The organism is Endozoicomonas montiporae CL-33 (assembly GCF_001583435.1).
Lineage (GTDB): Bacteria > Pseudomonadota > Gammaproteobacteria > Pseudomonadales > Endozoicomonadaceae > Endozoicomonas_A > Endozoicomonas_A montiporae.
Window position 1 is genome coordinate 1819617 of the sequence record NZ_CP013251.1, and the last position, 229005, is coordinate 2048621.

At 49.2% G+C, this 229005-nt stretch carries 228 protein-coding genes, 2 tRNA genes, 2 rRNA genes, 4 pseudogenes and 1 riboswitch (1 of these 237 cut by a window edge); of the genes and pseudogenes, 133 read left to right on the plus strand and 103 right to left on the minus strand.

Going from position 1 to position 229005, the window contains the following annotated elements; genetic code table 11:
- Together EZMO1_RS08195 and rrf are read left to right on the plus strand one after the other, a co-directional pair.
- A 23S ribosomal RNA gene (locus tag EZMO1_RS08195) occupies positions 1-1352 on the plus strand; it begins 1594 nt to the left of the window's first position.
- A 178-nt stretch (positions 1353-1530) separates the two neighbouring features.
- A 5S ribosomal RNA gene (rrf, locus tag EZMO1_RS08200) occupies positions 1531-1646 on the plus strand.
- A gap of 67 nt (positions 1647-1713) precedes the next feature.
- Here rrf and EZMO1_RS08205 read toward each other — a convergent pair.
- From EZMO1_RS08205 to hutI, 5 genes and pseudogenes are all read right to left on the minus strand, one after another.
- Positions 1714-4560, minus strand: a complete 2847-nt coding sequence (locus EZMO1_RS08205; RefSeq protein WP_034874219.1) for a hypothetical protein — start codon at positions 4558-4560, stop codon at positions 1714-1716.
- Positions 4561-4638: 78 nt separating this feature from the next.
- Complete coding sequence (gene hutH, locus EZMO1_RS08210) at positions 4639-6174, minus strand: histidine ammonia-lyase (protein WP_413783207.1); 1536 nt, start codon at positions 6172-6174, stop codon at positions 4639-4641.
- Entirely contained in the window at positions 6167-7852 is a 1686-nt protein-coding gene (gene hutU, locus EZMO1_RS08215) for a urocanate hydratase (RefSeq protein ID WP_034874217.1), read from the minus strand. Before hutU ends, hutH begins: the two co-directional genes overlap by 8 nt.
- A pseudogene (gene hutG / locus EZMO1_RS08220) lies at positions 7849-8859 on the minus strand (formimidoylglutamase). The gene hutU and the pseudogene hutG overlap by 4 nt, the downstream one beginning before the upstream one ends.
- On the minus strand, positions 8849-10123 hold the full coding sequence (hutI, locus tag EZMO1_RS08225) for an imidazolonepropionase (protein ID WP_236631978.1): 1275 nt from the start codon (positions 10121-10123) through the stop codon (positions 8849-8851). The pseudogene hutG and the gene hutI overlap by 11 nt, the downstream one beginning before the upstream one ends.
- Positions 10124-10489: 366 nt before the next feature.
- Between hutI and putP the strand changes: the two genes are divergently transcribed.
- The 7 genes from putP (at position 10490) to EZMO1_RS08260 (ending at position 20793) form a co-directional block, all read left to right on the plus strand.
- A complete protein-coding gene (putP, locus tag EZMO1_RS08230) occupies positions 10490-12016 on the plus strand; it encodes a sodium/proline symporter PutP (protein ID WP_034874216.1) in 1527 nt (508 codons plus the stop codon).
- Positions 12017-12217: 201 nt separating this feature from the next.
- Complete coding sequence (nirB, locus tag EZMO1_RS08235; RefSeq protein WP_034875381.1) at positions 12218-14755, plus strand: nitrite reductase large subunit NirB; 2538 nt, start codon at positions 12218-12220, stop codon at positions 14753-14755.
- A 27-nt stretch (positions 14756-14782) separates the two neighbouring features.
- Positions 14783-15133 (plus strand): nitrite reductase small subunit NirD, encoded by a 351-nt coding sequence (nirD, locus tag EZMO1_RS08240; protein WP_051789650.1) that lies wholly within the window; start codon positions 14783-14785, stop codon positions 15131-15133.
- Position 15134: 1 nt separating this feature from the next.
- Complete coding sequence (locus EZMO1_RS08245; protein ID WP_051789648.1) at positions 15135-16364, plus strand: NAD(P)/FAD-dependent oxidoreductase; 1230 nt, start codon at positions 15135-15137, stop codon at positions 16362-16364.
- Between the two features lie 32 nt (positions 16365-16396).
- Positions 16397-19057, plus strand: a complete 2661-nt coding sequence (locus tag EZMO1_RS08250; RefSeq protein WP_034874214.1) for a nitrate reductase — start codon at positions 16397-16399, stop codon at positions 19055-19057.
- Between the two features lie 108 nt (positions 19058-19165).
- A complete protein-coding gene (locus tag EZMO1_RS08255) occupies positions 19166-20020 on the plus strand; it encodes a motility-associated protein (protein ID WP_034874213.1) in 855 nt (284 codons plus the stop codon).
- The gene (locus EZMO1_RS08260; protein ID WP_082211815.1) at positions 20017-20793 is read left to right on the plus strand and encodes an OmpA family protein; all 777 of its coding nucleotides are present in this window, start codon (positions 20017-20019) and stop codon (positions 20791-20793) included. Before EZMO1_RS08255 ends, EZMO1_RS08260 begins: the two co-directional genes overlap by 4 nt.
- A 24-nt stretch (positions 20794-20817) precedes the next feature.
- Here the strand turns inward: EZMO1_RS08260 and EZMO1_RS08265 are convergent, their stop codons facing one another.
- The 7 genes from EZMO1_RS08265 to gltA all read right to left on the minus strand — a co-directional run bounded on the left by EZMO1_RS08265 (position 20818) and on the right by gltA (position 26091).
- Complete coding sequence (locus EZMO1_RS08265; RefSeq protein ID WP_145912533.1) at positions 20818-21003, minus strand: hypothetical protein; 186 nt, start codon at positions 21001-21003, stop codon at positions 20818-20820.
- Positions 21004-21234: 231 nt separating this feature from the next.
- Positions 21235-21798: a D-alanyl-D-alanine dipeptidase gene (gene ddpX, locus EZMO1_RS08270; RefSeq protein ID WP_034874210.1), complete on the minus strand. Its 564-nt coding sequence runs from the start codon at positions 21796-21798 to the stop codon at positions 21235-21237.
- 46 nt (positions 21799-21844) lie between these two features.
- The gene (locus tag EZMO1_RS08275) at positions 21845-22852 is read right to left on the minus strand and encodes a PTS fructose transporter subunit IIC (RefSeq protein ID WP_236631977.1); all 1008 of its coding nucleotides are present in this window, start codon (positions 22850-22852) and stop codon (positions 21845-21847) included.
- A 103-nt stretch (positions 22853-22955) separates the two neighbouring features.
- Positions 22956-23270 carry a hypothetical protein gene (locus EZMO1_RS08280; protein ID WP_034874209.1) on the minus strand — a complete coding sequence of 105 codons (315 nt, stop codon included), beginning with the start codon at positions 23268-23270 and terminating at the stop codon, positions 22956-22958.
- 15 nt (positions 23271-23285) lie between these two features.
- Complete coding sequence (locus EZMO1_RS08285; protein WP_082211812.1) at positions 23286-23915, minus strand: HAD family hydrolase; 630 nt, start codon at positions 23913-23915, stop codon at positions 23286-23288.
- A complete protein-coding gene (locus EZMO1_RS08290) occupies positions 23912-24649 on the minus strand; it encodes a TerC family protein (protein WP_222842212.1) in 738 nt (245 codons plus the stop codon). Before EZMO1_RS08290 ends, EZMO1_RS08285 begins: the two co-directional genes overlap by 4 nt.
- A gap of 158 nt (positions 24650-24807) precedes the next feature.
- Entirely contained in the window at positions 24808-26091 is a 1284-nt protein-coding gene (gltA, locus tag EZMO1_RS08295; protein ID WP_034875373.1) for a citrate synthase, read from the minus strand.
- A 556-nt stretch (positions 26092-26647) separates the two neighbouring features.
- Here gltA and sdhC point away from each other — a divergent pair.
- From sdhC to EZMO1_RS08350, 10 genes are all read left to right on the plus strand, one after another.
- Positions 26648-27022, plus strand: a complete 375-nt coding sequence (sdhC, locus tag EZMO1_RS08305) for a succinate dehydrogenase, cytochrome b556 subunit (RefSeq protein ID WP_034874206.1) — start codon at positions 26648-26650, stop codon at positions 27020-27022.
- Positions 27016-27384, plus strand: a complete 369-nt coding sequence (gene sdhD, locus EZMO1_RS08310; RefSeq protein WP_034874204.1) for a succinate dehydrogenase, hydrophobic membrane anchor protein — start codon at positions 27016-27018, stop codon at positions 27382-27384. The genes sdhC and sdhD overlap by 7 nt, the downstream gene beginning before the upstream one ends.
- 3 nt (positions 27385-27387) lie before the next feature.
- Complete coding sequence (sdhA, locus tag EZMO1_RS08315; protein ID WP_034874203.1) at positions 27388-29160, plus strand: succinate dehydrogenase flavoprotein subunit; 1773 nt, start codon at positions 27388-27390, stop codon at positions 29158-29160.
- A gap of 19 nt (positions 29161-29179) precedes the next feature.
- Positions 29180-29884, plus strand: a complete 705-nt coding sequence (locus EZMO1_RS08320; protein WP_034874202.1) for a succinate dehydrogenase iron-sulfur subunit — start codon at positions 29180-29182, stop codon at positions 29882-29884.
- 384 nt (positions 29885-30268) lie between these two features.
- Positions 30269-33100 (plus strand): 2-oxoglutarate dehydrogenase E1 component, encoded by a 2832-nt coding sequence (locus EZMO1_RS08325; RefSeq protein ID WP_034874201.1) that lies wholly within the window; start codon positions 30269-30271, stop codon positions 33098-33100.
- 63 nt (positions 33101-33163) lie between these two features.
- Entirely contained in the window at positions 33164-34384 is a 1221-nt protein-coding gene (gene odhB, locus EZMO1_RS08330; protein WP_034874200.1) for a 2-oxoglutarate dehydrogenase complex dihydrolipoyllysine-residue succinyltransferase, read from the plus strand.
- Positions 34385-34449: 65 nt separating this feature from the next.
- Positions 34450-35901: a dihydrolipoyl dehydrogenase gene (gene lpdA / locus EZMO1_RS08335; RefSeq protein ID WP_034875372.1), complete on the plus strand. Its 1452-nt coding sequence runs from the start codon at positions 34450-34452 to the stop codon at positions 35899-35901.
- A gap of 290 nt (positions 35902-36191) precedes the next feature.
- Positions 36192-37358, plus strand: a complete 1167-nt coding sequence (sucC, locus tag EZMO1_RS08340) for an ADP-forming succinate--CoA ligase subunit beta (RefSeq protein WP_034875370.1) — start codon at positions 36192-36194, stop codon at positions 37356-37358.
- Positions 37358-38230 (plus strand): succinate--CoA ligase subunit alpha, encoded by an 873-nt coding sequence (gene sucD / locus EZMO1_RS08345; protein ID WP_034874199.1) that lies wholly within the window; start codon positions 37358-37360, stop codon positions 38228-38230. The genes sucC and sucD overlap by 1 nt, the downstream gene beginning before the upstream one ends.
- 219 nt (positions 38231-38449) lie before the next feature.
- Positions 38450-39325 (plus strand): prenyltransferase, encoded by an 876-nt coding sequence (locus EZMO1_RS08350; RefSeq protein ID WP_034874198.1) that lies wholly within the window; start codon positions 38450-38452, stop codon positions 39323-39325.
- Between the two features lie 248 nt (positions 39326-39573).
- Here the strand turns inward: EZMO1_RS08350 and gspD are convergent, their stop codons facing one another.
- On the minus strand, positions 39574-41643 hold the full coding sequence (gene gspD, locus EZMO1_RS08355) for a type II secretion system secretin GspD (RefSeq protein ID WP_222842213.1): 2070 nt from the start codon (positions 41641-41643) through the stop codon (positions 39574-39576).
- Positions 41644-41730: 87 nt separating this feature from the next.
- Positions 41731-42381, minus strand: coding sequence for a type II secretion system protein N (locus tag EZMO1_RS08360; RefSeq protein ID WP_051789644.1), 651 nt, complete (start codon positions 42379-42381; stop codon positions 41731-41733).
- Between the two features lie 287 nt (positions 42382-42668).
- Between EZMO1_RS08360 and gspE the strand changes: the two genes are divergently transcribed.
- The 11 genes from gspE to EZMO1_RS08415 all read left to right on the plus strand — a co-directional run bounded on the left by gspE (position 42669) and on the right by EZMO1_RS08415 (position 50945).
- A complete protein-coding gene (gspE, locus tag EZMO1_RS08365; RefSeq protein ID WP_086936400.1) occupies positions 42669-44189 on the plus strand; it encodes a type II secretion system ATPase GspE in 1521 nt (506 codons plus the stop codon).
- Between the two features lie 29 nt (positions 44190-44218).
- Positions 44219-45439, plus strand: a complete 1221-nt coding sequence (gspF, locus tag EZMO1_RS08370; RefSeq protein ID WP_034874197.1) for a type II secretion system inner membrane protein GspF — start codon at positions 44219-44221, stop codon at positions 45437-45439.
- 69 nt (positions 45440-45508) lie between these two features.
- A complete protein-coding gene (gene gspG / locus EZMO1_RS08375; protein WP_051789642.1) occupies positions 45509-45991 on the plus strand; it encodes a type II secretion system major pseudopilin GspG in 483 nt (160 codons plus the stop codon).
- Positions 45988-46491, plus strand: a complete 504-nt coding sequence (locus tag EZMO1_RS08380; protein WP_034874196.1) for a GspH/FimT family pseudopilin — start codon at positions 45988-45990, stop codon at positions 46489-46491. The genes gspG and EZMO1_RS08380 overlap by 4 nt, the downstream gene beginning before the upstream one ends.
- A complete protein-coding gene (gene gspI / locus EZMO1_RS08385) occupies positions 46475-46870 on the plus strand; it encodes a type II secretion system minor pseudopilin GspI (RefSeq protein WP_034874195.1) in 396 nt (131 codons plus the stop codon). Before EZMO1_RS08380 ends, gspI begins: the two co-directional genes overlap by 17 nt.
- Positions 46867-47655: a type II secretion system minor pseudopilin GspJ gene (gene gspJ, locus EZMO1_RS08390; RefSeq protein ID WP_051789639.1), complete on the plus strand. Its 789-nt coding sequence runs from the start codon at positions 46867-46869 to the stop codon at positions 47653-47655. Before gspI ends, gspJ begins: the two co-directional genes overlap by 4 nt.
- Complete coding sequence (gspK, locus tag EZMO1_RS08395) at positions 47633-48631, plus strand: type II secretion system minor pseudopilin GspK (RefSeq protein WP_034874194.1); 999 nt, start codon at positions 47633-47635, stop codon at positions 48629-48631. The genes gspJ and gspK overlap by 23 nt, the downstream gene beginning before the upstream one ends.
- Before the next feature lie 9 nt (positions 48632-48640).
- Positions 48641-50047, plus strand: a complete 1407-nt coding sequence (gene gspL, locus EZMO1_RS08400; protein WP_034874193.1) for a type II secretion system protein GspL — start codon at positions 48641-48643, stop codon at positions 50045-50047.
- Between the two features lie 9 nt (positions 50048-50056).
- The gene (gspM, locus tag EZMO1_RS08405; protein WP_160174031.1) at positions 50057-50569 is read left to right on the plus strand and encodes a type II secretion system protein GspM; all 513 of its coding nucleotides are present in this window, start codon (positions 50057-50059) and stop codon (positions 50567-50569) included.
- 174 nt (positions 50570-50743) lie between these two features.
- A tRNA-Val gene (locus EZMO1_RS08410) sits at positions 50744-50819 on the plus strand.
- Positions 50820-50868: 49 nt separating this feature from the next.
- Positions 50869-50945 (plus strand) — tRNA-Asp (locus EZMO1_RS08415).
- Positions 50946-51237: 292 nt separating this feature from the next.
- Here EZMO1_RS08415 and EZMO1_RS08420 read toward each other — a convergent pair.
- From EZMO1_RS08420 to EZMO1_RS08430, 3 genes are all read right to left on the minus strand, one after another.
- A complete protein-coding gene (locus EZMO1_RS08420) occupies positions 51238-51552 on the minus strand; it encodes a hypothetical protein (RefSeq protein WP_034874191.1) in 315 nt (104 codons plus the stop codon).
- 275 nt (positions 51553-51827) lie between these two features.
- Complete coding sequence (locus EZMO1_RS08425) at positions 51828-53255, minus strand: transposase (RefSeq protein ID WP_145912534.1); 1428 nt, start codon at positions 53253-53255, stop codon at positions 51828-51830.
- Between the two features lie 38 nt (positions 53256-53293).
- Positions 53294-53863, minus strand: a complete 570-nt coding sequence (locus EZMO1_RS08430; protein WP_051789634.1) for a hypothetical protein — start codon at positions 53861-53863, stop codon at positions 53294-53296.
- Between the two features lie 72 nt (positions 53864-53935).
- Here EZMO1_RS08430 and istA point away from each other — a divergent pair, with 72 nt between their 5' ends.
- Both istA and istB read left to right on the plus strand, forming a co-directional pair.
- Positions 53936-55468, plus strand: a complete 1533-nt coding sequence (gene istA / locus EZMO1_RS08435) for an IS21 family transposase (protein ID WP_145912490.1) — start codon at positions 53936-53938, stop codon at positions 55466-55468.
- Between the two features lie 10 nt (positions 55469-55478).
- Positions 55479-56234 (plus strand): IS21-like element helper ATPase IstB, encoded by a 756-nt coding sequence (istB, locus tag EZMO1_RS08440; RefSeq protein WP_034875356.1) that lies wholly within the window; start codon positions 55479-55481, stop codon positions 56232-56234.
- Positions 56235-56237: 3 nt separating this feature from the next.
- Here istB and EZMO1_RS26635 read toward each other — a convergent pair whose 3' ends face one another.
- Together EZMO1_RS26635 and EZMO1_RS08445 are read right to left on the minus strand one after the other, a co-directional pair.
- Positions 56238-56411: a hypothetical protein gene (locus EZMO1_RS26635; RefSeq protein ID WP_160174030.1), complete on the minus strand. Its 174-nt coding sequence runs from the start codon at positions 56409-56411 to the stop codon at positions 56238-56240.
- Complete coding sequence (locus tag EZMO1_RS08445) at positions 56411-57298, minus strand: recombinase family protein (protein WP_082211799.1); 888 nt, start codon at positions 57296-57298, stop codon at positions 56411-56413. Before EZMO1_RS08445 ends, EZMO1_RS26635 begins: the two co-directional genes overlap by 1 nt.
- Before the next feature lie 232 nt (positions 57299-57530).
- Here EZMO1_RS08445 and EZMO1_RS08450 point away from each other — a divergent pair, with 232 nt between their 5' ends.
- Positions 57531-58928, plus strand: a complete 1398-nt coding sequence (locus EZMO1_RS08450) for an IS110 family RNA-guided transposase (protein ID WP_061509380.1) — start codon at positions 57531-57533, stop codon at positions 58926-58928.
- A 33-nt stretch (positions 58929-58961) separates the two neighbouring features.
- Here EZMO1_RS08450 and EZMO1_RS08455 read toward each other — a convergent pair whose 3' ends face one another.
- Positions 58962-59918: a transposase gene (locus tag EZMO1_RS08455; RefSeq protein ID WP_051789633.1), complete on the minus strand. Its 957-nt coding sequence runs from the start codon at positions 59916-59918 to the stop codon at positions 58962-58964.
- 113 nt (positions 59919-60031) lie between these two features.
- On the opposite strand from EZMO1_RS08455, the gene EZMO1_RS08460 reads away from it, so the two are divergent.
- The gene (locus EZMO1_RS08460) at positions 60032-60367 is read left to right on the plus strand and encodes a hypothetical protein (RefSeq protein WP_034874187.1); all 336 of its coding nucleotides are present in this window, start codon (positions 60032-60034) and stop codon (positions 60365-60367) included.
- 77 nt (positions 60368-60444) lie between these two features.
- Here EZMO1_RS08460 and EZMO1_RS08465 read toward each other — a convergent pair whose 3' ends face one another.
- Positions 60445-60873, minus strand: coding sequence for a hypothetical protein (locus EZMO1_RS08465; RefSeq protein ID WP_034874186.1), 429 nt, complete (start codon positions 60871-60873; stop codon positions 60445-60447).
- 37 nt (positions 60874-60910) lie between these two features.
- On the opposite strand from EZMO1_RS08465, the gene EZMO1_RS26640 reads away from it, so the two are divergent.
- Positions 60911-61066, plus strand: a complete 156-nt coding sequence (locus EZMO1_RS26640; protein WP_160174029.1) for a hypothetical protein — start codon at positions 60911-60913, stop codon at positions 61064-61066.
- Positions 61067-61338: 272 nt separating this feature from the next.
- Here the strand turns inward: EZMO1_RS26640 and EZMO1_RS08470 are convergent, their stop codons facing one another.
- The 5 genes from EZMO1_RS08470 to EZMO1_RS08490 all read right to left on the minus strand — a co-directional run bounded on the left by EZMO1_RS08470 (position 61339) and on the right by EZMO1_RS08490 (position 69367).
- Positions 61339-61704 (minus strand): hypothetical protein, encoded by a 366-nt coding sequence (locus EZMO1_RS08470; RefSeq protein ID WP_034874185.1) that lies wholly within the window; start codon positions 61702-61704, stop codon positions 61339-61341.
- Between the two features lie 94 nt (positions 61705-61798).
- Positions 61799-62329, minus strand: coding sequence for a hypothetical protein (locus EZMO1_RS08475; protein ID WP_034874184.1), 531 nt, complete (start codon positions 62327-62329; stop codon positions 61799-61801).
- A gap of 15 nt (positions 62330-62344) precedes the next feature.
- Positions 62345-65482, minus strand: a complete 3138-nt coding sequence (locus EZMO1_RS08480) for a type I restriction endonuclease subunit R (protein ID WP_034874183.1) — start codon at positions 65480-65482, stop codon at positions 62345-62347.
- Between the two features lie 35 nt (positions 65483-65517).
- The gene (locus EZMO1_RS08485) at positions 65518-66783 is read right to left on the minus strand and encodes a restriction endonuclease subunit S (protein ID WP_051789631.1); all 1266 of its coding nucleotides are present in this window, start codon (positions 66781-66783) and stop codon (positions 65518-65520) included.
- Position 66784: 1 nt separating this feature from the next.
- The gene (locus EZMO1_RS08490) at positions 66785-69367 is read right to left on the minus strand and encodes a type I restriction-modification system subunit M (RefSeq protein WP_034874182.1); all 2583 of its coding nucleotides are present in this window, start codon (positions 69365-69367) and stop codon (positions 66785-66787) included.
- Between the two features lie 187 nt (positions 69368-69554).
- Here EZMO1_RS08490 and recD2 point away from each other — a divergent pair, with 187 nt between their 5' ends.
- On the plus strand, positions 69555-71753 hold the full coding sequence (gene recD2 / locus EZMO1_RS08495) for an SF1B family DNA helicase RecD2 (protein WP_051789629.1): 2199 nt from the start codon (positions 69555-69557) through the stop codon (positions 71751-71753).
- Between the two features lie 152 nt (positions 71754-71905).
- Here the strand turns inward: recD2 and EZMO1_RS28055 are convergent.
- The 3 genes from EZMO1_RS28055 to EZMO1_RS08515 all read right to left on the minus strand — a co-directional run bounded on the left by EZMO1_RS28055 (position 71906) and on the right by EZMO1_RS08515 (position 77452).
- Positions 71906-72663 (minus strand): IS1 family transposase gene (locus tag EZMO1_RS28055; protein WP_420809906.1). Its coding sequence is split into 2 segments (ribosomal slippage): positions 71906-72396 and positions 72396-72663, totalling 759 coding nucleotides; the frame shifts between segments, so codons are not numbered across the junction.
- A 39-nt stretch (positions 72664-72702) separates the two neighbouring features.
- The gene (locus EZMO1_RS08510) at positions 72703-73845 is read right to left on the minus strand and encodes a plasmid pRiA4b ORF-3 family protein (protein WP_034874180.1); all 1143 of its coding nucleotides are present in this window, start codon (positions 73843-73845) and stop codon (positions 72703-72705) included.
- Between the two features lies 1 nt (position 73846).
- Positions 73847-77452, minus strand: a complete 3606-nt coding sequence (locus tag EZMO1_RS08515) for a DEAD/DEAH box helicase (RefSeq protein ID WP_051789628.1) — start codon at positions 77450-77452, stop codon at positions 73847-73849.
- 290 nt (positions 77453-77742) lie between these two features.
- On the opposite strand from EZMO1_RS08515, the gene EZMO1_RS08520 reads away from it, so the two are divergent.
- The 4 genes from EZMO1_RS08520 to EZMO1_RS08535 all read left to right on the plus strand — a co-directional run bounded on the left by EZMO1_RS08520 (position 77743) and on the right by EZMO1_RS08535 (position 81945).
- Positions 77743-78852, plus strand: coding sequence for an AAA family ATPase (locus tag EZMO1_RS08520; protein ID WP_051789626.1), 1110 nt, complete (start codon positions 77743-77745; stop codon positions 78850-78852).
- Between the two features lie 52 nt (positions 78853-78904).
- Positions 78905-79777, plus strand: a complete 873-nt coding sequence (locus tag EZMO1_RS08525) for an SEC-C metal-binding domain-containing protein (protein WP_086936401.1) — start codon at positions 78905-78907, stop codon at positions 79775-79777.
- A 237-nt stretch (positions 79778-80014) separates the two neighbouring features.
- Positions 80015-81001, plus strand: a complete 987-nt coding sequence (locus EZMO1_RS08530; protein ID WP_145912536.1) for a hypothetical protein — start codon at positions 80015-80017, stop codon at positions 80999-81001.
- A 605-nt stretch (positions 81002-81606) separates the two neighbouring features.
- Positions 81607-81945 (plus strand): hypothetical protein, encoded by a 339-nt coding sequence (locus tag EZMO1_RS08535; RefSeq protein ID WP_244886734.1) that lies wholly within the window; start codon positions 81607-81609, stop codon positions 81943-81945.
- Between the two features lie 55 nt (positions 81946-82000).
- Here the strand turns inward: EZMO1_RS08535 and EZMO1_RS08540 are convergent, their stop codons facing one another.
- The 3 genes from EZMO1_RS08540 to EZMO1_RS08545 all read right to left on the minus strand — a co-directional run bounded on the left by EZMO1_RS08540 (position 82001) and on the right by EZMO1_RS08545 (position 86287).
- Positions 82001-84127 carry a carboxy terminal-processing peptidase gene (locus EZMO1_RS08540; protein ID WP_034874176.1) on the minus strand — a complete coding sequence of 709 codons (2127 nt, stop codon included), beginning with the start codon at positions 84125-84127 and terminating at the stop codon, positions 82001-82003.
- Positions 84128-84599: 472 nt separating this feature from the next.
- Positions 84600-84776: a hypothetical protein gene (locus EZMO1_RS26650; protein ID WP_160174028.1), complete on the minus strand. Its 177-nt coding sequence runs from the start codon at positions 84774-84776 to the stop codon at positions 84600-84602.
- Between the two features lie 206 nt (positions 84777-84982).
- Complete coding sequence (locus EZMO1_RS08545) at positions 84983-86287, minus strand: M18 family aminopeptidase (RefSeq protein WP_034874175.1); 1305 nt, start codon at positions 86285-86287, stop codon at positions 84983-84985.
- 47 nt (positions 86288-86334) lie between these two features.
- On the opposite strand from EZMO1_RS08545, the gene EZMO1_RS08550 reads away from it, so the two are divergent.
- Positions 86335-87444 (plus strand): tRNA-queuosine alpha-mannosyltransferase domain-containing protein, encoded by a 1110-nt coding sequence (locus EZMO1_RS08550; protein ID WP_034874174.1) that lies wholly within the window; start codon positions 86335-86337, stop codon positions 87442-87444.
- Here the strand turns inward: EZMO1_RS08550 and EZMO1_RS08555 are convergent.
- The 6 genes from EZMO1_RS08555 to minC form a co-directional block, all read right to left on the minus strand.
- A complete protein-coding gene (locus tag EZMO1_RS08555; RefSeq protein ID WP_034874173.1) occupies positions 87441-88049 on the minus strand; it encodes a MarC family protein in 609 nt (202 codons plus the stop codon). The genes EZMO1_RS08550 and EZMO1_RS08555 overlap by 4 nt on opposite strands.
- Before the next feature lie 179 nt (positions 88050-88228).
- Positions 88229-91324, minus strand: a complete 3096-nt coding sequence (locus EZMO1_RS08560) for an efflux RND transporter permease subunit (protein WP_034874172.1) — start codon at positions 91322-91324, stop codon at positions 88229-88231.
- On the minus strand, positions 91321-92400 hold the full coding sequence (locus EZMO1_RS08565; RefSeq protein WP_034874171.1) for an efflux RND transporter periplasmic adaptor subunit: 1080 nt from the start codon (positions 92398-92400) through the stop codon (positions 91321-91323). The genes EZMO1_RS08560 and EZMO1_RS08565 overlap by 4 nt, the downstream gene beginning before the upstream one ends.
- Positions 92401-92570: 170 nt before the next feature.
- A complete protein-coding gene (minE, locus tag EZMO1_RS08570; protein ID WP_034874170.1) occupies positions 92571-92825 on the minus strand; it encodes a cell division topological specificity factor MinE in 255 nt (84 codons plus the stop codon).
- 3 nt (positions 92826-92828) lie between these two features.
- On the minus strand, positions 92829-93638 hold the full coding sequence (gene minD / locus EZMO1_RS08575; RefSeq protein ID WP_034874169.1) for a septum site-determining protein MinD: 810 nt from the start codon (positions 93636-93638) through the stop codon (positions 92829-92831).
- A 42-nt stretch (positions 93639-93680) separates the two neighbouring features.
- Positions 93681-94466 carry a septum site-determining protein MinC gene (gene minC / locus EZMO1_RS08580; RefSeq protein WP_051789622.1) on the minus strand — a complete coding sequence of 262 codons (786 nt, stop codon included), beginning with the start codon at positions 94464-94466 and terminating at the stop codon, positions 93681-93683.
- 279 nt (positions 94467-94745) lie between these two features.
- On the opposite strand from minC, the gene lpxL reads away from it, so the two are divergent.
- Positions 94746-95597 (plus strand): LpxL/LpxP family Kdo(2)-lipid IV(A) lauroyl/palmitoleoyl acyltransferase, encoded by an 852-nt coding sequence (gene lpxL, locus EZMO1_RS08585; RefSeq protein ID WP_236631976.1) that lies wholly within the window; start codon positions 94746-94748, stop codon positions 95595-95597.
- A 171-nt stretch (positions 95598-95768) separates the two neighbouring features.
- Positions 95769-97199: a coiled-coil domain-containing protein gene (locus EZMO1_RS08590; protein WP_034874168.1), complete on the plus strand. Its 1431-nt coding sequence runs from the start codon at positions 95769-95771 to the stop codon at positions 97197-97199.
- Between the two features lie 64 nt (positions 97200-97263).
- Here EZMO1_RS08590 and rapA read toward each other — a convergent pair whose 3' ends face one another.
- The 10 genes from rapA to EZMO1_RS08640 all read right to left on the minus strand — a co-directional run bounded on the left by rapA (position 97264) and on the right by EZMO1_RS08640 (position 109487).
- Positions 97264-100080 carry an RNA polymerase-associated protein RapA gene (gene rapA, locus EZMO1_RS08595; protein ID WP_236631975.1) on the minus strand — a complete coding sequence of 939 codons (2817 nt, stop codon included), beginning with the start codon at positions 100078-100080 and terminating at the stop codon, positions 97264-97266.
- Between the two features lie 286 nt (positions 100081-100366).
- Positions 100367-100645 carry a YebG family protein gene (locus EZMO1_RS08600; protein ID WP_034874166.1) on the minus strand — a complete coding sequence of 93 codons (279 nt, stop codon included), beginning with the start codon at positions 100643-100645 and terminating at the stop codon, positions 100367-100369.
- A 141-nt stretch (positions 100646-100786) separates the two neighbouring features.
- Positions 100787-102559, minus strand: a complete 1773-nt coding sequence (locus EZMO1_RS08605) for a hypothetical protein (protein ID WP_034874165.1) — start codon at positions 102557-102559, stop codon at positions 100787-100789.
- A gap of 147 nt (positions 102560-102706) precedes the next feature.
- Positions 102707-103618 carry a 23S rRNA pseudouridine(2605) synthase RluB gene (gene rluB, locus EZMO1_RS08610; RefSeq protein WP_034874163.1) on the minus strand — a complete coding sequence of 304 codons (912 nt, stop codon included), beginning with the start codon at positions 103616-103618 and terminating at the stop codon, positions 102707-102709.
- Positions 103619-103693: 75 nt separating this feature from the next.
- Entirely contained in the window at positions 103694-104533 is an 840-nt protein-coding gene (gene scpB / locus EZMO1_RS08615) for an SMC-Scp complex subunit ScpB (protein ID WP_034874161.1), read from the minus strand.
- A gap of 15 nt (positions 104534-104548) precedes the next feature.
- Positions 104549-105433 (minus strand): segregation and condensation protein A, encoded by an 885-nt coding sequence (locus EZMO1_RS08620; RefSeq protein WP_034874159.1) that lies wholly within the window; start codon positions 105431-105433, stop codon positions 104549-104551.
- A 220-nt stretch (positions 105434-105653) separates the two neighbouring features.
- Entirely contained in the window at positions 105654-106829 is a 1176-nt protein-coding gene (locus tag EZMO1_RS08625; protein WP_034874157.1) for a tryptophan--tRNA ligase, read from the minus strand.
- A gap of 304 nt (positions 106830-107133) precedes the next feature.
- Positions 107134-107757: an L-threonylcarbamoyladenylate synthase gene (locus tag EZMO1_RS08630; protein WP_034875337.1), complete on the minus strand. Its 624-nt coding sequence runs from the start codon at positions 107755-107757 to the stop codon at positions 107134-107136.
- Positions 107758-107879: 122 nt separating this feature from the next.
- Positions 107880-108593, minus strand: coding sequence for a pseudouridine synthase (locus tag EZMO1_RS08635; RefSeq protein ID WP_034874155.1), 714 nt, complete (start codon positions 108591-108593; stop codon positions 107880-107882).
- 6 nt (positions 108594-108599) lie between these two features.
- The gene (locus EZMO1_RS08640; protein WP_034874153.1) at positions 108600-109487 is read right to left on the minus strand and encodes a PHP domain-containing protein; all 888 of its coding nucleotides are present in this window, start codon (positions 109485-109487) and stop codon (positions 108600-108602) included.
- A 210-nt stretch (positions 109488-109697) separates the two neighbouring features.
- Between EZMO1_RS08640 and ispZ the strand changes: the two genes are divergently transcribed.
- From ispZ to EZMO1_RS08655, 3 genes are read left to right on the plus strand one after another with little or no spacing between them, the layout of a single operon-like run.
- Positions 109698-110315 (plus strand): septation protein IspZ, encoded by a 618-nt coding sequence (gene ispZ / locus EZMO1_RS08645; RefSeq protein WP_034874151.1) that lies wholly within the window; start codon positions 109698-109700, stop codon positions 110313-110315.
- Entirely contained in the window at positions 110316-110615 is a 300-nt protein-coding gene (locus EZMO1_RS08650) for a YciI family protein (protein WP_034874149.1), read from the plus strand.
- 29 nt (positions 110616-110644) lie between these two features.
- Positions 110645-111334 carry a TIGR04211 family SH3 domain-containing protein gene (locus EZMO1_RS08655; protein WP_034874147.1) on the plus strand — a complete coding sequence of 230 codons (690 nt, stop codon included), beginning with the start codon at positions 110645-110647 and terminating at the stop codon, positions 111332-111334.
- A gap of 140 nt (positions 111335-111474) precedes the next feature.
- Here EZMO1_RS08655 and EZMO1_RS08660 read toward each other — a convergent pair whose 3' ends face one another.
- Entirely contained in the window at positions 111475-112476 is a 1002-nt protein-coding gene (locus EZMO1_RS08660; RefSeq protein WP_034874145.1) for a hypothetical protein, read from the minus strand.
- Positions 112477-112683: 207 nt separating this feature from the next.
- Between EZMO1_RS08660 and EZMO1_RS27595 the strand changes: the two are divergent.
- From EZMO1_RS27595 to EZMO1_RS08680, 5 genes and pseudogenes are all read left to right on the plus strand, one after another.
- Positions 112684-112833 (plus strand): annotated as a pseudogene (locus EZMO1_RS27595) (IS982 family transposase); the annotation flags it as partial.
- Between the two features lie 155 nt (positions 112834-112988).
- Positions 112989-113624 carry an O-methyltransferase gene (locus EZMO1_RS08665; protein WP_034874143.1) on the plus strand — a complete coding sequence of 212 codons (636 nt, stop codon included), beginning with the start codon at positions 112989-112991 and terminating at the stop codon, positions 113622-113624.
- A gap of 107 nt (positions 113625-113731) precedes the next feature.
- The gene (locus EZMO1_RS08670; RefSeq protein ID WP_034874141.1) at positions 113732-114379 is read left to right on the plus strand and encodes a cupin domain-containing protein; all 648 of its coding nucleotides are present in this window, start codon (positions 113732-113734) and stop codon (positions 114377-114379) included.
- Entirely contained in the window at positions 114379-114696 is a 318-nt protein-coding gene (locus EZMO1_RS08675) for a DUF4286 family protein (RefSeq protein ID WP_034874139.1), read from the plus strand. Before EZMO1_RS08670 ends, EZMO1_RS08675 begins: the two co-directional genes overlap by 1 nt.
- A gap of 177 nt (positions 114697-114873) precedes the next feature.
- On the plus strand, positions 114874-115515 hold the full coding sequence (locus EZMO1_RS08680; protein ID WP_034874137.1) for a phosphoadenosine phosphosulfate reductase domain-containing protein: 642 nt from the start codon (positions 114874-114876) through the stop codon (positions 115513-115515).
- Here EZMO1_RS08680 and EZMO1_RS26655 read toward each other — a convergent pair.
- The 3 genes from EZMO1_RS26655 to EZMO1_RS08695 are packed head-to-tail and all read right to left on the minus strand — an operon-like array spanning position 115507 to position 117316.
- Entirely contained in the window at positions 115507-115950 is a 444-nt protein-coding gene (locus tag EZMO1_RS26655; protein WP_034874135.1) for a hypothetical protein, read from the minus strand. The two genes, EZMO1_RS08680 and EZMO1_RS26655, sit on opposite strands and share 9 nt — an antisense overlap.
- A gap of 33 nt (positions 115951-115983) precedes the next feature.
- On the minus strand, positions 115984-116298 hold the full coding sequence (locus EZMO1_RS08690) for a BolA family protein (protein WP_034874133.1): 315 nt from the start codon (positions 116296-116298) through the stop codon (positions 115984-115986).
- A gap of 58 nt (positions 116299-116356) precedes the next feature.
- Complete coding sequence (locus EZMO1_RS08695; protein WP_034874131.1) at positions 116357-117316, minus strand: 2Fe-2S iron-sulfur cluster-binding protein; 960 nt, start codon at positions 117314-117316, stop codon at positions 116357-116359.
- Positions 117317-117699: 383 nt separating this feature from the next.
- Between EZMO1_RS08695 and EZMO1_RS08700 the strand changes: the two genes are divergently transcribed.
- Positions 117700-119217 carry a fumarate hydratase gene (locus EZMO1_RS08700; protein ID WP_034874129.1) on the plus strand — a complete coding sequence of 506 codons (1518 nt, stop codon included), beginning with the start codon at positions 117700-117702 and terminating at the stop codon, positions 119215-119217.
- A 229-nt stretch (positions 119218-119446) separates the two neighbouring features.
- Positions 119447-120547 (plus strand): hypothetical protein, encoded by a 1101-nt coding sequence (locus tag EZMO1_RS08705; RefSeq protein WP_034874128.1) that lies wholly within the window; start codon positions 119447-119449, stop codon positions 120545-120547.
- Positions 120548-120813: 266 nt separating this feature from the next.
- On the opposite strand, the gene EZMO1_RS08710 is transcribed toward EZMO1_RS08705, so the two are convergent.
- Positions 120814-122250, minus strand: coding sequence for a hypothetical protein (locus tag EZMO1_RS08710; protein WP_034872942.1), 1437 nt, complete (start codon positions 122248-122250; stop codon positions 120814-120816).
- A 153-nt stretch (positions 122251-122403) separates the two neighbouring features.
- Here EZMO1_RS08710 and EZMO1_RS08715 point away from each other — a divergent pair, with 153 nt between their 5' ends.
- Positions 122404-123978: a hypothetical protein gene (locus tag EZMO1_RS08715; protein WP_034874127.1), complete on the plus strand. Its 1575-nt coding sequence runs from the start codon at positions 122404-122406 to the stop codon at positions 123976-123978.
- Between the two features lie 58 nt (positions 123979-124036).
- Here the strand turns inward: EZMO1_RS08715 and EZMO1_RS08720 are convergent, their stop codons facing one another.
- On the minus strand, positions 124037-126940 hold the full coding sequence (locus tag EZMO1_RS08720) for a valine--tRNA ligase (RefSeq protein ID WP_034874125.1): 2904 nt from the start codon (positions 126938-126940) through the stop codon (positions 124037-124039).
- Between the two features lie 384 nt (positions 126941-127324).
- Here EZMO1_RS08720 and EZMO1_RS27600 point away from each other — a divergent pair.
- A pseudogene (locus EZMO1_RS27600) lies at positions 127325-128203 on the plus strand (exo-alpha-sialidase).
- On the opposite strand, the gene EZMO1_RS08730 reads toward EZMO1_RS27600, so the two are convergent.
- Positions 128198-128584: a hypothetical protein gene (locus EZMO1_RS08730; RefSeq protein WP_034874123.1), complete on the minus strand. Its 387-nt coding sequence runs from the start codon at positions 128582-128584 to the stop codon at positions 128198-128200. The pseudogene EZMO1_RS27600 and the gene EZMO1_RS08730 overlap by 6 nt on opposite strands.
- The gene (locus tag EZMO1_RS08735) at positions 128581-129024 is read right to left on the minus strand and encodes a DNA polymerase III subunit chi (protein WP_034874121.1); all 444 of its coding nucleotides are present in this window, start codon (positions 129022-129024) and stop codon (positions 128581-128583) included. Before EZMO1_RS08735 ends, EZMO1_RS08730 begins: the two co-directional genes overlap by 4 nt.
- Positions 129025-129315: 291 nt before the next feature.
- Between EZMO1_RS08735 and EZMO1_RS08740 the strand changes: the two genes are divergently transcribed.
- Positions 129316-130566, plus strand: a complete 1251-nt coding sequence (locus tag EZMO1_RS08740) for a hypothetical protein (protein WP_145912537.1) — start codon at positions 129316-129318, stop codon at positions 130564-130566.
- A 363-nt stretch (positions 130567-130929) separates the two neighbouring features.
- Positions 130930-132273 carry an MFS transporter family glucose-6-phosphate receptor UhpC gene (gene uhpC, locus EZMO1_RS08745; RefSeq protein WP_051789619.1) on the plus strand — a complete coding sequence of 448 codons (1344 nt, stop codon included), beginning with the start codon at positions 130930-130932 and terminating at the stop codon, positions 132271-132273.
- A gap of 42 nt (positions 132274-132315) precedes the next feature.
- Here uhpC and EZMO1_RS08750 read toward each other — a convergent pair whose 3' ends face one another.
- Positions 132316-133797 (minus strand): leucyl aminopeptidase, encoded by a 1482-nt coding sequence (locus tag EZMO1_RS08750; RefSeq protein WP_034874117.1) that lies wholly within the window; start codon positions 133795-133797, stop codon positions 132316-132318.
- A gap of 359 nt (positions 133798-134156) precedes the next feature.
- On the opposite strand from EZMO1_RS08750, the gene lptF reads away from it, so the two are divergent.
- Positions 134157-135263 (plus strand): LPS export ABC transporter permease LptF, encoded by a 1107-nt coding sequence (gene lptF, locus EZMO1_RS08755; RefSeq protein WP_034874115.1) that lies wholly within the window; start codon positions 134157-134159, stop codon positions 135261-135263.
- The gene (gene lptG / locus EZMO1_RS08760) at positions 135256-136314 is read left to right on the plus strand and encodes an LPS export ABC transporter permease LptG (RefSeq protein ID WP_034874113.1); all 1059 of its coding nucleotides are present in this window, start codon (positions 135256-135258) and stop codon (positions 136312-136314) included. Before lptF ends, lptG begins: the two co-directional genes overlap by 8 nt.
- Before the next feature lie 164 nt (positions 136315-136478).
- Here lptG and EZMO1_RS26660 read toward each other — a convergent pair whose 3' ends face one another.
- Together EZMO1_RS26660 and EZMO1_RS08765 are read right to left on the minus strand one after the other, a co-directional pair.
- A complete protein-coding gene (locus EZMO1_RS26660) occupies positions 136479-136646 on the minus strand; it encodes a hypothetical protein (RefSeq protein ID WP_160174027.1) in 168 nt (55 codons plus the stop codon).
- Between the two features lie 183 nt (positions 136647-136829).
- Complete coding sequence (locus EZMO1_RS08765) at positions 136830-137342, minus strand: RDD family protein (protein ID WP_051789617.1); 513 nt, start codon at positions 137340-137342, stop codon at positions 136830-136832.
- A 433-nt stretch (positions 137343-137775) separates the two neighbouring features.
- Here EZMO1_RS08765 and EZMO1_RS08770 point away from each other — a divergent pair, with 433 nt between their 5' ends.
- The 4 genes from EZMO1_RS08770 to EZMO1_RS08785 all read left to right on the plus strand — a co-directional run bounded on the left by EZMO1_RS08770 (position 137776) and on the right by EZMO1_RS08785 (position 141392).
- On the plus strand, positions 137776-138930 hold the full coding sequence (locus EZMO1_RS08770; RefSeq protein WP_034874109.1) for a Na/Pi symporter: 1155 nt from the start codon (positions 137776-137778) through the stop codon (positions 138928-138930).
- An 81-nt stretch (positions 138931-139011) separates the two neighbouring features.
- Positions 139012-139218, plus strand: a complete 207-nt coding sequence (locus EZMO1_RS08775) for a DUF342 domain-containing protein (protein ID WP_145912538.1) — start codon at positions 139012-139014, stop codon at positions 139216-139218.
- 340 nt (positions 139219-139558) lie between these two features.
- Positions 139559-139891, plus strand: coding sequence for a class I SAM-dependent methyltransferase (locus EZMO1_RS08780; RefSeq protein ID WP_222842214.1), 333 nt, complete (start codon positions 139559-139561; stop codon positions 139889-139891).
- A gap of 130 nt (positions 139892-140021) precedes the next feature.
- Complete coding sequence (locus EZMO1_RS08785; protein WP_222842215.1) at positions 140022-141392, plus strand: IS4 family transposase; 1371 nt, start codon at positions 140022-140024, stop codon at positions 141390-141392.
- 75 nt (positions 141393-141467) lie between these two features.
- Here the strand turns inward: EZMO1_RS08785 and EZMO1_RS08790 are convergent, their stop codons facing one another.
- Together EZMO1_RS08790 and EZMO1_RS08795 are read right to left on the minus strand one after the other, a co-directional pair.
- On the minus strand, positions 141468-141767 hold the full coding sequence (locus tag EZMO1_RS08790; protein ID WP_034874101.1) for a hypothetical protein: 300 nt from the start codon (positions 141765-141767) through the stop codon (positions 141468-141470).
- 356 nt (positions 141768-142123) lie between these two features.
- Positions 142124-143425: an ISKra4 family transposase gene (locus EZMO1_RS08795; protein WP_034874099.1), complete on the minus strand. Its 1302-nt coding sequence runs from the start codon at positions 143423-143425 to the stop codon at positions 142124-142126.
- 45 nt (positions 143426-143470) lie between these two features.
- Here EZMO1_RS08795 and EZMO1_RS27770 point away from each other — a divergent pair, with 45 nt between their 5' ends.
- Positions 143471-143899, plus strand: coding sequence for a maltose acetyltransferase domain-containing protein (locus tag EZMO1_RS27770; RefSeq protein ID WP_051789613.1), 429 nt, complete (start codon positions 143471-143473; stop codon positions 143897-143899).
- Between the two features lie 23 nt (positions 143900-143922).
- Here the strand turns inward: EZMO1_RS27770 and EZMO1_RS08805 are convergent.
- The 3 genes from EZMO1_RS08805 to EZMO1_RS26665 all read right to left on the minus strand — a co-directional run bounded on the left by EZMO1_RS08805 (position 143923) and on the right by EZMO1_RS26665 (position 145401).
- Positions 143923-145030 (minus strand): IS3 family transposase gene (locus EZMO1_RS08805; RefSeq protein ID WP_145912435.1). Its coding sequence is split into 2 segments (ribosomal slippage): positions 143923-144763 and positions 144762-145030, totalling 1110 coding nucleotides; the frame shifts between segments, so codons are not numbered across the junction.
- Positions 145031-145072: 42 nt separating this feature from the next.
- Positions 145073-145249, minus strand: a complete 177-nt coding sequence (locus EZMO1_RS28060; RefSeq protein WP_086936470.1) for an IS1 family transposase — start codon at positions 145247-145249, stop codon at positions 145073-145075.
- Entirely contained in the window at positions 145243-145401 is a 159-nt protein-coding gene (locus tag EZMO1_RS26665) for an IS1-like element transposase (RefSeq protein WP_034872907.1), read from the minus strand. The genes EZMO1_RS28060 and EZMO1_RS26665 overlap by 7 nt, the downstream gene beginning before the upstream one ends.
- Positions 145402-145720: 319 nt before the next feature.
- Here EZMO1_RS26665 and EZMO1_RS08820 point away from each other — a divergent pair, with 319 nt between their 5' ends.
- Positions 145721-146116 (plus strand): hypothetical protein, encoded by a 396-nt coding sequence (locus EZMO1_RS08820; protein WP_061509382.1) that lies wholly within the window; start codon positions 145721-145723, stop codon positions 146114-146116.
- Positions 146117-146144: 28 nt separating this feature from the next.
- Here the strand turns inward: EZMO1_RS08820 and EZMO1_RS08825 are convergent.
- The 5 genes and pseudogenes from EZMO1_RS08825 to moaA all read right to left on the minus strand — a co-directional run bounded on the left by EZMO1_RS08825 (position 146145) and on the right by moaA (position 151074).
- Positions 146145-147250 (minus strand): annotated as a pseudogene (locus EZMO1_RS08825) (IS3 family transposase).
- Positions 147251-147458: 208 nt separating this feature from the next.
- Positions 147459-148163, minus strand: coding sequence for a hypothetical protein (locus EZMO1_RS08835; RefSeq protein WP_145912539.1), 705 nt, complete (start codon positions 148161-148163; stop codon positions 147459-147461).
- Between the two features lie 468 nt (positions 148164-148631).
- Positions 148632-149153 carry a 4Fe-4S binding protein gene (locus EZMO1_RS08840; RefSeq protein WP_051789611.1) on the minus strand — a complete coding sequence of 174 codons (522 nt, stop codon included), beginning with the start codon at positions 149151-149153 and terminating at the stop codon, positions 148632-148634.
- Positions 149154-149206: 53 nt separating this feature from the next.
- Positions 149207-149872 (minus strand): TorD/DmsD family molecular chaperone, encoded by a 666-nt coding sequence (locus EZMO1_RS08845; protein WP_051789609.1) that lies wholly within the window; start codon positions 149870-149872, stop codon positions 149207-149209.
- A gap of 221 nt (positions 149873-150093) precedes the next feature.
- Positions 150094-151074 carry a GTP 3',8-cyclase MoaA gene (gene moaA, locus EZMO1_RS08850; protein ID WP_034874093.1) on the minus strand — a complete coding sequence of 327 codons (981 nt, stop codon included), beginning with the start codon at positions 151072-151074 and terminating at the stop codon, positions 150094-150096.
- Positions 151063-151206: riboswitch (molybdenum cofactor riboswitch) on the minus strand. It overlaps the preceding gene by 12 nt.
- A 111-nt stretch (positions 151207-151317) precedes the next feature.
- On the opposite strand from moaA, the gene mobB reads away from it, so the two are divergent.
- The 5 genes from mobB (at position 151318) to EZMO1_RS08875 (ending at position 157342) form a co-directional block, all read left to right on the plus strand.
- A complete protein-coding gene (gene mobB, locus EZMO1_RS08855; protein ID WP_034874091.1) occupies positions 151318-151860 on the plus strand; it encodes a molybdopterin-guanine dinucleotide biosynthesis protein B in 543 nt (180 codons plus the stop codon).
- Complete coding sequence (moeA, locus tag EZMO1_RS08860; protein ID WP_034874089.1) at positions 151853-153094, plus strand: molybdopterin molybdotransferase MoeA; 1242 nt, start codon at positions 151853-151855, stop codon at positions 153092-153094. Before mobB ends, moeA begins: the two co-directional genes overlap by 8 nt.
- Positions 153095-153433: 339 nt before the next feature.
- Positions 153434-155863, plus strand: a complete 2430-nt coding sequence (locus EZMO1_RS08865; protein WP_034874087.1) for a DMSO/selenate family reductase complex A subunit — start codon at positions 153434-153436, stop codon at positions 155861-155863.
- A 13-nt stretch (positions 155864-155876) separates the two neighbouring features.
- Positions 155877-156497 carry a DMSO/selenate family reductase complex B subunit gene (locus tag EZMO1_RS08870; RefSeq protein WP_034874085.1) on the plus strand — a complete coding sequence of 207 codons (621 nt, stop codon included), beginning with the start codon at positions 155877-155879 and terminating at the stop codon, positions 156495-156497.
- A 2-nt stretch (positions 156498-156499) separates the two neighbouring features.
- Positions 156500-157342 carry a dimethyl sulfoxide reductase anchor subunit family protein gene (locus tag EZMO1_RS08875; protein ID WP_034874083.1) on the plus strand — a complete coding sequence of 281 codons (843 nt, stop codon included), beginning with the start codon at positions 156500-156502 and terminating at the stop codon, positions 157340-157342.
- 132 nt (positions 157343-157474) lie between these two features.
- On the opposite strand, the gene modC is transcribed toward EZMO1_RS08875, so the two are convergent.
- From modC to EZMO1_RS25445, 10 genes are all read right to left on the minus strand, one after another.
- Positions 157475-158557, minus strand: coding sequence for a molybdenum ABC transporter ATP-binding protein (gene modC / locus EZMO1_RS08880; protein WP_034874081.1), 1083 nt, complete (start codon positions 158555-158557; stop codon positions 157475-157477).
- Entirely contained in the window at positions 158557-159219 is a 663-nt protein-coding gene (gene modB / locus EZMO1_RS08885; RefSeq protein WP_034874079.1) for a molybdate ABC transporter permease subunit, read from the minus strand. Before modB ends, modC begins: the two co-directional genes overlap by 1 nt.
- A 13-nt stretch (positions 159220-159232) precedes the next feature.
- On the minus strand, positions 159233-159928 hold the full coding sequence (gene modA / locus EZMO1_RS08890; RefSeq protein ID WP_222842216.1) for a molybdate ABC transporter substrate-binding protein: 696 nt from the start codon (positions 159926-159928) through the stop codon (positions 159233-159235).
- 41 nt (positions 159929-159969) lie between these two features.
- Positions 159970-160431 (minus strand): molybdopterin synthase catalytic subunit MoaE, encoded by a 462-nt coding sequence (gene moaE, locus EZMO1_RS08895; protein WP_034874077.1) that lies wholly within the window; start codon positions 160429-160431, stop codon positions 159970-159972.
- Between the two features lie 5 nt (positions 160432-160436).
- Complete coding sequence (gene moaD / locus EZMO1_RS08900; protein WP_034874074.1) at positions 160437-160688, minus strand: molybdopterin converting factor subunit 1; 252 nt, start codon at positions 160686-160688, stop codon at positions 160437-160439.
- Between the two features lie 164 nt (positions 160689-160852).
- A complete protein-coding gene (gene moaC, locus EZMO1_RS08905) occupies positions 160853-161329 on the minus strand; it encodes a cyclic pyranopterin monophosphate synthase MoaC (protein WP_034874072.1) in 477 nt (158 codons plus the stop codon).
- The gene (moaB, locus tag EZMO1_RS08910; RefSeq protein ID WP_034874070.1) at positions 161326-161850 is read right to left on the minus strand and encodes a molybdenum cofactor biosynthesis protein B; all 525 of its coding nucleotides are present in this window, start codon (positions 161848-161850) and stop codon (positions 161326-161328) included. The genes moaC and moaB overlap by 4 nt, the downstream gene beginning before the upstream one ends.
- Before the next feature lie 31 nt (positions 161851-161881).
- Positions 161882-162520 carry a molybdenum cofactor guanylyltransferase gene (gene mobA / locus EZMO1_RS08915; RefSeq protein WP_082211790.1) on the minus strand — a complete coding sequence of 213 codons (639 nt, stop codon included), beginning with the start codon at positions 162518-162520 and terminating at the stop codon, positions 161882-161884.
- Between the two features lie 73 nt (positions 162521-162593).
- A complete protein-coding gene (locus tag EZMO1_RS08920; RefSeq protein ID WP_034874066.1) occupies positions 162594-163583 on the minus strand; it encodes a hydrolase in 990 nt (329 codons plus the stop codon).
- 301 nt (positions 163584-163884) lie between these two features.
- Positions 163885-165308 (minus strand): ISNCY family transposase gene (locus EZMO1_RS25445; RefSeq protein ID WP_244886735.1). Its coding sequence is split into 2 segments (ribosomal slippage): positions 163885-164864 and positions 164864-165308, totalling 1425 coding nucleotides; the frame shifts between segments, so codons are not numbered across the junction.
- A 435-nt stretch (positions 165309-165743) separates the two neighbouring features.
- On the opposite strand from EZMO1_RS25445, the gene EZMO1_RS08935 reads away from it, so the two are divergent.
- The 15 genes from EZMO1_RS08935 to EZMO1_RS09005 all read left to right on the plus strand — a co-directional run bounded on the left by EZMO1_RS08935 (position 165744) and on the right by EZMO1_RS09005 (position 177710).
- The gene (locus tag EZMO1_RS08935) at positions 165744-165950 is read left to right on the plus strand and encodes a Flp family type IVb pilin (protein WP_034874064.1); all 207 of its coding nucleotides are present in this window, start codon (positions 165744-165746) and stop codon (positions 165948-165950) included.
- A gap of 76 nt (positions 165951-166026) precedes the next feature.
- A complete protein-coding gene (locus EZMO1_RS08940; RefSeq protein ID WP_061509386.1) occupies positions 166027-166449 on the plus strand; it encodes a prepilin peptidase in 423 nt (140 codons plus the stop codon).
- 65 nt (positions 166450-166514) lie between these two features.
- Positions 166515-167270, plus strand: a complete 756-nt coding sequence (gene cpaB, locus EZMO1_RS08945) for a Flp pilus assembly protein CpaB (RefSeq protein ID WP_034874062.1) — start codon at positions 166515-166517, stop codon at positions 167268-167270.
- A 67-nt stretch (positions 167271-167337) separates the two neighbouring features.
- Positions 167338-168711 carry a type II and III secretion system protein family protein gene (locus EZMO1_RS08950; RefSeq protein WP_051789602.1) on the plus strand — a complete coding sequence of 458 codons (1374 nt, stop codon included), beginning with the start codon at positions 167338-167340 and terminating at the stop codon, positions 168709-168711.
- Entirely contained in the window at positions 168708-169010 is a 303-nt protein-coding gene (locus tag EZMO1_RS08955; protein WP_034874060.1) for a hypothetical protein, read from the plus strand. Before EZMO1_RS08950 ends, EZMO1_RS08955 begins: the two co-directional genes overlap by 4 nt.
- Positions 169011-169024: 14 nt before the next feature.
- Entirely contained in the window at positions 169025-170521 is a 1497-nt protein-coding gene (locus EZMO1_RS08960; protein WP_034874059.1) for a CpaE/TadZ family protein, read from the plus strand.
- Positions 170514-171791: a TadA family conjugal transfer-associated ATPase gene (locus EZMO1_RS08965; RefSeq protein WP_034874057.1), complete on the plus strand. Its 1278-nt coding sequence runs from the start codon at positions 170514-170516 to the stop codon at positions 171789-171791. The genes EZMO1_RS08960 and EZMO1_RS08965 overlap by 8 nt, the downstream gene beginning before the upstream one ends.
- Entirely contained in the window at positions 171788-172696 is a 909-nt protein-coding gene (locus EZMO1_RS08970; protein ID WP_034874055.1) for a type II secretion system F family protein, read from the plus strand. The genes EZMO1_RS08965 and EZMO1_RS08970 overlap by 4 nt, the downstream gene beginning before the upstream one ends.
- Before the next feature lie 3 nt (positions 172697-172699).
- Positions 172700-173557, plus strand: coding sequence for a type II secretion system F family protein (locus EZMO1_RS08975; protein ID WP_034874053.1), 858 nt, complete (start codon positions 172700-172702; stop codon positions 173555-173557).
- Positions 173550-174305: a tetratricopeptide repeat protein gene (locus EZMO1_RS08980; RefSeq protein WP_051789600.1), complete on the plus strand. Its 756-nt coding sequence runs from the start codon at positions 173550-173552 to the stop codon at positions 174303-174305. The genes EZMO1_RS08975 and EZMO1_RS08980 overlap by 8 nt, the downstream gene beginning before the upstream one ends.
- Positions 174306-174310: 5 nt before the next feature.
- Positions 174311-174820 carry a TadE/TadG family type IV pilus assembly protein gene (locus EZMO1_RS08985; RefSeq protein WP_051789598.1) on the plus strand — a complete coding sequence of 170 codons (510 nt, stop codon included), beginning with the start codon at positions 174311-174313 and terminating at the stop codon, positions 174818-174820.
- The gene (gene tadF, locus EZMO1_RS08990) at positions 174804-175391 is read left to right on the plus strand and encodes a tight adherence pilus pseudopilin TadF (RefSeq protein WP_034874051.1); all 588 of its coding nucleotides are present in this window, start codon (positions 174804-174806) and stop codon (positions 175389-175391) included. Before EZMO1_RS08985 ends, tadF begins: the two co-directional genes overlap by 17 nt.
- A 16-nt stretch (positions 175392-175407) precedes the next feature.
- Positions 175408-176793: a TadE/TadG family type IV pilus assembly protein gene (locus EZMO1_RS08995; protein ID WP_145912541.1), complete on the plus strand. Its 1386-nt coding sequence runs from the start codon at positions 175408-175410 to the stop codon at positions 176791-176793.
- A gap of 110 nt (positions 176794-176903) precedes the next feature.
- Complete coding sequence (locus EZMO1_RS26670) at positions 176904-177050, plus strand: hypothetical protein (protein WP_160174026.1); 147 nt, start codon at positions 176904-176906, stop codon at positions 177048-177050.
- A 39-nt stretch (positions 177051-177089) separates the two neighbouring features.
- Positions 177090-177710 carry a dimethyl sulfoxide reductase anchor subunit family protein gene (locus tag EZMO1_RS09005; protein WP_061509394.1) on the plus strand — a complete coding sequence of 207 codons (621 nt, stop codon included), beginning with the start codon at positions 177090-177092 and terminating at the stop codon, positions 177708-177710.
- 60 nt (positions 177711-177770) lie between these two features.
- Here the strand turns inward: EZMO1_RS09005 and EZMO1_RS09010 are convergent, their stop codons facing one another.
- Positions 177771-178610, minus strand: a complete 840-nt coding sequence (locus tag EZMO1_RS09010; RefSeq protein ID WP_034874045.1) for a crotonase/enoyl-CoA hydratase family protein — start codon at positions 178608-178610, stop codon at positions 177771-177773.
- Positions 178611-178786: 176 nt separating this feature from the next.
- On the opposite strand from EZMO1_RS09010, the gene EZMO1_RS09015 reads away from it, so the two are divergent.
- A complete protein-coding gene (locus EZMO1_RS09015; RefSeq protein ID WP_034874043.1) occupies positions 178787-179584 on the plus strand; it encodes an SDR family NAD(P)-dependent oxidoreductase in 798 nt (265 codons plus the stop codon).
- A 17-nt stretch (positions 179585-179601) separates the two neighbouring features.
- On the opposite strand, the gene EZMO1_RS09020 is transcribed toward EZMO1_RS09015, so the two are convergent.
- Positions 179602-180201 carry a TetR/AcrR family transcriptional regulator gene (locus tag EZMO1_RS09020; protein WP_034874041.1) on the minus strand — a complete coding sequence of 200 codons (600 nt, stop codon included), beginning with the start codon at positions 180199-180201 and terminating at the stop codon, positions 179602-179604.
- Positions 180202-180488: 287 nt separating this feature from the next.
- Here EZMO1_RS09020 and cysD point away from each other — a divergent pair, with 287 nt between their 5' ends.
- The 3 genes from cysD to EZMO1_RS09035 are packed head-to-tail and all read left to right on the plus strand — an operon-like array spanning position 180489 to position 184300.
- Positions 180489-181391, plus strand: a complete 903-nt coding sequence (gene cysD, locus EZMO1_RS09025) for a sulfate adenylyltransferase subunit CysD (RefSeq protein WP_034874039.1) — start codon at positions 180489-180491, stop codon at positions 181389-181391.
- Positions 181391-183295 carry a sulfate adenylyltransferase subunit CysN gene (cysN, locus tag EZMO1_RS09030; protein ID WP_034874037.1) on the plus strand — a complete coding sequence of 635 codons (1905 nt, stop codon included), beginning with the start codon at positions 181391-181393 and terminating at the stop codon, positions 183293-183295. The genes cysD and cysN overlap by 1 nt, the downstream gene beginning before the upstream one ends.
- A gap of 45 nt (positions 183296-183340) precedes the next feature.
- Positions 183341-184300: an acetyltransferase gene (locus EZMO1_RS09035; protein ID WP_034874035.1), complete on the plus strand. Its 960-nt coding sequence runs from the start codon at positions 183341-183343 to the stop codon at positions 184298-184300.
- Positions 184301-184358: 58 nt separating this feature from the next.
- Here EZMO1_RS09035 and EZMO1_RS09040 read toward each other — a convergent pair whose 3' ends face one another.
- The 8 genes from EZMO1_RS09040 to EZMO1_RS09070 all read right to left on the minus strand — a co-directional run bounded on the left by EZMO1_RS09040 (position 184359) and on the right by EZMO1_RS09070 (position 189616).
- Complete coding sequence (locus EZMO1_RS09040) at positions 184359-184823, minus strand: SRPBCC domain-containing protein (RefSeq protein ID WP_051789596.1); 465 nt, start codon at positions 184821-184823, stop codon at positions 184359-184361.
- Between the two features lie 24 nt (positions 184824-184847).
- On the minus strand, positions 184848-185357 hold the full coding sequence (locus tag EZMO1_RS27775; protein WP_082211777.1) for a sulfotransferase family protein: 510 nt from the start codon (positions 185355-185357) through the stop codon (positions 184848-184850).
- Positions 185327-186019: a sulfotransferase gene (locus EZMO1_RS27780; RefSeq protein WP_034874031.1), complete on the minus strand. Its 693-nt coding sequence runs from the start codon at positions 186017-186019 to the stop codon at positions 185327-185329. Before EZMO1_RS27780 ends, EZMO1_RS27775 begins: the two co-directional genes overlap by 31 nt.
- A 13-nt stretch (positions 186020-186032) precedes the next feature.
- The gene (locus EZMO1_RS09055; RefSeq protein ID WP_145912542.1) at positions 186033-187028 is read right to left on the minus strand and encodes a DUF1214 domain-containing protein; all 996 of its coding nucleotides are present in this window, start codon (positions 187026-187028) and stop codon (positions 186033-186035) included.
- Between the two features lie 11 nt (positions 187029-187039).
- Positions 187040-188062 carry a hypothetical protein gene (locus EZMO1_RS09060; protein ID WP_145912543.1) on the minus strand — a complete coding sequence of 341 codons (1023 nt, stop codon included), beginning with the start codon at positions 188060-188062 and terminating at the stop codon, positions 187040-187042.
- Positions 188026-188475: a hypothetical protein gene (locus EZMO1_RS09065; RefSeq protein ID WP_061509398.1), complete on the minus strand. Its 450-nt coding sequence runs from the start codon at positions 188473-188475 to the stop codon at positions 188026-188028. Before EZMO1_RS09065 ends, EZMO1_RS09060 begins: the two co-directional genes overlap by 37 nt.
- A gap of 150 nt (positions 188476-188625) precedes the next feature.
- The gene (locus tag EZMO1_RS26675; RefSeq protein ID WP_160174025.1) at positions 188626-188769 is read right to left on the minus strand and encodes a hypothetical protein; all 144 of its coding nucleotides are present in this window, start codon (positions 188767-188769) and stop codon (positions 188626-188628) included.
- Between the two features lie 43 nt (positions 188770-188812).
- Positions 188813-189616, minus strand: coding sequence for an SDR family oxidoreductase (locus tag EZMO1_RS09070; protein WP_034874029.1), 804 nt, complete (start codon positions 189614-189616; stop codon positions 188813-188815).
- A gap of 102 nt (positions 189617-189718) precedes the next feature.
- Between EZMO1_RS09070 and EZMO1_RS09075 the strand changes: the two genes are divergently transcribed.
- Positions 189719-190345: a TetR/AcrR family transcriptional regulator gene (locus EZMO1_RS09075; protein WP_051789595.1), complete on the plus strand. Its 627-nt coding sequence runs from the start codon at positions 189719-189721 to the stop codon at positions 190343-190345.
- 183 nt (positions 190346-190528) lie between these two features.
- Here the strand turns inward: EZMO1_RS09075 and EZMO1_RS09080 are convergent, their stop codons facing one another.
- The 6 genes from EZMO1_RS09080 to EZMO1_RS09105 all read right to left on the minus strand — a co-directional run bounded on the left by EZMO1_RS09080 (position 190529) and on the right by EZMO1_RS09105 (position 194427).
- Positions 190529-190852, minus strand: coding sequence for a GNAT family N-acetyltransferase (locus EZMO1_RS09080; protein WP_236631973.1), 324 nt, complete (start codon positions 190850-190852; stop codon positions 190529-190531).
- 24 nt (positions 190853-190876) lie between these two features.
- Entirely contained in the window at positions 190877-191359 is a 483-nt protein-coding gene (locus tag EZMO1_RS09085) for a GNAT family N-acetyltransferase (RefSeq protein ID WP_034874027.1), read from the minus strand.
- A gap of 104 nt (positions 191360-191463) precedes the next feature.
- Positions 191464-192648 carry an ABC transporter permease gene (locus EZMO1_RS09090; RefSeq protein WP_034874025.1) on the minus strand — a complete coding sequence of 395 codons (1185 nt, stop codon included), beginning with the start codon at positions 192646-192648 and terminating at the stop codon, positions 191464-191466.
- Entirely contained in the window at positions 192642-193355 is a 714-nt protein-coding gene (locus EZMO1_RS09095) for an ABC transporter ATP-binding protein (RefSeq protein ID WP_034874023.1), read from the minus strand. The genes EZMO1_RS09090 and EZMO1_RS09095 overlap by 7 nt, the downstream gene beginning before the upstream one ends.
- Entirely contained in the window at positions 193352-193903 is a 552-nt protein-coding gene (locus tag EZMO1_RS09100) for a ZrgA family zinc uptake protein (protein ID WP_034874021.1), read from the minus strand. Before EZMO1_RS09100 ends, EZMO1_RS09095 begins: the two co-directional genes overlap by 4 nt.
- Positions 193904-193905: 2 nt before the next feature.
- The gene (locus EZMO1_RS09105) at positions 193906-194427 is read right to left on the minus strand and encodes an ATP-dependent zinc protease family protein (RefSeq protein ID WP_034874019.1); all 522 of its coding nucleotides are present in this window, start codon (positions 194425-194427) and stop codon (positions 193906-193908) included.
- A gap of 87 nt (positions 194428-194514) precedes the next feature.
- On the opposite strand from EZMO1_RS09105, the gene EZMO1_RS26680 reads away from it, so the two are divergent.
- Positions 194515-194673, plus strand: coding sequence for a CpsB/CapC family capsule biosynthesis tyrosine phosphatase (locus EZMO1_RS26680; protein ID WP_160174024.1), 159 nt, complete (start codon positions 194515-194517; stop codon positions 194671-194673).
- A gap of 395 nt (positions 194674-195068) precedes the next feature.
- On the opposite strand, the gene EZMO1_RS09110 is transcribed toward EZMO1_RS26680, so the two are convergent.
- Both EZMO1_RS09110 and EZMO1_RS09115 read right to left on the minus strand, forming a co-directional pair.
- Complete coding sequence (locus EZMO1_RS09110) at positions 195069-196256, minus strand: tyrosine-type recombinase/integrase (protein WP_034874016.1); 1188 nt, start codon at positions 196254-196256, stop codon at positions 195069-195071.
- On the minus strand, positions 196256-196867 hold the full coding sequence (locus tag EZMO1_RS09115) for an XRE family transcriptional regulator (protein ID WP_160174023.1): 612 nt from the start codon (positions 196865-196867) through the stop codon (positions 196256-196258). The genes EZMO1_RS09110 and EZMO1_RS09115 overlap by 1 nt, the downstream gene beginning before the upstream one ends.
- 169 nt (positions 196868-197036) lie before the next feature.
- Between EZMO1_RS09115 and EZMO1_RS09120 the strand changes: the two genes are divergently transcribed.
- The 7 genes from EZMO1_RS09120 to EZMO1_RS09150 all read left to right on the plus strand — a co-directional run bounded on the left by EZMO1_RS09120 (position 197037) and on the right by EZMO1_RS09150 (position 202051).
- On the plus strand, positions 197037-197312 hold the full coding sequence (locus EZMO1_RS09120; protein WP_034874012.1) for a helix-turn-helix transcriptional regulator: 276 nt from the start codon (positions 197037-197039) through the stop codon (positions 197310-197312).
- A 13-nt stretch (positions 197313-197325) separates the two neighbouring features.
- Positions 197326-200034 carry a toprim domain-containing protein gene (locus EZMO1_RS09125; RefSeq protein ID WP_034874010.1) on the plus strand — a complete coding sequence of 903 codons (2709 nt, stop codon included), beginning with the start codon at positions 197326-197328 and terminating at the stop codon, positions 200032-200034.
- A gap of 413 nt (positions 200035-200447) precedes the next feature.
- Complete coding sequence (locus EZMO1_RS09130) at positions 200448-200801, plus strand: hypothetical protein (protein WP_034874008.1); 354 nt, start codon at positions 200448-200450, stop codon at positions 200799-200801.
- Positions 200798-200989, plus strand: coding sequence for a hypothetical protein (locus EZMO1_RS09135; protein WP_034874006.1), 192 nt, complete (start codon positions 200798-200800; stop codon positions 200987-200989). Before EZMO1_RS09130 ends, EZMO1_RS09135 begins: the two co-directional genes overlap by 4 nt.
- The gene (locus EZMO1_RS09140; protein WP_222842217.1) at positions 200986-201246 is read left to right on the plus strand and encodes a hypothetical protein; all 261 of its coding nucleotides are present in this window, start codon (positions 200986-200988) and stop codon (positions 201244-201246) included. Before EZMO1_RS09135 ends, EZMO1_RS09140 begins: the two co-directional genes overlap by 4 nt.
- A gap of 22 nt (positions 201247-201268) precedes the next feature.
- The gene (locus EZMO1_RS26685; RefSeq protein ID WP_187300058.1) at positions 201269-201712 is read left to right on the plus strand and encodes a DUF7673 family protein; all 444 of its coding nucleotides are present in this window, start codon (positions 201269-201271) and stop codon (positions 201710-201712) included.
- A 45-nt stretch (positions 201713-201757) separates the two neighbouring features.
- Positions 201758-202051 (plus strand): hypothetical protein, encoded by a 294-nt coding sequence (locus tag EZMO1_RS09150; protein WP_034874002.1) that lies wholly within the window; start codon positions 201758-201760, stop codon positions 202049-202051.
- Between the two features lie 42 nt (positions 202052-202093).
- On the opposite strand, the gene EZMO1_RS25450 is transcribed toward EZMO1_RS09150, so the two are convergent.
- Positions 202094-202330, minus strand: coding sequence for an Arc family DNA-binding protein (locus EZMO1_RS25450; protein WP_082211774.1), 237 nt, complete (start codon positions 202328-202330; stop codon positions 202094-202096).
- 96 nt (positions 202331-202426) lie between these two features.
- Between EZMO1_RS25450 and EZMO1_RS26170 the strand changes: the two genes are divergently transcribed.
- The 8 genes from EZMO1_RS26170 to EZMO1_RS09185 are packed head-to-tail and all read left to right on the plus strand — an operon-like array spanning position 202427 to position 206234.
- Positions 202427-202591: a toxin-antitoxin system HicB family antitoxin gene (locus EZMO1_RS26170; RefSeq protein ID WP_145912544.1), complete on the plus strand. Its 165-nt coding sequence runs from the start codon at positions 202427-202429 to the stop codon at positions 202589-202591.
- On the plus strand, positions 202563-203288 hold the full coding sequence (locus EZMO1_RS09155) for a hypothetical protein (RefSeq protein ID WP_145912545.1): 726 nt from the start codon (positions 202563-202565) through the stop codon (positions 203286-203288). The genes EZMO1_RS26170 and EZMO1_RS09155 overlap by 29 nt, the downstream gene beginning before the upstream one ends.
- A 50-nt stretch (positions 203289-203338) precedes the next feature.
- Positions 203339-204082, plus strand: a complete 744-nt coding sequence (locus EZMO1_RS09160; protein ID WP_034873997.1) for a hypothetical protein — start codon at positions 203339-203341, stop codon at positions 204080-204082.
- A gap of 43 nt (positions 204083-204125) precedes the next feature.
- The gene (locus tag EZMO1_RS09165) at positions 204126-204362 is read left to right on the plus strand and encodes a hypothetical protein (RefSeq protein WP_034873995.1); all 237 of its coding nucleotides are present in this window, start codon (positions 204126-204128) and stop codon (positions 204360-204362) included.
- 42 nt (positions 204363-204404) lie between these two features.
- The gene (locus tag EZMO1_RS09170) at positions 204405-205415 is read left to right on the plus strand and encodes a hypothetical protein (RefSeq protein WP_034873994.1); all 1011 of its coding nucleotides are present in this window, start codon (positions 204405-204407) and stop codon (positions 205413-205415) included.
- A 2-nt stretch (positions 205416-205417) separates the two neighbouring features.
- Positions 205418-205612 (plus strand): hypothetical protein, encoded by a 195-nt coding sequence (locus EZMO1_RS09175; protein WP_034873992.1) that lies wholly within the window; start codon positions 205418-205420, stop codon positions 205610-205612.
- Positions 205602-205898 (plus strand): hypothetical protein, encoded by a 297-nt coding sequence (locus EZMO1_RS09180; protein WP_034873990.1) that lies wholly within the window; start codon positions 205602-205604, stop codon positions 205896-205898. The genes EZMO1_RS09175 and EZMO1_RS09180 overlap by 11 nt, the downstream gene beginning before the upstream one ends.
- 12 nt (positions 205899-205910) lie before the next feature.
- Positions 205911-206234, plus strand: coding sequence for a hypothetical protein (locus EZMO1_RS09185; RefSeq protein ID WP_034873988.1), 324 nt, complete (start codon positions 205911-205913; stop codon positions 206232-206234).
- Positions 206235-206290: 56 nt separating this feature from the next.
- Here EZMO1_RS09185 and EZMO1_RS09190 read toward each other — a convergent pair whose 3' ends face one another.
- From EZMO1_RS09190 to EZMO1_RS09200, 3 genes are read right to left on the minus strand one after another with little or no spacing between them, the layout of a single operon-like run.
- Positions 206291-206554 carry an ogr/Delta-like zinc finger family protein gene (locus EZMO1_RS09190; protein WP_086936471.1) on the minus strand — a complete coding sequence of 88 codons (264 nt, stop codon included), beginning with the start codon at positions 206552-206554 and terminating at the stop codon, positions 206291-206293.
- A gap of 51 nt (positions 206555-206605) precedes the next feature.
- A complete protein-coding gene (locus tag EZMO1_RS09195) occupies positions 206606-207709 on the minus strand; it encodes a phage portal protein (RefSeq protein WP_201772156.1) in 1104 nt (367 codons plus the stop codon).
- 17 nt (positions 207710-207726) lie between these two features.
- Positions 207727-209511 carry a terminase large subunit domain-containing protein gene (locus EZMO1_RS09200; protein ID WP_034873986.1) on the minus strand — a complete coding sequence of 595 codons (1785 nt, stop codon included), beginning with the start codon at positions 209509-209511 and terminating at the stop codon, positions 207727-207729.
- A gap of 158 nt (positions 209512-209669) precedes the next feature.
- On the opposite strand from EZMO1_RS09200, the gene EZMO1_RS09205 reads away from it, so the two are divergent.
- The 27 genes from EZMO1_RS09205 (at position 209670) to EZMO1_RS09325 (ending at position 228490) form a co-directional block, all read left to right on the plus strand.
- Complete coding sequence (locus EZMO1_RS09205; RefSeq protein WP_051789591.1) at positions 209670-210545, plus strand: GPO family capsid scaffolding protein; 876 nt, start codon at positions 209670-209672, stop codon at positions 210543-210545.
- Between the two features lie 14 nt (positions 210546-210559).
- Positions 210560-211588: a phage major capsid protein, P2 family gene (locus EZMO1_RS09210; RefSeq protein WP_034873984.1), complete on the plus strand. Its 1029-nt coding sequence runs from the start codon at positions 210560-210562 to the stop codon at positions 211586-211588.
- Positions 211589-211707: 119 nt separating this feature from the next.
- Positions 211708-212418: a phage terminase small subunit gene (gene gpM / locus EZMO1_RS09215; protein ID WP_034873982.1), complete on the plus strand. Its 711-nt coding sequence runs from the start codon at positions 211708-211710 to the stop codon at positions 212416-212418.
- Between the two features lie 111 nt (positions 212419-212529).
- Positions 212530-212991 carry a head completion/stabilization protein gene (locus tag EZMO1_RS09220; RefSeq protein ID WP_051789590.1) on the plus strand — a complete coding sequence of 154 codons (462 nt, stop codon included), beginning with the start codon at positions 212530-212532 and terminating at the stop codon, positions 212989-212991.
- Positions 212991-213464, plus strand: a complete 474-nt coding sequence (locus tag EZMO1_RS09225) for a phage tail protein (protein ID WP_051789588.1) — start codon at positions 212991-212993, stop codon at positions 213462-213464. Before EZMO1_RS09220 ends, EZMO1_RS09225 begins: the two co-directional genes overlap by 1 nt.
- On the plus strand, positions 213457-214128 hold the full coding sequence (locus tag EZMO1_RS09230) for a hypothetical protein (protein WP_034873980.1): 672 nt from the start codon (positions 213457-213459) through the stop codon (positions 214126-214128). The genes EZMO1_RS09225 and EZMO1_RS09230 overlap by 8 nt, the downstream gene beginning before the upstream one ends.
- Before the next feature lie 15 nt (positions 214129-214143).
- The gene (locus EZMO1_RS09235; protein ID WP_034873979.1) at positions 214144-215265 is read left to right on the plus strand and encodes a DUF2586 domain-containing protein; all 1122 of its coding nucleotides are present in this window, start codon (positions 214144-214146) and stop codon (positions 215263-215265) included.
- Between the two features lie 10 nt (positions 215266-215275).
- Entirely contained in the window at positions 215276-215725 is a 450-nt protein-coding gene (locus EZMO1_RS09240; protein ID WP_034873977.1) for a phage protein, read from the plus strand.
- 2 nt (positions 215726-215727) lie between these two features.
- Positions 215728-216198, plus strand: a complete 471-nt coding sequence (locus EZMO1_RS09245; protein ID WP_051789587.1) for a hypothetical protein — start codon at positions 215728-215730, stop codon at positions 216196-216198.
- Positions 216180-216392, plus strand: a complete 213-nt coding sequence (locus EZMO1_RS09250) for a hypothetical protein (protein ID WP_145912546.1) — start codon at positions 216180-216182, stop codon at positions 216390-216392. Before EZMO1_RS09245 ends, EZMO1_RS09250 begins: the two co-directional genes overlap by 19 nt.
- 10 nt (positions 216393-216402) lie before the next feature.
- Positions 216403-216645, plus strand: coding sequence for a hypothetical protein (locus EZMO1_RS09255; RefSeq protein ID WP_034873972.1), 243 nt, complete (start codon positions 216403-216405; stop codon positions 216643-216645).
- Positions 216642-216932 carry a putative phage tail assembly chaperone gene (locus EZMO1_RS09260; RefSeq protein ID WP_034873970.1) on the plus strand — a complete coding sequence of 97 codons (291 nt, stop codon included), beginning with the start codon at positions 216642-216644 and terminating at the stop codon, positions 216930-216932. Before EZMO1_RS09255 ends, EZMO1_RS09260 begins: the two co-directional genes overlap by 4 nt.
- A gap of 92 nt (positions 216933-217024) precedes the next feature.
- Positions 217025-217123, plus strand: a complete 99-nt coding sequence (locus tag EZMO1_RS28065; protein WP_420809941.1) for a DUF6890 family protein — start codon at positions 217025-217027, stop codon at positions 217121-217123.
- A 3-nt stretch (positions 217124-217126) separates the two neighbouring features.
- Positions 217127-218890 (plus strand): phage tail tape measure protein, encoded by a 1764-nt coding sequence (locus tag EZMO1_RS09265; protein ID WP_034873968.1) that lies wholly within the window; start codon positions 217127-217129, stop codon positions 218888-218890.
- Position 218891: 1 nt separating this feature from the next.
- Positions 218892-219242, plus strand: coding sequence for a DUF2590 family protein (locus EZMO1_RS09270; protein ID WP_034873965.1), 351 nt, complete (start codon positions 218892-218894; stop codon positions 219240-219242).
- Positions 219239-220417 carry a baseplate J/gp47 family protein gene (locus EZMO1_RS09275; protein WP_061509400.1) on the plus strand — a complete coding sequence of 393 codons (1179 nt, stop codon included), beginning with the start codon at positions 219239-219241 and terminating at the stop codon, positions 220415-220417. The genes EZMO1_RS09270 and EZMO1_RS09275 overlap by 4 nt, the downstream gene beginning before the upstream one ends.
- 2 nt (positions 220418-220419) lie before the next feature.
- The gene (locus EZMO1_RS09280) at positions 220420-221022 is read left to right on the plus strand and encodes a phage tail protein (protein WP_061509402.1); all 603 of its coding nucleotides are present in this window, start codon (positions 220420-220422) and stop codon (positions 221020-221022) included.
- Positions 221023-221050: 28 nt separating this feature from the next.
- Complete coding sequence (locus EZMO1_RS09285) at positions 221051-223966, plus strand: phage tail-collar fiber domain-containing protein (protein ID WP_061509404.1); 2916 nt, start codon at positions 221051-221053, stop codon at positions 223964-223966.
- On the plus strand, positions 223966-224514 hold the full coding sequence (locus EZMO1_RS09290) for a tail fiber domain-containing protein (RefSeq protein ID WP_034880258.1): 549 nt from the start codon (positions 223966-223968) through the stop codon (positions 224512-224514). The genes EZMO1_RS09285 and EZMO1_RS09290 overlap by 1 nt, the downstream gene beginning before the upstream one ends.
- Entirely contained in the window at positions 224511-225035 is a 525-nt protein-coding gene (locus EZMO1_RS09295; RefSeq protein WP_061509406.1) for a baseplate complex protein, read from the plus strand. The genes EZMO1_RS09290 and EZMO1_RS09295 overlap by 4 nt, the downstream gene beginning before the upstream one ends.
- A gap of 15 nt (positions 225036-225050) precedes the next feature.
- A complete protein-coding gene (locus EZMO1_RS09300) occupies positions 225051-225749 on the plus strand; it encodes a hypothetical protein (RefSeq protein ID WP_034873006.1) in 699 nt (232 codons plus the stop codon).
- Entirely contained in the window at positions 225725-226441 is a 717-nt protein-coding gene (locus tag EZMO1_RS09305; RefSeq protein ID WP_034873007.1) for a hypothetical protein, read from the plus strand. Before EZMO1_RS09300 ends, EZMO1_RS09305 begins: the two co-directional genes overlap by 25 nt.
- Positions 226442-226451: 10 nt before the next feature.
- Positions 226452-227273 (plus strand): DNA adenine methylase, encoded by an 822-nt coding sequence (locus EZMO1_RS09310; protein WP_051789344.1) that lies wholly within the window; start codon positions 226452-226454, stop codon positions 227271-227273.
- 83 nt (positions 227274-227356) lie between these two features.
- Entirely contained in the window at positions 227357-227575 is a 219-nt protein-coding gene (locus EZMO1_RS09315) for a hypothetical protein (RefSeq protein ID WP_034873008.1), read from the plus strand.
- A gap of 125 nt (positions 227576-227700) precedes the next feature.
- Positions 227701-227919 (plus strand): hypothetical protein, encoded by a 219-nt coding sequence (locus EZMO1_RS09320; protein ID WP_034873009.1) that lies wholly within the window; start codon positions 227701-227703, stop codon positions 227917-227919.
- A 121-nt stretch (positions 227920-228040) separates the two neighbouring features.
- The gene (locus EZMO1_RS26690; RefSeq protein ID WP_160174008.1) at positions 228041-228214 is read left to right on the plus strand and encodes a hypothetical protein; all 174 of its coding nucleotides are present in this window, start codon (positions 228041-228043) and stop codon (positions 228212-228214) included.
- A gap of 36 nt (positions 228215-228250) precedes the next feature.
- Positions 228251-228490: a helix-turn-helix domain-containing protein gene (locus tag EZMO1_RS09325; protein ID WP_034873010.1), complete on the plus strand. Its 240-nt coding sequence runs from the start codon at positions 228251-228253 to the stop codon at positions 228488-228490.
- 61 nt (positions 228491-228551) lie between these two features.
- Here EZMO1_RS09325 and EZMO1_RS09330 read toward each other — a convergent pair whose 3' ends face one another.
- Positions 228552-228761: a YodC family protein gene (locus EZMO1_RS09330; RefSeq protein ID WP_082211611.1), complete on the minus strand. Its 210-nt coding sequence runs from the start codon at positions 228759-228761 to the stop codon at positions 228552-228554.
- A gap of 26 nt (positions 228762-228787) precedes the next feature.
- On the minus strand, positions 228788-228952 hold the full coding sequence (locus EZMO1_RS26695) for a hypothetical protein (RefSeq protein WP_160174009.1): 165 nt from the start codon (positions 228950-228952) through the stop codon (positions 228788-228790).
- Positions 228953-229005: the final 53 nt, after the last annotated feature.

The following is a 229005-nucleotide window of genomic DNA, read 5'->3' on the forward strand; positions in this document are numbered from 1 at the left end:
TTCCAGGAAAAACTTCTAAGCTTCAGGTCAAAAGGGACCGTACCCCAAACCGACACAGGTGGTCAGGTAGAGAATACCAAGGCGCTTGAGAGAACTTGGGTGAAGGAACTAGGCAAAATGGCACCGTAACTTCGGGAGAAGGTGCGCCGGCTAGGGTGAAGGACTTGCTCCGTAAGCTCTGGCTGGTCGAAGATACCAGGTGGCTGCGACTGTTTATTAAAAACACAGCACTGTGCTAACACGTAAGTGGACGTATACGGTGTGACGCCTGCCCGGTGCCGGAAGGTTAATTGATGGGGTTAGACTCTCTTTTAAGAGAATCGAAGCTCTTGATCGAAGCCCCGGTAAACGGCGGCCGTAACTATAACGGTCCTAAGGTAGCGAAATTCCTTGTCGGGTAAGTTCCGACCTGCACGAATGGCGTAACGATGGCCACGCTGTCTCCACCCAAGACTCAGTGAAATTGAAATCGCTGTTAAGATGCAGTGTATCCGCGGCTAGACGGAAAGACCCCGTGAACCTTTACTACAGCTTCACAGTGGATCTTGATGTTGCTTGTGTAGGATAGGTGGGAGGCTTTGAAGTGTGGACGCCAGTCTGCATGGAGCCAACCTTGAAATACCACCCTGGCAATATTGAGGTTCTAACCCGGGTCCCTTATCGGGATCGGGGACATTGTGTGGTGGGTAGTTTGACTGGGGCGGTCTCCTCCCAAAGAGTAACGGAGGAGCACGAAGGTTGGCTAAGCACGGTCGGACATCGTGCGGTTAGTGTAAAGGCACAAGCCAGCTTGACTGCGAGACGTACATGTCGAGCAGGTACGAAAGTAGGTCTTAGTGATCCGGTGGTTCTGAATGGAAGGGCCATCGCTCAACGGATAAAAGGTACTCCGGGGATAACAGGCTGATACCGCCCAAGAGTTCACATCGACGGCGGTGTTTGGCACCTCGATGTCGGCTCATCACATCCTGGGGCTGAAGCCGGTCCCAAGGGTATGGCTGTTCGCCATTTAAAGTGGTACGCGAGCTGGGTTTAGAACGTCGTGAGACAGTTCGGTCCCTATCTGCCGTGGACGTTGGAAGTTTGAGGAGAGCTGCTCCTAGTACGAGAGGACCGGAGTGGACGAACCACTGGTGTTCGGGTTGTGTCGCCAGACGCATTGCCCGGTAGCTAAGTTCGGACGGGATAACCGCTGAAAGCATCTAAGCGGGAAGCCCCCTTCAAGATGAGACTTCCCTTGGCCCTAGAGGTCACATAAGAGACGTTGAAGACTACGACGTTGATAGGCTGGGTGTGTAAGCGTTGTGAGGCGTTGAGCTAACCAGTACTAATGACTCGAGAGGCTTGACCATATAACGCCAAAGCGATTTGCTGAATAAGCAAAGCCATACGCTAGAGAGTGTAGAGCAAGAACAAGCTTAATACTGAAAACGTTCCAGACGTTTTTCAGTACTTCCTCCATCCTTGGAGGTCGTTAAGAAACAGGATTCCAGGAATGAGAAGCGAAAGCTTCTGATTCAAAAGAATTTGCCTGGTGACCATAGAGCGTTGGAACCACCCGATCCCATCCCGAACTCGGAAGTGAAACGATGCATCGCCGATGGTAGTGTGGGGATTCCCCATGTGAGAGTAGGTCATCGCCAGGCACTAAATTAGAAAACCCTGATAGAGAAATCTGTCAGGGTTTTTGCTGTGTGCGGAAAATAAAACTACCTAATTATCTTCCCACTCACCTGTTTCATCAGCACCATTGGTGTTTTCAGGGGCATTGTCTTGTGCGGTTTTTATCATTTTCTCCATAGGGCTACCAGGTCTGTTAGCCTGATCTTCAAACGATGTCCTTCTTGAAGGTTGCTTTAGCTCTTGTTCTTGTACACTTTCTGCTGATCCAGCTGTAGAACTTGAGCTTGATTGCCTACGTGCGTTTCTCTTATTTATTTCGGCTTGTAGAGCGTCTGCACTTGGCTTCACCAATGATTGTGTTGGAGGTGTATCAGAAGTAGCCATTTGCACAGTAGAGCTATTACTCGTTGGCTGCCTCGGAATACTAGCAACTTGCGGCTCAGTTGATGCAGGTTCTAACGGAGGAGGTGGAGGCAGAGGTCGATCCATGTAGTGCATCATTTGAGATTGAGCGACTTCGCTTGAAGAGCCATTTTTAAGTTCCTCTATTGACACACCCAATGCTGAGTAGTAATTAGTGAACAGACTGTTAAAGCTGTCACTGTCCTGTTCAATGAGTGGTTGGTCAGCTTTAAGATAATCCAGATAATTATCAAATGCCTGATTAATATCTGCTTCAAGATGAGGGTATAGCTCAATAGAATCTTCGATAAAACGGGCAATATCCATGTTTGAATATGTGGTTACATGATCAGGATTGATTTCTGCCAGTCTGGCAGCGCGTTCAAGTCGCGCTTGATTATCAATAGGCATGACATCCGTAGTACCGTCTAATTCAGCTTCGCGCTGCTTCAGATGATCTGCCATTTGTGATATTGCATCATCGACAGATGCGTTTCCTTCCAGTGCCTTAATGCCAATATCAAGAGCTTTATAATAATGTTCGACGAATAACTTATTGAAGCCCTGTGGGTAATTTTCAAAAGCTTTACTGCTACCGTTTACTCCGTCAAGAAAAAAGTCGCAAATTTGGCCTATTTCATTTTGTAGGTGAGGGTTTTTATTAACAGCCCGCTCAATATCTTGTATTACTCCAGTTTGTGACCAACCTACATTTTGAGAAGAGGCTTCTGCCAAGCGTGAGGCAACTTCCATATGTAATGGAGCAGGTTGCCTGACTTCCTGAGCTTTAGGGGTAGCTTTACGAGCAGGGGTCAGGTTGGCGTGGCTTTCCAGAAATTCAATTTCCTGATCAAAGTCTGAATCTAAATTTCTGGATGAGCTGCTGTAGCCACTACTGATGGCCCAGAGAGCTTGATAGCTGTCATATCCTCTTTCTTCAACCAGCTGTCTATATTTTTGAGCCATTTGTTCGACAGCCTGGTCAGAAATAGCGTTGTCAGAGAGCTGTGAAAAAATTTGGTGAGCAGACGACACATCGGACTCTTCTATAATACCTTGTTTTTCCAAATCCACTAATATGGCATCGAAACCGGAATTACCGACAACTGATCGGGGGTCTACAGCACTATTGGGTGCAACTTCCATACTATCAGAAAATTGTTTTCGAACTTTTCCGAGTTCCATTCTCTGGTAGGTGTACTCTCTTTTGCTTGACTGAATTTGCTCTTGCTTATCTTTAATGGTTTGTTGTAATTCAGTCTTGTGGGTTTCATATAATGCTTTTTCCTTTCTGTTGTGACGGCGAGCAAATTGGTAAGAAATATTAAAGAAGCGTTTGATTTTAGAAGAGCCGGCATTAGCTCTCATCATCTGATAGTTTGATTCTCTGGATTCAATATTCCGGACGGCACCTTTTAACTGTCTAGTAAGTTGCCCAAGTTCTCTTTGATGTTCTGTCAGTAAATTCGTTGCACTTTGGAGAGCATTAATTCTGGTTTCATTTTCAGAGAGTTGTCTTTCCATTACGCTAACAGTAAGTGAAATATTTGAGTTGACGCCCTCAATAATTCCAGCAAATTTTTTTTCTTTAGTTGTCGAAGAGAGTATGGGTAAGAGCAACTCCTGTTTATCTGACTCTATACCTTCCAGCATGTCATGAGTTTCACGAAAGCTTTTAGAGGAAGGTTCAAGATGGTTTTTCCCGGTTATAAAGGCGCTGACTGCTTCTTGTCGAATGTCACTCTCGTTATCTTTTAACACTCTTGGCGCAACAGTTCCAAGCATGGATTGAAGATCATGGAGGTATTGGAGTTTGGTCATTTCTGCCTGATGAAAGTCAGCCTTTGAACCACGAGTTATATCAAATGACTTTAACGTTTTTGGTAATGCTTTAGTTATTCGTTGGCACTGTTTTTTTAAAATAGATTTTAATTCTTGGTGCTGTTTTGGTGTTATACTGTCACTTTCGGCTTCAGTTGCAATGAAATGATTCAGTGTTTGAAGAGTTTGAGGTTGATTGGCCTCTTTGATGGATCCAGTAAAAAAGATAGTAAGATCTTTTTGAGCACGTGCCTTTAAACCTTCCTCACTGACAACAACTTTATTATCCTTCTCATTGCCTATTGCTTTGCCGGCAAGCTTATCCTTAGCAATGCTTTTTATGCCTGCAATATCCTCTTGAAGCCCTTTATCATCAAGAATCGGAAGAGTGCCATTTCTGCCTGTTCTGGTATTGGTATTGAGCTGTTGTGTTGTTTTCTGAAAGTTACCGTGTTGTTGAATAATTTCAATCCGGCGATCATAAACTGACTTTTGCGTTTGATCCTGGACTTTCTTTAGTTGGGTGTCGCGATTATCAGGTAGTTTTTTATAAGCACTATCGGACTTGGTGACGGCTCTGGTATTAAACTCACCCTTTCTATCAATGGTATGAAACTTTTCTGATTCTGGATTGCCTTTAGTGGAATGAACTTTATCCATACCTGGATAAAAGTGCTCAAATCCGGTTGCTCCGGCTGAAATACCTTGTCCCATAGAGAGCTCTCCATTCTTTGGATAATAGTCCTTTCTAATAAAACATAGCTTAGTTATGGAATGAGGTAGTCAAGAATTCTATAACAATTCTTTTGGAATTAAGGTAATCAGAGGGTCTGAAATTAATAATTGCTGGGCTGTTTCAATATCGGGCGCAAAGAATCGGTCTTTATCATAGAACGCTACTACTCTACGAACTGCTTTATAGGCTTGTTCCAGAATGTTCGAGGTTTTGAGAGGCTTTCGAAAATCAATGCCCTGACAACCTGCCAATAACTCGATAGCAACGATTCCTCTGGTGTTATTGTTCATCGCCTGAAGGCGTCTGGCAGCGTGGGTGGCCATGGATACATGGTCTTCCTGATTGGCCGAGGTGGGAAGGCTGTCAACACAGGCCGGGTGCGCCAACATCTTGTTTTCACTGGCAAGGGCAGCAGCGGTCACCTGGGCAATCATAAAGCCGGAATTAATACCGCCATTTTTAACAAGGAATGCAGGTAAGCCGGATAATTGACTGTCCATCAATAAAGCCATCCGTCGTTCTGAAAGAGCACCAATTTCTGCAATAGCCAGAGCCATATTATCTGCAGCCATGGCGACAGGCTCGGCATGAAAATTTCCGCCGGAAAGAATATCGCCCTGTTCATAAAGAACCAGCGGGTTGTCAGAAACGGCATTGGCTTCGGTAAGAAGTATGTTACAGCAGTGGCGCAGTTGAGTCAGACAGGCGCCCATCACCTGGGGTTGGCAGCGCAGTGAATAAGGGTCCTGTACCTTGCTACAAGGTTGGTGAGAGCGTGATATTTCAGTTTCCGGTTCAAGAATGTATCGATAAATCTCTGCGGTATCGATTTGTCCCTGCTGACCACGAACCGCATGAATACGGCTATCAAAGGGCTTGCGACTGCCCAGAGTTGCTTCAAGGCTTAGGCTGCCTGTTAACAGGGCTGCTTTGAACAGGTCTTCTGCTTCAAAGAGTGCCTGAAGTGCCAATGCGGTAGAAACCTGAGTACCATTGAGAAGTGCCAGTCCTTCTTTAGGTGCCAGTTTGACCGGAGAAAGGCTGACACTGGTCAGTGCATCTCTGGCAGGTTTTGTTACGCCCAGATGATGCACATTTCCTTCACCCAGCAGAGCCATACTCATATGCGCTAAAGGAGCAAGGTCGCCCGATGCACCCACTGATCCTTGTGAAGGTATGCAGGGGTGAATGCCATGGTTGATCAAAGCAGCCATTATTTCGAGCACTTCCAGACGTATACCGGAATAGCCCCGGGCAAGGCTGTTCAGTTTCAGTACCATAATAAGGCGAACAAGCTTTTCGTCCAGTAGTTCGCCGGTACCTGCTGCATGAGATAAGACCAGTCGGTTCTGGAGTATTTCGAGTTGGTCGTGTGGGATACGGGTATTGGCTAATAAACCAAAACCGGTATTGATGCCATAAACCGTTTCATTGCTGGCAATGACATCTGCCACTACTTGAACACTGTTGTTTATAGCCTGATGGCAGTCGGGAGGCAGTTTTATTGTGACGGGTTGTTCATAAACCGTGCGGAGGGTTTCAATGCTTAGCGTACCGGGAGTCAGGGTGATCGACTGCGGCAAATTACTGATCCTCCAGCATGGGCAGGTCAAGGTGAGACTGACGGGCGCAATCTATCGCCTCCTGATAACCGGCATCTGCATGACGCATGACACCTGTCGCAGGATCATTGTTCAGAACCCGGGCAATACGACGGTCAGCCGCTTCGGTTCCATCGCAAACAATGACAACCCCCGCATGCTGACTAAAGCCCATACCAACACCTCCGCCGTGGTGCAGACTAACCCAGGTAGCGCCTCCGGCGGTATTGAGCAGGGCGTTGAGTAGCGGCCAGTCTGAAACCGCATCAGAACCGTCCAGCATGGATTCTGTTTCACGATTAGGTGAAGCAACCGAGCCGGAATCCAGATGGTCCCTGCCAATCACAACGGGTGCCGACAGCTCGCCGGATCTGACCATGGCATTAAAGGCAAGTCCCAGGCGTGCTCTGTCGGAAAGTCCCGCCCAACAGATTCTGGCCGGCAGTCCCTGAAAATGGATTTTCTTTTTTGCCATATCCAGCCAGTGGTGCAGATGCTGGTCGTCAGGTATTAATTCTTTGACTTTGGCATCGGTTTTATAAATATCTTCAGGGTCACCACTGAGTGCTACCCAGCGAAAAGGGCCTTTTCCAACGCAGAATAATGGTCGTATATAGGCAGGCACAAAACCGGGAAAGTCGAAGGCGTTTTTAACGCCGTCTTCCAGAGCAACCTGACGGATATTGTTGCCGTAATCAACGACCACCGACCCTCGCTTCTGGAAAGTCAGCATAGCCTGGACGTGTGTAGATATTGATGACGTGACTGCAGTCAGCAGACGTTCGGGGTCATTCAGCCTTGCCTGACCGGCTTCTTTCAGGTTCCAGCCGGAGGGCAGATAGCCATTTAATGGGTCGTGGGCGCTGGTCTGATCGGTGACCACGTCGGGCAGGATTTGTCTGGACAGCAGTTCTGGCAGAATATCAGCGGCATTGCCCAGCAGGCCGACAGAAAGAGGCTCATTTTGTTTGCAAGCCTCAAGAATCCAACTAAGTGCTTCATCGAGGTTGCTGGTTTTCCAATCCAGATAACCGGTCTCCAGTCGTTTATCAATCCGGCTTTCATTACACTCAATGGCCAGCATGGAAAACCCTGCCATGGTGGCCGCCAGAGGTTGTGCACCGCCCATTCCTCCCAGACCTGCTGTCAGAATCCATTTTCCAGCTGCGTTGCTTGCAAAGTGCTGGTCAGCAATGGCTGCAAAGGTTTCATACGTTCCCTGGACAATGCCTTGAGAGCCTATATAAATCCACGAGCCTGCCGTCATTTGCCCGTACATCATCAAACCCAGCTGGTCTAGCTGGTTAAAGTGTTGCCAGTTGGCCCAGTGAGGCACCAGATTAGAGTTGGCAATGAGTATTCTGGGCGCATCAGTATGCGTGGGAAAGACGCCAACGGGTTTGCCGGACTGTACCAGAAGAGTTTCGTCATCGTTTAGTCGCTTGAGAACTTCAACAATTTTGTCAAAGCATTGCCAGTTTCTGGCTGCCCGGCCTATCCCGCCATAGACGACCAGTTCGTCAGGTTTTTCTGCCACTGCCGGATCAAGGTTATTCATCAGCATTCGTAACGGGGCTTCAGTCAGCCAGCTTTTGGCAGTCAGTTGTGAACCGGTGGGAGCAGAGATGGATCGTAGCGATTCGTTTAACGATTTGTTTTTAGTGGTCATTGAGTCATCGGTTCCTGAAGCGTCAGTAAGTGAATCAGGCGAGCAGCCAGTCTGGCGGTTCGATGGTCGATATCATAGGTCGGGTTGAATTCGGCGATGTCGATCAGGCGCAGTTTTTCAGATTCCCGAATCTGTTCCAGTAGCGGCTCTGCAACGTCCAAAGGTACGCCTCTGCTGGCTGGCGCACTGACCCCGGGGGCCAGTGCAGCCGGAAAAGCATCCAGATCGATGGTGAGATAAACATGACTGACGTTATCAATGAAGTTTGACAGTTGTGACGTGAGATCAGCCAGTCGGTCAATGGTCATATCCCGATCGTATTGGAAATGGACGCCCAGTTCTCTGGCGCTTTCAAACAACATACGGGTGTTGCTGTTCTGGCTGACACCCAGGCACAGATAGTGAAAAGGCAGGCTGTGTTGTCTGGAATATTCGGCGATTTGCCAGAACGGAGTGCCTGAGCTGTTGCCTGTCTCGTCGGGTTGCCGTAAATCAAAGTGCGCATCAAAATTGATAATACCAACACTCGGTAACTGTGTAGTGTTCAGGTGTTGGATAAGGCCCTGATAACTGCCTCAGGCTATTTCATGACCACCGCCAAGGCCAATAGGTAATTGCTGGTTATTCAGTAATGTAGTGATGTGTTGGGCGTAAGCTTGTTGTGCAGCTTCCAGTTGCTCATTGCGGCAAACTATAGTGTTGCTGTCGTACACAGGGGCTTGGCGATTCCATGGCTGACTGGCGAGCGCTTTACGAAGGATATCCGGCCCTTTGGCTGCACCGGGACGCCCATGGTTCCGGCGAACCCCTTCATCGGATGCGAAGCCTGCCAGTGTGACACCGGGTAAGGATGTAGATTCTGAATAAGGTGTTACATTCTGGTGCCAGCGTTCTGCCCACTCAGGAACGGCTTCCTGATCCGTCCTTCCCTGCCAGAGTGTCATGTCAGGGGCTGTTTCCAGATAATTATCAGTCGTCTGCTGAAGGCTGTCTGGCTCAGCGCTCATAAACGATTTCTCCGCCTATGATTCGCTGTAATAGTGGTGACTGGCCCAGTTCATAAGGCAATTCATTAGGGTGCATGGTATCCCATAAACACAGGTCGGCTATTTTGCCGACTTCAATGGTTCCAATGTCTTCGATCATGCCCAATGCCTTTGCCGCTTCTCTGGTCGCTCCGGCGACAGCTTCGGCTGCACTGAGTTGAAACAGAATGCAACTCATGTTCATCATCAGGCGAATGGAAGCCATGGGCGAACTGCCCGGGTTAACATCGCTGGCGACTGCCATAGGTACTTTGAAGCGACGTAACAGCTCAATGGGCGGCTTTTTATTTCCCCTGAGGTAATAGAATGCTCCGGGCAATAGTACGGCGACAGTGCCGGACTCGGCCATGTTAATGGCACCTGCTTCATCCAGATATTCCAGATGATCGCATGACAGTGCGCCAAGGGAGGCCGCAAGAGAACTGGAACGTGTCAGCGACAGTTGCTCGGTATGACCTTTTATTGGCAGGTTGTGAGCCAATGCCGCCCGAAACACCCGTTCGCTCTGTTCCAGATCAAAACCAATGGTTTCGCTGAACACATCAACGGCGTCCGCCAACCCCTGTTCTGCGACAGCGGGAATGATTTCTTTGCACACCAGATCAATGTAGTCATTGGGTCTTCCTGCGAACTCAGGGGGAAGGGCATGGGCAGCCAGCAGGGTTGTTTTGACCCTGACGGGCACTCGTTTGCCGAGCTCCCGGGCCACTTCCAGCATTTTTATTTCATCAGGAAGGTTGAGTCCATAGCCGGACTTGATTTCGATGGTGGTCACACCTTCGCTGACCAGTGCCTGAAGTCTTGGGAGAGAAGATTTTATCAGTTGTTCTTTAGAGCGAACCCGTGTAGCCCTGACGGTGGACAATATACCGCCTCCCTGTCGGGCAATTTCCTGATAGGATTTGCCCTGTTGTCGCTGTTCAAACTCGTTAGCCCGGTTGCCGGCGAATACCAAATGGGTATGGCAGTCGATCAGTCCGGGAGTCAGCCAGCCATTGTGCCCGTCAATGACGTCGAATGGCAGGGACGTAGCGGTAACAGACGACATTGGCTGAATGCAGGCAATGCGCCCGTCCAGAATACCAAGGGCGCACATTGTATGAATACCGTAGGCGTCCGGAAGGGATGGATCAAACGTGGCAAGGTTGACGTTAATCCATACCCGGTTACAGTCTTTCAGGCTGATGGCCTGGGAATTGGGCATAAGACTCTGATGCTCAGGCATAAAGTGAATCCGTTAGCAGTACCGGTTGGTATTCGGTCGCTGCAGTCGCGTTTCTTAACCCTGTCTTAAAAGATATAAAGAGTTTCACACCAGCTGACAAGTACTACTTTGGCGCTGGACAATAAGGATAGCTCTTTCGTAGTGAAACACTGGAATAAAAGCGAGTGCTCAATTGTGTGGTTGCTGACTCGGGATAGAGGCAAAATGGCAGGTTATTTTGAGAGGTTGTGGTCGAAAGTAATGAACTAATACTGTCTTTTAATTCATATAGTTATTAAAAACTTAATAAATATGACGAAACACTGAGAAGTGGGCTAATGTTTTATAGATAAGCAGTCGTTCTGATCACACAAAATGGTAACGACTATGACTGATGATTCTCTCATCCTGTTAACGTTTCTGGTTTATTTCGGGCTTATGCTGCTAGTTGGTTTGTATGCGTGGCGCCGAACCCTGAGTTCTTCCGATTATTTTCTTGGTGGACGGTCTCTTGGCCCCTGGTCTGCAGCGCTCAGTGCCGGTGCATCTGATATGAGTGGCTGGTTATTGCTGGGTCTGCCCGGTTATGCCTTTGCAGCCGGTCTTGAAGCTTTCTGGCTGGCGGCCGGTCTGCTGGCAGGCACCTGGTTGAACTGGCTGATTGTGTCGAGGCGTCTGCGCACCTACAGTGCCCTTGCTGATGATTCATTAACCCTGCCTGAATTTCTTGCCAATCGCTTTGAAGATAAAAAAGGGCTTCTACAGCCCGTTTCGGCCATGTTTATTTTGATCTTCTTCCTTTTTTATACCAGCTCGGGTCTGGTCGCCGGTGGCAAGTTATTCGAATCGGTCTTTGGTATTGATTACCACTGGGCTGTGGTGATTGGTATGGTCAGCGTCATTTCCTACACACTGTTTGGTGGTTTTCTGGCTGTGTGCTGGACTGATTTGATTCAGGGATTGCTGATGTCTGCTGCTTTGCTGGTTGTGCCGGTGGCTGCACTGGAAGCCAGCGGCGGTTCAGAAACGGTTTTTCAGGAATTGCACCGCATTAATCCCGAGCTGTTAAATATGTTGACGACCGTTGAAGGGGAAGCCTTGTCATTAATCATGTTGTTGTCTTTGTTAGGCTGGGGGTTGGGGTATTTTGGTCAGCCCCATATCATGGCTCGCTTTAAGGCGGTCAAGTCCGAAGGGCAATTGGTTCTGGCTCGCAGAATTGCGGTGAGCTGGACTGGCATTTGTATGCTCAGTGCTCTGCTGGTCGGTTTGGCCGGCGCTGTGTATACCGATCGGGTTGGACTTCGCCTGGATGACCCGGAAGCCATTTTTATGTTGATGGTGAATACACTGTTCCATCCGGTGATTGCCGGTATCTTGCTGGCCGCTATTCTGGCGGCGATTATGAGTACGGCTGATTCGCAGCTTCTGGTGTGCTCAACAGCATTTGCTGAAGACTTTTATCAGGATATTTTCCGGCGCCACGCCCCGCAGGAAGAAGTGTTGCTGGTAGGGCGGATCGCCGTTGTGGGGATTGCCATCATCGCAACCTGGCTGGCATTAAATCCTGAACGTTCTGTACTGGGCATGGTGTCCTATGCCTGGGCGGGCTTTGGTGCAGCCTTTGGTCCGGTTCTGGTGCTTTCGTTGTATTGGCGACGGATGAATGCCATGGGGGCAATGGCCGGTATTGTTGCCGGAGGACTGACCGTTGTCTGGTGGAAACAGCAGCAGGGCGGCTGGTACGACCTGTATGAAATCATTCCGGGCGTCATTGCTGCCACCCTCGCTGTGCTGGTGTTCAGCTATCTAGGCAGAAAACCTTCAGACACCATGGAAAAGCTGTTTGATAAAGTCAGTGGCAGGGTTGAACAACTTTCACATTATGATGATGAAGAACCTTCCGTGTCTTGAAAGACGGCAGGGAGGCTGACCGGCAGGTAATAATTTAGTGCCTTTCAGCGTCAGTCTGCCCTTTTTTTGTGCATCGCTTCCGATGCACAGCATCTTCTTCCTTCACCTTTCTTATTTAAAACCCTTTTAAAGCTTCTCGAAAAAAATTGGCACAGGCCTTGCTTGTTTACTGTAAACAAAAAGATGTGGGAAACCTGGGTAATGGGTATTAAGAAAACGCTGGTGGTTGTCGGCAATGGTATGGTCGGTCATCGCTTTCTCGAACAACTGGTTGAAGCCGGTGGCCTGAACCAGTTTGACGTGCTGGTGTTTGGTGAAGAGCCCAGGCCAGCTTACGACAGGGTACATTTATCCGAGTACTTTTCCGGTCGGTCAGCTGAAGAGTTGTCTGTGGTGCCGGAAGGGTTCTATCAACAACCCGGACTGACACTGGTTTTGAATGACCGGGTTGAAGTGATTGATCGAACGGCTGGCAAGGTGATTACCAGTGGTGGTCTCGAACAGTCCTATGATCATCTGGTTCTGGCAACGGGTTCTTATCCTTTTGTGCCCCCTGTCACCGGCAATGACCGGCCTAACTGCTTTGTTTATCGAACCATTGAAGATCTTGAAGCGATCCAGTCGGCGGCAGCTTCCTGCAAAACCGGTGTCGTGGTAGGAGGTGGCCTGCTGGGACTGGAAGCTGCCAAAGCATTAAAAGACCTTGGTCTTGATACACACGTTGTTGAATTTGCTCCCAGACTGATGGCGGTTCAGGTTGATGAAGGTGGTGGGGCCATGCTTCAGCACAAGATTGAAACTCTGGGAGTGACTGTCCACACCGGTAAAAACACTCAGCAGATTACTGCGGGTGAACAGTCAGTCCATCAGATGCAGTTTGCCGATGGTGAATCCCTTGAAACCGATATGATTCTGTTTTCTGCGGGTATTCGGCCGAGAGATGAGCTGGCCCGTCAGTGTGATCTTGCTTTGGGTGAAAGGGGAGGCATTGTTATTGACAACGAATGCCGTACATCCGATCAGACTATTTTCGCCATTGGTGAGTGTGCACTCTGGGAAAATCGCATTTTTGGTTTGGTTGCACCGGGCTATCAGATGGGGCAGGTGGTGGTAGATCAGCTGTTGAATACCGGTGAGTCTCTGTTTAAAGGGGCTGATATGAGCACCAAACTGAAGTTGATGGGGGTTGATGTTGCCAGTATTGGTGATGCTCATGCCCGAACTCAGGGTGCACTGAGTTATCAGTTTATTGATGAAGAAAAAGAAGTTTATAAAAAGCTGGTGGTTTCAGGTAATAAGAAGAAGGTGCTGGGCGCTGTACTGGTTGGCGATGCAGAAGAGTACGGTACGCTTCTGCAAATGGTGTTAAACGACATTCGTCCTCCGGCGAATCCGGCAGAACTTATTCTTCCACCGGTTGACGGCCAGTCATCAGCCGGTGTCGGGGTAGCAGCGTTGCCAGATACGGCGCAGATCTGTTCCTGTTTTAATGTCAGTAAAGGCGATCTGGTAGGGGCAGTGGCAGCGGGTTGTCAGGGTCTGTCTGCGCTAAAAGCGGAAACGTCAGCGGGTACTGGCTGTGGAGGGTGTGCGCAGTTGGTGAAACAGGTGCTTGATCATGAGTTGCTGCAACTAGGCATCGAAGTAAAGAAAGACCTGTGTGAGCATTTTCCCTATTCCCGGCAGGAACTCTACCATCTGGTTCGGGTGGGGCAGTTAAAAACCTTTGCAGAAGTGATTGAAAAACACGGCTCAGGGCTTGGCTGTGATATCTGTAAGCCCACTGTAGGATCGATTCTGGCTTCCTGCTGGAACGATTATATTCTTCACGACGAGCATGCACCGCTACAGGATACCAACGACTATTTCCTCGGCAATATGCAAAAAGATGGCACGTATTCTGTTGTCCCCAGAATTCCCGGTGGCGAGATAACACCGGAAAAACTGTTGGTGATTGGTGAGGTTGGTCGTGACTTTAATCTGTATACCAAGATAACGGGCGGACAACGCATAGACCTGTTCGGTGCTCAGGTGCATCAGCTGCCTGCTATCTGGAAGCGTCTGGTCGATGCCGGATTTGAAACAGGTCATGCTTATGGCAAGTCCCTGCGAACGGTGAAGTCCTGTGTCGGCAGCACCTGGTGCCGTTATGGTGTGCAGGACAGTGTTGGTATGGCGATTCATGTTGAAAACCGTTATCGAGGTGTTCGCTCTCCCCATAAAATGAAAATGGCTGTGTCCGGTTGCACCCGTGAGTGTGCCGAAGCCCAGAGTAAAGACGTCGGGGTGATTGCAACAGAGCAGGGCTGGAATCTTTATGTGGGCGGCAATGGTGGTATGAAGCCCAGGCATGCCGACTTGTTCGCTACCGGTCTGGACGACCATACCCTGATACAGTACATCGATCGATTCCTGATGTTTTATATCCGAACCGCTGAACGATTACAGAGAACCTCGGTGTGGCTGGATAACCTTGAAGGCGGTCTGGATTATCTCAGGGAGGTCATTATTGATGACAGTCTGGGCATTGCGCAGGAATTGGAAAATGAGATGGCACACCTGATTGAGACTTATCAGTGTGAATGGAAGACGACGCTGGATAATCCTGAAAAACTCAAGCGCTTCAGCCATTTTGTCAACAGTGATCAGTCTGACAGCAATGTCATCTTTGTCAGGGAACGGGAACAGATTCGGCCTGCGACAGAGGTTGAAAAAATACAGCTGAAGCAAGTTGGCTGACTGGCGTTTAAACATAAGGAGATAACCATGAGTCATTCCTGGAAAACGGTCTGTTCAGTTCATGACATTAAAGACGGAATGGGTGTGTGTGCACTGGTAGGCGGCTGTCAGGTGGCCCTGTTTCGGGTGAATGAGCGCATTTTCGGGGTCAGTAACCATGATCCCTTTAGTGGCAGTAATGTGATATCCCGGGGTATTACCGGTGACTTACAGGGGCATATTGTGGTGGCGTCGCCTGTTTATAAACAGCACTTTGATCTGGAAACCGGCATCTGTCTGGAAGATGAAAGCGTTTGTCTGACCTCTTATCCTGTCGAGGTGGTGGATGACTGCGTAATGGTGATGTTACCTGCCTCCAATATCGATCAGGTAGCCTGATATGAAGTTGGTTGTTGTTGGCAATGGTATGGGGTCTGTCCGGATGCTGGAACATCTGGCAGAGGGTCATCACCAGCACGATATTGTTGTGCTGTCTGAGGAGTCCAGCCCCGGCTATAACCGTATTCTGTTGTCTAAATTACTGGCGGGCAGTATCGACAGGGAATCGATTGAGCTAAAAGCCAGACATTGGTATCAGGAGCACGGTATTCGGCTGCTATCGAATAAGTGTCACAAAGTCACTGGCATCGACAGAACTCTGAAACAGGTTAAAACCGTTGATGGGGAATTTTACCCTTATGACAAACTCATTCTGGCAACAGGTTCCCGACCCGTCTCCATTCCGGTTGGTGGTGCAAATTTGCAGGGAGTGATGTTTTTTCGTCAATCAGGTGATGTTGATTTAATGCTGGAGTCTGCCCGGAAGGAGAATGCAAAAGCAGTCGTTATAGGGGGCGGGCTGTTGGGGCTGGAATGTGCCAGCGGACTGGTAAAGCGTGGTATGAGTGTGACTGTAGTGGACACTAATCCAACACTGCTTGGGCGACAGCTGGATGGTACTGCCGGTGAAATGCTTCGGTCTGAACTGGAAACCCGGGGAATTGCATTTCGCTGTGGTGCCCGTTTGCAACAGTACCTGGGTAATCAAAAGGGATGGGTGCAGCAGGTAGAAATTATAAACGACCAGAGTCAACAGGAGTATTTGGACGCTTCTCTGGTTGTTGTTGCAGCAGGTGTGCGGCCTGAGGGCAGCCTTATGCAGTCAGCCGGTCTGGAGTGTGACAGGGGTGTCATGGTCAATGAGAACATGCAAACTTCAGACCCGGATATTTTTGCTTTTGGTGAGTGCGTTCAGCTGCGGGACTCTCTGTTTGGGTTGGTAGCTCCGGTCTATGAACAGGCTCAGGTGGTGAGTGAACAGCTATTGGGCAGGGGCTCGAAAGGGTTTGTGCCGGTTCCGATTCCCACTCGTTTAAAAGTTGATGGTATTGATCTCTTTTCCTGTGGCGAATTCATTGCCGGTGAAGGCGATGAGGAATTGCTGGTGGATGCCCGACAATACGGCGTTTACCGGAAAATCGTCATTCATAATAATCGCATAAAAGGCGTGCTGCTGTATGGAGATGTCAGCGGTGGCCAGTGGTACCAGAACCTGATGCTTCAGTCTGACGATATTTCTTCATTCAGGCAGCAGCTGATTTTTGGACAACACTTCCTGCCTGCCGCTTAAGCAATAACCAGGAATACAAACAGAACATCTTAATGGCTAAGACAGTACATACAACCTGTGCCTACTGCGGGGTAGGTTGTGGCATCAAAGCAGAAGTCAGTGACCAGACACTTCATCTCGTTAATATTCAGGGAAATGAAGACCATCCCGCCAACTTTGGCCGACTGTGCTCAAAAGGAAGTGCGTTGGGAGAAACGGTTTCACTGGAAAACCGTTTATTAACGCCAGAGGTTGATGGTGAAGTGGTTCATTGGGATCGCGCCCTGGAGAGTGTTGCCAGTCGTTTGCGCGATACTGTTGCACAGTATGGTCCTGATGCTGTTGCTTTATACGGCTCAGGTCAACTAATGACAGAAGATTATTATGTGGCTAACAAGCTGATGAAAGGGTTCATTGGCAGTGCCAATATCGATACGAACTCCCGCCTGTGCATGGCCTCGACGGTAGCCGGACATAAGCGTGCATTTGGTTCGGACACGTTGCCTAACTGTTACGAAGATTTGGAACAGTGTGATTTGTTGGTGCTGGTGGGTTCCAATACGGCCTGGTGTCATCCGGTGCTGTTTCAGCGTATTCGGGCCGCAAAGCAGCAAAGACCGGAAATGAAGGTTGTCGTGATTGATCCGAGAAAAACGGATACCTGCGATATTGCTGATCTCCACTTACCCCTCAGACCCGGAACCGATGTTGCGCTGTTTGCTGGTCTGTTAATGCATTTATCAGAGAGGGGTGTGGTAGACGGCCACTATGTCGAACAGCATACGACAGGGTTACAAGGTGCGTTGAAAGCGGCTGAGGAAAGCGCTGGCTCAATACAGAAGGTAGCGGAGATTTGTGACCTTGACTGCCAGAGTGTGGAAGCCTTTTATCGGTGGTTTGCCAGTCTGGATAAAACGGTAACGGCCTGGTCTCAGGGCGTTAATCAGTCTGTTGCAGGAACCGATAAAGTCAATGCCATTATCAACTGCCATCTGTTAACGGGACGCATTGGTAAACCGGGCAGTGGACCACTGTCGTTGACAGGTCAGCCCAATGCGATGGGTGGGCGAGAGGTAGGTGGTCTGGCCAGTCAGCTGGCAGCTCATATGGATTTCTCCGATCCAGCGGATATCGACCGTGTTCGCCGTTTCTGGCAAGCCCCCGCTATGGCTGATAAGCCGGGTAAAACGGCAGTCGATATGTTTCAGGCTGTCGAAAAAGGCAAAATCAAATTCATCTGGATCATGGGAACCAACCCATTGGTCAGTATGCCCGATGCCGACCAGTGTCGGGCAGCACTGGCTAAATGTCCGACAGTGGTTGTTTCTGACTGCATTAAAACAACCGACACATCGGCTTATGCCGACATCCTTTTGCCCGCAGCGGGCTGGAGTGAAAAGGACGGTACCGTGACCAACTCGGAACGACGAATTTCCAGACAGAAAGCCCTGTTTCCCTTGTCGGGTGATGCCAGGCCGGACTGGTGGATTGTCAGTCAGGTGGCGACCTGTCTAGGTTTTTCAGAGGCATTTAATTATCAGCAGGCAAGTCAGATTTTTTGTGAACATGCTGCGTTGTCCGGTTTTGAAAACAGCGATTCAGGTAAACGACGGGATTTTGATATCAGCGCACTGTCAAGGCTGACAGAAAATGACTATGACCAGCTACAACCGTTACAGTGGCCGGTTTCAGGCAGAGGGCACTATACAGCAGTCGGGAGTAAACGATTATTTGCTGGTGGAGGCTTTTTTACGGAAGACCGTAAAGCCCGCTTTGTGCCCACATGCTTCAGCTGGCAGAGAAATCAGCCTGATGAAGATTACCCCTTGTTGTTAAACACCGGGCGTATCAGGGATCAGTGGCATACCATGACCAGAACCGCTTTGTCAGCCCGCTTAAGTCAGCATATTGATGAGCCATTTATTGAAGTGCATCCTGATGATGCAAGCCGTTTGATGATTAAGGACCAATCATACTGTCGTGTATCCTCGGCATTCGGCAATGCTGTGCTGAAAGTGACGGTCACGGATTCCTGTAAACAGGGGACGGTATTTGCGCCAATGCACTGGAGCAGGACGAACAGCCGTTCTGGCGCCATTGGTTCGCTGGTTAACCCGTTGACTGATCCTGTTTCCAGGCAGCCAGATTGTAAACACACTCCGGTCAGGTTGGAAGCTTTTGATTTTAACTGGCATGGCGTTTTTCTGACCCGGGAAAAACTGGATATGCAAGCATTCACTTATGGCACAGAGGTTCGTATGCAACACGGGTTTCGTTATGAACTGTCTGATGATCAGGATCTGACTGAAAGCCTGAATATGTCAGGTGATCGTATCCGTTATCTCGATCCGGTGTCCGGTTGTACCCGTCATGTGTTGTTTAAGCAGAATAAGTTGCAGGGTATTCTGATAACCGATTGCCAACCTGTACAGTGTGACCGTAGCTGGCTACAGAGCGCCTTTGCCAGAAGTGAGTGGTCGGTAACCGATCGCTGGCAGTTGCTGGCTGGTAATGCCCCTCAGGGAGAAGGGGAGGGTCAAACTGTCTGCGCCTGTTTTGGGGTAGGAGAGCGCTTGATTTGTCGGGCGATTGCTGCAGATGGAATAACTGACCCGGCACAGGTAGGCCAGACACTGAAAGCGGGCACTAACTGTGGCTCCTGCATACCGGAAATAAGACGCCTTATTAAGAGCGTTCACACCTCTTCTTCGTAGAAACCGATCGATAGACGACGTAAGTATTTTTGTTATGTCGCTTAAATTTTATTAAATTCTTCCGTTTTCCAATAAGTTAGAATAACAGTATTTTGCCGGGAGTTAAAAATGCTGAAGCTGGTAGGCTTTTTGCTGACAATAGTCAGTGTGATAGGCGGGTATTATCTGGGCGACGGTTCAATGAGTGCGCTCTGGCAACCGGCTTTTATCTTGATTGTGGTGGGTGGCACCGCAGGCTCATTTTTTTCTTCTACCCCCAGTGATGTATTGAATATCACCTGGAAGTATCTGTCACAGGCGATTATGGGTAAACGCCGCAATCAGGAAGATTATGAACGCTTGCTGCAGTTGTTGTATGACCTGTTTCAGACCGATCGTCGGAAAGGTCGTCAGGCATTGGAGGAACATATTGAGGAACCGGAAAACAGTAACCTGTTTCAGGAATCAGGCTTTCTTTCCAGTAAGCGACTGGTGACCTACATTTGTGACAACCTGCGTATTACCATCCTTGGCCAGAACAGCGCCCCTGAGCTGGAAGCGTTGCTGGAGGCTGAACTGGCTGCTTTTGAAGCGGAACAGATGCAAAGTGTTCAGGCGTTACGCCGTGCGGTTGACAGTGCTCCGGGCTTTGGCATTGTGGCTTCGGTACTGGGCGTTATTATTGCCATGAGTTCGGTTTCCGGACCCATTGACGTTCTGGGTATGGCGGTTGCTGGCTCCATGGTCGGCACTATGCTGGGGATGTTGTCGGGCTATGGCATTCTGACCCCCATGATGAACCTCGTGACGCATGCGATAAGAGATGAAATCATGCTGTTCGAGAGTGTTAAAGCTTCTCTGGTGGCTAACTGTGGCGGTCGTCATTCTCTGGTGGCAGTGGATGCCGGTCGCAGGGTGCTGTACTCCGGTGTTCAACCCAGTTTTGTTGAGTTGGAGCGCAAGTTGCAGAGAGTGGCAGCATGAGTCGGCTTAGAGGGAGTCAGGAAGAACAAATGGGCACATGGAAGGGGGCAATGGCCGACTTCTGTATGTCCATGATGACGCTGTTTATGGTGTTGTGGATAGTGTCTATTACCGACGCCGAGCAGAGAGAAGGTTTATCGGGCTATTTCTCGGGCCCCGGTTCAATCAGCAGCTTTACCACTGGTCACTCGGTGATTGATTTTAAAATGTCGGTCAATGAAACTCTGGGTGAATGGAAGCCTCCGCATCTTGAGATGGATGAGTATGATGACAGTGCAGAAGGCAACCTGCTGCTTGAAGAAAGTCAGTTCAGTAATCCCTATGTGGTTGAGCTCCTGAAAATAAAACAGTATCAGGACAACCTGCGTATGGAAGAGGTAGAAGATGGGTTACTGATTCAGCTGGTGGAAACCGATGATCAGCCTATGTTCAAACTGGGTGAGTATGAGCTGACGTATTTTTTTGAGGACATTCTGTTTGAGTTGGGTCCGTTGTTGGAAAAGTCTGGACACGATATCCGAATTATCGGTCATACAGACTCCACTCCGTTCTCCAGTGACAGTTACCGTAATAACTGGACTCTGTCGTATGCAAGGGCGAACAATGTCAGGGAAGTGCTGAACTATCTGGGAATGAATAATAGTCGTTTTGTGGCAGTTTCCGGCATGGCTGACAGCCAGCTGCTTGATGAAGATAACGCCAGGGCCGCTGTTAACCGGCGTGTAGAACTGCTGGTTCTGCATAAATATGAAGAGATGCCTGTTACCCTTTAAGCGTAAAGTCAGCCGTATTCCGGCTTAGTCAGGTTTGGTTTTTGAAGGAGGTTTGGACAGATCTGGGTAGAAGTGATCATTGGCCAGTTTTGATAACGCAGCCTGAATCATGTCTTCAGTCAAAGGGCGTTCGGTTCCATCCGGCAGGACAAGAGCGCCTCCTTTGAACCCCTCTCTCCCAGCCCTTTCTTTGTGCTGGCTCGATTCCATAAGCTGTCCTTTTGCCCGCAGTGTGCTCATCCTGAACTGATTCCAGTACAACATAATTAAAGCGGCTACACCAGAATTGACTGAATACTGATCAAAAAATTACCTCTTCGCTTTATACGAAGGAGGTTCTATACACATCAAATGATGAGTTAGGGGAAGTTTATGGCATGGGTATGAATGCTTTATGACAATAGCCGTTCAAAGGGCGTTGAGAAGATGTGACCGGGATAGTTACACCATTCCGGTCTGCAGTTCTGCTTCTGTATACAGTGGATAATCCATGGCATCAGGCAGTTGATAATGCCACCATTCACTCTGTATAGGGTTAAATCCTGAAAGGCTCATAACCCCTGCCAGTAGCAGGCGGTTATACTGAGCTTTTTCAGATACCTGATCATTTCCGTGATGAGCCAGAGGTCGGAAGTCGTCAAAATCAGTGCCCATTTCAAGCTCCTGACCAAAACTGTCTGTAATGGTCAGGTCCACAGCAATGCCTCTGCAATGTGGGCAAGTGCCACTTTCAGGGTCTGAGACATACAGAGGGTCGGGAGTATGGTCAAACAGTAATTGCTGCGCCTCCTGCGGGCGAAAGGCATCCCAGATTTTCAGTTTCAGTCCCAGAGGTGACAGTAGCTCGATGGCTTTTTCCAGACCTTTGACAGCGTCCCGGTGTAGATAACAGAGCGGCTTCTGGTAAATGGCTCTGCCGGTAAAGTTGTCTTTGGTGGCATACGCCAGCGACAGTTTAAGGTCGTGACTCTCAGGAGTGATGGCTACGAGCTGATTGGTTTTCATGGGTAGTTATCATTGTCCGGATTGGCTATCTGGTCAGTCATATATCTTAACCTTTATCGGCATTGACATCGGCATCGACAATGATATCTGACGGCTGACGGGGGACTGAGGATGTTTTTACCGGTTTAAGCAGATTCGCAGCGAACGCAGTGACCAGCATGCCCATCAGTGTGGCAAAAACATACCAGAAACGACCTTCCACCACGGGTAGAACAATCCAGCCACCCCAGGGGGCGTTGTTTAATACACCAGCACTGAACGCAATGATGTTGCCGGTTACGCCCCCAAGAACAATGGCAGGTAATACCCTGAAAGGGTCGGCTACTGCAAAGGGTATCGCCCCTTCGGAGATACCAATCATTCCCATCATCAGCGCTGCTTTACCAGCCTGACGTTCTTCTCCGGAATATTTTTGTGGTGACAGAATAGTGGCTAGCCACATCCCCAGCGGCGGTGTGCAAATCGCGACACCGACTCCGCCCATCAGGTAAGGGTGGTCTTTAACCTGGGTTTGTGCAAACAAAGTAGCGACTTTGTTCACCGGTCCACCCATGTCAAATGCGGTCATTGCGCCCAGCGTTGCGCCCAGCACTATTTTTGATGCGCCCTGTAAGCTGTATAACCATTCATTGAGGGAGGTCATCAGGTGAGCAATGGGGTATCCGATAAACCAGATAACAATACCCGAGGTAAGAAAGGTTCCGAGCAGAGGATAGATGAAAATAGCGCCCATGGGTTTCATGGCGCCCGGTAATGGAATCCGCTTAAGCAGGTTGACCAGGTAGCCTGCGATAAAGCCGACAATAATTGCACCCAGAAAACCACCACCGTAGCTTTCGGCCAACCAGGCGCCGATCATGCCGGGTGCGAGTCCTGGTCGGCTTGCAATTGACCAGGCAATATAGCCCCCCAATACCGGAATAAACAGGGTGAAACCAGCTGCCCCCATATTCCACAGGTCCTTTAGAAAGCCTGACTCAGGACGGGCAGCTTCTCCATTTAGCATGACGGCGAGAGATAGCAGTACTCCGCCAGCCACTATAAAAGGAATCATATGGCTGGTACCGGTGAGAAGATGCTGTTTCAGACTGAAAAGTTCTTGTCTGAAGTTTGGTAAAGCGTTTGCTGATCCTGATAATTTCATTAGCTAATTCATCTCAATGCCAGCCAGTTCGCCTCTTTTCAGATTCAGTTCGATGAACTGGCCAGTGGGTGAGAGGATGATAGATGCCCGGTACAGGTTTGCCATCGCTGCGCTTGCTTTTCAGCCGTTTGTTTTCGTTCCTTTTTTGCTCGATGGTGATGGCATCATCCAGTGTCTGTTCTTTGCACCAGTTCTCAGGACACTTTTCTTTCTTTGCTTCTGGTTCATCAAGATCTGAGAAGTCGGTGGCGCAGCCGCCAAGGACAAGTAAAAAGGCATTAAGCACCAGACTGCAGAATCGAACATTGTACTTGGATAAAATACGCATGATTACTGAGCTGCCTTAGAAATGAATGATGTATTCTAGCAGTTCGTCCGGAGAATCAAGTATCGTATCCGGAGTTCCGCGCTGAAGAGTTTTGCGTGTATGCCAGCCCCAGCTTGTCGCGATTGTAATGGCTTTGGTGTTGCGAGCCTCAAGAATATCACCCAGAGTGTCGGCAACAAAAAGTAAGGAGTGCTCCGGATATTCGCTCTGAATCCGGGCAATTTTGGCAGCCTTTTCCAGATGAGTGTCTAAGCCAAGTATGTCCTGAAAAACGGCCAGCTGGTGCTGCTCCAGAAAGGCTTTGGCAGCGGCGTTGAAATTACTGGTAATCAGGTACAGAGGATAATGCTGACTGAGTTGCTGCAGTGCTTTTTTTATACCTGGGAAAGGGTGACAGGTTTTGATCGCACTGGTCAGTGCCACACTTAGCTGGAGCATATCAGCCTGACTTACAGTATAAGGGTGAATTCTGCTAAGAAGATTCTGGTAGAAACTTCCTTCGAACATCTCCAGCAGAAAAACTTCGCTGGCAAGGTCGGCGAAGCCTGCATTATCCAGATATTCATTGAATACCTGATAAAATGCCTGCCAAGAGTCCGCAATTACGCCATCCATATCAAACAGAATCACTTTTTCTGACATCATTGGCTCCGTTTCTGGTTCATACGGCGATTCAGCATTTCGACCATCAGTGAGAAAGCCATGGCAAAGTAGATATACCCCTTGGGTATGTGGAAGTCCATGCCTTCTGCCATCAGTGAAACACCGATCAGAATAAGGAAGCTGAGTGCCAGCATCTTGAATGTCGGATTATTGCTGACAAACCGGCCTATCGGCCCGGCAGCAAACATCATAACACCAACTGCGATCATAATGGCTGCGACCATCACCCAGACATCATCTGCCAGCCCGACAGCAGTGATGACGGAGTCCAGTGAGAAAACGATATCCAGCAGTGCAATCTGGATCAGGGTGAAGAAAAAACCACGCTTCAACAGCGAGGGGGTTGCTTCTTCCTCAGGTTCAAAGCAGTTGTGTATCTCATGGGTGGATTTTGCCAGCAGAAACAGCCCGCCACCAAACAGAATAATATCCCTTCCTGAAACGTCGTGCCCAAAAACGGTAAACCAAGAGGCTGTTAATCCCATAATCCAGGCAATGGACAACAACAGTGCGATGCGGGTCATCATCGCCAGCAGTAATCCGATATAGCGTGCACGGGCTTGCTGTTTTTTCGGTAACCGGTCAACCACAATCGTAATGAAAATGATATTGTCGATACCAAGAATAATTTCAAGCAAAGCCAGAGTTGCCAGGGCAATCCAGGGTTCGGGCGTTAGCAGCATTTCCAGAGTGGGCAGAGAAAAAACAGAGTCCATTATGGGCCCTTTGCATCATTGACGGTTGTGTTTTTTTATATCGGCTTGCTCCATTTTAGACGTTAATTGATTAAATGCCGGACAAGAAAAAGCCGGTGATTCTTTATGTAAAAATCACCGGCTTCATAGGGGGAGTGAGCTGCGTTTAGAGGTCGGTATCAGCGTCTTTCAAGTGGGACAAAGTCCCTGGACGTTGCTCCGGTATAGAGTTGGCGCGGGCGACCAATGCGGTAATCACCACTGATCATTTCATGCCAGTGTGCAATCCAGCCGGGCGTCCGGCCTGTTGCGAAAATGACAGTGAACATCTCTGTGGGAACGCCGAGAGCTTTGAGGATGATGCCTGAATAGAAATCGACATTAGGGTAGAGCTTTTTCTCAATGAAGTATTCATCTTCCAGCGCGATCTGCTCAAGGCGTTTTGCAATTTTGAACAGCGGGTCATCCTGAAGCCCGAGTTCATGCAACACTTCATCACAGGTCTGCTTCATGACTTTGGCGCGAGGGTCGAAATTTTTATAAACCCGATGACCAAAGCCCATCAGACGGAAAGGATCGTCCTTGTCCTTGGCTCGTTCAATAAATTCATCAATATTTTCGACATTGCCAATCTCGTTCAACATCACCAGTACGGCTTCATTAGCACCACCGTGAGCTGGGCCCCAGAGGGCAGCAATACCAGCGGCAATGCAGGCAAAGGGGTTGGCGCCACTGGAGCCAGCCAGACGAACGGTGGATGTGGATGCATTCTGCTCATGATCTGCATGAAGCAGGAAAATACGATCCATGGCGCGAGCCAGTACCGGGCTGACTTCGTATTCTTCACAAGGCGTGGCAAACATCATATGCAGGAAGTTGCCGCCGTAGGAGAGATCGTTGCGGGGGTACATGAAAGGCTGACCAGTGGAATACTTGTATGCCATGGCGGCCAGCGTTGGCATTTTGGAAATCAGGCGATAAGCGCAAACTTCCCTGTGGTTTTCATTAGTAATGTCGAGGGAGTCATGATAAAACGCCGACAGGGCTCCCACCACGCCACACATGACAGCCATTGGGTGGGCATCGCGACGAAAGCCTGAAAACAGGTCAATCAGTTGTTCGTGAACCATGGTGTGTTTCATGATGGTTTTCTGGAACTGTTCTTTTTCCACGGCATTCGGCAGTTCGCCGTAGATGAGCAGGTAGCAGGTTTCCAGATAATCCGAATGTTCTGCCAGTTGCTCGATGGGGTAGCCTCGATGTAGCAGTAAGCCGTTGTTCCCGTCAATGTAGGTGATCTTGGATTCACAGGATGCAGTGGATACAAAGCCAGGGTCGTATGTAAAATAGCCATTTGCAGTCAGGCTGCGGACGTCTATGACATCAGGGCCGGTGGAGCCAGAGTAAACAGGCAACTCCAGTTCCTTGCCTTCTATCGATAAGAGAGCTTTCTTTTCAGCCATGATCAGGTAGGCCTCCTGTTTTGCCGTTTTATTGGTGTCTTTATAGTCAATCAAGGCCCATATGTGAGTAATTATTAGACAGAATTTGACCGGGCCCGTTTGTACGGTTCGACCACTATAGAGGGATTAAATCTTTTGTCAAACCTGTAAAACTTTGAAAAAAAATGAACGGTAAAATAATGACCAATAAGCAAAATCCCTTAATATGCAGCCTGATTGTAATTAAAAACCGAAGTGTATATACTTCAGCCACGAGGTCATGGAAGGCTTGTAGCAAGGGAAGGAATAGCCTCCAACAGCTGTCGGAAACTATTAAACGTCAGTGGTTGAGCAGGTTTGAGACCTGCGTTTTTTGGTGACCCTGGTTGCTCTGTTACTGCTGGTCGTCTGCTTTATCCTGCTCCGTGCAGGTCAGGTCGTTATGTTTTTATCAACTGGCGTTGAGCAGAAAAGCGGGCTTTTGATAACAGGTGCAAAAGTCTGTGCTTGGTGTACAGCTGCAGGGTTTGAGAGCTCTTTCTGCTGTGCACGCCGTAAGGCGTTGGGACAATAAAACGTGAATAGCAAAAGACCAGTTAATCTGGATATAACGACAATAAAACTGCCTCTGCCAGCCTATACCTCCATTCTGCATCGACTTTCAGGCATTCTTCTGTTTATTGGGGCCGGTTTGTTGATCTATGCGCTGGATCTTTCTCTGGCGTCGGAAGAGTCCTTTGCAGAACTGAAAGCCCTGATGTCATCCGGGCTGGCAAAATTTATTCTCTGGTTTCTCCTTTCTGGCCTGATCTATCACTTTGTTGCCGGAGTAAAACATTTACTAATGGATATCGGCATTGGTGAAGAGCTGGAATCCGGTCGTGCCGGTTCTGTACTGACCATTGTTGTATCGGCGGCTCTGATTGTTCTGGCGGGGGTCTGGGTATGGTAACCAATATCACTAATTTGTCCCGAAGCGGTCTTTATGACTGGATGCTGCAACGCCTTTCGGCGATTATTCTGGCAGTCTACACCCTGTTTATTGTCGGGTACATTCTAACAAATCCCGGGCTGAGCTACGCCCAGTGGAGCGAACTGTTCACTCAGGTCTGGGTGCGTATCTTTACTTTTCTCGCACTTCTCTCTCTGGTTGCTCATGCCTGGGTCGGCATGTGGACCATCGCTACAGACTATTTAAATAGCCGGGCTTTCGGAGAAAAGTCGGTTCTGATTCGGTTCCCCGTTCAGCTACTCTGCTTTATTGCACTGTTCAGCTATCTGGTTTGGGGTACTCAAGTAATCTGGGGGCACTGATTAATGGCGGCACTTCGTACTCTTGCCTACGATGCAATTGTTATTGGTGGCGGCGGCGCTGGCATGCGCGCTGCATTGCAGTTAACAGAAGCTGGTATAAAAACAGCCTGTATCACCAAGGTTTTTCCTACGCGCTCGCATACTGTCTCGGCTCAGGGGGGGATTACCTGTGCTATTGCCAGTGCGGATCCCGGCGATGACTGGCGCTGGCATATGTTTGATACGGTCAAAGGTTCGGACTATATCGGCGATCAGGATGCCATTGAGTATATGTGTTCTGTCGGGCCCCAGGCCGTATTCGAGCTGGAGCATATGGGGCTGCCCTTCTCCAGAACCGAAGAAGGGCGCATTTATCAACGTCCTTTTGGTGGTCAGTCGAAAGAGTATGGCAAGGGTGGGCAGGCTGCCAGAACCTGCGCGGCAGCGGACCGAACCGGACATGCATTGCTGCACACGCTGTATCAGGCAAATTTAAAAGGCGGGACCACATTCCTGAATGAATGGTATGCCGTTGATCTGGTCAAAAATCAGCGTGGACAGGTGGCCGGTGTGATTGCCATTTGTCTGGAAACGGGTGAAACCGTTTATGTCAAAGCCAGAGCAACGGTATTGGCAACCGGTGGAGCGGGGCGTATTTATGCTTCGACTACGAATGCCCTGATTAATACCGGCGATGGTATTGGCATGGCGTTGCGTGCAGGCTTCCCGATGCAGGATATGGAAATGTGGCAGTTCCACCCAACAGGCATTCACGGTGCCGGGGTGCTGGTGACCGAAGGGTGTCGCGGTGAGGGTGGCTATCTGGTTAATAGTGAGGGCGAACGTTTTATGGAGCGTTATGCGCCTAATGCCAAAGATCTGGCCGGGCGCGATGTTGTTGCACGTTCCATGATTCTTGAAATTCTTGAGGGCAGGGGCTGTGGTCCTGATAAAGACCATGTATTTCTGAAACTTGACCATCTTGGCGAAGAAACCCTGAATCTTCGTCTGCCTGGTATCTGTGAACTGTCCAAAACATTTGCCCATGTTGATCCGGTTAAAGCGCCGGTTCCGGTCGTCCCAACCTGTCACTATATGATGGGTGGAATACCCACCAATATCGGAGGTCAGGCTCTCTTCCCTGACAGTGAAGGAAATGACAAGATCGTAGATGGCCTCTATGCCTGTGGTGAGGCTGCCTGTGTGTCAGTGCATGGCGCTAACCGGCTGGGTGGTAATTCTCTGCTGGATCTGGTGGTCTTCGGGCGTGCAGCGGGGCTGCAGATTGAACAAAGCCTGAATGAAGGCTTTGATACTGTTGATGCATCGGGCAGTGATATTGATGCAGCGCTGTCCAGAGTCGAACGTTTGAATAATAGCCAGTCTGGTGAAAAAGTCGCAGAACTGAGAGCGGAGCTGCAAAATACCATGCAACTGTATTTTGGTGTGTTCCGTGAAGGTGACAGCATGCAGGAAGGCCTCAAAAAACTCGATGAGCTGGGAGAACGCATGCAGACTATCCACCTGCTGGATAAGAGTCAGGCATTTAATACCGCCAGAATCGAAGCCCTTGAGCTGGAAAACCTTTATGAAGTGGCTTATGCCACAGCGGTTTCCGCTGAAGAGCGAAAAGAGTCCCGGGGGGCTCATGCGCGCAATGACTTTACTGAGCGCGATGATGAAAACTGGCTGGTCCATTCCATTTATTACCCGGCTGACAAAGCTGTGGGTAAACGCCGGGTGAACTTTGCTCCCACATCGATGGAAGCTTTCCCGCCCAAGGCAAGAACGTATTAAGGGGAGGCTAAGGATAGTTATGTTAGTCAGTGTCTACCGTTATAATCCGGAAACGGATGCCAAACCTTTTATGCAGGACTATCAGGTGGAGATACCTGAAGGCAAGGACCTGATGGTACTTGATGTCCTTAATCTACTGAAAGAACAGGATCCGACTCTGGTTTATCGACGATCCTGCAGGGAAGGCGTCTGTGGTTCAGATGGTCTGAGTATCAGTGGTACTAATGGTCTGGCGTGTGTTACACCATTGTCTGAAGCTTCACGGGGCAACCGTCTGATTCTGCGCCCTTTGCCCGGGCTGCCGGTTATACGTGATCTGGTTGTTGATATGGGGCAGTTTTATAAGCAATACGAAAAGATCAAACCTTATCTCATCAACGATCAGCCCGCCCCGGCAATTGAACGGTTGCAGCTACCTGAAGACAGGGAAAAGCTGGATGGCCTTTATGAATGTATTCTTTGTGCCTGCTGTTCAACAGCCTGTCCATCCTTCTGGTGGAACCCTGATAAGTTTGTAGGCCCTTCCGGTCTGTTACAGGCCTATCGCTTTCTGGCTGATAGCCGTGATACTGCAACGCAGGAACGCCTGGCTGATCTTGATGACCCGTTCAGTGTGTTCCGGTGCCGCGGTATTATGAACTGTGTCAGTGTGTGCCCCAAGGGATTAAATCCAACCAGGGCAATCGGGCATATCCGGCAGATGCTGTTTAGCAGTGCTACCTGAGGCGGGTCGGGTTCGAACGTTTAAAGGTTAACCCGGGCGCTGTTGGCTTTTAGTGAATTTAGATACAAATAATATTTTTTCATTACAATTTGTACCTACAATATAGCGGGATTGTTCGAGGGCGGATCTGTTTATATACATGGTTCTGCCTGTAGTTTACTCTTGGGTGTCTGCCGGTTTTGTGACCATTTATTTTGCGATCGACCGGTAAGTTTTACCAGCAGGGGCAGCCAGTCAGGTACTGGTTATCTGTGGGAGGGGGGCTGAAAGTGAATGTTTAAATGGACAGCACACTTTCAGTGCATCATATCGTCAAGAACTGAGCGAGTTCTGTGCGTTTGAATCCCTGAATGCGATATTGCCCCAGATATACGGGGTGTGACCATGCAAGAAGGTGTGATGCAGCAAATGTGGGCTACGTCTCATATTGCCGGGGGAAATGCTGCATACGTCGAAGAGCTGTACGAACTTTATCTGCGCGATCCAAACAGTGTCGCAGAAGAGTGGCGTGACTACTTTGAAAAGCTACCACAGGTGAACGGCGGCAGTCCGGATGTGCCTCATTCGACCATTCAGGAAAACTTTATTCTGATGGCCAGGCAGCACCAGACCACCCGCCCAATCACCGCCAGCACCGTATCCAGTGATCATGAGCGAAAACAGATTCAGGTTTTGCGATTGATCAGTGCCTATCGTATCCGTGGTCATCAACAGGCGACGATTGATCCGCTGGGGATTTTGAAAAGAGAGAAATTCCCTGACCTGACCCTTGAATATCACGGCCTTTCCCGAGCAGATCTGGAGACAGAGTTTCAGACCAGTACCATTTTTATTGGTAAAGAGCGGGCAACGCTTCAGGAAATCATCGATGCACTGGATGCCAGCTACTGTGGCTCAGTTGGTGTTGAATACATGCACATCGTTAACACCGAAGAGCGTCGCTGGTTTCAAAGCCGGATGGAGTCGGTTCGGGGAAGTCCGGAAGTGGGTAGCGAAGCGCAGTTGCACCTGCTTGAGCGACTGACTGCAGCAGAAGGTCTTGAAAAATATCTGGGCACCCGTTACCCGGGCACCAAACGTTTTGGTCTTGAAGGTGGTGAAGCTCTCATTCCAATGCTGGATGAGATGATTCAGCGTGCAGGCACCTACGGAGCCAAGGAAATTGTCATTGGTATGGCGCACCGTGGTCGTCTCAATGTGCTGGTGAATATTCTGGGTAAAAATCCTTCCGAACTGTTTGACGAGTTCGAAGGCAAGAAAATGGCCGACAGTGGGTCGGGTGATGTGAAGTATCATCAGGGCTTTTCATCCAATGTCATGACGCCGGGCGGTGAAGTGCACCTTGCTCTGGCATTCAATCCTTCGCATCTGGAAATCGTTGCACCTGTGGTGGAAGGTTCGGTTCGGGCCCGTCAGGATCGACGCAGCGATAATGTACGGGGGCAGGTCATTCCTGTTTCCATTCACGGTGATGCCGCTTTTGCCGGTCAGGGCGTTGTTATGGAAACCCTGCAAATGTCCCAAACCCGGGCATACAGTACGGGTGGAACCGTACATATCATCATTAATAATCAGGTTGGCTTTACCACTAGTCGCCGGGAAGATGCCCGTTCCACTGAATACTGTACCGATGTTGCCAAGATGGTAGGCGCTCCGATCCTGCACGTTAATGGTGACGATCCGGAAGCGGTTCAGTTTGTTACCAAGCTGGCGCTGGACTACCGTATGGAATTCAAGCGTGATGTTGTCATCGATATGGTCTGTTATCGTCGGCGAGGTCACAATGAGGCAGATGAACCATCATCGACGCAGCCCATGATGTACCAGACCATCAAGAGTCATACGACAACCAGAGATTTGTATGCCGGCGTCTTGCAGGAGCAGGGTGTTATCTCTGCCGAAGCCGACAAGGGGTTGGTAGACAGTTACCGGTCAGCGCTCGACAATGGTGAGCATGTCGCCAAGGCTCTTGTCAAAGAGCCTAATACCGAACTGTTTGTAGACTGGACTCCTCACCTTGGACACGAGTGGACAGCACGTCATGATACCCGGGTTGCTCTGGGGAACTTGCAGGAACTTGGGCAGAAGTTGTGCAAAATACCTGAAGGCTTTGTGCTGCAGCGGCAGGTCAGTAAGATCATTGATGATCGTCGCAAGATGGCAGCGGGTGCTTTGCCTATTAACTGGGGCTGTGCTGAGGTGTTGGCGTACGCTTCTCTGTTGAAAGAAGGCCACCCCGTTCGCATCACCGGTCAGGATGTTGGTCGTGGCACCTTCTCTCACCGACATGCTGTGCACCATAACCAGAAAGACGGCAGCTCTCTTGTTCCCCTGGCCCGGTTAAGTGATGATCAGCCCGCGTTTCAGATCTGGGACTCGCTGTTGTCAGAAGAAGCCGTTCTGGCGTTCGAATACGGTTATGCTACGACGACTCCGGGTGCGCTGGTGGTCTGGGAGGCTCAGTTTGGTGACTTTGCCAACGGTTGTCAGGTGGTTATTGACCAGTTTATTACCAGTGGTGAGCACAAGTGGGGTCGTCTTTGTGGTCTGACGATGCTGTTGCCTCATGGTTACGAAGGGCAGGGGCCGGAACACTCTTCAGCCCGGCTGGAGCGCTACTTGCAGCTCTGTGCCGAACACAATATTCAGGTGTGTGTACCCACGACACCTGCACAAGTATTTCATATGCTGCGTCGTCAGGTGTTACGGCCGCTGCGCAAACCACTGATCGCATTTACTCCAAAAAGCCTGTTAAGACATAAACAGGCGATTTCAACACTTGAAGAACTGACAGAGGGTGGTTTCCAGACCATCATTCCGGAAGTGGATGAGCACAAACCTGCAGATATTCGCCGGTTGATCCTTTGCAGTGGTAAAGTCTATTACGATTTAGCAGACAAGCGTCGAAATGATGAAATCAGTGATGCCATTATTGTTCGAATTGAGCAGCTTTATCCATTTCCGCAGGATGATCTGGATGAATTAATTCTTCAATATTCAGGTCTTGAACATGTTATCTGGTGTCAGGAGGAACCCATGAACCAGGGAGCCTGGTATTGCAGTCAGCATCATATGCGGCGTTCTGTTGCACAGCTCAATAATAGTTTAACGCTCAGGTACGCCGGACGAGAAGCTTCAGCAGCACCGGCGTGTGGTTACATGTCCAAACATGTAGAAGAGCAGCAGAAACTGGTAGATGACGCATTTACGGTATAAATATTCGTCTTGCGTCGTTCTGGCTGAAGGGCGCAGGCAGGTCAAATACTCCAAAGGATCATTATGGCCATTGAAATAAAAGCACCCACTTTTCCCGAGTCTGTCGCAGACGGTGTAGTCGCAACATGGCATAAAAAGCCCGGCGAGGCTTGTAGCCGTGATGAACTTCTGGTTGATATAGAGACCGATAAAGTAGTTCTTGAAGTCGTTGCACCTGCGGATGGAACTTTGGTTGAGGTTCTAAAAGAAGAAGGTGGTGTTGTTCTTGGGGAAGAGCTGATTGCCCGGTTTGAAGCAGGTGCAGTGGCGTCACCGACTGATCCGGTAGAAAAAGAGACTGCTCAGCCTGAAGCGACTTCTGCAACGGCTGAAGAACCAATCCTTAGTCCGGCTGCACGCAGGATGGCGGATGAAAAAGGCTTCAGTCCTGCAGATATTACCGGTACAGGCAAAGGTGGACGGGTGACCAAGGAGGATGTCGTGCGTCATGCTGAACAGAATCCTCTTGTTACTAGTCCAGTCAGTAGCCCGGTTGCCTCTACTGCTCCGAAAGTTGACACCGTGACTCCGGTGTTTGCCGGAGAGCGAGTTGAAAAAAGAGTGCCTATGACGAGGCTGCGTGCCAAGGTCGCGCAGCGTCTTGTCGAGGCTCAGCAAACCGCTGCAATGTTGACCACTTTTAACGAGGTCAACATGAAACCGGTGATGGAGTTACGCGCCCGCTATAAAGATCAGTTCGAGAAACGCCACGGTGTCAGACTTGGCTTTATGTCGTTCTTTGTCAAAGCCTGTACGGAAGCGCTCAGGCGTTTTCCTGCCGTGAATGCTTCGATTGATGGTAATGATATTGTTTATCACGGCTATCAGGATGTCGGAGTCGCAGTATCCAGTGACCGGGGGTTGGTTGTACCAATTTTGCGCGATGCTGAAGCAATGACTCTGGCTGATATTGAAGCTAAAATTCGTGAATACGGTGAAAAGGCCCAGGCTGGCAAACTGGGTATTGAAGACATGACAGGTGGAACCTTCACCCTGTCCAATGGCGGCGTGTTTGGCTCCTTGCTCTCAACGCCTATCCTTAATCCACCTCAGTCAGCCATTCTTGGCATGCATAAAATTCAGGAGCGTCCGATGGCTGTTAACGGGCAGGTTGAAATTCTGCCCATGATGTATCTGGCGCTTTCCTATGACCACCGTTTGCTGGATGGCAAAGAGGCGGTTACCTTCCTTGTGACCATCAAGGAATTGCTCGAAGATCCTGCACGCATACTGCTGGAATTATAAGTTGTAGACAGTGAGTGGATGGCTGCTCAGGCAGTCATCAGATTCATTTGTTAGGAAAAGATATTATGGCAAATCAGTTTGATGTTGTTGTTATTGGGGCAGGACCGGCGGGCTATGTATGTGCAATTCGCGCTGCTCAGTTGGGTTTGAAAACCGCTTGTATTGAGAAGTGGTCAGACGACAAAGGCAAGGCACTGTTAGGTGGCACCTGTCTTAATGTTGGGTGTATCCCGTCCAAGGCGCTGCTCGACAGCTCGCATAAATTTGTTGAGGCGCAGAAAGATTTCGACGTTCATGGCATAAAGCATGAAGGTGTCGAAATTGATGTGCCGAAGATGATCGCCCGAAAAAACAAGATTGTGAAAACCCTGACGACTGGTGTTGGCGGGCTGTTCAAGGCTAATGGCGTCACTCTACTGGAAGGCGCTGGCAAAGTGCTGGCTGCCAAACAGGTCGAATTAACCAGAGGGGATGGCAGCGTTGAGATTATTGAATCAGCTAATGTGGTCATTGCCACCGGCTCCCGGCCCATCGATATTCCGCCTGCTCCGGTGGATGGTGACCTGATTGTTGATTCAACAGGTGCTCTTGAGTTTCAGGAAGTACCTGCGCGACTGGGTGTGATTGGTGCCGGAGTCATTGGTCTTGAACTGGGCAGTGTCTGGGCTCGTCTTGGCTCTGAAGTCGTGGTGCTTGAAGCACTGGATCAGTTTCTGGCCGCAGCAGATCAGCAGATTGCCAAAGAGTCCATGAAAATCATCAAGAAACAGGGGCTGGATATCCGTCTCGGAGCTCGCGTTACAGGATCAGAGATAAAGGGCAAAGGAAAGAATAAAGAAGTTCATGTCACTTACGTGGACAGTGATGGCAAAGAAAATTCACTGATTTTTGATAAGCTGATTGTCGCCGTAGGTCGTCGTCCTTATACTGAGGCTCTGCTTGCTCCTGACAGCGGTGTTAATCTGGATGAACGTGGTTTTATTTTTGTGGATGACCACTGTGCAACGGATGTACCGGGTGTCTATGCTATTGGTGACGTTGTTCGTGGGCCGATGCTGGCTCATAAAGGCAGTGAAGAAGGCGTTATGGTCGCTGAAATCATTGCTGGTCAAAAAGCCCAGATGAACTATGATCTGATTCCGTCTGTTATTTATACTCATCCGGAAATTGCATGGGTGGGTAAGACAGAAGAAGAGGTCAAGGCGGAAGGCGGCGAATACAAAGTTGGAACCTTCCCTTTTGCAGCCAGTGGCAGGGCTCTGGCGGCTAATGACAAAGATGGTATGGTGAAAGTCATTGCTGATAAGGTAACGGATCGCATCCTTGGTGTTCATGTTGTCGGGCCCAGCGCCGCAGAACTGGTCCAGCAGGGTGTTATTGCAATGGAGTTTGCCGCCAGCAGTGAAGATCTGGCACTGACTATCTTCTCTCACCCGACGTTAAGCGAAGCTCTGCACGAAGCAGTGTTAGCAGTTGATGGTCATGCCATTCATATTGCTAACCGCAAGCGGCGTTGATCACTTGATAGTTTGTCGCTCAATAGTTGTCGCTCAATGAAGTTGTGTTTAATGGATTAATGCAACTCCAGACTGTTAGCAGTGATCAACGATTTAATGTTGGTGCCCTTCTGTAATCAGATGGGCATCAGTGTAAAAAGTTTGATCTGCAATTGTGGATCTTGGGACTATTTAAAGAAAATGCAGTTTTCGATATTGTTGGCGATTCGTTGTCAAAGTTCGTTAACCGCGTTTCCACTCATGGCTGTTTTAATAACAATAATTTTAACAACAACAATGGTAGTGTCAGTATGAATCTCCACGAATATCAGGGTAAGCAGTTGTTTGCTGAATATGGCCTGCCTGTGTCTAAGGGTATTGCCGCCGATACGCCGAAAGAGGCTGTGGCTGCAGCAGACATGATTGGCGGCGACAAATGGGTAGTAAAAGCTCAGGTCCATGCTGGAGGCCGGGGTAAAGCCGGCGGTGTAAAGCTGGTGAGCAGCAAGGATGAAATAAAGGCATTCGCAGAAAAATGGCTGGGCCAGAATCTTGTGACCTACCAGACGGATGAAAATGGTCAGCCGGTCAGTAAAATTCTGGTAGAAAGTTGCACTGACATTGATCAGGAACTTTATCTGGGCGCTGTGGTTGATCGTTCCACCCGCCGTATTGTATTTATGGCATCTACCGAAGGTGGTGTTGAAATAGAAAAGGTAGCTGCTGAAACGCCGGAAAAAATTCTGAAGGCAGTGATTGATCCCTTAGCAGGGGCGCAGCCTTACCAGGGGCGTGAACTGGCTTTTAAACTGGGCTTGCAGGGTGATCAGATTAAGCAGTTTACTAAGATTTTCCTCGGACTGGCTCAGCTGTTTCAGGAAAATGATCTGGCTTTGCTTGAGATTAATCCTCTGGTTATCACCTCTGAAAATAACCTTCACTGTCTGGATGCCAAAGTCGTCATTGATAGCAATGCCATGTATCGGCAACCCAAGCTCAAGGCTTTCCATGATCCTTCTCAGGAAGACCCAAGAGAGGCTCATGCCGCACAGTGGGAACTGAACTATGTTGCCCTAGACGGCAATATAGGCTGTATGGTCAATGGTGCCGGTTTGGCCATGGGCACAATGGATATTGTAAAACTGCACGGTGGCGCACCTGCAAATTTCCTTGATGTAGGTGGTGGCGCGACCAAGGAGCGGGTTAGTGAAGCGTTCAAGATCATTCTTTCAGACGACAGTGTAAAAGCCGTTCTGGTTAATATTTTTGGCGGTATTGTGCGCTGTGACCTGATTGCGGATGGCATTATCGGTGCAGTTAAAGAGGTGGGTGTTGAAGTGCCGGTAGTGGTTCGGCTGGAAGGTAATAACGCCGATCTGGGGGCTAAGAAACTGGCTGACAGTGGTCTGGACATTATTGCAGCATCCAGTTTGACAGAGGCTGCTGAGCAGGTTGTTAAAGCAGCGGAGGATAAGTGATGAGTATCCTGATTGATAAGAATACTAAAGTTATTTGCCAGGGATTTACAGGTTCTCAGGGTACCTTCCATTCTGAACAAGCCATCGCCTATGGCACCAAGATGGTAGGTGGTGTGACGCCAGGAAAAGGTAGTCAAACCCATCTTGATTTGCCTGTGTTTAATACAGTAGCTGAGGCTGTAGAAGCGACTGGTGCTGAAGCTTCAGTGATTTATGTGCCAGCACCTTTCTGTAAGGATTCGATTCTTGAAGCGGCAAACTCAGGTATACGTCTTATTGTCTGTATCACCGAAGGAATTCCAACACTGGATATGCTGGAGTGTAAGGTTCGCTGTGATGAGCTTGGAGTTATGCTCATTGGACCTAATTGTCCGGGTGTTATCACTCCGGGTGAGTGCAAAATCGGTATCATGCCAGGGCATATTCACAAGCCGGGCAAAGTGGGCATCGTTTCCCGCTCAGGCACGCTAACTTATGAGGCAGTGAAGCAGACAACTGATTACGGTTTTGGTCAGTCAACCTGTGTGGGTATAGGTGGTGATCCTATTCCCGGTTCAAACTTTATCGATATTCTGGAAAAGTTTGAGAAAGATGCACAGACCGAAGCCATTGTTATGATCGGTGAGATTGGCGGTACGGCTGAAGAAGAAGCAGCGGCTTTTATCAAGGATCATGTGACCAAGCCGGTTGTCTCTTATATTGCCGGTGTTACAGCACCTCCGGGCAAGCGAATGGGTCATGCAGGCGCGATTATCTCAGGCGGCAAAGGTACTGCTGATGAAAAGTTTGCAGCGCTTGAAGCAGCTGGTGTCAAAACGGTCAGAAGTCTTGCCGATATTGGTGAGGCATTGAAAGAGCTGACAGGCTGGTGATTTCCTGAAATTTTCTAGCGCTCTTGTCTATCCATCGAAACCCTGACTTTTCCAAAGTCGGGGTTTTCTTTTCTCAGGCGTTGGAATATCTGGCTTTATCGTTGCAACCTCTATGGTCTTGTGTTCTAGTAGCGCACGGCTGAACCTTCCCCTCAGCTATGGTTGTCTGTTTCCGGAGTTTCAACCGCCACTTACTTTATTGTTGTCAGGGATTAGCCCGTGGGTACGCCTTACCTGAATCCAGAAAAATACCGCTTTGTTCGAGCACTTCGACCATTCTCTTATTCTGTTGCATTAATTACCTGTGGTCTCGGTGTGACTCTGTCGTTTGTCCGCGATCATGGTGACCCCCTGAGAGGGTTTCTGGTTGTTCTGGCTGGATTGCTCCTGCAGGCTGCCAGCAACCTGGCAAATGATCATGCTGATCTGGCATTGTGGAAGAATCGTACCGGCGGCATGGCCGAGCTGGCGGTTAGTCGTATCCGCTTTAATTTTCTGATAGCCGGGCTATTGACCTTACTCGCGTCATTGATGGGAATTTATCTGGTCATTGATGTAGGCTGGCGGCTGTTGGCTTTTGGTGCTGCAGGCATTGTTGCCGGGTATTTTTATACCGGGGAACCGATTCATTACAAGAGTCATGGTCTGGGAGTACCTGCTGTGTTCCTGCTCACCGGTGTGCTGATGGTCAGTGGTGCCTACTATGCAGTTTCAGCCGAGTGGAGTTATCAGGTTGTCTTGATTTCACTGCCAGTCAGCTTGTTGGCATCTGCTCTTCTATTGGCGAATGAACTCAGAGACTACCTTGATGACAAGTCAAATAAAATAGGAACATTGACGGTAAAAATTGGCTTTAATAACTCTAAAGCTCTTTATACTCTGTGCCTTTTGCTGACGTACCCAATCAGTTTTTATCTGTTTATCATTGGTGCCATACAGAATCCTCTGCTTCTGTTACTGTCACTGGTATTTGTCTGGCAACCATTGCGTTTATTAATGTGTGAAGCAGGTGATGTGCAGCTGGTTCAGCTACCACCATTAACCGGACGGTATTTTGTCGTGTTTGGAATTGGTTATATTTTTAGTGTGGTCTGAAGGGTATTAATACCAATCGCAATAATTATCGATTCTATTGCGCTGCCTTTTCAGCCGGTTATTCTGCGTTGGTATTCGTCGCCATAGCTACTACCCATAGGGCATAAAGGCTACGGCTCCTCACGCCGCCTTGGCTAACCGGTTGAAAAGGCATGCTCATCACGAAGCTAATTATTTTGATTGGTATAAGACATTAAAAAAGGGCTGGAATCAGCCCTTAACGGTTACTCTTTAGTAGCATCCCTGATTTAGTCTCTGGATTGCCAGGGTGCTTTATCCTGGTTTCTCAGGTCAAAGGCTTCGGCATCAAAAAGTATGTCTACTTTTTCTGGCAGATTATTGATTTTTCCTGGCGCGCTTTGCAGCATCTTGAGCTTCGAGTAACGATCCTGAGTGGCTTTGGCCAAGGTCTCGGAATTTCGCATAATGGTTGGGCGTATAAAGAGCATTAGATTCCGCTTCTTGTTGGTTACATTCGTGCTTCGGAAAAGTTGTCCTAACAATGGAATGTCCCCAAGCAAAGGTACTTTTGTTTTGCTGGCTCCTGATTCGTCTTCGATCAAACCACCGATTACGACAGTCTGGCTGTCATCAACCAGAACTGTTGTTTTAATTGTTCGACTATTGAAGACCAGACCATCCACATCATCCTTGACACTAAAATCCAGTGTTGAGATTTCTTGTTCCAGTTCGAGCCTGATACTGTTGCCTTCATTTATATGCGGGGTGATTTTTAATTTAATACCAATATCTTTACGCTCAGTTGTTGTGAACGGGTTGCTCGAAGATCCTGAACTAGAGGTCTGGTAGGAGCCGGTTTGTATAGGAACATTCTTTCCCACCTGAAACTCTGCTTCTTCATTATCCAGAGTCAGCATACTGGGAGTTGAGAGGATGTTGCTGTTGGCTTTTTTACTTAATGCTGTTACCAGAACACCAAAGTTCCCTCCTCTGAGTGCCAGAGTACCGATTGGTATATTCTTCGCGTCGTTGGCTAGCGGGCTTCCTATAACTGAACTGAGGGTGTTGCTTTCGCCTTTCTCACCTCTTGATGTAACGGTTTTGGTGCCATCAATGCCCCATTGAATACCGAGGGCATCACCGATATCTCCGGACACTTCAACAATGGCTCCCTCTAACAAAACCTGTGCCCTGGGGACATCAAGCTGACGAACAATGTGCTCCATCTCGGTCAGTGTTTCTGGATCGGCAATGAGTATCAGGGCGTTTTGGGTTTCGTCGGCTTTGACAAAAATATTTTGCCCTTTGTTCTTGCTGCTTTTACTGGGCTGCCCTTTGGCCTGTACTTTGGGTGCTGACGAGGCTGGTTGAGGGGCCGGTGCGGCAGATGATGAAGATTTTCCTTTCTTTTCCTGACTGTCCTGAATGGTGCCTGAAGCTTCTGAAAGGATTTCGGCCAGATTTTTGGAGTCGGCATAGCTCAGGAACATGACTTTGGTTGTGGACTTCCGGATACCCTGTTTATCCAGTGTTTCCACCAGTTTTCGTACCCTGATCCGCTTGCTGGCATTACCCTTGATAACCAGACGGTTACTGCGTTCGTCAGCAATGACCTGTAGCCCACTGGGCAGCTGGCCCTTTGCGGTAGCCAAAGTATCCTGAATAATTTTGGCGATATCGCCGACCCAGGCATGTTTGAGCTGCAGCACTTCATAATCATTATTGCCTGCTTCATCGAGTTCCTTAACCAGTTTGGCTATGCGTTCGACGTTGTCGGCAAGGTCGCTGACAATAACGGCGTTGCTGGAAGCAGACGCGGCTGCATGACCATACTGAGCAATCAGGGGTCTGATGATGGGGATCAATTCAATGGATGAAACACTGTGTAATTCAATAACCCTTGTGGTCATGATGGCATCGCGAGGTTTTTGTGTTGCTTCATCCGGACTACTGGTTTTTGCCGTAGTGCTGGGCACTATGTTGATGATGTTGCCTTTAGGAATGACGGCATAACCGTTGGCTGAAAGTACTTCAAGAAAAACATCATAAACTTCATCGCTACTGAGCGGTTTTGAAGAGATTACCGAAACGGTATTTCCGCCTTTAATTCTTGGATCTATGACAAAAGTTTCACCGGTTATTTTGGCTATCTGCGCAATAAACTCGCGAATATCGGCATTTTGTTGATTCAGGCTCCATTTTTTTTCTGATGAAGAAACCGATGGTGAATTAATTCCGGGCTTGGATGCCTGTTGATTAGAGGGTGTTTTTGTTAATGAACGGTCCTGTAATTGTACTTTTGTTTCGGATTGAACCGGAGCAGCATTCAGGCTTCCCTGCAATGAAAATAACAGCAAACACGCAAGAAGCGATTTTGGTGCAAAATTAGCTGTGTAGCACTCTTTCATTTTCATCACTTAACCATTGAATAAGTTGTAATTCTTTTATTGAATCCCTTGATTAGCCTGCTGCAACTTGTCTCTAAGTTCCTGCATTCGCTGTTCAAGTGATTTGTCATCCGGCTGCTGAGTAAAACCGGGGCGTTCAGTCGCCTGTTCCGCAGCATCCGGCACCGGGCTTCGGTATTCCAGCAGGGCTCGAGAGTCTTTGCCTGAGTCTGGAAAGAAGAGTTTTTCCAGCTGGCCATTACGGCTGAGAATGACATGATCCGGGTGAATCTCCTTCAGGGTCACGCCGCCGGGAAGAGAGTCGCCAGGTGAGTAGAGCTTGTCCTGACTACTGCCCTGTATGATGGCGCTGGAGTCTTCTGCGCTTGCGCCAATATCGGCCAGTGCCCCTCTTAGAATTAAATTCAGTTTTGTTTTGGGAATGTCGGCTGAATTATTCTGAGCTTCAGTCTTGTTGTTGAACCCAAACAGCAGATCGAAGTCTTTAACGGAAATAGCCTGAGGCTCCGTTGTTAACTCTGACTTTGGTTCCAATACGGCTACAGGCTTTTCCTGAAAGATTTTGAGGAGTTGAAAACCCTGAATCCCCAGACTGATCAACATGGCAATACAGAGCAATATTGTTATCAGTGTTCTATTTTTTCGTTGGCCCCATTTGAAATAGGTGGCCATGACCTCTTGATTCATAATGTTCTCTGATGGCTGGAAAGGTAGTTGGGTCATGGACTGTCTAATAGTCTAAATAAAGCATAAGGGTTCCGTTTTTTAAAGCTGGTTTTCTGATTGTGGAAAATCATTTTCTGTTTTGAAGTTGTAAAATGACAATATTGCATCACAATTCCTCTATTGCCCGACCAAGAATAATTCAATTTCAGATTTTGGTGGCAATTTTCTGAGCGAAGATCCAAAAAAATGCTCATTCTATATAGAGAACTTTTCTACAGATAATTATTGATCCAAAGAAGGAGTAGATCTTGTCCACCCCGACTGACACTTTAGCAGCTGAAGTTGTTGATGAGCGTGACCACGCCCAACTGCGTCTGCCATTTTCTTTTGCCAAGCGTCATGGTGTCGTGCTGGTCTGGGATCTGGAAAGGCCTGTTGTTTACTTTACTGTCTCGCCATCCCCTCATATTTTTTCAGAAATAGTACGCCTTGCTGGTCAGTCTCCTGTTTATCGGAGCGTGAGTAATGACCAGCTGGCTGAAGTGCTCTCGCAGTGTTATCACAATGACAGCTCCGAAGCCCTGCAGGATGCAGCCGGAATTGGTGATGACATGGATCTGAGCAGTCTGGCAGAAGCTGTGCCGGTGACAGAAGATCTGCTGGAACAGAGCGATGATGCACCGGTCATACGCCTGATTAATGCTTTATTGACAGAAGCGATTAAGGAAGGGGCATCTGATGTCCACATCGAAACCTTTGAGTCTAACCTTGTGGTCCGGGTCAGGGTTGACGGTGTACTCAGGGAAATACTCCGCTTACAGCGAACGCTGGCTTCACTGCTGGTCTCCCGTATCAAGGTCATGGCGAGGCTGGATATTGCAGAAAAGCGTATTCCACAGGATGGACGAATCTCTCTGAAGGTAGCAGGCAAGGAAGTGGATGTCAGGGTATCTACTTTGCCATCCAGCAATGGTGAGCGGGTCGTACTGCGATTGCTTGACAAGGCTGCTGGCCGGTTGGAACTCAGGCATCTTGGCATGGCTGAACGGGATATGACGGAGGTCTCCAAACTTCTGGCTCGCCCCTATGGAATTATTCTTGTGACAGGCCCGACGGGCTCCGGTAAAACCACTTCTCTCTACGCCAGCCTCACCACACTGAATGATAAGTGTCGAAATATTCTCACCGTAGAAGACCCCATTGAATATAACCTTGAGGGCATTGGCCAGACTCAGGTGAACACCAAGGTCGATATGACTTTTGCCCGGGGATTGCGCGCTATTCTCCGACAGGATCCGGACGTTGTGATGGTTGGTGAAATACGGGACAAGGAAACCGCTGAGATAGCGGTTCAGGCCAGCCTTACGGGTCACCTCGTACTATCAACACTGCACACCAATACAGCCATTGGTGCCCTGACGCGTTTGCAGGATATGGGAATTGAGCCATTCTTGTTGTCGTCCAGTTTATTGGGTGTGGTTGCCCAGCGTCTTGTGCGGGTGCTGTGCGATAGCTGTAAGCAGCCTTACTCGCCGGATGCTGTCGAGTGTCAGGAACTGGGTGTTTCTGCGGACGACAATGTGACCCTGTACCATGCAGCGGGCTGTAAAGACTGTAACCAGAGTGGTTATCGTGGCCGTACAGGTATTTATGAAGTCGTTATGCTCGATGAAACCATGCGCAGAATGATTCATTCCGGTGAGAGTGAGCAGTCTATTAACGATTACGTGCGTCGTTCATGTCCCAGTATTCGTGATGATGGAAGTCGCAAGGTGCTGGAGGGTGTTACAACGCTTGAAGAAGTGTTGCGGGTTACCCAGAAAGATTGATCCGTATCGGAGGCGGATAAACAACGATCATGGCTGCATTTGAATACATAGCCCTCGACCAGGAGGGGAAACAACACCGGGGAACCCTTGAGGCTGACAGTAATCGTCAGGTTCGTCAGATCTTGCGTGACCGCCAGTGGACCCCCCTGTCTGTCGATGCGGTTGATGAACAGAAAAAGAGTGAGGCAGGCGGGTTGCCTTCGTTGTTTCAGCGGGGAGTGTCGGCAGTCGAACTGGCAACTATCACCCGACAGCTGGCGACGTTGATTCAGGCTGCCATGCCGGTTGAAGAAGCCTTGCAGGGCGTGGCTTCACAGCAGGATAAAAGACGGTTGAAAAATATCCTGCTGGCGATTCGCTCCAAGGTTCTGGAAGGTTATACGCTGGCTCAGAGTCTTGAAAGTTTTCCCCAGATTTTTCCCCAGATGTATCGTGCGACGGTTGCAGCAGGTGAACATGCAGGCTACCTGGATAAAGTACTAAATCGTCTGGCGGATTATACCGAAGCCCGTATGCAGTCCATGCAAAAGGTTCAGCAGGCTTTGCTCTACCCTGTCATTCTGATGGTTGCAGCGGTTGGTATTGTCAGCTTTTTGTTGGGCTATGTGGTGCCTGATGTCGTTAAAGTCTTTGTTGATACCGGTCAGGAGTTGCCGGGGATAACCGTTGCATTAATTGCTGCCAGTGAGGGCTTTCAGTCTTACTGGCCGGTGCTGTTTATTCTGATTTTTACGGCAGTGTTTGTTTGTAAACAGTCGTTGAAAAAACCTTCCGTTCGATTGTCATGGGATCAGGTTTTTCTGCGTTTGCCGATTCTTGGTCGTTTCAGTCGCAGCCTGAGTGCTGCGCGTTTTGCCAGCACCCTGAGTATTCTTACCCGCTCGGGGGTGTCACTGGTTGAAGCTTTAATGATCGCTGCTCAGGTGGTGGAAAATCGCGCTATTCGTGGTGCGGTGATTGATGCGGCAAAAAAAGTCAGCGAAGGCTCCAGTCTTAATAAAGCCTTATCGGGCGCGGGTTATTTTCCACCATTGATGCTGCATATGATCAGCAGTGGCGAATCGACCGGTGAACTTGATGAAATGCTGGAACGAACAGCACAAAACCAGCAAATGGAGCTGGATGGTCGCATTGCCATGCTGCTGGGGTTGTTTGAACCTTTAATGCTGGTGGTGATGGGAGGTGTTGTCATGGTCATAGTGCTGGCGATTCTTCTGCCTATTCTCAATATGAACCAGTTGCTGAACTGAATGCGTGGGACAGTTGGAGAAACTAATGGGTGGCTGTATGAGGGAATTCATGAACGAGGTCAGAGGATAATGAAGCTAGATACGCGAGAAAAGCAAAACAAAAAACAGTCTGGACGAACAGTGGTGCGTCAGAGCGGTTTCACCTTGATTGAAATCATGGTGGTTGTCGTCATTCTGGGCATTCTGGCTGCAATGGTCGCGCCTAAAATTCTCAGCCGCCCTGATCAGGCCAAGGTAACCGTTGCCCGTTCAGACATTGAGACAGTTTCTCAGGCTCTTGAGTTATTCAGGCTTGATAATGGTTTCTATCCGACGACTGATCAGGGATTGGATGCATTGGTTAAGAAACCGACTGTTGCACCTGAGCCGCGCAACTGGAATCCGGAAGGCTATCTGAAACGCATGCCCGTTGACCCATGGGGTAATCCTTACCTTTATCTGCAGCCGGGGAATCATGGGAAATATGACCTCTATTCTCAGGGTGCTGATGGACGTGAAGGGGGCGATGGGCTCGATGCTGATATCACTAACTGGGACGATACTGATTCGTGAAGTTGAAGGCGCAGCAGGGTTTTACGCTGGTTGAGTTACTGGTTGTCCTTCTTATCATTGGCATACTGCTTGGGATCACCTTGCTGAGTCCGATCACAGGCAGTGCACAGAAAACAACACAGCAGCAAGCTGGACGACTTCAGGTATTGTTCGAACAGGTAAGAGACAAAGCATTACTGGAAAATGCCGAATATGGTTTTTCCGTTGATGAAGATGGCTTTTATCGCTGGTGGGTGTTGCCTCTGGAGAGTCGTGAGTGGCTGTCTATCAATGAAAAACCTTTTCAGCCTTACCGGCCACCTGCATCCATTGAGATAGTATTGAATACTGCCGACGTGGCACTGCCTGCTCTCGATTTTAATGAGGACGGGCCTTCTGTTGTATTTTACTCTGACAGACAGGTTACACCTTTTGCTTTGTCCGTCAGTCCCGTTGAAAACAAAAAACAAACGGTGGTTTTGCAAACCGATGGCTTGTCGGATATTGAGGTTACCCGCTGATTGCAGCAGAGGTTTTACGCTAATTGAAGTGATGGTGGCGCTGGCTATTTTTGCTGTCGCCGCTGCCATGTTGATGCTGTCAGATGGCAACAGTATTCGACAGACAAGGTATATGCAGGAAAAAGTTCTGGCGGCTCAGGTTGCAGACCAGTACATGAGCCGTTTGCAGGCCGAGAGAAACTGGCCGGACAAAGGTGTCAAAGGGAGGAATGAAACCTATGCCGGATATGACTGGTATATACGGCAGGTGACCCGAACGACCAATATGCCGGATTTCAGAAAAGTAGTGGTTGAGGTGTTTGCTGGTCGGACTAAGCCTGAAGACGATGACACGGGACTGTATTCCATCACTTCATATTTCAGGAAGCCCAAGAAATGATGCGGAGTCGGGGCTTTACACTGATTGAGTTAATGATTGCCATACTGATTTTTGCCATGATCAGTACCGCTGCTTATAAATTGTTCGACTCCGTCAGCCGGGCGCAGCAGGTAACCGATGGGATTCTGGATCATCTTGATGTACTGCAGAGGACCATGGTGGTCATTGAGAAAGACCTGATTCAGGTTGCTCCCAGACCTGTCCGGGACGAATTCGGTGACAGGCAGAAAGCTGTGCAGGCTCCCGGTAGAAATGGTGAACTGCTCGAATTTACCCGGTTTGGCTGGCGAAATCCGCTTCAGGAGATCCGCAGCAATATGCAAAGGGTTGCCTACGCCCTGGAAGAAGAAGAACTGGTTCGGTATTACTGGCTGATGCTGGACAGGGCTCCAGACCCGGTGGTAGTCCGACAGGTATTGATGCAGGGTGTGACCGGTGTGCGGCTGAAGTTCATGGATGAAAAGAAACGCTGGCAGTCAACATGGCCACCCAAAAAACAGGGGCAGCAGGCAGCAGCAACGCCAACAGCAACAGGAGCTGGTGGAGCTGGTAAAGAGGGCGGAGAAGAACGGCCACAGATGCCTCATGCCCTGGAGCTGACCTTCCAGCACCGTGAATATGGGGTGCTGACTACGGTTCTTCCGCTGCTGACTTATAAGCCGTCAGAAACACAGAAACCGAAGTTTGAAGAAGAAAAAGGCAAGGTTGAAAATAATAGAAAGAGAAAAGATGAGCCCATGCAGGAACCGGAGGAGTCTGACGATGATGATTACGATGATGAGTAAGACTTCAATGAACCGGCAAAGAGGCATAGCCCTGATTTATGTGCTGTTGATTTTTGCCATGATCACACTGATGGCTTCGCAAATGGTGACCAGTCTCTGGTTGCACACTGAAAAAAACGCCCGTTTTCTGGAGAGAATACAGGCTAAGCATCATGCGCTATCAGCAGAGCAATACGTTGCATTGCTGTTAGAGCAGGACTTTGAAGACGATAAAAAGAAAAAAAGGCAGGTTGACCATGAGCGGGAACGCTGGAATGTCACTACCGTAGGCTATCCGGTTGAGCAGGGCAGTGTAGAGCTGGAGATTGTCGATGAAAACGGCCGCTTCAACCTAAACTGGCTGAATGCCGAGGCGCTTGACGGCAAGAGGTTTACAACCCAGTTTGAAACCATTCTGAAAAATCTTGGTATTGACACTCAACTGATCTATGCCATTAAAGACTGGATTGACAGTGATCAGGAGCCATCAGAGACGGGGGCTGAAGACAATCATTATTTAGTGCTCGATCCTCACCGAAGAACGGCCGACTTTCCGCTGGTCTCTCTCTCGGAATTACGCCTGATTCAGGGTGTCGGTAAGCAGGAATTTGAGCTGCTGACGCCATTGGTGACAGTGCTGCCAAAAGAATCAAAAGTGAATGTTAACAGTGCACTGCCAGAAGTCCTGCGGTCATTGTCCGATAAAATTACAGAAGGTGATGCGCAGTCTATTATTGATTCCCGTACGGATGAAGGCTTTGCCAAGCTGGAAGATATGACAAAGCTGCCGGCTCTGAAAGATAAAACTGCTGAGCTGAAAGCGGCTGGGTTTGAGTTCACCAGCAGTTATTTTAACGTTTATATAAAGGCAACGTACCGTGACACGGTTTTCTATCTGAGAACGTTACTGGTTCGAAATGCTGATGGAAAGGTTCAAGTCGCAGGGCGTGAAATTGGACCAAACGACTACCGGGTGACAGCCAAGAAGGAATCCTGAGGTCTAACAATGAAAAGCATCCTGTTGATACGAATTCATCCTGCCACTGCTGCTATCAGTGGCAGTTCACTGACCCAATGGGGAATCTTCTCCGGTCAGGGTGAACTTCAGGGCGATGTCCATGTTTCGGAACTGGGTACGGTCAAGAGAGATTATCTTTCCGTCAAAGGACTGGAAACGGACCAGAACGCTCTGGCTGAGGAGGATTACCTTCCGGATCAGGTAACCCTTCTGTTGCCCGGAAGCCTTGCTTTTCACCGTTTCTTGCCCATCAATAGTGGGCAGCGGAAACATTTGAATACTGCTTTACCTTACATGCTCGAAGAAGACCTTGCCGAAGATGTTGATACTCTCCATCTTGCCAGCCAGCTCTCTTCAGACAAGGAAAAGGTCTCTGTATCCGGATTTTCCCATAAACAGTTTCAGGCACTGCTGGACAGTCTGGATGAACAGGGACTGAGTGTTGATAGTACACTGGCTGAGACCCAGTTACTTGAAACAGAAGCCGGACAGGTTGCGCTTTTAATGGAAAGCCAGTCTGTCACTGTACGAATGCCTGATCAGGCTGCAAACCATCTGGATTACGATGCACTGCGCTTTGTTCTGGAAGGCCTGAACCGTTCAGGCAACGATGGTGACATCGTGCAGAGCCCTGACCTTGAAACCGAAATTCCTGCCATCACCAGTATTAAAGTTTTTTATCCTGAAGACTCTTTTGCGCCCGGAGATGATAAGTTTGAGCAGGTGCGTTCGTGGCTGAATGAACAGGGCTGGTTGGTTGAAGAAGAAGGTTTAAACACCTCGGTGTTTGAGCATTTTGTCAGTCTCTACTTTAACCGACGTAAAAATATTCGTTCAGCTCTGGTTGATTTACGCACCGGAGCCTATCAATGCCCAAGGCGGGCCAGTCGGCGTTTACGCAAATGGAAACCTATGGCGCTGATAGCCAGCCTCTGGCTTATGCTGGAAATGGGTTTGATGGTTGGCGAAGGGGTTACTTTTCAGCATGAAGCGGCCCAGTTCTGGGATAAAAGCGCCTCGCTGTATCTGGAAGTTTTCCCCCAGGATCAGCAGGTTCGTGAGGCTTTAGAGAGTGAACATCGGTCAGTCAATGTAAAAAGCAGAATGGAAAGTCGGCTGAAAACGGCAGGTACTCATCCAGCCAGTAAGCCATTCCTGCCACTGTTAAAAAAAGTATCGGCCGTATCTGCTTCTTTGCCCGAGGCCAGAATAAAGCCAGTCAGCATGGATTTTAACGATACAACCGGCAATCTTGTGCTGGAACTCAGAGCCGAGAGTCTTGAATCGGTCAATAAACTGCTTGCTGCGACGAAGTCAGCGGGGCTGATGGCAAAGCTGGACAGCGCCAATCAGGAAAAGAACGGTGTTAACGCAAGAATGACCATCAGCAGGTGACCTATGGGTATGCAAAAACTAATTGCAGAGATTCAGGAAAATCCATTCTGGCAGCAGTTGCAAACTCGCTATGAATTGCTGTCATCAAGGGATCGGCAGGCTTTAAACTGGCTCGGAGCGTTTTTACTGGTAGCCATGGTATATCTGCTAATCTGGGAACCTCTTAGCAACTGGAGTGAAAGCCAGAGAGAAGATTATCAAAGGCAGCAGGTAGTGCTTGAATGGATGAGTGACCACTATGAAGCGGCCAGAGATCAACAGAAAAAACAGAAAACGGCGGGTGGTCAGAGAGAAATTTCATCCATTGTTGCCAGTACTGCAAAGCAGGCTGGTGTTACCCTCAGCCGGGTGCAACCGGATAGAAAAGGCTTGGGGGTGTGGATTGAAGATGCCGCTTATCAGAAGTTTCTTAGCTGGCTGGTAGTACTCAATACCAAGTTTGAATTATCCATTCAGCAAGTCAGGCTGGACAAAGCCAAGGAAGAAGGTCGGGTTAAAATCTACCTCCACTTGTCCAACTGAAAGAGGCTTTTATTGGTACTTTAATACTGCTTTGGCATTTCTATTGAGTAGCCTTGTAGGGCCAGTCAGGAGTGAGGATGGCTTTTTTCTGGGCACCTTTCTGTTTGAAGAATGTTTCGCCCAAAAAACTGTTGACTCCTTACGTTTAATCCGTAAAATGCGAATCCGCTGACAGGGTGATTAGCTCAGCTGGGAGAGCATCTGCCTTACAAGCAGAGGGTCGGCGGTTCGATCCCGTCATCACCCACCATTTTTAGTGTAAAGAATTACGTGAAGCAGAAGCTTCATAAAGAATATGCGGACCGGTAGTTCAGTTGGTTAGAATGCCGGCCTGTCACGCCGGAGGTCGCGGGTTCGAGTCCCGTCCGGTCCGCCATATTTCAAAGCCCTAGCGACATATGTCGTTAGGGCTTTGTTTTATCTAGCCTAGTATAAAGGGCTGTTTCTGTACCTTCCGTAGTTTTCAACCTTCGTCGTTTAACTGCATTTTTGCCTGTTTTTTCTGTGTTTTTCTCTCTTCTCTCAAATGCTGTGGTCTACAGCGGTTGACGATCCACAGCTTTATTTCCTGTTTTCAATCAGTACGTTAGCTTTTGTTTTGACTGTGGTTCGAGTTTCGGTTCGTTGGCATTCCGGCGTTAAGGGCTCGGGGCGCTGAGCCAATCTATTTATTCTGCACGATCTTCTTCAGTGGCCTGTACAGCCAGTTCGAAAGACTCTTGAACATCTTCAAGCCAGTACATGACTTCATCAGGCGCTTTGCCTTGTTGAGCAATATTACGCACCAGCAACAAGGTATCTTTCATCTTGTTCAGGTTTCGTACTGATTCCCAACTCATGCCTTCATGAATATGGAACATCAGTTTATCTGAATCCGGAAAACCAAAGTGTTCATTTACTGCGTTTCTTAAGTTTTCCCAAGAACCCTGAAGATCAGAGATGGCTGTTTTGATGTAGCCGGTTGGCTCGGTCTTAAAGCTCATAATGTGTTGATTAGGTTTAGTATGGTGGGACTGAAGTATATCTTATTGGCGAGGGTGATGATAACGAGCGCGGATTGATATGAGGCAAGTAAAAGGTCACTATCAGTTCGACAGTGACCGGGGAGAGATAGCGGCAATTTTCATAAAGTGATCTCGTTGTTCTGTCCAAAGCGTGGGGAAGGTCTTCATACAGTCCTTGAGAGAAAGTACCCACTCACCTGTATTACACTCGATGCTGCAGTTTTACCTAAACAAGTAACGTATTTATCTCGATTCTAAGCTGCATCTAAAAGTTTAAACTTCCGGGCGTGTGCTTTGAGTGAGTCAGTTGCCTTTTGTTCTCCCAGGTCTCTACCAGCCATATGCCTGCTCGACTCCCGCTTGGGCAAAGTATGCTCTAAGGCTAAGGCCAGAGCCTTAAGCTCGGTATCTGGATCTTCCGATTCAACCACTGATTTCACCGTAGCAAGCAAGGCTTCTGCATTGAGGCGTTCGATCAGACAGCCTGCGGGCATTCCGGCCTGTTTGTTTTTCAGTAGGACGAATTGCTCAGGGTGCAGTAACAGCATGTGTTCGCACAGCAGGCTCAGGATCACGCCGCGCTGCGATCCGTCAGCACCTTGCTGTTTGCTCAACCTGTTCCAGCCACAATGAGCTTTCCAGTCTTGAATGAAAACCTCGACCAACCACCTCAAGGTGTAAATCCTGGCTATGTCGGTATGCCGCCATGACATATCTGAAGCCACCAGATAGCGATAATCCTCTTCACCCTCATACTTCAGGGCAATAACAAAACGTCTTTTCCCATGAGCCTTAACATACAGCCGAGCAGCCAGCATCGTGACCTGCTCTTCTTTGCCACCGCGTATTATGAGTTGAGTTTCAGCGCCTTTCTGGCGCGAAAAGTAAGCTTTGAGAGTCGCTTCCGAGTGGTTTCGGTTGGATACTTTCTGATTCGAGCGCAGTTGGCTGACAACCTGGGCTCCGCCTGTTATTTCCGCAGCCTTATCCATAAAGTCTCCTGTGCCATACAGTGCATCAGCGAGAATTGCTTTGATCGTAATGTTGGGAAACGAATCAACAAATTCTTGCAGCATAACCAGCGTCAACGACTGCATGGTGGGGTAACGAACATGATCTGGCTCAGGACGGTTCGGTCGTTCTTTTTTCTGAATGCCTTGCTTCCTGAGCGCCTTGTCTTTCTTCCTCCATGCAGATAACTCAGGGTCAGGAATATAAAAGCGAAACCCTACTGGAAAGGTAGCTACTTCAGTAACGAGCACCATAAACACCAGTTCCTGCCCATTAAAATAACCACCTGTTGATTTGTCTTTTATCTTATGGGCACCGTCGATTTTTGAAGTCCTTTTAGTGCGCTTTTTTCCTGTATCGTCGATAGCAAGGGTTCCACTTTGTATTCCATAGCGTAGAAGAATATTTCTGACGCTGGCCTGTAGCAGGCTTTGCCATGCAATTTCTGCTTGATAAAACATCCAGCACAGACGGGTCGCTTTGAATCTGCCTAAGCTTCTGCGCTCAAAAGCAGCCCAGTTAATAGTTTTAGTTACAACGATTCCCATGATAAAAACGCCCAGTGCCACTTTCTTGGATCTACTCAACTGCGCAGAGGAATTGATGGACTTGAGCGAATCATTCAAAGCATCCAGAAAGGCAGTGACAACGGGTAATGGGCGAATTAGCAAGATACGACACTTGACGGTTATTAAGTTCCTATGAGATCTTACCTCCAACCTGCTGCTGTGGCTATGATGGAATCTCGCAAGGCTTGAATTCGGAGCTGCAGTAGTAGTCTGCTCTTATGCCACCCTGCCATTTCCTGCTCTCCCTCAAATATCAAAAACTGCAGCATCGAGTTACAGAGAATGGCTTCCTGAATATCGGGTGCCAGGCAGGTTAGACGAGTCACTTTGGCAACACGGCTTTTGTCTGTCTTTTCCTTTTTTGCCAATGCCTCCATATTTTTGAACCGACCAGACTCCAGCATCTTCATCCACCGATGCCCCTGAATCAAAGCCCTTTGCAGTGACACCATATCTTCGTGCCCAATCATACCGTCCGGCGTTTCAATGGTGGCTTTACCGCCCCGGTGCATATTCCGGCCTCCCGTGAACACCCACTCCGGTTTATCGTGAACGCTCTTTCCGCAAAACCGTGAACACCCATTCCGCTTTATCGTGAACACTTTTTGCGAATTTCCGGAATCACCGTTCACGAAGCCGGAATAAGTGTTCACGACACCGGAATCATCCCCGGAAAGAACCAAAATCCTCTCCTTAAGCATTGATTTCATTCAACTTGTGCCGCTTTTCCTTATTCCACAACAACAGGGAAAACGGCCATGCCAAAGGAAAAGAGGCTATCAATGCGAAAAATTCGGGAAATCCTTCGACTCCGCCACGAGTGCAACCTGTCTACCCGGCAAATATCCGCCAGCGCCAGAGTCAGTACCGGGGCGGTCAGCAAGTATCTGAAGTTATTTGAAAAGTCCGGGCTGTCCTGGCCTTTGCCAGACGATATGGACGACTCTGCCCTGATAAACCGGTTGTCGCCTGAGACATCAAACCGCAAACACCAGGGCTTTATCGAACCCGACTGGACGGAGGTTCACAGCAGCCTTAAGCGTAAGGGCATGACCAAACAGCTGCTCTGGGAAGAGTACTGCGAAGTTTACCCCCACAATGCCTACAGCCACAGTCAGTTCTGCCACCGCTACAACGAGTGGTGCAAGAAGCAGAAACGCTCTATGCGCCAACAGCATAAGGGCGGCGAGAAGCTGTTTGTGGATTACGCCGGGCTGACTGTTCCCATTGCCAGCAAGGAAACGGGCGAGACATCACCTGCCCAGATCTTTGTGGCGGTGTTGGGAGCGTCCAATTATACCTACGCAGAAGCCACCTGGACCCAGGGTTCGGTAGACTTTATTGGTTCTCAGGTCCGGGCGTTCCAGTTCTTTGGCGGAGTTCCCGAAATGCTGGTACCGGACAACCTGCGCAGTGCTGTGACCAAGGCCTGCCGTTATGATCCGGAGATTAACCGCAGTTACCAGCACATGGCTGAACACTTCGGCTGCTCCATTCTGCCTGCACGCCCTTACAAGCCAAAAGACAAGGCCAAGGTAGAAGCCGGTGTACAACTGGTGGAACGCTGGATTTTAATGCGTCTGCGTCATACAACGTTCTTCTCCCTGTCAGAACTGAACTGGGAAATACGACGCCTGCTGGAAGACCTGAACCACCGGCCATTCAAACAGCTGCCCGGTTGCCGGCGCAGCCAGTTTGAGTTGCTAGACAGGCCTGCGTTGTCTCCCTTGCCCAGGCAGCCTTATGAGTACCTTGAGTTCAAGATGGCCAGGGTCAACATTGACTATCACGTGCAGTTCAGCAGCCATTACTACTCCGTGCCACACCAGCTGGTCAGGGAGCAGGTGGCAATCCGTGGCAGCCATAATACTGTCCAGATCCTCTACAAAGGCAAGCCGGTCACCAGCCATGTCCGGCAATACGCAGCCGGAGGTTTCACCACCAAGCCGGAGCATATGCCGAAACGCCACCAGAAACAGCAACAGTGGACACCGGGGCGGCTGTTGCGCTGGGCGCAAAAGCTGGGGCCGGATGTTCTGAGGTTTACCCGACAGTTACTGGACGGCAAGCAGCACCAGGAGCAGGCTTACCGGGCTTGCCTTGGACTGTTAAACCTTGAGCGTGAATACGGACAACAGCGGCTGAACGCCGCCTGCGACCGGGCTATCAAAACCGGAGGCCGTCGGGTAGGCAATGTACGCTCCATCCTGAAATCCGGGCTGGACAAGGTACCCATTGAGTTGCCACAGGAAAGCGACAATGAACGGGTTACACGCAGCCATGAAAACATCCGTGGCGCAGGCTTCTTCCAGTGAGGTGCAGGATATGATCAATCAAACGATGACCCGGTTACGTAGCCTGCGACTGAGCGGCATGGCCGAAGCCCTTGCCCTGCAACAGGAGCAACCCGGCACTTACGAAGGACTCAGCTTCGAAGAACGACTGGCCCTGCTGGTCGACCAGGAAGACGCTGACCGCAGCAACAAACGGCTGGCCAGACTGCTCAGGGCAGCCCGGTTCAAACTGTCTGCCACGCTGGAAGACATTGACTATGAGCAGCCACGGGGCATTACCAAATCACAGATGGCGACACTGGTCACCTGTGACTGGCTCAGACGAAAACAGAACCTCCTGATTACCGGCCCTTGCGGCACAGGGAAAAGCTGGTTGAGCTGTGCCTTCGGACATGGTGCCTGTCTGCGAGGCCTGAGTACTCGCTATTTCCGTACGTCAAGATTACTGGAGGCAATGACCATTGCCCATGGTGATGGCAGTTACAGTAAACAACTCAAACAGTTAGCCAGGGTTGACCTTCTGATCCTTGATGACTGGGGATTGGAGCCACTCAGCCAGAACCAGCGTAATGACCTGCTAGAAATTATGGATGACCGTCATAACCACAGTTCTACCATCGTAACCAGTCAACTACCGGTCTCAAAGTGGCATGACAGTATTGGTGATGCCACCCTGGCCGACGCCATTCTGGATCGACTGGCCCACAACGCCCACCGGATAAAACTCAAAGGAGAGTCCATGAGAAAAACAAGGGCAAAACTGGATGATCGTGAACACCCAAGCTAAAAATTAAGAGAGGCAATGCTTAGGGAAGCGGAGGTGTTCACGCTTTCCGGAATAGGTGTTCATTTTGACCGGAATATGCACCCGGTGAAAAATCCGGATGGGGACGGTCACTTTGATCAAGTTTACCTCTTCCAGAAACTCAACGGTCTCTTCAGCGGTTTTCCTTATTCTTGCCATTATGCAGCTCCTTGCAGTTCTTGGGTGACGGCATTAATGCCGTCGGGCTGGTAGTAAATGGTCACTTGGTTCAGATCCAGCTCAATGCGCTTGATCAGCAATTCAACCAGACGACGCTTTTCCGGTGCGAACAGTTCATCCCAGATGGAAGCGAGATCGTTTAATGCCGTTCGAATGACTTCTTCGCTGATGGTGTTATCCACTTCACTGGCTTGCTGCCAGACTTTAAACAGCAGCTCCGGGCTGGTCAGTCGTTTGCGGGTTTCTTCCAGTATCAGGTTCTCCACCGCTGTGGCCGACAGAGGCGGCAGGGGCGCGTTTTTGTAACCTTTGGCCTGTGCAGTGCGACTTACGTAATAACGGAACTGTTGCCCGTTACGGCGTGTACTGCTGGTGGTCAGTGCATGACCATCAGGCCCGAACAATAGCCCTCGCAAGAAGGAAGGGCTCTTTCTGCTTCGTGATTCCCTGGAACGCAGGCTGGCATGCACATCGAAGGTACCATGAGCCTTCGCCCACAAATCCATAGTAATAATCGGTTTGTGCTCACCGGGATACCATTGCCCTTTGTTACCAATCTCACCAATGTAGATTCTGTTCTTCAGAATACGGTGAATGGTGTTTTTGGCAAAGTCGATGCCACCTCGGTTACCACCCTCCCGCAAAGCTATTTGTTTGGTTTTATGACCCTGTTCGTTCACTACTTCACAAGTGGCAATGATCGAGCGTGTTTTGACGAAAGTTTTAAAAATCAGCTTAACGACTTCCGCTTCTTCAGGATTAATAATGAGTTTGCGCTCATTGACGTCATAACCCAGTGGCGGATTGCCACCCATCCACATGCCTTTCTTTTTCGAGAGCGCTCCAAGCCGGGCTCGGCTGAACATCTATGAGTAACTTTTCTCCCAACTACTGTCTACATGCCTATGATAGAAAGGAAGACATACCCGGACCAGAGACCGTAAACACACTGGTGCCTTTTGCCCGTTTGAAAGCGTGGTCGGGGAGCTGGCGACAACATCACTGATGACGCAATATGCGATCTCGTTCGGAAGAATGCGAATCATCGACAGCCCCATATCCGGATATGCCTTCGCACGGAAGTATAGAGGGTAAATCATGTCTCGCCGCAGCACATCCAACCGTTCCCATTCTGACAGAGTCAAAAAGCGTATTGCCGGACATCTGGAGAAAATCAATCTCTTTGCTGCTGGTATTGATATCGGGTCAGAGTCACATTTTGTTGCTGTGCCAGAAGAGTTAGATGAACAACCGGTGCGTTCGTTTGGCTGTTTTACCGCAGACCTTGAAGCTATGGCTGACTGGCTCGTAAAGCTTGGCATTACCACCGTTGTGATGGAGTCAACCGGAATTTACTGGATACCTGCGTTTGAAATACTGGAATCCCGGGGACTTGATGTAAAGCTGGTCAATGCACGACATGTAAAGAATGTTGCCGGACGTAAGTCTGATGTTCTGGACTGCCAATGGCTTTTGCAGTTACATACTTACGGATTGCTCAATGGCGCGTTCCGCCCGGATGAACAGGTTTGTTCATTGCGATCCTATAGACGACAACGTGACACTCTTGTTGGCTACCGTGCTTCCCACATCCAGCATATGCAAAAGGCACTTCGACAGATGAATCTGTTACTGGATAATGTGGTGACTGATATTACCGGAAAAACCGGTATGACTATTATCCGCGCCATACTGAATGGGCAGCGGAATCCTGTGGAGCTGGCCAGATATCGTGACAAGCACTGCAAAAAATCCGAGGAAGAAATCGCCAAATCCCTGAAGGGGCATTATCGGGATGAGCATGTATTTGCTCTGCGGCAAGCTGTTGAACTTTACGATACTTATGATGAAAAAATCAGGGCTTGTGACAAAGCTCTGGAACAGAAGCTCAACACATTTGACAGCAAAGATGATAAAGACTCTCAAAAGCTTTCTACGCCAGATAAGCCTTCAAAAAAACGGAAGTCCCGTTGCGCTCCAGACTTTGATGTACGTTCAGAACTCAACCGGGTGAGCGGTGTCGATCTGACTGATATCGATGGCATTGATGAAAATACGGCTCTGAAGATTGTTTCAGAAATCGGTCTGGATATGAGTCGATGGCCTTCCGCTAAACATTTTGCCTCCTGGTTAGGGCTCTGTCCCGGAACCAAAATATCCGGTGGTAAAGTTCTGAACCGGAAAACCAAGCGTTTGCCAGGCGCAGCCGCAACAGCATTCAGGTTGGCGGCTTATTCACTGACCAGATCAAAAAGTGCTTTGGGTGCTTATTACCGAAGAATGCGAAGCAAGCTTGGTGCTCCAAAGGCGATTACGGCAACAGCGCATAAGCTGGCAAGGCTGGTTTACAGTATGCTCAAGCATGGGAGCCAGTATGTAGATGAAGGTCAGGAATACTTTGAGCAGCGGTACAGAGAAAGAGTTTTGAAAACCCTGAAGCAGAAGGCTAAAGATATGGGCTTCACATTAACGCCGGTTGAAACCGCCGTCGGTTAGGGTTGTTTTAGCAACCGGCGAGCTCATGGGGAGTTACTCAGAAGAAGCGGGCTCTACCTGTTGCTTGTCGTTTGTTGCTTGAGTAACGTGTTTTTCAACAATCAAACCGCTGTCAACATCAACAGCCGCCTGCACATTATAGGCTTGCTCAAAGCCACCTCCCGAGGTCGGCATAATGCGGGAATCAGGATCTGTCAGGTTGACCTGATCCTTGTCTTTCGGGCCTGCTTCGGGGGCTTTGGGTTCTTTGCCTCTGGGCTTTTTGCCGGACTCTCTGATAGCTTCCCGGCGAGCCACTTTTTCCTTGTATTCTTCCAGTTCCTGCTGGTAACGCTCCTCGGCACGCCGTTCTATTTCAGCTTTTGCCCTGACAATGACAGCAAGACGGTCCTCGCGCCTTTCAAGCTCTTCAGGAATAGAAAGCTCTTCAGGCAGATCTTTTGCATCGGCTTCCTCTGCCATTTTCAGGAGTTCATCCACTTCAGCTTTGAGTTGTTTTTCCAGCTTACAGGCATATTCATAGCTGAGAGCTTTATGCTTGCTGGCATTGGCTTTCATTTTGGTTCCATCCAGGCTAATGGTTCCCATTTTCAGCCACTGGGCTTCTTTGGCAATCATTAAAATCCGGGTGAACAACGCACTGATCTCTTTGCGAAACCGTTTGCGGAAAGCGTTGATGCTATCGTGGTCTGGGTGCTCATTGGCGCAAATGAAACGAAAAGCGACGGAGTCGTAAGTAGCCTTCTCCAGCTTTCGACTGGAAAAGACACCAGTCGTATAGCCATAAAACAGCAGCGATATCATGAGAGATGGATGCCAGGCCTTGGAGCCCCTTCCACTATAGGCTTTGATGAACGGACCAAGATCAAGCTGCTCAATGATCTCTACGACAAAACGGGCAAGATGACGTTCCGGCAAGTAATCATTAACGCTGGCTGGAAACATGTCCGGCGTATTACGATCAACGGTTCTGAAAGTCCATTTGTTCATTTGTCAGAGGTCGCGGTTCTGGATGGTAATAAGAGTATTATGCCTGATTTTTGCTCTTAGTCCGACAGGCTCCTAGATACCCTGCTAGTCCTTGGGCGTGGGATACAGCAACGATGGACGCTGTTATACCTGCCAGTATGGTCATTAGTTTAAGCGCAAGCTGGCGACCCGAACCACAATATAATGCTGTTTATGTGTCCGGTACTCATTCAGGTGTTTCCGTCAACGTGAAGCGGGCAGCAACAGCAGGGGATAAACCAGCACCGGATATTCTGGAAGACTGGCTAACCGAAACGCAGGTTAATACAGAACGGGGCAGGAACGAATTAGCCAAGGGCGGTAATCAGAGCGTGATTACACTGCATATACCTCTAACTGATACCAACACAGCACCGGGACTGGTGGAACCGGGACAGCTGGTAGAGGTTCAGGATATTAACAATAATTGACGAGCACTTTGTCTTTCTACCGCTATAAGAACCAGCCCAAACAGGGTTGTTCAGCAAATTGAGCTTGAGCGTCATTACTAACGCTGTGGAAAATACTGCGAGGTGAAAGTCAAATAACCCTGTCTGCCGCCCTCACGGCTCCATCGTTCAACAGACTTAATGATTCGCTTCAGGCACTTCTGCAACTCTTCCGACGTTTTTATAAAATTTTCCGGATCAAACTGATAAGCAAAATCTCTGGTGATAGCGATAACTTTATCCAGCTCAACACGACCCAGACGCCACTCGCAGACGGTAATAAGCCTCTGCATGATGATATCTTCTGCGTCGGACAGGTGCATATTTTTGGGCTCTCGTTTCGAGTATTCCGCCCGATAATGTTCAATGGTTGCCTCCAGTGCCCGCTTAACCTCCCAGTCTTCCAGAACTCTATGTTGGTGATAGAAATCCATAATAGGAAACTCAAGATTCTGAAGCACGTCTTCATATTCTTCGGTGATATCCACGGCTCATACCTCACTAATGACAGAGAGATAATAGCTCATGGCAACGACCAATATCTGGCAACAGTTCAAATCCTTGATTCCTGAAGGCGTTAAAACGGTAGTGATGATCACCACCCACAACAACAATGGCACTAGGAGCCTGTCGGACTTAGCCGACCGTAGCGAGAAAAAGACCGGTTTGAGACAGTTTTGACGATCATTTGAGGCGAATAGCGAGCTATTCAACGAAAAGGATCGTCAAAAATGGCCAAATCCGGCTTTTTCGCAGTAGGTCAGTGGTAAGTCCGACAGGCTCCTAGCACCGCCACGCTCAGAGATGGAACTGTGGTGGTTGTAAAGGGAAATTTCGTCAGTACCGGAAAAAAAGCATTTGTGCAGGATGGAGAAGTGAAGAGCGCTGCGCCAGAGCTGGCGCAGTATGAGGCGGAGGTTTGACGATCCTTTGTGTCATCGCATGACACTGCTTCATCGGGTGAGCGTATGTAAGACCGGTGAGCGATGGTTCATGGCCAGCCACTGTGACCGACCCAGTTGGTAGGCGCGTAATTCTTTGTATAACGGATGTTTGGGGTCAAGACGAAGTTGTGTGATAGACATAATGACCACTTGCTTGCCAGTGGGTGTTGAGATTTCGCAGGCCAGGGCAAGTCCGCCTTCACTTCCAATATAGTGACAATTGGTGATTTTAAGTTTCATACCTTTCTTTATTTTCACAGAGGTCTGATCGTTGGAGCGGAATTGGCTGATCATCGACTTGCCGGGTGTGACAAACATCGGCAGATGTGGTTTTAGTCGTTCTATCAGGTCGTTTACGAGTTCTTCTTCAGTCATGGTCAAAATGTCCGGTGTGATAATGCCAGAGAGTTCAATGATAAAAGTAGACCATCAGGCTCCCTGTAAACGTGTTGCAGGGAGTGGGTCATACTCAGGCTTTTAGCTTTGAACGTGAATTCTTGAGATGGGCTGATTTAAAGTCTTCCGGCTTGATGGGTAGACTTGCCACCTGCAGGTGAGATTTATTTCCCAATGGAGATATCATGAAATCGACGATGAACCTCGGGTCATGGTCGTATTCTGAACACTTGGCTTCAGTCACTTTCTCCAGTTTTTTTCGCAGTGCATTTTCAGGATCATCAAAATGTGCAAGCAGTGGTTCAATCACATAGGGGAAAAGCACCGCTTTGTCATCATCGTGGAAATGACCAAGGTTCCAGTAACCGATAACCAATCGAAATATAGCGTCGATTTCTTCTTTTGAGGCGGCATCGTTGTAGAGTGGCGATGCAAAATTGTTGATGATGACAGAAAGCTTTGGTAATCCGACACTGCTGGATTCTAATGTGACTTCTCCAGTGTCGTTCGTATGTTTATCAAGTTTCTTCTGCCAGCGCTTAATGAGTTTTTTCCGCTCTCTTTCCTGCTGTCGTCGTTGACTTCTTTCAGACACAACTGTCATATCTTAATTAAACCTTTAATCCACTGTTCCAGATTTGGAGGCAAAGCCTCCCTCAAGCACAAAGCTCCGCAACAAGTCCGCTGCTTTAATATTCACCTTGAAGGCCGGGATTGCCAGCCCTTCCTGCGCTTCAAAGTAAGCTTTGGCTTTGGATTTGTCGATGGTGGCTTTCAGAGCATCAAACCGACCATAGTCGTTCAGATTCGCCTCGGTGATCTTCGTATTCATCAAAGCCAGTAATTTATTTGCATCAATGCCCAGATGATCAACAATCGCTTCTATTTCCTGCTGTTTTTCCCTGGACTGATAGTCAGTGAGGTAATCACGGAAGCTGCGAGCCGGGTCAATGTCTGCATCGCCACGCTGAATATCACGGAGAAATATCTCGGCGATCTTCTGCTCGTCCTGAGACAATGTTGCAAACGACCGTTGCAGTTCAGCCAGCGTTGCCTCCCGTGATGCTTGATCGCCCCCTGCCAGCTCTTTCAAAAACTTCCTGAAACGTCCGTTCATATAATCCGCATCAATCTTGCCGGTGTCGATTTCGGTAATATGGCTGTCGATATCGAAAGGCACCGTTCCGTCATCACCGCCGCCACCGCCTTTGCTCAGCTCTTTGTAACGCTGTAGCAGAGTGTTGTATTGCTCATGGGTAAAGTCGAGGGTGACGGTTTGCTTCGGGTCGTCAAACGTGTAATCGCTTTTTTCCCAATCGAATCCCTGAATTTTTGCGGCTTCCAGAATGCCCGTAAACTCTTGGAACAGTTTGGCAAAAGCCGCCCGTTCGCTGCTGTCGTCGGGCAGTTGTTTAAAATCGTCAACACCGGCAGCCGTAAAAATAGCCGCTATTTCGGCAAAACGGCTGTTCAGTCGTTCAAGGTTGCCGGGCAAACGATCCACAAACAGACCAATGGGTTTATCGCCGGAATACAGTTTGACCGCAGCGTTCACATTGCGGGTCATGGTGTGGGGTTTGCGGTAGTAGCGAATGGTACCAAAGGGCTTTTCCAATGGATGAAACAGGCGATTGGTGCGGGAAAACGCCTGAATAATATTCTCGTAGGTCAGCACCTTGTCCATATACAGCGTGTTGATCCATTTGGAATCAAACCCCGTCAGCATCTGATCCACGACAATCAACAGGTCGAGCTGTTTCTCCGGCTCGTTGGCTATGCGGTTATGGGGCTTTTTATGAGCTAGTCGGGCGGCGATGTCTTTCTTGAATTTGCCATGAGTGCCAAGGTCGAAGTTCTGCCCGAAGGTCTGGTTATAATCGTCCAGCAGTTCCACCAGCCCGTCGGATTTAAACGCTGTGCCGCCATCGTTGTCGATGGTCGGGTCAAACAGGCAGGCAATTTTTAAATCCGGGCAGCGGGCTTTCAGCAGCCGGTAATAGGTGATGGCTTCGGGAATGCTGTGGGTGGCAAAAATGGCATGGAACTTATTGCCCTGACTCAGGGTGAGCCAGTTATCGGCAATATCCTCAACCACAGCGGTTTGATGCTCTGTCCGGTCGTACTGGCTGTTGGGCAGATGGTCTTCAATCCCTTTCTGGTAAACGCCGGTGTCGTCCCGATGCCCTGCCATGGGCACATCGTTCATATAACGGTTAAAAACGACTTTTTTCTTCGGATCGGCAAAGGCTTCTTTTACCGTGTTGGCTTTGGCTTTTTCCAGAGCAACGGCTTCCCGCACATCCCTGTCTTTGTAGGTTCGCACTTCGTAAGGGTCAAACCCCAGCACGTTTTTATCACGAATCCCGTCGGCAATGCTGTAGCGGTGCAGTTCGCCGCCAAACACATCGGTGGTGGTGTTGCCTTTACGAATATTTTCTTTGTGAATCGGTGTGCCGCTGAAGCCAAATAAAATAGCGCCCTTAAAGCTCTGTTTAATGTTGATCAGCATATCGCCAAAGGTAGAACGGTGGCATTCGTCGATAATAAACACAATGCGTTTGGCGCGCATGGTGTCCAGGTCGTGCGCTCTGAGTCCGCCGTCTTCGTCTTTCAGGCGGCTCATTTTCTGGATAGACGTCACAATGAGCGTATCCGCCGGATCGGTGCTTTTCAGTTTACTGATCAGCACGCCGGTGTCTTCGGTGGCTTGTACGGCGTTCTCGTCGCCTGCAAAGTCACGGTAAGCTTCCAGCGTTTGCGTGCCCAGCTCTATACGGTCGAGCAGAAACACCACCTTGTCGGCATCTTTGGAGTTGGCAATGAGCTGGGCGCACTTGAAGCTGGTCATGGTCTTACCGGCACCGGTGGTGTGCCAGATAAAACCACCCAGTCGATCCGGGTTTTTCCAGTCGGTTTTGGCGACCTTGTCGGAAACCGCGTGGGCAGCGAAATACTGATAACTGCGCATGACTTTCAGCACACCGTCGGACTCGTCCGCCACGGTATAAAAACCAATCAGCTGATGCGCCATAGGGATGGAGAGCAAACCGGAAGTAAACGACTTCCAGTCGTTAATGGGTTCATTGTTAAAGTCCGCCCAGTGAAAGGCGTAATCTTTATTAAACTGCCCGTCGGGGCCGGGGTTGGCAAAAAACAGTGCTTCGTCGGGTTCCATGGCGACAAAAATCTGCACCAGAGAGAACAGCCCGGTAAAAATCCCTTCGCGACTGTACTTTTCAATCTGATGATACGCCTGACTGACCGGCACTCCGCTTTTCTTCAGTTCCAGATGAATCACCGGCATACCGTTAATCAACAGCAGCACATCACCCCGCCGGTCGTTCAACAGTTTAGAGCCTCGTTCAAAACGGGGTTGTTGAACAATCTGATAGCGGCTCTGTCCGGCGGCAATCTCGTGACGGTCGTAAATCTTCAAGCTGACTTCCTTGCCAAAGTGCAGGGTGTCGGCGGGGTTGTCCCGTTTGACGCTGACGGTTTTGCCGTTAATAAACCCGTTCAGCTTCAGGGGCGTGCGCAGGTCGGTAAGCTGCTCCATAATCTGCTGCATTTCGCCTGTGGTGAGCGGGACTTGATTGAGCTGGTCAATGCCTTTGTTGTTCTCCAGCAAAATGTTCGCCCAGTTATCCAGCAAGTCCTGTTCGGTGGGGTGTCTGATAATCTCAGATTCCCAGCCCCGTTGGGTCAGCTCGTGGATAACGGCATTTTCAAAATCGGTTTCACGGGTAAAGGTGGTCACGGTGGCTATCCCTGTTCGGTATTATTGATCCGGTTTCAGACAAACATCTTCTCCAGACAGGCGGATTTGATCTGTTTGAGTTTTTGCAGTTGGGTGTTGTGTTGGGCGATCAGGTTGTCGAGTTTGCGGAAGTAGGTGCCGATTTTTTGTTGCTCTTCCTTACAAGGAAAAGTAATCGGCGTATCGTTAGCCTGTTCCACGGTATAATGTGCAATGGTGCCAATATGAGAAATGTTTTTCAGGTATTTTTGGAAATTTACTGAAGACAAAAAAGTGTATAAGAAACGGCTGTCTAACGCATTTCTAATCTTGAACCAAAGCAAATCAGCATCTTTGAAGTACAACGGGTTATCGTTATTGACCAGATATGGAATTCCGATAGAACCTCCGCCTGTAACTAAAAGGTCGCCTTTTTGAATTCGTCCTACCTTCGCAGAGAGTGCTTCATAAAGATCATGTGATATGAAAGCTTTTGTATTACTAACTCCTTTGTATTCTGAAACAACATCGCTTGATCTGAAAAAAGGAACGCCAGCCTTCGTCCATTCCTCTTTGTGGACGCGTGCTGCGGATGTGATTGAAATAACTTGTCCAAGAGTATTTTCCTGCCACTCCCCAGCAAACCCCTTAAACCGAATCTCTGGAGTAGAGGCTCCCTCTTGCGGAAACATCTTCTGCAACATCGCCTGCTTCAGTGTCACCAGCTTGTTTTGTTTGCGCTGGTGCAGCTCGATCATGCGATCCAGTTTTTTGAAGAAGGTGCCGATTTGGGTTTGTTCTTTTGTAGACGGTATGGCAACTTTTACTTCGGCTATATCGCTTTGGCCTATAGTTGTCATTGTTGTTGTTTTCCCACCAAGAATAAACTGACGGCGTGAGTTAACAGTCTTGAGAGCATAAGATAAAAAGATAGGAACAGCAGATTTTCTACAGGGCTGCATTCTAATCAAGTGACCATCAAATGTTAATTCTTGGTGAGTGCTCAAATTTACATTGGAATATGCGATCCCCTCTTTTACTAATGATGATCGAGTGAAAAATATATCGCCAAATTCGACTTTCGATTTTAAAAATTCTTTTCTATCTATATCAATGAGAGACAGTCTATCTATGTCAATAGAGCTACCAGAAAACATATCCTTGACATTAATCAGTCGGTATCCACTACCAACTTTATCTGGATCATTGAATACACCATTGGTGAAATCTTTCTCCGTCAAGTTTTTAAGCTTCTTCTTAATCCATTCACCACTAAACCCTTGAAAACGGACACTGGGTTTTTGGGTATCTTGGTTAGCCATCTCAACCACCCACCAACAGATTTTTCAGTTCCGCCAACCCTTTTAGGTCGAACTCATTTCCGTCCAACTCATCCAGCATATCCGCCAGTTCCGTTTCCGTCTGTTGAATCTCACGGGCGTTGTCGGCGTAGGTCACGCCGTACTTTTCCACCAGCGCTTGCAGCTTATCGGTTAAACGGTCAATCTGCTGGCCGGGCAGTTGGTGCAGGGCGTTGTTCAGGGGCGTAATCCACTTGCGTTCCAGCAGCTCGTTGACCTGTTCGTCGCTTAACCCTTCAATGGTCTTTTTCGTTTGCAGGTGCAGGGCATCGGCGGCTTTTTTAATGGCGGCCTTGAGGGTTTTTTCCTCGGCAATCCACTGGGCGACCTGAATGATTTTGGCTTCGTAGGTGTCCGGAGCAAACGCGCCTGAGGTTTTGGCTTCCACGCTCAACAGTTTGGCTTCTTTGGTGACGGCGGCATTGACAAATTTATCGCCGGATTCGTGCACCGCATCGCGCTCTTTATCTTCCTCGCTCAAGCTTTCCAGCGTTTCTTCAAACAGGGCGCTGATTTCACTCAGGCGATTCTCTTTGGCGCTCAAAGCGTCCAGCGGTGCTTTCAGCAAAGTGGTTTGCACCAGCTCAAAGGGCAGTATGCGACCTTTCCAGCCTTCCTGTACTTCGGTGTCTTTGCCCTTTTTCTTTTTGATCACCATGTGAGGATCGACAACCCGTGAGGCATCAAACCCCTCGGTTTGCAGGATTTCCAGATCAATGGCGATGTGATGCCACTGGTCTGCCAGCAGTTGGTAGGCGTGGTACTGATCCAGCAACGGCAGTGATTCCATGCGGTCAAAAATGCTGTCACCCATCCGGATTTTCTGTCGGGGAATGTGCAGGCTCATGGCCTTTTCGATCAGTTCGGTTTTCAGGTGAGCAGGGAAATTGTCAAAGGCATCGGCAAACTGTGCGTTAAATTGCTGCACTTGCGGGTGTTCGACAATGGCTTCGGCAAAGTCGTCTACTGTCGGAGTGACATAAAGGGTGCCGTCGTCGGTAAACAGTGCGCTGCGTAAGTCGGGGAATGCCTGCCAGTAGTCGCTCAGTGCGTCCAGCTCATGGTTGGGGATGCCGCCAAACATGGAGGCGTAGAGATCCCAGCTTTCAGCGGGTTCCGAGGAATCCACGTAACGGGGAATATTCAGGTTGTAGCCGTTTTCCCGAATGGTGTCTTTGCTGACGACACGGCTGTAGTTGGGCACACTCTGGCGACCGATCACGGTGTCGCAGATTTTGCGGATATCGCAGGCTCGCAGTTTGTTGTTTTTGCCTTCTTTTACAAACCCTTTGGACGCGTCCACAATCAGCACGTCGTTGTTTTTGCGTTTTTGCTTGAGCACCAGAATGGTGGTTGGGATGCCGGTGCCAAAGAAGATATTGGCGGGCAGACCGATAATGGTGTCCAGATGGTCGTTTTCGATCAGGTTTTTACGAATTTCACCTTCTTCACCGCCTCGAAAGAGCACGCCGTGAGGCAAGATAATCGCCATAATGCCATTGGGCTTCAGGTGATAAAGGTCGTGGAGCAGAAAGGCGTAATCGGCCTTGGATTTGGGCGCAAGGCCAAAGCGGGCGTAGCGGGGGTCGCTGTCTTTGTGTTCCGGGTCCCACTTTTGCGAATAAGGGGGATTGGAAACAACGGCATCGAGATAGAGTGGGTTGTAGGAGTTGACCGGGTCGTTGTCGTCAAAGAACGGCCAGTCGTCTTCCAGTGTGTCGCCGTTGCGGGTGACAATGTTGGCAGGCAGAATGCCCCGCATAATCAGATTCATGCGGGTCAGGTTGTAGGTGTTCTCTTTCAGTTCCTGGGCAAAGTATTTAATGGTGCTCTGGTTGCCCATGTGTTTGGCAATGGCCTGACCGATATTCAGCAACAAAGAGCCGGAGCCGCTGGTGGAGTCGTAGATATCGATCTTCTCTCTGTCCTGAACGTGGTCAGCCACAATTTCAGAGATCAGCACCGAGACTTCGTGGGGCGTGTAAAATTCCCCGGCCTTTTTACCGGCATTGGCGGCGAACATGCTGATCAGGTACTCGTAGATAAAACCGAGTACGTCGTAACCCTGCCGTCCGTCCATGGGAATGTCTTTAATCAGCTGGATCAATTCGCTGATGGCTTTGGTCTGTTTGGCGGCGGTGTCGCCCAGCTTGCTCAGCCCGGTTTCAAGGGTTTTGAAAATGCCTTCAAACAGGTCTTTGTGCTCTTTGTGAATCAGGCGGCTGAAAGCTGATAATGCGGTACGAACATGTTCAACACCAAAGTCGCTGCCCTGTTCAATCCATGTTGAAAACAGATGTTGATGGGCAATGAAGTAGCCGAGGTTTCGCTTGATAAAGTCAACGGTTTCAGCATCGTCTTCGGTCAGGGCACGAATATCCTCGGGGCTGAAGTCCTGACTGACGGCAAACTGCTCAAGCTTGTCAGACAGGTACTTGTAGAAGATAAAACCAAGAATGTAGTCCTTGTACTCATTGGCTTCGATTTTCGACCGCATCTGGTTGGCGGATTCCCAGATTTTGGCGGCGAGCTGCTGTTTGTTCACAGGGGTTCCTTACAAGGGGCATATTGGTTGCCAATTGTATGTGCAACGGGGGGATCTTGCTATGGGGTTTTACCCGTTATTCGCCATCCATAAAAACCAATGCAATATAAAGGCGAGTGTGGAAGGCACATTGCCCTCGTGTTTGGTAGTATCCTCGTTATCTCTTTGAATAACCGCCCGTTTTATTATGCAGCCAACGACAGCTTCACCCTATCACCCGCAAACCGATCATCAACCCATGGTGCATTTACAGGGTTCTGTAGAACGGGTGACGTTTCACAGTGAAGCCAGTGGATTTTTTGTCATTCGTGTGAAGTGCAAAGGGCAACGTGATTTGGTGACGATGACCGGCAATACGCCGTCTGTAACGCCCGGCGAGTTTGTGGATGCCAGTGGTATCTGGTTTAACGATCATAAGCATGGCGTTCAGTTTAAGGTTAAGCACATTAAAACGGTCACGCCGAATACGCTGGAAGGGATTGAGAAATATCTTGGTTCGGGCATGGTGAAAGGTATTGGCCCCCATTTTGCCAAGCGTCTGGTAAAAGCCTTTGGTGAAGATGTTTTCGATATTATTGAAGAAAACCCGGAACGGTTAACCGAACTGGACGGCATCGGCAAAAAACGACGAGAAAAGATTACTTCTGCCTGGTCGGAACAGAAAGTGATTCGGGAAATCATGGTATTTCTGCAATCTCATGGTGTCGGTACAGCTCGTGCAGTTCGTATTTATAAAACTTATGGCGATGAGTCGGTGGCCAAGGTGCAGGAGAACCCTTACCGGCTCGCACTGGATATTCACGGCATTGGGTTTAAAACCGCCGATGACCTTGCCATGCAGCTGGGTATTGATCGGGTGTCGTTAATTCGGGCGCAGGCAGGTGTTCGTCATGTGTTGCAGGAGTGTTCTGGCGATGGTCATTGCGCTCGTGCGTTTGTGACGCTGGTGGATGAGGCGGTCAAGCTGCTGGAGATACCGGAAGACACGATTAAAGAAGCGATTCAGTGTGAAATTAATGAAGACCGGTTAACGCCTGAAATGATTGATGAAATACCCTGTTTGTTTTTAACGCCGCTGTTTCGGGCTGAGCAGGGTGTGGCGAATCATGTGAATCGTCTGTTTAAAGGCAGTTCAAGCTGGTCAGGCATTGCGATGGATAAGGCGATTCCCTGGGTTGAGGAGAAAAACAGCATTCAACTGTCCGATTCTCAAAAGGGTGCCATTGAGCTGGCAGTGCAGAATAAGTTCTGCATCATTACCGGTGGCCCCGGTGTGGGTAAAACGACGGTGGTCAACAGTATTCTCAAAATCATTCAGGCTAAACGGGTTGAGGTGACGTTGTGTGCGCCGACGGGTAGAGCAGCTAAACGATTGTCTGAATCGACTGGACAGGAAGCGACGACCATTCACCGATTATTGGATTTTGACCCTTCTGCCTTTGACTTCAAACGTAATGCTGAAAACCCTCTGGAAACCGATCTGCTGGTGGTGGATGAATGTTCTATGGTGGATGTGGTGCTGATGAATCAGTTGTTACGTGCGGTGCCCGATTCGGCAGCGGTTTTGCTGGTGGGCGATGTGGATCAGTTGCCTTCGGTGGGACCGGGTTCTGTGTTATGTGATTTGATTGATTCAGGCAAGGTGCCGGTGGCGAGGCTGACAGAGATTTTCCGGCAGGCGGCAACGTCTCAGATTATTACCGGTTCGCATGCTATCAATCGTGGGCAAGCGCCCAGAATCACCAAAAAAGGTGAGAAGACGGATTTCTTTTATGTTACCGGCGAAGAGCCGGAAGAGCTGTTTGCCAAGCTGATGGCGGTAGTGACCCGGCGGTTGCCGGAAACCTTTGGGTTCGATCCGGTGAATGATATTCAGGTGTTGGCACCCATGAACCGTGGGGGCTTAGGCGCTCGTAGTCTGAATGTGGCGTTGCAGGAAGCGTTGAACCCTGATGCTCATCCTAGGGTGACTCGCTATGGCTGGACCTATGCGCCGGGCGATAAGGTGATTCAGACGGTGAACAACTACGACAAGGAAGTGTTCAATGGGGATATTGGTCGTGTGACTTCTATTGATATTGAAGAAGGTGAGGTGATGATCGAGTTTGATGGTCGGGAGGTGTTGTATCCGGTGAATGAACTCGATGAAGTGTCGCTCGCTTATGCAACGACGATTCATAAAAGTCAGGGCTCGGAATACCCCTGTGTGGTAATTCCTATGGCAATGCAGCACTTTACACTGTTGGAGCGTAACCTGCTGTATACCGGCGTGACACGGGGCAAGAAAATGGTGGTGTTGGTGGGGCAGCCCAAGGCGGTGGGCATGGCGGCCAGAAGTATGAAGTCTAGCCGCCGGTTGACGAATTTGCAGGCGAGATTGGGGTAGAGGTGAGTGGCTTTTTAACTCAGAACTCTCTGGGTGGTTCGCCTTTGTATTCGGTTACAGTGATTTTGTCGGTTTGCTCGCTGGCGCCATCCACAATGTCCAGAATAAATTCCCAAGGTTCACTTTGGAGATTAGGTAGTGGGCCAGAACTGTTATATCGCGTGAATATTGACCCCAAACTCAACTTTATTAATCAATAATCCAATAACAATATCGTGCATCTTTTCGAGCTTTGAAAAACAAATTGTCTTTCTGGCCAACCGTTTAATCCAAGTCCGAAAATTAAGGTTTTTACGCTCTATCTTCTGAGTGTTTGCTTTACCAATAATATGCATGTTTTCATCAAGGTGTCGCTCATAGGCTCCCCAATCATCGGTGTAAAATTTATTAATACCAAATGGCTTCAGAAGTGTTTTGAGTTCTTTAAAAACTTCATCTTTCCGTTTTCCGAAAACATAAGCAAGCACGGTATTTGTAGCGTGATCAACAGCATACCAAAGCCAGCGTTGGTTCGATTTATCATGAACATACGACCACTGCTCATCTAGCTCAGCCTCTTGGCAGACAAGCCCTACATGAATAATTGCATCTGACTTGAGATCAATAGTTTGAATATTTGGGTTGACCTTTACCAGACCGCTTTCTTTTTTTTTAGAGTCTTTATTACTGTTGTCTTGCTTATTCCGAGTACTTTACTTGTATCCCTGATTCCGCTGCCATTTATTGCCATATCGATGATTTTTTCTTTAACGCCAGGCTCACAGGCCTTGTAGCGATATTCAAGCATGAAGGTTTTGATTTCACATTTGTCATTACAGCAATAGTATCGTGGAACATCATGAGTGCTGTATCCGAAAGGCCGAACTTGGTTACTGCCACATGTTGTACAGAGGACTTGCGTAAGGCACATTTTTAAACCGCATTTTTCAAAGTTGCCGAATGTCGTATTTTAGCAGACAGGGCTAGAATCACAGAACTGTGCCACTACCTGGAGATTATACAGAAGTCGGAGCTGTTCTCCTGGCAATATCTGAGCGTCTTTTAAGCTGACGGTATCGGCGCAATCAGTGAATTCTGATTTTAATTGAGGGTCTGCTACTTCGTAGTTGTCGCCATAACAGTCTTCATATAAAAAGCAGTAAAGGAACTGGTTGCTAAAGGAAAATGCTCCCAGAATCGCCATAGCCAGCTGATCCAGCGTGGCATTGGTCGGTACGATGAGTGTTCGTTGACATTTATAGGCATACATGGATGCTTTGATGATGTAGCTTTCATGGTGTGGCACAGCTGGTGGGTGCAGCATCTGATTGACGTCATCACGCCATTGTCGAACCACCTGAAGCATGCCGTCATCTTCGTACAGTATGTCTTCACAGCCAGAGGGTAGCATTAACCCCTGAACATCGATTGATTTCTCGAACGCATTCAACAGGCTGACGCCCAGAGGGGTAAATTGCAGATGTGCGATCTGAGTCGTGGACAGCCATTGGACGTCAGCCAGACCAAATAGTTTCAGCAGTGCGATATTGTAAGTGCCAAAGCTGGTCGGGAGTGCTTCAAGGCAGATGGATGAAGCGGGCTCTTCATTAAAAGCGGATTGCCTGAGAAAATTCACACCGGTGCATCCTAAAGGACGATGATCCCGACCGTGGAGTTCCTGACCAATAATTTCTGAACTGGCTCTGGTGAGCCATGCGTCCAGCAGACTGAAGTATTGTTCTGTAGGTGTGAGCTTTTGCCACTGTTCCAGCAGACTCTGGTTGATAATCAGTTGAAACTTGTTGTTTCCAGCTATGAAAATACGCCCAAGCCCTGAAGCCCGGACCAGTAAGTAAAGCCCTAAAATGGACGGGTAGTGAATCGTCAGAGGTCGATCAAGTTCAGGGCGACCCGGAACGGTCAGTTCTTCATTAAGGACGGAAGTCCATTTTTGAGTTGGCTGCCGTTTCCCTTTGCTCAGGGGAACTGGTTTTTCAATAACCCGATTCAGAAAGGTATTGAAGTCTTTCACAACGGAGCCCGGCTTGTCGCTTGAAAACTGTTGGTTTTTGATTGTTTTCAGAGCTTCTGGTGGGAGTTTAATGAGAGTCATCTTATTGCGCCTCTGCAGCTTTTAGAGGTTCAAACAGAACATTCAAATCTTCTGCGGTAATGGACTGCTTTTTCTTGCCATTGGTTTCTCCGTATAACGAGGCAGCAATGTTTTTCTTTTTCTCTTTAAGCTCCTGGATTTTTTCTTCCACGGTGCCTTCTGTGACCAGCTTGTAAACAAATACGGGCTTATCCTGACCAATCCGGTGTGAACGGTCACTGGCCTGATCTTCTACCGCAGGGTTCCACCAGGGGTCGTAATGGATCACTGTGTCGGCAGCGGTCAGGTTCAGGCCGGTGCCACCGGCTTTCAGGCTGATGAGGAACACGGGCACGTCACCTTCCTGAAAAGCTTTGATGGGGCGGTGACGGTCACGGGTTTGTCCGGTGAGTTTCACCCAGTCTATGTTGACTGCGTTTAGTCGCTCTTCTATCAGAGAGAGCATGCTGGTGAACTGGGAAAAGATCAGGATTTTCCGGCCTTCTTCAACAATCGGCTGGACCAGACTCATTAACAGGTCGAGCTTGGCCGATTCCGGCACTTCTTTGGCTTGTTCGAGTTTAACCAGTGAGGGGTCGCAACAGGCCTGTCGCATTTTCAGCAGGGCATCGAGAATGACAATCTGGGAGCGAGCCAGACCTTTCTTTTCGATTTCATCTTTAACGCGGGATTCCATGCTGGCACGAATGGTTTCATACAGGTCTCTTTGTTTACCATTCAACTCAGTGGTGCGGACGATTTCCGTTTTGGGTGGGAGTTCTTTGGCAACAAGGTCTTTGCTTCGGCGCAACATAAACGGTGCTACCCGCTTTTGCAGTTTCTTTGATTGTTGCTTGTTGTTGTGTTTTTCAATGGGGGTTCGGTAGAAGCGGGTAAACTGGTCTCTGGCTCCAAGGAAACCGGGCATCAGGAAGTCGTATAAAGACCACAATTCACCCAGATGGTTTTCCATAGGTGTGCCGGTGATGCAGAGCTTGTGGGCTGCATTCAGGGAGCGAACGGCCTGAGCGCTTTTTGCGTTAGGGTTTTTAACAGCCTGGGCTTCATCGAGTGCCAGCAGGTGAAAATTGGTTTTGCTGAGCGTTTCAAAATCACGCTGAATAACACCGTAGCTGGTGAGTACCAGATCCGCGTTGTTTATCTGGCTGCTGTCTCGTTGTGAGCCATGATGTATGTGAACGTTCAGCTCCGGTGTGAAACGCTGTGCTTCATTTTTCCAGTTATGCAGCAGGCTGGTCGGGCAAACCACCAGACTGGGCGGTAGTTTTTTGCCCAGTCGTTGTTTTTCCACTTGCAAATGAGACAAGGTTTGAAGGGTTTTACCCAGTCCCATGTCGTCTGCCAATATACCGTTCAGGCCGTATTCACGGAGGAATTGCAACCAGGATAAACCGTCTTGTTGGTAAGGGCGCAGCTCCGCTTGCAGTGCTTTGGGGGGAGCGACTTTTTTCATTCGCTTGAAACTTTTCAGTTTGCGAGCGAGTTCCAGCAGTTTATCGCCACCTGCCCAGGGTAAGCCCAGCTTGTCGTGTAATTCCTGCCAGATATCGGCGTGATGATTTTGCAGACGGTATTCGCCCTGTGGCCGGTCACCATAAAGTTCCAGCAACGTACCGGCAATCAGTTGTAAGCGTTCTGCCGGAAGGTTAATAAAACGTCCTCCGGGCAGTGCGACAGGCACCTGTTCGTCTTTCGGCATTTTACGAAGTTCGTCAGGCGTTGGGAGCTGGTGGATTTGTCGGGCGAGCAGGGGCAACAGATCAATGGGCTTTCCGTCAATGTTGATACCCAGTTTTAGAGTGAACCAGTCCATCTGGGATTCATCCAGCTCGGCGTACCAGTCATCATCAGAAATGGGTTCAAACTGGAATGGAAAGCTCTCTTCGGTTTCTACTATCCAGCCATCGTCTTCCAGTTCGGGCACGACATGGGTGATGAATTGTAGCCATTCTTGCTGGTAGCGGTCTTTGGCGCACTCAATGATCAGGTCGCCTTCTCTGAGCCCGTCTGGGTTCGGTGTGTCTGCGGGTACCAGATAGGGCATGAGTGCCTGAGTGTGCTGTATTTCCTGCTGTATTTGTCTTGGAATAATGACTTCATCGTTATCAGGCAGCGTGATGGAGTCCGATGGGTTCTCAAAAGCGATACGGTGTCCGTCATAACTGAATAACAAATTGGCGCGGGCGATTTCACCAGATGGTTTGATGGGGTGGCTGCTTAACATCAGAACGGGCTGCGGTTCGATAAATTGCGTCTGGATTTTTTTCGGCAGATGTATGGGCGTGGGTTGTGACCCTTTAGCACTCTTTTCAGAGCCCTTTTTGGAACTCTTTTTGGAACGATTCTTAGAGGTCGGTTGACTGCCAAAAAGACTGGAAATCGCACTTTGAGTTTCTTCTATGCCGTCGTTATCCAACGGCGGTGCTTGTAATAAGGTTTGTAATATTTCGCCGTCGGGCAAGTGTGTCAGTTCGCCGCACTCGGCAACCTCTTTATTGACTTTGAGGTAATAAGGCGGCGTTGTGGGTATGAGATTCAGCCGGTCGTTCTGTTGACTGAACAATGCAGGCTGCTGCAGACCTTGCTCGTCAACCAGCCAGCGCAGCTCTCCTGCTGTTGGGTTGCTTTGCTCAATGATCTGTTTTGAATGCTCATCAAAGGTACAACGTCCCGTAGCAATGATTTTCGTCAGAAGCTCAACACCGTGAGTTTCGCGAATTCTTATGCCATTGCCGTAGGGTGTCATATCGTTGTGAATGTAGGCCATTTTTATGATGTGCTGGTCTGCATCGTCTACACTGGCAGGCCAGTTGTAGGTTTGAATGGCAGATTGTGCGCCGTAAAATGAGTTTAATTTGCCCAAGCCGCCTTTTTTGAGGTAGCGAGACAGGTGCAGGGTGACGGATGTGTTGCCCATTCTGTCAAAGCGAAGCACGTAGACTAGACAGCCTGGTTGTTTTTTTACGCTGGTGGCTATTTTACTATTCTGGCTTTGGCTGGTGACTCGTTTAAGGTTTTTCAGCCACTGAGTTCTCTGTTTTTTTAGTTTTGCTTTTTCCGGATCAGACAGGCCAGTCATTGTCTGACTATTTTGCGAAGAATCTTGCCAACCTAAATCTTCAAGGGATATACCCAGAGTTTCCATTGAACTGATTATTTCTTTGAGTGTTTCAGCCTTTGGGGAGTCATCAAGGGTTAAGGCTTTCTTTAGATTGTCTAGCTGGTTCGATAGTTCATCTTCAAATTCCGAGAAACTTTCATAGGTGCCTTCAATGACGTCATCGTCATCTATACCAATCAGTGCATTGAGGGTATCTGTACCGTATTGTTTTTCAGCACTGAGTAAAACGGCACAAACGTGCTTGCAGTTATACCCAACAGGGCAGGAGCAATGGCCCTCTATAAGCTCTTCTTCCGGTGCATCTTGCCAGAAGGTGATATTTACGTTGTATCGGTGCGTGCCTGAGCCCAGAACCGCCCCTTTTAAAGAATGTTTTTTCTCATCAAGGCTTACCATTAAAACATGGCGGGACTGAAAGTATTTTTTCCCTCTGCCATAGGTTTTAGCGCCGAAGATGCGGTTGAAGTCGATGTTAAGTTCAGACATGCATTGCTTACATAGAATTTGAAAGAACTTATTTTAGCGACATTGTGTTTGTGTCGCTATCATTGTGTAGCAGGAACTACTTCTGCTGAATCAAATGGGCAGTAGGAAATTGCTACCGGTAAGACGGGTTACCGGTAGTGGTTTCAGATAGAAGAATGAGTGATTTCAAAGTTTGTGATGGGTAGCCTCGGTCTATTTGTGAAGATGTTTATCTGAATCGATTGCTCAAAAATGGTATAAAAACAAGGAAAACTTACTTTTACTTGGCAAAGCTACCAGAGACCAGATGAATGCTGAGATCGTTAACGTTAAACAATGTGGGGCCAGCGGAAGGGAATCAGCCTGTTCATTTCGCCCCACGGCTGAACTTGATTACTGGCGATAACGGCCTGGGTAAAAGCTTCCTGCTGGATATTGCCTGGTGGGCATTGACTCGTAAGTGGCCGCAGGAAGTAAACACTGCTTTAACTTCAGGCTATATGGCTCGGCCAGTCGATCCCCGGTTGCAAGCAGATATTAATATTGAGTTAAAAGGTAAAACGCGGTCTGTCAAAATCGAGGTGCCCTTTCGGCGGGAAGAGCAGAAATGGATTTTTCCTCGCTCCAAGCCTGTAATGGCAGGTCTGGTGCTTTATGCCTTGCCTAACGGTGGGTTTGCCGTCTGGGACCCTGCCCGGAATTATTCGGAGAGTCAAAGCGGGGCTATCCATGAGCGGCGGCCTGCGTATGTGTTTACGCCACAAGAGGTTTGGGATGGCTTGTGGGGAGATGATGGCAAGCCTTTATGTAATGGTTTAATCCATGATTGGGCGGGTTGGCAGAAAGAGAATGGCGATACCTTTAAACTGCTGCAGAATATTCTTGATTCATTGTCACCCTCCTCTCAGGAAAAAATCAGTGCAGGACGGCTGACGCGAGTTAGTCTGGATGACTCCAGAGATATTCCGACCTTGAACATGTCTTATGGTCAGGAAGTTCCGGTGATTCATGCATCTTCTGGTATGAAACGAATTATTGCTTTGGCTTATTTATTGGTCTGGGCGTGGAAGGAGCATCTGAGTGCTTGTGCTTTTTTGGGGCAAGAACCTACCAGACAAATTGTGTTTTTAATTGATGAAATTGAAGCGCATTTGCACCCTAAGTGGCAGCGCAGCATCATTGTTTCACTATTACAAGCCGTTAATCAATTAACCAGCAAACGTGTGAATGTTCAGTTAATTACGGCGACTCATTCTCCCTTGGTGATGGCATCGGTAGAACCTCAGTTTGATGTAAAGAAAGATGGCTGGCTGGATTTAGATTTTGAGCCTGAATCAAATGGCAAAGGTCGAGCGGTTATAACCCAGAGAGAATTTGTTCGACAGGGTAGTGCCAACAGTTTGGTAGCATTGTTTGAATAGACATTAGGCATCACCAGTACTTTATTGTTTTGAAGCAAAGAGGAGTAAGCGCATGTTATTAGAACCAAAGAGTGAAAACGAACAGCTAATATGCTCGTTCCCAACAGGTGCTTCAGGAAAGCCGCAAAGTTTTGCTGTGCAGATGAGCGGTTGTGAAAACCCTTTATGTCACTGTAAACAGATCCGGCTGGAGATGACTTCGCTCGGTCAGGGGCCTATTGATGATGTTGCCATCATGCTTGATCTGTCTGATCGAGCAGTGATACGGGAAGAGAGTGTGACGGATGGAGTTTATAATGCGTTTATAAATGATATGCGCTCAAGTGACTGGGAGCTTCTGAATCAACAACATTATGTGTTTAAAGCCCAATTGACGCTGAACACTGACCTGGATGCCCTTGAACCTTCTTTTCCAATCTACGAAGTAGAAGAAAATTCGATACTGATTGGCTACGAAGAGATTCTGCCATTTCAACCTTTTATTCAGTTTGAAATGGATGATGTCCGTTATTTTGTCATGGATTTGTATTGTGTGAATCGCAGTTGTCATTGCTCGAAGGTACACCTTTCGATTATTACGGATGACAATAAGTGGTGCGAAGAGGATGATTTTATGCTGGCCGTTGATTTAAAAACGGGCAAATATGAAACGGAGTCGCAGAAAGGTCGAGCTGAGCGTTTAAAAACCTCAATGGTTATGCAGAAAATTCTACAAGTCATCGACTTGAAAGAGCTCCGTCAACGCTATAGACGCATGAGAAAATGGTATAAGTCTCATTTTGACCGCATTCAGATTCAAGGACAATTAATTGAGTCCATGGGTGCTCAGCCCTCAAAGCTTGCTCTTGCGGCAGAACCTACCGGTCGTAATGATCCATGTCCTTGTGGGAGTGGGAAGAAGTATAAAAAGTGTTGCTTAAATTAAGATCTGATGTTACGCACCTTAAACGAAGGAATCAGGGCTACAGAGCAATGACCTCGTTCGGAAACCTTGATGATTCGTAGAGGGTGCGTAACTCCAGTTAAGATGATTGACAGAAATTGTTTAATGTTGATTTTCAGTCAGCCCGGTCAGATCTTAGTCGGTTGGCTCGTAAGGGTGTAGAGTATGACGAATGTGCGAGAAGGCTTGGTAAGTCGCCTCAGACAAGAGAAGCAGAGAGTGCTGGTTGATCTCAATGAAGTGAAAGCCGGGCGCGAGAACGCAATTGCATTAAATGATGAGATTAAGACGCCTGATGTCTTGATAGGTGATGGATACGATCCGCTTCATGCTGTCTATCTGTATGCACAGAATTTTTTGTCTGTGCTGGTTGAGCAGGCAACTGAATTTCCCGAATTGCAGCAGTGGGTGGATTTGTACGTTGATCTTGAAGAAAACTACATGCCTGTTGGGCCTCCAATGAGCCCTCTTAGCGGGAGTTATTTTTTCTGTTGGTCAAGCTTCGATCTCCCTTTCGGTGAGCACCGTGAAACCATCACGCAGTGCATGATAGAAATGGCTCGGGAGCTGGGTGTTCAGCCTGATCTTATCGAGACTCTCGAAGTGATGCAGAAGTCCAGAATGGGGTTTTATATTCATGAAGGCTCAGAAGGCGACTTCATCAGACTGAGGGAGTTAAAGACAAACCGCCAGCTCCTGTGCCACAGCAGTTCGGGTTATCTGGGGCGTGCTGGTGAAATATGGTACATACGGTTAATGCCACCTTTGGTGGATGGCTATGATTACCATATTGTGTTTACAACACCTTATGTCATACGCAATGTTTCCGAGTCTGGGCTTCTGGATCTTGTTGACAAGATGATTCCGAAAATGACCAGACGAGGATATCCTGCAGAGTATGATGCATTTATGAAGTGGGGTCCCATGCTCAAGTACTGGAACGAGTATCTTATGATGGGGTATAGCAATTTTGAGCATGATGTCGTTTATCTGACGGGGTACCCTGCAGCTGACCCCAAAGCAGAATATAACAGTGTGGAGGATATGAATTCCCGGCAATACCAGAGTAGGGATTCGATGGACTGGTTAAGCGGAGCAATGTCTGGAACATCTAAACCGGCAACCAAGAAAGTTGTTCAGCTTGCTGATAAAAAGAAAAAGCGAAAACAAGCGAAGCAGGCAAGAAAGAGAAGTAAAAGCAAATGACAGATGATTAGTGCACCATGGTTTTGTTTTGAGCGATTATCAGAAGAATTTTTTTGAGGTTCCCATCCCACCGCCATATTTTAAAGCCCTGGCGACATCTGTCGTTAGGGTTTTTCTGTTTTTGGATTAGAGTGACCAGCCGCTCTATTATTCAGTGCGTTTTAGTGGCTTTGTGAGCTGCTCCTATCTCCTGATACTCTCTTCCTATGCCTGTAATACCAATCGCAATAATTAGTTATTCTATTGCGTTGCCTTTTCAGCCGGTTATTCTGCGTTGGCATTCGTCGCCATAGCTACTATCCATAGGGCATAAAGGCTATGGCTCCTCAAGAAGCTAATTATTTTGATTGGTATAAGAATACATAGATGTATAAATGTCCATAAGGTTAGTTCTGTAGAAAAAATTCTATTATTCGGAGAGCTGAAAGTGATTTATTCAAAATGCTCCAGTTTGTCTGCAGCTATGGTGGTCCTCAGGTAGGTCAGGCTAATAGCTATTACCACATTGCCGAAAAGACTGATAGAAAGACAAAGCAATTTGGAAAGCTATTATGCCAAGGAGAATGACTCATACCGGGCAGGGAACGCATCAGACTTTAAAAAATATGTCGTATGAGAAAACGCTGGTTAGCTGGTTGATGATGGATGGCTGGCAGGTCTTTTTGCCGGTGCTGGATAATGGGCACTGCACCGATATCCTTATTTCTGATGGGCCACACTTCTATCGAATTCAGGTTAAAACCATAGAGAATAACAGCAGTCAGGTTGTGCATAATCAATGGCTGGATAAGAACGTTGATGTAGTCGTTTATTTCGCTAGAACATCAAACTGGGGTGTTATTGCACCCGCTTTTACAGAGAAAAAGCGCTCACTGGATCATCCGAAACATAGAAAGTTCATTCAGAGCCGAAAGGGTTTTTTAAGAGAGTTTCACCAGTTTTAATTAGAAAAAAGGGCAGTTGTTATAACTAACAACTGCCCTTTGGTGAAAGAGTGTTTCAGGCGGCCTGTGCAGGCTTAATGGCCTGCTTTTTCAGGCGGATCATATCATTAAGAATTTCACCGGCTTCTTTCACAAAGGCGTCGGCTTCTTTCTTCTGGTCTTTTTTGTCCTTCTTATTCAGGGCTGCCTGTTCAGCTTCTTCAAGCTCATCAAGATTGTTGAGCAACTCTTCTCCTTTGGCTTTTCTCAAACGGTTTTCGATAGCAAGGCGCTGGCTGCGCATGGACTGAACTTCCAGCCGACGTTTCTCTTCATTCAGTGAAACTTTTGTCTTGTTCTCATAGCGGGTGAGATAATCTTTCATTTCATTCAGGTAAACGAAATCCGGATTGTTTCGGGTGCGCTGTTGATGCTTTTTCTCCAGTTTAGGGAAGTATGCATTCAGATCGCCGTAGCGCTGGAATTTTACCGGATTGATGGTGTCCCAGGGCAAGGCGTCTGGCAGTTTGTTCTCGCCGATATCCCGCGCTTCATACAGTGATGGATAACTGATGTCCGGCAGTACACCCTGGTTCTGGGTGCTTTGACCCGATACCCGGTAGAATTTCGCCAGAGTCAGCTTCAGTTGCCCGTGGTTGAGTGGCTGAATGCTCTGTACGGTGCCTTTTCCGTAAGTCTGGCTGCCGATCACAATGCCGCGGCCATAATCCTGAATGGCTCCGGCAAAGATTTCTGACGCGGAAGCGCTGAGTCGATCCACCATGACGGCCATTGGTCCGTCGTATACTTGTCTGGGATCAGGATCTTCCTGCTTGTCCATTCTGCCACGGCTGTCACGCACTACCACCGTTGGACCCTTGCCAATAAACAAACCAGTCAGTTCGTTGGCTTCCTGTAACGAGCCACCACCGTTGGCACGCAGGTCGATAACCAGACCGTCGATGTTTTGCTTCTTCAGATCTTCAATCAGCTTGCGTACATCTCTGGTTGTGCTTTTGTAATTGGGGTCACCGGCCTGTGCTGCACGGAAGTCAATGTAAAAGGTTGGAATTTCAATCACACCGAGTTTGCGGGTGACGCCTTTGTCTTTGACTTCAATAATTTTGCTGCTGGCGTCCTGTTCTTCCAGTTTCACCTTATCGCGAACAATGTCGTAAATCCGGGTGGTCTGGCTCTGGCTGGCACCGGGAATGACTTCCAGACGTACCAGTGTTTTCTTTTTACCGCGAATCAGCTTCACAACGTCGTCCAGTCGCATGCCTACCACGTCTTCAAGCTGACCTTTGCCCTGAGCTACGCTGACGATTTTATCACCAGGTTTTAATTGCCCTGCCAGATCGGCCGGTCCGCCCGGTACTATGCTAACCACCTTGGTGTATTCGTCTTCTGACTGCAGAACAGCGCCAATGCCTTCTAGCGACAGGCTCATATTAATGTCAAAGTTTTCTGCGGTCTGGGGTGAAAAGTATTGGGTGTGTGGGTCGAAAATGCTGGTGAAAGCATTGATGTAAGTCTGGAATGCGTCTTCGCTTTTGCTCTGGTGCAGGCGGCGAAGCAGGTTGGTGTTGCGGCGCTTGAGCTGCTCGATCACTTCATCGTCGGTACGATTGCTGAGTTTGAGAGACAGAATGCTGTCTTTTAGCTGTTGATCCCACAGTTCACGCTGGGCTTTCTCATCGGTTAACCAGGGCGAGTCTTTGCGATCCACCACCAGTTCGGCATCGGTTTTCAGATTGATGCTGCCAATGCCTTTATCTACCCTTGTCAGAAGGTAACGTGCCCGGTCACCAGCGCGTTCACGGTAACGGTTAAACATTTCAAAAGCAGGCTTCAGGTCGCCGCTTTTAAGCGAACTGGCCAGTTTCTCGCGATAGCGTTGGAACTCATCAATGTCTTTTTGCAGAAAGAAACTGCGATTAGGATCGAGTCGATCAAGATAGCGTTGAAACACCTTGTCGGCGTTTTCCTGATCAACAGGTAGTTTGCGATAGTGATTTCTGGACAGAAGCTGTACGACATTCACACTGGCAATGGCCTGCTGCAGTGTCGGGGAAAGGTCTTCCAGTTCCCGTTCCAGATTCTGGTCAGCAGCAAAAACCGGGCTGGTGGCCAGACAGATGGCTGTGAACAGTGCAATGAAAACCGATGTGTATTTCCTTGCAAGTTGCAGGGTCGGTATCATGGATTATGAAGCTCCGTGTCGTATTGTCGGTATCAAACAGCTCCGGGCGCTGATTTCCTGAGATGCAAACAGCATAAATAACGCCTTGGCTATACACTTTGAATCAGTAAGCATTGGCAGATGGTTTGTCATCTTTGTCGTTCTCATCCGATAGCAGACTGCTCATCAATGACTGATTCATGGGACATAAGTCCTAATAATTTCATGTCGGCTAATCAGCGTAACCGCTGAGTGCTTAAAACATACAACAGCCCGAAAGACCTTGCAGGCAGATGACGAGTCCTTCTGCTTATTTTTCGACATTGACAGACTGAAGCACTAAGTAAACAGTCATAGACCGCTTACAGAAACAGAATACAGGTATGCCATAGGAGTGGGCAACTTGCTTTCGTAAGAACTTGGTAAGGAATGCAGGAAGGGTGCTTTAACGTGACAGGGAAAGACGTCTGCCTTCCCCTATCCAGCTGTAAATTCAGTTATACCCGCGAACAAAACAGGTAGAGTCATCCTGTCGCGCAGCGGGAATGCTCGACGAGGCTTTCAGCAGCGGTTTCAGCTTGTTGTACTGGTCTCCTTTGTCACCCTGAATCGTGGTGGACAGAGCGTTTTTAGGATGATGCTGAGCCGGGATTCTATGCTGGTATTTCATAATCAGTTCCGCTGTTTGCACTTTCGTTTGATTTACTGTGCATTTTCTAGGTTAACAGGCTCATCTGGCTTCGGAACTCTGGATTTGTACTTAATCTGCGACTGTTGATTATGTTCTGCAAGACAATGTAATTGGCGTGTTCGTTTTGTAACCGGATGCAATCCGGTGCCAGCTTGAAAGCAGCAACTGCACCGGGTTGTAACAAATCAGATTTGATCTTTCGCAAAAAAGCGTTGTAACACCTGATTCAACTGGAAGGCATCGCGGGTTCCGGCGGTCTCCCTGATGGAATGCATGCCAAAAGTGGGAAGACCTATATCCAGTGTCCGAATCCCCAGCTCTCCGGCAGTCAGAGGGCCAATGGTACTGCCACAGGCGAGATCGGTTCGGGTGACGAAGTACTGATAGTCGGCACCGGCTTCGCGACACAGCAAACCAAACAGGGCGCAGGTCTCATCGTTGGAAGCGTAACGCTGGTTGGCGTTAATTTTCAGAACGGCACCTTTGTTCAGCAGCGGTTGATGGTTGCCTTCATGACGGTCAGCGTAGTTAGGGTGAACACCATGGGCATTATCCGCCGAGATAATCATGGATCGGGCAATGGCCTGAGCCAGAGCTTCAGTGGAACCTGCTACCCGGTGCAGAATGGTTTTCAGCATAGGACCCTGAGCGCCGGTTGCAGACTGGCTGCCGCACTCTTCATGATCATTACACACCAGCACCATAGGAGCGGAGCTATTATCAAGTGCTTCAATCATGGCGGTCATGCCAACGTAGCAGCTGAGCAGATTATCCAGCGACTGACTGACAATAAACTCGTCTTTCAAACCAATGATGGCAGCGCCCTGTGTGTCGTAGAAACTCAGGTCATACTCCAGTACTTCCGTAACGTCAGTGACACCTTCTTCTGCTAACTGTTCTTTTAACAGGGCGCGGAAGTCGGCTTTTTCGTCTTTGCCCAGCTGGCACAGTATGGGTGGAATATCCGTCTGCGGATTAACACTGCGCTTTTTGTTGGCTTCCCGATCAAGGTGGATGGCCAGGCTGGGTATATAAGCGACGGCTTTACGGTAATTAATCAGGCTGGATTTCAGTTCACCGGCAGTATCAATATAAAAAACGCGTCCGGCTATGGACAGGTCGCGGTCAAACCATGGGTTTAACAACGCTCCGCCGTAAACTTCAACCGCCAGTTGCAGGTATTGGTGTTTGTGCAATTCAGGTTGAGGTTTGACTTTCAGACAGGGAAAATCGGTGTGCCCGCCCACCATACGAAAGCCTTGCTGGTGGTTGCCATTGGTAAAAGCAACAATGGATGAGTCGTTACGAGTCACATAATAACGACCATTGTCTTTCAGTTGCCAGGCTTGCGATTCGTTCAGTTGCACAAAGCCGTGCTGCTCCAGCTTGGCAACCATGTTTTTAACGGCGTGGTAAGGGGTGGGGGACTCCCGCAAGAACTCGACCAGATTCTGGTTAAAGTTCTGCTGGAGAGAGGGTGTTTGACTCATAGAGACTCCTGATATCAGCTGGTGTGCCAGCGAACTTGTTATTATTCATGAAAATATTACTGCTGTCTGCCTACGATGCCATGAGCCATCGTTATTGGCGCAAAGGACTGGTTGAAGCATTTCCTCAATTTAACTGGACAGTGTTAACACTGCCAGCCCGTTACTTCAGCTGGCGACTGCGTGGCAATAGTCTGAGTTGGGCATTTGGACAACGGGAGGTGCTGGAGCAGAGCTATGATTTGCTGATCTGTACGTCAATGACTGACCTGTCTGCCTTAAAAGGAATGGTGCCCGGCCTGGCGAAAGTACCAACGCTCTGTTACTACCATGAAAACCAGTTTGCCTATCCTCAGTCCGACGATCAGCAGGCTAATGTTGAACCGTTAATGTTGAATCTTTACACGGCGCTGGCAGCTGATCGGGTGTTGTTTAATACGACTTATAACCGGGATACTTTTTTTAAAGGTGCTGAACGGTTGCTGAAGAAACTGCCTGATCATGTGCCGTTATCGGTTATTGATCGATTGCGGCAGAGGTCTGCGGTTTTGCCTGTGCCTCTGCCAGATACAGTCTTCCCGCGCTGCGGCTCTCATCGTAAGGCTGTTAGCAAACCGGTGCGTATTGTCTGGGCTGCACGATGGGAGTATGACAAGGGTGGTGACCGGTTACTGGCGGTGCTGCAGGAACTTGAACGGCGTCAGCTGGATTTCAGGCTGTGTATTCTCGGGCAACGATTCAGAAATACGCCCATGGAATTCGATCTTATCGGGCAAGTGTTCAGTCACCGTCTTGATCAATTTGGTTACGCCAGTAGCAGGGAAGACTATCTGCATTGGCTGCGTCAGTCGGATATCGTTCTTTCGACGGCTATTCATGAATTTCAGGGTGTTTCCATTCTTGAAGCCGTAACCAGCGGTTGTGTTCCGGTGCTGCCCGATCGGGAAGTGTATCCGGAACTGTTTGATTCGCAGTATATCTATCCGGACTGCGGCGATGATGTGTTGGCTGAGGCCGTTGCAGCTGCTGATGTGATTGAACGACACATGCAGCTGATTGGCAGTGAAAGCGCTCAGCCGCCCAGTGTTGATCACTATCGCTGGTCAAATCTCAGACACGATTATTTGGAGCAAATGCTTCAGGTTGTGAACAGCTTCTAAAGCAGAAAGTACTCTTTAATGCCTGCCAGTACATTGGCAACGGCGACAGAGGTCAGAATCAAGCCCATGACCCGGCTGATGATGCTGGCACCGCTGTCGCCTATAAATCGATGGACCTTACTGGCTCCGAGCATCAGCAACAAGGTAATAAACAACACCGATATCATAATTGCGGTGGTTTGTGCCTGTTCCAGCACGCTGTAGTGGTGGTTTTCTGTGAGCAGAACCGCGGCCAGCATGGCTCCCGGACTGGCGATGGACGGCACTGCCAGAGGGAAGATGGCTTTTTCTGTGGCAGAGGTTGCCATTTTGACTTCTTCTTCCGGCTTGCTTTCACCAAAGATCATGGACAGGGCAAAAATAAACAGGACAATCCCGCCAGCAATCTGAAAAGCCGAAAGAGGGATGTTAATGATTTTCAGAATGACTTCACCCGCCATTACAAAAAAGATCAGAATCGATCCGGAAGCCAGTGCTGCTCTTACAGCAATTTTTCTTTTCAGCGATTCGTCATACCGACTGGTGACCGCTATAAAAACCGGTACAGTACCAATGGGGTCAATGACAGCAAAAAAGAAAATAAAGGTGGCTAAAAGATCGATCATGAATACCTCTTACGGCAATGGCAAACAGTACGAGTGGTTGCAATGAAGAATAAACAACCGGGAACCGATTATGTTGGGGAAGGTGCTGATTTTTCAAGGTTGGTGGGCGTGGTCAGATTTCACAGCTTGTGCATGAAGGGCAGGGGCTGTACTGAAGTGCACAGCCCCTGACAGATTCTTCAGGCTGCCGCCTGTTGAGCAATCTGTTCTTCCAGTTGGTGACTGACGAACTCAGGAGACTGGGTCTTCTGAGCCAATAGGGCATACATTGACGGTACTACGAAGATGGTAAGCAGGCTGGAAACCAGTACACCAAAGAAAACGATAATACCAATGGCATAACGGGATTCTGAGCCAGCACCACTGGCCAACAGCAGGGGGACAGAACCCGCAACGGTGGTGAATGCGGTCATCAGAATCGGGCGTAAACGCTGCCTGGCCGCCTGAATAACGGCTTGCTCAAATGCCAGACCCTGGTCGCGTAACTGATTGGCAAACTCAACAATAAGAATACCGTTCTTCGTTGCCAGACCGATCAGCATAATCAGTGCCAGCTGGCTGTAGATATTCAGGCTTTCACCGGTCAGAAGCAATCCGCCCAAAGCGCCGGCAATACCCAGAGGTACGGTCAGCATAACCACCAACGGGTGCACAAAGCTTTCAAACTGTGCCGCCAGTACCAGGAAAACAATGATCAGAGCCAGTGCAAAAACATAGGCAATGGAACTCTGGTTGCTGCGGTACTCCAGTGATTCGCCTTTGTAATTGATAATGGCCTCGGCGGGCAGGTTATCAACCACCAGCTGATCCAGATAATCCAGAGCTTCACCCAGAGAGTAACCGTCCTGCAGACTGGCAGACAGGGTGATGGCACGGTTGCGATTATAGTGACGCAGTCGTGCAGATTTGCCGACTTCACGAATGCTTACCAGGTTATCAAGGCGAATAAATTGTCCGGAAGTGGCAGATCGAACATAGAGTTGTGACAGGTCATCTGCCGATAAAAACTGTTCTTCAATGCCCCGGACAAACACATCGTACTCTTCACCGCGTTCCATAAAGGTGGTGATGTTTTTGCCGCCCAACATGATTTCCAGCGTGTTGCCGATTTCTTCAGCTGATACGCCTAATTGCTGGGCTCTTTCCCGATCGATAGATACTTCCATCTGTGGCTGGTTCTGGTTGAAATCCACATCCAGATCCGACAGGCCGGGGTTTTCTTTTGCCAGTTCCATCAGCAGGTCGGTCCACTCAACCAGCTGATCAAATGATCCGCCGCCGATAACAAACTGCACCGGATTGCTGGAGCCCCCCATAAAAGAGCGAACAATCGGGAATGCCTGAACGTGAGGAATCTGTGCAAACTCTTCACGAATCATATCGGAAAATTCAAACACACTGATGCCCCGCTCGCTCCAGTCTTTGAAGCCGAGAATCATGATGCCCGAGTTGTCGCCCATCGCACCCCAGCCGGGGGTTTGCAGGTAGGAGTAATCAATGGCGCCATCGCCGATTTTCGGCAGCAGTACGGCCTCGATCTCTTCGGCGGCTTCTTTCATGGCTGGATAGCTGGAGCCTTCCGGACCTCGAATGATCACAAACATGCTGCCGCGATCTTCTCTGGGCATAAAGGCTTTCGGCACCATGTTGTAGAGAACGACAGAGGAGGCAACCGAAGCAATCAGGATAGTCAGCCCCAGCAGTTTACGACGAACAAACACGGTCACCAGACGTTCATAGCCGTTTTCCAGTTTATTCAACTGACGTTCGGTGAACTGGTTCAGGCGAGAAGGTTTGGTGTTCAGTTTCAGGAACCTGGAGCCCATCATCGGTGACAGGGTCAGTGCCACAAGGCTTGAAAAGCAGACGCTGCCTGCCAGTGTCAGAGCGTATTCACGGAACAGAATGCCGACCATGCCGCCCATAAAGACGACAGGCACAAACACCATTACCAGTACCACAGTGGTGGCAACGACCGCAAAACCCACTTCGCGGGCACCATGCCATGCGGCGAACAGAGATGGTTTGCCCATTTCCAGGTGCCGATGGATATTTTCCAGCACAACAATAGCGTCATCGACCACAAGACCAATCGCCAGAACCAGAGCCAGCAGGGTCAGGATGTTGATGGAAAAGCCCATGACCCAGATAACGGCAAACGCGGCGATGAGTGAAACCGGCACTGTAACCGCTGGAATCAGCGTCGCGCGGGCATTACCCAGAAAGATATACAGCACCAGAATAACAAGTGCGATAGTAATCGCCAGTGTCGTGTATACTTCGTCAATCGCGCCCTGGATAAAGATAGAGGAATCGTGGGTTGTGCCCAGTGTTGTGCCTTCTGGCAGGAAGGGTTCGAAAGCCGCCATTTCACGCTTAACGTTGTTAATGACCTCCAGTGGATTGGCGTTTGAAATGGGCACAATACCAATGGTCACCACGTTTTTGCCGTCCACTTTCGAAAGGCTTTCTTCTACTTTGGGGCCGGTGCCAATAGTGGCAATGTCTTCCAGATAAACCGTTGATGTGCCGCTCTGACGGATCACCAGACGGCGGAACGCTTCAGCGTCGTCATACTCACGCAATACTCTCACCGGTATAGAACGCTGGTCGCCTTTAACGGTACCTGCTGGCAATTCAATATTATTGCGGCGCAGGGCGCTTTGCACATCGGTGGCTGTCAGTTGTCGTGCAGCCATGGCAATAGGGTCAAGATCGATACGCATGACATACTGACGACCGCCGTATATGTCGGCAGAGCTGACGCCATCCACCAGACTCAGCCGGTCCTGCAGGGTTCGTTCCGCATAATCGGTGAGCTCTACTGGCGACAGGGTTTCGCTTTGCAGGGTAACGTTCAGAACGGATTCGCCGGTACCGCTGTTTTTCCAGACAATGGGTGATTCCGCCTCGTCGGGCAGTCGCCAGCTGGCACGGGACATGGCTTCCCGTACGTCGTTGGCAGCGACTTCCATATCGGTTTCAGTGGAAAATTCAACGGTGATTCGTGAAACGCCGTGCATGCTCTGGCTTTCAATGGAACGAATGCCGTCGATCCCTCCCAGGCGGTCTTCAAGCACATTGGTGATCTTGGACTCGACGACATCTGCTGATGCCCCGGTATAGCTTGTGTGAACCGATACCCTGGGCGTTGTGATATCCGGCAGCTCTCGTATAGGCAGCAGAGTGAAGGCAACGATACCAAAGGTGATCAGCAACAGGCTGACCACAGTGGCGAACACGGGTCGTTTAACAGACAGATCAGACAGTATCATGAACGGACGTCCTCAGCAGGCTCGCCGGTCTCTGCGACTTCTGTGCTCAGAACTCTTACCGGACGACCTGCCGTGACTTTTACGACGCCCTGATCAACAATGCTGTCACCTTCCTGCAGGCCGCTGGTGACCGTTATTTTGCTCTCAAGAATAATGCCGGTTTCAATAAACCGTTGTTGTGGAATGCCTTCTTCGTCCAGAAGGTAAACGTATTGGTCGTTGCCATCAAACAGAACACTTCGAGCCGGAATCACCAGGGAGTCCTGTGTGGGTCGGGCGACGTTCAATCGCATCAGCATACCCGGGCGTAGTCGTACATCTTCATTTTGCAGTGTGGCTCGTGCCGAAAATGTCAGATTGAGTGGGTCGATTCGTGGATTAATGGAGTCGATTTCACCACTGAACTGAATGCCGGGCCATGCATCGGTGGTGGCATTAATCAAAGTGCCGGTGGCGATCTCGCTGAAGGTATTTTCGGGCAGGTCAAAGTACAGTTTCATACTGGACAGGTCATCCAGTGTAGTGATGTTCTGCCCGGCACTGATCATGGCTCCGGTGCTCAGCTCGCTAAAACCCAGAACCCCGTCAAAGGGTGCTGTGAGTGTGTAGTTCTCCAGGTTGGCGGTCTGGGATTCCAGATTAGCCCTGGCGCGCTCTACCCGGGCTTCCTGGGCTGCCAACTCATCCTGAGAGACTGCGCGCTTCTCAAACAGTCTGATCATGTAATCCAGCTGGCGATCTTCATCCTTGAGGTTGATTTCTGCTTCCTGAACCCGGGCGGCCTGCTCTTTATGATCCAGAGTCAGTAATACATCACCCTGTTCAACGGCGATGCCATCGTCAAACTTCAAAGCCGTGACCCGGCCTCCGGTTTGCGAGGCAAGGTCGATGGACTGGTTGGCTCTTAATGTGCCCAGAGAGTGGAGGTTGCGCTCAATGGGTTGGATGACCACCGAAATGCTGGTCACACTGGGAATCGGGCCGGATGCACTTCTGGCATGGGCTTTGATCGGCATGGTAAAGGCGAGCACTGTCGCCAGCGTCGAGACTGCAATAGTTTTAGCGGGTTTGAACATGTTGTACGGCAGAGGCTGTGTGTGGCTTATTTTTCATAAAACATTGTGCAGAGTGTTACGGGCGTAGCCCCAAGGCTGCATGCGAACTGCCGCAAAGTGTAACTTTTGCGGCGTTAGGAGGTACATTGCGGATTGTAAAGGTCTGCAAGATTAATGCCTGTGGATGACCCTTATGTGTCAGGTAGTTGTACGTTGACTTCCAGTATGGAGTAGTCGCCTTCGCGATCCAGTTTGATGGAAATGTCATCCTCACTGACTGAAATATACTTGCGCACAACGTCCAGAATATCTTTCTGCATGGCTGGCAGGACATTCTTGGAGGAACGGCTCATGCGTTCATGGGCGACAATAATTTGTAAACGTTCCTTAGCTGTCGCTGCACTGTTGTCTTCTTTATTGCTACGGAAAAGCTGAAGCAAGCTCATGTATTAACCCCCGAACATCCTTTGTAAAAAGCCTTTTTTCGGTGCTTCAAGGAAGCGGTGAGGGATATCTGTACCAAGGAAACGCTCGGTCATATCTTTGTAAGCCTGACCTGCGTCACTGTCCTGCTGGTGAATGACCGGAATGCCCTGGTTAGAAGCTTTCAGTACAGTCAATGACTCCGGAATAACCCCCAGCAAAGGAATGGCCAGAATGTCTTTGACATCTTCCACGTTCAGCATTTCACCGCGCTCTACCCGCTCCGGGTTGTAGCGGGTCAGTAGCAGCCGCTCTTTTACAGGCTCCATATTTTGCTCCGCCCGACGGGAACGGCTTTGCAAAATACCAAGGATGCGGTCAGAGTCTCTGACAGACGACACCTCAGGGTTGGTGGTAATAATGGCTTCATCAGCAAAGTAGAGTGCCATCAGGGCGCCGTGTTCAATACCGGCGGGGGAATCGCACACGATGTATTCAAAGTCTTTGGCCAGTTCTTCCAGCACTGCCTGTACTCCGTCTCTGGTTAATGCTTCCTTGTCACGTGTCTGGGAAGCAGGAAGGACGGCAAGGTTCTCTGAGCGTTTGTCTCGAATCAGAGCCTGATGCAGTGCTGCTTCGCCATTGATGACATTCACCAGATCGTAGACAACGCGTCGTTCGCATCCCATGACCAGATCCAGATTTCTGAGACCTACATCAAAATCAATAACGACGGTGCGATGCCCTTGTAAAGCCAGGCCGGTGGCGAATGAGGCGCTGGTCGTTGTTTTACCAACACCTCCTTTTCCTGAGGTAACAACGATGATACGGGCCAAGTTAAACTTCCTGAATACTTGATTAACTGGAGGCCCCAGTATTTATGAAAGAGCAGTTATGTGCAAGTGATCGTTATCAAGGAATATTTGTGCGTTCTGTCCCCAGCGATGACTCCATACGCTGCTTTGATCCTGACTGGTCAATTTGTACTGCCCGCTGATGGATACCAGCTCGGCTTCAAACTGGTTACAGAATATCCTGGCTTTTTTGTCGCCGTTAACCCCGGCAAGGGCTCGTCCCCGGAACGAGCCGTATATATGAATATGGCCGCCAGCCAGAAGTTCTGCGCCTTCGCTGACCTGGCCAAGGACAATAAGATCGCCTTCCGAGTAGAGCTGCTGCCCTGAACGTACCGGACGACTGATAATAGTGGCCTCTGGTCGTACAGGTTCCTGCCGGTTCTTTTCTACTGGAATCTTTGCGTCGGGTTGACTGAGCATTACGACATTGCTGTTTTGAGGATTGCTATGCCTTTTCTGCTTCTGGTGCGGAAGCCAGGCGACACCAGCCAGTTGTGCAGTTTTTTTATGATGCTCGGTACCTCCGCGAAGCGCAACAAGGATCATTCCGGTATGGTGCAGCAGGTGTCGTATGCTCACCAGATTCAGATCTTCACTGTCGTCTGATAGCTTGTCAAGATCCAGAACGACAGGTGTCTGATGAAAAAAGTGAGGCGCCTTGCTGGTCATGCCTTCCAGCTGTTGCTTCAAGCGTCGGTGGCTGGTGGTATGCAGTTCAAGGGTTGTCAGTGTGTAGAGACTGCCTTTGAGTTGAAAGGCGGGCGGACTTTTGGAATTAACAACAGAGGCCATAACAGCAATATCCATTCTCTCAAGCCTGATATTTTGCTGAGAGTAATAGGCTGGGTATCAAATCACAAGTATTTTGTACAAGGCTGTTGTGATTGCTTTCTTTTGAAATAGTTGGCTGTGAGAAGTGACAAGTCACTGGTTTTCGCTTATTAATGACTCTGCTTGTTGAATTTACTTGCTCAAGACAGTTGTTCAGGGTTTATGTCGAAAAAAATTACAAATACAACAGAAGCCGACCGGTTTTACTGGTCTTTTCTCCTCCCGAGGTACTGGTTGATCTGGCTGGGTTTGGGGTTGACCGTACTTCCGTCATTGTTACCTTATCGGGTGCTGGTTCGTTTTGGCGAATGGATTGGCAGGCGTTTGTATCATCGCGGTGGCAAGCGAGTGGATATTGCCAGGGTGAATCTGGAAAAATGTTTCCCGGAAAAGACGGCTGAGGAACGCGAGGCATTACTGCAGGCTAATTTTGAATCGGTGGGGATCGGTTTGATGGAAGTGGTCATGGCCTGGTGGTGGCCAAAATCAAGGCTGGAAAAGCTGGTGCGCTTTAAAGGATTGGAACACCTTGAGGGAGCGCAGGGGAAATTACTGCTGATTCTGCATTTTACCACCATCGAAATTACAGGCGCGTTTATCGCCCTGCGTCATAGTCTTGACGCCACCTATCGGGAACACAAAAATCCGGTGTTTGAGTACATGCAGAGGAAGCAGCGTCAACGTTATGACCGTCAGAGTCGTTTATTGGGCAGAAGGGATGTGCGGGGAATGCTCCGGTCATTGCGTGGCGGGCGCACGGTCTGGTATTCGCCGGATCAGGATTATGGCCCGAAGCAAAGTGTGTTTGCCTCTTTTTTTGGGGTGCAGGCGGCTACTGTAACGGGGACGTCGAGGATGGCGAAAATGGGCAGAGCGCAGGTGGTTCCTATGGTATTGAAGCGCTTGCCGGGTGCCAGTGGCTATGAGCTGGAAGTGTTTGAAGGATGGGCTGATTTTCCTGAAGGCGATGATCAGAGGGATGCTGAAAGGGTCAATCGTTACATAGAAAACCAGGTAAAAAAACACCCGGAACAATATATGTGGCTGCACAGGCGATTTAAGACTCGCCCTGAAGGAGAGGCTGGTTTTTACAAAAAAGCCCGTTAGTCGTCTGTTTAGCCCTGCTGCACAAGCGGTCGTTGGAAGCTGTTTGCTATGGCCGGGCTGTCTTTCTACAGTTCTATATAGAAATATTCTCTATAAAGAAAGTCGATGTTGCGTGGTGTTATTCCTTTAAGCGGGGCTGGCCGGGCGCACAGACAGCAGGGAGGCTGATTGATGAGACCCTCACAAAGACCGGTTAAACCCAACTCTTCTGGTTATTTCACGGGCAGAAGTCAGGTTGGATCCAAGGGTGTTGATAACGATACATTGCTGTTTGGGCGCCAGCGTGAGAGTGAGGGGAAAGCTTTCCTTAATACACTCAGTCGTCTGGCCTTTATCATACGTCATCCCAAAATCTACCTGAGACAAAGAAAAGAAGATCGCCAGATAAGGCAGCAGGAGATTAATGATGGCAAGTTTCAGGATACCCGGAATATTACTGATCGCAAGATTACCAGAGATCACAAGCATATGCAGGCTGTCACCAGAAACATGCAATCCAGAATCAGCAAAGATCACAGAATCGGATATGACCCTCAGGCGGATGACATTCGAGAGCTGGAGCATGTGCAAAAAGTCAGGGTAGGCTTCTGGGATGATGTGCCTGGTTTGTCCAAGCCAAAGACGAAGAAACAGCGTGATAAGCTGGACCGGTTGAAGGCGGAATTTGACCGTGAACGTAAAGAGTTGAAAAAACGCAATGCCAGCGTAGCCAAGAATATAAAGGGCTTAAAGAACGATTCCGAAGAGATTAAAGATCTGGAAGACCGGATTGAAACACAGCGAAGCGCTCATAATGAAATTGTTGAATTGTTAATCCGGATGGATGACGATAAAACCGATGTTATCTATGACGACAACGGTGTTAAGAAAACCCGTGCAGAGTTGAATGAACAGCGTGTTCTGCTTAGGGATGAGGTCTCCAAAGACAGAGAAAGGTTGGCGAAACTTCGGGTAGATCGCTCTTACCTGACCGACCAGCAGCGAGAGAATGATGAGGTTATGGAGGCTGTTCATAACGATATGGTTGACTGGATGCAGTCCTCTGAGGAAGAGTATCAGCAGTTATTGGTTCTTCTGGAGAAGTTTCCAAGCTTGGTTGGCCGTATGGGTGGTAAGGATGTCGCAGCGAAAATGGCCAAGGGTGATCAGCTTAAACGCTTCAGGGTGGATGTTATCGGTGACTTGGAACAAAGATTTTTAAGTGCCAGAGGCAATGCAACTGTTGAAAAAAAGTTAGGTCGAAAAATTTATGTCGGGCGCATGGTGGCGATGCGCATGGGTGATATGATTCGTGGTACCGATACGCCCGAAGCTCTTCGGGAACAGGTGGAGAAGTACACTGGCAAAAAGCTTGAACTTCCGGTGGCCTCTGATAGAAAGGTGCCGCTGAGTCCTTTCAGTCCTTTTGCTTACAAGGCAACTAATGCAGATGATGATAATTGGGGCAAGGACGGCTGGGAGAATGGCTTTGATTTTCCTGATGGCGAGGATAGTGGCATTGAGGATACCGAGTCATTAGATGGACGCAACTCTCCAGCTCCTCCGCACTCTGTGGATCAGAAGCCTTCAGTAGATGACGATGATGAGCTTGATCTCAGATAAAACGTGGAATTATGCCCTTTTCCAAACGAGGAAAAGGGCATAAGCCATTTTGAATGCGAGAGTGTCAACCCGCAATCATCAATCGCAAACCATCCAGTCTCAGCATGGCATTCTGCAAACACTGATGCCCAATCGCTGCCTGATTCTTGAGATGTTCAATCTCTTCATCACGAACGTTAGGGTTAACCGCTTTCAGGGCCGCCAGACGTTTGATCTCTTCCGTCACCGCCGAGAGCAGGGCTGAACAGGCTTCCGACACAATTGGCTGAACAGCATCCTTGGCGTAACCTTCTGCACGTTCCAGCATTTTCAGAATGGGTTCGCGCTGCGCTTTAACCAGCTTTTTCGCCATGCCTTTTTTGATCGGCTGTAACTGAGAGTTCAACGTATCAAAGGCGACACGGGAGGCCAGATTGTTCATGCCCGGATCAATCAGACAACGAATTGGTGTGGCGGGCAGGTAGCGATCCAGCTGCAGGCGTCGATCACCACTGCTTTCCACCACATAGATGGCTTCCAGCAGCATGGTGCCGGGTTTCAGGGCTTTGTTTTTCAACAGCGCCACTGATGTGTTGCCCATATCGCTGGTGAGCAGCATTTCCATACTGTCGCTGACCATCGGGTGTTCCCAGGTCAGGAAGTGCATGTCTTCCCGGGAGAGCGCCATTTCGCGGTCAAAGGTCACGGTCATACCGTCAGCGGAAAGCATCGGGAATGAAGTCACCATGTGGCTGCCCGGACGAATCACCAGACAATGCCTGGAGTGGTCTTCCGACTCTACACCAAAGCCTTCGAACAGCTTTTCCATGTAACGCTTCAGCTGTCGTGGTTCTTCCTGCTCTTCAATGTCGTTGATCATGTCTTCATTGGAAGACAGTCCGCGGGAGTTGATTTCCAACAGGCGATCGCGACCATTGTGCAGATGCTCTTTGACCTCGGTATTCAGAGCCGCGGTTTCGCTGATCAGGGGTTCGATGTCTTCCAGCGTGGTGTTGCTTTCCGGCTGCAGCAGGGCTTGCAGTTGCTCACCATGCTTTTCAAACACCATACTGCCTGACGGGCAGGTATCGGCAAAAGCATCCAGACCTCTGTCGTACCAGTGGAACAGTAACTCCTGACTGGTGCCGGTGATGTAGGGCACATGAATCTTGATGGTTTCCGTCTGGCCAATTCGATCCAGACGACCAATGCGCTGTTCCAGCAGATCCGGATGGGATGGCAGATCAAACAGTACCAGATGATGAGCAAACTGGAAGTTACGACCTTCACTGCCAATCTCGGAACAGATCAGTACCTGAGCGCCGTACTCTTCATCGGCAAACCATGCGGCAGCCCGGTCACGCTCAACAATGCTCATGTTTTCATGGAAAACCCCAGCAGGAATGCCGGAAGTAATGCGCAGAGCGTCTTCCAGATCCAGTGCCGTGTTGGCATTGGCGCAGATCACCAGTACTTTCTGCTTCTTCAGCAGTTTCAGCAGGTTGATCAGCCAGTCAGTGCGTGGATCGACTTTCCACCATGGGTCCATATCTTCCACGGTGATGCGGGACTGGTAAGCCAGTTCCGGATAAAGACTGGAACGGGTCTCCGTCTCTTCTTCCAGGGCGATCTGGTACAGTTCCGGTAATGGCTGTGGATAACCCTGAACGACACGTCCCGGGAAGCCACCCACCGCAGCACGGGTGTTTCGGAACAGAATACGTCCGGTGCCATGACGATCCAGCAGGCTGCGCAGCAGTCGATCGCGGGAAGACGCTCTCAGCTCTTCATCACCCATATTGATGTTATCAATCAGGTTCTGGCAGTCAGCCCCCAGGAAGCTGATCAGATGCTTCTGAGCGGTTTCCGGCAGGCGATCATTTTCCAGTAGTTCCTGCACCGCTTCAGCCACAGGCTCGTAGGTCTTTTCTTCTTCCTGATAAGCTTCCAGATCGTGGAAACGATCAGGGTCCAGCAGGCGAAGGCGGGCAAAGTGGCTTTCAGGGCCCATTTGCTCCGGGGTGGCTGTCAGCAGCAACAGGCCGGGAATATGGCGCGAGAGTTGCTCGACAGTGCAGTACTCTGTGCTCGGGTTTTCTTCATCCCAGACCAGGTGATGGGCCTCATCGACCACCAACAGATCCCAGTCGGTCTGCATGGCCTGCTCAAAGCGTTCGGCATTGTTGCTGAGAAAATCCAGACTGCACAGAATCAGCTGTTCGGTATTGAACGGATTGTCGTCATCGGCGTTACGGCAGCGTTCTTCATCAAACAGGCTGAAGTGCAGATTGAAGCGGCGCAACATTTCGACCAGCCACTGATGTTGCAGGCTTTCCGGCACCAGAATCAGAATACGGCCAGCCCGCCCGGTGACCAGTTGCTGATGCAATATCAGACCGGCCTCAATGGTTTTACCCATGCCCACTTCGTCAGCCAGCATCACCCGTGGAGCGTGTCGGCCAGACACTTCCCGGGCAATATGCAGCTGATGCGGAATCAGGCTGGTGCGCGCGCCAACCAGTCCACGCAGAGGTGAACGCTTCAGCTTGTGGTTGTGCTGCAGGGTTTTGTAGCGCAGGGAAAAGTTGCTGTTCTGATCAATCTGACCAGCCAGCATGCGATCCTGCGGTTTGTTGAAACGAATAAAGTTGCCCAGACCGGATTCGGGCAACACAGCGGCCTGACCATCAGACGATCCGCCTGAGATCACACCTTCGTAAGTTAACAGGCCATTGCTTTCAATGGTGTCTGTTACCGTCATGATCCAGCCCTCGTGACTTTCTACTTTGTCACCAGGGTTGAACTGCACACGTGTTAATGGGCAATTGTTAACGGAATAAAGCCGGGTTTCACCGGTAGCGGGGAACAGTAGGGTGACCATCCGTCCGTCGAGGGTAAGCACAGTGCCTAAACCCTGTTCAGTTTCGGTGTCACTAATCCAACGTTGTCCAGGAACGAAGCTCGTCATGTCGTGACTACATACCTTGCCAGACAAAAAAGGGCGCTATATTAGCGGAATTACTTCTATAAGCAACCAGTACAAGTGCTAGATTTGCTGCCTTTTTACGTTTGAACGTTGTGCATGTGAACACGGTACCGGTGCGGAGAGCCTATGAATTATAGACAGAAACCGAAGCGGAGTGGATTCTGCTTCGGTGAGTGCGGAGTAAATCAGGTGGGTTACAGTGTCAGGCCGCTTCAGAATCCGGGTCTTTTTCGTCGGACGGCTTACCAATTTCAAGCACCAGGTCAGGCTTGCCCTTGAAGGCTTTGGACAGAATGTCCTTGTTGCGAGACAGTAACAGGCCGATATCTTCTGCCAGCTGTTCATCCATCGTAAAGTGATCTTCCAGCAGGGTGGTCAGATTGGCTGCCAGCTCCAGCATACGGTCATGTTCTTCAGCGGATTTTTTGTCTGTAAACATACTCCCGTCCCGATCAACTCGCCACATAGGGGTAATTGACATGGCCCTCTCCTGTTTGGCATAGGGGTTAGTAATATTCTATATACTGTATATAATTACAGTTATTTTGTCTAGGGTATAAGTCCAGAGCATAAAAAAACCGGAATGTTCCGGTTTTTTTATGCTTGTGAGTGAGCGTAGCTTTTACCGCAGTTCATCCAGATAGAAGGCAGCCCAGTAAAGTCCGCCTGGCCAGTAGTCGGCGTATGGATTTTTGTGGAACTTTTCGGCAACTTTTTTCAGTGCCTGATCAGGCTGATCAGATTCTTTTGCCTGTGCTCCATCTTCTGTTTTTCGGATCAGCATATCGGGCAGACTGGCGACTTCTGTCCACTGGTCATCGAACAGTTTTTCCCAACCCGCTGAATGCTGGTCACCGGCTTTTGGCAGAATATGCGCCACGACTTTAAGTGATATATCACTCTTGTAAGGGTATGAGTAAAAGACATTCCGGAAGATAGAAAAGTAGTCATTGTTCAACCACTCTTTTGCTCCTTTGCCTCTGACTTCCCTTGAACTGACGCGTTCGTACATGCTGTGCATGTTTGGGGCAAACTCATTGCGTTTGATCGGGTAGTTATACGTGCGGAAAATATGGAACAATGCCGCATTACCCTTCGGGTTGACCAGACGAGTCCCTCCGGATCGGACAAAGTGATTCACGATGTCAGGTGTCATGGTATACATATCGAGCCTGCCCTGTTCTTTTAACCGGTTGGTCATCAGCTCAAGGGGTTCGCTGGTGTAGTAGGGATGGTAAACAAATACCGGATTATTGTGATGAGTGTGCATGCCCAGGACGGGCTCATAGTGAACGTCTGTCTCGGCAGCAATAAAGGTTAAATCGCCCTTGATGCCTTTGCCGCCGGGGTCGGGCTCTCCGTTTTTATAGCCGAAGCGACCGTATTGAAGCCCGGTGTTGAAGGAAGGTTCGTTTGCGAGAAAAATTGAGCGTCCATCCGTTCCCAGCATGAACATTTCCAACGGAGTGGGTGCTTCGACGTAGTCAGGCGTTGCAACGCTTGCAAAGAGATAGGGCGTTTCATTTTCGCCGCGATAAACAACGGACAGGGCAATAATGGAGTAGCTTTTGTTAATGATTGAGGTCAGGGGTATGAAGAAATCTCTGGCATCATAAGGCAGTGTTTTACCCGTTCGGAGGTTGGCCTGCTCATAGTTATATTTCGCGTCCAGATAGTCTTCGGTCTGTTCTTTGACATTGCTGTCAATTCTGGCAAAGGAAGGGTGCTTTGCCAGTGCTTCCAGGTCCAGCCCAAAAACACGGTCTTCAATGCCGGCGTAGACGATATCGTTAACTTTGTTATAAGCCAGAGAAATACCGTGTTCGTGGTTATACTCCTGTTTCTCATCGAAGCCTTCGGTGAGAAAATCGGTAATGTCCAGATTAAGCTCCGGATACCGGTAGGCTTTTTTGGCACCATGACGATTAGGGTGTTTCAGAATAATGCGGGAGCGGTGGCAGGTGAAGAGCAGGCTTCCGTCATCCAGAACAATAAGGTTCTGGCTTTTTGGCAGGTTTGAGTTGCTTTCAGCAACGCTGAGAGGCATTTTGGTTTTTTCATGCACTCTCGGTTTCTGTGTCAGTTGGAAATTATACTCAACCGGACAGGTTTCTTCGTACTCTCCAGCCAGCTCCCAGGCATAACCATGACTGCCAGCCAGGCTTTCGGCAGGATTTGAGCCAAAGTGGTCAAGGTCGCTTAATCCCTTTCTTCCGACCAGTGGCAAGGAGCCGTCTTCAGGCTTGTCCATAGGCAGGCGAACGATGAGTTGTTTGTTATTTTTGCCGGTAGCCAGAGCGTGCAGATAGGCCTGACTTTCTGCAAGGAGTGACTGGCTAAACAGGAGAAATGTTGCACTGACAAGGAGTGATCTTGTTATTTGTGAGAAACGCATATAACCCTCTTTGCTACTGATTCGCAGACTAACTGTATGACCATACAGCCGAATATTAGTTCAGCAGAGGGTGGGAAGCGTAGATCAGGATTTATGGGTTCGCCTTTTGAGCGCCGGCTGGAACCCGGCGTTCATAAGGCAGAAAGGTTATGAAAAGCGGTTACGCTTGTGTGGGGAAGCTTTTTTGTGTGGGGATGGGCGTTTCTTGCCTTTGCCCTGGGCAGCCGTTTTGCCGCGAGGGCCTTTCAGGCCGGTGCGAGTGGTACGAGCCTGCTTGCGAACGGTTGGCAGTGGTGCCGGATCCAGTTTTACGTGGGCGGCCAGTGTATCGATAGCGTCTTTGTCCAGCTCTTCCCACTGACCCATACGCAGGTGGTCAGGGATGATGACGTTGGCAAAGCGCACACGTTTCAGGCGGCTGACGGTGAGTTCCTGGGACTCCCACAGACGACGGACTTCGCGGTTACGACCTTCCATAATGCAGACGTGGAACCAGCGGTTAATGCCTGCACCGCCGGAGTCAACGATATCGGTAAAGCGTGCCGGGCCGTCTTCCAGTTCAACGCCTTCAAACAGATTTTTCACTTTCTGTTCAGTGACATTACCCATGACGCGTACAGCGTATTCACGCTCGATTTCGTGGGAAGGGTGCATAAGGCGGCTGGCCAGCTCACCATCGGTGGTGAACAGGAGCAAACCGGAGGTATTCAGGTCGAGACGGCCAATGGCAATCCAGCGCTCACCGCTCAGCTTGGGCAGACGGTCAAACACGGTTGGGCGACCGTCCGGATCGGAGCGGCTGCAGATCTCGCCTTCAGGCTTGTTGTAGGCAATTACACGACGCACTTTGGATGCGTAGTTGTCGAGTTTTACCGGACGACCATCCACAGAGATTCGATCTTCTGCGGTAGCACGATCACCCAGAGAGGCCTTTTCACCGTTCACGGTGATACGACCTTCGCTGATCCAGCGTTCCATCTCACGGCGCGAGCCGATGCCAGCGCCCGCCAGGATTTTTTGCAGTTTTTCACCCTGGGGAGGCGTTGTTTCAGTAGTCATTGCTTTATACCAGGTGGCGATGCCACCTCATCATTGTCGAAAGGCGGGCAGTATAAATAAGGCAGACAGAAGATTCTATAGAGAATCTTCTGGGGTTTTGCGGGTGGATTCCGTACTGTCGCCAGAGTCTTCAACAGACTCCGTGTTACTGGATTCTTTCTCATCCGGCTCCAGCGACTCCACCTTCTGCTTTTTAATCAGGTCGTCAAAGTTATCAGGCAGATCGGCTTCCATTTCATCCAGCTCGGCGAACAGGGCTGCCGCGGACTGTTCTTCAACATCAATGACTTCATGAACTTCGCTGGCATCCACTGCTTCAGTCGTTTCTGCAGGCTCGACCTCCAGTGAACCCTGCTCGGGTGTTTCGGTCAGTTGTTTGGCCATCTTTTCAAGGTCACGAATTTCGGACAGCGGTGGCAGTTCATTGAGATTCTGAAGGTTGAAGTAATCCAGAAACTGCCGTGTGGTGGCAAACATGGCAGGACGTCCGGGTACGTCCCGGTGACCGACCACCCGAATCCACTCTCGCTCTTGCAGTGTGCGGACAATGTTGCTGCTGACACTGACGCCACGAATTTCTTCGATCTCGCCCCGGGTAATCGGCTGTCGATAGGCAATCAATGCCAGCGTTTCCAGCAGGGCCCGGGTGTAGCGTTGCGGCTTTTCTTCCCATAAGCGTCCAACCCAGGTCGCCAGCTCCTGCCGCACCTGAAAACGGTAGCCCGAGGCCACCTGTTTCAGCTCGAAACCACGGCCTTCACAGCTTTCCGACAGGGCAACCAGTGCTTCACGGAAGGCATTGGCGTCCGGGGCTTCTTCTTCCGGAAACAGTGCCATCATATGCTCCAGAGTCAGTGGCTTGTTGCTGGCCAGCAGGGCACCTTCCAGAATGCGTTGCAGTTGTTCGATTTCCATAAGTCGGTCTGTTCGTCAGTCAATTCTGGCCTTCACATGAATCGGGCCATAAGGTTCGTTTTGTATCAGTTCGATCAGGGATTCCTTGATCAGTTCCATCACTGCTATAAAGGTCACGACCACGCCCAGTCGTCCTTCATCCACCCTGAACAGGGCAACAAAGGGCGTAAAGCGGTCAGACGACAGTTGTGATAACACCTGACTCATACGCTCACGTGTAGACAGGGCTTCTTGTTCAATCTGATGGTTTTCGTACATATCTGCCCGGCGCAGTACTTCGCCCAGTGCCAGCATGACTTCTTTCAGGTCAACGTCAGGGTGAGGACGTTCCAGCTCCACATTGGGTGGTTCGGCACTGACAAGGTAGATGTTGCGATTCAGTCGTGGCAGTTCATCAATGTCTTCCGCTGCCTGCTTGAAGCGTTCGTACTCCTGCAGTCGGCGAATCAGCTCGGCTCTCGGATCTTCCTCTTCTTCCTCGTCATCACTGACTCTGGGCAGCAGCATTCGAGACTTGATTTCAGCCAGAGTGGCAGCCATCACCAGATATTCTGCCGCCAGCTCAAACTGGGAGGACTCCATCAGTTCCACGTACTCCATGTACTGTTGGGTAATGGTGTACACCTGTATATTGAGGATATCCATGTTGTTGCGTTTGATAAGGTACAACAACAGGTCAAGGGGGCCCTCGAAGGCATCCAGAAACACTTCCAGTGCTTCGGGTGGAATATAAAGGTCGTCAGGCAGCTTGGCCATGGGCTGTCCCATGACCAGAATGCGGTTTTCCAGTGCAGCATCGGATGCCTCGTTCAGGTCAAAGGCATCGGTTTGTGCCGGTGCTTGCTCTTCCGGCGTCGTGCTGTCTGGCATCTCATCGGCCACGGCTTCCGTCGTGGTCATCGGGCTATCACCTTGTCAGGCTCCTCTTATCGAACTGCTTGGTTTCGAACCACTTTGCATTGAAAATACCCTTTTCATCATCGACGAAAAGGGTACTGCTGGAATAAAGTGGGTTATTGGTCAGGATTAATTACTAATGTCATACATTGCTGATCAAGAATCAACCATCTGTTTGGCGATGGTCTATTTCAGCGCTGATCTTTTTCAACGCTGATCTTTTTCAACGATAGTCAATGCCAATGGCATCACGCACATCACGCAAAGTATCCTGAGCTTCATCCCTTGCCTGTTCACAACCTTCTGCAATGATGTTTTTTACGACATCCTGATTGCGTTCAAGTTCCATGGCTTCCATTCGGATTGGCTCCAGCTCGGCCTGACAGGCGTCAATCACCGGTTTTTTACAGTCAAGGCAACCAATGCCGGCATTGCGACAGCCTTCCTGAACCCAGTTCTGGCGTTCCTCATCCGAGTAAACCTTGTGTAGCTGCCAAACCGGACATTTTTCCGGTTCGCCAGGGTCGTTGCGGCGTTGACGTGCCGGGTCAGTGGGCATTTTGCGGATTTTGCTGGTAATGTCGTCCGGCTCTTCACGCAGGGTGATGGTGTTGCCGTAGGATTTCGACATTTTCTGTCCGTCCAGCCCCGGCATTCTTGCCTGTGGCGCCAGCAGTGCCTGTGGTTCCGGAAGGATGACCTTGCCGGTACCTTCGAGATAGCCAAACAGTCTTTCCTGATCGCCCAGAGTGATGTTGGATTGTTCTTTCAGCAACGCTCTGGCGGTTTCCAGTGCTTCGTCGTCACCTTTTTCCAGATAAGCCCGGCGCAGGTTGCGATACAGGGTGCCGGTCTTTTTACCCATCTTGCGAATAGCCGCTTCCGCGTTATCTTCAAAGCCGGGCTCCCGACCATAAAGATGGTTGAAACGTCGGGCGATTTCCCGGGTGATTTCAATATGGGCTTCCTGATCGGCACCGACCGGAACCAGTCCGGCACGATAGAGCAGAATGTCGGCACTTTGCAGCAGTGGGTAGCCAAGAAAACCGTGAGTAGAAAGATCCCGTTCGCGCAGTTTTTCCTGCTGATCCTTGTAGCTGGGCACCCGTTCGAGCCAGGACAGCGGGGTGATCATGGACAGCAACAGGTTCAGTTCGGCATGTTCGGGTACTTTGGACTGAATGAACAGGGTGGCAGATCCCGGGTTAACACCGGCTGCCAGCCAGTCAATGACCATTTCCCAGACGTTTTCTTCGATCGATGCAGGGTCTTCGTAATGAGTGGTCAGTGCGTGCCAGTCAGCAACAAAAAAGAAGCATTCGTACTCATGCTGAAGGGTCAGCCAGTTTTTCAACACACCATGATAATGGCCCAGATGCAGTCGGCCGGTGGGTCGCATCCCTGATAGTATGCGCGACTGGGAATCTACTGCGCTCAAGGGTCTCTCCTGTGGAATTCCTGATCCGTCAGGTTACGATAGATTAATGACAGGGAAAAGCACTTTTCCTGCAAAATGTGCTGCTAAGTACCCGGCCATATGGAATCGAATATTTCTGGCTTATTGGGCAGGTATCCTGCAAGGCGCAACGACGGGAGCATAGCAAGCTATGTGACCAGAGTTGCAACGCAGTCAGGGTGCCTGAGCAATGAGTCAGAAAATATGGTTTCATATGGTTGGGTACTTATGAACACAGCGATGCCGTTCATGTGGTGAACAGTCTGATATTACCTTTCCCTTCCCGCAGAATTTCCGGAGTGTCATTCAGCAGACTGACTACTGTGGTCGGGTCGCCATCCCGGTAACCACCATCAATGACCAGATCCAGCTGGCTTTCCAGCATTTGACGGATGTCGTAAGCATCGGTCATGGGTTGATCATCGGCCGGAAGCTGCAGGGTGGTACTCATAATGGGAGCATCAATCTCCGCCAGCAGTGCATCAACAATGGCGCACTCTGGCACCCTTATGCCAATGGTGCGACGTTTAGGATGCATCAACCGTCGGGGAACTTCTCTGGTGCCTTTGAGAATAAAGGTATACGGTCCGGGTGTGGCAGTTTTCAGGAGTCGGTACTGGCTGTTGTTGACCTGGGCATAGACCGCCAGTTCCGACAAATCCCGACAGACCAGTGTGAAGTTATGCTTGTCGTCCAGATGACGAATACTGCGAATTCGATCGACGGCTTTTTTTTCACCCATCAGGCAGCCCAGGGCGTAAGCCGAATCAGTGGGGTAGGCGATCACACCGCCATTACGCATGATCTCAACCGCCTGACGCACCAGCCGTGGTTGCGGGTTGTCAGGGTGAATCTGAAAAAATTGACTCATGGTGATCCAAATCATGGTCCCTTGCGCCTTGCATTGTGCTCGCGGGTAGATAAATGCAGGTGTCGGCAAGTTTCCGCTCAGGTGAAGTAAGGTTCGGCATCATACCATTGCATTGGGTGAGATCAACGATTTGAATCAAGTGTTTGTTTGAGCTGCAAAACCTGATGTTCAGACAGGTTTTGAATCTGATTGAGGGGCAGGTCTCCCAGCTTCAGGGATTCCATTCGCAGCCGTTGCAGTTCTATCACCCGATAACCTAAGGCTTTGCACATCCGACGGATTTGGCGGTTCATGCCCTGAGTCAGGGTGATCCGGAATTCATTGTCAGATTGTCGTTTAACCCGACAGGGTCGGGTGATGATCAGTTTGTTACCGGCGTTATAGGTGACACCGGCGGACATTTTTTCCAGAAAGGCGTCAGTTACAGGCTTGTCCACCGCAACCCGGTATTCTTTCTCATGAACATAATCCGGGTGTAAGAGCTTCTGGCAAAGCTCTCCATCATTGGTTAACAGCATCAGACCATGGGAGTCTTTATCGAGTCGTCCAACGGGGAATACCCGGACGGGTGTATTGATCTGGTGAATAATGCTGCTGACATCCTGCGGCTTGCAGACACAGTCAATGCCAACCGGTTTGTTATAAAGGTAATAGCAGCGTTCTTCGGGAGCCTTTACCGTCAGACCATTAACGACAATGTTATCGTGTTTATTGACGTGATCGATATGGTTGGCAGCTCTGCCATTGACCTGAACCTGTCCTGAGTCAATCAAACGACTGGCGGCGCGCCTGGAACAGAGACCTGAGGCAGCAATATACTTCGCAATTCGAATCATGATCGGTTAAAAATCCTGCCACACCACCTGAACCGTGTCCGGAATCGGGCGTAGTCTGCCCAGTTCCACCCAACGATAATCGGGTGAATGGAAGTCGCTGCCACGGGATGCTTCCAACTCAAACTCCTGACACAGTTCGACAAACTGCTCGGTTTGTCCGGGAATCACAACGCCGCCCACCACTTCCATGGCATGGCCGCCCGCCAGTTTGAAGTCCTTGATCAGTGCCCTGAATTTGGTGCGGGTCATTTTGTACTTTCCCGGGTGAGCCAGCACTGCTTTGCCGCCCAGTGCACGCAGCCAGGCAATGGCCTGGCTCATGGGTGGCCAGAACTGGCGCAGATTGCCGAGTTTTTTATCATTCAGGTAGTGGTCAAAGGCGGCATTAGCGTCTTTGACATAGTCGTTGTTAATCAACCACTGGGCAAAGTGCGGGCGACCGGTCTGAACCGTTTCCGGCGTCAGGGTAAAACCATCGCTGGTGTTTTTCTGCCGCGACAGAGCGATATCGACCACTTCGGAAAAAAGCTGTTCTTCTGTAATGGTCAGGCGTAACTGTTTAACCAGTTTTTTGGCAATGTGCAGGGAGCGTTGACGTCGGGCGTTGTCCTGATTCTGGATAATGCGTTCAAGGTCAGGATGATCCAGAGGAAAATTCAGTCCGACGATATGGATTTCAACCCCCGACCAGGTGGTGGACAGTTCAATACCGGAAATCAGGCGCGGGCCATTCAGCTCATGTTGCTGAAGAAAATGGTGGGCAGCCACGGAATCATGGTCAGTAATGGCCAGTAGTTCTACGCCCTGATGCATGGCTCTGAGGTATAACTCAAGCGGACCGAGGGTTCCGTCTGAAGCGGTGGTGTGACAGTGAAGGTCCGCATTAATACTCATCGTTGTTCAAAAATCTCCCGGGTCTGATTACACTTTCTGTACATGTGGCTGTACATGTGGCTGTATCTGTGGCTGTTTCATTGCCTGATCATACTCTCTGGCTGGCGATTTTTTCGTCAGTGTTTTGTAATTCAGGTTCTGTCAGAATGGTAAAAACAGCCATCTCCTTATATGGTTTTATCATCAGAACGGTAATCTGACTGCTTAACTATGAAACAATTGATTGATTTTATTCCCCTGATTGTCTTTTTTACAATCTATAAAATGGATCCGAGAACCATGGAGCTGGCCGGACAGAGTTTTGAACTCGGTGGTCCGTTCAGTGCCACACTCGCACTCATGGTCGCCTCTGTTATTGTTTATGGCGGTATGTACCTCAAGTCCAGGCATCTTGAAAAAAGCCAGATGATTACTCTGGTAGCCGTTATCCTGTTTGGTGGTATGACACTGGCCTTTCACGATGAAATGTTTTTGAAGTGGAAGGCGCCTATTGTTAACTGGATTTTTGCTGCTGCCTTCCTGGGTAGTCAGTTTGTCGGTAGTAAAACTCTGGTTCAGCGTATGATGGGGCATGTTATGACGTTGCCTGACGCGATCTGGACCCGCCTGAATATGAGCTGGGTGGTTTTCTTTACCCTGCTCGGTGCGGCCAACCTGTTTGTTGCTTTCACGTTCCATGACATCTGGGTGGACTTCAAAGTCTTTGGCAGTTTGATTCTTACTTTTGGTTTTGTCATCCTGCAGTTCGTATTTCTGTCCAAGTACATCAATACGGATGCCGCAACCAGTGACTCGACTGGCGGAATAAAAAGCTCAGAGGAAAAATAAATGCTGTATGCAGTAATCAGTGAAGATGTTGAGAACAGCCTGCCGTTACGAAAAGCGTCACGACCTGCGCACCTGGCTCGTCTGGAGCAGTTAAAAGAACAAGGTCGTTTGATACTGGCCGGTCCATTGCCCGCTATTGACAGTAATGATCCCGGTGAATCTGGCTTTACCGGAAGCCTTGTGGTGGCCGAATTTGAATCCCTTGATGCGGCTCAGGTCTGGGCCGATGCTGATCCTTATATGGACGCAGGTGTCTATCGCAAGGTAGTGGTTAAACCTTTTAAGAAAGTATTGCCCTGAGGCAGTACGCAGATATTTGAATAAAGCGCATGAAGCTGATTGTAAAAAACATGATGTTTGCACTGGCTGTAGTATGGCTCTCGGGCAATGCTGCAGATGTGCAGGCGGCTAACAAATACGTCACCGATATCGTTTATGTACCCTTGAGGGCAGGCCCCGGCAATCAATACCGGATATTGCACCAGGGGTTAAGAACCGGCACCCGAATGACGGTACTGGAAGAAAACGCCGGAGAGGGCTTTACCAAAGTTCAGATGTCCGATGGTTCTGAAGGTTATGTTCGTACCCAGTACCTGATGGATCAGCAGCCCGCCCGTAGTCGGTTGCCAAAAGAACAGGAGAAAAACCAGCAGCTGACCACGCAGTTGCAGCAACTTGAGGCTCAGCTGAAGCAGCGGGAAAACGAGTTGCAGTCTGTTAAAGCCAGTCTTAAAAACACATCCAACATGCTGGATGAAAAAACCACCGAACTGGTGAGTTTACGTGAAGCCACCGCCGAGCCGCTGGCGCTGGATCGCCGCAACAAACAGCTGATGGAAGAAAACCTGCGTTACAAAAACCGGGTAGAAGTGGTTGAGGCCGAAAATGCCCAGCTGGTCAGAAATAACAGTATCCGCTGGTATCTGTATGGTGGTGGCACCATTCTGATGGGTATTCTGTTGGGTCTGTTTCTGCCTATGGTGCGGTTGCGTAGAAAGCCTGCGTCTGACTGGGTGTAAATAAGAGAATTGCAGCCGTTGAACAAACGGTTGCAATCTCATGGTGTGCCGAGCATGTTGCACAGCTTGGGGGTGAAAGTCCCCTGTCCAGCCAGATGAGGGCGAAGGGCTAGCCGGCAGTTGTGCAGGGAAGGTGGTGTTTAAACACCATATTCTGCAAAATACCTATCGAGTTCAGGATCTAACCCTCCCTCCCAATTATCACTAGTGCTTTCGGATTTTCCCTTCTGTTTTTCAGAATCTTTTGTATCTGCAAGAACAGTGTTTTCCTTATCCGGGCTGTCTTTCTTAGCCATTGTTGCCGATTCTGGCGCGCAATCCGTGTTTTCCTTATCCGGGCTGTCTGTCTCTCTTTTCTTTTTTTCATTCCTCTCAAGAATGAGCTCAAGCTCTGCTTGCAAATCGGCCAGTTGAAAATCAGAAACTTCTATCCTTCTTGTAAGTTCCCGAACTTCTGTTTTTTTTCCAAACTTCTCTTCAGTCAGCTTCATTTGTAAAGCTTCAAGCTTTGCTTCATAAATTTTATTTTTTAATGCCTCCATTTTTTCCCTTTCTTCATCTGCTTTTTTAGCCAGGCTAATATAAACCTGCTTTTCTTCAGAATTTTTACAATATCGGTTGGAAAGACCAATAGCGGCACTTAAAATACCAATTCTGCCAAGATAAAACTGACTCAGGGCTGTAGCCGTATATTTAGCAAAATTACTAACAGATACCGCGCTTCTGTCTGCTAATTTTCTATAGTTTTGCTGACTGTCTTTCATAGCCTTGATTCGTTTTTCACTCTCACAAATTAGCTTTGAAAGTTCTGCGTCTCTTTCTTTAGAATCAGCTTTGCAATTAGTGTACTTTTCTTCTAATTCTCTATTCTTCTCTATTTCCAGAGCAATTTTATACTCTGCCGAAGCACACATGTATTTTGTTGCTAAAGTAGGAATGATGACTGGCAAGGTAGCAGTACAAGGCCATACTAATCCTGACAGCAAACTAACACCATCCCAGGCACTAAGCTTATTCAGTGTATTGGGTATCACGGTTACCATCCGGCCACAAAACTGTGAAGACCGGTTATAGCTTTCACATGCTGAATACGTGAAAGTATTCAGGGCAGAACGCGCATAGTGAGTAATTCCTTCCATCATGTCTGAACCTCCTGTTTCCATTTGTATTGTTAAGTCTGATTGGGATTTTAGATAAAGAACCTGTGGTGCAGTTCCCAGATAACACTTTTTGTTAGAAATACTAACTCCTGAATTCAAGTTATAAGTGCATAACCCATGACTTTTCTTGCATTTATTCCGGTTAACTCTTTAAATGCTTCGTGAGGAATCTTGTACCCCTTGTACCCGAAGCCTATTTGTCAAATTGAACACTCTCGGCATCACTCAGTAGCGAATTTTATGATCAACCTGCTCTCAGGTTTAATCGCTTATACCTACCAAGAAAAGAAGCCATCCCTTGACATTCAACACTTAGGGCTGGTTCTGATTACCGTTTAGTTATGCCGAACTCAGGTCAATGATGGTTTTTGGCATTGTTGTTTTCTCTGAAATCTGTTCATGCCGACGTTAAAGTGGTGCCAATCGAATTGCAAGCTTGAGGAATTGCTATAAAATCCAGCGCGGTGTGATTGTAGAGAATGTAAGGTAGAGCAATGACGGATATCGTCACTCCGGAGCTGGAACAGTACTGTCATGACATGACCGGACAGGAATCGCCCGCTTTGCAGGCACTGGCGCAGGCGACCCGTGACCGGACCCGTTACCCCGACAATATGTCTGGCCGCCTGGTGGGTCAGACACTGAAACTGCTGGCTGCGATTAGCAATGCCCGTCGGGTTCTGGAAATTGGCATGTTTACCGGTTATGCCGCGTTATCCATTGCCGAGGCGCTGCCTGATGATGGTGAGATTCTGTGCTGCGAAAGTAATCCGAGGGCGATTGCTATTGCCGAAGAATTTTTTGAACAGGCCGGTTTATCCCATAAGCTGAATGTTCTGTTTGGTATGGCGCTTGAGACAATCCCGGCCATTGAAGGCGAGTTGGATATGGTCTTTATTGATGCGGACAAGAAAAAGTATCAGGACTATCTGGAAATGACGTTGCCAATGATGCGTGCTGGTGGACTGATTATCATTGACGATGCGCTCTGGAAAGGAAAGGTATTGAACCCTCGGGACGAACGCACACAGGCGATTGTTGATCTTAACCAGCATATCTGTGAACGAACCGATGTTGAAAATGTGTTGCTGCCGGTGCGGCACGGTTTGAACATTCTTCGAAAGTTGTAGTTCTGGTCAGACGACATCCTGCTATTTATAACAAATCGGAATTTGTTTAAAACCAAAAGACTGGTCTTTACTGGTGTCGTGATTAACGGTGACTGCAGGTTTTGTTGATGACGGGCTTTTCCGATACGCGCTGCCCTTCAGTGCTTTTCGATGTTGATAAAGAGACTGAACTGGATGCTTCAGAGTATCAGAGAGTGATCTGTGATATTGCTGCAAAAGCTGAGCGCCTTCAATCTGCTGGTGTCAATCAGACGGTTGAAGTGCAGGAAGCTTATGTCGGCTGGGTCATGTCCCGACTGAATAACGCACTCGTGCCGGTTCCTGATCCTGCTGGCTGGCAGGATCATCCCCGGGGTGAAAATGTCCGGGTTTTCCGGCACCGTATGGGCAGTGTTGAGTTCTGCCATCTAAAGTTTGGTTCGAATGGTTCTATTCCCTACCACGATCATTGTGACAGCAATGGTGTGATGCGTGTTGTTGAGGGCAGTGTTGCGTCGTCCAGCTTTAATATTGTGGAGCAGTCGTCTGCCAACATGACGTTGACATCTCCGGTACATGTTCGCTTGTCCGCTGGCGATATGACCAGTTTTTGTCTGCAGCGTAACAGTGTTCATGCCTTGGCCGCGGGTGCTGATGGTGCTTATATTCTGGATGTTTTTACGCGATTAAATGATGATGCCTGTTGTCGGTATCTGCAGTTGCAGCCACCGAGAAAAAACGGGTATGTCAGGGCCGTATGGTCTCAGGAGGGATAATGATCTACGAAGTGAACTGTATGATTCCGGCATCACGGCGTGATGAGTTTCTCGGCTGGCTGGAGTTGCATGTTAAGCAGTTGCTCAGAATTGATGGATTTGAAGATGCGACCATATCCTGCCTGAACGAAGATGAACGGCTGCCTGATGAACATGCGGGTTTTTGTGTGCAATATTTTCTGAAAGATTCCTCGTCGTTTGATCATTACCTGCAGGAACATGCTTCAACTATGAGACAGGATGGGCTAAATCGCTTTGGCAGTGATCTGAAAATCTACCGTCGCCTTCTGTCCAGTCCGGTGTTTTCCAGTCAATAGCTTTCTTTTTTAAGAAAGGGTCGATGGGTAAAAACCTGTCCAGTTATAAGCATGGTCTAAATCAGTCTTGCCATTTGGCTACCAGTGATTGTCTGTGTAATTGTCTTTCCGATAGTCTCTTGAACGAAATTAATTAAAAACCAATCTCCTGAAAATTTTAAAAACAAAGAGGCAGGAATCACAGTGAATCTGGATGCGATTAACAGAGATCTGGCTGAGCAGTCTCCCCGAAATATCATTCAATGGGCGTTATCAAGTGCTAAAACCCCGGTACTGACCACCAATTTTGGCCCCCACGAAGCAGCTATTTTACATATGGCGACGCAAGTCAGGCCGGATGTGCCTGTGGTGTGGATTGATTCTGGTTATGGAACCGAAGCAACCTACCGTTTTGCCAGTGAGTTAATCAGTCAGTTGGATTTGAACATTCGTGTCTATCACCCACAGTACAGCCGCGCTTACCGTTCTGCCATCATGGGCGGGGTTCCGGAAGTGGATACACCCGAACATGATGAATTTACACGACAAGTTAAGCTAGAGCCTTTTGGCCGGGCCATGGCAACGGAAGCTCCGGATATCTGGTTGACGGCTATCCGAAAAGATCAGACTGAATTTCGACAGGGGCTTGAAGTGGTTTCAGAAACGCGGGATGGGTACCTGAGAGTGGCACCACTCCTCAACTGGACTGAGCTGGATGTTGAGGAGTATCTGGTTGAACACGATTTGCCCATTGAAAATGACTACTACGATCCGACCAAAGTGCTGGGACACAGGGAGTGTGGCTTGCATACTTCGGTCAGCCGTCGTGCATCAGAATAAAGACCGGCTGTTACGGATACTGTGGCTGGCTTCGAGAATTCTTGGCCAGCGACGTTTCTCATGGCAGCTCTGTTCATTGTCTTCTGTCACAACGTACAGACGGGTAAAAGCTCCGTCTGTGGCAATCAATCCCTGAATAAACTGGTTTGGCTCCAGCATAAACCAGTGGCTGTTGCCTTCCGTATCTTTTTCCATGAACGCATCAACAATGATTTTCACCGGGCGGGGCTGGTATCGATTCCAGGCTCCCTGTTGAATGGATTCCAGCCTTGCCCAGCCTCCCTGGGCTGATCGTCCGGGCTGTTCTTCGCGTCTTCCCCAGGGGACAAGAGCCGTTTGTCCCTGTCGGGTTCGAACCGGAAGTCTTGCTTTGGGGTTGGGGAAGAACGTTTTTATTGTCTGACCGTCCTCATCAAACTGCACACCGCCACACATTGTGATATCCCTTGTCAGTTACTTATTGACCGTTTAATGCTTGCTGCCGCCAAGACAGTCCGGTGTTGCCGGAGCCTGCTGCTGGCGGCTTGCCCACTCTTCCGGTGTGTAGGTGTGCAAAGCCAAAGCGTGAATGCTGTTTTGCATTTCCTCCGTTAACAGGCAGTAGACCATCTGGTGTCGTTTAACCGGTAGCTTCTGACTGAATTCGCTGCTGACCAGAACCGCCTTGAAGTGGGACTCCGAGCCCGGTGGTGTATTGTGCAAATGACTCTCGTTGATGACTTCGATGTGCTCCAGTGGCAGTGAAGACGATAACTTTTGTTGAATGTGTTCGAGCATGCTCATACGTCAATATCCTGTTCAGGGTAAAAAGACGGCGCAAAGGTTGCGATAAAACAGGTTGTCAGGAATAAGGCAACGTTTGAATATCCATCTGAACCTGTTGGGTGTGTTTTTTTATAAAACCCTGGTCGCCTGCGATTATTAACTGGCGATAGACGGGCTTCGGTTCCATCATTATTGTCTCAAGTTGTTTCTTTCCCTGTAAACCGCCACAGACCTGAATGCTCAGATTTGGGCTCTGGCGGACAAGTCTGTGAATGAGTGCCTGTTCGTAAAGATTGTCTGTGTGGTCAACCTGCAGAACCAGAGTGACCGATTTTTCAGAAGCTGTGGTATCAGCACAGAGTTTGCGCAACAGTGGCAGAACCGGAGCCAGACAGCCATCCTGAACCACAATCAGGTTAGAGGATGACAATTGTTGATAAATATTGGCGCCACGTACATCACCAATGCTGATTTTCTGACCGATTTGTGTACAATCATGAGCCCACTGGCTGAACTTTCTGCTGGCTCTGCGCTGAATATGAACGGTTAGCGATGCATCCTGACCAGACAGTGACGCCAGATAACAGGGGCGAGCCAGTTCGTTCAGACCCTCCGAATAGTCAGCGCCCGGTTCTACTGACCTTAAAGTTTCTTCGGCCCAGAGCGTAACAAGCTGTCCCGGCTCGTAGTGAAACGGATGTCGTGGGGCAATATCAAGGGCAACAAGCGTGGACGTCAACAGGGTTTTGCCAGTAATAATGCCTGGGATTTTATTTCTGACTGGCAGGGATATCTCTATGTCCTGCTCCGGCACACACTGGCAGGCCAGAAAATAACCCTGTCTGATTTTCTCGTTACTCAGTGACTTCTGGCTGCAGGCAGGCACTTGTCCTTTGTCGGCTTTCATAAGACAGGAATGACAAAAGCCTGACTGGCACGAATGGGGAATGGGCAGTCTGTATGCCAGCAGGGAGTCCAGTAGTGGCTTTTCGGAGCTGGCTTGATAAGTATGACCTGCAAAGGTAATTAAAGGCATTGTGGTTAAAATATGTTCAGCACGTATAAGTAATGTATTTATTTAGGTTATTTTACGAACAAATTAGGGGTTGGTCGAAAATATATTGTTATTGATCAATGTTATTGCCGAAAAATTGTTGATATTATGCGCTCGAAATAAGCGGTTAGTACATTGTTTGTTCGGATTTGATTCGGCAGGTGGTGTCCTTTTGTCTGTTTAAAGGAAAAAGCCGCAATTTTTCTGGAGATATTACTGTTGCTTAGAAGCTGTTCACAGCGCTCAACAAGATTGTGAGCAGCTTCTTTAATGCCCCGACAAAGTATTGGTCGGGGAAGAGAGTTGCTTGATGTTTTGCCGAATCTAAACATCAAGAGGACGATCATGGGAGCTGGGGAGCTTTAATGACTGTTATTCGCGAAGAAGATTTGATTGAGAGTGTTGCTGATGCTCTGCAATTTATCTCCTATTATCATCCGATTGATTTTGTTCAGGCCGTGCATGAAGCATGGAAGAAGGAATCTTCCAAAGCGGCGAAAGACGCTATGGCACAAATTCTGATTAATTCCAGAATGTGTGCCATGGGAAAACGCCCGATTTGTCAGGACACAGGCATTGTTACGATTTTCCTGAAGATCGGTATGAATGTCTGCTTTGACACCGACAAGGCACTGGATGATCTGGTGAACGAAGGTGTTCGCCGTGCCTACACGCATCCGGACAATGTGCTGCGAGCTTCTGTGCTGGAAGATCCGGCCGGTGCCCGCAAGAATACCAAAGACAACACTCCGGCAGTGATTCATACCGAGCTGGTACCGGGTGACAAGGTGGAAATTCAGGTGGCTGCCAAAGGCGGTGGTTCTGAAAACAAATCCAAACTGGCCATGCTGAATCCGTCGGACGATATTGTTGAATGGATTAAGAAGACTGTACCTACCATGGGTGCGGGCTGGTGTCCTCCGGGCATGCTGGGCATTGGCATCGGCGGTACCGCCGAGAAAGCCATGGTCATGGCGAAAGAATCCCTGATGGATCCGGTGGATATTCACGAGCTGCGTGAACGTGGTCCACAGAGCCGTGTTGAAGAACTGCGTCTGGAAATTATGGATGCCGTTAACAATCTCGGTATTGGCGCTCAGGGATTGGGTGGTCTGACAACGGTTCTGGATATCAAAATCAAGGATTACCCTACCCATGCAGCCTCTCTGCCGGTAGCAATGATTCCGAACTGTGCTGCAACCCGCCATGCTCATTTCACTCTGGACGGCAATGGCCCAGTATTCCAGACACCGCCAAGTCTGGATGATTATCCGGAAGTGGAACTGGACATGAGTGAAGGTGTGTTGAAGGTGGATGTTGATCACATCACCAAAGACGACATCAAGAGCTGGAAGCCGGGTGACACCATTCTGCTGTCGGGTAAAATCCTCACCGGTCGTGACGCTGCGCACAAGCGCATGGTAGAGATGATGGAACGTGGCGAAGAACTGCCCGTTGATCTGAAAGGTCGCTTCATCTACTACGTAGGTCCGGTTGATCCGGTACGCGACGAAGTGGTTGGCCCGGCGGGTCCTACAACGTCTACCCGTATGGATAAGTTCACCCGCACGATGCTGGAAAAAGGTGGCCTCGCTGGCACTATTGGTAAAGCTGAGCGTGGGGCTGCAACCATCGAAGCAATTAAAGACAACGAATCGGTTTATCTGATCGCTGTGGGCGGCGCGGCTTATCTGGTATCTCAGGCAGTGAAGAAAGCCGAAGTGCTGGCATTCCCGGAACTGGGTATGGAAGCCATTTACGAGTTCGAAGTTAAAGATATGCCTGTGACGGTAGCGGTAGATCACACCGGTGACTCCGTTCATACCACAGGTCCTCAGATCTGGAAGCAGAAGATCGAGGAGCAGATCCTGGAAGTGAAATAAGTGTTCACAACTTGATGTAATGTGTGTTTAAGGGGTGACTGTTTCAGTCACCCCTTTTTTCTATAAAACGACGATAGACAAGCGGTACTGAGTCAGGACTCGTTTTAATGCACCTCTATTTGACACTGCAATCGCCGATCAATCATTTATAAGAATGATATTGTGGCTTGCTATGAAATACGTTCAGCTCTCACTATTTTTAATACTTCAATTTTCTGTTCCAGTATGGATGAATGCTTCTGAGGTTCCTGATTCTCCGGCATTACCTACCGAACACGAAGGTGGACGGTTTTCACTTCTGACAATCAATGTGGCCGAGCAGGGAATGGGTCGGCAGGAGCAGAGTCGGTTGGCGAAAACAGGCTTATTGTTACAGAGCTTCGATATTGTGCTGCTACAGGGTAATTACCGCTATCGTGAACTGATGAAGCAGGCTTACAGCGGTCAGCTCACATTGGCTGAACTGGAGTCGTTCAACGTTCAAAGTCCGAAGGATTCTTCAGATTCTGCTGCTTCTATCGGGTTGAATACTCTGGCGCATTTTGAAACCGGACGGTTTGCGTTTTTTCGCTGGTTTCGTGAACAGTCAGCAAAACACGATGAGAAGGATCCGCTAAAACAAGGTGTAACGGTCAGCACCGTTACATTGAAAGGGAACGATGGATTAAGCTCTGAATTGGATGTCTACAATATTAACCTGATTGTTGAGCCGGGGCAGAACACTTCGGCAGAGGTTAATCAGCAACTAACCTCTCTGCTTGAGTTTGTAGCGGGTCGAGATAAACAGGGACTCCGGCCTCTGATTCTGTCCGGACATATTGACCTTAGTCGTCTGTTGGCAAACAGTGAAGAACTGGCTGTAACCATTGTTCAAAGGCTTCAGACAGAGCTGAATGCCGTTCAGGTCTTTTCTTCCCTGCACGGGTTTGTCGGGGATCATAAAGGACGTTGGCTGTTTTACCGTAGTGGTGATGAAGTCAGGCTGCAGCCTTTGGAAGCAATTCTTTCAGCCAAACAGTTTCGAGGTGAAAGAGGGCGACCTCTGATTCTTGAAGTGCCCGCCGCTGCAAGCTTTAACTGGTTTGTTAAAAAGGACTCGGGACAGCCTCAAAAGCCTCCTGAAACCGATGATTCGGGTCAGGACTCATCGTCATCCGAAAGTGATTCAAAGGCAGAGGAAACTAAACCAGAAGAGCCTGATCCAGAAAAAAACAATCCAGAAAAAACTGAGCCTGAAAAAACTGAGCCTGAAAAAACCGAGCCGGAAGAGCCCGAAGTTGTTATCGAGACGGTTGATGATGAGGGAAATCTGGTTCGTGAAGAGCCCTGACGCTGATTAAAGCTTCTGAAACTGCTCGTCCCATAGGTTTGGGTACTGAATTTGTTACCCATGCTGACTAGACGGTAAACAACATTAACAATGAAGTGTGCTGTTTCAGTCAAGGCGGGAACTTGATGAGAAAAAACCGTTCTAATCCCTCAACCAGGTGACTTTTGCCATCGTGGCTGCCAGTGGTGAGCTGCGAAGAAGTCAGCCATTCATTGTTTTGCAGGGACGGCAGATATGAATGGGTGAAAGTCTCATATTGACTGGTACTATAATTCCAAGTCACCTTTCTGCATGGGGAATGGGATGACATTGTCCATACCCACTTCCGTGACCTTGGCGCAGTAGGTCACCGCCAGTAACTTCCAGCCATTGTCGAACATGCCACTCTGAATTAATGACCTTGCTGTCAAAATACCTTGGCCTCCGGGATGCCGCCACCTCATTCCAGAACACTTCATTCGCTGCGTTACCAAGGTTTTACAAGTAGCCTCAATAACCCCTGAGCCTATTGGCAAGTTGTGCGACAAGTGTTCAGCATAGTTCATGCGGGTTCGATTACTTCTGAAGTACTCCAGCTCTGTTTTCAACTTCGATCGACGAGGGTGTCGTTTATGCTGGTAAGCCAGAGCTTTGATGACTTTTTCAACACCTTCGGGCTCCTCTTTGAGGATGTGGCGATAGGTGATGAACTTTTCTCTGGATTTGTTGCTGTTTTCACCATAGGACAGGTCAAACGCTTTCTTCAGGTGCTCTGCGGCATGATAGAAGTCTACAACCTCGTGACCTTCAGGGAGTTCATTGGCAAGGTAGGTCCAGTTGTCTTTTGCCCCATCAGCGACTTTAACAAGCGTCAGATCTGGCCTCTGTCGAAGAGCTTCGCTCAGGAGTGCGGAGAGTGATTGTTTCAAAGTCACTTTCTTGCTTTCAGGCATTCGACTCATCCTGACCGTTGAGAGGCGTTCACCCTGTGCATCGTAAAACGACAATGTTCCACAACTGGCCTCCTGACAGCCAGCAGGGCCACGGGTTCGCTTGCCATCGACTCTATTCTGTTCCCGCTTTTCCTGACGTTTACCATCTTTCATCGGCAACATGACGCCATCAAGAGAAGCGGCCGCAGTCACAGCTTCTTCAGGAACCTTGACGCTTTCCCAGAGAAAGTCTTCAAAGGCTTCCCTATTGGGTTCCCACTGCGCATTGAACTTTTTGGGTAGTCTGGCCAGAGAGCTTTCCGAGGGCGTCATGTTCCCTATCAGATCAAGTAGGCTTTTAGCCTCTCCGGGAGGCATTTGCGCAACCATCCAGACAGCTTGTTTAGCTGCTTTTGGTGTCCAATACCCCTCTACAATACCTGCCTGTAGCTCCAAAGGGATGATAGAGTGATCCTTACCGTTACGATAGAGCGTACGCAAAACCCGGACAGGGCCGACAGCGGATTGATAAGTTTCTGAAGATCGCAACACCCGATGGTAACAGACACCGCTTACCTCAATCGCAGGAACGTCAATATCAAGCCCGGTCAGGTCTTCTGCCAGAACGCTTTGCTCTGCTTCGATAAAGAGTTTATGGATCTCACCTTCATAGTCTTCAAAGTGCTTGATTGGGCTGTGTTCCTGACGAAGAACGGCCAGTTTTTGCTCAAGCTGTTGGATAGCATGACAAGAAAAATTGGCGGCTTCAGCTAGTGGCTGACATACTTGCATCGGGGCGGCCTTTCACTGTTGCGGTATCTTTTACAGTAACCATCATAGCGGTGTTTGGCCGTTCCTATGTAAGTCCAGAGAAAATTTGTAGCTGCTGTATAAACCACGGACGGCAAGCCCAGAAAAAATGGTCAGTATGAGACTTTCACCCATATGAATCAGATACCTTCAGCTGGAGCTTCAGGGCTTCAACAGGCAACTGCCACTTCAGTCAGGCAGGTCGAAGAAGTGCCTGTTGAGCGTTATTTTTTCAGTCGATGGATGATTAAAATTGTTGACGCCATTTCCAGCCTGTTTGGTTTTAGAAGTCCTTTCGCCCACCCAGAGCCTTTGTCTGATCAGCGCCAGTTGAGTGAACGTGTGCCGACTGCTTTGAACCAGGCCGAACAGATTAAGATAGCTGCTTCTGGTAATAGTGCTTCAGACAAGTCTATTGCTAAGCAAAAGATAGCTAAGCAAAAGATAGCTAAACAAAAGATAGCTAAACAAAAGACAGCCAGACATGAGCATAATCCCTTAAAGCATGAAGAGATCAGACTGCCTGAGCAAAAGGTCAGCCGTTCGTCCGTCTCCCGTCCGTCGAAAAAAGCAGCCAGACCAAAACCGTTAGCCACTGAATCCCGCAATGAGCAGTTGCGACGTAAAAAACAGGCACGCAAACAGCGACGACTGGAAGAAAAGCGCAGACAGTTTTCTGAACAGCAGAATGAGCCGGTTAATGCTGTTCGTCCCGGTCCAAAGAGTCATAAGATGCAGCGGCTGGAACGAAAGGCCGCAGAACGGGCTGAACAGCGAGCCGCCCGTGACGAAGTGCAGGGTATGATGGGCATCGATTACTTCACTGAAGCTGAGTTAGAGCAGCAAAAACAGCTGAAACAGCGCCGGGAAGCAGCGTTGGCACAGCATCAGGAATATCTTGAATTTAATCGCCTTGGAAAGCTTTATGATGTCTTTGAAAGTGACTCTATTGGTGAGACAGAGCCTGATGTTGAGGTCAAAACGATGGATACTCGCTCACTGCGCATTCCTCTCGTTGATTTACCGGCTTATGCCGCGGGTTCAAATGATTACCAGCACAGGGTGGCTGAACTCTACCAGCGATTGTCCACTGAAAAAGACGACAAAGGATTGCCTCTTCTGGAGAGTCAGGAAGCATTTCAGATCGGCTTTGCTCCGGTTCTGGCAGATCCGGATGTCGATCTGGATGAAGTAGTGGATGCTTATGTGAATTTTAAACGGTTGCAGAGCATTGAGTCTCTGGTGGAAGGAGCGCGTTTTCCAGATGCCGCCTTCGGTCTTTTGTTTGATCGGGGTGAACTTGAAGCCGATCCGCTCGAATTTGAAGACGTTATTGAAGGGCCTGCAGATATGGAGCCGGGCTTTCTGTCGGTGGCAGACAATAATCAGTATTACCGGATCAAACAGTACAAAGATATTGTCAGTGGACTGTTTGAGGACATTGAAAATGACCTGACTGCACGTGAAAGGTTGTTGGCTGATCTGGAGCCGGAGGTGGTTATCAGCAAAGCCGACAAACTTCCTGATAGTGGTATTGGCACAGGTGAACAGACGCCTGAGGGTGAAGAGTTGGATGCGACTTATGCGAAGTCGTCAGAAACAGTATCCAAAGCTGCCGATAAGCTTCAGTCAATGATTCAGCAGAATAGACAAATGGGTTCTGTACGCCGGATGATGAGTGGGAATGCTTTCAGGGGCAGGGGTCATTAAAAAAGTGCCAGACACTGGTTTAGTACCAGTGTCTGGTGATTAAGCGAGTAAATATCCGTTAAAGGGCTTTAATCGCTTCCATCTGCTCTTCCAGCTTGGATTTGGCATCAAGCGCATCAGCCAGTTTGGCTTTCTCTTTCTCAACCACTGCTGCCGGAGCCTTGCCGATAAACTTCTCGTTGTTCAGCTTACCTTCAAAGCGGGTGACTTCTTTCACCAGCTTGTCGATTTCCTTGCTCAGACGGGCAATTTCAGCATCCTTGTCAATCAGGCCAGCCATGGGTACCAATACTTCCATGGAACCCACCAGTGCCGTGGTGGACATAGGCGCTTCTTCACCGGCTGTCAGAAGGCGAACGTCGTCCAGCTTGGCCATAGCCTGCAGGAAAGTGCGGTTCTCTTCCAGGCGGCTTTCGTCGTCAGCCGAAGTATTACGCAAGATGACGTTCAATGGCTTGCTCGGGCCAATGTTCAGCTCGGCGCGAATGTTACGGATGCCAACAATAAAGCCTTTCAGCCACTCGATGTCCTGCTCGGCTTTTTCATCGATCTTGCTGCTGTCGCACTCAGGGTAAGACTTCAGCATCAGGGTATCGCCGTCAACGCCTGCTTCTGCCTTGATGTTCTGCCAGATTTCTTCAGTGATAAATGGCATGAACGGGTGAGTCAGACGCATCAGGGCTTCCAGTACGCGCACCAGTGTACGACGGGTGCCGCGTTTGCGCCTTTCAAGCATTTCGGTCGCTTCCGACATCCTGTCTCCCGCGACACTTGGACTGTCCTGTCCATCGTCCCACAATACCGGTTTGGATAATTCCAGATACCAGGCACAGTATTCATTCCAGATGAAGTCGTACAGATTCTGGGATGCATGGTCGAGTCGGAAATCAGCCAGGTTTTTTTCTATCTGGGTTTCCAGACGCTGAAGCTTGGAGATGATCCAGCGATCCGCCAGAGTCAGCTCAACCTCACCACCGTTCTGACCACAGTCTTCACCTTTGGTGTTCATCTGCACATAGCTGGCGGCGTTCCAGATCTTGTTACAGAAGTTGCGGTAACCTTCCAGACGCTTCATGTCCCAGTTGATGTCACGGCCGGTAGAAGCCAGTGAATACAGGGTATAACGCAGGGCGTCGGTGCCGTGGGCAGAGATGCCGTCTTCGAAGGTTTTGCGGGTGTTCTTTTCGATCTTCTTCGCCAGCTGTGGCTGCATCATGTTGCCGGTGCGCTTTTGCACCAGACTTTCCAGATCGATGCCGTCAATCATGTCCAGCGGGTCCAGTACATTACCCTTGGATTTGGACATCTTGTCGCCGTTTTCGTCACGGATCAGACCGGTGACATAGACGTGTTTGAAAGGCACATGAGGGTTGCCGTCTTCATCCTTCATAAAGTGCATGGTCATCATGATCATGCGCGCTACCCAGAAGAAGATAATGTCGAAACCGGTGACCAGTACGTCGGTAGGATGGTAGGTTTTCAGACGATCGGTCATTTCCGGCCAGCCCAGGGTGCCAAAGGTCCACAGGGCGGAGGAGAACCAGGTGTCGAGTACGTCTTCATCCTGCTTCAGCTCAACGTCGTCGGCAATGTTGTGCTTCTGTCGTGCTTCTGCTTCGTTGCGGGCAACGTACAGGTTGCCTTCATTGTCGTACCAGGCTGGAATGCGGTGACCCCACCACAGCTGACGGGATACACACCAGTCCTGAATATCGCGCATCCAGGCAAAGTACATGTTTTCGTACTGCTTCGGTACAAACTGAATGCGGCCGTCTTCTACCGCTTCAATGGCTGGTTTTGCCAGAGGCGCTGCGCGAACAAACCACTGGTCAGTCAGCATAGGCTCAATCACCACACCGGAACGGTCGCCGTAGGGCACCATCAGTTCGTGGTCTTTAACGTCTTCCAGCAGACCCAGCTCGTCCATATCGGCAACAATGGCTTTACGAGCAGCGAAACGCTCCATGCCATGGTACTTTTCCGGAATGAACGTATCGATGCTGTCGTTGGCCGTACCGTCGCTGTTGAAGGTTTCTGCCGCATCACGGATATCGCCGTTCAGGGTCAGAATGTTGATCATGGGCAGGTTGCAGCGTTTGCCGACTTCGTTATCGTTGAAATCGTGCGCCGGGGTGATTTTTACACAACCGGTGCCTTTTTCCATGTCAGCGTGTTCGTCAGCCACAATCGGGATGCGACGGTTAACCAGTGGCAGCAGGATGTCTTTGCCGATCAGGGCTTTGTAACGCTCGTCTTCCGGGTTAACTGCGACACCGGTATCACCCAGCATGGTTTCCGGACGAGTCGTGGCGACCACAATGTAGTCTTTGCCTTCAGCGGTCTTTTCGCCATCAGCCAGCGGGTAACGCAGGTGCCACATGTGACCCTTGACGTCTTTGTTTTCCACTTCCAGATCGGAAATGGCGGTGTGCAGTTTCGGGTCCCAGTTAACCAGACGCTTGCCACGGTACATCAGATCATCTTCGTACAAACGTACAAACACTTCCTGAACCGCTTTGTAGAAACCCGGGTCCATGGTGAAGCGTTCATGATCCCAGTCAACAGAAGCACCCAGACGGCGCAGCTGGCGGGTAATGGTGTCACCGGATTCTTCTTTCCATTCCCAGACCTTGTCGATAAAGGCTTCACGATCATAGTCGTGGCGGCTTTTACCTTCTTCAGCCTGAATTTTGCGCTCAACGACCATTTGCGTGGCGATACCGGCGTGGTCGGTACCCACCTGCCACAAGGTATTGCTGCCTTTCATGCGCTGATAACGGGTCAGGGCATCCATGATGGAGTCCTGGAACGCGTGCCCCATGTGGAGGCTACCGGTCACGTTCGGCGGTGGAATCATAATGGTGTAAGGGTTGCCTTCACCGGAGGGAGCGAAATAACCTTTCTCCTCCCAGGTTTGATACCAGGTGCGCTCGGTAGCGTGCGGATTGAACGTTTTTTCCATAACTACAGGATTCTTGCGGGTAGGGGTAATGAGATAAACAGCGTATTATACATGCAAATGGCTAAGGTCTGTAAGGGTGTATTTGGTCAGGTTTATTTCTTGATCTCTGGCTGTGGATGATGGGTAATTACCCGTTATCCTGTTGTCGTCGTTGTTAAGAGATTAAACGGTTAAAAGGTTAAACGGTTAAAAAGTTAAACGGTTGTGCCCCCTATGAAGGCGAATCAGAATCTGAGACAGGTTGAAAACGGTCTGCTGTTTGATCCCGAATGCGTCCCCTTTCGCAGCTGTCATGCTTCGACCCTGATCCTGTTGCCGGAGGGTGACAAGCTGGTTGCCTTTTTTGCCGGTAGCTCTGAAGGTGCTGGTGATAGTTCTATATGGATGGTGCGTCAGCGGTCAGGAGTCTGGTGTGAACCGGAACAAGTGACTGTAGGGTCTGGTCTGCCTTGCTGGAACCCAGTGCTGCATTTTGCCGATGGCGTTGTCTGGCTGTTTTATAAGGTGGGTGCCAACCCTCAGAGCTGGATAACTGAAGTGATTCATTCGTTTGATCTGGGAAATAGCTGGTCCAGTGCCCGACCACTGGTGCCGGACTCTACTTCACCGCGAGGGCCGGTCAAAAATAAACTACTGGTACTGAGTAATGGTAACTGGCTGGCGCCTAATTCTGTTGAGTCAGGGAACTGTTGGGATGTCAGGGTTGACGGTTCCCGGGATCAGGGTGAATCATGGCATGAATGTTCTGTGCCTTTTCGGCATATTTCATCAGGAACCAGTGTCCGCGCTGGCTGGTCGGGCCTATAATCGGGCGAACTGTGGGAAAGTGATCTGAAAACCTCATTTCAGTGGGACGGTGTTATCCAGCCCGGAATGTGGGAGTCGCAACCCGGGCATGTTCACATGCTAATGAGAAGTACCCGCGGTGTTTTGTATCGCAGTGATTCAATGGATTACGGTGACAGCTGGTGTGAGGCCTACTCAACCACGGTTCCCAATAACAACAGCGGGATCGATCTGGTAAAAGCAGGTGAATCGCTGATACTGGTCTGTAATCCTGTACCCGGGAACTGGGGTGAGAGGACGCCACTTTCCATTCTTGTTTCGGAAGATAATGGTCGCAGCTGGTCATCACCCATTCATCTAGAAACTGCGGCAGGGGAGTATTCGTACCCTGCTGTTATCGCTCAGGACGGGTTGTTGCACGTGACGTACAGCTGGAATAGGCGTTCCATTGCTTATCACTGTTTGCAGTGGCTATGATTCCCAGGGCGAATTGGGCGTGTCGGATACTGGCTGAAGTTTATCCAGTAGCTCTTCAAGATGGTTATTCAGCTCTTTGTTTAACCGGCTTTCAATGCGAACCAGCTCTTCATCAATCAGGGTTCGAATCAGTCGCCTGCCTTCGGTACGAAGCTGGTGACGTAATTCGATAACCGGATCGCCATCGCTGCCTGATACAGGCTCGCTCAGGTTGATCACCGCAATGGTTTGTCGTTCAGCTTCAGGGTCTGACTGTCCTTCGATGATGTCAGTCAGCAGAGGAATGCTTTCGCCGGTGTTTTCAAAGAGACTGTCTTTATCCAGCAATACCTTCAGGCGTTCCAGCTCGTTTAACAGGTCGCTGTTTTTTTCAGTATTCAATGCCGACCTCCTGCAGCAATGTCGTGCAATTCAGGTTTAACCCCGTCGGTTTTGTAATCACGAAACTTCTGCCTCAGCGTTTCTACGGGTCCCGGACTCTGGTCAACAATTTCACAGGTGCGATGAAAACCCTTGTAAAACGTCGGAATGTCTGAGGCAAGATTAATCAGCAATGCGCCTTCGATCTTGCCCGGGTCAGTATGCCCAAGGGTAATCGGTGCCAGAGACGCTTTATTATTCTCCCTGATTTCATGGGGCAAAAAGCGTTCTTCGCGCCACTCCCACAGCAGGCGATCCATGGTTTCGCACTGAATGGCATTGTCTGTATGAATATGCACAGGCAGGCCAGAACGCCACGCCTTGTCGGTCAGGCGACAGGCGAAGTCCCGTACAGCCTTTGTGGACTGTTGTTGCAGCAGGTAGAAGGTAACTTGAGGCATAGCGAGAGTGTAATCGGAAACGGGTGGGGAGAAAAGACTGAAGGCTATGGCCGGAGAGATTCTGGACTACATTTATTGTTTTTAGCTGTAATAGATAGAACGTTTATGAAAAAAAACAGTAATGATTCATTGAGCAATAGACTGCTTCCAGTACTATTCGGGTTGGACAGGTTAGTCCAGAGAGTAATCAAATCGCTTGTTTGTCTCATTGTTTCAACGGCTGCTTTCTCGCTTTGGGCTGATGCGGCGGTACAGTCAAAAAGACTTGGTCACTATGTCGCTGAGAAAAAAGTGACGTCAGAAATATCCCGACTTTATCAGAGCGTTCCGGCTATGGACTGGAAGCAAATCAGTCAAGTGATGGCAATGGCCGGAATGACTCTGGATGCTGACAGCGAAGGTGTATGGATTCTCAAACAAGGGGCGGATGGCCAAGTTTTCACCCTGTTTAAACTGATTGATGATATTCATAAACGTTTTGACCAGGTGACTGATCATAAAGCTGATGAGTTGAAACGAATGGTTGTGTCGCTACTTAAACATCAGAAGGCTGAGGCACCGGCACTCCCGTTAGAGCTGAGCCACCAGAAGCGTGATATTGCCCTGCTATGGGTCGCTTATTACCAGCTAATGAATACTGACGTTGATCTGGTGGCCTCTGAAACAATCAACCGGACAGTAAAGGCCTACTATTTACACTTTCTTCGCCTCGGTTTGGCTTCAGGGTTGCACGCCCGTATTAGTCAGGATTTGCAGCGTGTGATCGACGCGCCAGTCAGTGAGATACCCACCAGTTATGTGGCAGGCTATGTCTATGGCGTCAGAAAAGCATTTAACGATTTGGCTGTGATTGATGAAAAACGCATAGCTCTTGGAGAGGAGATGAATGAGGTGTTCAGCCCGATTGAGCCTGTGGAACCCGGAAAGCTTGATAGACTAATCAGGTGGCTTAATCTGGGTTCGGCTCATTATGAAGTTGCAGTGTACAGGCAGCAGCGGGAGAGCGCACTGGGCATGGTTGAATTTATTGATCGATACAAAGATCAGCCAGAAAGCTATGGTCTTATCGTTGCCGTCAATCATTTAAGAGCGCTGACAGGGGTGATCAGCCTTTATTTGAATCCTGATACGGCTAAATATGCCAATGACCGGCTTTCTGGTCTGGTGGTGAATTTTAATCACATGAAACTGCCTGTTTCTTATAACGGTAATTCCAGTTCAAATCTCTTCAAAGATCATCAGCAAAATAGCACTAAAGACAATACAAAAGAATTTTTTGATGGCTTTCTGAAACACTTCGAGGAATATATTATCGACCATTTTCAAAGGATTTTTGGTAGCCACTCCAATGAAGTGCTTCGTTTTCTTTCCAGTGAAGTTCATGGGCTGGTTTATCAGACCGAAAGTACAATTGAGTCATACAAGGCTAACAAGATAAGTCCGGTGGCAGTAGAGTATATGCAAGGCAGGCTGCCAATGCTTAAAACTTCGCTGGCTGGCTTAAATCACAGAATTTTGTTGATATTTGAACGTTTCAGATAATGTAAACCAGAGGAATAATAATTTTATGATTTGATTCTTCTGCTTGCTGTGGGTATCACCTTGCTTTTGGAGATGCCCGCCATAACCCGCTGATTGGATATAGCTATCTTGATGCCCCTGAAAATGACCAGTAGTAGTCAATATTTTCCCCTGAACCTGAAAAGCCTCGTCTGTTAAGTTGTAAAGAATTGTTATTTATTTGCTCTCCGAATTTGTCAAAGAGTCGGTTTACCCGCTATAACTAATCTTCCTGTCTGAATGATCAGCCAGTCTATAAAAAATAAGCATTCAAATAATTCAAAGTCATTTTTTGATTCGGCACCAGTCTTTTTTAAAAAGCGATATCAGGTTAGTTATTCTTCTATGGTTAGCGATAAATTGACAAGCGAACCGCCATGCAATGCTGAATCAGATGCTATCAATCGGAAGTATCGTTATTGGCGGCTGCATGTCTTTATCGGCATTTATGTAGGGTATACCGCTTTTTATATCACCAGAAAGTCGCTGACTTACATTACGCCAGTTCTGATTCAGGATCTCGGGCTGGATAAAACCGATATCGGATTGATAGGCACTCTGTTCTATTTTACCTACGGCACCAGTAAGTTTATCAGCGGCATCATTAGCGATCGTTCAAATCCCCGTTATTTTATGGCAGCCGGCCTGTTTCTTACCGGTGTCATTAATATTTTGTTTGGTTTGAGTACCTCTTTCTGGGCTTTTGCCAGCCTCTGGACAGTGAATGCGTTCTTTCAGGGCTGGGGATGGCCGCCCTGTTCCAAAATACTGGCTAACTGGTTTTCACGCACGGAACGGGGCTTCTGGTGGGGGCTTTGGAACACAGCACACAACCTTGGTGGCGCTATTGCTCCGGTGGCCCTGAGTTTTTTTGTGGTCACTCTGGGTTGGCAGTTTGGCATGTATGCTGCGGGTATTTTTGCCCTTGTGGTGTCATTGATTCTGCTGGTGGAGTTAAGGGATATTCCTTCCCGAATGGGTTTGCCATCGGTTGGCAGGTGGCGCAACGATCAATTGGAAATCGCTCATGAGCAGGAAGGTAAGGGCTTGCCTCTGAAGGCGATATTCTTCAAATACGTTATCAGCAATCGCTATCTGTGGTTGCTGGCGCTTTGTTACATACTGGTTTACGTCGTGAGAATAGCCATCAGTGACTGGGGCAATTTATATCTTACAGAAGTCCATAACTGCTCCCTGACCCGGGCGAACTCTGCTCTGTCAGTGCTTGAAATTGGAGGATTCATGGGGTGTCTGGTGGCGGGTTGGGGTTCTGACTGGTGGTTTGGCGGCAATCGCACGCCCATGAATACGATCTTTTCAATCGGTGTCTTGTTGAGTGTGGCGGGTTTATGGTTGATTCCGGTCAGTGGTTATTTTGTTCAGCTGATGCTGTTTTTCCTGATTGGTTTTTTTGTGTACGGCCCCCAGATGCTAATTGGCATGGCGGCGGTAGAATACTCGCATAAAGAGGCTGCCGGTGCTGCCAGTGGTTTTGTGAGTCTGTTTGCCTACTTCGGTGCAGCCATGGCGGGTTTGCCTCTGGCCTTTGTTATGGAATCTTTTGGCTGGGACGGCTTCTTTATAACCCTGAGTACCTGTTCTTTTCTGATATTGATGATTCTACTGCCATTGCTTCGATCAGAGAAAGCTTCGATCAGAGAAGGCTTCGATCAAAAAAAGCTTCGATGAGTAAAGCCTGTAACTGAGGGTTCTCAGCTACAGGCTTTTTGGCTAGAGCTGATTCAGCAGATACTGAGTCAGCATAGGAACAGGTCGTCCGCTCGCCCCTTTATCTTTTCCGGAAGACCATGCGGTACCGGCAATATCAAGGTGCGCCCAAGGATAAGCTTCGGTGAAGCGAGCTAGGAAACAGGCAGCAGTGATGGTGCCGCCGGGGCGACCGCCGATGTTTGCCATATCGGCAAAGTTGCTGTCCAGCTGGGCGTCGTATTCTTCACCGATAGGCAGTTGCCATGCCTTATCCATGGCTTCATTGGAAGCAGTCAGTAGCTGCTGTGCCAGTTCATCATTGTTGCTGAGCAAGCCGGTGGTGTGGTGTCCCAGGGCAATGACGCAGGCGCCGGTCAGGGTGGCAACGTCAACAACGGCTTTGGGTTTGTAACGTTCGGCGTAGGTGAGAGCATCACACAGTACCAGTCGGCCTTCTGCGTCGGTGTTCAGAATCTCGATGGTTTTGCCCGACATGGACGTTACAATATCGCCCGGGCGGGTCGCTGTGCTGCTGGGCATGTTTTCTGCCGCAGCCACCATGCCGACGATGTTCATCGGTAGTTCCAGCTGCACAATGGTATTCATAACGCCCAGAATGCTGGCTGCACCACACATATCGAACTTCATTTCATCCATGGCTGCACCGGGTTTCAGAGAAATACCGCCGGTGTCGAAGGTGATGCCTTTACCGAGTAAAACAACCGGCTTATCACCCTTTTTGCCACCTTTGTAATCCATCAGTATCAGTTTGGATTCCTGAGCCGAGCCGTTACCCACTGACAGCAGGGAGTGCATGCCCAGCTTTTTCATGTCGGCCTCGCCCAGCACCTTGGTGGTTAGCTTGGCGTTACCCTTTGCCAGATCTTTTGCCTGATCTGCAAGAAAGGTCGGGTGGCAGACATTGCCGGGCAGGTTGCCCAGAGTGCGCGCCACGTTGCGACCAAAGGCAATGGCTTTCCCTTGTTCAACGGCGTCTTTGGAAGGTTTGCTGCCTTTACGGTCAGTGAGTATGGTCACTTTTTTCAGTGTGGCCGCCGGAGCTGGCTTGCTTTTGAATTCTTCAAACCGGTAAAAGCCATACTCAATGGCTTCAACCAGCTGACGGACTTTCCAGAACTGGTCGCGCTCTGCCACATCAACATCATCCACACAGATCATGGCGTCTTTGATGGTGCCTGCTTTCAGTTGGGCAACAATGGCCTTAACCACCTTTATATAGTCTTTTTCTTTCAGCGCTGATTTGCCTTCACCGGTGGCGACCAGTAGCAACTGGTCGCAGGCTGCTTCAGGAACAACGGGTAATAACACGGACTTACCGGCTTTATAAGGGAGGTCTCCCCGCTTCAAAATCGAAGTCAGCATACCGTTGCTGACTTCATCGATGGCTGATGCTGCAGGTGATAAACCGGATTGGTCTGTCGTAATGACCAGCAGACCGGCTTTCTGTTTAGCCACTGCGCCGCTTTTTACAACAAATTCCATGAACGCTCCTGTTGGACGTAGGTCCTGTCATGTTCGCTGGCTCATGTTTGTGTCACCGAAGGTTTTCACTGAGCCTGTTGGGCGATATCAGTATTTTATGCGGTCACATCTACACACTCAGGCTGTATTGATAGATAATGACCTGATGGAGTATTTGACCAGAACACAGTTCGGATGTGAATTTCCAGTAATCTGTTACGTTTTAACAGCTTGCTGAATCCCGAAGTGTTGTATAACTGCTCCGAAACGTAGTTTAAATGGTTACTGCTGGTTTGACGAACGCTTGTTTTGGAAATTAGCCACTAAAGATGACGGCAGTAACAGACCCTTATCAGCTATCGGAACTGTGAAAACCGATCATGCCTTCGATTATATTTCGATATTTAGCCAGAGAGATGCTGCAGGTCATGCTCGCAGTCACTGGCGTAGTTCTGCTCATTATTATGAGTGGGCGGTTTGTGAATTATCTGGCGCAGGCTGCCAGTGGAGCGTTGAACGCCGATTTTTTGTTCGCCATTATGGGTTACCGGATGCCGGAATTTCTGGTGATGATCATACCGCTCGGGCTGTTTCTCGGGATCATCATGGCTTACGGTCGTTTGTATGTAGAAAATGAAATGACCATTCTCGGAGCCACCGGCATGAGTCAGGGGCAACTGTTGCGCATGACCATGATTCCGTCACTGGGTGTGATGGCATTAGTGGCGTTCCTGAGTCTTTATATTGCCCCGAAAGGTATTCAGCAGGTGGAAATGTTGTTGATCCAGCAGGACGCCATGACCGAGTTTGATACCCTGGTGCCCGGGCGTTTTCAGTTGTTGGAAGGGGGCAGTCGGGTTACCTACACCGAAGCCCTGAGCGGCGATCGTCAGCAAATGCAGAAAGTCTTTATTGCCAGTCGTTCCGACGATCCCAACAGTGCGGTGATGTCTCTGGTGTTAGCGGACAGCGGCAGGATATCCACTACCGAGGAACAGGGACAGCGCTACCTGATACTGAATGACGGTTTCCGTTATGACATGATACCCGGAGTAGGCAATGTACGGGTGATTGAGTACGACACCTATGGCCTGCGTATGGAAGAACGTACTATTAATGAAGAAATCAGCCGCGAACAGGCTCTGCCCACCAGTGTGTTAATAAAATCGAACGACACCCGTCTTATTGCCGAGTTGCAGTGGCGACTCTCATTACCTTTGCTGGTGCCTATTATTGTTCTGCTGGCCGTGCCACTCTCCCGTGTGAATCCGCGACAGGGACGATTTGTGAAGTTACTGCCAGGTGTACTTCTGTACCTGTTTTATCTGGCGTTGCTGATGTTTGCCCGCAGTGCGGTGGATGACCAGCGAATTCCTGCCAGTATTGGCGTTTGGTGGGTGCATGCTATTTATCTGGCCATAGGCCTGTTACTGGTGTCGCAGGAGACACTGCAACTGAAGCTGGGCCGGAGTAAAGCCAATGCGTAAACTGGACCGTTACATTGCATGGAATGTACTGGCGGCCATGCTGGTGGTGCTGGTGGTGCTGGTACTGCTGGAATCTCTGTTTTCGTTTCTGGGGCAGCTGGACGATGTGCGGGCCAATTACCAGCCGCTGGATGCTCTGCTGTACACCATTATGCTGATGCCCAAGAAAATCTACGAGTTTATTCCTGTATCAGCCATGATTGGTTGTCTGGCGGGGCTGGGTAGTCTTGCTTCAAACAGTGAACTGGTGGTCATGCGGGCAGCCGGTGTGTCCCTTTGGCGTATGGTCTGGTCTGTTATGAAACCCGCTTTGCTGATGGTGGTGGTGGGTTCAATGATTGGCGAATACGTGTCGCCGGTCAGTGAACAGATAGCAGAAACCCAGCGTCGTATTTTGCGGTCTTCCCAAGGGGCGTATTCCGGTGAAGGTGTCTGGCACCGGGAAGGCAATGAATATATGTATTTCAATGCCGTTGAGCCTAATGGTGTGCTCTATGGTGTCAGTCGCTACAAATTTGACGATAACATGCGCCTGCAGGAAAGCTCGTTTGCCAAGCGCGCTATCTACCAGAAAGACCACTGGCTGTTGGAAGACGTCGTGACCAGCCGTTTTGACGGTGAGAAATTTGTGGAAGAGCAGGCGACCATTCAGCCCTGGGACACCAGTCTGACCACAACGTTGTTGAAGGTGGTGGTGGTCAATCCCGATGCTTTGTCTATATCGGGTTTGAAAACCTACACCAACTATCTGGATGAACAGGGTCTGGACTCCGGTGAGTATGACCTGGCTTTCTGGAAAAAGGCTTTGCAGCCGCTATCGATTTTTTCTCTGGTGCTGGTGGGAATATCCTTTGTCTTTGGTCCGCTGCGATCAGTGAGTATGGGGTTGAGAATTTTCTCCGGTGTGGTGACCGGCGTGGTCTTTATGATCGTGCAGAACCTGCTGGGTCCCTCCAGTCTGGTGTTTGGATTTCCGCCGATACTCTCTGTTTTGTTCCCGATTGGCATCTGCATTCTGGTAGGGGCATTGTTGTTGCGAAAGGCCGCCTGACTGAAGGCTTGCTCAGAACTTGCTAAAGACTCGCTAAGTAGAAGGTGTTTGCTAAGGCGGTATCATCAGATATCGCCTTAACAGGCAGGCAGAAGCATGGGGGGATTAATAATGAGGATGTTCAGCGTTTTCACTGTGCTGATGCGCACTGACCGGATAACCGATCAGCGGCGATAACCTTGTGCTCTTCTGCGGTGTTGCCGGTGTTGGACGGGTTTAACAGGAATGGGAGCAGGTTGTAATGACTTTTCCATATCCTGCTGTATGGAAAGCAGCATGGTCGCCAGTTTGGCTCTGGCTGAACGAATGGCTTTTTGCAGCGAAGTGATCATGGCCTGTTCCTGAAAATAAAACTTAGGGCACTCACTGAGCATCTTGGAATGCCGAATCTTTGTTTCAGCGCGAAATGGTCATGCGCTTCGTTGATTGTAACTCATGTAAGTAAAAGTACTAATACATATTTCGGCTTTTATCTTTTTGTTTTGTAATGATTAGTAATTAACAACCTCTGCCGCCTATTTTTTGGGCAGGTGATTTTTAGGCAGGTGATTTTTAGGCAGGTGATAGGTGCCTGACCCTGATGCATAGTCCTGCCAGCTTTTCCTGTTTCTGTCCCATAATACCCACAGAGTACCGAGGCAGCCTGCCAGAATGGATGGGAAAGCGATCAGGAAACGGACCAGAGCTTGCCGTGCAGTAATTTTACTGCCGTCTTCATTGAGAATGTGTATGCGCCAGGCCTGCATACCCAGCGTCTGGCCTTTACGGGTCCAGAAGTACGCAAAGAAACTGAAGATGGTTAGAAAGAGAGCAGCATAGAAAACCGGACTGTCCAGAGATTCGCCGTTGTCAGTCATCTGTTTCAGCTGTTCGGTGCCGTGGATCTTAATCAGAATACCCAGATTAATGAAACCGACCAGAAAACTCAGTGAAATGACCAGAAAAGCGTCATAGACCATAGCGGCCAGTCGCCGCCAGAGCGGGGCGTGTACCATGGCTACTTTGATAGCTGGCTGTTCTGACTGCATGTGTACTCCGTAACATGAGCTGTTTTATCGTTATCAGTCTGTTGCATTGTGGATCAGCTTTTATCGCTTGAACAGACATTCAAATCAATAATTTTTTAAAAGCAGCTGCTCAGACAGTAAAGGGCGCTTTTTATACCCGTTCAAAGAAGGTAAATGTCAGGAAAGCCTTAGGTGAATAATCACCCTGAAGACCGATGCGCGACAGTTACTGTGCTGAAAGTGTTAGAAACGCATATAGAGGTAAGGGTGTGTCCACATTTAATATGTAGAAATCCACATTTGCAGCCATTTCCTATATCCCTAAAGTACCGACCTCAAACGGACTGCATTGTAACGAACTGTCATGAGTTGGCGGTTGCAATGTAAAAGTGCCCGCAGGGTCAGCCTGTCTGATCCGGGTGGGTAACGTTAACTTGAGAAATCCGGGATTTCTATGCAAGCAACGAGTGCTTCTGTCGAAAACAGAGCCGTAACGAATTCTTTCCTGCCCTGGCTGGCTGTACTGGGGTTGGTATACACCCTGCTGGTGGCCGTGGGTCTGATCGGTGATGGCTTTAAATGGGCCGCAGGGGGCGAAGACGGTGCGGCAGCACTGTTTGAGTTTGCGACCAATCCTTTCATGGGACTGATTGTCGGTACTATGGCAACCGCCATGGTGCAGTCTTCCAGTACGGTCACTTCCATTACGGTCGGTCTGGTGGCAGCCGGTTTGCCGGTGAGTACTGCGATTCCAATGATCATGGGTATCAACATTGGTACGACCATGACTTCTACCCTGGTCAGTCTGGGTAGCATGGGCAAGCGTAACCAGTTCCGTCGTTCATTCTCGGCAGCTACCGCCCATGGCTTCTTTAACCTGTTTGCTGTTGTTTTGTTCCTGCCGCTGGAGCTGGCGACCGGTTTTCTGGCGAAGTCCTCGGATTACCTGACCGATATGCTGTATGGCGGCTCAAGCACCAGTGTCGGTGGTTTCGATTTCATCAAGCCGCTGATCAAGCCGGTGACCAATGCATTCTCTAATGTGGCAGAAAGCGCACTGCCGGGCATGTCTGGTGGTGTTGTACTGGCATTGGTTGGTCTTGCACTGACATTTATGTCCATCAGTCTGCTGGGGAAAATCCTGAAGCAGCAGATGGTGGGTCGGGCCAAAGACCTCATGCATAAAGCCATTGGTAGCGGTTCAGTGGGCAGTATTGCGTCCGGTAGCCTGATTACCTTCCTGGTTCAGTCTTCTTCCACCACCACCAGCCTGGTGATTCCTCTGGTCGGCAGTGGTGTGTTCCGTCTGAAAGACATTTATCCGTTCACCCTGGGGGCGAACATTGGTACCTGTATTACGGCTCTGCTGGCGGCGATTTCCCTGAGTGGACCAATGGCGGCAGCGGGTCTGCAGATTGCTCTGGTACATTTGCTGTTTAACGTGTCTGGTGTTCTGCTGATCTACGGCGTACCTGCACTGCGTGGCATTCCCTATCATGCTGCCCGTCGTTTTGCACAGGTGGCCAGTCGTCGTAAGTCTGTTGTCTTTGGTTATGTGTTTGGTGTTTTCTTCATCATTCCCGGCCTGTTGATTTTGCTGACCAGCTGATTGACGACACTTTACTTTATCCAGCAGGCAGAGCTTTCTGCCTGCGCTGTCTGAAAACGTCACACGACGTTGGGAATGCCCATGAGTGATCTGAAGCAGTACAAGAAGCAGAGAAAGAAGCTGAAGCAGGAAATCAAATCAACAGAGGCGCACCTGAAGCGACTGAAACACGAGTTGCGGTCTCTGAGAGAAGGTCAGCAGCATCAGGTGATTGAAGAAGAGCTGGATCAGTTGATGGAAAAACCATCACTGTTTAAAAACCTTATGAAGCTTTTTGATAAATCATAAGTACTTAGTTATTTAGTTGTTTCATTCAAGGCAGCCATTCGCTGCCTTTTTTGTGTCTGCACGACGCTCATTGTCTATTCTGTGGTTGGACAATTCCAAAGTGTTATCGCATGTTCGACACAAAAAACGTTGTAGAAACCTATAATACCAATTCCATCTTCTAAACATGAATTACGCAGTTATTTCAAACCACTGGCTCTGCGTCGGAACTCCTCGCAATAGTCAGCTATTACTCGTCGTTCTTCCTTGCCCAGCGATTTGAAATAGCTTGCTCATGATCATATTTAGAAAATGGAATTGGTATAACCAGAATAAAGATCATCACGCGTTTCGTACCGATATGGAACGATATTCGCTGCTAACATGGCTGCAAACAGTGGCAGATAAACGAGTGCTTGATCTTGCCAGCGGGGCGGGTAATTATAGCCGGATGTTTTGTCGGTTGGGTGCTCGGCAAGTCATTGGCATTGATGCGTCGGCTGAAATGGTGGCAGCAGCCAGAAAGTACACCCCTGAAGTAATGCCTGTCACTTATTACAACCAATACTGTGGACAGTTTTCTGAGAATTCGATACTGATGCACCAAGGCCTGTGCCACAAGGGCCGGGATTTAATACGAAGCCTTGGGTTTAATCCCCGCAGCTTGCTGCGACGTACCCAAGAGCTAACCTGATACCCCGCAGTTTGCTCCTATCTCTTTAACACATCTCCTAATCTTGTCTTATCCTTTTTTCAGATGAGTCAAGATTGTGCTTCCACTTCCTCCTGAACAATGGGCAGAACTTACTTTTGGGTGCGCTGATTTGGGTGATCAACGTCGTACAAAAAGGCTGGTGCACACAGCAGCGGAACTATCCGCTCATACGGGTTCGTCATTGGCTGAGTCTTGTGAAGGTGACCTGTCCTTATTGGTTGGCGGTTACCGCTTAATTGAAAATGAAGCTGTTAAGCCTGAAGCCATTGCCGAGGCTGGCTTTCAAGCAACTCTGCATGCTCTTCAGGACTCTGAACTTATTCTGGCTCTTGAGGATTCAACAACCCTTGGTTACAAACATTCCGCAAGGTCAAAGCTTGGTGATTTGGGTGGACCGAAAGACGCCATAACCAAGGGATTTTGGGCTCACTCTGTTATGTTGCTGGATGCCGAAACAGAACGGACTTTGGGGCTCATTGACCAGCAGCGCTGGATCAGAGATGACGATCAGCGTGGCCAAAAGCATCAACGCAAACAGCGACCTTACGAAGAGAAGGAGAGCTTTAAATGGCAGCAGTCTTCAGAAAATATTGAGCGCAGGTTGGGTGAGGCTATGGCTAAAACGATCAGCGTCTGTGACCGTGAAGCGGATATTTTCGAATATACCCTCTACAAGCTTAAACATGACCAGCGATTCATCGTCCGGGCAACACAGAACAGAACCCTGATTGATAACGACAAACTACTGTTTGATGCCGTTGCAGAAACGCCTGTACTGGGTAGCTATACCGTTATAATCCCGCAGCGTGGTGGCAGAAAAGAGCGAAAGGCCACCCTGCAAATAAAGAGTAAAAGCGTCACCATTCAATCACTACAAAGACCCGGAGGTCGGCTTCAACCAATCAAGGTTAATGTTGTTACAGCACAGGAAATCAAGAACGACGCTGAAGATAAGCTGTGCTGGATTCTTTTAACCACAGAGCCCATTGCGACATTTGAAGACTGTCGTAAGGTGCTACGGTTTTATGAACTCCGTTGGCGCATAGAAGAATTTCACAAAGCTTGGAAAACAGGTGCTGGTGTTGAGCGTCAGCGTATGCAAAGCGCAGATAACCTTGAACGCATGGCCGTGATACTGATGTTTGTGGCTGTTAGGCTGATACAAATACGCGAGGCGCTCATGCTGCCTTATGTGCGGACTGATGACGAAGTGTGGCATGAAGAAACACCAGCCAATCAGGTAGTCAGTGATGATGAGTGGCAGGTGCTTTGGTTAAAGATGGAAAGTAAAAAGTTACCAGACAAGCCGCCATCGTTGATTTGGTTGTTCCAAACCATTGCCAAACCAGGTGGCTGGTGCAACTCCAAACGCACAGGTCGCCCTGGTTGGCTGGCAATTTGGAAGGGCTGGGCAAAGCTACAGATTGGCGTCGAGGTCTGGCGCATGGCTCGCCAGTTCTGGGGTGTAGAGATGTGTTAAAGAGATAGCAGTTTGCTCCGGGGCTTCGCTCCTCCACCCGACGCCGCCGGCGCGACTGAACCAGGCGTTATGCTCCTAAATCACCTGTTCAGATGCTTCCCAAAATTTCGTATATGCTTCTTCAAGTTTTGGTTGCAGGTGTTTAATCAGAATGTCGTGTAAATCTATCATTATTCCAAGTCTGCTTTTGTCATCAAGTTCTTCTGAATATCGGTTAAAAAATTCATTGCAATATTCAAGAATTTTTCTCAAATGTTGAGAGATAAGCTTTCTGCTTCCGATTATCGCCACATCCGCCTCTGGATTTGTCGGGTGTGGAAGCTCAATAACTATGGGATTGATAGATTTTGTATATCGAATGTAAGGGTAGAGCATTTCTCTCGCCTAGGAGGTTGTCCGAGAATAGCGCCCGTAGCGAGGATGGCAGAAAATTGAGGATGAAAAAGCGGTTTTGTAAGGAGAATAGCGAGCTATTTGACGAACAAAAGCGATTTTTCAGACCAATTTGCTGCCACCGCACGACGGCATGGATGCCAGAGCTAGGGCAACGCAGGAGCAGTTGCCGGAAGGGCAGTCTATTCTCGGATAGCCTTCTAGGTATTGTTACGCATGGTCTAAATGAGCAAACTGCTTTACAAAACTAGATTGGTCATTAGTACGATATTAAATGTAAGAAGATGTTAGAACTTAGCAATAGAGAAAAAAGCTTAATTAGTGGGTGTGCTGCCTAATTAATGTACTGGAGGAAGGTTGTGTGTGACAGGGAATCCGTAACGGCTCATTTTTGACCAAAATGCATTCCAGGATCCGGATGTGCAAACCAGTGCCCTTAACGTCAGCAACATCGATGCTCCCTGCTCCTTCCAGCGCATTCCTGAACGGCACATTCTCTGTTTCACCAATGTTTTACAGCCTGCTTCAGTCACTCCCGAACCTATCGGCAAGTTCTGCTCTCTCGCTTGCGGATAAATCATCTGATGCCAATGATTTTTGAAATACGTTCTGGCACTGATTAACTTTTCCAGAGACGCAGTACGGTTGTTGCCTGGCTTTGCACTATCAAGCTCTTCCTGAAGTCTTTTGGCTGCACCCTTTTCATGTTTCAAGTCGTGTAGTTTCTGCTTCAACCATGCATGCCTCTCCTGTGATGCTTTTTTGCCGGGATAAAGAGCCTCAGCAGCCCCGGCAACATATTCAGAGACATGGTAAAAGTCCAGCACCTGCACGGTTGTAAAGGGCTCTAAAAAAGTCCAGTTATCCGCTGCTCCGTCAGCAATTCCCACATAAACTGCATCAGGATATCGCGCTTTAACCTTGTTGATTTCTCTTGAAAATCTGCTTTTAAAGGTTCCCTTGCCGTATTCTGGTGCCTCTGCACAATAGATGGTATGGAGCCGCTCCCCTTCGTCATCATAAAGGCTTATCGTGCCACACATGGCTTCACGATAGCCTTCGTAATAAAGAAGGTTGGCTCCATCAAGGCCGATGCCTATTGTTTTTACTGCCTTAGGCAAATCGGGTATGTCGTATGCCCATTTTTCTTCTTTTGCCTGAGCGATGCTTGCTACGACATCAGCCAGATCTCTAAGCGTCGAACGACTACTCTTGCGGCCATGGTTTTGTAGTAAGTCTTCTTCTACCTGGGGAGCAGCCATTTGTGCATATTTCCAACTGACGAGCCGGGCAAAAGCAGGAGTCGAGTTGACAATGATTCGCGCATTCTGATCCAGGGGACAAAAGGTTTCACCACCCTGACTGCTTTGATATACATAGCGTGCCAACTTAACGGAACCCCATGAAGTTTCATACACTTTGGGTTCTTTTTTGTGCTTGCTGCTCATGGTAATCCCGCCTACTTTTATAGGCGAACCATCGGTGTCCATGGCTTCAAGCTGTTTTTCTACCCCAAGCACGCCTGCTTCGTTGAGGCTACCCTGAAGAGCAGTCTCAAAGTCAAGCATTGAGTCACCATGCTGGATGGTAATCAGGATCTGCGTTTCGTTGTTTTCTGAAGAGATAACTTGAGCGGGCATATGGTGAAGGCTGTAAGATTTTCAATATCTTAAAATAGACAGAAAATGTTGTTTCTTCCTACATTAATTACCGCTTACACCCTAATTAGTGGAATGCTGTATAATCCTGATGCAGAAGGACTGCCTGAAGATAGATTGTTTGCGAAGAAACTTTGCCATCAAATCAATACTAACTTTGACAATAAAGAGAAAAATCTTTTAATTCAGAAGCTTTTTTCAAAAGCGGATGTAACTACACAATTAAATGGTAATTTTTGTTGCGATTACGGATACAACATTGAAGTAGGTAAAAACTTTTACATGAACTTTAATGGAGTAATCCTAGATTGCAGCAAGGTTACTATTGGTGATTATGTGATGATAGGTCCCAATGTGACTATTTGTACAGCGGGTCATCCAATAGATGCTAACACTCGCTATACATATTATGGTGGACCCCACTGTCAAGACAGTAAACCAACAAATTTAAGTTAAGTCCTGGCAGTGGTCCAAAGCCCTCATGCAAAGTGAATTGCCTTAGGCGTTTTATAACTCAACGACTGGTGTAATCGTTCAGTGTTGTAAAACTCAAAGTATTCATCCAGCCCAGTATAAAGCTCTGGAACAGTCTGAAATTCATGCGTGTACAGCCATTCATGTTTGACGGAGCGCCACAGCCTCTCGACAAAAATGTTATCCAGTGCTCGCCCTTTCCCGTCCATGCTGATACGTATTTCCCGTTCCTGAAGAGGTGCCAGAAAATCATTACTGGTAAACTGACACCCTTGGTCAGTGTTGAATATATCAGGTTCACCTTGTTCCAAAGCTCGACCCAGCGCATGAATACAGAAGTCTGCATCCAGTGTGTTCGACAGCTCCCAGCTGACCACGTAACGGCTGTACCAGTCAATAATGGCAACCAGATACATAAACCCCTGAGGCATCGGGCAGTACGTAATATCAGTACTCCAGACCTGATTGGGTCTCACAATATCAACGCCGTTCAACAAGTACGGGTAAACCTTATGCTCTTTGTTTCTCAGGCTTGTGCCCGGTTTTGGTCCGACAGCCTGTATGCCCATCAGCCTCATAAGTCGCTGTATACGCTTCCTGTTGACCGGAAAGCCCTGCTCATTCAGCCATGCAGTTATCTTACGACTGCCGTAAAACGGTGTACGTGTATACTGCTCATCAATGAGCCTCATCAGATTCAGATTCTCAGGGCTTTCCAAAGCTGGAGAAGCTTGGTAATACCAGCTTGACCTGCTTAACCCAACCAGTTCACATTGGCGCTGAATGCTGATCTTCGAGTGATCCGGGTCTATGCATCTCCGTTTGTCATCAATGGACATTGCCAGATTTTTTTTTCAACCAGTCCAGCTCCATTTTAAGCCGTCCGATCTCCTGATACAGGGGGGCAGTGAGCGCATCTGGATCTACCTCTGGCCGTGCCCTGCCGAAGACTTCTGGAACCCCCTGGAGTAGCTGTCGCTTCCACTGGCTAACCTGAACGGCTGCAACTTCGTGTTCGCTTGCCAGCTGGTTTATGGTCTTTTCGCCCTTGTAGGCTTCGAGTGCTACCTGTGCCTTAAATTCGGGCTTATGTCGTTTTCTTTTTGCTGTCATGATTCCCTCCTGCAGGGTCATCTTACAGCCAGAAAACTTAACTTAGCTACCTGTCCAGTTTATGGGGTCCATCATATACCAAAGCCAGCGTTGGTTCGATTTATCATGAACATACGACCACTGCTCATCTAGCTCAGCCTCTTGGCAGACAAGCCCTAAATGAATAATTGCATCTGACTTGAGATCAATAGTTTGAATATTTGGGTTGACCTTTACCAGACCGCTTTCTTTTTTTTTAGAGTCTTTATTACTGTTGTCTTGCTTATTCCGAGTACTTTACTTGTATCCCTGATTCCGCTGCCATTTATTGCCATATCGATGATTTTTTCTTTAACGCCAGGCTCACAGGCCTTGTAGCGATATTCAAGCATGAAGGTTTTGATTTCACATTTGTCATTACAGCAATAGTATCGTGGAACATCATGAGTGCTGTATCCGAAAGGCCGAACTTGGTTACTGCCACATGTTGTACAGAGGACTTGCGTAAGGCACATTTTTAAACCGCATTTTTCAAAGTTGCCGAATGTCGTATTTTAGCAGACAGGGCTAGAATCACAGAACTGTGCCACTACCCACGCACTCTTCCAAAAAAATCTTGAAATAGAAGAAGCCGGAAAACAGAATAAAGATGATGTTCATTCTACAATCTGCTAAAGTCAGCGCAATTTTTATACTTTGATGTAAATAGTTATGAATAAATTAACTGTAAACAACTACAAGGAAGATAAATTTTATCCAAAAGTAGTTGAAGCCGTTGAAAATTGTCTCAAAAGGAAAAAGTACATAACACCAATTAATGTGTTTGTTTCAATGGAGCTGCTAGATAAAAATGAGTTTAACAGGTGGAAGAGTGGCTCTGTTCCTTATTTAGAAAAAGTTATAAAGTGTAATTTAAGTAAGGCATCACGAATCTTACGTTTAATCGGTTTTCATTGTCATGATTTAAACATGAAACCATCAAATACTGCATATAAAGGTAAACATGGTTTTCTTCGATTTACCAAAACTGGAGAGCACAGGCTGGAAGAGGTTTATTCTCGCAGTATGGTGGACCCCACTGTCAAGACAGTAAACCAACAAATTTAAGTTAAGTCCTGGCAGTGGTCCAAAGCCCTCATGCAAAGTGAATTGCCTTAGGCGTTTTATAACTCAACGACTGGTGTAATCGTTCAGTGTTGTAAAACTCAAAGTATTCATCCAGCCCAGTAAAGCTCTGGAACAGTCTGAAATTCATGCGTGTACAGCCATTCATGTTTGACGGAGCGCCACAGCCTCTCGACAAAAATGTTATCCAGTGCTCGCCCTTTCCCGTCCATGCTGATACGTATTTCCCGTTCCTGAAGAGGTGCCAGAAAATCATTACTGGTAAACTGACACCCTTGGTCAGTGTTGAATATATCAGGTTCACCTTGTTCCAAAGCTCGACCCAGCGCATGAATACAGAAGTCTGCATCCAGTGTGTTCGACAGCTCCCAGCTGACCACGTAACGGCTGTACCAGTCAATAATGGCAACCAGATACATAAACCCCTGAGGCATCGGGCAGTACGTAATATCAGTACTCCAGACCTGATTGGGTCTCACAATATCAACGCCGTTCAACAAGTACGGGTAAACCTTATGCTCTTTGTTTCTCAGGCTTGTGCCCGGTTTTGGTCCGACAGCCTGTATGCCCATCAGCCTCATAAGTCGCTGTATACGCTTCCTGTTGACCGGAAAGCCCTGCTCATTCAGCCATGCAGTTATCTTACGACTGCCGTAAAACGGTGTACGTGTATACTGCTCATCAATGAGCCTCATCAGATTCAGATTCTCAGGGCTTTCCAAAGCTGGAGAAGCTTGGTAATACCAGCTTGACCTGCTTAACCCAACCAGTTCACATTGGCGCTGAATGCTGATCTTCGAGTGATCCGGGTCTATGCATCTCCGTTTGTCATCAATGGACATTGCCAGATTTTTTTTTCAACCAGTCCAGCTCCATTTTAAGCCGTCCGATCTCCTGATACAGGGGGGCAGTGAGCACATCTGGATCTACCTCTGGCCGTGCCCTGCCGAAGACTTCTGGAACCCCCTGGAGTAGCTGTCGCTTCCACTGGCTAACCTGAACGGCTGCAACTTCGTGTTCGCTTGCCAGCTGGTTTATGGTCTTTTCGCCCTTGTAGGCTTCGAGTGCTACCTGTGCCTTAAATTCGGGCTTATGTCGTTTTCTTTTTGCTGTCATGATTCCCTCCTGCAGGGTCATCTTACAGCCAGAAAACTTAACTTAGCTACCTGTCCAGTTTATGGGGTCCATCATACAGTTTTGTATCTACACGGAAAGAGTAGTCCTAACAAATGGTTCCAAGGGACCGCGCCTGCGGTGGCGCCCTTGAATCAGGCGTTAGCCACATATATAGAAGCTGTTGCTTACCACATATCAAATGTTATTTTTAATACATGGTTCCTTCACTTTCAAATTTAAATTTTGCTTTACTACTTAACTTGTTTTTAAATCTAGAATAACAAATTCTCAAGAGTTCTTTGGCATCCATATTTTTTGGATTTTTTTCAAGAACCTTTATTGCACTTGAATAGGCATTGTTAACACTTTGTTCTGTAATATTATCATCCGACGTTGAAGAAAAATATCTTGAAAAATATAAAACTGATGCCTCATAATTATGTGATAAAAAGCTGCTAAAGGCAATTTCATAAAGAATTGTATTATAATTATTTATAGTGAAATTGTTTTGATAGATATTTAAAAACTTTTCAGCTACTTTAATAGCAGCTTCCAGGTTACGAAGATTTCTAAAAGCAACAGCTTTTAATAAATAGCTATAGCCGTTATCGACTCCTTCAGGTAAACTGGCATGTATTAAAACTTGTTGCCAACTGGCAAAGTTTTTATATTCACGTGCCTGCTTTAAAAGATCTTTGCCCTCTTTGTACCAATCACTACTTTGTTGTTCATAAGTATTTAAGGAAGAAAGTAAGCTTATCATTGATATCGTTCCTGCATCAACAATACTAGGGAGAGTGAAGGGCGAGTAAAAGCTGTTTGAAGTTGGGGCTATTGGCATTTTGCAGTTAGGACAGTGACTACATGCTTCAGTGATTTCTTTACCGCAGTATGAACAATTCGCTGCATTCACGCTCTGAACGGTTAAGCCTGATAAAATGAACAGAACAGTGTAAAAACACAAAGCATAATTGAAATTGCACATGTTAATTTTTTATACCAAGCTGCCATGTAATGAACACATCATAGCCCTGAATAGGCGGCTAAAAAAGTTTTCCAGCGGACGCGCCTTCGGCACGCCACTAGGAGCCTGTCCGAGAATAGTCTGCCCTACCGGCAACTGCTCCTGCGTTGCTCTAGCTCCGGCATCCATGCCGTCGTGTGGTCGTAGTAAGTTGGTCTAAAAATCCGATTTTGTTCCTCAAATAGCTCGCTATTCTCCTCTCAAAACCGAATTTTTATCTTCAATTTTCTACGATCCTCGCTACGGGCGCTATTCTCGGTCAGCCTCCCAGTATTTACCGGTGGATAATCGCAGTCAGCAATTATACCAATTCATGTTTAGAAGACGGAATTTGTATAACCTGGCAGTTGGCGGTCATTAACGGCTATGCAATGTGATGGCTTTGTCGTAACAGTCCAGCGAGCATTCACCGCAGCCGGTACACAGGGCTTCATCAATCTGTATACGGTTGTTTTGAATCTCAATGGCGTCTTCTTCACAAGCATCAATGCAGAAGTCACAGGGCTGGTTCAGGGCGAGCTGACAGTGACCACTGACCCTGGCGATGGCTTGTATACGACGGCCGTTTTCTTTGTCCAGGGCACCGGTCGGGCACTGATCAACGCACAGGTTGCAGAAGGTACAGCTACCATAATCCAGTGACAATACCGGCAGGTTTTCCAGTACCGGGTGTTTTTCTTCAGAACGGCGAATCACCCGTTGTGGGCAGGCATCGATACACTGATCACAACGGTTACACAGCGCCAGAAAGCTTGGGTTGTCCAGCGCCCAGGGCGGGCGCGGGTAGATCGATTCAGGCAATTCAACCGGTTTGGGTTTTACCAGTCGCCGAAACAGTGCGCGGCGATTGGGGGACTCAAGCTCTTCATGGGCATTCATCGATCTAACCCTTCCAAAGTTCAGCAGTCGTTAAATAGTGTTTAAGCAACTGTTCAGCGGTACAGTCTGGCGATACGGAACTCGGCTTCCGTCAGTGTCGCCAGTTGCTCCAGACTGCCTTTTGCCAGCAGGCTGATGCCACGGTATACATCGGTTTGTGCATTGTCGTACAGGATGTCCAGAAAATGCGGAGCCCATGTCAGCACATGTTCACTGAGGAAATCTTTTAATACCGCGCGCTGGGTGTCCAGACAGGCGCTGTCGGTTTCTGTTTCCACCATTTTGGCTAAACGTTCGGCCATAAACGCAAACATCAGTCCAAGGTGGTCTTCCGGTTCCCGTGTGCCTGTGTCTATTTCAACACCGCATTCCCGATAAAACTGTTTGACGGCCAGAGTCGGTTCTCCACACAGTGTCTGCTCTTCGGTCAGATACACTGAAGCCCAGGGCGCTGCTTTCAGCTCTGCGGGGCCGACGAACAGTTCGGCGTAGTCTGCTTTTATATGTTTAACCGTGGCTTCATTCAGGCTCTGTAAGCCTTGAGCAATCAGCGCCAGACCTTTGTCGATATCATTCTCTGGTACGCCGTCCTGCCCATGCTCGGCCAGTTGCTTCAGCTGTTCCAGAAACCCTGCGTCAGGTGACTGATGCAGGCACTGGTAGAGCAGCTGACAGGAAAATTGAAAATCCGCCAGAATCGTTCGGGCTTCGTTGGTCATGATGATGTCTCGTCAAACAAAGAGTGAAATAGCAGGCTCTGTGAAAGAAATAATCCCATTTCGGGACAGGGAAGTCTCTTGGGGCTTTTCCGATAGCGGTTTCGTCTTCAGCACAGTGCTCAGTGGAGAATGTTCCGGTGAGAATGCTCCGGGAAGGCTCCCGGAGAAAGTGCGAGTATGGTCAGATTGAAAACTGAGGGGCGCTATTTTCGGAATGCCTCTCAGCCACCAATTTGCGCCAGAGTGGCAGTGCCTCCGGTGTAACCGTTCTGCAAAAAGTGCTTATCCTGCTTCAGTTGCAGGAAGTTCTGAATACGGCTGATCAGTTCCGGCTGCTGTTCATCGTTCTGCAGCAGATGCCTGAGATCGTAACCCTGATCACCAAACAGGCACAGTTGCAACTTGCCCAGACTGTTCACCCGCAGGCGGTTACAGTCTTCGCAGAAGTCCGGTGAATAAGGCGTGATCAGGCCAATACGACCACGATAGTCCGGGTGGAAGTACTCCTGCGCCGGACCGGCAGACTTGTGTCGGGCGACTCTTACCCAGCCGCTTTCAAGCAGTTGATCACGGACAGTACTGCCTTCCAGATGATGCTGGTTAAAGAAATCCTGATTGTCACCGGTTTGCATCAGCTCGATGAAACGCAGAGTAATGGGTTGCTCTTTAATCCAGTTCAGGAAGTCGGGCAGTTGATCAGCGTTGTGACCGCGCATCAAAACGGCATTAACCTTGAAACCGGTCATGCCCAGTTCAAACCCTTTGTCGATGCCGCTGAGGGTTTCCTGCAGACGGTTATGGCCGGTAATGGTTTCAAAGCCGCGGGCGTCCAGGCTGTCAACGCTGACATTGATGGCATCCACCCCGGCTTCCAGCCAGGATTCAATCCGCTGATCCATCTTGTAACCATTGGTGGTCATGGCAACGGTCTGAATACCGGGAATCTGTTTGATCGTGGTGACAATGCTGTTAAATTCATGACGCAGAGTCGGCTCTCCGCCGGTAATACGCACTTTTTCAACACCCAGTCGGGCGAAGGCGGTCACCAGACGGCGGATTTCATCCACGGTCAGGGATTCTTTGTGATGGTGCTCTTCACACCCGTCCGGTAAGCAGTAGTTACAGCGGAAGTTACACAGATCAGTAACAGAGAGTCTTAGATAGGGGAAAGTCCGCCCCTGATTGTCTTGCAAACGTAGCATCAAACACCTTTCCAAATACGGGAGGCACTGACATTTCTGTCAGCACCCTGGTAGCAGCGCGCACATCTTTCTGCTACGGCTTCAGAACCATGCCATGGGTTTAGGCCCGGAAGCTCGGCGCTCTTTAAAGATAGAGTTGTTACGGGCTATCCTAACCATCTGTCACGGTGATTGCTATATGGAAATGCCGCTTTGTGAAAAAATGTTTATGATATTGTTCGATATTTGTTGAATTTGTGCGTTATGCAAGCTGTAGAGTGTCAAATACCCCTGATTGGTTTTGCGGCGTTCAGTGGAACCGGCAAAACCACTCTGTTGGAAAAGCTGTTGCCCCTGCTGGTCAAGCGAAATCTCAGAGTGGGAATGGTGAAAGCCTCACACCATGATATTGAGCCGGATAAACCGGGAAAAGACAGTTATCGTCTGCGTCATGCCGGAGCCCTGCAACTGGTGCTCAGTACGCCGCACCGGTCCATCTGTTATACCGAGCGAAATCCGGAGATATCACGAAAGTTATCAGACCAGCTCCGGTTGCTGGATCTTGAACGTCTGGATCTGGTGGTGGTTGAAGGCTTTCGGGACGAGCCTTTCCCGAAAATAGAACTGCATCGTCCGGTTCGAAATAAACCACTGCTGTATCCGAATGACGCCAACGTGATTGCGATTGCCAGAGACGATCAGGGCTATCAGCCGGAGCGTCCCATGCCTGTTCTGGACCTTAATCAGCCAGAACAGATTGCTGATTTTATTTTTACCACAATATTAAAGGAAACTTCCCATGACTGATTGCTGTTCAGCCCCGGGACTGATGCCTCTGGAACAGGGACTGGAAAAGCTCTGTCAGGAAATCACCACGGTGACAGAAACTGAAGCGGTGATTCTGGACAATGCGCTGGACAGAATTCTTGCGCAGAGTGTGATTTCACCGGTGAATGTACCGTCCCACAACAATTCAGCGATGGATGGTTATGCCCTTCGTCTGGGTGATCTGGCCAATGCGGATACGTTGCCGCTGGCCGGACAGTCGCTGGCGGGGCATCCGTTTCAGGGTGAAATGCCGGCAGGGCACTGTGTCCGGATTATGACCGGTGCCAGCGTACCGGATGGTGCGGATACAGTGATTATGCAGGAGCAGGTAAACGTCACCGATCATGGCATTCAGTTTTTGAATAAGCCCAACAAGACAGGCAGCAACATTCGTCTGGCGGGTGAAGATATCCCGGAAGGCTGTGAGGTGTTTACTGCGGGTCATAAAGTACGTGCGCAGGATCTGGGGCTTCTGGCTTCACTGGGTGTGCCAGAGGTAAACGTATATCGTCGTATTAAGGTGGCGCTTTTTTCTACAGGCGATGAGCTGAAGCTGCCCGGTCAGTCGTTGGGTCCGGGTGATATTTACGACAGTAATCGTTTTGCCCTGAAAGCCATGTTAAAGCGTCTGGGAGCTGACATTCTGGATCTCGGACTGATTGCCGATGACCCGGATGCTTTGCGACAAGCCTTTTCGGAAGCCGACTGTCAGGCAGATGTTGTCATTACGTCAGGCGGCGTGTCGGTGGGGGATGCTGATTTTGTGAAAGATATTCTGCAGGAAATGGGCAGGATGTCGTTCTGGAAGCTGGCGATCAAGCCGGGTAAGCCGTTTGCCTTTGGACGACTGCCAAACAGCTGGTTTATCGGACTGCCGGGTAATCCGGTGTCTGCAACCGTCACCTTTCAGCAGTTGGCGACACCGGCGTTGATGCATCTGATGGGTGCCAGACAGGCAGAGCTGCAAACCATTCAGGCCATCTGCAAAACGCCCCTGAAAAAAGGCCCCGGTCGTCGTGAGTTTCAGCGCGGTATTCTGTCAACGGGCGACAATGGTCAGATGGAAGTCGTTACCACGGGCAGTCAGGGTTCTGGTGTCATGCGCTCCATGGGGCTGGCGAACTGTTATATCGTTCTCCCTGAGGAGCAGGGTAATGTGGCAGAGGGTGAGCAGGTGACGGTTCAGCTGTTTAATCATCTGTTGATGAACTGATCTATTAGTCACCACCATTTAACCGATAACTCCGTCATTTTTCGAGATGGCGGCAAACCTGAATAATTCTCAACTGCGGGTACGTCAGGGCTTTGCGGCATCTGACAAGTGTATGTCGCATCGGTGTTGGTAGCTCGTCGCATAGCCACTGAACGTTATATTTGATAGCACAAAAAATAGTCATTAAAAATTGATCCAGATCAATTCTGTCTTCTAAATCCAGCCGTTAGTATGCACGCTGTCTGAATCCTGACTGAGCGATTCTTATTCAGCAGCGGCGTGCGACTGCTCAATAAGTGTTCTGCTACTCAGGTCAAACCAAGCTGACCGGAACACTCAATGAAAAACTGGCTTGATAAAACCATCCTGTCGCCTATGAAACGGCGAAACTTTATGAAGTGGGGCTCTCTGGTAGGGGGAGCTGCTGTAGCCAGCGCAGGACTGCCATTGAAGTCTGTTGCCAAAACCGCTTCTACTGCTTCAACAGCCTCTGAAAACAAAACTACCTGGTCCGCCTGTATGGTGAACTGTGGTAGCCGTTGTGCGCTGCGTGTTCACACGACTGACGGCGTAATTACCCATGTTGAAACCGATAACCGTGGTGATGACCAGTACGGCCAGCACCAGATGCGTGCGTGCCTGCGTGGTCGTTCTATCAAGCACCGCGTATACAACCCTGATCGTCTGAAATACCCGATGAAGCGGGTAGGTCAGCGTGGTGAAGGCAAGTTCGAACGCATCAGCTGGGATGAAGCCCTGGATCTGATGGCGGACAAGCTGAAGTACACCATCGACAACTATGGCAACGACGCTATCTTCATGACTTACGGTTCCGGTACTCAGGGTATGCGTACCGACGGTAAGGATTCTTTCAAGCGTCTGTTTAACATGATGGGTGGCTTCCTGGATTACTACGGTAACTACAGCTGGGGTCAGATCATGATGGCGACGCCGTTTACTTACGGTAATAAAAAGCCAAACTCCTACGGCAGCTTTACCTCCGAAATTGAAAACGCCGAGCTGTTGGTGATGTTCGGTTACAACCCGGCAGAGACCCGCATGAGTGGTGGTGGTGAAATCTACGACCACGTAACAGCACAGCGCAAAAAGAATGTTCGCACCATTATCATCGATCCGCGCTATACCGACACCATGCTCGGCAAGGAAGATGAGTGGCTGCCAATCCGTCCGGGTACCGATGCTGCACTGGTCGAAGCGATTGCCCATGTTCTGATTACCGAGGACATGGTGGATCAGGCATTTCTGGACAAGTTCTGTCAGGGTTACGATGAAAAGACCCTGCCAGCCAGCGCGCCTGCCAATGGTCATTACAAAGCACACATTCTGGGTCAGGGTGCTGACGGTATCGAAAAGACCCCTGAATGGGCTGCTGGTATTACCGGCATTCCAGCCAAAAAGATTATTCAGCTGGCTCGTGAAATTGGTACTGCTAAACCTGTTTACATTACTCAGGGTACCGGTATCCAGCGTCAGTCTAATGGTGAGCAGGCTTCCCGCTCCATTATTATGCTGCCGATTCTGACTGGTAACATCGGTCTGCCTGGCACTAACACCGGTGATATGCCAGGTAACTTCAGCTATCCGGCGGCTCGTCTGCCTGTCGGCGACAACCCGATTAAAGTGCGTGTGCCGTTCTTTAAGTGGGTGGATGCGATCTGGCGTCACGATGAAATGACTGACATTACAGACGGTATTCAGGGTGAGAAAAGCCTGAAAAATCCGATCAAATTCCTGATCAGTCATTCCGGTAACGTGCTGATGAACCAGCATGCCAACCTGAACAACCAGAAAAAAATCATTGGTGACGAAAGTCTGGCCGAGTTCATTGTTGTGGTGGATAACCACATGACCGCCAGTGCCCGTTATGCAGACCTGTTGCTGCCGGACGTGACCACCATCGAGAACAACGAAGTCAGCTCCGACGGATATTCTTCCGGTGTGATGGGTGGTCTGTTCCCGCTGGTACGTGCCATTGAGCCTTTGTACGAGACTAAATGTTCTTACGACATGTGTGTGGGTCTGGCCGAGCGTCTGGGTATTAAAGATCAGTACACAGAAGGTCGTACCCGTGACCAGTGGCTGGAACATCTGTATGCCGGTGCGAAACAGAAAGACGACAGAATTCCTACACTGGAAGCACTGCGCGAGCAGGGACCATGGCTGATTATGGCGCCGGAAGAAGGTCGTATTGCTCTGGAAGATTTCCGTAAAGATCCGGTGAATAATCCAGTTGGCACGCCATCCGGTCGTATCGAAATTTACTCCACCGGTCTGGAGAAAATCGCCAAAGAGTGGATTCTGCCGGAAGGTGATGTCATCACCCCGATTCCACAGTATGTGAATGCCTGGGAAAGCCATCTGGACCCGAAAACCAAAGACTTCCCGTTGCAGCTGGTGGGTTATCACACCAAAGGCCGGGTACATTCCACTTACCACAATATTCCCGAGCTGCGTGAAGCGGTGTTTGACGGTGTCTGGATGAACCCTGTAGATGCCGCTGCCCGCGGACTGAAGAGTGGTGACCGGATTCGTGTCTGGAATGACCGTGGTGAAATTCACGTCGCCGTTAAGGTAACACCACGCATCATGCCGGGTGTGACCGCACTGGGGCAGGGCGCCTGGTTCAAACCAAACCGTAAAGGTATCGACAAGGGTGGCTGCCTTAACACGCTGACCTCCGAACGTCCGACACCTTTGTCCAAAGGTAACGGACAGCACACCATGCTGGTTGAAATCGCCAAGATCTGAGGGTACTGAATAAATGGCTCAAATGGGATTCTATGTCGATACCAGTAAGTGTACCGGCTGTAAAACCTGTCAACTGTCTTGTAAAGACACAAACGACCTGCCTGTAGGGGTCAACTACCGTCGTGTTTACGAATACGCCGGTGGTGACTGGGTGCAGCATGAAGATGGCACCTTCAGCAACGATGTGTTTGCTTACTATGTGTCTGTCAGCTGTAATCACTGCGCCGAACCAGCCTGTGCCAAAGCCTGTCCTACAGGTGCCATGCACAAGCGCGAAGAAGACGGTCTGGTGGTCGTCAATGACAGCGTATGCGTCGGCTGTCGTTACTGTGAAATGGCTTGCCCCTACGGTGCGCCGCAGTTTAACCCGGTCAAGAAAGTCATGAGCAAGTGCGATGGCTGCTACAAGCGTGTTGCTGAAGGTCAGCAACCGGTTTGTGTCGAGTCCTGCCCGCTGCGTGCGCTGGAGTTTGGCCCGATCGACGAACTGTGTGCCAAATACGGCAGCCGCGCCGATGTGGCACCACTGCCGGATCCAAAGCTGACTGATCCATCGCTGATCATTGGCACCTGTCGCAATACCCGCCTGACCGGTGACACCACAGGCAAAATCGAGAATCCACAGGAGGTGTAATCGTGAGTCAGTTATCTCTGGTTTTCTTTACCGTTCTGGCGCAGAGCGCCGTCGGTTTATTCGTTGCACTGGGTTTGGTGGAAATGCTCGCCAAACCGAACGAGCAGGTCATGACCCGCTCGTTCATGGCGGTGTTTGTCCTGCTGGGTATTGGTGCTGTGGCATCGGTGACTCATCTGGCGCAGCCGCTGCGTATGTTTAATGTGATGTTTGGTGTGGCTCACGCTTCGCCACTGAGTCTGGAAATTGTGGCACTGAGCCTGTTTGGTGGTGCAGGTGTCGTTTATACCGCCATGCGCCTGTTCGGTATTGCGCCGGGCCTGCAAAAGCTGTTGCTGCCTGTCGCCATGGTGCTGGGTATCGTACTGATTCTGGCCATTGCCAAAGTGTACACGCTGGCGACTGTGCCAACCTGGAACAGCAACTGGACCACTTTCCAGTTCCTGATGACGGCTGCTGTGGTAGGCCCTCTGGCAGCCGCTGCACTGTTGCGTTTCCAGTCCGTTGAACTGGGTGCTGTGCAAATGCTGGCTGACAAAGCGTTGGCGACCACCGTACTGATGACCATGGCGATGGCTCTGGTTGGTTATGTGGGTTATCTGTTCTGGCTGGGACAGTTGCCGGTAGCCGTTAATCCTCTGGCGATGCTGAGCTATGGTCAGATGCTGGCAATGGTTCGCATGGTACTGCTGGTGGGTGGTGTGCTGATGTTTGCAGTGTCTGCCCTGCGTGGCGGCAGCTGTGGCTATCAGGCCGCTACCAGCTTTGTGATGGTGCTGGTGTCCGAGTTTATGGGACGCGCCTTCTTCTACGATATCTACCTGAGTGCCGGCTCCGGCATGTAATACCCTATAGGGTATTAGTGATATCGTCTGACAGCCCCGAACTATTTGTTACTGGTTTCGGGGTTGTTTTTTCTTCACTTGAACAAATTCCGGGTAGGTATCAATTGGGCAGTTAGTACTGTTTGGTCAATGTCAGACTACCTCCAGCCCCGATGATTTAAAGCAGGCAAAAACGTCTTTTCCAACACCCAGTTGCAATCGGTCAAACGATTTTCTGGTGATCTGGCAGATCAACTCCTGTTCACCCAGACTCAGGCAGAGTAATACGTGATGATTACCTTGCTCCTGTACGCTGGCAACATGAACCGGAATGCAGTTCAGGATACTGGATGATTCCAGTGGTGTGAGTGTCAGACTGATTTCACTGGCTGGCAGCACGACCCTGACCTGAGTGTTTTCAGGAATATCGAGCTGACCCACATGCAGCTGGTGTCCATCGACCTGGATATCGGTCAGTCCATAGTGAGGGTGATGTTCCAATACCGTGGCGTCCAGAGCAGACAGCTTCTGGTCATTGTTGCCCTGATCTTCCAGACGATTAATCAACCGACGACAGCTGCCTTTTTCAATCACCTGACCCTGATGCATGAGCAACAAGTTGTCTGCCAGTCGTGCTACCTCTTCTTTCGAATGGCTGACAAATACCACAGGGATATTAAATTCCCGCTGAATCTGTTTCAGGCAGGGCATGATGCTGAGTCTGGAAGACCAGTCCAGCGATGCCAGCGGTTCATCCATTAACAGCAGGGAAGGGGCATTAACCAGCGTACGGGCAATGGCAACCCGCTGCTTTTCACCACCGGAGAGTTTATCGACGGTTCGCTCCAGCAAGTGTCTGATGCCCACCTGTTCAATGATGTCATCAAAGGATAGGGCAGACTGATCTGGCGTTGCACGTTTCAGGGCAAACTGCAGATTGCCCATAACCGTCAGGTGCGGGAACAGTCTGGCTTCCTGAAAAATGTAACCAATGCCTCGCTGTTCGGGGGGAAGAAAAACCCCCTGCTCCGAGTCCAGCCATGTGCGACCATTACAGGTTATTTTGCCCTGAACGCCTTTTTCCAATCCGGCAAGGCAGCGCAGCAGTGAGGTTTTGCCACATCCGGAGGAACCCATAATGCCCCAGATGCTGTCCAGAGACAGACTCTGCTCTACCTTTATATGAAAATGATCTCTGGGTAACTCCAGAGCAAACTGCAGGGTGTTGGACTCCATCAACGCAGGCTTCCTCGACGGTCAATACTGTACAGCACGACCAGTAATGTCATGGCAAAGGCCAGCAGACCTCCGGCAATGGTGTGGGCGGTATCAAACTGTTGGGTTTCCACCGCATCAAACAGGGCAATGGACAATACCTGGGTTTCGCCGGGAATATTGCCACCAATCATTAGCACAACACCAAACTCGCCAATGGTATGGGCAAAGCCCATGCAGGCGGCCAGCAACAGTGCCCGCCGGGTGTTGGGCAAGACGATATTGATAAACCGGTCCAGACGACGTGCGCCCAACATGGCAGCGGCTTCGAGCAATCCGTGATCGAGTTGTTCAAAAGAACGCTGCAGGGGTTGTACGACAAAAGGCAGGGAATACAGTACCGAGGCGACGACCAGTCCGGAAAAGCTGAATGCCAGTGTCGAACCGGTCATATTGAGCCAGAACTGCCCTATGGGGTTGTTAGGCGAAAAGGCCAGCAGCAGATAAAAGCCCAGAACGGTGGGAGGCAAAACCATTGGCAGGCCAACCAGTGCTTCTATAACCGGGCACCAGCGACTGCGCATGGTAGACAGTTTCCATGCCAGCGGGATACCAATCACCATCAGAATAAGTGTGGTGACAAACGCCAGTTTCAGGGTCAGCCAGACTGCTGCTGATAACATTTATGGGGTTTCCTTACTTCGCGGGTCGATAACCCTGACTTGCAATATAAGCCTGACTGGTGTCGTTGAGCAGATAATCCATGAACGCTCTGGCTTTGGGTTCTTTACTCTGTTTTAACAGCACCAGCTCCTGCCGGATGGGAGCATGATAGCTCTCTGGAATGTCCAGTATCCGATTCTTCGGTTGATCCAGTACCTGTGCTTTTGCCACCAGACCCAGATCAACATTGCCACTGGCAACAAACTGCCAGGCCTGCTGAATGCTGGCACCCTGCACCAGTCGGCCCTGATAACCCTGCCAGAGGTTCATTTTTTCCAGTGTTTGCTGTGCTGCCGCACCATAGGGAGCCAGTGCCGGATTGGCAATCGCCAGACGACCTTTATAGGCTTCCAGTGTTTTCAGTGTGACCGGCTGATCCCTATGACTCCAGAGAACCAGACGACCATAGGCATAGGTTTTACGGCTGTCAGGTACAATGAGGCCATTTTTTTCAAGCATGGCCGGACGTTCGTCGTCGGCAGACAGAAACAGGTCAAAAGGCGCACCATGACTGATCTGGTTGTAGAGAATGCCGGACGATGCCGAAGAAACCAGCACTCTGGCATCGTGCTTCTTTTCAAACTGTTCAGCCAGTACGTCCAGAACGGGTTTGAAGTTGGCGGCTACGGCGACCCGGATGGTGGAGGCAGAAGCCAATGGGCTGATCAATATTATCAACAGCGACAGGCAACAAAACAGTTTATTTCGTACTAACCCTGCCATCGTTGTGCAGCATCCTTGTCACTTTGCCGTTCTTCAATCCAGCGGTCACCTTCGGGTGTTGTTTCTTTCTTCCAGAAAGGAGCGCGGGTTTTCAGGTAATCCATAATAAAATCGCAGGCAGCAAATGCGTCCTGTCGATGGGCACTGGCAGTGCCGACAAAAACGATGCGATCGGTCGGATGCAGTTGACCGACCCGATGAATCACACTCACTGCATAGAGCGACCAGCGTTCACTGGCTTCATCAATGATGGTTTGCAGGGCGCTTTCGGTCATGCCCGGGTAGTGTTCCAGATACAAACCACTGACATGATCGTCGAGGTTATTGTCCCGTACCAGTCCGGTAAACGTAACAACGCCGCCCACCGCAGCATTGTCGGATAACCTTGCCTGCTCCAGAGCCGGGTCAAAATCGTCGGTTTGGACAGAAAGGTGAACAGTGGTTGTCATGATGATTAACCACCTGTGACCGGTGGGAAAAAGGCGACTTCGTCACCGTCTTTCAGTTCGGCATCACGGCGGGTCATGGCCTGATTCACCGCCACCAGAGTTCGGCCATCTTCCATCACCTCACGCCAGTCGTCGCCTTTTTCCGACAACTGTTTGCGCAGTTCCGAAAGCGTAGCTGGCTGCTCGTCGGCAGATAGCATCAGTTCATTACAGTTCAGCTGCTCACGGTAGCTGGCAAAAAATAATACTTTCATCATGTTTTTACATCACTGTAGGTTGGGACGAGCGAAGCGACCTCCCAACACGGGAGCTGAATGCAGTCACCGTAGTAGGATTCAATTCAGGCTACTGTGTTTATATCAAGTCACCGTGTTGGGAGGTCGCGTTCCGCTCGTCCCAACCTACGTATCATTGCAAGTAATTAGTGGCTGGCTTTATAGTGACCGCTTTTGCCGCCACTCTTTTCCAGTACCCGAACTCCGTCAATCTGCATGTCTTTGTCTGCCGCTTTGCACATGTCGTAAATGGTCAGGGCGGCGACAGATGCGGCCGTCAGGGCTTCCATTTCAACGCCGGTTTTACCGCTTAAACGACAGCAGCTTTCAATGCGAATGCGGTGGTGTTCTGGCTGTACTTCGAACTCGATGCCAATGTAGTTCAGCATTAACGGATGACAGAGGGGAATCAGGGTTCCGCACTGCTTTGCCGCCTGAATACCGGCAATACGAGCCACAGCCAGTACGTCACCTTTTTTCAGGCCATTGTCCTGAACCAGTACCAGGGTTTCCGGTTTCATGGTGATGTAGCCTTCGGCTCTGGCTTCACGACGAGTGGCGTCTTTGTCACCCACATCGACCATGCTGGCTTTGCCCTGTGCATCGGTATGAGTCAGACTCATGCAGTCACCACTTTCAGATGCTCGACAAAGTTGCAGGGGCGGTGGGTGCTGTCCAGCTGTTCTTTAATAATGCCCTGCCATGCGGTTTTGCAGGCATTGTTGGAACCGGGCATAACAAAGATAATGGAGCCATTGGCAAAACCGGCAACCGTTCTGGACTGAATGGTTGAGGTGCCAATCTGTTCATAAGATAACTGTCGGAACAGTTCGCCGTAGCCGTCTACTTCCTTGTCAAACAGTGGTAGTACAGCCTCTGGCGTGCTGTCTCTGCCTGAAAAACCGGTACCGCCGGTGATCAATACGGCCTGAACGGTATCGGAGGCAATCCAGCGGGACAGCACTTCACGAATCTTGTAGATGTCGTCTTTGACAATCGCTTTGTCAGCCAGATGGTGACCTGCCGACTTGAGATGATCGACCAGCAGGTGACCGGACGTGTCGTTGTCTTCGGTGCGTGTATCGGAAACCGTCAGAACCGCCATCTGCAATGGAATAAATTCTGAAACCTGTTTATGAGCCATAGGGTCTCCCTGTCGCTATTAGGAGTACATCTCAGGAGTACTCTTTATGTATGTTCTGACTCCAGACAAAAGTCTGGCATGCCTGCCACTCTTGTGGAGTATTGGTATTTCTGAACAGCGTTGCCTGCTCCGGTGCGGGCAGTGGAATGGCTTTGCCGTCCAGCTGATGGAGCAAGCGCCAGATCGAATAATCTTTTCGATCCGGGCTGTTAATCGCCTGATCCACCTGCTTGCGCACTTGTGGATTGACCGGAAGGCAGACAGGCAGCGTGAAGTCCTGAAAATAGCAGGCAGACTGATGCTGCGCGCAATAATCCGCCAGATGCTTCAGCGATTCGGCTGACAGCAATGGCATATCCACCGGTACAACCAGTAGGCACGATTCATCATTAATTTCCAGCTCCTTAATACTCAGCAATGCCGCATGAATACCACTGAGCGGGCCTCTGCCCGGCAAACGGTCGATAACGGTTTGACCGTAATTTTGACCGCAATAAAGGCCAGCCGTCTCGCTGTTGGCACTGATCAGCACAGGGGCAGCCCCTGCTGCCGTCAGGGTTTCAGCCATTGCCCGAAACAACGGTTTGTCCTGCCATTCCAGCAGTGCCTTGTTGCGACCCATTCTGGACGATCGTCCGCCAGCCAGAACGAGCCCGTATAAACTGCTCATTGGGCGTTTTTTGAACCATTCAACGTGATGTGGGGATACTAACAGAGCCTGTCTGAATCACATAGGTCTCAGGTCAACAGGATGAGCATTTATGTTGAGTCAGGAATTCGGGAATGCGCTGTTCCAGCCAGTAGTCCAGTTGATGCGGGCGACCACCGATAAAGCCGACATGCCCGCCGCGGCAAGTCAGTTCCAGTTCTGTACTGTCCGACAGTTCTTCAGGCTGTGGCACACAGTCCGGTGTCATAAACGGGTCATCACTGGAATGGATGATCAGGGTGGGGCGGGTGATGCCTTCCAGATAGTAGCGGCTGCTGGCTTTGCGGTAGTAATCTTCTCCGCTCTGAAAACCATGCAGGGCAGCAGTGATGTAGTGGTCAAAGTCTTCAAAGGTGTTCAGGTAGCCATAGTTGGTAAACGGCTCCAGCGCTTTGGCGCGATCATGCCAGCCCTGCCTCTGAAAAAAACGAAGCTTGTCGTGCATTTGCCGGTGCATATCGGTTAGAAAACGGTTGCGATAGATGCGTGTCGCGCCATGGTTCATTCGATGGGCACAGTGATCCAGCCGAAAAGGTACCGATACGGCGACAGCGGCTGACAGTAAACTGTTACTGCCTTCTTCCCCCTGGTATTTCAGCAGAACATTACCGCCCAGAGAGTAGCCAGCTGCCATCATTTGTTTGTCAGGATATTGTTGCTTTAAATGCTGAAGTACATCCTTTAACTCCTGACTATCCCCCGAGTGGTAACTGCGTGGCTGCCAGTTGGGCTCGCCACTGCACCCTCTGAAATTGATGCAGACTGATTGTATGCCCTGCTGATCAAGACGGGTTTGCAGGCCGGTGATGTATTTGGATTCGGAACTGCCGGTGAGTCCATGCAGTAACACGACCAGATGATCCGATTCTTTCGGCCCGTACCAGTCCAGATGCAGAAAATCACTGTCGCTGGTTGTAAAACATTCACGGTGTCGTTTAAGTGTTTTGGGCTTGCGAAACAGGGGTGACCATAATGTCTGCAGATGGGGGCTGTTGAGTCCGGGGCAGGGGGAAAATGGCAGCATGGATAATCCTGAGAAATAACGCTTGATAAACCCGAGCAAAAGCAACTGCCGACATAATAAACAGCACAGGACACTTAAAGCAAATTAGGTTACAGAGTGCCTGTCAGAAAACCTCTGAAAAACGGCAGTCGTTCTTGGCCGACAGAAGTTGATAACGGCTGGATTTGAGTTACCAGACGAACAAAGGATGTTTTTTGTACCGCACTGTTCAAAATACAACCTGATTCGACTATCTACAAGCGCAGTAATCTCTCATGCCCGGCATGATCAAAAGTAAACTGACGGAAGCCTGGCTGAAAGGCTACTGACGATCTCTGGTCAGCAGAATTTTACCCAGCCGTTTCAGGTTGCTGGCGACAACAGCCAGTGCGACATAGCGCTCAAAGCCTTCTATCCCTTTATCCGGGCATTTGTCGAGACCATTCGCTTCCAGTGCATTGATATCGGATTCAACGGCTGAGTGCTTCCTTCTTGCCCGGATAAATTCCGGGTGGCATTCCCGTTTTTTGTCATTGGCTGACAGCCTGCCTTTCTTGGGAAGAACTGAATGCTCCAGAAGAACTTCCAGCTTTTCAAGATTGCCCGGACTCCAGAAGCCTTTGTCGTAGCTCACCTGGCTTAATGTCGGGAACCGCTTTTTGGCAGCCTCAGCCATAGGTACTGTAACCTGGTCGTCTGTTTGTTTTTGCATGACCTGATGATGCAAAGTAAAACCGAACTGATCCTGCAACACGCAGACCCGTAACCCCAGTTCAACCGGAGTTCCGGCTTTGCCTTTGCTGATCCATTCTGTATGAGGCTCAAAGATTGAGAACACCTTCTCATTATGGGGAATCTGCTCATGTTCTATCACCCGTCGGTAAATCAGGTTTATCTGGTGACGGCTGTGGGCTATGTGGTATTTGAGGTTTTCCAGCCTTGGCTCATCCGGTTGTTTTTTCAACAGCAAGGACAAGGTCGTTTCAGCTTTGCGGACAATTGAAAGGCTGTACTTTATGTACTCAAGGTGAGCCATTTCAATGTCGTGCTGCCGCTGCTGTTGTTTCAGTTCACAGGTTGCGCTGGAATGCTTCAGGTTTCGAGCCTTGTTGTAGCGTTTGCGATGCTGGTCTTTAAGATATTTGCTCTGACGCCAGCCCGGAAGCTGGTACTGATTGGAGAGAGCGGATGCAAACTCAATGCTTTTACGGCAAGCGTCGCTCAGAAGGCTGATATCCGTGGGGAAATGGACATCGGTTTTGACTACGAAGGAATCGGCACGGCCATGTAGCGGCTCATCTTTTTTTTAACCAGCTGGTGACCTGCATCCACCGTGACCTGGTTAATCTGATCCAGTATCTCCGGTGTGAAGAGGCTGATGTTATCCTGCAATGTTTGTATGTGGTAGGAATGGGTACAATATGGGCCGTGACCGAGCATTTTCCGTAATGTCCCATGTTCATTAGCCAACTCTTGCAAGCGGTCATAGTCACAATTAGTGACAAGGCGCAGAGTGCCGAAAACCAGAATGTTCCAGAGGTCCATACCGGGACGACCGTTGTGCCGACTGGCAGGAATCATGTTCTCAAGCACCTGAAAAACCCTGTGTCGCAGATCAGGTGTTATCCAGATATGTTGCAGCCCCCGAAGCAGACGGGGAATGTCGTCTCTGGACTTGGGATTAAACGTGATGGCAGAGATATCAACTTCGCCCAACTGCATTTGTGGGTTGATGGTTTGGCGCATAAATGTGAAAACAGCTTGTTTTGGAAAATCTTCGAGTACTATATGGGGCTACAGGCTGCTGTTTTCAAGTGTTTGTGGGTTTTCGGACAGGCACTACAGAGCTGGAATGGGTTTCTCATTTTTTCGTTAGTTTGCTTAAAGTCTTCATTTTCTTATTAAAAAAGGGCTTCATAAAAAATCAAATTGAATGCGTTTAATTAATCGGAAGTGATGATTTTATTTTTATATGCTCTTAATTTATAAAAGAAATATTTTAATAAGCTGCAAGCATTTCTTTGACGGCATTGTCAATATGTCTCATCTTGACTCAGATCAATTAAGTGGTGGATATGTGCTGTTTTTTTTGAAAAAAATGGTAAAGTAAGTGCAAATTAACAATTAGTTCGACTCATAAGCTGCTTCGCAGGCAGGTCAATAAAAAAAGAGGAGCTAATCATGTTAACCAAGTTGTATGTTAAGAGTGCTGTAGCGCTTGATCAACTCAGGAAGGATGAGCGTGGGGTGACTGCGATTGAGTATGCGATTGTGGCGGTTGCTATTGCAGGGGTTGTTGCCGCAGTTTTTACATCTGATAGTTCAAGTGGACTAAAAACTGCTTTAGACGCTGCATTTACGAATATTACTAATGCTATTACACCGTAATAGGCTTATAACTTTCATCAAGTAGTTAATTTAATGCTCATGTTGGGAATCGCTTCGCTTGTCCCAACCTACAATTATGATTTTGATATTGCATTTAATTAATGCTGGTATTGTCGTTTATAGCGATGTGACCAGACGGGTGATTAATAACTATCAAGTGTTGTTGGTTTTAATATTGGGTCTGTTTACATCAGGCGTAGCGAATCTGCAATGGGGGTATTGGGCAGTTGCCTCCATTGGTCTTCTGTTGTTTTTTACAGGTGTGGTAGCCGGTGGTGATATTAAATTGTTGCTGGCGTATCTGGTAGGAATTGATTCCCGGTGGTGGTTGCTGGTGTTTTTATTAATGGCGATCATCGGTGGCGTGTTGGCACTGGGTTATTTGTTGTACGGTGTGCTGATTAATAATGTGCAAGGAGTTCGTGCAAGGGGTTTGCCTTACGGAATTCCAATTGTGATTTCAGGTTTTATCGGGGTCTGGTTAACGACCATCAGTTAGTGTTTAACCATTGATGGTCGGCTTCAACCCTAAACCTGAATCTTATTTGAACATGGGGGATGAGCATGGATCGTCGCCTGATATTAGGTTCTGCCTTTATTCTTTGTACTGCGGGTATTTTTGGTTTTTTAACCAGCAATCGTTCTGCGCCGGAAGAAAACGTATCGGCCCCTTCTGGGGAACCCTTTTTTGAAGTCTGGGTGGCGGAGTCGGCTATTAATAAAGCTGACGTTATTGAACCGGTCATGTTGAAAATCACCAAGGTGCCTGAATCCGAAGCGTATAAAGCCGGTGTGGTGAATAAAAAACGGTTTGATATTCCTCCCGGTGCTTTAGCAGGGGTGGATTTTGAAACGGGTTCGATTATTCCTGAAAACAAATTATTGGTTCCGGGGCAGCCCGGCCATATGTCGTTGTTGCTGGGGCCGGATCAGGTGCCTTATCCCATTAAAATAGAAGGGCAGATTGCCCTGATTGATATTCTTGCGCCGGGCGATGAAGTGGACGTGGTATTAATCGCTTCGTCTGACCAGAACCTGGCTGCTAATCCTTCCCTGAATTCGTATCGCGGTTTAACGGTGACGCCTTTGTTAAAGGCTCGTCCGGTGGTGGATGTAAAAGAGAGTAAGGACGATGGCATTACGGTGGTCATTGCCCTGAGCCGTCAGGAGGTTAGCCAGATGATGATTGCCCGCCGCATAGGTTTGCTGGATGTGTATAAATCGTCTGCCGATGCCATGACCGAGATGCGGGTGGGGGATGTGTTGTCTGACTTTACTTCAGTGACAGAACTTAGGGGTCGTGAGCGCGTTGCTAATTAGAGCTTAGATGCGCATCGTTCACTTAAAAACGGGCTCATTAAAAGAAAGCATAAAGAGAGCTGTTGTTATGGACATTCCTGGAAAGCGAATAAAAATATCGGGGTGTTGGTTATGGTTTGTTCTGATGCTCCTGATCTGTCCCGCCACCATGGCCCGGAGCATTATTAATATCGGGCTCGATGAAGCCCTGCCACTGCAATACAGAACCGCTATTGATACGGTGTTTATTGCCAATTCCGATATTGCCGATTACCAGATATTAAAAGGTAATCGTCTGGTAGTGTTTGGCAAGGAAGTGGGTTCAACCTCTCTGCTGATTCTGGCGGCCGACGGTAAAACCATAGACAGCAAAACGCTGGTGGTGAACAAATCCCTGGCTCATATACGACAACAGCTGATGATTCGTTTTCCCGGTCAGTCCATCGATGTACTGAATCTGGGCGATCAGGTGGTGTTATCCGGTAATGTTCCTTCTGAACAGATGAAGCGGGACATTTATCGTCTGGTCGGCGAGCTGCTGGAGAAAGAAGTCACCACCGAAAAGCGCAGCTGGGTCACCGACGATAAAACCTTCGATTTACGCTTTCTTACCGAGCATCGTTATCACGGTATTGTGAATAATATCGAAGTTGAAGAGGTCAAGCAGGTCAATGTGAAGCTGACCGTTGCAGAAGTTTCCCATTCGTTTATGCGGCAACTGGGTTTTCGCTGGGGGTCAGTACAGGCTTCTGCCAGTGGTGACGGCGTTTTTCTTGGAAACGGTCATTTTCTGGATATGGTGGGTAACATTTCATCGTCCGATATTGCCCGCTATATCTCTGCGGCCGACGACGACACCATGGGGCAGGTGCTGGCAGAACCCAATCTATCGGTGATTTCCGGTGAAACCGCTTCGTTCCTTGCCGGTGGTGAAATGCCTATTGTCACCATTCTTAACGATACCCAGAGTATTACCTATAAAGAGTTTGGTATCCGGCTTGAGCTGGCGGCTGAAGTCTTGAAAGACGACAAAATTAATCTGTCCATGCAGCCGGAAGTCAGTGCCATCGACAGTCAGGTCGCACAGAACACCCTGAATATTCCAGCCTTCAAAACCCGCAGGGCGCGGACAACGGTTCAGCTCGGTGATGGGGAAAGTTTTGTACTTGGCGGTTTGCTGAACTCCGAAGAGCGTGAGGCCTTGTCAAAAATCCCTTTGATTGGCGACATACCCATCCTGGGTTCGCTGTTCCGGCATACAACCACTGAACGGCAAAAGACGGAACTGATTATTGTTGCCACGGTAAATCTGGTGAAGCCGGTTCAGCCCGGTACCGTACAGATACCCCAGATGCAGCTGAACAACAGTTTGCTCCATTACTTTAACCTGATGGGACCGGAACACAGCCAGCGGTACAACAAAGCGCGGCTGATTCTTTCTGCAGGGGGGTTTAAAGAATGAAACCTTTGCTTTTCTCTTGCCTGTTTATCGTCTTAACCGTGCCAGTTGCAGGCTGTTCCGGGTGCTTTTTACCGCAGCAACCGACGAAGATAGCCATTCAGCAGCAGGCCGATGGTCGTTATGGTGTTGTGGTCAAAGACTGTACGCCTTATGCATTGTCGGATATTAAAGCGGCTCAGCATGGCTGTTATGTGGAGAACAGTCGGTTTCAGTCCATGGTCAACCCGGAAAAAATACTGCCAGTGTCTGATACATCAGACGGTAAACGACCCACTGCGGGTTCCTATGAGTTGCAGTAAGTAAGGAGATTGGCATGTTGGAACTCACAAAAGAATTGTCCAGAGACCGGGCTGAAACCCGTTCAGGTGGTGACTTGGTCAAAGACGATGTCAGTCTGATTCTGTATCAGACCAAAGCCTGTTTCAATCTTCTGAAAGAAGCCATGTTGTGCGAAGGATTGGCTGCACCATCCGGACAGTCCTGCCCCATTGAACAGGTGTCTGGTGTGATGGCTAAGGCTGAAGAGCCGTTGTTGTTTATCGAAGTGGAAGACTGTCCGTTTGAAGTGGCGTTGTCACTAAAACAACAGGTTTCCCACAACACTCGGGTCATACTGATTGGTCGGGAAGACCGGATCAGTACGTATCGGGCACTGGAAGAAATGGGTTTTTATTATCTTCTGTGGCCTGCTGAAAAAAGTGAAGTCATCAGCTTTCTTCAGGCGCTAATGGACGACGTTCATCGTTCAAAAGGCCCGCACTTTGCCCGAACCGCCATGCGCATTGCCGTGGTCAGCCTGAAAGGAGGCACTGGCTGTACTCTGGTGGCTGCGGAAATGGCGTACGGTCTGGGAAGAATGACACGACAACCGGTTATCATTGCCGATCACGGGTATTGTCAGAGCAATATGGCGATCATGCTGGGCAAAAAAGATCTGGCACGGCGACCTATTTCCGAGGAAGGCTTCAGGCATCACACCCTGACCAATATTCTTGATCCTGTGGGAGTTCAGAGTCAGCTGGTTCGGGTCGAGTCCGGCATCAGTTATCTGGGCTTTGAGTCCAGAGAGGTTGACTCTGCCCAGATGCGAGAGTACACCCACAACATGATCGCGACCCAACTGCGTGATACCAACTTTATTATTGAAGATTATTCCGCGTCCGTGAACTTCTATCCGGACCCTCAATGGTTATGCCCGTCAGTAGATTGTGTGTTGTTGGTGGTGCAGCCTTCATTGTCTGGTTTGCATGAAACCAGAGAGTTTCTCCGACAGTTCAGGGCTGAAATGGCCAACTGTGATGACCCAGCCCGTTTGTTGGTGGTGGTGAACCATTGTGTACCGCCGGACACCATTGATAAAGCCATGGTGGAACAGTTTCTGGATTATCCGGTGAGTATGGAGCTGCCTTTCCAGAAGCACTGTGAAACCTGGCTGACGTCAGGCAAACGGTTTATGGATGGGAAGAATTCACTGGCACAGCCTTTTCAACAACTGGTGCGCATCGTACTGGGTCAGCCAGTAGAAAAACCGCAGTCGTTATTGCAGCGGCTGAAAGGATTAATGCCGAGCAGCAGGAACGAAAAAACTTCAAAACGTTCTGTGCCGACCCTGTCGGAACTCAACGACAACCCGATGCCGGTGGAACATAAAACCGACCCGGAAACAATGGAACCACCTTTAAAGACCGAAACATCAGCGTTTAAAAGCGACAGTAACAAAGCATCTAACCCTGTCCACTTAGCCTCTGTCCACTCAGCCTTTGGCGGGCTGAGTGGTCATCAGGCCAAAGAGGGGGAGCAGAATGTATAGTGTGCAGGACGTTTACCTGAAACTCAGAACGCGTATTTTTGATGCACTGGACGCCGAAGCGGTGAGTCAACTGGCGTCGGAACGTTTGAAAGACCAGCTTCGCACCGCTGTGGACACGCTGGTGGACAAGGAAGCGGTGCAGATTCCGGTGCTGGTGCGCTACGAGTTTGTTGACCGGCTGATGGATGAGATTAAAGGGTTTGGCCCTTTGCAGCCTTTGATTGATGACGATGATATTTCAGACATTATGGTGAATGGTTCGGGCTGTGTGTATGTCGAACGGAAAGGGAAACTGTCCCGAACCGATGTTACCTTTATTGATGAAAGTCAGTTGTTGGGTATTGCCAAGCGTATTGCAGCGCTGGCAGGGCGTCGGGTCGATGAATCGCAACCCTTGTGTGATGCCCGGCTGCCTGATGGCAGTCGGGTCAATATCGCTATTCCACCCATAACGCTTGACGGTTCTGCCATTTCCATTCGCAAATTCGGACGCCGCGAGCTGTCACTGGAGCAGATGGTGAACTTCGGCACCTTGTCCATTGCCATGGCAAGGGTGTTGGCAGTGGCTGCCAGTTGTCGTCTGAATATCCTGATTTCCGGTGGTACCGGTTCCGGTAAAACCACCCTGTTAAATGCCTTGTCGAAGTATATCTCTGATTCTGAACGGGTGATTACCATTGAAGACGCGGCCGAGCTGAAATTGCAGCAGCCCCATGTTGTTCGTATGGAAACCCGTCCACCTGGCATAGAAAACACCGGTTGTATCGATCAGCGGGATCTGGTCATTAATTCCCTGCGAATGCGCCCTGACCGGATTATTGTGGGCGAGTGTCGGGGCGGTGAAGCCTTCGAAATGTTGCAGGCGATGAATACAGGGCACGACGGTTCAATGTCTACCCTGCACGCTAACACTCCCAGAGATGCTTTAGCCAGAGTCGAGAGTATGGTGATGATGGCGGCACCGAATCTGCCGCTGGAATCCATTCGCCGGAACATTACCAGTGCCGTTGACCTGATTGTTCAGGTGTCCCGGTTGCACGATGGCAGTCGCAAGATCATCAGCATCAGTGAAGTGATTGGTATGGAAGGCGACAGTGTGGTGATGGAAGAAGTATTCCGGTTTGAGCCTTCTGCTACACAGCCTGACCAGATGGTGACAGGGCAGTTTACCACGGCAGGTCTGATGGGCCGTTCGGCACTGCGCACCAAGGCGCGTTTCTTTGGTATGGAAGAAACCCTTGAACACGCGTTTCAGGAGAGACAGTTATGATCTGGTCACTATTGATTGGGCTGTCTGTTGTTCTGTTGTTGCTTTATTGGCAAAAACCTTCAGATCCTCTGGCCTTTATTCGCATGGATGACGAGTCCAAACAGCAGAAAACGACGAGCGCCGTAAATATGTCGGCGTTGGCCGATGAGCCTTTTAAAGCCAGAGTCAAAAATGGTGTTAACAATTTCAAAGTGCGTGTGGGAGCGCGCTTCCGGCTTAAAGTGGCTGCTTTTCTGTTGTTGACGGTGGTGCTGGCCTGGTTTTGCCAACCCTACCTTTCAGAAGTGCCTTTAGTGGTCTTGTGGCTTCTGATCTTTGTCGTTTGCTCACTGGTGGTAGTGCGTGGTTTGCAAGTGTATGAGCGCAAGCAGTTTGATGCGTCATTTCCCAATGCCCTTAATATGCTGTCGGGTGCGGTCAGTTCCGGCGAGAGCCTGATGCACGCCATCATCTTTGTTGGTGATTCCTTGCAGGGTGTGGTGGGCAAGGAGTTTAAGCTGATGGGGCAGCGGCTCAGTATGGGGCAGGCGCCGGATGAGGTGCTGGCGAAGTCCTGTCACCGTTTTCCTTATGCGCCTTTTTATTTCTTTGTGATTACCCTCAGAGCCAACATCAACCGGGGTGGACAGCTGAAAGAAATTATTCGCAACCTCAATCAGGTAATGTTTAACAGCGAAGCACTGCAAAAGAAAAAGAAGGCGCTGACGTCTGAAGCAAGAATGTCTGCCCGCATTGTAGCCGCTATACCGATCTGTTTTCTGGTCATGATGAAATACATGAGCCCGGATAACTATGACTTTGTGATGAATGATCCTGCGGGACAACCTGTTTTTTATTATGTGCTGATCAGTGAAATGATCGGGCTCGGGATTATCTGGATGTTAATGAAGCGAGTGCAGGGGTAAGTGATGACACCATTAATCAGTCTTCTGGTCTCTCTGATTTTTGCCACGTTGCTGATTGTGGTGATGGATCGTTATTTTACCCGTCAGACGGTGCGTAGCTGGCTGGGCTTGTCTCATTCCATTACCGGTTGGAAAACCTTGTTTGATGTGTTCGAGCATAAGCTGGCTTATCGTCGCAAAGACGTTGAAACCAGCCTGATGCGTGCCGGTATTTATAACGCCAGAATCGCTGTTTTTTATTTTCCGGCAAAGATTGCAGTGGCTGTGATTCTGGTGTCGCTGACGTTTCTGTTCAGTGACGAACTGGGCTATGAAACCTTTTCCGAGCAGCTGCCTCTCGCGTTTGCCGCTCTGGTGTCTGTGATTCTGGTTCCTGATCTGTGGCTGCAGAAACGCCAGAAAAAACGCATACGTAAAGTGTCGTCAGAGCTGCCTTATGTGATTGACCTGATGGCGGTGTGTATTCAGACCGGAATGACCATTGAATCTGCCATTGCCTACCTGGGGGAAGAGCTGAAGAGTTTTGATAAAGACCTTGCCTACGTGATGCGCAGGCTGGATTCGGTATCACGGGTGACCGGTATGACCAGAGCGCTGGACGAGTTGCTGGAGCACTTTCCCACTAACCAGATGCAGAGCTTTGTTTATACCATCAGCCAGAGTTTGCAGTATGGCAGCTCGATTTATAGCGTGCTGACTACGCTGTCAGCCAGTATTCGCGAGATCGAGATGCTTGAGCTGGAAGAACGGGTTGGCAAACTGTCGGCAAAAATGTCGGTGCCTCTGATTCTTTTCATTATGTTTCCCATTGTCATTCTGATTACTGCACCGGGCATTATGAGGATGTTGTCTAATGTTTAAAACGTATTCATGGATTGTTGTATTGCTGGTGCCGCTGATGATTCAGGGGTGTACGACAACGGGGCAAGTCGTTACGGATATTGATGCGCCCAATGAGGCATTGTTGCAGGCTGCAGGTAATCATGCGGGTTTGATTGAGCTTTATAAGACCCGGTTAATGAACGCTGGCAATGTGCAGGAACAGGATCAGTGCCGTTATCAGCTGGGTCAGGCTTATTTAGCAATGTCTGACCCCGAATCCACCTTGTTTTATATCAAGCCGGTGACGGATGAAGGGCGTGGAAATGATCAGCTCTGGCTGTTGAAATCGCGGGCTTATCTGGCGCTGGATCAGCCGGATAAATCACTTTACTGTGCAGAAACGGCACTGGCTATAAAGAACAATAATCCTTATGTACACAACCAGCTGGGACAGGTGTACGCACGAGTGGGTGATTATGCCGGGTCACGCGCTGCGTTTACTGAAGCAAGAGTGTTGATGCTGGACGATGTGATTGTCAAAAATAACCTGGCCATGCTGGACATTCTGGAAAGCGATTACGATTCTGCCGTCAGACGACTGATGCCGGTTTATAACGCGGGTCAGGCGGACGACACGGTAAAAGCCAACCTGGTACTGGCGCTGGTGCGCAGTGGCCGTTATGACGAGTTTGTGTCGGTCATGCAGTCGGCTGAAACAGAAGAAGAACGAGTGGTGCTGTTCAGTATTCTTGCGGCGCTGGAGCCTGTCATTCGAAACAGGGAGTAACCGTTATGAACCCTGTACCGGTCAAGAAAAAGAAACAGCAGGGTGTGGTCGCCATTGAAACCGCTTTGGGGTTGTTTGGCTTTCTGTTGATGATCTTCTACTGGATGGAAGTCAGTTACATGGGCTTTGTTTCTGCTCTGATGGATTACACCGTGTCGGAAGTGAGTCGCGAGGCAAGAACCGGCAATCATCAGGGCAATTATCAGGCGGTGGTCGAAAGGGCTGTGTTTAACAGTACCGATTCACTCTGGATGCAGTTTCTTGATACGTCAAAGATTACGGTGTCTGTACGCTTTTTCAAGGGTGTTGACCAGTTGGCAGAGGATGATTGTGAACTGGTCGCTGGAGATTGTCCGTCAGGTGCACCACGGTGGTCACCAATAGCGGTCTATCAGGTGTCATACCCCTATCAGCCATTATCGTTTGCGTTGTTTTCCGAGCCGAATCATTCAATGCGCATCAGTCGTGAAGTCATTGCGATTCAGGAGTATGAACGGGATGAATTTGATGGTTAGACGACGTTTTTCAGGCATTGGGCAAAGGGGTGTCTTTACCATTGAATTTGCCCTGATTGCTTCATTTATTGCGCTTGTGCTGGTGTTTATTTCCGATATGGCAGCCCGGCAAACGTTGCAGGGACACTTGCAACGGCTTAGTTACTCGGGCGTCAACGTGATCAAAGAGCGCACCCAGCTGTATGGCAGCACCAGTGGTTTGATGACACATAAGCAGGCGAGTCAGCTGTTCGAGATTCTCAAACGTTCCATGTCCCGTACTATAAGTGGTTTTCAAGCGGATAAAATCGGGCTGCACATTGAACAGGTGATGTTTAATGATGCCGGAAACTGCTCCGGAAACCAGAACGATGACGCTTGTCGGCTTGCCTCGTTTTCTCTCGGTGGCTCGGGCTGTCGGTCAGTGATTCCGGTGCAAAACAGAACGGAACTGTTTTTGAAAACCAGCTGGGGCAACCCGATTTCGCTGTATCAGGTGACCTTGTGTTATGAGGCACCCAACTGGTATGGAAATGTGATAGGTGATGATTTTTCAAAACTGCAATCCACGGCATTTATGATGGGGCGCTGAACACTCGGAGGTTGTTATGAAGCCGATAGCAAGCAAAGTTAGACAACGGGGTGTCGCGGTCATTTTATTTGCCATTATGCTACCGGTTCTGATGGGTATGCTGGTGCTGGGCGTTGAGGGTGCGCGATTTTTAAGAGTCAAGGCCGATGTCGGGGATGCTGTAGAAGTCGCCAGTCTGGCATTAAGTGCCCGTGATGAGCTGGATGCTGAAAAAAACCGGCGTCTTGCCACCACCTATATAGAAGCCTTGGTACCAAATGCCGGCATTTCACAGGTTCAGGTGAAACGTACTGACTGTGAGGATAATCGCAATGTGTGTGATCCGAATCAGCCGGATCGTTTTACCGAGTATGAAGTTAGTGCTGTGGCAACGTTTCAAAGCTGGTTTCCCGGGTTTTCGGAAAGTGGTTTTGGTTTTGATCGGTCGGTTAGGGTGTCATCCAAAGCGGTGTCCCGAAAATATCAGGGTGTGGGTGCGGTTGATGTGTTTTTGGTGGCGGATTTTTCCGGGTCGATGAATTTTGACTGGGATTGTAGCGAAAGCTGTTCTCAAAGGCCGGATGACGAAAGCAATCGCATTAATAAATTGATGGCTGTTGTTAAGGATGTTGCAGAGGAACTCGAGAAGCAATCAAGGATTTATGATGTCGAAAATACAATAGCTTTAATACCCTTTAACCTGACAACAAGGGATTATGACTCTTCAGGTACCCTCTGTCGTGTACAACAAGCTATTTATTCGGACAGTAAGACAAATGTTGAGAAAATGTTTGATGAGAAAGAGTGTATTAAGCTAGCCGGTTCCGCCCTGGAGAATTTCAAGGGCGATAAAGCGAATTTTCACACAATAGATTCTACAAATAATGCTGACAGTTTGATTAAAGAACTGAAGGAGATGACGGCGAACCACGGAACGGCATCTTTCGAGGGGATAATCAGGTCAGCACAGCTTGCTAATCAGCCTTATCCAAAACTTGTTAACCCAAGAAGGCTGATAATTGTTTTATCTGATGGCAAGGATAAAGGAAAGCTTTATTGGTGCACGTCCTACAAGAAAAAGTCAGGTAAGTGTAAAAAATGGTTATCAGCCGATGTTAATACTATCCATCAAGAGCTGCTGGAACAGGATTATTGCAGTGTGATACGAAAAAAACTTAACAGCTTGACGGTACCAAATAGTAAAGAACCGTCAGAAACTATTCAGGTGCAGTCGAAAATAGCCGCCATAGGTTTTGGCGCAGGCTACAACATTAAGGGGAATGCCAATATCAATCAGTGCGCCGGCATCGAGAATGTTTATATGGCGGATAATGATGACGACATTCGACGTTTGATTTTATACCTGATTGCAGAGGAAATAGGGCATTTGTATGACAGGGGCTATAACAGCAATCCTAGTTGAGGATTTGGCATTCCATTGATAGATGGTATCAAATGTTGATTTTCGGCAATTAACGGTTTTCTGGCGGCAGGTAAACTGTCGCAATAGTGCTGATATGATGATGCCCATACATGAGTAAATACCAACTGTCTCTTGTGTTCTTCACCATTCTTTGCCAGTGGAGCGTAGGTGCTGTTCTGGCCGTGACCATTTACCGTAGCCTGCCTGGCGTGAATAAGCATCAGTGGAATGCCAAAACGGTGGTTGCTCTGATTTGACTGGCCTGCTTTATTGGTTCTGTCTGCCTGTTCAGTCACTTGGACAGTTGGCTGCTTGCGATGAATGTGCTGTCGGGTTTCGGGCATTCATGGCTGAGTCGTGAACTGCTGGCTTTGCTGGTGCTTAATGTTTGCACAACACTATGGATGGTGTCTCATAACCATGATTCCAGAAAACCCTTTCATCAGTGGATGGGGGTGGTGACCAGTATAACAGGCATAATGGCCGTTCTGATGTCGGCTCATGTGTATGCATTGCTTCCGTCCCGACCTGAATGGAATACGGTTCTGACGCATCTGACCTTCCTTTGTACCGTACTGGTGCTTGGCATCACCACGGTGATCGTTTTTATAAGGGCTTATGACAATCTGGTGGTTCCATCCACCATTCGTTACCTGCTGGGGCTGAGTGTGCTTGCCACTCTGGTTGTGGTGACACTCTTTGTCCGGCATATCGATAAATTTGCTACGCATAACTGGATGACGATGTATCAGCTGGTGGGAACCGTGCTGGGCGGTGCCTTGTTATTTGTTATGGCAGGCAATTCAAACCGTTATAAGCCCGAGTGGGTCTTTCTGGTGATGTTGCTGATTCTGAGTGGTGAAGTAGCAGGGCGCGTGTCGTTTTACAGTTCTATGGTGACGCCCGTACATTGGTAGACTCAAGTGTGTCGGAAATAGTGTGAGGGCAAGCACAGCGCTCGCCCTCTGGAGTTGAAATTATTCTAGAGGCGGTGTGACCGTCCACAGGTCTTCAAATTCAGCCTCGGTTCTCATGGCACTGGCCTGCAGGGCAATGGCCATTTCTCCGGGCTGGAACATACCGCTTTGCCAGGTAGCCATATACTTCAAACCATCGGCAACGGAGTGGTCCCGGGCAAAATTCATCATTTCTTTACTGCCGGAAACCGCCAGAGGAGAATTGCCGGCAATTTGTCGTGCAATGTCCATTACCTGCTGCATCATGGTGTTTTTATCAGGGTAGACGGTGTTGACCAGTCCTGATCGAAGCGCTTCTGCGGATGATAACTTGCGTCCGGTATAAGCCAGTTCCCGCGCCAGACCTTCCGGCATCACTTTGGGCAGGCGTTGCAGTACCCCGAGGTCTGCTGTCATTCCCAGCTTTGTTTCCTTGACCGAGAAATAAGCGTCTTCTGTTGCGTAGCGGCAGTCGGCGGCACTGATCAGGTTAATGCCGCCACCAATACAGCCGCCATGGACAGCAGCCAGAACCGGAATTCGAATGGTTTCCAGTGCCGTGAAGCAATCCTGCAACTGCATCACCATACGCCTGAGGTTTTCTTTGCGGCGGCCTTCTTCGCCAGAGACCAGTTTGGCGGGCGGGTTCATAAACACTTCCAGATCCATACCGGCACAAAACAGGGAGCCAGTGCCGGATATCACAATCACCCGCGCACTGGCTTCGGTATCGATGGTTCGAATGGCTTCAGGGAACTCACGCCAGAAATCCAGATTCATGGCATTACGCTTATCCGGACGGTTCAGTTCGATGGACGCAATACCGGCTTCAATGGTGACGAGTAAACTTTTATAGGCCATTTCATTATCCGCTTCTTATTATTTGCCGCCGTCCACAATAAGAAGCTGGCGATAGACTGTCAATCCTGTCAGTGATCGTCGTTAATAACGGAATGTTATGAAAATCATCATAAGAATTAATTTTTAATTATGATGGCTTGCCCTTACACTCGGCTTTTTTCTTTTCTGGAATGATCATGGATCTGGATTTAGCGGGTAAAAAAGTACTGGTGACGGGTTCTACCAGTGGTATTGGCAAGGCGATTGCGGTGGCTTATCTGAAGGAAGGTGCTGTCGTTTACATTAATGGTCGTGACGACGCTCGCTGCAAGGCCATTGCTGATGAACTGGCGGCTGAATACAAGGCTGAAGGTCGTGTAAAAGTGGCCGCCGCTGATTTGTCCGATGCCCGGCAGGCGGCGGCACTGATTGAGCGCCTGAATGCTGATGGCGGTGTTGATATTCTTGTCAACAACACCGGTATTTTTGAAGTAAAAGCCTTTGAAACCATTACCGATGAGGAATGGATGCATTACTTCAATGTCAACATTATGAGTGCCGTTCGTCTGTCCCGCGCCATTCTGCCCGATATGTTGGAGCGTGGTTTTGGACGTATTGTTAATGTGTCGTCTGAGTGTGCAATCAAGCCTCTGGGTCAGATGGTGCATTACTCGGTGACGAAAACCGCATTGTTGTCACTGTCCCGTGCCCTGTCTGAGCTGACCAAAGGCAAGGATGTGACGGTTAACTCTGTACTGCCCGGACCGACCTGGACTGATGGTGTGGAGAATTACTTTGATACGCTGGCAGAAAAGGAAGGCAAGCCAACGGATGAGCTGATCAGCAATTACTTTGCTGACCACGAACCCACCTCGTTGCTGCAGCGTTTTGTCTCTGTGGAAGAGGTGGCTAAAGCCACGGTTTATCTGACCAGCAACCGGGCGATGAATGGTCAGTCGCTGCGTGTTGAAGGCGGTATTGTCCGGGCGATTTAAACCTGTATTCCGGCAGCTTAGCGACGGTTAGCCAGGCTGCCATCCAGAAATATGTCACTGAATTGTCTGGCGACATCGCTCAGGTCGATTTCCTGCTCACGGTGATACCAGCTGGAGATCGACGTAATCAGCCCGGTAAAGGCTCTGACCGAGACATAAACATCCAGATGTGCTTTCAATTCCCCCTGCTGCTGGGCACGGGAAAATAGTTTTTCCAGTAGCTTGTGATAAATATGGGACTGCTGGCGTATTTTTCCCCGGTTCTCTATTGGAATTGATTGTCGTTCGTTGTCAAAAACCAGCATGTAATTGGCTCGTTCTTTAAGCGAGTTCAGAATGTAATCCAGAAGTTGCCGGATGGTTTGCTGTAATGGCAGGTTGGCCTCATACAATGACTCAAGGTAACTGACCTGATGTCTGATACCTTCCAGACACACGGCTTCCAGTGCTGCTTCTTTGGACTTGAAGTAGTAATACAGACTGCCCTGCTTGATTTCGAGTTTTTCGGCAATGTCAGCAGTGGCTGCGCCATGAAAGCCTTTGTCTGCAAACACCGCAGCTGCTGCATCTACCGCTGCCAGATAACGCCTGTCGTATCGTTTTTTTGTATCAGCCAATCGAGACTCCCTGAATATCGTACTGATGTAAGCTTCTTTTTATGCGGAAGAGTATACCCGCCTGATGCAACTTCAGAAATCCACTTGTTGGCGCTTTTACCGATTTGCGAACAAAAGTCTTTTCTTTATTTAAATAGCTCTATAGAATTTCTTTAGCTCTATAGAATTGAATGTTTTTCTGTAGCGAACACCCCGGACGCAGGCATCCTTGCCTGACAGCTACGGGATAAAATAATAATAAAAACCAAGCGCATGTTATGGCTTGCTCTGAACGGAGTTAGCATCGGATGAAATCCCTTACTCACCTTCAACGTCTTGAGGCGGAGAGTATCCATATCTTCCGGGAAGTGGTCAGCGAGAGCCGAAACCCGGTATTACTGTACTCTATTGGCAAAGACTCTTCGGTTTTGCTGCATCTGGCGATGAAAGCTTTTTACCCTTCACAGCCTCCTTTTCCCATTTTGCATGTTGATACCACCTGGAAATTTCAGGAAATGATCGAGTTTCGCGATAACCTCGCGAAAGATCTGAAGCTTGATCTGATCGTTCATATCAATCAGGAAGGGGTCGAGCAGGGCATTGGACCATTGACGCATGGTTCTGCCGTGCATACCGACGTCATGAAGACCCAGTCACTAAAGCAGGCGCTGGATAAGTATCAGTTTGACGCCGCTTTTGGTGGTGCGCGTCGTGATGAAGAGAAATCCCGGGCGAAAGAACGAATCTTTTCTTTTCGCAGTGATCAGCACCGCTGGGACCCTAAAAATCAGACTCCGGAGCTATGGCGAACCTACAACAGCCGTATTCATAAAGGCGAAAGCATGAGGGTATTTCCACTGTCTAACTGGACGGAGCTGGATATCTGGCAATATATCCATCAGGAAGGTATCCCGATTGTACCTTTGTATCGAGCCAGAGTTCGTCCGGTGGTGAAGCGCGACGATGCATTGATCATGGTGGATGATGATCGTTTTGAGTTGCGCGACCATGAACGCATTGAAATGCGCAAGGTACGTTTTCGCACGCTGGGTTGTTATCCGCTGACGGGTGCTGTGGAGTCTGAGGCTGAGACACTGTCTGATATTATTCAGGAAATGCTGCTAACGACAACGTCAGAACGACAGGGCAGGGTGATCGATCAGGATCATGGTGCATCCATGGAAGAGAAAAAACAGGAGGGGTATTTCTGATGGCACATGTATCCGATCTTATCGCAACCGATATCGATGCTTATCTGACCGAACAGGAGCATAAGAGTTTCATGCGGCTGATTACCTGTGGCAGTGTCGATGATGGCAAGAGTACCCTGATTGGTCGCCTGTTGTTTGATGCCAAGATGATTTTCGAAGATCAGCTGGCAGCACTGGAAGCAGACAGTAAACAATCCGGAACCACCGGAGAAGCGATGGACCTTGCCTTGCTGGTGGACGGTCTGGCGGCAGAACGGGAACAGGGAATTACGATTGATGTTGCCTATCGTTATTTTTCAACGGATAACCGCAAGTTCATTATTGCCGATACGCCCGGTCATGAACAATATACCCGGAATATGGCAACCGGTGCTTCCACGGCTGATCTTGCCATTATTCTGATTGATGCCCGAAAAGGCGTTCTGACCCAGACCCGACGACACAGTTATATTGCTTCATTGCTGGGCATTCGCCATGTTGTGCTGGCTGTGAACAAGATGGATCTGGTGGACTATTCACAGACAACCTTTGATGCCATCAGGCAGGATTATCAGTCGTTTGCTGAAAAGCTGGGCTTTAGCGATATCACTGCAATCCCCATTTCAGCGCTGAAGGGCGACAATATCCTGCAGCATTCCGGACAGACAGGTTGGTATCAGGGGCCTGCACTGATGGAGTTTCTGGAACAGGTGGATGTGACACAGGAAAATACGGATAAAGATTTCCGGATGCCTGTGCAGTGGGTCAATCGTCCTGATCTCGACTTTCGAGGATTCTCAGGCACGATAGCAGCAGGAAGCGTAAAGGTAGGCGATGATATTGTCGCATTGCCAGGAGGTAAACGCAGTTGTGTTAAAAGTATTGTGACGTACGACGGCGAGTTACCAGCAGCGATCTGTGAACAGGCTGTCACGATTACCCTGGAAGATGAAATTGATATTTCCAGAGGGGATGTGCTGGCAGCCGCGAAGGCCAGGCCTGAAGTCACAAACAGTTTTGCCACGGATATTCTATGGATGGACGACCATGAAATGGTTTTAAACCGTCCTTACCTCATCCGGCTGGAAAACAACACTGTGCCGGGCCGCCTGACTGACATTACTTATAAGATCAATGTGAATACCCTTGAACAGCAGGACGCTGAAGTCCTGACCCTGAACGAAGTGGCTCGCTGCGAGCTGGCACTGACCGAAGACATTGCCTTTGACCCGTATGAAGATACCCGCAGTATGGGCAGTTTTGTCATTGTTGATCGCATTACCAATAAAACCGTTGGCTGTGGCATGTTACGACGGGGGCTGGATAATGCTGCGAACGTTCATTGGCACGCACTGGATCTGGATCAGGCTGCCCGAGCCCGGGCAAAAGAACAAAAGCCAGTGGTTCTGTGGTTCACCGGTTTGTCCGGCTCAGGTAAATCAACGATTGCCAATCTGGTGGAAAAAAAGCTGTTTGCCCGCGGCAATCACACCTATACGCTGGATGGTGATAATGTACGGCATGGTTTGAATAAAGACCTTGGCTTTACCAAAAAAGATCGGGTAGAAAACATTCGTCGCATCAGTGAGGTTGCCAATCTGATGACCGATGCCGGATTGATTACCCTGAGCTGCTTTATTTCACCTTTTCGTGCTGACCGGCAGCAGGCAAGGGAGTTATGTGGAGCCAGCCGTTTTATTGAAGTATTCATTGATACACCCCTGGAGGCTTGTGAAAAGCGTGACCCTAAAGGGTTGTACCATAAGGCTCGTAAAGGGTTGATAAAAAATTTCACAGGACTGGACAGCCCTTATGAAGCTCCGCTTAAGCCGGAAATCCATATTAAGACTCTGGAACTGTCGCCGGAAAAAATTGCAGACCGGATTGTCAGCTATCTCGACAGAGAAGGCTTTCTGACGACCTGAAGCTATTTCCTGTCAATAATTGAGGCTAAAAAATAGAGGCTTAATGTGACTTACTACGATGTCTTCAATGGTGATGCTGATGGTATCTGCTCTTTGCTTCAGCTTCGGCAAGTCAACCCCGTTGATTCGGTGCTGGTTACCGGTGTGAAGCGGGATATTGCCTTGCTTGATCAGGTGACGGCAGGGTCAGGCGATCAGGTGACGGTTCTGGATATTTCCATGGAAAAAAACCTTGATGGGCTCAACCGGTTGTTAGGCAATGGGGTTCAGGTTTTTTATGTCGATCACCATTTTGCCGGTTCGGTGCCTGAAAGCAGGCAGCTGACAACCATTATTAATGAAGCGCCGGATATCTGTACCAGCCTTCTGGTGAATCAGCATTTGCAGGGAGCCTGCGCTAGCTGGGCTGTTGTCGGGGCATTTGGGGATAACCTGAAAAACAGTGCCCGATCTCTGGCAAGGAAATCAGGGCTGTCGGCAGATGAGACCCGGAAGCTGGAAGAACTGGGTATTTACATCAACTACAACGGCTATGGCTCCTCTCTTGAGGAGCTGCACTTCAAGCCTGATGACCTGTATCGAATCTTGTTGCCTTATGATCATCCATTGTCATTTATTCATGAGAGCAGCAAAGAGTTTGCTTTGCTGAGGGATGGTTACAGCAATGATATGGACGCCGCCTGGTTGTTGCAGCCTGAATATACGACAGAAAGCTGTGCTGTCTATATTCTACCGGATGCCCCCTGGGCACGCAGAGTGGGTGGGGTTTTTGGCAATGATCTTGCTAACCAGTCGCCTGATCGTGCCCATGCGGTTGTCACAGAAAAAGCAGACGGACACTATCAGGTCAGTGTACGGGCACCCTTAAATCGCAAGTCTGGTGCGGCTGATCTGTGTCGTCAGTTTGTTACCGGCGGTGGTCGTGCGGCTGCGGCTGGTATTAATCATCTGCCAGCCGCATCTCTGGAACAGTTTGTCAGTAAACTGGTTGAGCAGTATCTTTGAATTATCGTTGAATGGAGGCAGGGCAACGAAAGGTTGCCCTGGTTTCAGGCAGTATGGTTCAGACGGCACAGGCCACTTTCTCAGCGTATTCCTTCAGCCCGCTGGCACATAGGTTGAAACCGTCCTCTACCGGTTTGCCCATTAAATCCAGCATCTTCTTCATGGTTTCCGGGTCAGAACCCCTGAAGTCATCAACGGATTGATAAAGACAACGGTTGTCATCCAGTCTGGTCAGCTGCTGGGTACGAACGGCGTGTATCGGGTCACCAGCGTTATTAGCCATTGCCCAGGCTATCAGTTCATTGGGCTCAATCCGGGTGATGTATTCGATCTGCTCCTGCAAGCCAAATCCGAGTTCAACCATCATGACAATGGGGGAACCTATCTCCAGTGTTGCCTCGGCTTTAGGGCAGAACCTGTTCCACTTATGGTAATCACTGAAGTTGACCAGAATGTCCCAGACGACTTCAACGGGCGCATTGATGGTGACTGTCTCAGAAGACACCGAATTCTCAGTAATCATTGTCTGTTTCCTTTTTATACGCTGTCAGTCGCTGATCGGAAAACGCTTGTCCCGGGTATAGAATGCGAATCGCTCATCAATCATGTCGGCAGTCAGCCCAAAGCTGGCGAAGTCGTATTCATGCTTTCCATGCTTGTTTTTCGGGTTGTCGTCGATGTGTTTCTGCATTGCGTTCCGCGAGGCGTCAGTCAGATGGAAGTTGAAGTGGCTATACACTTTCTCCACCAATGCCATAGGCTGCTCAACAAACTCCTGTTGGGAACAGTCAATAAACAGTTCCTCCGGCAATGTGGCCCTGACTTTTAGTGCCCGCTCCAGTGAGCTGGCATACCATTCCATAACCTTGCGACCAATATCGTGAGCATCAAGGTGACTGTAGTCCCTGGCGTACATGGACATCACGGCCCTGTTCAGACTGTTGATCGATGGAATAACGTGTTTGGGGTCACGATGACACCAGATAAACCGGGCATCAGGAAAGACGGTCATGATCGCGTCCAGCCTCACATATGCGACGGTGCTTTGAGTAACCATTGCTTACCCGGGTTGCGCCAGTTCAGCATTTGCAGCTGCTTTTTTTCATGCCGGTAAAGAGACTCGAGGTTTCTGGATTTGAACCAGCTGCCGTAAGGTTCAAACAGACCTTCAAAACCCAGCTGTGCGCCATCAAAGGCAAAAGCATGCAGCATGACGCACTCTTCCGGTGTGTCGGCATCAATGTAATGAATTTTCTGAAAATCCTTGAATTCTTCAGAAGCCAGTGCCTGAACCAGAAAAGGATAACGGGGATCTTCGTCACCGGGCTGCGAGCTGGGAAACACATAGGGGAACTGTATTTCCCATTGCAGAGGTGCGCGGTTTTCCGGTGCCGCCGCCAACAGGTTCAGCAGAGCCGAAGTACCTGAACGGGGAAGACCGGTAACAAACACCGGCGCCTTGATGTCCTGTTTTCCGATATCCGGAATTTGCCTGTAACTCTGTTCCCACCGCAGTCTGGTTTCCAGTAGTCGGATAACCCGGTTGCGACACTCTTTTCGTCCGGCAGGGTCTTTAATCAGGTTGTCATAGGTTTTAACCAGAGCGTCCAGCCCTTCCCGAAAGGGTTCTGTGCCAAAGTCTTTGAAACCGGTGTTCTTTATGGCCCGGGCAATCACATCGTCGGCATTGAGTGTCACGACGGTTTTTTCAGCAAGCATGATTCAGTTCCTTTCAAAGACAGGTTTCTTTCAGTTCTGTCAGCTTGAGCACCCGGGTTTTCAGCTCCGGATGATGGTCAGCGGCAATCCAGCGCCAGCACATGGTTCCAATGTTGTGTCCAGCCGTTTCAATCCAGTTGGGTGCGCCGGGGTCCGTATGGGAAATCACCAGTCTGACGCTGCCATCGGGTTCGTAATGAGCGGTATGTTTATTGACATGGATGTTGTGATGGCGGTAATCAAGAGATTCCATCCACCAGTTGTCGAGCTGGAAATTCCAGGTCTGGCACTGGGGAATCTCAGGCGCTTCGATCACCAGTACCTCGTCGTCTTCCAGTTGCCAGGCACTGTGGAAGTAATAAATATTCGGGTCACCACCAATGAACTGGCAGTATTCCTGATCAGCGGGTGGCAGTGTGTTGAGGGTGGGAAGGAAGGATTCACTCCAGTTTTCAAACATATTGGCAGCGCCCTGTAAAAAACGGACGGCACCGTTTAATCCCTGCTCAAGTTTCTCAGCGGTTAATGGCTCCGGACGATGGCTTTCTGAACCGATTCGTTCGATTTTCAGTTTTGCTGCGGTTTCATTGATCCGGTCCTGAAACGTCTGTCGCACATTAATAGCATTGGTGTCAGGGGACATACGTAACCAGTTGCCCTCCTGTTCTTTCTGGCTGACGATGATTTCAAAGGAACCGTCGTCTTCTATCTGAATGTCTCCGGAGTCGAGAAACCCCGTGGTTTCCATGCTCCCACCGCTTGCGTATTTATTGATGATGGCACTGAAGCCCAGATAATCAACAGAGCCCCGGCTACCGGTGATTCTATAGTCGTATTCTGGGTTGATTCGGGCGCTTTCGTAGCGGTTGTCGGGGTTATCGACACCCAGCTTGATGGTCTCATGACAACCACAGCGCAGGTGTGGGAACATCGGGTCGTTATGCTCCAGAAAACTTTCCAGTCCGCCGCGTAGCAGGCGGGTGAGGTATCGATAGGGTGAAAGTCTCATATTGACTGGTACTATAATTCCAAGTCACCTTTCTGCATGGGGAATGGGATGACATTGTCCATACCCACTTCCGTGACCTTGGCGCAGTAGGTCACCGCCAGTAACTTCCAGCCATTGTCGAACATGCCACTCTGAATTAATGACCTTGCTGTCAAAATACCTTGGCCTCCGGGATGCCGCCACCTCATTCCAGAACACTTCATTCGCTGCGTTACCAAGGTTTTACAAGTAGCCTCAATAACCCCTGAGCCTATTGGCAAGTTGTGCGACAAGTGTTCAGCATAGTTCATGCGGGTTCGATTACTTCTGAAGTACTCCAGCTCTGTTTTCAACTTCGATCGACGAGGGTGTCGTTTATGCTGGTAAGCCAGAGCTTTGATGACTTTTTCAACACCTTCGGGCTCCTCTTTGAGGATGTGGCGATAGGTGATGAACTTTTCTCTGGATTTGTTGCTGTTTTCACCATAGGACAGGTCAAACGCTTTCTTCAGGTGCTCTGCGGCATGATAGAAGTCTACAACCTCGTGACCTTCAGGGAGTTCATTGGCAAGGTAGGTCCAGTTGTCTTTTGCCCCATCAGCGACTTTAACAAGCGTCAGATCTGGCCTCTGTCGAAGAGCTTCGCTCAGGAGTGCGGAGAGTGATTGTTTCAAAGTCACTTTCTTGCTTTCAGGCATTCGACTCATCCTGACCGTTGAGAGGCGTTCACCCTGTGCATCGTAAAACGACAATGTTCCACAACTGGCCTCCTGACAGCCAGCAGGGCCACGGGTTCGCTTGCCATCGACTCTATTCTGTTCCCGCTTTTCCTGACGTTTACCATCTTTCATCGGCAACATGACGCCATCAAGAGAAGCGGCGGCAGTCACAGCTTCTTCAGGAACCTTGACGCTTTCCCAGAGAAAGTCTTCAAAGGCTTCCCTATTGGGTTCCCACTGCGCATTGAACTTTTTGGGTAGTCTGGCCAGAGAGCTTTCCGAGGGCGTCATGTTCCCTATCAGATCAAGTAGGCTTTTAGCCTCTCCGGGAGGCATTTGCGCAACCATCCAGACAGCTTGTTTAGCTGCTTTTGGTGTCCAATACCCTCTACAATACCTGCCTGTAGCTCCAAAGGGATGATAGAGTGATCCTTACCGTTACGATAGAGCGTACGCAAAACCCGGACAGGGCCGACAGCGGATTGATAAGTTTCTGAAGATCGCAACACCCGATGGTAACAGACACCGCTTACCTCAATCGCAGGAACGTCAATATCAAGCCCGGTCAGGTCTTCTGCCAGAACGCTTTGCTCTGCTTCGATAAAGAGTTTATGGATCTCACCTTCATAGTCTTCAAAGTGCTTGATTGGGCTGTGTTCCTGACGAAGAACGGCCAGTTTTTGCTCAAGCTGTTGGATAGCATGACAAGAAAAATTGGCGGCTTCAGCTAGTGGCTGACATACTTGCATCGGGGCGGCCTTTCACTGTTGCGGTATCTTTTACAGTAACCATCATAGCGGTGTTTGGCCGTTCCTATGTAAGTCCAGAGAAAATTTGTAGCTGCTGTATAAACCACGGACGGCAAGCCCAGAAAAAATGGTCAGTATGAGACTTTCACCCTATCGATAGCCTTCTGCCTGGTTGAAAGCGTCCTGTGGGGCTTTGTCACTCTGGATGATTTTTCCAGCCTGCTTCAGGGCATCACAGAACTCATCCCAGACAGTGCCGTTGATGACTTTTTGTTCAGCGTTTTTTGTGTTCATTATTTTTCTCACGCAGTATCAGGTCATACCTTGATCAGGCAGCTCATGCCGCCATAAACTCTCCGCCATTGACGTCTAAAGTGGCACCGGTCACCGCTGAAGCGTAATCAGATACCAGAAACAGTGCGGCTTTGGCGCAGTCTGTATCCGTAGGAATGTGACCCAGAGGAATGTTCCGGGTAATTTGCTGCATGGCTTCTTCTTCTGATATCTGCTCATTGTTTGCTGTGAATTTGACAAAGGTTTGCACTGGCAGTCCCCACATCCAGCCCATCAGGGCAGTGTTTACCCTGATGCCATATTGACCCAGCTCTTTAGCAAGGTATTTGACAGTGGTGTTCAGGGCACCTTTGGAAGCGGCATAACCGGCTTCGCCACCAAACTCAAGCACGAAGGGTTTACGGGTTGCCATTGTGCTGATCATGGTGATGGCTCCGGACTTCTGTTCTTTCATGGCGGGTAAAACGGCCTGAGTCATGTTCATGGTGCCGATCAGGTTGGTGTCCATAACACGACGCCAGTCTTTCAGATCAGCGCTCTCAACCGGTTCAAAGTTACCGTGGTAGAAAGCACTGTTAATGAGGGCATCGACACGGCTGAAGGCTTTCAGGGACTCTTTCACAAGGTGATCGCATTGAGCCCGGTCGCATATATCGGTGGGAACTTTCAGAATTTCACAATCAAGGCCAAGCTCGTTAACACGCTGTTCAGCATCACCCAGGCTGGCGGCTGTGCGGGCACCGAGTACCAACCCTCTGGCTCCCGCTCTGGCGGCCTCGATAGCGAGCTTTACCCCAAGTCCGGGGCCAATACCGGAAATAATCACGACTTTGTCTTTAAGCAGCATTTTTATTATTCTCTGTTTTGCTTATCGCCTGATAAGTTATACAAAGTAAGAAGCGGCTTATCAAGTGATAAGTTGTCAGTAGTGTCCAACAAGGATAAGTCGATGAGTAAACCGACAACACGGGATGTCATCCTTGATACCGCCGAACGACTGTTTGCCCGGCAGGGTATAGAGGCGGTTTCCCTGCGTACGATTAATACCGAAGCGGGTTTCAGTGTGGCAGCACTGCATTATCATTTCCGTAACCGTCAGGGATTGATTGAAGCACTGATTGAACGAGACCAGAAACCGGTTCTGTCGCGCAGGCAAGAACTGCTCGACGAGCTGGATACTCTGGTGAAACCGGAAGTGCGACAGATTACAGAAGCGTTGGTTTTACCCATGGCAGAACCGATAATCGATAATCCTGAAAAAGGTCTGCAAACCATTAAGTTTCTGTTCCAGACGTATATTGACCAGAAGAACCACAGACAGGTCAGCGAGGTAATAGAAGAAAGCTTTCGTATATTTGACCGGTTATTGGTAAGCGCCTTACCCGAACTGGATCGGAACCTGCTCCATCAGCGCTGGGTGGTGGCTGCAGAGCTGACATTTCAGGGACTGGCCAATATTGATAATGTCATGACGCTGCGTCCGCATCAGGATGAGAGAGAGAATTACCGGGATTATGTCCGGCGGTTAATCGATTTTATTGCCGGAGGGCTGGCAGCGGACGCATCTGCAGCATGACCCGGTTGTGTTTATGGCTGGTTAAGGTTTATCTGCCAGTAACCTACATCCAGCCACTGATCGAATTTAAATCCCACCTGCTCAAAGTGAGCGACTTTTTTCATGCCCATTTTTTCGTGCAGTGCAATGCTGGGTGCATTGGGCAGGGTAATGCCTGCAATGGCTGCGTGGATGCCAGACGCTTTAAGCTCTGAAAAAAGAGACTGATAGAAGAGACTGGCCCAGACCTCTGCCTTTGGCCTCATTGCTCAGGTAGACAGTGACTTCTACCGAGAAACGGTAAGCACTTCGTTCCCGCCATGGCGCAGCATAGGCGTAACCCAGTACCTGACCCTCCTCTTCTGCAACCAGCCACGGAAGACCGGCTTCGTTATACCGGTTAATGCGTTCACGGATCTGTCCGGCAGAAACCGTCTGTTCTTCAAAAGTGATGGTGGTCTCAAGAATATAGGGGTTATAAATGCCAGCAATGGCTGCAGCGTCTTGCTGCTTAACAGGTCTGATCATAGAGTTTTATTAAGTAAATAAGCTTTAAAGCTCTTTCTCCCAGAACTGGGCAGAGCCATTTTGTTCATTGAGTATGTAAGGGCTGAAACCTGCCTTCAGGTAAGCTTTCCTTGCCGGTTCGTTGCCTTCCAACACTTCCAGAGTTACTTTGCAGCAGCCTTTCTCCTGCGCAATGTGTTCAATGGTTTCCAGCAGCATGGTTGCAATTTTTCTGCCCCGAAATTCCGGGCTGACTGCCAGATCGTGAATATTGATCAGAGGTTTGCACTTGAAGGTTGAAAACGCTTCAAAACAATTGGCAAAACCGGCAGGCTGGTCATCAACATAACAAAGCAGACTGAAAGCGTGAGGAATAGTCGCCAGTGCAGACACCAGGTTGTCTTTTGTGTACTGGCTGAGTGATTGGTTGCCACCGATCGGGTCTTCAGCGTAGTGGTTCAGAAGATGAATAAGGTCTTCTGCCTGCTTGTTATTGGCGTAATCAACGGTGACTACCTGTATAGACATACTATTTCCACTTTATTCACAACGTTGGAAGGATGCTGTAGCGGGTATGATAAAAGCAGAGGCTAGCCAAAGATACAGGCATGATGTTTCGGACAGCATTCTGGCTACTTGGGATGAGTGCACTGACCGTAGGTTTTCCACGCTGGTATAGCTGCCAGTAACGAGCCTACAAACAATATCAGCAGTAAAAACTTCACTTCCTCCAACGAAGCCGGATGTTCAGTCATCCAGACTTGCCATTCTCCGGGCATAAACCCCTCCAGCCCAAAAACAATTCCCTTGAATAGAAAAAAGCCTGTAATGGTCGCAGTTCCGATAATAAGAAACGGTTCCAGCAGGCCGATGGCAATGACCTGATAAGATCGGGCACCCAGCATTCGCAAGGTGTCGATTTCATAACGACGTTCAGCCAGACTGCTGGTAACGCTGAAGAACACGGTGATCAGTGCCATAACAGTGATCAGCATGACAACGGCGATCATCAGGTCGGCAAACTGGTTGGCATAGTTCTGAATAAAGCCCAGCTCCCGGTCAGGAATAACCACCTCGACCGGAGAAGGTGCCGTTTGTTTAATCTGCTGCTCCATGGGCAGTAATGCCAGACGGTTGTGGAGCTGCAACAGAATAAGGTTTATGTTGCCGGCAGGCTGTTCCGGTTGAAAGTCTGCCCGTACTTTCTGAAGGTCATTGATGGATGCAAGAAAACTGTTGTCTAAAGCCGATCCGGTGGGAGCCAATATACCTGTGATGGTGAAAGGTCTGGTGTATTCATCCTCAATGGAAGGCTCCATCCCTCTGGCCAGAGTCATTCTTTCACCCACCTGGTAACCGGTCTGCTGAGCCACCGCAGAGCCCAGAACGATGCTGTCAGGCAGGCTAAAACCTTCACCTTCTGTAAACGTCAGTGGTTGATTACGATCAAACCGGTTAAACAACTCGTTTGTGGTACCGGTGACAGGAAAACCCCGGTGGCTTTCCATGATGCTCAGAGGGATGGCAGACGCAATCTCAGGATGCTCGCTGAGCGCTTTATAGACACTGATGTCAATGGCGGGCGGCGTGCTGCCGATTCGAAACAGACCATACAGTGCCAGATGAGAAGGCTGTGAGGGAGCGCCAACAATCAGGTCAGACTGCCCGGTAACCCGCTCAATGGTCTGGGAAATACTGTTTTTTACATGCACCAGTACCAACAGCAGTGTTGTGCTGAAAGCCAGCCCCAGCAGTGACACTATGGCCTTGGTTTTTCTTCGTCCAAGACTGTTTTTAACGAGTTGCAGTATCACCATAACGGGTTACTCAATGCGTTTTTGTTGATGTCTTTCATATTGATATGCCTTTCAAACAGCGGATTGGCTTCTTTGTTGTGGGTAATACAGATCAGGGTGGTGTTATTTTCTCTGGCATGCTCAATCAAGAGTTCATAGACCAGTCGCTGGCTGTAACTGCCCATGGCAGAGGCCGGCTCGTCGGCCAGTATCAGGCTGGGATTACCGATCAGTGCGCGGGCTACGGCGACCCGTTGTTGGAGCCCTTTGCTCAGTTGGTCAGTTTTATGACGTAAACGCATGGGGTCTTCCAGCTTTAGGCGTGCCATCAGCTGGTAGGCTTCATACTCTCCGGACAGTTCGGCGCTATCGACGATCTGCTGTTTGCGAGGAGAAAAGCCACAGGGCAGGAGAATATTCTCCAGCGCTGTCAGGTAAGGCATAAGGTTCAGGCTTTGAAAAACATAACCAATATGGTCTGCCCGAAAGTGATCTTTTTCACTGCGGCTCATTTGGGTCAGATTGCGCCCCAGCACCCGAACCTTTCCGCTGTCTGGTTCCAGTAAACCGGATAACAGCTTCATCAGTGTCGTTTTTCCAGAGCCGTTCTCGCCAAACAACAAGACGACTTCACCGTTGTGAATCTGCAGCGATGGAATGTCGATACAGTCCCGACCGTTAAAAGCCAGCTTAAGATCCTGTATATCAATGGCCAGTGTTTCGCTCATGGCCCCCTCCTGGCTGATTGTGTGTCTGGATGGATGGTGATCCTATTCTCGGGCAGCGTCAGGGTCTGTTTGTTTTGCCAGAAATCTGTTGTCAGCCAGATATTCATCTGCTTCAGGCCGGGTAATGCGGTTTGCAGGTCTGACTGGACGGACTTGAGGGCTTGTGGGGTCTGGCAGTGAAAATCATAGAACCCTTCGACGTCACCCGATGACTCATTACTGTCGTCTGACTGATTCTGAAAAATCCGGTGGCTGCTCAGGCTGCACTCTGCTTTCGGGCTGGTATGCCATAGGTTGGGGGTGTCGGTCAGTCGTTGTGCAATGCTTTGCTGAGGTTCGTCGGGAGCCAGAAGTCCTAAAGACTGTTCCGGAACTCTCAGAAACAGGGTCAGGTTGTTTTTTGTCAATGTAATGTCCAGAAGTATCTGGGCGGGCTCGATCGCCCGGTGAATAACAGGCGCAGCACTGGCATTGTTCAGGGTGAAAGCCGTTGCCAGCAGGAGAGGCAAGAGCAGGAGAGGCAAAAGGTATATAAACCGTCGCATCATGGCTATGGCTCCTTGCTTTGCAGATAGGACTTCCCGGAGTTGACGAGAGCCGTTCGGTTTAAAAAATTTCTGCCAATCAACAACTGCTGAGGGAAATTGCTGCGATCAATTAACGACACTTCCAGAAAACGTTTGGTCTTGCCAATACTGATTGTGTTGCGTACCACTGCCCGTTCTTTGGGAGAACCGGAGTGGGTAATAATTCGCGCGACCCGACTGACCGGCTGATGCATAGAGACCATTTTGCCGGAGGGTTTGTGATGGAAGTCATAGTACACCCATCGTTTGCCCTGACGATTGATGTACATTTTTATATTCCGGGCATCCAGTGCCGTGGTGGTCGCGCCAGTATCAATCAGGGTGGCGACGGGTAAGGACTCAATATTGACCAGCGATGCCGTTTCGTAGGTGCCAAACACGACCAGGTCATTGGAACAGTTACAGGTTGCCTCAGCCTCATTAACTGACCATGGAGCGATGATCAGCAGGCTTGTCAGCAGGGTGAGCGAAATGAGTTTGAACACAGGATTTTTTCTATAGAAACCTGTGTATTTTTATCGGATCCAGGGCCGGAAATTTAAGTTCTGTGTGCTCAACAGATAACAATAAGAATGATCGATATTCATAATCACATCATTCCCGGCATCGACGATGGAGCACTGGACATGGCAATGGCTTTGCAAATGCTGGCGATGGCACAAAAGCAGGGTGTCACGCACCTTGTGTGTACACCGCATATGCATGTGGGACGCTTTGGTACGGGGCAGTGACGAGTTTATGGTTCAACTACAGCCGGGAAGGATACCTTGACAGGCGTTGTTAGAATGTTCACTAAGATAGAACGGGTAGAATTCAGCAAAGGAGTTGTATTTTTTCATTATTATGGCTTCCGGTTGATGCAGTCAGCACTTTGTCATAGCTCAATAGGCTAATGCATGAAGACTTACGCATCAATTCAGAATATTTGTATCTGCACCAGAGAAGCAAGATACAAAAAAAAGCCTGAAGTGTTTAATAAACCTTCAGGCTTTGTCGTATATGGTACCGGTGGGCGGACTCGAACCGCCACGCTCGTGAAAGCGGGGGATTTTGAATCCTCAATACCATCTATATAAAACAAGGGATTACAGGTGGCAGTATTCAAATTGACACGGATTTGACACACTCAGAGTTCGGGGATGGCGTTTGTGGCGATGGTCTGGTCGATGGTTCTGGCGTTGAAGTATTTCATGGTAGTGGCCAGATCATTATGGTCTGCAAGTTGCTGCACGACCTTTGGATCGGTTTCATTGTGCAAAAGCCAGGTAATCATGGTGGCTCGCATGCCATGGTGAAAGGGTTTTATTCTGGGCAGGCCGATGGCTGTAAAAATTTTTGCGGCATAGATTGAAATGTTGCCGCGCTCTTTCAGCCATTGCTCACCGTTGCCTTTATCCAGGTACCACTTTTCCTTCGGGCTGCGCTGGCTCAGGTCTTCTTTCAGAAACTCGAACAGGGTGTCATTGATAGGCTTGTTCGGGAATTTCATTTTTTTCGGGTAGAAATTAATTTCCGGCACTTCGCGGATCCGGATCACTCGTCGCTTCAGATCGATGTCAGACAAGCGAAGCGCCCAGATCGGGCCGAGTCGCAAAAGCGACTGGGTGGCCAGCATGAAAGCCCGATCCATATTTCGTGCTGCTCGAATATCTTTCGGGCGAGTGTACGTATCCAGCCGGTCTTTAATCAGCGCCCGGGCACGCTTCAGGTCAAACAGGGTATAAGTGTCCATGTCTTTCTTGGGCGCAGTGGCTTTTTTCAGCCGGTGGCGCTTGTCGAGAATTTCATGGTCATAAGCCCAGTTCAGAAAAATACCCAGATGGCGCATGTGCTTGTTCTGGGTCGTTTTGCTGATCACCTTGCCGCAGTATTCCAGGGAAGTCAGATGCTCAAAATACTGGATGTTATGCTCGCGGCTGAACTCCCGCAGCTCATGGTCGCCAACGGCACCGATATACATATCCACCGAGCGCACATAATCTTTCACAGTGCGCGGGTGGTTGGTGGTTTTGAGTTCCTTTTCCCAGTTGGTCTTTGCCGTGGAAACCGGCATCCGCTTACGGGCCAGCCGCTTTTTATCCTTCTCTGCCTTATCCTTCCTTTGTTTATCCCGCAGCTCTCTTTCCTTACTGAGATATAACTCCCAGACATGGCGTTCCAGCGCATCCTCTGCCAGATGATCCACATCACTGGCAGCGCATAATTTGCGACGGATACCACGGCGGCGGGCAATAAACCCGACTTCCGGATCATGGGGAAATTCCCCAATATAGTTTTTGGACTTCGGGTCATAGAAGTACAGAGTGCGAGACATTACCGGCCTCCACCAATCCAGGCAGCACGACCAACAACGGTCACATCTTCAGCTGGCAGGGTGTAATCGTCATAGGCTTCATTGTCAGAAATGACTTTTACCTGGCTACCCGGGAGAAATTGCAGGCGACGAACCATAGTGTCCTGGTGAACGGTAATCAGATAAATGTCATCACCACGCTGGCGACGCAGGTCAACCAGTACCTGGCAACCATTCAAAATCCCGCGCCCGATCATGGCATCGCCGGTATTGGTGAACATCAGGCACTGATCCGGATCCACCCTGAGCACCTGTTCCAGGTAATCGCGCTCAAATTTTACAGGGCCACTTTTTTCCGGGCTGTCATCATGGAAACGGATAGTGACATAAGGGCTGTTTCCGAATGGGTGGCCATCGCCAGTACTCAGCCAGATCAAGTCCACACCACTGAATTCAGACAGGCGAGCCACCCGGCTAACAGTAGGTTCGTTGGTTGACTTGATGTAGCGGCTCAACTGGGTTTTTGTGATGCCAACATAAGCCACCAGATCCTGCACTGCCTTACCCTGTTTTTTCGCAAAATCCACAGCAAACTGGATTCTGTCGCCCATCTCGTTAGCCGCTTCATTCATGTACACCACCATATTCCATCCCTTTTTATAAAAATGTCGATTTTTTGCCTTGATAAGTAACCTATACGTGTTTAAAGTTACCTATAAGTTACTTCATGATGCTCCATAACGCTTCATAGCGCATCAAATAACTTGAAAGTTAGTTTAAATGACGAATAGGTAACTCGCAATGATTGATACAGCCACAGACAAACTTTTTAACCAGAAGGGACTGTGCGAGCTGCTGAACATCAGTAAAAGCACCCTGCTGCGTAGGCGTAAGGAAGGCGCGCTCCCTGACCCGATCAAGGTTCTGGGGCAAGAGGTTTGGCCTAGCAGTGTTATCAACCGCTGGATCATTGAGCAAAACCCCAGCCTGCTGGAGCAGGTAAAGCCGGTAACACCCAAGGGGCTGAGTAAAGCCATCAAGGCTCGCAAGGCTGATCTCGAATCAGTACCGGCATAAGGAGCACAGGTAAATGGATTACAAAGAAATTCAGGCGGATGAAATTGTTCAGGCTCTCCTGAACGACTCCCGCTTCGATTTTGAGGATAAGGGCGAGTACCTCCGCAAAGGAAAATGCCCTAATCCGAAATGCGGCAAGAAAATGCTGTTTGTTCGCAAAAAACAGCCCTGGAATGTGAAGTGCTCCAGAGAGGGCAACTGCCAATATGAAGAAACCACCAGAAACCTGCTGCCGGAACTGTTCGAGAACTACAGCAAGCGATTCCCGAAAACAGAAGAGAATCCCCAGGCTACGGCTGATGCTTACCTCTCCCAGAACCGGCACTTTGATCTGGCTCGGATCCGCAGCTGGTACTCGCAGGAAGCCTGGCGAAATCCGGAAACCGGAGAATACTGCGACACCATCCGTTTCTACCTGGACGAAAAGAAGACCCGTTACTGGGAACGACTGATCGACAAAACCAAGGGAGACGGACAAAAAGCCAACTTCGGTGGCATGCGTAAAAAAGACGGCTCTATTTATAAAGGCGATGCCTGGTTACCGCCTGGTGTTTCCATAAATCGTAAAGATGAGGTCTGGATTGTTGAGGGCATCTTCCATGCTACGGCCCTGCATCATGTCGGAAAAAAAGCAGCTGGTGCTTTCAGCTGTAATAACTTTCCTGAAAACCTGATCAAAGAAAACAAAGGCAAGGGCATTACTTGGATTCTGGCTCTGGACAATGAACCAGGCGGATTACGCTACACCAAAAAACACGTTGAAAAACTCAAGAAAATGGGTGAATCCTTCAAGGTTGCCCTGACTCCACCAGAGTCAGAATCGGGCGACTGGGATGACCTTTACCGGGTAAAGAAGCTGGACGACAAATTTTTCGACCTGTGTTTCCACAGTGGCCACATGTTTATGGCGGAGTCTCCAGAGGATAAAGCCTACTACCACCATTTACGAACAAAGATGAGGAAGTTTGTTCTCGATTACAGAAGTGCAATTTATGGCTTTACCGTTGGAAGTGATGTCGATGATGCTCTTTCAGGAAAAAAGAACAAGAAAAAAGATGAAGACGAAGAGGCAATAAAACTCGATTCAGAAGAAGGGAAAGAAGCCTTTATTGATAATGTCGAACTTGACCAGATTTGCAACTGCAAGCCGGATTTTCTCTATCAACAGGTAGACGACATTCTTGGTGAGCGCCGCTATGTATTCAACTTCGATTACTCAAATGGCTCACCCAGTGAATTAGTGGAGTTCAAAGGCTCGGTTCTGGAAAGCCCATCCTCATTTAATAAAGGACTGTTGCTGGATTCCAGTGGTGGTTCATTCGATGGCAATGCCAGGCAGCTGAAGTTTTTACGTGATGGCTGGCTGAACCGTCGAATGAAGCGTGTTACTTCCTTGCCATTTCTTGGTTATGACCGGGACGTGAATGCCTGGATATTTCAGGATCACGCCTTTCAAAACGGCAAAAAGCTAAACCTGAATAAGCAGGGTTATTTTGACCTGCCGGACAAAGGCATCAAAACCAGCCTTAAATCAGTACGAATCCATACAGGTGGTGAGCATAAGACTGACTGGATACTTGACTTCCTGACCGCATTTCATTGGCAAGGTTTGTCATTACTGGCGTTTTTTCTGGGATCGCTGTTTGTTCAGCAAATCCGGAAACAGCAAAAAAGCTGGCCTTTTATGGAATACACCGGAGACCCTGGTGCAGGTAAATCCACTGTGCTGGAGTTTTGCTGGTCGCTACTGGGCCGGGAGGATTACGAAGGCTTCGACTTGAACGATGCAACACCAGCCGGTTTGCGCCGTACTTTCAGTAATGTGTCCAATATGCCTGTTGTTTTGATCGAATCCGAAAGGACTGCACCAGATTACAAAGACACCGCTAAAAAAGGGGGCGTTGACTTTGAGCGCTTCAAAAAACTTTATAACGGGCGAGGTACGGGCACACTCGGTGTGGCTCGACGCAATAACGAAGTAGAAGAGCATTTGTTCCAGGCTTCCCTAATTATTTCTCAGAACAACGAAGTGGACGGATCCGATGCACTCCTACAGCGAATCGTTCACTGCCATGTTGATAAAAAACATCATCGGCCTGGTACCAAAGATATAGCCAGCCGCCTGGCATCAATGCCTACAGAGGAGTTGTCCGGTTTTCTGGATGAAGCCTTAAGAAATGAAGCAAAGATTCTTGATAAATATTTCAAGGCTTTTGCTGAATGTGAAGATCGTTTCGCTAACAACGGAAACCTGAAAGACGAGCGTGTAATCAAGTGCCATAGCCAGATTGCAGCGATGGGCTATGCCCTGCAGATTCTGTTTCCTGCGCTGACAGATCAGCATGTCCAAATGTTGGAGGCTTATCTGTTTGAACGGGCACATAGTCGTGAAGACCGGCTGGCCGACGACCACCCACTGGTTCAATCATTCTGGGATCAATACGAATTCATCAACCACACCAAATATAACGGTATGGAAGAAGGTATTTATGACGACTTCGTAAACCACAGCAAGAACCCAGACCTGATTGCCATCAATTTTGAACACTTCAAAAAGATCGCAGATATGCACCGGCAGGAGAGGCTGGACTTCAGAGAGCTTCGAAAACTGCTGCCCAATTCCCAGCGCTATGCCTTCAAGGGCAAGCATGTAGCTGTAGACAGTCGTCTGATGGGAAGAACCACAAAATGCTGGGTTTTTACAAAGGAAAGGAAACGATGAATTACATAGATATTAACGCGCAGGCGCGCCTGCTAAAGAGCTGCTTCCAGAACATTAGAGGGGCTGTCGGAAATTGGTAATTTTGGTAATCGCTAAAGCAAAGAAGGGCTGAAAGCCACGAATAGCAAAGGGTTTAAGGTTTTTTAACAAAGGTAATTTCTAAGTAATTAAAGAGTAATTGAGTTACCAGAGAGGATTACAAAATGATTACTTCTTCTGTTTCGCTGAAAGCCTTGAAAATCAAAGACCTAACCAATTCATTACCAATCAGTTACCAGAGAATTACCTTCCGTCTGTTTGGCTGAAGGCCGCATAAAACGGGGACTTGCAAGGAATCAGAAAAAGGTGATTACCGAAATTACCAATTTCCGACAAAGGTTCCCTGAAAACGAAAACGCAAGAGCAAAGAAACAATGAGTCACCAACCGTTACAGCTGCATCCCGTTGAAGAACATAAACGTGACTGTCTGGCACGTTACTACCTGGACAACCTGAGCCGGACAGAGGTGGCCAGCTGGCTGGAGTCCCAGACAAACGCCTGTTATCGGGAAGATATGCGCCAGCGCCTTAACACCCAGGTGCGCCGTTTGAAGGAATGCCGGACAGAACTGGAGACCAGCCAGTCCATCACATGGGTATGGCTGACTGAGCAATGGACACTGCGGGAATTACAGCACTGCATGGAAGCCGCCCGGCTTGATGCCCATGCCCAGGCTGTTTTACGGGGATTGATTGACAAGCGTGAAAGCCAAGTGAGGACAAGATGAAACAGGAAAACCTGATCGCCCGGGAATGTTCATGGCATGGCGCTGTGAACACACCAGCCTGCCAGTGTGTTGCCCGCTGCTTTCCGGCACCCGGGGAAGAATCCCGCTGCCCTGGTGTTGACCAGTGCAACCGTGACCTGGCCAACCGTATTCGTTATGCCAACCAACCAAAGGAGAGAAAAAAGTGAGTTGTATGCCAGCGATAAACCTGAATGACCTGCAGCCGGATCCGGCCTACCTGACCGGGCAGACCCAGCGCCGGGAACGTATCCATATCGGCAACATCGATATTGATCCCTGCACTGGCTGCCAGCACAACCGGGAATGCATGACAGGCCAGCAGGCTTGCCAGCAATTTTGCAACTATGTCCAGGGGCGCGACTGGACAGGGATAGAGCGACAGCCGTCGTCATTCTTTTATAAGCGCCTGAACTTGAGCAATTGAAAATAACCACAGGAGAAAAACCATGGGAACTCAAATGAAGCAGCTGAACCAGCCAGTCACCGCAGTGCAATACTTCAACTCCGTTGCTGCCCTGGTAAAAGTCGCGCAGCTGGACACTTCCGGCTCCCGCGCCGCAGCACAGGTTCTGTTAAGTGCCTATAACGGCTCGGAATGGCAGCTGAACGTAACCGACCTTTGTCATCTGGATCAGCTAAATATGTTTCACGCCATGACGGTTATACAGGGTCGGGCGAGTTTGATGCGTGAACCACAGGAAGGTATCGAAAACGGTGATGACATTTTTATGGATCTCTGGAAGCGGTGGGAGCGTTACAACATCAACAACCGTCACCTGAGAACTTGCCGGGAGTGTTATGGCACTGGGGAAGTGTACGCGAACCATGATGATGAAAATGATTACACCACCAAAACATGCCCATACTGCGGGGGCAAGGGCTACTGCTAAAAAACGAACACCCGAAATTCCAATGATTATAGAAGGTGATAAATCGTGACTTATGTGAATACCAGAGTGCTGAAAAAATATGCAGAATTCAGGGGCTTCCTGCTGAGAACCGGCACCATTGCAAAAGCGGATGGTGGGCAGATCGTCTGGCTACTGAAGGGGTTGAATACACCGGAACTGGTGTTTGATACCGCCTGGGATGTGCTGGAAGGTCTGGACTGGTTGCGGGAAAACCGGGACGAAGCCTGCAGGCTATTAAGGAAGAGGCGAAAGAACCGAGAAGACCGGGCTGCTGCTGTCGGGCAGGACAGCAGCGCCGTCTGGATTGAGCATTGTTAAGCACTTGAGACAGACCCGGCTCGTTTATTTTAGCGGGTCGGTTCAATTTTCGCTATGAGGAGTCGTATCGATGACTTTAAGTATGAAATCGACCTTTGCGTGTAAGGATTCAAATTCGCCCGGCATTCCTTCGAGAATGTTCTCCAGGTCAAACGATAACTGGATGCGTCGCAGTAATTCGGCATTAACGGAAAGCCCGTTTTTATTAGCTGATGTTCGCACCCTCTCATCCAGAGCAGGGGAAATCCGCAAGTGAAACTGCGGGTAAGAACGGCTCAATAGTCAGCTCTCCATATACCACATTGGTAGCACTATGCTACTAAGCCGTTATACAATTGCTGTAGTACCACATTGGTATATTGTCAGGAGAATTAAATGCAGGAGCGTAACTATGACCAGATGCACATACGTCTGGCGAAGTCATTAAAACAGCGGGTTGAGCAAGCGGCAGAACGCGAGGAGCGCAGTCTCAACAGCTGGGTTGTTTTAGCCATCAAGGAGAAGTTGAAGCGTGACAAGACTCAACAAAACACAGACTGACTGGCTCAGTCATGCCACACCAAAGGAGAGAGATATGTTTCTGGCTGCCGGGGAGGCCGGAGCCATTGAGCTAATGGGCTTTGACGGGGAGATCAAAGTATTTGCGCCTACCATTCGCGGGCAGATTATTGGTGAGCCAAAGACCTGCCGGAAAGAAGCCGAGAGCCATGCCCGTCATCGTCTGGGGCCATTACAGGCAAGGGCTTTGCTGTATGGCACCCGACTGGATGAGCATGCCCTGGGCATTGACGGCTGGAACGGCAAATCCCACGGGCAGGCGAAAGAGGAGCAGCTCCAGCTCGGACAGATTATTCATCTTGGCTCAGTGCTGGCTCAGTACGAAGACCGGCTGGATCGGGAGTTAGAAAGGACGCTGACCGGTATTACCGGGCAAAACCGCGTCCAGCTGGAGCATCACTTGCCACTCTGGTTGCTGGATCCGGAAGAGGAAGACCCGGAAACCGGCTCCAAGGCATTTCTGGAAGCCTGTGCCAGAGACCAGTCGTATGGCCTTTTGGTAGAAGCCATTACGCCGGTTCCGCAAGTGTTTCTGGATGACTACAAGGTCAGCGTAGGCGACTGGAGCTATACCGCCCGTTACTGGTTTTACGATGAAACCATCGAGCGAATCTGGGAGCAGGCTCGGGCTTGGCGAGTGGCTTATATGGATCGGAAGCGTCAGGAAGCGATGCAATAGGAAGGAAGGGCTGCGCCCTTCCTCTTAAAAAAAATTAATAGGAGTTGAACATGCTGAAGTTAACCAAAAATCAAAGCACCTGGTTCGAGAATGCAACAGACCAGGAACAAAAAGCCTTCATGAGAAAAGGCCCAGCAGAAGTAGCACAGTTCTTTAATATCAAGACTGAAAAAGAATCTTTTGCTCCTGCTGTCAGAGGTGTTCGGATTGCAGGAACAACAGAGGATATTAATAAGGCGCAAAAATACGCTGAAGAGTTTCTGGATAAATTACAGCAAGAAGACCTGCCTGTTCTGGATGAGTATTCCCTTGGAATTGATGGCAGCTCTGTTACACAAGCTGAAACTTGCTATGAGAAAGACCTGCGAATAGAAGGAGTACTTCACCTCGGTTCACTGTTGGCAACCGACGCATTTGAAGGCCGTTGCTTGGAAAACCTGCACGACGAATTTATTGATATTCTGATTTCTGAAAGTATTGAGATTGAAGAATCAATGAAGCCTTTACGCCCGAGTTTTGATGATGAAGAACTCAACGATGATGTTGGTAGTCTAGTAGCAGATTTTCTGCTCTCACATAACTTTCAGGGCTTTGCTGTATATATCTCCTGCCCAGTAAAAAAATACCATTCTGACACATCAGCTAGTTACAGCTGGGGCTGGAAACGCACTTCATGGGTTTATGGTGAATCTTTTGAAGAGGCATTCAAGAACGCTACAGCCTGGGCTGATCGAATGAAGCAAATCGATCTGGATAAGTTCAAGGCCAAGCAGGAAGAAACTGAAACAAATTAATGGAGGGGCTTATGCCCTTCCTAATTAAAAGAAGGAAATAAAAATGATTAAAGCTGAATCTTGCAATCTTTTTAGCACCAATCGGAACGGAATAAAAACCGAGCCTTTTAAAAATTATTGGATTAGCTGCGTTAAGCCTAAAGATGCAGGTGAAAATTGGCTGGGTGAAGAAATCAAAGAGCCGGTTCTGGCATCAAGAATTAGAAATATGTGGCATGACCAAAAAGGCCGCTTAATTTCTTATGACCAGTTTGTAACAGAGGCAATACCTGCAAATTAAACCAAATATCTGATGGAGCGCCAGCTCCATCAGGGAGGAAGCATGACAATATTAGAATATGGAACAAGAATACTGGCCGGATTAGTTCTGGCCATAGTTTCCACCGCAGCTCTGGTTCTGGCCCTTGCCGGAATGGTTTCATCACCCGTCGAGCAGGGCATGGCTATCGCTGCCGGAGTGGCTCTGCAAATCTGCCTTTACCTGTTTGCCAGAAACAAAAAAGACCAGTGGCTCTCCTGGGTGTTGCTGGTTGTTTCAGTATTGGCAACCGCTGCATTTATGGAATATGCCTGGCAGCAGCAACGGGCTGGAACAGTACAGCAACAGCAGAGTGCAACGGCTGATAATTATGTGGCGCAGCAGCTGAAGCAGCAGATCGACGACATTAACCGGCAGATGGCTATCCGGCTGAATGTTTCCGAGCGTGACACCAGTGGCAACTTTCGCACCCGGGGAATTAACCAGTTGGATGATGAAGTCTCCGACCTGACCGAAGAGCGTAACCAGCTGTTAAGCCAGTTACAGGAGATTGAAACAGCCAGCGCAACAGCGCCAGCTGGCAGCATGGATGCAGTTGTCGGAAATGCGCCCTGGTTGATTCGCCTGGTAGTGTTTCTGGCTCTGTCGTTATTGCTGGATTACTGCACCATCCGGTGTCTGTCCACACCGATGCCTGAAAGGGCGAAGAAAAAGAAACTGGAAGATACAGAAGAGAAGAAAAGTGCCAGTACCGAGGCCGCGAAACCTGAAACGGTACTGGCAGAGGCTGATTCTGAAAATGCCGACCATCCAGTGGAGGACAAACCAGAACCAACTGAGGAAACCATATCCGAAACCACCATCCAGCCGCAAGCGTTACAAATCGACGAAACGGTGCAACGAATCGCGCAACGGGTACGCAACGGCGAATACGGCACCCAGCCTGTAGTGAGAAAAATCATAGATGCTGAGGGAGTCCGACACCCGGTAGTAAAACAAGCCTTTGACCTGTTACAGACCGAAGGCGTACTGGTGAAAAACGGACAACGCTTTGAACTGATGAAGGCAGCCTGATCATGGAGCAGATAAACACCGCCACCGAAAGCAATATCAACCAGCTGGCGCTGTTGGAGTTATCAATGGAATTGAAAGCCTTGCAACGGCAGAGACCCAGAACTCCGGAAGATCACCGGAACCGCAGAGAACAAATTACTGCAATCGGTGAATTGATTAGTTTCATTAACTATGTGGAGAATAATAATGAGCACTGAAATTTTAAAATCAAAAGCTCTGTATTCTAAAGAGTGGGGAGAGCTGGTTATCCAGATTGTTCATTACAAAACTAAAGGGATGTATGAAATACAATTCTCTTTTAATTGCGATGGTGAGCAAACAACAATGCTCTGCGAATTATATAAAGATGATGAGCAGGGATTAGAATGGATTAATAAAGCGTTTGCTGATTATGATCTGGGGTATGCTGAATATACTGCTGCTTGCTCTTATCAGGCCGGATTAATCCAAGAATACGACCCAAACTGTATACCAGTACTCTGATAGGAGAATGAAATGAAATTATCTATCGAAGCGCAGAAAGAATTAAATACAATGAATGCAATGCAGCATGAAAAAACAGGCTATGGTATTCCTCAAGCAAATCAGCTGGTGCAATGTCCTGAATGCAAAGAGCACATTGAAGTTTGCGATGCCGTTCTTGTCAGTGGGAAAGAATATTGCGATGGCTGTGCTGAGTTTATTCAAGAATGGCTGAAACAGTTTGAAAGATTCATCGACACAGATACTGAGTACCTTGAATTCGAAAAGGTAAAGGTTGGCGACAATGTCGAGGCACGTGCGTATGTAAGAAATAAAACACAGGGTGACACTCCCTAATGAACTTTCCGGTAGTAAAAGCGCATAACCAGAAACCATAGAGAGTAAAAGCCGGGTTAATCCCGGCTTTTACTTATGGCTGAAAAAAGCTCCTGCTGCTGCACCCGGCTCATCCGCTGAATTTTCTCCATCATGGCCGGATCAAAGTCCAGCCTGGAAGGCGACAGTGTATGGCTAAAAGTCTGGTGAACGGCAAAGGTATGACCACACTCCGGATTGTTACAGGTGCAGTACAACACCTTAAAATCTGCTGACTCTTCCACGCTATCCTGTATCGTTGCCAGGTCATTGCACCGGTTGCACTTTGTCCGAACACTCATATCCAACCCCGAATCCATATAAAAGTAACCTATACGTCAATTATGCAACCTTTACGATTCAAGTAAAGGAGAAGAAAAAGAGACCCGACCCCATTCCGGCAGCCAATCATTAATAGTCTCCAGCTGTTCCCGAATCGGGATAATTTCGTTTTTCTCGTAGATGGGATCCACCTTGGAGATGTCGCCAAAGTTGGAGTTACCCGAAGGAAGGACTGCCGCCAGTGCCGCTGGTTGTCGGTGGGCAGCGATAATGTCATCCCTTGAAATATTCTTGATTTTTTCCAGCTCATCCTTGGTGCTGAAGTCACCTACCGGCAGGATCTGGATATCCTTCTCCCTGCCGTTGGGGATATGCAGGAACATATTGCGGAAATTACCCAGCCCCCTGGAGCCTTTGATCGCCTGTTTAATAGACTTTTGATCATCGCCAGACAGGCCTGCACTGGAGCTGTAAAAGATATAGCCCACATGGGCACCATTCAGGTAATACTTGCGCCGGAACAGGGTAGCGTCTTCATTCAGCAACATGGACTGGATCGCCCCCAGGTACCAGGGCACTCCATAAATAGTCTGGTTCACATCGTAGTTTTTAATATGCACCACTTCACCCAGCCGGAACTTGATCAGCTGGCCTCTGCGATTCAGCATTCCATAGCGCCCTGGCTCTTTCAGCTTCCGCATATTTATGGCTGGCAGGTGTCGCACATCCACCGTCTCACCAAAGCCATTGCGGATCCGCTGGAAATAGCAGTTTAGAAACACGTTGTAATCGGTGGCGGCTGCATACATTACACGACGTTTCAACACTTCCGAGCCTTCAAAGCCGCGCATCACCACATTGGTTTTAAATTCCAGAATCGGGCCATGGTAGGCATTAGCTCGCAAGAGTCGCGCCAGTCCCTGCAGGGATACCGGAGGCTGATAGTATTCCCCGTTATGGTCAAGGAAGACCCCGGCATAGTCATTGAAGTGACCATCCAGCACTGGCTCCGGATCGCCGAAGGTAAATGCGGAGACATCGCCCATTTCCGGGTTATGGGGTAACTGTTCAGTATTATCACTATTGCAATCAGTATTATTAGTATCGTATTCGGTATTACTGGTATTGACGGTTTGTTTGTTTTTTCGCCCTCTGCGGGTATTTTTCCTGCTCATACTCAATCTCTCCGTTGTTACCCGAAGGCCAGAACGCTTCTGCTCTGCTGGCCGCTGTCCAGAGGTTCATTAATTAATGCATGCATGATCGACCAGGCCACATCGGCATGGCCGGTGGTATTGGTTCGACCTGCGGAATAAGTCATCTGGCCACTGCCGGTGGAAACCTGCCGAATGGTCAGGAAAGCATGGCCAACATCGTTCCAGTCAGCCGGATATTCCAGCCTGCCCGCTTCAATAACCCCCTTGGTTTTCTGTACCAACAGAGTTTTAGTGGGAATGCTGTAATGGATAGGCGTAGCCAGTGGGAAGAAGTTTTTAACGATATCAATTACACCGGTACCAGGGCCGGTGGTATCAATGCCTATATATTGGAAATTGTATTTCTGGGTCAGTTCTTTGATTCGTTCTGCCTGGAAAATATAGGATTGATCTTTCCAGTGGTGTTTTTCTAGAACCCGGAACTTGCCTTCAGGTACCAGAGGCGGAGCCACCACAACAAAAGTCGCATCATCCCTGTGGCGGCTTGGGTCATAACCACCCCAGACCGGATAATTACCAATAGGCCGCGCCGCTTTCGGATCAAAGTCGAGCCAGTCTTCCGGATCCACACCGCAGACTTCCAGATCAGCCAGCCGGAATACACCCATGGTGTCGTCCACAAACTCACACATAAACAGGTTGCGGAACTCATCCGGGCTGTACTCGATCTTGAGTTCAGCCATATCGAACAGGTCACAGCCCCCGGCTTCGGCATCTTCCAGGGTGATAATTTTGCGCCACTGGTTATCCGGGCAGAGAATGCCGGACTGCATCTCCTTAAACCCGGGGAACTCTACCCGCTTGCGTTTAAAGCGTTTCTGGTACCGTTCGCCAGTCCATAAATCATAGGCTTCATGGGTAACCGCACTGGGCGTGGAAAACAGCGTGCGCCGCCACTTTTTGTGCGCCGCCATACCGGTGGCCACCTTGTAAAGCTCATTAAATTTATTAATCCAGAAAAACTCATCGATATAAGTGTGGCCGTGGTAACTCTGGGCAGATTTACTATTGTTCGACAGGAAGTAGAGAGTGGCTGGCCCTTTCTCGGTATGCAGGGTAATAGGATTGCCAGACAGCTCAATATCAAAATGCTCTTTCGTCAGATTGATAATATAAGAACGGAACACCTCTGCCTGCGCCCGGGTAGCAGAAAGAAATATCTGGTTATCACCCGTTAGCACAGCATCTTCGAAGGCTTCCTGCGCTGCCCACCAGGTCGCGCCGATCTGGCGGCTTTTCAGCAGCATCCGATTGCGATATTGTTTTGCCTCTGCCAGCTCATGCTGGTACCGGAAAAAGTTCTTATGGAATTTTTGTTTAAAGTCTTTCGCAGTCAGGATGCTGACATCGTTTTTGATTTTCTTTTTCTTTGAATTGCGTTTTCTCTTTGATGAAGCCGGATTATTGCCTTTTGCCGCTTCCAGAACCATATCGGAATCGGACGGCTCTGCCCGTAGTTTTGAATTGGCTATTTCTGTTTGTCGGAATTTCCCCAGATCCCGCAACTGCTTAATCAACCGATCCATTTCATTCAGGTCACGGTCTGATTTTTCGTTTTTTTCTGCCAGCATCGTCAGACGACGCTGGATAGCTTCTTCTACAGATTCATGGCGCAGGAATGCCTGCCAGTCTCCCTGCTCCTGCCAATAGTAAAGTGTTCGCCTGGGTACGCTTAACTCGTCCTCAATTTCAGGAATTGTATATTTGCGGATATACAGCGAACGGGCTGCAATTTTAATTTCGTCCGAATATTGCTTCATATCCGGAATAATAAAGCTGTCGCTTTTAATACCCGCCTTTTAATGATCTGAAAAGGCATTTATCCGAATTAATTCAATCGGATTTAATTTCTTTCAGATTTAACCTTGTTGACAACGATGTGGCTTTTAAATGAATTAAACGGAACCGGGTAAATGTAATGCCGAAACTGATTACCGATTGGGTAAAGGTGGCTGAATCGGGAACCACACTTGATGGACGGATAATTGAAAAGTCCTGGTTACTGGATGCGGCAGAACTCTATTCAAAAGAAAAATACACCGCTGTTATTACTCTGGAACATTACTCCCCCGAATGGGCCGGTAATTATGGCACCGTTGAAGAGCTGAAATCTGAAACCGATGGTGAAGTGGTAAGCCTGTTCGCCAAACTCTGCCCGAATGATCGGCTGATCAGCATTAACCGCAGTGGTCAGAATCTTTTTACCTCTATCAAAGTCCACCCCAACTTCGGCGACTCCGGCAAGGCATACGTTTATCAGATTGGTGTGACTGACACACCAGCTTCCATGGGAACCACGCAGCTGGAATTCCGCGCTGGTAGAGATGAAGAGATTTTCCAGGGCGTACAGCTCTCCCAGTTTTCTTTTTCATCTGAATCAGAAGAACAAACGCTGCTTAAAAAACTAACGGAATGGCTGGTCTTCAGCACTTCCAATTACAAGGTCTCTGAAGACGAGGACGACTCCATGAAACCCGAAGAGCTGGAAAAGCTGACTACTTCCATCACCAGTGCTGTGGCGGATTCCATTACAACAGCCTTCAAAAGCCTGAAGGAAGAAACCCCGGAACCGCCAGCCCCGAAGCCTGAGCCAAAGCCGGAACCAACAGCCGAAGTGACTGCAGAAGCGTTTTCTGCCCAGAAGGAAGAACTGGAGAAAACCCGCACCGATCTGGACGCAATGACCGAAAAGTTTAATGCGCTGGAAAAACGGCTGGAAGGCACAGTACCACCGACCGATCCCAGCGTGGAAAACACCGGTGGGGCTGACGATTCCGCAATCGAATACATTTAAGGATACCCGCACCGATGAAAGAACCAACCCGCAAGGCGTTTAATAAAATCCTCCAGGGCATGGCAAAAGCCTATGGTGTGGATTCTGTTCAGCGCCAGTTTTCAGTAACACCCAGCAAGGCCCAGACCCTGCAGGACAAGATTGTCGAGAAAAGCACCTTCCTGCAGCAGATTAACGTAATCCCCGTTGATGAGATGGAAGGCGAAAACGTACTGGGTGGTGTACCTGCACCAGTCTCCGGACGTACCGACACATCCCAGGATAAACGTCGCCAGCCGCGCGATGTTCTGGCGCTGTCGGCCTATCCATACAAGTGCTACCAGACAAACTCTGATGTCAGCATCCGTTATGCCACCCTGGATGCCTGGGCGAAATTCCCCGATCTGTTTGCCCGTTTCCAGCGTTATGTCACCGAGCGCATTGCCAATGACCGAGAGCTGGTCGGCTGGCATGGCACCCATGCCGCTAAAGATACCGACCCGGAAAAATTCCCGCTGCTGGAAGATGTCAACAAAGGCTGGATCCAGTACATGCGCGAGAACAAGTCCGAGAACATTCTGGGTGAAGGTGGAACAACTGGCGAAATCCGCATCGGCCCGGGTGGTGACTTTGAAGGTCTGGACGAAGCCATCAGTGTACTGGTGTCTGTCATTCCGAAGTTCCTTCGCAAAGGCTTGAAGGCGTACATCGGCGACGAGCTGGTTCAGTACGAAAAGCAGCGCCTTTATAAAGCGATCTCCCTGTCACCCAAAGAGAAAACCCAGGCCACCCAGAGTCTGATGAGTTTTGGTGGTGTTGATAGTTGGGAAACGCCCTCTAATTTCCCAAGCCGTGGCCTGGTTATCACCATGCCGACCAACCTGTCCATCTATTACCAGGACGGCAGCTGGCGCAGACATCTGAAGGAAGAGTCTGAGTATGACCGCTGGGCTGACTACAACAGCCGCAACGAAGCCTACACAGTGGAAACCCCCGAAGCCTTTGTGGGCTGGGAGTTTGACAACGTCAAGCTGCCAGAAGAATGGGAAGAAGTGCCCGCCTGATTTTGACGTGGGTATGGCCTGGACTTTAGGGCGGTTCGCCGCCCTCTTTTTAAACGGTCTTTTTCCCCAGTGGCTTGCATCAGGCTACTGAGAAAAACGACCAGAAGGGATGAGAACCTATGAACATCATGCAGCAGTGGCAAGCGAAAAAACGACAGCAACCTCACGCCGACCAGCCAGCCGCGCAACCGGCAACCAGCAACCTGATGCAGGCTACCCAGCGCAGCCAGCTGCTGGATGCCAGTCTGCAGGAAGACCTGAAGCGCCTGAAAGAAATCCAGAGCAAAGAGCGCAAGGTGCAGGTCAAGCGTGACCATCTGCTGCCCAAGTATGAAGAGTTCGTCAACCAGTTAGTAAAGGATGAAAAGAAGCATCTGATTATCGCCTGGTACATGGTCTGGCTGTTTGATTGTGACGAAATCGACTCCGCACTTTCCCTGGTGGAGTACTGCGAGCTTCATAGCGTACCTATGCCGGAACGAATCAAGCGCAAGGCAAGTACTTTTGCAGCAGATGAGGTGTTCGCCTGGGCAGAGAAAGCCTTTGAAAACGAGCAAAGCCCGAACCCTTACTTCAACCGCCTGTTTACCCGGATCCATAGCAACGAGCTGGATGTGCCGGACGAACTCCGCGCCAAGTATTACAAGCTCGCTGGCCTGATTGAATTTGAACGGGAAGGTGATATCCGTCTGGCTGTTGATCATCTGGAAAAAGCCTTTGAACTGGGCGCACTGGTGAAAACCGTTCTGGGTAAAGCCAGGAAGCAGCTGGACAAGCTGGAGCTGGAAGACCTCACCAGCGAAACCGACGAACAGGACGAGCAGGAATAGCCGACAGGCTCATCCCCCCACGCCGGGCGGCTGCAGCGACAGGACAGCGAAAGCTAATCCGGTGGTTGCAGTGGGCAGTCCGGCCCCATTTTTAAGAAGGAGAATCAGACAGTGAGTTTTTCAGGGAAGGCACACCAGACCCCGGAAAAGACCATCCAGAACCAGCCCTTCTGGCCGGATCTGGAACTGGCTGATTTTGTGGATAACTACCGAATCCCCAGCGATTTGCCTGAAGGAACGGTCACCGGACACCTGATCAATGCCGCGATTCAGGTAAATAGCCGACTGGTGACGTACAGGGCAGAGCAGCGACAGTCAGGGTATGAGCATCTGGAACAAGTACCCAGTGAAGTCATTAACGGGCAGTCCATACAGGTGACTCTGTATCACCGGGCAGTCTGCTGCATGGGAAAAGCCAGTGTACTGCGTGACTTCGCCAGCATTGACCGCCGGGAACCCGCCGAGAACCAGGCGAAAACCGGAGAAGAAACCGAAGACCGTTACCTGCAATACGTGGACGAAGCCCTTTGCCGTTTTCTGAATATCGGCGACATCAATGTGGAGCTGATCTGATGAGTACCAAACTGCAGCAGTTGACCAGTCACTTGTTAGGCAAACGTCTGGCTCGAAATGAAGATATAGAAAGCTGGGTAGATCGGTGCAGCATCATCCCGGAAGCCAGACACATGGGCGAGTATGCAGAAATCTGCCAGCAGCAAAGCACTTGCACTGTTGTAATAGAACGCTTCAGTGGCGATGCCCGAAAAATCATGGCATTGGTCACCGCCTGGTTGCAGGACAACGACGACAACCGCGAACGCTTCGGGCTGGGTGATCCGGAGATCGATGTCACCCCCCTGGATAAATCCGGCAAAAGCAGTGATGTAGACATCAGCCTGGTGTTTTACGACCCGGTGATGGTGCGACTGGATACCGATGGTGACATTCATTGGCAGGGGCTGCGCTGGTCACTGATTGATGACCCATTAGTGGACACCGCCGAAGAAGTGGCAGAAGTGGATCCGCAGGGGCCAGGTGATGAGTAAGGTTTATCTGGAAGTCGATGAGCGATCCCGGCTGGATATGATCCAGTCATTGGAACTGCTCACACTGCCACCGGCAAGCCGCTTCCGGGTGCTGCAGAAAGCCGGGCGACAGGTACGCAAGGCGAGCCGCGAAAACCTGCGTCAGCAGAAAACCGTAGGTGGCAGGCGTATGCAAAGTCGCAAATCCGGCAGAGGCAGGGTACTGAAAAAAATCGGCAGGAACCTGACCACAGTCACCAGCGACAAAAAGGTGGACGTGACCTGGAAAGACAAGCTGGAAGGCATGATTGCCCACAGACACCAGGAAGGTATCCCGGAAACCTTTACCGCCAAAAAGATGCAGAAGATTTACGGCAAGCCGGACTATGACCAGCCCGCTACCCGCAAACAGGCCAAAGCCATGCTGGCTGCTGGTTTCAGAATTTATGCCGGTAAAACCCGCACAGGTAAAACCAAAAGCCGTAAACCCAGCCAGCGCTGGATTATGGAGAATTTAACCATGGGCTATGCCGGGATGATGGTTCGAACCCTGCGGGATGAACAGGCAAACGCCAGCTGGACAGTAGAGACCCCGGCTCGCCCGTTTCTGGGTGTGACGGAACAACAGGCCACGGCGATCCTGGCCGAAGAACTGCAACGCGAGCGTGAGCGCCGCAGCAACTAATACGGAGAGAAACTGATGGCACTGGGATCCGTTACCGTCAATAACCTGAACCTGAACCAGGGCACACCCACGGAAGTTGAGCGCCTTTTCCTGTTTACAGGTTTAGCACCGGCACCGAATGACAATCTTGGTCTGGTGCATGCCATTGCGGCAGACACCGATCTGGACGAATTGCTTGGACAGGGCGACAGCCCGCTGAAAACCCAGCTGGCAGCAGCCCGCACCAATGGTGGACAGAACTGGTATGCCTACGCCAAGCCGCTGTCGGCTCAGACTGATTTGCTGGATGCCATCGACGATGCCGTGGGCGAAGTCAGCGTCGAAGCGGTGGTGGCCACCGATCCTGTGACCCAGACCAAACAGCTGGAAGATATGGAAGCCAAAGCGCAGTCGTTTATCGGCAAGTATCAGCGCCGGGTGTTCATTATGGCTTGCTTCCGAGGTATCGATAAGGAAACCGAATCCTGGGCAGAGTATCAGATTGCTGGCAAGGCTGTATCCGACAGCGTAGCCGCTGAACGGGTGGTGCTTGTTCCGTTGTTTTACGGAGATTTTCAGGGTGTTCTGGCTGGCCGGTTATGTAACCGGGCTGTGACCGTTGCCGATTCTCCCATGCGTGTCGCCACTGGTTCTCTGCTGGGGAATTACGCCGAAAGACCTGTGGATAAGTCCGGAGCCGTATTGACCAAAGCAGTCCTGCTGGACTTGCACGACAATGGACGCTTTACCGTTCCCCAGTGGTACGAAGATTACGACGGCATGTACACCTCCGACTGCCTGACCCTGGCACCGGAAACCAGTGATTACAAAATCATTGAGAATCTGCGAGTGGCAGACAAAGCAGCCCGCCGCATTTACTTGCTGGCTGTGGCCCGGGTATCAGATCGCCGCCTCAACAGCACCCCGGCATCCATCGAAAGTAATCGCACTTACTTTATGCGCCCACTGCGTGAGATGAGCCACAGCACCACCTTTGCCGGTGAAACCTTCCCCGGGGAGATCGAGCAGCCGGACGACTCCTCCATCGAAATTGTCTGGCCAGAAAAATACAAGGTGCAGGTGTTCTTCTCGGTCAAGCCGTACAACGCACCCAAGTCTATTGAGTGCAACATCATGCTTGATTTGAGCAACGGATAAGGAGACCGCCATGAGCCGCATTTCAGGAAAAAGTTTCGACATCAATATTGGCGACCTGCTGATCCATGTTGAAACCGCCACGCTGGATATTGAAGACAACCGCGTCACTGCCAAGAACCGTGGTGTACCTAATGGCGTGATCGATGGCGATGCAAGCGCCTCTGGTGAGCTTGAACTGGACGCTGCCAACTTTCGACTACTGAACGAAGAAGCCCGCAGGGCTGGCAGCTGGAAAGAGTTGCCGCTGTTTGACCAGGTGTTTTATGCCAACACCGGCAGGGAGGAAATGAAGGTCGAAGCCTATGGCTGCATGCTCAAAATCTCCAGTCTGCTGGATATCAATAGCGCCGGTGGTGACCTGCACAAGACCAAGCTGCCTTTCGAGGTGACCAGCCCGGACTTTATCCGCATTGGTGGTGTGCCTTATCTGTCCAGAACTGAAACTCAGGATATTCGATAGCCATGAAAATAGGTCAACAATTTGCATTCTATGTTCAAACCGTCCTGCAGCTTTATCAGTTGCCCTGTAACAAGGCCGTCATTCGCCTGCTGGCAATGATTGCAGCCCATGAATCTGGTGGGTTTCGTTATGTCCAGCAGATGAATAATGGCCCGGCTAAAGGACTCCTGCAGATGGAGCCTGTGGGGCTGATGGAGGTGCAACGCTACCTCAGATTGCGCCCTGAAAAGTTTGAGGAAATGCCCAAGGCTGAAGCCTTGTTCCCAGACATGCTGGTTTTCGATGCCGCAATAGCGATTGCCTGCGCCAGAGTGTTCTTTATGGCAAAACCTGAACCTTTGCCGCATGCAGACGACATTGAAGCTCTGGCCAGATACGCCAAGAAACACTGGAACACCGAATTTGGCAAAGCTACCTGGCAGGATTATGCCGACGCTTACCGGAGGTACTGCAAATGCCCACAATCTTTCTAAAAATGCTGCTGGAAGCCCTGAAAGCCATGGTGGGCAAGATGATGTTTTCAGTGGTATCCGAGCGATTCCTCTCCCGCATGGTTTGTTTGGGGCTGCGGAAGATCGCGAATAAAAGCACTAACGACTTCAGTCGAGAAGCTGCTGAAGCAATGATTGAGGGGCTGAAAAGGCCCGATCTGCCAAAGATCAAATAAGGAGTGACGAATGGACCAGGGCACTTTGATCAATTTGCTGATTTTCGTTGTTGGTCTGTTGGTGACCTGGAACGCTTTTCTATTCAAACGGACGCTGGATATTAATTCCGAGCTGGGTGAATTCAGGCTGGAAGTGGCTAAGGAGTACACCAGCAAGGAAGACCTGAAAGAGATGCTGAACAGTCTGGAGACCCGGCTGGAAAAGCAGATCACCAACTTTATCAAGACCATTACATTGAGGGATGAGCCATGAGCAGAGATAGAAACATAACACTGGAACTGGATCCTGAAGCACAGGAGCTGCTGGGCATTGAAGAGATGAACTTCAAGGTAACGCTGATCATGTACAACGATTGCGTTAACGGTATCCAGCCAAGCAGTAAGGTTGCGCCTATGCATAACTTTTTGGTGCGTTGCTCTGCTGATGATGAAACCAAGGCTGCAGTTAAAAAAGCCTATCAGGAAGCACTGACCACTGACCTCTTTGGTTTGGTCATGGAGGAATACAAGCCGAAAGTGGACTTTGCAGTAAAAAAATAGAAAAGCAGGCCCGGGCGATCAAGGACAACGGACTAGAGCAGCTGGTCTGTTATGCCCTGAAATGGTTTCCCCACCACGAGCCCACAGACGAGATCCTTGCCAGAGCTCGGTTTCTTGAAACCGACTACTGGGAAAGGGTGACAGTCTCTCAGGCGAACGGAACAGCAAAGGCATTTAGCGGTAAAAGGTAAACCATGGCAGCTACCCAGCTTGAAAAACTGATGTTCACTATTGGCATGGTCGACCAGATCAGCAAGCCGATTGCTGGTGTTACCGACAAGGTCGGCGAGCTGGTGAGTACCGCTAAAAGTGGCTTTGCCGATATGGGTGTGGGTGCAGCCGGTTTGATTGGTACCGGCTTTGCCATTCAGCAGATGCTTGGGCCTGCTATCGAAATGGACAGGGCGCTGGGGGAGGTGCGCTCTCTGGGTGTTAATGAAGATGCTTTGAATAAGCTGTCAGCAGCTGCTCTGGACTTTTCCACCACCTATGGCAAATCGGCTACCGAGTTTGTCTCTGCCAGTTACGACATACAGTCAGCTATTGCCGGTCTGACCGGTGACGAGCTGGCATCCTTTACCACCAATTCAGGCCTGCTGGCTGCTGCTACCAAAGCCGACACCGCCACCATCACCGGATATATGGCCACCATGTATGGTGCGTTTGAGCAGAGTGCCAATGAAATGGGCAAGGCTAACTGGGTGGATCGCGTTACCGAAATGACTTCTACCGCTGTGCAGATGTTCCGTACCGACGGTAACAAGATGTCAGCTGCATTCTCCAACCTGGGAGCGTCCGCAACCTCTGCCGGTATTGAGATGGCAGAGCAGATGGCGATTCTGGGCAGACTGCAGATGACCATGGGCGGCAGCGAAGCCGCCACCAAGTATCGCGCCTTCTTAGCCAGTGCCGGTAAAGCGCAGGATGCACTGGGGCTGCAATTTACTGACAGTCAGGGACGCATGCTGGGCATGGTGGAAATTCTCGACCAGATCAGAGGGAAATATGGCGACACATTAACCGTGGCGCAGTCTGATGAACTGGCAAAAGCCTTCGGTACACAGGAAGCCGTGGGCCTTATCCAGCTGTTAATGAACGACGTTGACGGGCTGGCTGATTCAATTGATGCACTGGACAACGTATCCGGCCTGACCACTGCCACCCAGATGGCAGAGGATATGGTCGACCCATGGGAACAGATGGCGGCAGGTGTTGAAGCTGTCCGGATCGGAATGGGTACCGCATTGCTGCCAGTTATTAACCCCTTGGTTGAAAGCATGGCTGATGGTGCTGCGGAACTTTCCCGCTGGACACAAATGTTCCCGAACCTGACCCGAGTGGTAGGGCTAACTGTGGTAGGCATTGTTAGCCTGGGAGCAGCTATGGCCGCTGTGACTCTGATCATGGGTGTGGGTAAAACAGCAATGGCAGGCTGGATGCTGACAATGAAACTAGTTCGTGGCCTGACACTGCTGTGGACAGCAGCCCAGTGGCTCCTAAATGCCGCTTTTATTGCTTCTCCTGTCGGCTTGATTGTTATTGGTATCACAGCTCTGGCTGCCATTCTCTATACCGCATGGATGGGAGTCACAGCTTTATGGAAAGCCTTTGCGGATACTTCTGCAGGACAGGGGCTTATTGCATTTATCCAGGAAGTGATCGGATGGTTTGGCGCACTGGGAGAAATGATTGGCTCAACCATCAACTGGGTTATTGACAAGGTCAACAAAATCCCCGGCGTCAATATAGGTGTTTCAGAGGAGTTAACTGCTCCTCCATCTGTAGCAAGCCTTGATGAAGGTAGAACCCTGAACGTTCCTTCCGGCGGTATTACCAAACAAATCAGCAACGCCGTATCCAACAACAACGGCAAGCAGATTCATATCGGCAAGGTGGAAACCAGCCAGCAGATCAACGCTCACACCGTTGAAGAAATGCTTTACATGGCAGGAGGGTAAGATGGGCGAATTTATCGACATTCTCATCACCGACAGGGATATCACGCTGGATGTGGCTGGCATGCCGGAAAACGTCGATGACCGGGCATCCATTGCCCAGGACATCAAGCACATGATTCTGGAGTCTGGTGTGCTGGTTGACCTGATCGCCGAGCGCAGCCCCATGAAATGGGCTTCGAATATGACCAGCCTGGAAACCATGGTGGAAGAGGATATCCGCATTATTCCCGGTTCGGTCATTCTGGAACGGGACAGCGTCGACAAAGGCCGTATTTTCCTGACAGCCAACACCACGCTGGGGCCACTGGGCTGGATTCTCACGAATGATAATGTGGAGACCAACCTGCAATGATTGATAACCACCATGACGACTTCGAACAAATCGTCCAGGCCGCAGGCATCCCCACCACCGAAGAAGAGATGCGTGCCGAATGGGATCAGATCAACGAAGACAACGGCAGCCAGATCAGCAACGACTCCCGCTGGTCACCCTTCTGGCGCTTGATCTCTGAAATTGTCACCAAGCCCGCACTGTGGACGGTGCAATTCCTGATTAACCAGCTACTGCCCAACAGCTTTATCAAAACAGCTACAGGCATGTTTCTGGACATTCTCGCCTGGGCGCTGAACCTGATTCGTAAGGATGCCACCAAAGCAGTTGGAATGATCACCTTTATCAGGGAAAACACAACGACCTCCATTGTTATTGGGCCAGGTACTGTCATTCAGTCAACACCAATTAACGGGCAGGTTTATGAGCTGATCACCACAGAGACCAAAACATTTCCTGATGGTGAGCTGACTGTGGAAGTAGAAGCCAAGGCAATGGCACCCGGCGAAAACTACAACCTGGCACCGGGCTATTACTCCGTTTTGCCAGAAGACATTGCCGGAGTGACCGAAGTCAACAACGGGCAGGAATGGCTAACCACACCAGGCGCAGACAAAGAGAGCGACGACGAACTGCGCCTGCGCTGCCGCAACCAGTTTACTGCCGTGGGGCTGTTCCACCACGACGCAGCCTATAAACAAATCATCAGCGAATTTGCCGGGATCCGCACCGACTATCTCTATTTTGAGCACGAAGCCCCACGCGGCCCCGGCACTGCCAACTGTTACATCATGATCGAATCAGGCATACCGCCCCAGGACTTTATCGACGATATCAACCAGCACGTAGACGACAACGGCTATCACGGTCACGGCGACAGCATGATCTGTTACCCGATGCCCGATGTGGAAACCGATGTAGTTGTCACCGTCTGGCCTGTTGCCAATCTGGACGCACAGGAAAGAACCGGCCTGCAGGAAGGTGTGGAGAACTACATCCGCGCCGCCTTTCGCCAGAACAACGAATACAGCCCGACACAGACATGGCCACAAAGCCGCTTTTCATTCTCTAAGCTGACCCAGAAGCTGCACCGCACCTTTCCAGAGATTGAAAGCCTGGACTTTGACAACCGCGATATTGTCACCGCCATCGAGCTGGCGACACTGGGCGAACTGACCGTGAAAATGGAGTACTGATCATGATCAAGCTCCAGCTGCCGCACTGGCTGTCCGGTGAAGAACTGACAAAGCTGAAGAACAGCGCACAAACCTGGTTCGAGCGTGTGGCCAGCTGGACAGCCTGGCCATTGCAACAGCTGGATCCGCTGACCTGTTCCCCCGGCATTCTGGAGCTGATCGCCTGGCAACGGGACATTACCCGTTATGCCGGTGAACCCATGGGGTTGTACCGTAAGCGTGTGTCATTCGCTTATATCAACGCCAAAGATGCAGGCAGCACCGCAGGCTTTATCCGTATTTGTGAACGGCTCGGAATCGGGCACATCACCACCCAGGAACGGCAGGAAGGCTGGGACTGGGACATCATCAATATTTATTTAGACGACAACCAGCTGGCAGACAACCCCGACCTGCTGCGGGAGATTATCCGCATGTATGGCCGAACCTGCCGGCGGTACAACTTTATTCTGGAGACCCCGGTACTGGCGTATATGCGCTGTGGCGAATTTTCCCACACCGCCAGCACTGCCGTGGCCTCCATGCCGAACCCCGGCATTAGATCCCAGGCGCACGAAGTGGGAATTAGCACTTCAACCGCTGTAGCCAGCTTGATAAAGAGCTGAAGCCATCAGAACGATTAGGGAGAGAAACATGGCAGCAATTACATATAAAGGGGAAAGCCTGATCGCCACCAAGCAGGCCAATGGCGAGGTGATGAATATTGACCGGGTTATCCTGGCTAATATCCCCGGGCTGGATCCGGGCAAGCCGGTAGACCGCAACGAGCAGCTGCCGCCTGCGGAGCATATTGTCCTGGACGAACCTGTCTCCCAGCATGGTTACATTAACCCGAACCTTGTTGTTTATGCCCTGCACATGGGTACTGGTGGTGATCCTTTCGAGTTTAACTGGCTGGGGCTGTACTGCTCCGCAGACGACACCGTGGTCGCTATTAATTACATGCCTACCCAGGGCAAAGACCCGTCCATGGCCTTGACCCGCAACTTATTGCTGGAGTATTCCGGAGCGCAGGAAACAGGGGATATTCATATCCCTGCTGAATCTTGGATGGTGGATTTTTCCCAGCGTATGGATGGTACTGACGGGCGATCCCGGCAGATGACGCAGGATGTGTTTGGGCGACAGCTGTTTTATGGGGATGCATGTAAAGTAGTTAAAGGCTCCGGTGGGTATTATGAGCTGCTGCCGGGTGAAGGCTATGTGGCTGGGATTCGTTTTGATTATCCTGGTAAGTCTGTTTTGGTTTCTGATACGCCGACTTCTATCTGGTTGGATGTTTCCCAGCAGGGAAATGCCATGTCTGACATTCAGCCGGTGGTTAATGTGATGGTTTCGGATCAGGAACAGGTGGATTATATTGATGATTCTGGAGTGCAGCATTATTTAGAAAAAATTTCGAGCATCTCATCGAATTCAGTTGTTTCAGATGATCGCATGGTGTTGCGGACAAATGGTTTATTTACTGAAAGAGTTTTAGGTGAGATAGATGTACGTGATTTTGGTGCCATAGGTAATGGCATTACCGATAATACAGCAGCGTTGCAAGCGTGTTTTGAGTTCGCAATACGTAACAAGTATACGGTTCGTATTCCCAGAGGCGTATACGAATTCTCTAGAATATCTCTAAATATGTCAGGAGAGCTGACCATAAAAGGAGATTCAAATACCATACTGCATAGCACGTTAAGTGAGCCTGATTCTAATAAAGCAGCTATTCGTTTTTCTGGAAGCCCAATCAAAGACTATAGCGTAGTCAAAAACGGAGTTAACAGACACGACGCATCTGTAACCATGGAAGATACAGCTGGTATACAGCCCGGCGATTTAGCGATCTTTAGCTCAAATCAGTTAATTGATACCGACCATCGTGGTTTCTGGAAAATGGGATTTGTGGGCAGGGTTTCATCCATTTCAGGCAATAAAGTTACACTCGAAGATGCTCCTCCTGTATGGCTTCCTTCGGAAGAGTCATTCAACATTACCGTTACAGAGAAAATAAGCGCATCGCAATTCAAAGTATCTGGATTAACTGACCGCCGTGGATCAATGTATCCAATAACAGGGATTAGCGGAAACAACTCAGAAGAAGTCAGGAATATTACAGATTATGACCCATTAACTAATATCGTTACTTGTGAATCGACATGGCTATCACCTCCAGAAGTTGGGGATGTTTTTCGATTAGATAAATTAACTCAAGTTAGAATAAGTAGACCGTTAACTGTGTCTCTATCCGGGGGGGTGACATTAACAAGAGATAAGCATTTAACAGCAAATGCGGGAGATGGCGGTTTTTTAGGTTTGCAGCTTCAAGAAAACGCTGATAGCACAGTTGAAGATTGGTCTATTGAAAATTTTTCAGAAACCAACTTTAAATATATGTACTCATATAAATCAGTTATTCGTAACTGTAAAAGTAAAGGAGCCAATCGAATTTACAGTGGGTATGATGGCACTGGTTATGGACTGCTGGATGTGTCCAGTTACAGGTGTCAATACCTGAATAATGATATTTCATTTTGCAGGTGTGGGTTTACGACAGCCGGAGCAGTAGCTCTTTCTGTATATTCTGTAGTACGAGATAACAGAATTACAGGTGGAGGGGTATCTTACACTGGCGAGGGAATACACCCCCATGGGAATCAGGTATCTTATGGATTTGGAGGGCATGGAAATGCATACCATCTTATATACTCTAATAACTATGTAAATGACTGCCACACAGGAGGTAGTTATCGAGATTACATGCCCTCGGTTTTGAAAAATGAATATACAGGATCGATGGAATATCCCTTCTACTTACATCAGATACGTGGAGGGATTTTCAAAGGCAATATTTTTAAACCTATTACAAAAGGAGAACATTTCGTAGAGTTGCGAGGTGGTATTTATAATGCAGAAGAGCCGCTAATTATTAGCGAAAATGTCGCTTATGAATTGGAAGGTGCTTTTGTTGGACTTGTAACAGTAACTGATGAGACAGTGCTAGAAAATCTACACGTCACAAGAAACACTGTGCATTTCAACAAAGCCAAAAGCCAAAAAGTTGGAATATTTGGTACAACTACAGGTGTCAGGCTTTCTAAATGCAGACTATCTGGAAATATAGTCCATTATACGTCTGCGGCAGACGACACAGTTAATACTGGATGGTATGGATTTGCTACACCTAATCGAACATTCAAAGTTGTAAATGATTACATCATAACGGGTGAAAACCAATATTTTGTGAACATAAGCAGCAATAACACAATAGAGATACCATTTAACAATGGCACTGCTACATGCTCTATTGTCGATATAGTAGGAGAGAATAACGGAATTATTGCAACATCAGTTGTTTTGTATGAGGTTTCAGGGAACTCAGGTGATCAGTCACCTCTTGGCTTTGCTAACACCAATAGAGTTTATCCATTGAAAAGCAATGAGCTATCAAAGCCTAAAGACGGATTTGTGAATATATATCAGCAAGGACCGAATCTGATAATCATAAACAAGCATAGTTCCGATTTGAATTTATTCGTATCTATAAAGAGGGTTGTTTAATGGCTTTTCCATTTCTGGCATCCAATAGTGCCCGTACTGTGCTGTTTGTTAACTGCTATGACCCTGTTGCGGACTTCACTATTCGATTTAATGATGCTAGTGGAGACAGAGTTGCGTTTAGGACTAGGGATGTAGCACCTACTGACACACGTTTTAACTTAGGCAATAGCGGTTCACGTTGGAATAATGTTTACACTGTCAGCGGTATAATTCAAACATCAGATGAAAGAAACAAGCAAGATTTACGAGACATTTCTGTAATTGAAAAAGATGTGGCTCAAAAAATCAAAGGAATAATTAAAGCTTTCCGTTTCAAGCATGCAGTAAAAATTAAAGGCAATAAGGCTAGAACTCATATTGGTGTGATTGCTCAGGAAGTTGAAAAAACCTTTTCAGATGCGGGGCTTGATGCGTTTGAGTACGGGATTCTTTGCTTTGATGAGTGGGATGAAGACGTTGATGACGAGGGCTACATAATTGCAGAGGCCGGAGATCGTTATTCTATTCGCTATGATGAACTTTGTATGTTTATTTTGGCATCACTATGATTTTTTTAAACAATAATAACCTGTCAGGATTTAACTTAACTGTCAGAGCCAATTTCCGAATAGAAACCAAGGAGCTGTCTGGCCAGACCAGCAGCTCCACCCGTTCGGAGGAAGGCATTAAACCCTGCACACTATCCGTCAGTCTGCAGATTCCTTTCGACAACAGCGCCGATCTGACCCGCCTGCGGGAGCTGGCCACTGCCCTGGACAGTGCGGGCAATTTGCAGGTGTACGATATCGTCAACGAAACCGCCGCCGCCATGAAGGTGCGGCAGGTGACGTTTATGGATAATTTCACCGTAAGCCAGGCTGATAACCTGAAAGCCTGGCAGGTGAATTTTACCCTTGCAGAATACCTGTCTATCCCGGAAAAGACCGAGCAACGACAGCCCCAGAAAACCGCCAGTGACCAGAGTGCCGATGGTGAAACCGTGGGCGATGTACCTCCACCCACTAACCAGGAAGAACAGCAGTCTCTGGCTATTCGGATATTGCAACGACTGGACGACGCACTGGCATAACGCCAAAGGATTGCCATGAAAATCATCAAGCAGTTACTGGTTAATGGTGAAGAGGTTGGACTGATCAGCGATGAGACCCGGCTGGAACTGTCCAGCCCGGGACGCGCCCGTTTTTTAGTGCAATCTGATAAACCATTGACGGGAGTCGTGCAGTTTTCGGTGGGTTGGTCGGGTATGGAGCTGTACCGGCTGTTTGTTGGCTATATCGACAAGCCGCCCACCACTGTCAACGCTAAACAGCAGCTGCTGTTTTGCCGGGAGTTGTCTGCCGCCCTGAATCGCCCGCTGCCTATGGGGCTGCGCCATGTTTCCCTGAAGGATGTTCTGGCAAAAATCAGCCAGCAGACCGAACTGGTTTTTGTGACTTCCAGCGCCAGCTATACCCGGAAACAGGCCAGCCATTTCCATCATATCGGAGGTGGGTATATGGCCATGGACGCTATCGGGCAGGTGTTCAATATCCCCCAATATATCTGGCAGCAACAGGGCGATGGTTCGATCTATGTGGGCAGCTGGAGTGGTAGCCGCTGGGCATCAAGACCAGTGCAGATCCCCGACAAGTTTTTCACCGAACACCTGGCCTTCAACAGCGCCCGCATGATGATGGCACCCAGCCTGCGCCCGGGTGTGCAATTCAATCGCGGCATTATCAACTGCCTGACCTGCAGCAACGACAGCATGGTGATTACATGGACGCCATTAAAAGAATTGTGATGCGACTCTGGCCAGAGCTGAACTACGGCTACCACCTGCCCATGCTGGCCCGGGTAATCAAGATTACGGATGCACCGAAAGACGGTGGCGACTGCACAATGGATCGCCCCCGTTTTGCCGTGGATATCCAGCCATTAAACCAGCATGGTGAAGAACAGGGCGAACTGTTGCCCGACGTTCCGGTGGCCATCCCCTACGCTGGCAACCATCGCGGCTTTTACAACCTGCCCGATCCCGGCTCTATTGTTGAATACACTTTTGCCTTTGGCAGACCCGACCAGCCCTATGTGCGCTCCACCCTGCCCATCGGCCTGAAACTGCCAACGGTAGACAAGGACGAAGCCCGCTGGCAAAAATCGGCAGCAATCTACCAGGGCTATGATTCAGACGACAACTGGCATCGGGCAACGCCGGAAAATATCAAGGACAGCGCCGGAAAAATCCGGGAATGCCAGGCCAAGGTCAAGCAGCTGTTAAAAAGCCCCAAGACCTGGCTGGGCAGTGACAGCGAGAATGTGCTGCGGATTTTGTCTGATGCTTTAACCGTAATGGAAACCGCCCTGACCACTATAGCCAACCATACCCATAACGGTGGTAGTACGCCTAAGCCGGATCAATCCGGCATAATTAGCGGAGCCGCCAACCAGATTGGCTCTATTAAATCCAGCAGACTGGATCCCATCACGGAGTAGTTGTTTTTTCATGTCCCGTAACTTCAAGCCGCTAATTCCATGGATTGGCGGCAAGCGTAAATTAGCCCCGCATATCCTGCCGCTGTTTCCTAATCACACCTGCTATGTCGAGCCATTTTGTGGCGCTGCCGCGTTGTTCTTTCTGAAAGAAGAATCAAAGGTCGAAGTTTTAAATGATGTAAATGGTGACCTGGTGAATTTATACCGGGTGGTAAAACATCATCTGGAAGAATTGTATAAACAATTTAAATGGACTCTGACCAGCCGCCAGAATTATGAATGGTTGTTAAAAACAAAGCCGGAAACATTAACCGATATTCAGCGAGCCTCCCGCTTTTTATATCTGCAAAAATTAGCCTTTGGTGGAAAAGTGGAAGGGCAGAGCTTTGGCACCAGTGCTACAAGCCGACCACGTTTTAATATTTTCACATTGGAGCAGGATCTCGCCGACGCGCATTTTCGCCTGGCGAATGCGACCATTGAAAATCTGGACTGGGCAAAGACCATCGAGAAATACGACAGGCCCGGCACTCTTTTCTATTGCGATCCGCCGTACTGGCAGACCGAAGGCTATGGCGTTGGTTTCCCATTTGAGAATTACGAACGCATGGCAGAACTGGCTAAAACCATTCAAGGCCGGATGATTATCAGCATCAACGACCACCCCGACATACGCCGGGTATTTGATGGCCTGTTTATTCGTGAGATCGATTACAAATACACGGTAGGCGGAGCGCAAAATGCCAGCGATTGTGTCGAGCTGGTTTATGGAAACTGGGAACAGGACGAACATCTGGACGGGCAGGTTTCGCAGGAAGGTTTCTCGTTTTAAGTACTGGTATATTAGGGCAAAATGCCCTAATATACCAATCAACGCAAGGGCATACCGCCCGGCACTAAACCGGAGAAAAACCGATGGAAAATCAAGAAGCACTGTGTTCATTTATTCAAAACAGAAAATTAGCCCTGACCCTGCTGCAACAGATTACAGCCATTACAGAAGACCATCTCGGATATGCGCCAGACGAAATAACATGGGAGCAAGCCGGAACAATGGGATACTTACAAGTCCAGCTTGAAGAACTGGCAGAAATAGCCGGGCTGGATGTAGAAGAAATACTCGACCAAGAGTAACAGGAAATAAAGGCTACTTCGGTAGCCTTTTTTGATAAATAATATATTGATAAATAGGGCAAAATGCCCTAATATGTCAATCAACGCAAGGGCATACCGCCCGGCATTAAACCGGAGAAAAACCGATGAGACATCAAGACGCAATTTTCGCTGATTTCTGCCTGGAAGCTGACAAGATCGCAGCACTGGTTTACACCCTGGGAGATAGCGACCCAGCCCACCACGAAATAGAAGAGCAACAGGCTCAAGAGTTGAAAGAGATTCGGGAAAAGCTGGAACAACATTTAAAAGACCGGATACCAGACCTTGAAATGTTTTATGACGAAGTACTGGAAGCTTATTAAAACAAAGGCCACTTAAAGTGGCCTTTTTGCTGGATTAAGTTCTTGTATATTAGGGCAGAATGCCCTAATATACTAATAAACGCAAGGGCATACAGCCCGGCACTAAACCGGAGAAACACCGATGACTTTACTAGAACGCCTTCACAAATCTCAGCACAGCGCATGGTTCCTGGTAAGCGACCTGAAAGACGTTTACAAAGAACTGCCAGAAAAAGAAATTGAAGAACTCATCAAACAGGCGAAAGAATTAGAGAAGCGAATTAAAAGCCTCCAGGAACGCCAAGCCCAACAGTAACAAAGGAAGGTCGCCAGCAATGGCGGCCTTTATGTCATGAGCGATATTAAATTACAAAGCCTGCGCCCTTTTTATCACCCCGATTACCAGCCCCCAACAACGGAAGAGCTACGCGGCCTTATGAAAGATTGCGCCTGGACAGGTGCAAAGGTTGGTGCGCTGGTAGGTGTTGACAGTCGAACTGTACGGCGCTGGACGGGTGGGGAAAGACCGATTCCTTATTCAGCCTGGCGGCTGCTGTTGTTACATGCGGGAGTGGTTGAGCTTGACGGATAAAAACTGACTAGCCCCCATCATGCTTAGAGAATCTCTGCTGCATGATGGGGGTTTGATTCACTTATTCTTCATACTTCTCAAGTGAAGTAGATCTAAAGGTTGCTCTCTCTAGTTTATTATTATCAAAGTACTCAACAGATACATCTCCATCTGAAAACCCTATAGCCTTCAAATCTGCCAAGTGCTGATCCACTCCAACTATTCCCGTGACAGTCATTAAGGGGCCGCCGGATTTTAGCTGAACAACATCACCGTGTGTAAAAGGCATCATTCTTACCTCATATTACCTTTGACGAATTACATTCTGAGCCAGATACCCAGAACAAAGAATACAACAGAGAGAGCCATTACCTTGCCGGTATCTTCCGGTTTGATGTCCTTGATCATCTCCGGATTTTTCTTTTTGATCAGGGCCGCGATAAAACCAATCACCGCAAATAAAATCAGACCCGCACCAATCATGTCTCACCCCTTTGAGTTTTTTTCGACTATGTAAACCTACCACTGCCAGCACC

Coding starts and splice junctions, on each gene's coding strand:
- EZMO1_RS08660 (WP_034874145.1), bottom strand. CDS start 112,476: ATGATGGAAGGAATTACTCACTATGCGCGTTCTGCCCTGAATACTTTC.
- EZMO1_RS08445 (WP_082211799.1), bottom strand. CDS start 57,298: ATGTTCAGCCGAGCCCGGCTTGGAGCGCTCTCGAAAAAGAAAGGCATG.
- EZMO1_RS09085 (WP_034874027.1), bottom strand. CDS start 191,359: ATGTCTATACAGGTAGTCACCGTTGATTACGCCAATAACAAGCAGGCA.
- EZMO1_RS08620 (WP_034874159.1), bottom strand. CDS start 105,433: ATGACCACGACGGAAGCCGTGGCCGATGAGATGCCAGACAGCACGACG.
- EZMO1_RS08260 (WP_082211815.1), top strand. CDS start 20,017: ATGAGTCGGCTTAGAGGGAGTCAGGAAGAACAAATGGGCACATGGAAG.
- moaC (WP_034874072.1), bottom strand. CDS start 161,329: ATGAGTCTGACTCATACCGATGCACAGGGCAAAGCCAGCATGGTCGAT.
- EZMO1_RS09080 (WP_236631973.1), bottom strand. CDS start 190,852: ATGATCAGACCTGTTAAGCAGCAAGACGCTGCAGCCATTGCTGGCATT.
- EZMO1_RS08985 (WP_051789598.1), top strand. CDS start 174,311: ATGAACCCTGTACCGGTCAAGAAAAAGAAACAGCAGGGTGTGGTCGCC.
- EZMO1_RS08960 (WP_034874059.1), top strand. CDS start 169,025: ATGTTGGAACTCACAAAAGAATTGTCCAGAGACCGGGCTGAAACCCGT.
- EZMO1_RS08515 (WP_051789628.1), bottom strand. CDS start 77,452: ATGTCTGAACTTAACATCGACTTCAACCGCATCTTCGGCGCTAAAACC.
- EZMO1_RS08590 (WP_034874168.1), top strand. CDS start 95,769: ATGAGACCCTCACAAAGACCGGTTAAACCCAACTCTTCTGGTTATTTC.
- EZMO1_RS08770 (WP_034874109.1), top strand. CDS start 137,776: ATGCAAGCAACGAGTGCTTCTGTCGAAAACAGAGCCGTAACGAATTCT.
- EZMO1_RS09295 (WP_061509406.1), top strand. CDS start 224,511: ATGATTTTTTTAAACAATAATAACCTGTCAGGATTTAACTTAACTGTC.
- EZMO1_RS08655 (WP_034874147.1), top strand. CDS start 110,645: ATGAAGCTGATTGTAAAAAACATGATGTTTGCACTGGCTGTAGTATGG.
- scpB (WP_034874161.1), bottom strand. CDS start 104,533: ATGGAAATCGAACAACTGCAACGCATTCTGGAAGGTGCCCTGCTGGCC.
- EZMO1_RS26655 (WP_034874135.1), bottom strand. CDS start 115,950: ATGTGTGGCGGTGTGCAGTTTGATGAGGACGGTCAGACAATAAAAACG.
- EZMO1_RS09110 (WP_034874016.1), bottom strand. CDS start 196,256: ATGTCTCGCACTCTGTACTTCTATGACCCGAAGTCCAAAAACTATATT.
- lptG (WP_034874113.1), top strand. CDS start 135,256: ATGCGTAAACTGGACCGTTACATTGCATGGAATGTACTGGCGGCCATG.
- mobB (WP_034874091.1), top strand. CDS start 151,318: ATGCAAGCTGTAGAGTGTCAAATACCCCTGATTGGTTTTGCGGCGTTC.
- EZMO1_RS08535 (WP_244886734.1), top strand. CDS start 81,607: ATGTCGTATGAGAAAACGCTGGTTAGCTGGTTGATGATGGATGGCTGG.
- sucD (WP_034874199.1), top strand. CDS start 37,358: ATGAGTATCCTGATTGATAAGAATACTAAAGTTATTTGCCAGGGATTT.
- EZMO1_RS09060 (WP_145912543.1), bottom strand. CDS start 188,062: ATGCCTCCCGGAGAGGCTAAAAGCCTACTTGATCTGATAGGGAACATG.
- EZMO1_RS08845 (WP_051789609.1), bottom strand. CDS start 149,872: ATGACCAACGAAGCCCGAACGATTCTGGCGGATTTTCAATTTTCCTGT.
- EZMO1_RS09230 (WP_034873980.1), top strand. CDS start 213,457: ATGAGTAAGGTTTATCTGGAAGTCGATGAGCGATCCCGGCTGGATATG.
- gspF (WP_034874197.1), top strand. CDS start 44,219: ATGGCTGCATTTGAATACATAGCCCTCGACCAGGAGGGGAAACAACAC.
- EZMO1_RS26695 (WP_160174009.1), bottom strand. CDS start 228,952: ATGATTGGTGCGGGTCTGATTTTATTTGCGGTGATTGGTTTTATCGCG.
- EZMO1_RS09075 (WP_051789595.1), top strand. CDS start 189,719: ATGAGTAAACCGACAACACGGGATGTCATCCTTGATACCGCCGAACGA.
- EZMO1_RS26650 (WP_160174028.1), bottom strand. CDS start 84,776: ATGAAATACCAGCATAGAATCCCGGCTCAGCATCATCCTAAAAACGCT.
- EZMO1_RS08450 (WP_061509380.1), top strand. CDS start 57,531: ATGTCTCGCCGCAGCACATCCAACCGTTCCCATTCTGACAGAGTCAAA.
- EZMO1_RS08485 (WP_051789631.1), bottom strand. CDS start 66,783: ATGGCTAACCAAGATACCCAAAAACCCAGTGTCCGTTTTCAAGGGTTT.
- EZMO1_RS08560 (WP_034874172.1), bottom strand. CDS start 91,324: ATGATACTGTCTGATCTGTCTGTTAAACGACCCGTGTTCGCCACTGTG.
- EZMO1_RS09055 (WP_145912542.1), bottom strand. CDS start 187,028: ATGAGACTTTCACCCTATCGATACCTCACCCGCCTGCTACGCGGCGGA.
- nirD (WP_051789650.1), top strand. CDS start 14,783: ATGAGTCATTCCTGGAAAACGGTCTGTTCAGTTCATGACATTAAAGAC.
- EZMO1_RS08475 (WP_034874184.1), bottom strand. CDS start 62,329: ATGACAGTTGTGTCTGAAAGAAGTCAACGACGACAGCAGGAAAGAGAG.
- EZMO1_RS08430 (WP_051789634.1), bottom strand. CDS start 53,863: ATGAAATCAATGCTTAAGGAGAGGATTTTGGTTCTTTCCGGGGATGAT.
- EZMO1_RS08280 (WP_034874209.1), bottom strand. CDS start 23,270: ATGCGTATTTTATCCAAGTACAATGTTCGATTCTGCAGTCTGGTGCTT.
- EZMO1_RS09280 (WP_061509402.1), top strand. CDS start 220,420: ATGATCAAGCTCCAGCTGCCGCACTGGCTGTCCGGTGAAGAACTGACA.
- EZMO1_RS09255 (WP_034873972.1), top strand. CDS start 216,403: ATGGACCAGGGCACTTTGATCAATTTGCTGATTTTCGTTGTTGGTCTG.
- EZMO1_RS09310 (WP_051789344.1), top strand. CDS start 226,452: ATGTCCCGTAACTTCAAGCCGCTAATTCCATGGATTGGCGGCAAGCGT.
- gltA (WP_034875373.1), bottom strand. CDS start 26,091: ATGGCTGAAAAGAAAGCTCTCTTATCGATAGAAGGCAAGGAACTGGAG.
- EZMO1_RS08525 (WP_086936401.1), top strand. CDS start 78,905: ATGTTATTAGAACCAAAGAGTGAAAACGAACAGCTAATATGCTCGTTC.
- EZMO1_RS08940 (WP_061509386.1), top strand. CDS start 166,027: ATGATTTTGATATTGCATTTAATTAATGCTGGTATTGTCGTTTATAGC.
- EZMO1_RS09265 (WP_034873968.1), top strand. CDS start 217,127: ATGGCAGCTACCCAGCTTGAAAAACTGATGTTCACTATTGGCATGGTC.
- sucC (WP_034875370.1), top strand. CDS start 36,192: ATGAATCTCCACGAATATCAGGGTAAGCAGTTGTTTGCTGAATATGGC.
- EZMO1_RS08980 (WP_051789600.1), top strand. CDS start 173,550: ATGTTTAAAACGTATTCATGGATTGTTGTATTGCTGGTGCCGCTGATG.
- moaD (WP_034874074.1), bottom strand. CDS start 160,688: ATGATGAAAGTATTATTTTTTGCCAGCTACCGTGAGCAGCTGAACTGT.
- EZMO1_RS09010 (WP_034874045.1), bottom strand. CDS start 178,610: ATGGCCTATAAAAGTTTACTCGTCACCATTGAAGCCGGTATTGCGTCC.
- EZMO1_RS09115 (WP_160174023.1), bottom strand. CDS start 196,867: ATGAATGAAGCGGCTAACGAGATGGGCGACAGAATCCAGTTTGCTGTG.
- EZMO1_RS09235 (WP_034873979.1), top strand. CDS start 214,144: ATGGCACTGGGATCCGTTACCGTCAATAACCTGAACCTGAACCAGGGC.
- EZMO1_RS09100 (WP_034874021.1), bottom strand. CDS start 193,903: ATGATGCGACGGTTTATATACCTTTTGCCTCTCCTGCTCTTGCCTCTC.
- EZMO1_RS26690 (WP_160174008.1), top strand. CDS start 228,041: ATGACTTTACTAGAACGCCTTCACAAATCTCAGCACAGCGCATGGTTC.
- EZMO1_RS08955 (WP_034874060.1), top strand. CDS start 168,708: ATGAAACCTTTGCTTTTCTCTTGCCTGTTTATCGTCTTAACCGTGCCA.
- EZMO1_RS09260 (WP_034873970.1), top strand. CDS start 216,642: ATGAGCAGAGATAGAAACATAACACTGGAACTGGATCCTGAAGCACAG.
- EZMO1_RS08455 (WP_051789633.1), bottom strand. CDS start 59,918: ATGAACAAATGGACTTTCAGAACCGTTGATCGTAATACGCCGGACATG.
- EZMO1_RS09325 (WP_034873010.1), top strand. CDS start 228,251: ATGAGCGATATTAAATTACAAAGCCTGCGCCCTTTTTATCACCCCGAT.
- EZMO1_RS09285 (WP_061509404.1), top strand. CDS start 221,051: ATGGCAGCAATTACATATAAAGGGGAAAGCCTGATCGCCACCAAGCAG.
- EZMO1_RS09270 (WP_034873965.1), top strand. CDS start 218,892: ATGGGCGAATTTATCGACATTCTCATCACCGACAGGGATATCACGCTG.
- EZMO1_RS09300 (WP_034873006.1), top strand. CDS start 225,051: ATGAAAATCATCAAGCAGTTACTGGTTAATGGTGAAGAGGTTGGACTG.
- EZMO1_RS26170 (WP_145912544.1), top strand. CDS start 202,427: ATGCAGGAGCGTAACTATGACCAGATGCACATACGTCTGGCGAAGTCA.
- rluB (WP_034874163.1), bottom strand. CDS start 103,618: ATGACTACTGAAACAACGCCTCCCCAGGGTGAAAAACTGCAAAAAATC.
- EZMO1_RS08600 (WP_034874166.1), bottom strand. CDS start 100,645: ATGTCAATTACCCCTATGTGGCGAGTTGATCGGGACGGGAGTATGTTT.
- cpaB (WP_034874062.1), top strand. CDS start 166,515: ATGGATCGTCGCCTGATATTAGGTTCTGCCTTTATTCTTTGTACTGCG.
- EZMO1_RS09240 (WP_034873977.1), top strand. CDS start 215,276: ATGAGCCGCATTTCAGGAAAAAGTTTCGACATCAATATTGGCGACCTG.
- EZMO1_RS09210 (WP_034873984.1), top strand. CDS start 210,560: ATGAAAGAACCAACCCGCAAGGCGTTTAATAAAATCCTCCAGGGCATG.
- EZMO1_RS09205 (WP_051789591.1), top strand. CDS start 209,670: ATGCCGAAACTGATTACCGATTGGGTAAAGGTGGCTGAATCGGGAACC.
- moaB (WP_034874070.1), bottom strand. CDS start 161,850: ATGGCTCATAAACAGGTTTCAGAATTTATTCCATTGCAGATGGCGGTT.
- hutU (WP_034874217.1), bottom strand. CDS start 7,852: ATGACCACTAAAAACAAATCGTTAAACGAATCGCTACGATCCATCTCT.
- EZMO1_RS08750 (WP_034874117.1), bottom strand. CDS start 133,797: ATGGAATTTGTTGTAAAAAGCGGCGCAGTGGCTAAACAGAAAGCCGGT.
- EZMO1_RS08795 (WP_034874099.1), bottom strand. CDS start 143,425: ATGCCCGCTCAAGTTATCTCTTCAGAAAACAACGAAACGCAGATCCTG.
- EZMO1_RS08245 (WP_051789648.1), top strand. CDS start 15,135: ATGAAGTTGGTTGTTGTTGGCAATGGTATGGGGTCTGTCCGGATGCTG.
- gspG (WP_051789642.1), top strand. CDS start 45,509: ATGAAGCTAGATACGCGAGAAAAGCAAAACAAAAAACAGTCTGGACGA.
- EZMO1_RS08670 (WP_034874141.1), top strand. CDS start 113,732: ATGACGGGCTTTTCCGATACGCGCTGCCCTTCAGTGCTTTTCGATGTT.
- EZMO1_RS08870 (WP_034874085.1), top strand. CDS start 155,877: ATGGCTCAAATGGGATTCTATGTCGATACCAGTAAGTGTACCGGCTGT.
- sdhD (WP_034874204.1), top strand. CDS start 27,016: ATGGTAACCAATATCACTAATTTGTCCCGAAGCGGTCTTTATGACTGG.
- EZMO1_RS08605 (WP_034874165.1), bottom strand. CDS start 102,559: ATGCGTTTCTCACAAATAACAAGATCACTCCTTGTCAGTGCAACATTT.
- gpM (WP_034873982.1), top strand. CDS start 211,708: ATGAACATCATGCAGCAGTGGCAAGCGAAAAAACGACAGCAACCTCAC.
- uhpC (WP_051789619.1), top strand. CDS start 130,930: ATGGTTAGCGATAAATTGACAAGCGAACCGCCATGCAATGCTGAATCA.
- EZMO1_RS09200 (WP_034873986.1), bottom strand. CDS start 209,511: ATGAAGCAATATTCGGACGAAATTAAAATTGCAGCCCGTTCGCTGTAT.
- EZMO1_RS08650 (WP_034874149.1), top strand. CDS start 110,316: ATGCTGTATGCAGTAATCAGTGAAGATGTTGAGAACAGCCTGCCGTTA.
- EZMO1_RS08935 (WP_034874064.1), top strand. CDS start 165,744: ATGTTAACCAAGTTGTATGTTAAGAGTGCTGTAGCGCTTGATCAACTC.
- nirB (WP_034875381.1), top strand. CDS start 12,218: ATGGGTATTAAGAAAACGCTGGTGGTTGTCGGCAATGGTATGGTCGGT.
- EZMO1_RS08865 (WP_034874087.1), top strand. CDS start 153,434: ATGAAAAACTGGCTTGATAAAACCATCCTGTCGCCTATGAAACGGCGA.
- EZMO1_RS08555 (WP_034874173.1), bottom strand. CDS start 88,049: ATGATCGATCTTTTAGCCACCTTTATTTTCTTTTTTGCTGTCATTGAC.
- EZMO1_RS27770 (WP_051789613.1), top strand. CDS start 143,471: ATGTTGTTTCTTCCTACATTAATTACCGCTTACACCCTAATTAGTGGA.
- EZMO1_RS26640 (WP_160174029.1), top strand. CDS start 60,911: ATGGCAACGACCAATATCTGGCAACAGTTCAAATCCTTGATTCCTGAA.
- EZMO1_RS08630 (WP_034875337.1), bottom strand. CDS start 107,757: ATGAGTCAATTTTTTCAGATTCACCCTGACAACCCGCAACCACGGCTG.
- moeA (WP_034874089.1), top strand. CDS start 151,853: ATGACTGATTGCTGTTCAGCCCCGGGACTGATGCCTCTGGAACAGGGA.
- EZMO1_RS08950 (WP_051789602.1), top strand. CDS start 167,338: ATGGACATTCCTGGAAAGCGAATAAAAATATCGGGGTGTTGGTTATGG.
- EZMO1_RS08635 (WP_034874155.1), bottom strand. CDS start 108,593: ATGATTCGAATTGCGAAGTATATTGCTGCCTCAGGTCTCTGTTCCAGG.
- EZMO1_RS26670 (WP_160174026.1), top strand. CDS start 176,904: ATGAGTAAATACCAACTGTCTCTTGTGTTCTTCACCATTCTTTGCCAG.
- gspK (WP_034874194.1), top strand. CDS start 47,633: ATGATGATTACGATGATGAGTAAGACTTCAATGAACCGGCAAAGAGGC.
- EZMO1_RS08520 (WP_051789626.1), top strand. CDS start 77,743: ATGCTGAGATCGTTAACGTTAAACAATGTGGGGCCAGCGGAAGGGAAT.
- EZMO1_RS08625 (WP_034874157.1), bottom strand. CDS start 106,829: ATGCGACCCACCGGCCGACTGCATCTGGGCCATTATCATGGTGTGTTG.
- minE (WP_034874170.1), bottom strand. CDS start 92,825: ATGAGCTTGCTTCAGCTTTTCCGTAGCAATAAAGAAGACAACAGTGCA.
- EZMO1_RS09070 (WP_034874029.1), bottom strand. CDS start 189,616: ATGCTGCTTAAAGACAAAGTCGTGATTATTTCCGGTATTGGCCCCGGA.
- EZMO1_RS08510 (WP_034874180.1), bottom strand. CDS start 73,845: ATGACTCTCATTAAACTCCCACCAGAAGCTCTGAAAACAATCAAAAAC.
- EZMO1_RS08735 (WP_034874121.1), bottom strand. CDS start 129,024: ATGCCTCAAGTTACCTTCTACCTGCTGCAACAACAGTCCACAAAGGCT.
- EZMO1_RS08840 (WP_051789611.1), bottom strand. CDS start 149,153: ATGAATGCCCATGAAGAGCTTGAGTCCCCCAATCGCCGCGCACTGTTT.
- EZMO1_RS08550 (WP_034874174.1), top strand. CDS start 86,335: ATGAAAATATTACTGCTGTCTGCCTACGATGCCATGAGCCATCGTTAT.
- EZMO1_RS09095 (WP_034874023.1), bottom strand. CDS start 193,355: ATGAGCGAAACACTGGCCATTGATATACAGGATCTTAAGCTGGCTTTT.
- recD2 (WP_051789629.1), top strand. CDS start 69,555: ATGCAGCCAACGACAGCTTCACCCTATCACCCGCAAACCGATCATCAA.
- EZMO1_RS08545 (WP_034874175.1), bottom strand. CDS start 86,287: ATGAGTCAAACACCCTCTCTCCAGCAGAACTTTAACCAGAATCTGGTC.
- ddpX (WP_034874210.1), bottom strand. CDS start 21,798: ATGAAAACCAATCAGCTCGTAGCCATCACTCCTGAGAGTCACGACCTT.
- EZMO1_RS09170 (WP_034873994.1), top strand. CDS start 204,405: ATGACAATATTAGAATATGGAACAAGAATACTGGCCGGATTAGTTCTG.
- ispZ (WP_034874151.1), top strand. CDS start 109,698: ATGAAACAATTGATTGATTTTATTCCCCTGATTGTCTTTTTTACAATC.
- EZMO1_RS08265 (WP_145912533.1), bottom strand. CDS start 21,003: ATGGAATCGAGCCAGCACAAAGAAAGGGCTGGGAGAGAGGGGTTCAAA.
- gspM (WP_160174031.1), top strand. CDS start 50,057: ATGCAAAAACTAATTGCAGAGATTCAGGAAAATCCATTCTGGCAGCAG.
- EZMO1_RS09245 (WP_051789587.1), top strand. CDS start 215,728: ATGAAAATAGGTCAACAATTTGCATTCTATGTTCAAACCGTCCTGCAG.
- EZMO1_RS27775 (WP_082211777.1), bottom strand. CDS start 185,357: ATGGTTACTCAAAGCACCGTCGCATATGTGAGGCTGGACGCGATCATG.
- EZMO1_RS09180 (WP_034873990.1), top strand. CDS start 205,602: ATGAGCACTGAAATTTTAAAATCAAAAGCTCTGTATTCTAAAGAGTGG.
- EZMO1_RS08460 (WP_034874187.1), top strand. CDS start 60,032: ATGGACGCTGTTATACCTGCCAGTATGGTCATTAGTTTAAGCGCAAGC.
- EZMO1_RS08290 (WP_222842212.1), bottom strand. CDS start 24,649: ATGGACTCTGTTTTTTCTCTGCCCACTCTGGAAATGCTGCTAACGCCC.
- EZMO1_RS08250 (WP_034874214.1), top strand. CDS start 16,397: ATGGCTAAGACAGTACATACAACCTGTGCCTACTGCGGGGTAGGTTGT.
- EZMO1_RS08975 (WP_034874053.1), top strand. CDS start 172,700: ATGACACCATTAATCAGTCTTCTGGTCTCTCTGATTTTTGCCACGTTG.
- EZMO1_RS08820 (WP_061509382.1), top strand. CDS start 145,721: ATGAATAAATTAACTGTAAACAACTACAAGGAAGATAAATTTTATCCA.
- EZMO1_RS08970 (WP_034874055.1), top strand. CDS start 171,788: ATGATCTGGTCACTATTGATTGGGCTGTCTGTTGTTCTGTTGTTGCTT.
- istA (WP_145912490.1), top strand. CDS start 53,936: ATGCGAAAAATTCGGGAAATCCTTCGACTCCGCCACGAGTGCAACCTG.
- EZMO1_RS08540 (WP_034874176.1), bottom strand. CDS start 84,127: ATGATACCGACCCTGCAACTTGCAAGGAAATACACATCGGTTTTCATT.
- EZMO1_RS08675 (WP_034874139.1), top strand. CDS start 114,379: ATGATCTACGAAGTGAACTGTATGATTCCGGCATCACGGCGTGATGAG.
- EZMO1_RS09015 (WP_034874043.1), top strand. CDS start 178,787: ATGGATCTGGATTTAGCGGGTAAAAAAGTACTGGTGACGGGTTCTACC.
- EZMO1_RS08205 (WP_034874219.1), bottom strand. CDS start 4,560: ATGGGACAAGGTATTTCAGCCGGAGCAACCGGATTTGAGCACTTTTAT.
- modC (WP_034874081.1), bottom strand. CDS start 158,557: ATGGAGTCCAACACCCTGCAGTTTGCTCTGGAGTTACCCAGAGATCAT.
- EZMO1_RS09120 (WP_034874012.1), top strand. CDS start 197,037: ATGATTGATACAGCCACAGACAAACTTTTTAACCAGAAGGGACTGTGC.
- EZMO1_RS08285 (WP_082211812.1), bottom strand. CDS start 23,915: ATGATGTCAGAAAAAGTGATTCTGTTTGATATGGATGGCGTAATTGCG.
- EZMO1_RS26680 (WP_160174024.1), top strand. CDS start 194,515: ATGATCGATATTCATAATCACATCATTCCCGGCATCGACGATGGAGCA.
- minC (WP_051789622.1), bottom strand. CDS start 94,466: ATGGATATTGCTGTTATGGCCTCTGTTGTTAATTCCAAAAGTCCGCCC.
- EZMO1_RS09185 (WP_034873988.1), top strand. CDS start 205,911: ATGAAATTATCTATCGAAGCGCAGAAAGAATTAAATACAATGAATGCA.
- cysD (WP_034874039.1), top strand. CDS start 180,489: ATGAAATCCCTTACTCACCTTCAACGTCTTGAGGCGGAGAGTATCCAT.
- EZMO1_RS08720 (WP_034874125.1), bottom strand. CDS start 126,940: ATGGAAAAAACGTTCAATCCGCACGCTACCGAGCGCACCTGGTATCAA.
- gspL (WP_034874193.1), top strand. CDS start 48,641: ATGAAAAGCATCCTGTTGATACGAATTCATCCTGCCACTGCTGCTATC.
- hutI (WP_236631978.1), bottom strand. CDS start 10,123: ATGCCTGAGCATCAGAGTCTTATGCCCAATTCCCAGGCCATCAGCCTG.
- EZMO1_RS08255 (WP_034874213.1), top strand. CDS start 19,166: ATGCTGAAGCTGGTAGGCTTTTTGCTGACAATAGTCAGTGTGATAGGC.
- EZMO1_RS08765 (WP_051789617.1), bottom strand. CDS start 137,342: ATGCAGTCAGAACAGCCAGCTATCAAAGTAGCCATGGTACACGCCCCG.
- odhB (WP_034874200.1), top strand. CDS start 33,164: ATGGCCATTGAAATAAAAGCACCCACTTTTCCCGAGTCTGTCGCAGAC.
- EZMO1_RS08420 (WP_034874191.1), bottom strand. CDS start 51,552: ATGAGCTTTAAGACCGAGCCAACCGGCTACATCAAAACAGCCATCTCT.
- EZMO1_RS09315 (WP_034873008.1), top strand. CDS start 227,357: ATGGAAAATCAAGAAGCACTGTGTTCATTTATTCAAAACAGAAAATTA.
- lptF (WP_034874115.1), top strand. CDS start 134,157: ATGCCTTCGATTATATTTCGATATTTAGCCAGAGAGATGCTGCAGGTC.
- EZMO1_RS08275 (WP_236631977.1), bottom strand. CDS start 22,852: ATGATTCCTTTTATAGTGGCTGGCGGAGTACTGCTATCTCTCGCCGTC.
- EZMO1_RS08690 (WP_034874133.1), bottom strand. CDS start 116,298: ATGAGCATGCTCGAACACATTCAACAAAAGTTATCGTCTTCACTGCCA.
- EZMO1_RS09040 (WP_051789596.1), bottom strand. CDS start 184,823: ATGATTACTGAGAATTCGGTGTCTTCTGAGACAGTCACCATCAATGCG.
- EZMO1_RS09225 (WP_051789588.1), top strand. CDS start 212,991: ATGAGTACCAAACTGCAGCAGTTGACCAGTCACTTGTTAGGCAAACGT.
- EZMO1_RS08360 (WP_051789644.1), bottom strand. CDS start 42,381: ATGAATCAAGAGGTCATGGCCACCTATTTCAAATGGGGCCAACGAAAA.
- cysN (WP_034874037.1), top strand. CDS start 181,391: ATGGCACATGTATCCGATCTTATCGCAACCGATATCGATGCTTATCTG.
- sdhA (WP_034874203.1), top strand. CDS start 27,388: ATGGCGGCACTTCGTACTCTTGCCTACGATGCAATTGTTATTGGTGGC.
- EZMO1_RS08325 (WP_034874201.1), top strand. CDS start 30,269: ATGCAAGAAGGTGTGATGCAGCAAATGTGGGCTACGTCTCATATTGCC.
- EZMO1_RS09090 (WP_034874025.1), bottom strand. CDS start 192,648: ATGGTGATACTGCAACTCGTTAAAAACAGTCTTGGACGAAGAAAAACC.
- EZMO1_RS08320 (WP_034874202.1), top strand. CDS start 29,180: ATGTTAGTCAGTGTCTACCGTTATAATCCGGAAACGGATGCCAAACCT.
- istB (WP_034875356.1), top strand. CDS start 55,479: ATGATCAATCAAACGATGACCCGGTTACGTAGCCTGCGACTGAGCGGC.
- putP (WP_034874216.1), top strand. CDS start 10,490: ATGACTGATGATTCTCTCATCCTGTTAACGTTTCTGGTTTATTTCGGG.
- EZMO1_RS08665 (WP_034874143.1), top strand. CDS start 112,989: ATGACGGATATCGTCACTCCGGAGCTGGAACAGTACTGTCATGACATG.
- EZMO1_RS09290 (WP_034880258.1), top strand. CDS start 223,966: ATGGCTTTTCCATTTCTGGCATCCAATAGTGCCCGTACTGTGCTGTTT.
- EZMO1_RS08695 (WP_034874131.1), bottom strand. CDS start 117,316: ATGCCTTTAATTACCTTTGCAGGTCATACTTATCAAGCCAGCTCCGAA.
- EZMO1_RS26685 (WP_187300058.1), top strand. CDS start 201,269: ATGGGAACTCAAATGAAGCAGCTGAACCAGCCAGTCACCGCAGTGCAA.
- EZMO1_RS08995 (WP_145912541.1), top strand. CDS start 175,408: ATGAAGCCGATAGCAAGCAAAGTTAGACAACGGGGTGTCGCGGTCATT.
- EZMO1_RS09130 (WP_034874008.1), top strand. CDS start 200,448: ATGAGTCACCAACCGTTACAGCTGCATCCCGTTGAAGAACATAAACGT.
- EZMO1_RS27780 (WP_034874031.1), bottom strand. CDS start 186,019: ATGCTTGCTGAAAAAACCGTCGTGACACTCAATGCCGACGATGTGATT.
- EZMO1_RS09190 (WP_086936471.1), bottom strand. CDS start 206,554: ATGAGTGTTCGGACAAAGTGCAACCGGTGCAATGACCTGGCAACGATA.
- EZMO1_RS09065 (WP_061509398.1), bottom strand. CDS start 188,475: ATGCAAGTATGTCAGCCACTAGCTGAAGCCGCCAATTTTTCTTGTCAT.
- EZMO1_RS09195 (WP_201772156.1), bottom strand. CDS start 207,709: ATGAGCAGGAAAAATACCCGCAGAGGGCGAAAAAACAAACAAACCGTC.
- EZMO1_RS08790 (WP_034874101.1), bottom strand. CDS start 141,767: ATGCTCTACCCTTACATTCGATATACAAAATCTATCAATCCCATAGTT.
- EZMO1_RS08705 (WP_034874128.1), top strand. CDS start 119,447: ATGAATGCTTCTGAGGTTCCTGATTCTCCGGCATTACCTACCGAACAC.
- moaE (WP_034874077.1), bottom strand. CDS start 160,431: ATGACAACCACTGTTCACCTTTCTGTCCAAACCGACGATTTTGACCCG.
- EZMO1_RS09330 (WP_082211611.1), bottom strand. CDS start 228,761: ATGATGCCTTTTACACACGGTGATGTTGTTCAGCTAAAATCCGGCGGC.
- EZMO1_RS09160 (WP_034873997.1), top strand. CDS start 203,339: ATGCTGAAGTTAACCAAAAATCAAAGCACCTGGTTCGAGAATGCAACA.
- EZMO1_RS26635 (WP_160174030.1), bottom strand. CDS start 56,411: ATGGCAAGAATAAGGAAAACCGCTGAAGAGACCGTTGAGTTTCTGGAA.
- EZMO1_RS08470 (WP_034874185.1), bottom strand. CDS start 61,704: ATGACTGAAGAAGAACTCGTAAACGACCTGATAGAACGACTAAAACCA.
- EZMO1_RS08640 (WP_034874153.1), bottom strand. CDS start 109,487: ATGAGTATTAATGCGGACCTTCACTGTCACACCACCGCTTCAGACGGA.
- EZMO1_RS26660 (WP_160174027.1), bottom strand. CDS start 136,646: ATGATCACTTCGCTGCAAAAAGCCATTCGTTCAGCCAGAGCCAAACTG.
- EZMO1_RS09125 (WP_034874010.1), top strand. CDS start 197,326: ATGGATTACAAAGAAATTCAGGCGGATGAAATTGTTCAGGCTCTCCTG.
- moaA (WP_034874093.1), bottom strand. CDS start 151,074: ATGCTACGTTTGCAAGACAATCAGGGGCGGACTTTCCCCTATCTAAGA.
- tadF (WP_034874051.1), top strand. CDS start 174,804: ATGAATTTGATGGTTAGACGACGTTTTTCAGGCATTGGGCAAAGGGGT.
- EZMO1_RS09275 (WP_061509400.1), top strand. CDS start 219,239: ATGATTGATAACCACCATGACGACTTCGAACAAATCGTCCAGGCCGCA.
- EZMO1_RS08920 (WP_034874066.1), bottom strand. CDS start 163,583: ATGCTGCCATTTTCCCCCTGCCCCGGACTCAACAGCCCCCATCTGCAG.
- EZMO1_RS08565 (WP_034874171.1), bottom strand. CDS start 92,400: ATGTTCAAACCCGCTAAAACTATTGCAGTCTCGACGCTGGCGACAGTG.
- EZMO1_RS08700 (WP_034874129.1), top strand. CDS start 117,700: ATGACTGTTATTCGCGAAGAAGATTTGATTGAGAGTGTTGCTGATGCT.
- mobA (WP_082211790.1), bottom strand. CDS start 162,520: ATGAGCAGTTTATACGGGCTCGTTCTGGCTGGCGGACGATCGTCCAGA.
- EZMO1_RS09165 (WP_034873995.1), top strand. CDS start 204,126: ATGATTAAAGCTGAATCTTGCAATCTTTTTAGCACCAATCGGAACGGA.
- EZMO1_RS09320 (WP_034873009.1), top strand. CDS start 227,701: ATGAGACATCAAGACGCAATTTTCGCTGATTTCTGCCTGGAAGCTGAC.
- EZMO1_RS26675 (WP_160174025.1), bottom strand. CDS start 188,769: ATGAACACAAAAAACGCTGAACAAAAAGTCATCAACGGCACTGTCTGG.
- EZMO1_RS08715 (WP_034874127.1), top strand. CDS start 122,404: ATGAATCAGATACCTTCAGCTGGAGCTTCAGGGCTTCAACAGGCAACT.
- EZMO1_RS08775 (WP_145912538.1), top strand. CDS start 139,012: ATGAGTGATCTGAAGCAGTACAAGAAGCAGAGAAAGAAGCTGAAGCAG.
- modB (WP_034874079.1), bottom strand. CDS start 159,219: ATGTTATCAGCAGCAGTCTGGCTGACCCTGAAACTGGCGTTTGTCACC.
- EZMO1_RS09135 (WP_034874006.1), top strand. CDS start 200,798: ATGAAACAGGAAAACCTGATCGCCCGGGAATGTTCATGGCATGGCGCT.
- lpdA (WP_034875372.1), top strand. CDS start 34,450: ATGGCAAATCAGTTTGATGTTGTTGTTATTGGGGCAGGACCGGCGGGC.
- EZMO1_RS26665 (WP_034872907.1), bottom strand. CDS start 145,401: ATGCTTGAATATCGCTACAAGGCCTGTGAGCCTGGCGTTAAAGAAAAA.
- EZMO1_RS09175 (WP_034873992.1), top strand. CDS start 205,418: ATGGAGCAGATAAACACCGCCACCGAAAGCAATATCAACCAGCTGGCG.
- EZMO1_RS09305 (WP_034873007.1), top strand. CDS start 225,725: ATGGACGCCATTAAAAGAATTGTGATGCGACTCTGGCCAGAGCTGAAC.
- EZMO1_RS08710 (WP_034872942.1), bottom strand. CDS start 122,250: ATGCAAGTATGTCAGCCACTAGCTGAAGCCGCCAATTTTTCTTGTCAT.
- EZMO1_RS08965 (WP_034874057.1), top strand. CDS start 170,514: ATGTATAGTGTGCAGGACGTTTACCTGAAACTCAGAACGCGTATTTTT.
- EZMO1_RS08780 (WP_222842214.1), top strand. CDS start 139,559: ATGGAACGATATTCGCTGCTAACATGGCTGCAAACAGTGGCAGATAAA.
- gspJ (WP_051789639.1), top strand. CDS start 46,867: ATGATGCGGAGTCGGGGCTTTACACTGATTGAGTTAATGATTGCCATA.
- EZMO1_RS09250 (WP_145912546.1), top strand. CDS start 216,180: ATGCCCACAATCTTTCTAAAAATGCTGCTGGAAGCCCTGAAAGCCATG.